The organism is Lichenicola sp. GTC18331 (assembly GCF_055386855.1).
This window is the reverse complement of sequence record NZ_AP045015.1, coordinates 281509-450000: the sequence shown is the minus strand read 5'-3', so window position 1 is coordinate 450000 and position 168492 is coordinate 281509. Positions and strand designations below refer to the sequence as shown.

The 168492-nt window shown below is 67.1% G+C and carries 148 protein-coding genes, 1 tRNA gene, 2 rRNA genes and 2 pseudogenes (2 of these 153 cut by a window edge); 74 read left to right on the top strand and 79 right to left on the bottom strand.

Going from position 1 to position 168492, the window contains the following annotated elements; all coding sequences use genetic code 11:
• The 3 genes from ACZ5BM_RS02090 to ACZ5BM_RS02080 all read left to right on the top strand — a co-directional run.
• Positions 1-1243, top strand: a 23S ribosomal RNA gene (locus ACZ5BM_RS02090) (it extends 1501 nt beyond the left edge of the window).
• A 124-nt stretch (positions 1244-1367) separates the two neighbouring features.
• A 5S ribosomal RNA gene (gene rrf / locus ACZ5BM_RS02085) occupies positions 1368-1483 on the top strand.
• 32 nt (positions 1484-1515) lie between these two features.
• A tRNA-Met gene (locus ACZ5BM_RS02080) sits at positions 1516-1592 on the top strand.
• Between the two features lie 232 nt (positions 1593-1824).
• On the opposite strand, the gene eda is transcribed toward ACZ5BM_RS02080, so the two are convergent.
• The 10 genes from eda to ACZ5BM_RS02030 form a co-directional block, all read right to left on the bottom strand.
• Positions 1825-2370 carry a beta/alpha barrel domain-containing protein gene (gene eda, locus ACZ5BM_RS02075; RefSeq protein ID WP_498909687.1) on the bottom strand — a complete coding sequence of 182 codons (546 nt, stop codon included), beginning with the start codon at positions 2368-2370 and terminating at the stop codon, positions 1825-1827.
• The gene (locus ACZ5BM_RS02070; protein ID WP_498909686.1) at positions 2367-3323 is read right to left on the bottom strand and encodes a sugar kinase; all 957 of its coding nucleotides are present in this window, start codon (positions 3321-3323) and stop codon (positions 2367-2369) included. The genes eda and ACZ5BM_RS02070 overlap by 4 nt, the downstream gene beginning before the upstream one ends.
• On the bottom strand, positions 3320-4867 hold the full coding sequence (locus ACZ5BM_RS02065; protein ID WP_498909685.1) for a UxaA family hydrolase: 1548 nt from the start codon (positions 4865-4867) through the stop codon (positions 3320-3322). The genes ACZ5BM_RS02070 and ACZ5BM_RS02065 overlap by 4 nt, the downstream gene beginning before the upstream one ends.
• Positions 4860-5990 (bottom strand): mannitol dehydrogenase family protein, encoded by a 1131-nt coding sequence (locus tag ACZ5BM_RS02060; protein WP_498909684.1) that lies wholly within the window; start codon positions 5988-5990, stop codon positions 4860-4862. Before ACZ5BM_RS02060 ends, ACZ5BM_RS02065 begins: the two co-directional genes overlap by 8 nt.
• Positions 5987-7003 (bottom strand): zinc-binding alcohol dehydrogenase family protein, encoded by a 1017-nt coding sequence (locus ACZ5BM_RS02055; protein ID WP_498909683.1) that lies wholly within the window; start codon positions 7001-7003, stop codon positions 5987-5989. The genes ACZ5BM_RS02060 and ACZ5BM_RS02055 overlap by 4 nt, the downstream gene beginning before the upstream one ends.
• Positions 7000-7857 carry an amidohydrolase family protein gene (locus ACZ5BM_RS02050; protein WP_498909682.1) on the bottom strand — a complete coding sequence of 286 codons (858 nt, stop codon included), beginning with the start codon at positions 7855-7857 and terminating at the stop codon, positions 7000-7002. The genes ACZ5BM_RS02055 and ACZ5BM_RS02050 overlap by 4 nt, the downstream gene beginning before the upstream one ends.
• Positions 7854-8822 carry an aldo/keto reductase gene (locus tag ACZ5BM_RS02045; protein ID WP_498909681.1) on the bottom strand — a complete coding sequence of 323 codons (969 nt, stop codon included), beginning with the start codon at positions 8820-8822 and terminating at the stop codon, positions 7854-7856. Before ACZ5BM_RS02045 ends, ACZ5BM_RS02050 begins: the two co-directional genes overlap by 4 nt.
• 84 nt (positions 8823-8906) lie before the next feature.
• Positions 8907-9872, bottom strand: a complete 966-nt coding sequence (locus ACZ5BM_RS02040) for an ABC transporter substrate-binding protein (protein WP_498909680.1) — start codon at positions 9870-9872, stop codon at positions 8907-8909.
• A 52-nt stretch (positions 9873-9924) separates the two neighbouring features.
• Complete coding sequence (locus tag ACZ5BM_RS02035) at positions 9925-10887, bottom strand: ABC transporter permease (RefSeq protein WP_498909679.1); 963 nt, start codon at positions 10885-10887, stop codon at positions 9925-9927.
• Between the two features lie 110 nt (positions 10888-10997).
• Positions 10998-12587 carry a sugar ABC transporter ATP-binding protein gene (locus ACZ5BM_RS02030; protein ID WP_498909678.1) on the bottom strand — a complete coding sequence of 530 codons (1590 nt, stop codon included), beginning with the start codon at positions 12585-12587 and terminating at the stop codon, positions 10998-11000.
• 131 nt (positions 12588-12718) lie between these two features.
• On the opposite strand from ACZ5BM_RS02030, the gene ACZ5BM_RS02025 reads away from it, so the two are divergent.
• Positions 12719-13447, top strand: coding sequence for a FadR/GntR family transcriptional regulator (locus tag ACZ5BM_RS02025; RefSeq protein ID WP_498909677.1), 729 nt, complete (start codon positions 12719-12721; stop codon positions 13445-13447).
• A 455-nt stretch (positions 13448-13902) separates the two neighbouring features.
• Here the strand turns inward: ACZ5BM_RS02025 and ACZ5BM_RS02020 are convergent, their stop codons facing one another.
• Complete coding sequence (locus ACZ5BM_RS02020; protein WP_498909676.1) at positions 13903-15141, bottom strand: lactonase family protein; 1239 nt, start codon at positions 15139-15141, stop codon at positions 13903-13905.
• Between the two features lie 135 nt (positions 15142-15276).
• Complete coding sequence (gene msrB / locus ACZ5BM_RS02015) at positions 15277-16071, bottom strand: peptide-methionine (R)-S-oxide reductase MsrB (RefSeq protein WP_498909675.1); 795 nt, start codon at positions 16069-16071, stop codon at positions 15277-15279.
• A 374-nt stretch (positions 16072-16445) separates the two neighbouring features.
• On the opposite strand from msrB, the gene ACZ5BM_RS02010 reads away from it, so the two are divergent.
• Positions 16446-17135, top strand: coding sequence for a DUF1223 domain-containing protein (locus ACZ5BM_RS02010; protein ID WP_498909674.1), 690 nt, complete (start codon positions 16446-16448; stop codon positions 17133-17135).
• A gap of 173 nt (positions 17136-17308) precedes the next feature.
• Here ACZ5BM_RS02010 and ACZ5BM_RS02005 read toward each other — a convergent pair whose 3' ends face one another.
• From ACZ5BM_RS02005 to ACZ5BM_RS01990, 4 genes are read right to left on the bottom strand one after another with little or no spacing between them, the layout of a single operon-like run.
• Positions 17309-18832 (bottom strand): hypothetical protein, encoded by a 1524-nt coding sequence (locus tag ACZ5BM_RS02005; RefSeq protein ID WP_498909673.1) that lies wholly within the window; start codon positions 18830-18832, stop codon positions 17309-17311.
• Positions 18829-19971 carry a CDP-glycerol glycerophosphotransferase family protein gene (locus ACZ5BM_RS02000; protein WP_498909672.1) on the bottom strand — a complete coding sequence of 381 codons (1143 nt, stop codon included), beginning with the start codon at positions 19969-19971 and terminating at the stop codon, positions 18829-18831. The genes ACZ5BM_RS02005 and ACZ5BM_RS02000 overlap by 4 nt, the downstream gene beginning before the upstream one ends.
• A complete protein-coding gene (locus ACZ5BM_RS01995) occupies positions 19968-20876 on the bottom strand; it encodes a glucosamine inositolphosphorylceramide transferase family protein (RefSeq protein ID WP_498909671.1) in 909 nt (302 codons plus the stop codon). Before ACZ5BM_RS01995 ends, ACZ5BM_RS02000 begins: the two co-directional genes overlap by 4 nt.
• Positions 20873-22036 (bottom strand): CDP-glycerol glycerophosphotransferase family protein, encoded by a 1164-nt coding sequence (locus tag ACZ5BM_RS01990; protein WP_498909670.1) that lies wholly within the window; start codon positions 22034-22036, stop codon positions 20873-20875. The genes ACZ5BM_RS01995 and ACZ5BM_RS01990 overlap by 4 nt, the downstream gene beginning before the upstream one ends.
• A 1-nt stretch (position 22037) precedes the next feature.
• Here ACZ5BM_RS01990 and ACZ5BM_RS01985 point away from each other — a divergent pair, with 1 nt between their 5' ends.
• Positions 22038-23351 (top strand): lipopolysaccharide biosynthesis protein, encoded by a 1314-nt coding sequence (locus ACZ5BM_RS01985; RefSeq protein WP_498909669.1) that lies wholly within the window; start codon positions 22038-22040, stop codon positions 23349-23351.
• Complete coding sequence (locus ACZ5BM_RS01980; RefSeq protein WP_498909668.1) at positions 23348-23818, top strand: hypothetical protein; 471 nt, start codon at positions 23348-23350, stop codon at positions 23816-23818. Before ACZ5BM_RS01985 ends, ACZ5BM_RS01980 begins: the two co-directional genes overlap by 4 nt.
• 62 nt (positions 23819-23880) lie before the next feature.
• On the opposite strand, the pseudogene ACZ5BM_RS01975 reads toward ACZ5BM_RS01980, so the two are convergent.
• Positions 23881-24063, bottom strand: a pseudogene (locus ACZ5BM_RS01975) (transposase); the annotation flags it as partial.
• A gap of 577 nt (positions 24064-24640) precedes the next feature.
• On the opposite strand from ACZ5BM_RS01975, the gene ACZ5BM_RS01970 reads away from it, so the two are divergent.
• From ACZ5BM_RS01970 to ACZ5BM_RS01960, 3 genes and pseudogenes are all read left to right on the top strand, one after another.
• Entirely contained in the window at positions 24641-25168 is a 528-nt protein-coding gene (locus tag ACZ5BM_RS01970; protein ID WP_498909667.1) for a TetR/AcrR family transcriptional regulator, read from the top strand.
• Between the two features lie 49 nt (positions 25169-25217).
• Positions 25218-26105, top strand: coding sequence for a Rossmann-fold NAD(P)-binding domain-containing protein (locus tag ACZ5BM_RS01965; protein ID WP_498909666.1), 888 nt, complete (start codon positions 25218-25220; stop codon positions 26103-26105).
• Positions 26106-26329: 224 nt separating this feature from the next.
• Positions 26330-26518, top strand: a pseudogene (locus tag ACZ5BM_RS01960) (transposase); the annotation flags it as partial.
• A gap of 10 nt (positions 26519-26528) precedes the next feature.
• On the opposite strand, the gene ACZ5BM_RS01955 reads toward ACZ5BM_RS01960, so the two are convergent.
• The 4 genes from ACZ5BM_RS01955 to ACZ5BM_RS01940 all read right to left on the bottom strand — a co-directional run bounded on the left by ACZ5BM_RS01955 (position 26529) and on the right by ACZ5BM_RS01940 (position 30440).
• A complete protein-coding gene (locus ACZ5BM_RS01955) occupies positions 26529-27296 on the bottom strand; it encodes a nucleotidyltransferase family protein (protein ID WP_498909665.1) in 768 nt (255 codons plus the stop codon).
• A 4-nt stretch (positions 27297-27300) separates the two neighbouring features.
• Positions 27301-28062 carry a sterol desaturase family protein gene (locus ACZ5BM_RS01950; protein WP_498909664.1) on the bottom strand — a complete coding sequence of 254 codons (762 nt, stop codon included), beginning with the start codon at positions 28060-28062 and terminating at the stop codon, positions 27301-27303.
• 84 nt (positions 28063-28146) lie between these two features.
• On the bottom strand, positions 28147-29205 hold the full coding sequence (locus tag ACZ5BM_RS01945) for an LptF/LptG family permease (protein WP_498911445.1): 1059 nt from the start codon (positions 29203-29205) through the stop codon (positions 28147-28149).
• Positions 29205-30440 (bottom strand): LptF/LptG family permease, encoded by a 1236-nt coding sequence (locus ACZ5BM_RS01940; protein WP_498909663.1) that lies wholly within the window; start codon positions 30438-30440, stop codon positions 29205-29207. The genes ACZ5BM_RS01945 and ACZ5BM_RS01940 overlap by 1 nt, the downstream gene beginning before the upstream one ends.
• A gap of 41 nt (positions 30441-30481) precedes the next feature.
• Here ACZ5BM_RS01940 and ACZ5BM_RS01935 point away from each other — a divergent pair, with 41 nt between their 5' ends.
• A complete protein-coding gene (locus tag ACZ5BM_RS01935; protein ID WP_498909662.1) occupies positions 30482-31054 on the top strand; it encodes a DUF2141 domain-containing protein in 573 nt (190 codons plus the stop codon).
• Positions 31055-31067: 13 nt separating this feature from the next.
• Here ACZ5BM_RS01935 and ACZ5BM_RS01930 read toward each other — a convergent pair whose 3' ends face one another.
• Complete coding sequence (locus ACZ5BM_RS01930; protein ID WP_498909661.1) at positions 31068-31982, bottom strand: metallophosphoesterase family protein; 915 nt, start codon at positions 31980-31982, stop codon at positions 31068-31070.
• Between the two features lie 66 nt (positions 31983-32048).
• On the opposite strand from ACZ5BM_RS01930, the gene ACZ5BM_RS01925 reads away from it, so the two are divergent.
• Positions 32049-33020 (top strand): diacylglycerol kinase family protein, encoded by a 972-nt coding sequence (locus tag ACZ5BM_RS01925; protein ID WP_498909660.1) that lies wholly within the window; start codon positions 32049-32051, stop codon positions 33018-33020.
• Positions 33017-33928 (top strand): hypothetical protein, encoded by a 912-nt coding sequence (locus tag ACZ5BM_RS01920; RefSeq protein ID WP_498909659.1) that lies wholly within the window; start codon positions 33017-33019, stop codon positions 33926-33928. Before ACZ5BM_RS01925 ends, ACZ5BM_RS01920 begins: the two co-directional genes overlap by 4 nt.
• A 57-nt stretch (positions 33929-33985) precedes the next feature.
• On the opposite strand, the gene ACZ5BM_RS01915 is transcribed toward ACZ5BM_RS01920, so the two are convergent.
• Together ACZ5BM_RS01915 and ACZ5BM_RS01910 are read right to left on the bottom strand one after the other, a co-directional pair.
• The gene (locus tag ACZ5BM_RS01915; RefSeq protein WP_498909658.1) at positions 33986-35182 is read right to left on the bottom strand and encodes an aminotransferase class I/II-fold pyridoxal phosphate-dependent enzyme; all 1197 of its coding nucleotides are present in this window, start codon (positions 35180-35182) and stop codon (positions 33986-33988) included.
• A 129-nt stretch (positions 35183-35311) separates the two neighbouring features.
• Positions 35312-36145, bottom strand: a complete 834-nt coding sequence (locus ACZ5BM_RS01910; protein ID WP_498909657.1) for an SDR family NAD(P)-dependent oxidoreductase — start codon at positions 36143-36145, stop codon at positions 35312-35314.
• A 34-nt stretch (positions 36146-36179) separates the two neighbouring features.
• Between ACZ5BM_RS01910 and ACZ5BM_RS01905 the strand changes: the two genes are divergently transcribed.
• The 7 genes from ACZ5BM_RS01905 (at position 36180) to ACZ5BM_RS01875 (ending at position 46143) form a co-directional block, all read left to right on the top strand.
• Positions 36180-37325, top strand: a complete 1146-nt coding sequence (locus ACZ5BM_RS01905; RefSeq protein ID WP_498909656.1) for a GNAT family N-acetyltransferase — start codon at positions 36180-36182, stop codon at positions 37323-37325.
• Between the two features lie 81 nt (positions 37326-37406).
• Positions 37407-38174 carry a TetR/AcrR family transcriptional regulator gene (locus ACZ5BM_RS01900; protein WP_498909655.1) on the top strand — a complete coding sequence of 256 codons (768 nt, stop codon included), beginning with the start codon at positions 37407-37409 and terminating at the stop codon, positions 38172-38174.
• The gene (locus ACZ5BM_RS01895) at positions 38171-40675 is read left to right on the top strand and encodes an acyl-CoA dehydrogenase (RefSeq protein ID WP_498909654.1); all 2505 of its coding nucleotides are present in this window, start codon (positions 38171-38173) and stop codon (positions 40673-40675) included. The genes ACZ5BM_RS01900 and ACZ5BM_RS01895 overlap by 4 nt, the downstream gene beginning before the upstream one ends.
• Complete coding sequence (locus tag ACZ5BM_RS01890; protein ID WP_498909653.1) at positions 40672-42069, top strand: 3-oxoacyl-ACP reductase; 1398 nt, start codon at positions 40672-40674, stop codon at positions 42067-42069. The genes ACZ5BM_RS01895 and ACZ5BM_RS01890 overlap by 4 nt, the downstream gene beginning before the upstream one ends.
• A gap of 5 nt (positions 42070-42074) precedes the next feature.
• The gene (locus tag ACZ5BM_RS01885; protein WP_498909652.1) at positions 42075-42950 is read left to right on the top strand and encodes a MaoC/PaaZ C-terminal domain-containing protein; all 876 of its coding nucleotides are present in this window, start codon (positions 42075-42077) and stop codon (positions 42948-42950) included.
• A gap of 34 nt (positions 42951-42984) precedes the next feature.
• On the top strand, positions 42985-44268 hold the full coding sequence (locus ACZ5BM_RS01880) for an acetyl-CoA C-acyltransferase (RefSeq protein WP_498909651.1): 1284 nt from the start codon (positions 42985-42987) through the stop codon (positions 44266-44268).
• A 123-nt stretch (positions 44269-44391) separates the two neighbouring features.
• Positions 44392-46143 (top strand): acyl-CoA synthetase family protein, encoded by a 1752-nt coding sequence (locus tag ACZ5BM_RS01875; protein ID WP_498909650.1) that lies wholly within the window; start codon positions 44392-44394, stop codon positions 46141-46143.
• Here the strand turns inward: ACZ5BM_RS01875 and tagF are convergent, their stop codons facing one another.
• The 8 genes from tagF to tssH form a co-directional block, all read right to left on the bottom strand.
• Positions 46144-46710, bottom strand: coding sequence for a type VI secretion system-associated protein TagF (gene tagF / locus ACZ5BM_RS01870; protein ID WP_498909649.1), 567 nt, complete (start codon positions 46708-46710; stop codon positions 46144-46146).
• Positions 46707-50207, bottom strand: coding sequence for a type VI secretion system membrane subunit TssM (gene tssM / locus ACZ5BM_RS01865; protein WP_498909648.1), 3501 nt, complete (start codon positions 50205-50207; stop codon positions 46707-46709). Before tssM ends, tagF begins: the two co-directional genes overlap by 4 nt.
• 1 nt (position 50208) lies before the next feature.
• Positions 50209-51582, bottom strand: a complete 1374-nt coding sequence (gene icmH, locus ACZ5BM_RS01860) for a type IVB secretion system protein IcmH/DotU (protein WP_498909647.1) — start codon at positions 51580-51582, stop codon at positions 50209-50211.
• Positions 51579-52904 (bottom strand): type VI secretion system baseplate subunit TssK, encoded by a 1326-nt coding sequence (gene tssK, locus ACZ5BM_RS01855; RefSeq protein WP_498909646.1) that lies wholly within the window; start codon positions 52902-52904, stop codon positions 51579-51581. Before tssK ends, icmH begins: the two co-directional genes overlap by 4 nt.
• A complete protein-coding gene (tagH, locus tag ACZ5BM_RS01850; protein WP_498909645.1) occupies positions 52901-54382 on the bottom strand; it encodes a type VI secretion system-associated FHA domain protein in 1482 nt (493 codons plus the stop codon). Before tagH ends, tssK begins: the two co-directional genes overlap by 4 nt.
• A gap of 217 nt (positions 54383-54599) precedes the next feature.
• A complete protein-coding gene (locus ACZ5BM_RS01845; protein WP_498909644.1) occupies positions 54600-56372 on the bottom strand; it encodes a type VI secretion system Vgr family protein in 1773 nt (590 codons plus the stop codon).
• A gap of 67 nt (positions 56373-56439) precedes the next feature.
• Positions 56440-56919 carry an Hcp family type VI secretion system effector gene (locus ACZ5BM_RS01840; protein WP_498909643.1) on the bottom strand — a complete coding sequence of 160 codons (480 nt, stop codon included), beginning with the start codon at positions 56917-56919 and terminating at the stop codon, positions 56440-56442.
• 173 nt (positions 56920-57092) lie between these two features.
• Complete coding sequence (gene tssH / locus ACZ5BM_RS01835) at positions 57093-59711, bottom strand: type VI secretion system ATPase TssH (RefSeq protein WP_498909642.1); 2619 nt, start codon at positions 59709-59711, stop codon at positions 57093-57095.
• Between the two features lie 213 nt (positions 59712-59924).
• On the opposite strand from tssH, the gene tssA reads away from it, so the two are divergent.
• Genes tssA through tssG form a run of 8 tightly spaced genes read left to right on the top strand, consistent with a single transcriptional unit; the run spans position 59925 to position 68907 of the window.
• Positions 59925-61046 carry a type VI secretion system protein TssA gene (gene tssA / locus ACZ5BM_RS01830; protein WP_498909641.1) on the top strand — a complete coding sequence of 374 codons (1122 nt, stop codon included), beginning with the start codon at positions 59925-59927 and terminating at the stop codon, positions 61044-61046.
• A 57-nt stretch (positions 61047-61103) separates the two neighbouring features.
• A complete protein-coding gene (gene tssB, locus ACZ5BM_RS01825) occupies positions 61104-61610 on the top strand; it encodes a type VI secretion system contractile sheath small subunit (protein ID WP_498909640.1) in 507 nt (168 codons plus the stop codon).
• Between the two features lies 1 nt (position 61611).
• Entirely contained in the window at positions 61612-63108 is a 1497-nt protein-coding gene (tssC, locus tag ACZ5BM_RS01820) for a type VI secretion system contractile sheath large subunit (RefSeq protein WP_498909639.1), read from the top strand.
• Positions 63109-63142: 34 nt separating this feature from the next.
• On the top strand, positions 63143-64702 hold the full coding sequence (gene tssC, locus ACZ5BM_RS01815; protein WP_498911443.1) for a type VI secretion system contractile sheath large subunit: 1560 nt from the start codon (positions 63143-63145) through the stop codon (positions 64700-64702).
• Positions 64703-64720: 18 nt separating this feature from the next.
• Positions 64721-65533 carry a type VI secretion system accessory protein TagJ gene (locus ACZ5BM_RS01810; RefSeq protein WP_498909638.1) on the top strand — a complete coding sequence of 271 codons (813 nt, stop codon included), beginning with the start codon at positions 64721-64723 and terminating at the stop codon, positions 65531-65533.
• Between the two features lie 34 nt (positions 65534-65567).
• The gene (tssE, locus tag ACZ5BM_RS01805) at positions 65568-66050 is read left to right on the top strand and encodes a type VI secretion system baseplate subunit TssE (protein WP_498909637.1); all 483 of its coding nucleotides are present in this window, start codon (positions 65568-65570) and stop codon (positions 66048-66050) included.
• An 8-nt stretch (positions 66051-66058) separates the two neighbouring features.
• Positions 66059-67876 (top strand): type VI secretion system baseplate subunit TssF, encoded by a 1818-nt coding sequence (tssF, locus tag ACZ5BM_RS01800; RefSeq protein WP_498909636.1) that lies wholly within the window; start codon positions 66059-66061, stop codon positions 67874-67876.
• Positions 67873-68907, top strand: coding sequence for a type VI secretion system baseplate subunit TssG (gene tssG, locus ACZ5BM_RS01795; protein ID WP_498909635.1), 1035 nt, complete (start codon positions 67873-67875; stop codon positions 68905-68907). Before tssF ends, tssG begins: the two co-directional genes overlap by 4 nt.
• A 19-nt stretch (positions 68908-68926) precedes the next feature.
• Here the strand turns inward: tssG and ACZ5BM_RS01790 are convergent, their stop codons facing one another.
• From ACZ5BM_RS01790 to ACZ5BM_RS01770, 5 genes are read right to left on the bottom strand one after another with little or no spacing between them, the layout of a single operon-like run.
• A complete protein-coding gene (locus ACZ5BM_RS01790) occupies positions 68927-69619 on the bottom strand; it encodes a PP2C family protein-serine/threonine phosphatase (RefSeq protein WP_498909634.1) in 693 nt (230 codons plus the stop codon).
• A gap of 19 nt (positions 69620-69638) precedes the next feature.
• A complete protein-coding gene (locus ACZ5BM_RS01785; protein WP_498909633.1) occupies positions 69639-70721 on the bottom strand; it encodes an FHA domain-containing protein in 1083 nt (360 codons plus the stop codon).
• Positions 70718-72628 carry a serine/threonine protein kinase gene (locus tag ACZ5BM_RS01780; RefSeq protein WP_498909632.1) on the bottom strand — a complete coding sequence of 637 codons (1911 nt, stop codon included), beginning with the start codon at positions 72626-72628 and terminating at the stop codon, positions 70718-70720. The genes ACZ5BM_RS01785 and ACZ5BM_RS01780 overlap by 4 nt, the downstream gene beginning before the upstream one ends.
• A complete protein-coding gene (locus ACZ5BM_RS01775) occupies positions 72625-73485 on the bottom strand; it encodes a Tll0287-like domain-containing protein (RefSeq protein ID WP_498909631.1) in 861 nt (286 codons plus the stop codon). Before ACZ5BM_RS01775 ends, ACZ5BM_RS01780 begins: the two co-directional genes overlap by 4 nt.
• 5 nt (positions 73486-73490) lie before the next feature.
• Positions 73491-74699, bottom strand: coding sequence for a peptidoglycan-binding domain-containing protein (locus ACZ5BM_RS01770; RefSeq protein ID WP_498909630.1), 1209 nt, complete (start codon positions 74697-74699; stop codon positions 73491-73493).
• A 177-nt stretch (positions 74700-74876) separates the two neighbouring features.
• Here ACZ5BM_RS01770 and ACZ5BM_RS01765 point away from each other — a divergent pair, with 177 nt between their 5' ends.
• Positions 74877-75362 carry a hypothetical protein gene (locus ACZ5BM_RS01765; protein WP_498909629.1) on the top strand — a complete coding sequence of 162 codons (486 nt, stop codon included), beginning with the start codon at positions 74877-74879 and terminating at the stop codon, positions 75360-75362.
• A 12-nt stretch (positions 75363-75374) separates the two neighbouring features.
• Here the strand turns inward: ACZ5BM_RS01765 and ACZ5BM_RS01760 are convergent, their stop codons facing one another.
• Positions 75375-76922 carry a glycosyltransferase family 39 protein gene (locus ACZ5BM_RS01760; protein ID WP_498909628.1) on the bottom strand — a complete coding sequence of 516 codons (1548 nt, stop codon included), beginning with the start codon at positions 76920-76922 and terminating at the stop codon, positions 75375-75377.
• Between the two features lie 84 nt (positions 76923-77006).
• On the opposite strand from ACZ5BM_RS01760, the gene ACZ5BM_RS01755 reads away from it, so the two are divergent.
• Positions 77007-77291 carry a hypothetical protein gene (locus ACZ5BM_RS01755; RefSeq protein ID WP_498909627.1) on the top strand — a complete coding sequence of 95 codons (285 nt, stop codon included), beginning with the start codon at positions 77007-77009 and terminating at the stop codon, positions 77289-77291.
• A gap of 4 nt (positions 77292-77295) precedes the next feature.
• Here ACZ5BM_RS01755 and ACZ5BM_RS01750 read toward each other — a convergent pair whose 3' ends face one another.
• Positions 77296-78672: a purine-cytosine permease family protein gene (locus ACZ5BM_RS01750; RefSeq protein ID WP_498909626.1), complete on the bottom strand. Its 1377-nt coding sequence runs from the start codon at positions 78670-78672 to the stop codon at positions 77296-77298.
• 81 nt (positions 78673-78753) lie between these two features.
• Entirely contained in the window at positions 78754-80103 is a 1350-nt protein-coding gene (locus ACZ5BM_RS01745) for a WD40/YVTN/BNR-like repeat-containing protein (RefSeq protein WP_498909625.1), read from the bottom strand.
• A gap of 103 nt (positions 80104-80206) precedes the next feature.
• Here ACZ5BM_RS01745 and ACZ5BM_RS01740 point away from each other — a divergent pair, with 103 nt between their 5' ends.
• The 6 genes from ACZ5BM_RS01740 (at position 80207) to ACZ5BM_RS01715 (ending at position 87025) form a co-directional block, all read left to right on the top strand.
• A complete protein-coding gene (locus ACZ5BM_RS01740) occupies positions 80207-81568 on the top strand; it encodes a replication-associated recombination protein A (protein ID WP_498909624.1) in 1362 nt (453 codons plus the stop codon).
• A 9-nt stretch (positions 81569-81577) separates the two neighbouring features.
• A complete protein-coding gene (locus ACZ5BM_RS01735; RefSeq protein ID WP_498909623.1) occupies positions 81578-82549 on the top strand; it encodes an RluA family pseudouridine synthase in 972 nt (323 codons plus the stop codon).
• 4 nt (positions 82550-82553) lie between these two features.
• A complete protein-coding gene (locus ACZ5BM_RS01730; protein ID WP_498909622.1) occupies positions 82554-85091 on the top strand; it encodes an AsmA family protein in 2538 nt (845 codons plus the stop codon).
• A 20-nt stretch (positions 85092-85111) separates the two neighbouring features.
• A complete protein-coding gene (locus ACZ5BM_RS01725) occupies positions 85112-86104 on the top strand; it encodes an ATP12 family protein (RefSeq protein ID WP_498909621.1) in 993 nt (330 codons plus the stop codon).
• 158 nt (positions 86105-86262) lie between these two features.
• Positions 86263-86406: a hypothetical protein gene (locus tag ACZ5BM_RS01720; protein ID WP_498909620.1), complete on the top strand. Its 144-nt coding sequence runs from the start codon at positions 86263-86265 to the stop codon at positions 86404-86406.
• Between the two features lie 31 nt (positions 86407-86437).
• A complete protein-coding gene (locus ACZ5BM_RS01715) occupies positions 86438-87025 on the top strand; it encodes a nitroreductase family protein (RefSeq protein WP_498909619.1) in 588 nt (195 codons plus the stop codon).
• Between the two features lie 44 nt (positions 87026-87069).
• Here ACZ5BM_RS01715 and bla read toward each other — a convergent pair whose 3' ends face one another.
• Both bla and ispD read right to left on the bottom strand, forming a co-directional pair.
• A complete protein-coding gene (gene bla, locus ACZ5BM_RS01710; RefSeq protein WP_498909618.1) occupies positions 87070-87930 on the bottom strand; it encodes a serine hydrolase in 861 nt (286 codons plus the stop codon).
• 7 nt (positions 87931-87937) lie between these two features.
• On the bottom strand, positions 87938-89104 hold the full coding sequence (gene ispD / locus ACZ5BM_RS01705; protein ID WP_498909617.1) for a bifunctional 2-C-methyl-D-erythritol 4-phosphate cytidylyltransferase IspD/2-C-methyl-D-erythritol 2,4-cyclodiphosphate synthase: 1167 nt from the start codon (positions 89102-89104) through the stop codon (positions 87938-87940).
• Between the two features lie 156 nt (positions 89105-89260).
• On the opposite strand from ispD, the gene dusB reads away from it, so the two are divergent.
• The 10 genes from dusB (at position 89261) to ACZ5BM_RS01655 (ending at position 101901) form a co-directional block, all read left to right on the top strand.
• On the top strand, positions 89261-90349 hold the full coding sequence (gene dusB / locus ACZ5BM_RS01700; RefSeq protein ID WP_498909616.1) for a tRNA dihydrouridine synthase DusB: 1089 nt from the start codon (positions 89261-89263) through the stop codon (positions 90347-90349).
• Between the two features lie 2 nt (positions 90350-90351).
• On the top strand, positions 90352-91518 hold the full coding sequence (locus ACZ5BM_RS01695) for a two-component system sensor histidine kinase NtrB (RefSeq protein ID WP_498911441.1): 1167 nt from the start codon (positions 90352-90354) through the stop codon (positions 91516-91518).
• 63 nt (positions 91519-91581) lie between these two features.
• A complete protein-coding gene (gene ntrC / locus ACZ5BM_RS01690; RefSeq protein ID WP_498909615.1) occupies positions 91582-93030 on the top strand; it encodes a nitrogen regulation protein NR(I) in 1449 nt (482 codons plus the stop codon).
• 4 nt (positions 93031-93034) lie between these two features.
• A complete protein-coding gene (locus ACZ5BM_RS01685; RefSeq protein ID WP_498911440.1) occupies positions 93035-95320 on the top strand; it encodes a sensor histidine kinase NtrY-like in 2286 nt (761 codons plus the stop codon).
• The gene (gene ntrX / locus ACZ5BM_RS01680) at positions 95310-96701 is read left to right on the top strand and encodes a sigma-54-dependent transcriptional regulator (protein WP_498909614.1); all 1392 of its coding nucleotides are present in this window, start codon (positions 95310-95312) and stop codon (positions 96699-96701) included. Before ACZ5BM_RS01685 ends, ntrX begins: the two co-directional genes overlap by 11 nt.
• Before the next feature lie 110 nt (positions 96702-96811).
• Positions 96812-97099: an RNA chaperone Hfq gene (hfq, locus tag ACZ5BM_RS01675; protein WP_498909613.1), complete on the top strand. Its 288-nt coding sequence runs from the start codon at positions 96812-96814 to the stop codon at positions 97097-97099.
• A gap of 1 nt (position 97100) precedes the next feature.
• The gene (gene hflX / locus ACZ5BM_RS01670) at positions 97101-98417 is read left to right on the top strand and encodes a GTPase HflX (protein WP_498909612.1); all 1317 of its coding nucleotides are present in this window, start codon (positions 97101-97103) and stop codon (positions 98415-98417) included.
• 75 nt (positions 98418-98492) lie between these two features.
• Positions 98493-99566, top strand: coding sequence for a bifunctional transcriptional activator/DNA repair enzyme AdaA (locus ACZ5BM_RS01665; protein WP_498909611.1), 1074 nt, complete (start codon positions 98493-98495; stop codon positions 99564-99566).
• On the top strand, positions 99563-100324 hold the full coding sequence (locus ACZ5BM_RS01660) for an isocitrate lyase/PEP mutase family protein (RefSeq protein ID WP_498909610.1): 762 nt from the start codon (positions 99563-99565) through the stop codon (positions 100322-100324). Before ACZ5BM_RS01665 ends, ACZ5BM_RS01660 begins: the two co-directional genes overlap by 4 nt.
• Before the next feature lie 92 nt (positions 100325-100416).
• A complete protein-coding gene (locus tag ACZ5BM_RS01655) occupies positions 100417-101901 on the top strand; it encodes a carbohydrate porin (protein ID WP_498909609.1) in 1485 nt (494 codons plus the stop codon).
• A 25-nt stretch (positions 101902-101926) separates the two neighbouring features.
• On the opposite strand, the gene mazG is transcribed toward ACZ5BM_RS01655, so the two are convergent.
• The 6 genes from mazG to ACZ5BM_RS01625 form a co-directional block, all read right to left on the bottom strand.
• Positions 101927-102775 (bottom strand): nucleoside triphosphate pyrophosphohydrolase, encoded by an 849-nt coding sequence (gene mazG, locus ACZ5BM_RS01650; RefSeq protein ID WP_498909608.1) that lies wholly within the window; start codon positions 102773-102775, stop codon positions 101927-101929.
• Between the two features lie 62 nt (positions 102776-102837).
• Positions 102838-103620, bottom strand: coding sequence for an acetoin reductase (locus ACZ5BM_RS01645; protein WP_498909607.1), 783 nt, complete (start codon positions 103618-103620; stop codon positions 102838-102840).
• Between the two features lie 4 nt (positions 103621-103624).
• The gene (locus ACZ5BM_RS01640; RefSeq protein ID WP_498909606.1) at positions 103625-104755 is read right to left on the bottom strand and encodes an acetoin dehydrogenase dihydrolipoyllysine-residue acetyltransferase subunit; all 1131 of its coding nucleotides are present in this window, start codon (positions 104753-104755) and stop codon (positions 103625-103627) included.
• Positions 104752-105780, bottom strand: coding sequence for an alpha-ketoacid dehydrogenase subunit beta (locus tag ACZ5BM_RS01635; RefSeq protein WP_498909605.1), 1029 nt, complete (start codon positions 105778-105780; stop codon positions 104752-104754). The genes ACZ5BM_RS01640 and ACZ5BM_RS01635 overlap by 4 nt, the downstream gene beginning before the upstream one ends.
• A 13-nt stretch (positions 105781-105793) precedes the next feature.
• The gene (locus ACZ5BM_RS01630) at positions 105794-106759 is read right to left on the bottom strand and encodes a thiamine pyrophosphate-dependent dehydrogenase E1 component subunit alpha (RefSeq protein WP_498911438.1); all 966 of its coding nucleotides are present in this window, start codon (positions 106757-106759) and stop codon (positions 105794-105796) included.
• Positions 106760-106797: 38 nt separating this feature from the next.
• Entirely contained in the window at positions 106798-107868 is a 1071-nt protein-coding gene (locus ACZ5BM_RS01625; protein WP_498909604.1) for an MDR/zinc-dependent alcohol dehydrogenase-like family protein, read from the bottom strand.
• A gap of 285 nt (positions 107869-108153) precedes the next feature.
• On the opposite strand from ACZ5BM_RS01625, the gene ACZ5BM_RS01620 reads away from it, so the two are divergent.
• Positions 108154-109134, top strand: coding sequence for a helix-turn-helix domain-containing protein (locus tag ACZ5BM_RS01620; RefSeq protein WP_498909603.1), 981 nt, complete (start codon positions 108154-108156; stop codon positions 109132-109134).
• A gap of 74 nt (positions 109135-109208) precedes the next feature.
• Here ACZ5BM_RS01620 and ACZ5BM_RS01615 read toward each other — a convergent pair whose 3' ends face one another.
• From ACZ5BM_RS01615 to ACZ5BM_RS01560, 12 genes are all read right to left on the bottom strand, one after another.
• Positions 109209-110735, bottom strand: a complete 1527-nt coding sequence (locus tag ACZ5BM_RS01615; protein WP_498909601.1) for a SpoVR family protein — start codon at positions 110733-110735, stop codon at positions 109209-109211.
• Complete coding sequence (locus ACZ5BM_RS01610; protein ID WP_498909599.1) at positions 110732-112021, bottom strand: YeaH/YhbH family protein; 1290 nt, start codon at positions 112019-112021, stop codon at positions 110732-110734. The genes ACZ5BM_RS01615 and ACZ5BM_RS01610 overlap by 4 nt, the downstream gene beginning before the upstream one ends.
• Before the next feature lie 18 nt (positions 112022-112039).
• On the bottom strand, positions 112040-113986 hold the full coding sequence (locus ACZ5BM_RS01605; RefSeq protein ID WP_498909597.1) for a PrkA family serine protein kinase: 1947 nt from the start codon (positions 113984-113986) through the stop codon (positions 112040-112042).
• A gap of 265 nt (positions 113987-114251) precedes the next feature.
• On the bottom strand, positions 114252-115037 hold the full coding sequence (locus tag ACZ5BM_RS01600; RefSeq protein ID WP_498909595.1) for an MBL fold metallo-hydrolase: 786 nt from the start codon (positions 115035-115037) through the stop codon (positions 114252-114254).
• Positions 115034-115822: a TatD family hydrolase gene (locus tag ACZ5BM_RS01595; protein ID WP_498909594.1), complete on the bottom strand. Its 789-nt coding sequence runs from the start codon at positions 115820-115822 to the stop codon at positions 115034-115036. Before ACZ5BM_RS01595 ends, ACZ5BM_RS01600 begins: the two co-directional genes overlap by 4 nt.
• Positions 115822-117363 carry a methionine--tRNA ligase gene (metG, locus tag ACZ5BM_RS01590; RefSeq protein WP_498909593.1) on the bottom strand — a complete coding sequence of 514 codons (1542 nt, stop codon included), beginning with the start codon at positions 117361-117363 and terminating at the stop codon, positions 115822-115824. Before metG ends, ACZ5BM_RS01595 begins: the two co-directional genes overlap by 1 nt.
• Positions 117364-117385: 22 nt before the next feature.
• Positions 117386-118363 (bottom strand): DNA polymerase III subunit delta', encoded by a 978-nt coding sequence (locus tag ACZ5BM_RS01585; RefSeq protein WP_498909592.1) that lies wholly within the window; start codon positions 118361-118363, stop codon positions 117386-117388.
• Positions 118360-118989 carry a dTMP kinase gene (gene tmk, locus ACZ5BM_RS01580; RefSeq protein ID WP_498909591.1) on the bottom strand — a complete coding sequence of 210 codons (630 nt, stop codon included), beginning with the start codon at positions 118987-118989 and terminating at the stop codon, positions 118360-118362. The genes ACZ5BM_RS01585 and tmk overlap by 4 nt, the downstream gene beginning before the upstream one ends.
• Complete coding sequence (locus tag ACZ5BM_RS01575) at positions 118986-120248, bottom strand: D-alanyl-D-alanine carboxypeptidase family protein (protein ID WP_498909590.1); 1263 nt, start codon at positions 120246-120248, stop codon at positions 118986-118988. Before ACZ5BM_RS01575 ends, tmk begins: the two co-directional genes overlap by 4 nt.
• A 3-nt stretch (positions 120249-120251) precedes the next feature.
• Entirely contained in the window at positions 120252-121139 is an 888-nt protein-coding gene (locus tag ACZ5BM_RS01570) for a septal ring lytic transglycosylase RlpA family protein (protein ID WP_498909589.1), read from the bottom strand.
• The gene (locus tag ACZ5BM_RS01565) at positions 121136-122155 is read right to left on the bottom strand and encodes a lytic murein transglycosylase (RefSeq protein WP_498909588.1); all 1020 of its coding nucleotides are present in this window, start codon (positions 122153-122155) and stop codon (positions 121136-121138) included. The genes ACZ5BM_RS01570 and ACZ5BM_RS01565 overlap by 4 nt, the downstream gene beginning before the upstream one ends.
• Positions 122156-122206: 51 nt before the next feature.
• The gene (locus ACZ5BM_RS01560) at positions 122207-123139 is read right to left on the bottom strand and encodes a LysR family transcriptional regulator (protein ID WP_498909587.1); all 933 of its coding nucleotides are present in this window, start codon (positions 123137-123139) and stop codon (positions 122207-122209) included.
• Between the two features lie 112 nt (positions 123140-123251).
• On the opposite strand from ACZ5BM_RS01560, the gene ACZ5BM_RS01555 reads away from it, so the two are divergent.
• Genes ACZ5BM_RS01555 through ACZ5BM_RS01545 form a run of 3 tightly spaced genes read left to right on the top strand, consistent with a single transcriptional unit; the run spans position 123252 to position 126771 of the window.
• Positions 123252-124613, top strand: a complete 1362-nt coding sequence (locus ACZ5BM_RS01555) for a 2-hydroxycarboxylate transporter family protein (protein ID WP_498909586.1) — start codon at positions 123252-123254, stop codon at positions 124611-124613.
• A gap of 20 nt (positions 124614-124633) precedes the next feature.
• A complete protein-coding gene (locus ACZ5BM_RS01550; RefSeq protein WP_498909585.1) occupies positions 124634-125506 on the top strand; it encodes an HpcH/HpaI aldolase/citrate lyase family protein in 873 nt (290 codons plus the stop codon).
• A complete protein-coding gene (locus ACZ5BM_RS01545) occupies positions 125503-126771 on the top strand; it encodes a CaiB/BaiF CoA transferase family protein (protein WP_498909584.1) in 1269 nt (422 codons plus the stop codon). Before ACZ5BM_RS01550 ends, ACZ5BM_RS01545 begins: the two co-directional genes overlap by 4 nt.
• 69 nt (positions 126772-126840) lie before the next feature.
• On the opposite strand, the gene ACZ5BM_RS01540 is transcribed toward ACZ5BM_RS01545, so the two are convergent.
• The gene (locus tag ACZ5BM_RS01540; RefSeq protein ID WP_498909583.1) at positions 126841-127170 is read right to left on the bottom strand and encodes a hypothetical protein; all 330 of its coding nucleotides are present in this window, start codon (positions 127168-127170) and stop codon (positions 126841-126843) included.
• Here ACZ5BM_RS01540 and ACZ5BM_RS01535 point away from each other — a divergent pair.
• The 10 genes from ACZ5BM_RS01535 (at position 127169) to ACZ5BM_RS01490 (ending at position 137649) form a co-directional block, all read left to right on the top strand.
• Complete coding sequence (locus tag ACZ5BM_RS01535; protein WP_498909582.1) at positions 127169-127369, top strand: hypothetical protein; 201 nt, start codon at positions 127169-127171, stop codon at positions 127367-127369. The genes ACZ5BM_RS01540 and ACZ5BM_RS01535 overlap by 2 nt on opposite strands.
• 90 nt (positions 127370-127459) lie before the next feature.
• Complete coding sequence (locus ACZ5BM_RS01530; RefSeq protein WP_498909581.1) at positions 127460-129481, top strand: AsmA family protein; 2022 nt, start codon at positions 127460-127462, stop codon at positions 129479-129481.
• Positions 129482-129682: 201 nt separating this feature from the next.
• Complete coding sequence (locus ACZ5BM_RS01525) at positions 129683-130273, top strand: DedA family protein (protein ID WP_498909580.1); 591 nt, start codon at positions 129683-129685, stop codon at positions 130271-130273.
• Positions 130270-131349, top strand: coding sequence for a D-alanine--D-alanine ligase (locus ACZ5BM_RS01520; RefSeq protein WP_498909579.1), 1080 nt, complete (start codon positions 130270-130272; stop codon positions 131347-131349). The genes ACZ5BM_RS01525 and ACZ5BM_RS01520 overlap by 4 nt, the downstream gene beginning before the upstream one ends.
• Positions 131350-131627: 278 nt before the next feature.
• On the top strand, positions 131628-132605 hold the full coding sequence (locus ACZ5BM_RS01515) for an AraC family transcriptional regulator (RefSeq protein WP_498909578.1): 978 nt from the start codon (positions 131628-131630) through the stop codon (positions 132603-132605).
• 14 nt (positions 132606-132619) lie between these two features.
• Positions 132620-133396, top strand: a complete 777-nt coding sequence (locus ACZ5BM_RS01510) for an SDR family NAD(P)-dependent oxidoreductase (RefSeq protein ID WP_498909577.1) — start codon at positions 132620-132622, stop codon at positions 133394-133396.
• A 71-nt stretch (positions 133397-133467) separates the two neighbouring features.
• Positions 133468-134385: a type 1 periplasmic-binding domain-containing protein gene (locus ACZ5BM_RS01505; RefSeq protein WP_498909576.1), complete on the top strand. Its 918-nt coding sequence runs from the start codon at positions 133468-133470 to the stop codon at positions 134383-134385.
• 25 nt (positions 134386-134410) lie between these two features.
• Positions 134411-135943 carry a sugar ABC transporter ATP-binding protein gene (locus ACZ5BM_RS01500; RefSeq protein ID WP_498909575.1) on the top strand — a complete coding sequence of 511 codons (1533 nt, stop codon included), beginning with the start codon at positions 134411-134413 and terminating at the stop codon, positions 135941-135943.
• Complete coding sequence (locus ACZ5BM_RS01495) at positions 135927-136898, top strand: ABC transporter permease (protein ID WP_498909574.1); 972 nt, start codon at positions 135927-135929, stop codon at positions 136896-136898. Before ACZ5BM_RS01500 ends, ACZ5BM_RS01495 begins: the two co-directional genes overlap by 17 nt.
• Before the next feature lie 28 nt (positions 136899-136926).
• Positions 136927-137649 (top strand): SDR family oxidoreductase, encoded by a 723-nt coding sequence (locus ACZ5BM_RS01490; protein ID WP_498909573.1) that lies wholly within the window; start codon positions 136927-136929, stop codon positions 137647-137649.
• Positions 137650-137694: 45 nt separating this feature from the next.
• Here the strand turns inward: ACZ5BM_RS01490 and ACZ5BM_RS01485 are convergent, their stop codons facing one another.
• Entirely contained in the window at positions 137695-138195 is a 501-nt protein-coding gene (locus ACZ5BM_RS01485) for an MlaD family protein (RefSeq protein WP_498909571.1), read from the bottom strand.
• Between the two features lie 108 nt (positions 138196-138303).
• Here ACZ5BM_RS01485 and ACZ5BM_RS01480 point away from each other — a divergent pair, with 108 nt between their 5' ends.
• Genes ACZ5BM_RS01480 through ACZ5BM_RS01470 form a run of 3 tightly spaced genes read left to right on the top strand, consistent with a single transcriptional unit; the run spans position 138304 to position 140524 of the window.
• Positions 138304-139149: an undecaprenyl-diphosphate phosphatase gene (locus ACZ5BM_RS01480; RefSeq protein ID WP_498909570.1), complete on the top strand. Its 846-nt coding sequence runs from the start codon at positions 138304-138306 to the stop codon at positions 139147-139149.
• On the top strand, positions 139142-139966 hold the full coding sequence (locus ACZ5BM_RS01475) for an SGNH/GDSL hydrolase family protein (RefSeq protein ID WP_498909569.1): 825 nt from the start codon (positions 139142-139144) through the stop codon (positions 139964-139966). The genes ACZ5BM_RS01480 and ACZ5BM_RS01475 overlap by 8 nt, the downstream gene beginning before the upstream one ends.
• Positions 139967-139981: 15 nt before the next feature.
• The gene (locus ACZ5BM_RS01470; RefSeq protein WP_498909568.1) at positions 139982-140524 is read left to right on the top strand and encodes a GNAT family N-acetyltransferase; all 543 of its coding nucleotides are present in this window, start codon (positions 139982-139984) and stop codon (positions 140522-140524) included.
• Between the two features lie 9 nt (positions 140525-140533).
• Here the strand turns inward: ACZ5BM_RS01470 and ACZ5BM_RS01465 are convergent, their stop codons facing one another.
• Both ACZ5BM_RS01465 and ACZ5BM_RS01460 read right to left on the bottom strand, forming a co-directional pair.
• Entirely contained in the window at positions 140534-141424 is an 891-nt protein-coding gene (locus ACZ5BM_RS01465) for an aldose 1-epimerase (protein ID WP_498909567.1), read from the bottom strand.
• A 52-nt stretch (positions 141425-141476) separates the two neighbouring features.
• On the bottom strand, positions 141477-142367 hold the full coding sequence (locus tag ACZ5BM_RS01460; RefSeq protein ID WP_498909566.1) for a PhzF family phenazine biosynthesis protein: 891 nt from the start codon (positions 142365-142367) through the stop codon (positions 141477-141479).
• 72 nt (positions 142368-142439) lie between these two features.
• On the opposite strand from ACZ5BM_RS01460, the gene ACZ5BM_RS01455 reads away from it, so the two are divergent.
• The gene (locus tag ACZ5BM_RS01455; RefSeq protein ID WP_498909564.1) at positions 142440-143033 is read left to right on the top strand and encodes a GNAT family N-acetyltransferase; all 594 of its coding nucleotides are present in this window, start codon (positions 142440-142442) and stop codon (positions 143031-143033) included.
• Between the two features lie 4 nt (positions 143034-143037).
• On the opposite strand, the gene uvrB is transcribed toward ACZ5BM_RS01455, so the two are convergent.
• The gene (gene uvrB, locus ACZ5BM_RS01450; RefSeq protein WP_498909563.1) at positions 143038-145272 is read right to left on the bottom strand and encodes an excinuclease ABC subunit UvrB; all 2235 of its coding nucleotides are present in this window, start codon (positions 145270-145272) and stop codon (positions 143038-143040) included.
• 9 nt (positions 145273-145281) lie between these two features.
• Between uvrB and ACZ5BM_RS01445 the strand changes: the two genes are divergently transcribed.
• Positions 145282-145632 carry a DUF167 domain-containing protein gene (locus ACZ5BM_RS01445; RefSeq protein ID WP_498909562.1) on the top strand — a complete coding sequence of 117 codons (351 nt, stop codon included), beginning with the start codon at positions 145282-145284 and terminating at the stop codon, positions 145630-145632.
• A gap of 12 nt (positions 145633-145644) precedes the next feature.
• Here the strand turns inward: ACZ5BM_RS01445 and ACZ5BM_RS01440 are convergent, their stop codons facing one another.
• Positions 145645-146430 carry an RES family NAD+ phosphorylase gene (locus ACZ5BM_RS01440; RefSeq protein ID WP_498909561.1) on the bottom strand — a complete coding sequence of 262 codons (786 nt, stop codon included), beginning with the start codon at positions 146428-146430 and terminating at the stop codon, positions 145645-145647.
• A gap of 10 nt (positions 146431-146440) precedes the next feature.
• Positions 146441-146905, bottom strand: a complete 465-nt coding sequence (locus ACZ5BM_RS01435; protein ID WP_498909560.1) for a DUF2384 domain-containing protein — start codon at positions 146903-146905, stop codon at positions 146441-146443.
• 111 nt (positions 146906-147016) lie between these two features.
• On the opposite strand from ACZ5BM_RS01435, the gene ACZ5BM_RS01430 reads away from it, so the two are divergent.
• Positions 147017-147469: a SufE family protein gene (locus tag ACZ5BM_RS01430; protein ID WP_498909559.1), complete on the top strand. Its 453-nt coding sequence runs from the start codon at positions 147017-147019 to the stop codon at positions 147467-147469.
• 9 nt (positions 147470-147478) lie between these two features.
• Here the strand turns inward: ACZ5BM_RS01430 and hslU are convergent, their stop codons facing one another.
• Both hslU and hslV read right to left on the bottom strand, forming a co-directional pair.
• Positions 147479-148798: an ATP-dependent protease ATPase subunit HslU gene (gene hslU / locus ACZ5BM_RS01425; RefSeq protein ID WP_498909558.1), complete on the bottom strand. Its 1320-nt coding sequence runs from the start codon at positions 148796-148798 to the stop codon at positions 147479-147481.
• Positions 148798-149367: an ATP-dependent protease subunit HslV gene (gene hslV, locus ACZ5BM_RS01420; RefSeq protein WP_498909557.1), complete on the bottom strand. Its 570-nt coding sequence runs from the start codon at positions 149365-149367 to the stop codon at positions 148798-148800. The genes hslU and hslV overlap by 1 nt, the downstream gene beginning before the upstream one ends.
• Positions 149368-149404: 37 nt before the next feature.
• Here hslV and ACZ5BM_RS01415 point away from each other — a divergent pair, with 37 nt between their 5' ends.
• Positions 149405-151006 carry an alpha/beta fold hydrolase gene (locus ACZ5BM_RS01415; RefSeq protein WP_498909556.1) on the top strand — a complete coding sequence of 534 codons (1602 nt, stop codon included), beginning with the start codon at positions 149405-149407 and terminating at the stop codon, positions 151004-151006.
• A 12-nt stretch (positions 151007-151018) separates the two neighbouring features.
• Here the strand turns inward: ACZ5BM_RS01415 and ACZ5BM_RS01410 are convergent, their stop codons facing one another.
• From ACZ5BM_RS01410 to ACZ5BM_RS01370, 9 genes are all read right to left on the bottom strand, one after another.
• Positions 151019-152566, bottom strand: a complete 1548-nt coding sequence (locus tag ACZ5BM_RS01410) for an ATP-binding response regulator (protein WP_498909554.1) — start codon at positions 152564-152566, stop codon at positions 151019-151021.
• Positions 152563-154353 carry a response regulator gene (locus ACZ5BM_RS01405; protein ID WP_498909553.1) on the bottom strand — a complete coding sequence of 597 codons (1791 nt, stop codon included), beginning with the start codon at positions 154351-154353 and terminating at the stop codon, positions 152563-152565. Before ACZ5BM_RS01405 ends, ACZ5BM_RS01410 begins: the two co-directional genes overlap by 4 nt.
• Positions 154350-155432 (bottom strand): chemotaxis protein CheB, encoded by a 1083-nt coding sequence (gene cheB / locus ACZ5BM_RS01400; RefSeq protein WP_498909551.1) that lies wholly within the window; start codon positions 155430-155432, stop codon positions 154350-154352. The genes ACZ5BM_RS01405 and cheB overlap by 4 nt, the downstream gene beginning before the upstream one ends.
• The gene (locus tag ACZ5BM_RS01395) at positions 155429-157588 is read right to left on the bottom strand and encodes a hybrid sensor histidine kinase/response regulator (protein ID WP_498909550.1); all 2160 of its coding nucleotides are present in this window, start codon (positions 157586-157588) and stop codon (positions 155429-155431) included. The genes cheB and ACZ5BM_RS01395 overlap by 4 nt, the downstream gene beginning before the upstream one ends.
• A 4-nt stretch (positions 157589-157592) precedes the next feature.
• On the bottom strand, positions 157593-159275 hold the full coding sequence (locus tag ACZ5BM_RS01390; RefSeq protein ID WP_498909548.1) for a methyl-accepting chemotaxis protein: 1683 nt from the start codon (positions 159273-159275) through the stop codon (positions 157593-157595).
• Positions 159276-159308: 33 nt separating this feature from the next.
• Positions 159309-159824: a chemotaxis protein CheW gene (locus ACZ5BM_RS01385; RefSeq protein ID WP_498909547.1), complete on the bottom strand. Its 516-nt coding sequence runs from the start codon at positions 159822-159824 to the stop codon at positions 159309-159311.
• A complete protein-coding gene (locus ACZ5BM_RS01380; RefSeq protein WP_498909546.1) occupies positions 159824-161245 on the bottom strand; it encodes a CheR family methyltransferase in 1422 nt (473 codons plus the stop codon). The genes ACZ5BM_RS01385 and ACZ5BM_RS01380 overlap by 1 nt, the downstream gene beginning before the upstream one ends.
• The gene (locus tag ACZ5BM_RS01375; protein ID WP_498909545.1) at positions 161232-161714 is read right to left on the bottom strand and encodes a chemotaxis protein CheW; all 483 of its coding nucleotides are present in this window, start codon (positions 161712-161714) and stop codon (positions 161232-161234) included. Before ACZ5BM_RS01375 ends, ACZ5BM_RS01380 begins: the two co-directional genes overlap by 14 nt.
• A gap of 80 nt (positions 161715-161794) precedes the next feature.
• The gene (locus ACZ5BM_RS01370; protein WP_498909544.1) at positions 161795-162667 is read right to left on the bottom strand and encodes a diacylglycerol/lipid kinase family protein; all 873 of its coding nucleotides are present in this window, start codon (positions 162665-162667) and stop codon (positions 161795-161797) included.
• Between the two features lie 155 nt (positions 162668-162822).
• Here ACZ5BM_RS01370 and ACZ5BM_RS01365 point away from each other — a divergent pair, with 155 nt between their 5' ends.
• The 3 genes from ACZ5BM_RS01365 (at position 162823) to ACZ5BM_RS01355 (ending at position 165350) form a co-directional block, all read left to right on the top strand.
• A complete protein-coding gene (locus tag ACZ5BM_RS01365; RefSeq protein WP_498909543.1) occupies positions 162823-163680 on the top strand; it encodes a UDP-2,3-diacylglucosamine diphosphatase in 858 nt (285 codons plus the stop codon).
• A 4-nt stretch (positions 163681-163684) separates the two neighbouring features.
• Positions 163685-164758 carry a glycosyltransferase family 4 protein gene (locus ACZ5BM_RS01360; RefSeq protein ID WP_498909542.1) on the top strand — a complete coding sequence of 358 codons (1074 nt, stop codon included), beginning with the start codon at positions 163685-163687 and terminating at the stop codon, positions 164756-164758.
• A gap of 205 nt (positions 164759-164963) precedes the next feature.
• Positions 164964-165350 carry a hypothetical protein gene (locus ACZ5BM_RS01355; protein WP_498909540.1) on the top strand — a complete coding sequence of 129 codons (387 nt, stop codon included), beginning with the start codon at positions 164964-164966 and terminating at the stop codon, positions 165348-165350.
• A 10-nt stretch (positions 165351-165360) separates the two neighbouring features.
• Here the strand turns inward: ACZ5BM_RS01355 and ACZ5BM_RS01350 are convergent, their stop codons facing one another.
• Entirely contained in the window at positions 165361-165810 is a 450-nt protein-coding gene (locus ACZ5BM_RS01350) for a zinc ribbon domain-containing protein (RefSeq protein WP_498909539.1), read from the bottom strand.
• A gap of 72 nt (positions 165811-165882) precedes the next feature.
• Here ACZ5BM_RS01350 and ACZ5BM_RS01345 point away from each other — a divergent pair, with 72 nt between their 5' ends.
• The 4 genes from ACZ5BM_RS01345 to ACZ5BM_RS01330 all read left to right on the top strand — a co-directional run.
• Complete coding sequence (locus tag ACZ5BM_RS01345) at positions 165883-166554, top strand: cell division ATP-binding protein FtsE (RefSeq protein WP_498909538.1); 672 nt, start codon at positions 165883-165885, stop codon at positions 166552-166554.
• Positions 166547-167530, top strand: a complete 984-nt coding sequence (locus ACZ5BM_RS01340; protein WP_498909537.1) for a cell division FtsX domain-containing protein — start codon at positions 166547-166549, stop codon at positions 167528-167530. Before ACZ5BM_RS01345 ends, ACZ5BM_RS01340 begins: the two co-directional genes overlap by 8 nt.
• Positions 167527-168132, top strand: coding sequence for a YdcF family protein (locus ACZ5BM_RS01335; protein ID WP_498909535.1), 606 nt, complete (start codon positions 167527-167529; stop codon positions 168130-168132). Before ACZ5BM_RS01340 ends, ACZ5BM_RS01335 begins: the two co-directional genes overlap by 4 nt.
• Before the next feature lie 65 nt (positions 168133-168197).
• Positions 168198-168492, top strand: the start of a protein-coding gene (locus tag ACZ5BM_RS01330; RefSeq protein WP_498911437.1) for a lysophospholipid acyltransferase family protein. The gene runs 356 nt beyond the window's last position; 295 of the gene's 651 nt are visible here — the first part of the coding sequence; it begins with the start codon at positions 168198-168200; the stop codon falls past the right edge of the window.

Here is a 168492-nt window from a genome sequence, read left to right as displayed (position 1 = left end):
GGTGGACTGGTAGAGTATACCAAGGCGCTTGAGAGAACGATGCTGAAGGAACTAGGCAAATTGCTCGCGTAACTTCGGGATAAGCGAGACCCATATGTGGGCAACCATGTGTGGGTGGCACAGACCAGGGGGTAGCGACTGTTTAGTAAAAACACAGGGCTCTGCGAAGTCGAGAGACGACGTATAGGGTCTGACGCCTGCCCGGTGCCGGAAGGTTAAGAGGAGGTGTGCAAGCACTGAATTGAAGCCCCGGTAAACGGCGGCCGTAACTATAACGGTCCTAAGGTAGCGAAATTCCTTGTCGGGTAAGTTCCGACCTGCACGAATGGCGTAACGACTTCCCCGCTGTCTCCAGCATCGGCTCAGCGAAATTGAATTCCCCGTGAAGATGCGGGGTACCCGCGGTCAGACGGAAAGACCCTATGAACCTTTACTGCAGCTTTGCAGTGGCATCAGGAAAATGCTGTGTAGGATAGGTGGGAGGCTTTGAAGCCGGGGCGCCAGCTCAGGTGGAGCCATCCTTGAAATACCACCCTGAATTTTTCTGATGTCTAACCGCGACCGGTCTAGCCCGGTCCGGGACCCTGCATGGTGGGCAGTTTGACTGGGGCGGTCGCCTCCCAAAGTGTAACGGAGGCGCGCGATGGTGGGCTCAGGCCGGTCGGACATCGGCTGCTGAGTGCAATGGCATAAGCCCGCCTGACTGCGAGAGCGACAGCTCGAGCAGAGACGAAAGTCGGCCATAGTGATCCGGTGGTCCCGCGTGGAAGGGCCATCGCTCAACGGATAAAAGGTACTCTAGGGATAACAGGCTGATCTCCCCCAAGAGTCCACATCGACGGGGAGGTTTGGCACCTCGATGTCGGCTCATCACATCCTGGGGCTGGAGCAGGTCCCAAGGGTTCGGCTGTTCGCCGATTAAAGTGGTACGTGAGCTGGGTTTAGAACGTCGTGAGACAGTTCGGTCCCTATCTGCCGTGGGTGTTGGAGACTTGAGAGGAGCTGTCCCTAGTACGAGAGGACCGGGATGGACGCACCTCTGGTGCACCGGTTGTCGCGCCAGCGGCATAGCCGGGTAGCTACGTGCGGACAAGATAATCGCTGAAAGCATCTAAGCGAGAAACTTACCTCAAAACCAGGTCTCCCCGAGGGCCGTGATAGACCATCACGTCAATAGGCCAGATGTATACGTGCAGTAATGCACTCAGCTAACTGGTCCTAATCGCCCAATAGGCTCAATCACAGGTCTTTGCCCTCAAAAGCAAACACCAAACACATGCATAGAAATCAACCACAACTCCAAAACCACTCACACCAAAACGCACCAACCCCACACGCCCAACGCACACCAACGGTGCCTTGGACGACCTGGTGGCCATGGCGGGGAATGATCCACCCGATCCCATCCCGAACTCGGCCGTGAAAACCCCCAGCGCCTATGATACTGCGTCTCAAGACGCGGGAAAGTCGGTCGCCGCCAGGTCTTCCAAAGCACCCAACCACACACACCACCACCGCGGGGTGGAGCAGCCCGGTAGCTCGTCAGGCTCATAACCTGAAGGTCACAGGTTCAAATCCTGTCCCCGCAACCAAACAAATCCAGGCAGAACGCATCATCACCCCGACCCAAAATAAGGGCCGGGGTTTTCATGCGTGACCGCGCGTCCTCCCGTGTCGAAGGATTCAAGCGCAAGCCTGCCGTCATGTTCCGGCCCTGCTTGATAAGGCCCGACCTTACAGTCTCTCTGCGATCGCCCGTGCAGCCGCCGCTTTCGCCGTAATCTCCGTCCATCCGTGGGCGTCGATATCGCGGGCAGTCGCGATTCAGGACCCCCCCAGAGCGAACACGTTCGGCAAGCTGAACCAGGACGACGCCGTTTCCTCCGAGATGCCGCCGGTCGGGCAGAATCTTGCCGACGGAAACGGACCGCCGAATGCTTTGAGCATGGCGGGACCGCCGGCCGGGGCGGCGGGAAAAAACTTTACCGCGCAGAAACCGAACGCCATCGCCGTCATCAATTCCGAGGCAGTCTGCACGCCAGGGATCAGGGCGAGCCCCGCCGCGCGTGCGGTACTCAGCAGGGCAGGCGTCGCGCCAGGGCTGAAACCGAGCCCGATGCCGAGCGCACGGCTGACGTCCACGTCCCGATCGCTCAGAATCGTACCGAGCGCGACGATCGCGTCGGGTACCTCCCGACGGATCGCCGCCGCCGCTGCCGCGCCGGCCTTCGTGCGGAGCGTCACCTCCAGAACACGGAGTCCTCCTCGCACGAGCGCGCGTGCCAAAGGCACAGCGTCCTCGACGCGCTCGATGGTCAGCACCGGGATCACCGTCGGCTGAGGGGGCAGGAGATCGAGGGCCTGGCTCATGCCGCATGGCCCTCCCGGGCCGCAAGTTTGGTGGCGATGTCGCGGGGGATCAGCGCGCCGCGTGTCCGGATCGCCACGGACGCGGTGCGGTGGCCGAGACGCGTCGCGTCGAACGGTCCCGCTCCTCGGACACGGGCGGCGAGATAGGCACCGTTGAACGCATCCCCCGCGCCCGTGCTGTCGATGACGGTCGTGACCGGTTCGGCGTTCACCCAGCGCCGCGAACCCTCGAACACGCAGAGGGCCGGACCGGAACCGTCCTTGACCACGATCTCGCCGACGCCGAGGGCGGCGAACCGGTCCGCGGTGGCACCGGGCGAGGTGTCGCCGAACAACTCGGCTTCATCCGAAAAGCTCGGCAATACGATGTCGGACACGGTGGCGGCTTCGCTCGACAGGTCCCGTGCTTCCTCCGCATCGCGCCAGAGACGCGCACGGTAGTTGGGGTCGAACGCGATCCGTGCGCCATCGGCTCGCGCCTGACGCAATACCGAGAACAGGGTCCGCCGTCCGGCTTCGGGCAGGATGGCCAGGGTGATGCCGGAAAAGAACACCATTGCGGCGTCCGCGACCGACATGGCCAGATGGTCTGGATCGTCGGCGAGCGTGGTGGCGGCCGAATCCCGTCGCCAATAGGCGAAGCTGCGTTCGCCGTCGGTCAGCCGTATCGCGTAGAGACCGATCGAGCGCACCGGGTCGCGTCGCACTGCCGACACATCGAGCCCGCTCTGCTGCATGAAGGCGAACATCTCGTCGGAGATCCAGTCTGTGCCGATCGCCGTGACGTAGCGGACGGGATGCGTATCCATCAGCAGGCGGCTCGCCCAGGCAGCGTTGAACGTGTCGCCGGCAAAACCGAGCCGATGCGTGTCGGCGTCGGCCGGCGCGATCTCGGCCATGCACTCGCCGACGAAGACAAGGGGGAGGCGGCTGGATGGCATGGCGATGCTCACATCACGGTTCCGAGCTGCCAGGGGACGAATTCGTTGTCGCCGAGACCGTTCTCCTCGCTGCGGCTGCGCAGCCCGGAGGCCGTGTCGATCATCAGATCCAGCAGATCCTCGGCGAGTTCGTCGATCCCGACCCCGTTCAGCAAGCGGCCAGCGTCGAAATCCATATCCGACTCCATGCGTCGGAACATCTTGGTGTTGGTGGCGATCTTCAGCGATGGCGTCGGCTTGCAGCCGTAAGTCGATCCGCGTCCCGTGGTGAAGCAGATCAGATTGGCGCCCCCAGCCACCTGTCCCGTGGCGGAAACCGGATCGTATCCGGGGCTGTCCATGAAACACAGCCCGGGACGCGTCACGGCGTCCGCGTACCCATGAACGTTCATCAGCCCGGTGGTGCCGGCCTTCGCCACCGCTCCGAGCGACTTTTCGAGAATGGTCGTGATTCCACCGGCCTTGTTACCGGGGGACGGGTTGTTGTTCATGTTGCCGCCGTGCTGGGCGGTGTAGTTTTCCCACCAGCGTATCTGAGCCATCAGCCGCTCGGCCACCTCGCCGTTCGCCGCGCGGGCAGTGAGCAGGTGTTCGGCGCCGTAGATCTCGGGTGTTTCCGACAGGATGGCGGTGCCGCCCTGCGCGACCAGCCGGTCCACTGCGGCGCCCAGGACCGGGTTGGCGGTGATGCCGGAATAGGCGTCCGAACCACCGCATTGCAGGCCAACGACCAGATGCTCGAGTGATACCTTCTCGCGCACGATCGCGGCGGCGATGGGCAACATGGCACGAACGGCGTTCACGCCTGCTGCCACGGCAGCACGGGTGCCGCCTGCCTCCTGAATGGTGATCGAGGCTAGCAATCCGGGCGTGCGCGTCGAGATGTTCTGCAGGAAGGGTGCTACCTGATTCACCTCGCAGCCGAGCCCGACCACGAGGATGCCGGCAAAATTAGGGTGGTTTGCGTAGCCGGTCATCACGCGGCTGAGCAACGCGAAGCCTTCGCCGTCGCGATCCATGCCGCAACCACTTTGATGGGTGATCGCCACCACGCCGTCGATACCGTCGAACGCGTCCACCTCCGCACGCATCGCATCGGCGATCATCCGGCAGACCGTGGCCGAGCAGTTCACGCTCGACAGCACGCCGATATAGTTGCGTGTGCCGACCCGGCCGTCCGGGCGCCGGATGCCGAGGAAATGCCGGGATGGTGCCGGAACGGTCGGCCGGAATTCGCAGCCCGCCGCGTCGGTGGCATGCATGGAGCCCATGTCGAGGTTCTGCACATGGACGTGCTCGCCGGGCACGATCGGCTGCGTGGCGTAGCCGATCACCTGACCGAACTTGCGCACGGCCTGTCCTGCCGCGATCGCGCGCAGGGCGATCTTGTGACCGTTCGGGATCGCGTCGCGCAGCGTCACGTCTGTCGCGCCGATGGCGAGGCGCTCGCCGGCCGCCAGGGTCTCCAGCGCGACCGCCACGTCGTCGGCCGGGTTGAGGATCATCGTCCGCTGCGCGGATGCGGCTTCCTGAAGCGGCGTGATATCGTCAGACATGGGATGAACTTTCCAGTGCAGCACACAGGTTCGGTTGCGCCATGCAGGGCGCCAGACGCGCGGCGGCGTCACGCATCGGACGGAGGCGGCGTCGCTTCTTCTCGTCGTGGTTTTGCGCGATGTCCGAGAGATGGTGCGCCAGAAACGGATTCAGGAATCTCTCCCTCACCGTCTCGACATAGTCGTCGGCCGCCGGACCGTCGCCAAGCAGCGCGAACACCGGCAGGATCTCGTGTTTCCACGTCTCCTCCAGAACCGCCCGGCTTTGCGGGTCCGTCATCGCCTGCAGCACGGTTCGGTCCGCCGGCGCGCCATGCCGCAGCCAGTGCTCGGCCAGCATCGTGTGTCCGAGATTCAGCAGATGCAGCTTGCGATGTTCGAACGGTGTCAGATCCTCCGTGAGGATCATCGCTGGATGACGGCAAGGTAGAACAAGCCTGGGTTGCCGCTCGATCGCCCAAAGCGCATAGGGTTCGGCCACTGCGCCCACGGGCGATAACGGCTCGGACACGATCCGGTCGACGAGGCTGTTGGCCCAGACGACGTGTTCGGCCAGGTAGACCAGCAGATCGTCCGGCTCGCGACGTTCGCGGGCCAGTTCGGACACCAGCCCCCGCAAAACCGCTCCGTTGCCCGACAGCAATTCGCACGGCATCACCGTCAAGGCCGCGTCGGGCCGTTTCTCCCAGCGCTCACGCAGCAGCGCCAGTAATTTGACGGGAAAGCTCTCCGGTGGGCGTTCCGTGTCGAACGGCGCCGTTCGGTCGGACGCCGCGATCGCGAAACCGCTCTCGCCTGTGTTGGAAAGAATGACGTCCGCTTGCTCGACCGCGATCCGGCGGATGGAGGGCCAGTCCCGGTTGGCCTGTAGCGCCCGCGTGATCGAGCGCACGCGAACGGTGTCGTCGACCGGCTGGCCGTCACGCAAACCGCGCAAACGTACGGGATAGCCGTTTCCGGCAGCCATCGCCGCGATGCGGGCCGCGCTGCTCGGATTGCCCGTCGTCTGCACCACCGTCACGGGGCCGAGCGCAGCGCCCGTTTCCATGGCCTCGGAAATGAACAGATCGGCATGGGCCTGCAGGAAGCGGCTGGTGCCGAACTGGAGGATCGGTGTCCTCATGACAGTTCGACCAGCGCTTTGACGACGCCGCTTGCCGGATTGAGCAATTCGGGAAAACGGTGCGGCACCTCGTCCAGAGAAAGCCTGTGCGTGGCGAGAGCATCGGTTGGCACACGCCCGGCGCGTATCGCCCGCACCACCGTGTCGAAATCTTCCGGCGTCGCATTCCGGCTACCCAGAAGCGTCATTTCGCGCTTGTGGAACTCGGGATCGGAAAAGGACAGCGTGGCACCGACGATCGACACCAGCACGTAGCGTCCGCCATGCGCGACAAATCCGAAACCGCGTTCCATGGCCTTCGGGTTTCCGGTCGCGTCGAACACGATGTCGAAGAAGTCGCCGTCGGTCAGCGCGGAGAGCGTGGCCTCGTCGTCGCCGCCCAGGAGCACGGTGTCGGCGACCGGAAGATGGCTGCGTGCGAAAGCCAGCCGGTCCTCGCGCCCGTCGAGCATCACCACGTGTGCGCCGGCTTCCGCCGCGAACAAGGCGGTCGCTAGTCCGATCGGGCCCGCGCCGACCACGAGCGCGGTCTGGCCGGGCGTGATCGCGGCCCTGCGCGCCGCATGGGCGCCGATGGCCAGGAACTCCACCATGGCCGCCTGATCGAGCGTCACGCCGTCCGCCTTGCGCACGAGCGAGCCGGGCAGGGACAGATAATCCAGCATGCCGCCGTCGCGATGCACGCCCAGCACCTGGATGTTGCGGCAGCAATTGGTCTTGCCGGCGCGGCAGGCATTGCAATGCCCGCACGAGACGTAGGGAATCACGAACACCACGTCTCCGGCAGCGAGCCCGCTTTCCGTCGGAGCCTCGACCACCACACCGGACAATTCGTGTCCCATGACACGTGGATATGCGAGATAGGGTTGATTGCCGCTGAAGATATGGAGGTCCGTGCCGCATACGCCGACACGTTTGATCTGCACGAGCACCTCGTTGGGCGCGCGCCCCGGATGCTGCCGTTCTTCCAGCCGCAGCACGCCCGGCCGCTCGCACACAACGGAACGCATCATCGACTCCGATCGGAAGGCTGCACGGGAGGCAGCCGGTAGAAACGTCGCGCATTGGCCGAGAAAACCGCCTCATGCGCCGAGGCGGGCACCAGTGCCTCGCAGCACCGCGCCCAGGCGGCGTAATCCTCGGCGAGCAGAAGCACCGGCCAGTCGCTGCCCCAGATCACCCGTTCCGGACCGAACAGGGCGAGCAGCGTTTCAACGAAGGGCGCAACGGCTTCAGCCTTGTTGGTTGCCGCACCGGCTTCGGTGAACAGGCCGGACAGCTTGATCTCGACCTGCGGCCGTTCGGCCAGGCGCGCCAGATCGTCGCGCCAGCCGGCCGAAAGCCCCGCGGCGATGTTCGGCTTGGCGCCGTGATCGATCACGATCGGCAGGTCCGGATGGCGTTGCGCGAACCGCAACAGCGCAGGCAGATGCTCGGGCCGCACCAGGGCATCGAAACCGAGCGAGGCCGCGCGCATGGCGTCGATGGCCGGATCGAGGGCGGGATCGTCGATCCAGTCTCGTTCCGGCAGATCCTGCAGCATCGGACGCAGGCCGCGCAGCGTCCGGTGGCGAGCCAGTGCCGCGATCGTCACGGCAGCATCCGGCGCCTTGAGATCCGCCCAGCCCACCACGCCCAGGATCATCGTTTCGCGCTCGGCAAGATCGAGCAGGAAGCGGGTATCGTCCAGGCTGGGGAGGGACTGCACCGCCACGGTGCCGGCTATGGAGGCGGCGGCGAGTGCCGGCCGCAGATCGTCGGGCGAAAAGTCGCGATGGATGGCCGCCAGCGACGCCGGCGGCCAGCTTCCGCGCCTCGCATCGAGACGCCAGAAATGCTGATGCGCATCGATGCGTGCCAGGCTCATCGCACCGCGCCCGGAACCGGAGCCGCTTCGTGCAGCAACGCGCTTCGCTTCAGCTCCTGCCAGAACGCATCAGGGATCGCGACATTCATCCAGTCGATGCTTTTGCGGAACTGCTGCGCGGAGCGTGCGCCGACCACGCAGGACGCCACTGCGGGATGATGCAGCGGGAACTGGATCGCGGCAGCCGAAAGCGGCACGTCGAAGGCGTCGCATAGTTGGCGAAGCCGTCCGGTGCGCTGAACGATCTCGTCAGGCGCGTCGCCGTAATTGAATTTGGCATTTCCGGCCAGAATGCCGGAGTTGAAGACGCCGGCCGCAACGATGGCGACACCGCGACGCGCGCACAGATCCAGAAGATCGAGACTGTTTTGTTCAAGAAGCGTATACCGGCCGGCCAGCATGGTCGCGTCGAGATCGAAACGCTCCAGCGTGTCGGCGACCACGTCCGCCTCGTTGACCCCGAGCCCGATCGCACCGATCTGTCCCTCGGAACGAAGCCTGTCCAGCGCCGCGAAACCGCCGCCGTTCGTCAGTTGCTCCCAATAGTGGTCATGCCGTTCGCCGTGCGTCAGGCGGCCGATATCGTGAACATAGACGATATCGGCACGCAGCATGCCAAGCCGCTGCTGGCTGGCCTCGAAGGAACGTAGAATCCCGTCATGGGTGTAGTCGTAGGTCGGCCGGAACGGCAGCGGCCGTACCCATTCGCCTTCGATCTCCCCGACCGACGCGTCGGGCAGCATCAGCCGCCCGACTTTCGTACTGAGAACGAAGCCGTCTCCGTCTCGCCCTTCGGCCAGAACGCCGAGGCGGCGCTCGGAACGCGTGTATCCGTAATAGGGTGCAGTATCGAAGTAGCGCACCCCCGCGTTCCAGGCGGTTGAGAACAGATCCTCGCAGTCCGAGAGCGGAACCTCGCGATATAGTCCGCCCATCTGCGCGCAGCCGAGGCCCAGCAGGCTCACGCTGACCCCGCCGCGCGGGAGTATTCGCCGATCCGATACGTTCATACTCGGGACTGCCTTTTCATGACGGCGGGGGAGGGCGGCTCAGTACAGAACGTTCTTGGCTTCGGGAGAATCGATATTGGCCTTGGTGACCAGCACCACGCCGGTATCGATCTGCTTCGGCACCTTCTGGTGATCCAGAACCTGCAGCACCGTCTTCAGGCCGCGTTCGCCCATCTGGTAGGAACCCTGTACGGCGATCGCCTGCAGCGTTCCGTCTTTGATGAAGTTCTGAAGATCCTCGTTGCCGTCGAAGCCGACGGCGACGATGCCCGTCCGTCCGGACTGCTTCAGCGCACGGGCCATGCCGATCGCCGTCGGCTCGTTCGCGCCGAACAGGCCGACCAGATGCGGGTGTGCGGTGAGGACGTCGGTGGTCTGGTTCAGCGCCGTCGCCATCTGGGACTGCGAGTAGTACGGGCCCACCACGGTCATCTTGGAGTGGGACTTCAGATAGTCGAGGAAACCACCCACGCGTCCGATCTCGGACCCGACGCCGGCGACATAGGACATCACCGCCACTTCGCCGGTTTGTCCGGCCTTGTCGATGAGCGCCTGCGCGCAGAGTGCGCCCGCCTTGCGGTTATCGGTGGTCAGCAGGGACTGGTAGTAGCGCGCACCGCCCGCGCCGAGCGGCGAGTCGATGATGATCACCGGGATATGCGCTTCCCATGCGGCCTTCACGGGCGGAATCAGCGCATCGGGATCGGACGGGGCCAGCACGATGCCCGCCACGTGACGGTTCACGGCGTTCTGCACCATGTTGACTTCGTCGGCGACGGCGGATTCGGAGGCAGGGCCCTGGAACGTCATCCGATAGCCGCTGACGCCGGTCAGGGCGGACTGCACGCCTTTCTGCACGTTCTGCCAGTAGTTCGAGTCCGTGGTCTTGACGATCACGGCGATCTCCTTGTCCGCCGCCAAACCGGGCGTGGAGGCTGCCGCGAGACCGGCCGCGGCGGTCGCGCCGAGTAGGAGTCTCTTCCACGTTCTCGTCGTATTCTTCATGGATGTTTCCTCGTTCCCGGGATGCGGTCCGGTTTGTTCCGGATCGTCGTGGTCAACGGCGGTTGCGAAGCTGATCGATCCAGACGGTGAACAGGATCACGAGGCCGATGATGATCTGCTGCGTGAAGGACGACACGCCATTCATGTTCAGTCCGTTGCGCAGGATTCCGATGATGAAGGAGCCGATCGCCGTGCCCGAGATGGTGCCGATGCCGCCCATCAGCGACGTGCCGCCGATCACCGCGCCGGCGACCGCATCGAGCTCGTAGGCGATGCCTTCGTTGGGCTGTCCCGTTACCAGGCGCGACATGAGGATGCAGCCGGTCAGGCCGGCCAGCGTCCCCGAAAGCACATAGGTGAAGAGCGTGATGCGGCGCACGTTCACCCCGGACAGGCGCGCGGCTTCGGCGTTCGAACCGACGGCGTAGATGTGGCGGCCGAGCACGGTGCGCGTCAGCATCAGCGACACCAGGATCATCAGCACGACCATGATCACCACGGGATACGGAATGCCGGGGAACGACACCGTCGGGAACCCGTCGGAACCGATGCTCTCGACCCGGAACAGCGACCCGTTGCCCAGCACCCCGAAGCCCTGGCCGAGACCGGACACGGCCCGGGCGCCGGTGATCTGCAAAGCGAGGCCGCGGGCGACCATCATCATGCCCAGCGTGGCGATGAAGGGAGGCAGACGCAGCCTCGTCACGACCAGCCCGTTGAGCACACCGCAGAACGCGCCTGCAAAAATGCCGAGCAGCATGCCGAGCCAGACCGGCATGCCCCCCTGAACCGCCAGTGCGGCGATCACGCCGCTCAGCGCCAGGATGGAGCCCACGGAGAGATCGATGCCGCCGGTAATGATCACGCACGTCATGCCGACGCCGAGAATCCCGATCGACGTGACCTGCAGGGAAACCGTGAGGGCGTTGTCCACCGACATGAACGAGCGACTGGTCAGCGAGAACGCGATCACCAGGATCATCAATCCGCCGAAGGCGGCGAATTTCTGGATCATCTCCCGCCTGCGCTCCGTGGAAGCGAGCCGTGGCGCCGGGGAGTCCGAAGGAGAACTCACGTCGCTCGCATCACGCTCCTCCTGTCCGAGGCGTGTCGAAAGGATGCCGTTCATGCCGAAGCCCCGTGCTCGGATCGCTGATGCGAGGACGCCGCCGACGCGCTTGGGCGTCCCGAAGCGTAGTGCATGATTTCTTCCTGGCTGGTGCGAGCTGTTTCCAGAACCGTGGCGATGCGTCCGCCATGGAAAACGGCCACGCGATCCGACATGCCCAGAATCTCGGGGAGGTCGGAGCTGATGAGGACAACGCCCACGCCCTGGGCCGCGAGCTCGTCCATGATGCGATAGATCGCGAACCGCGCGCCGACATCGATGCCGCGCGTCGGCTCGTCGAAGAACATCAGACGTGAGCCGCGGAACAACCACTTGCCGATGATGATCTTCTGCTGGTTGCCGCCCGACAACAGCCGGACCTGCTGCGCGGCATGCGGCGTACGGATGCCGAGCAGGTCGATGTATCGGTGTGCGACCTCTTCCTCGCGCGCATGGTTCAGCAGGCCCAGGCGGGAAGATACGGCCTCCGTGTTGGCCAGCGTCATGTTGGTCGCGACCGACATCTTGATCGCCAGCCCCTGGGCCTTCCTGTCCTCGGACAGATAGGCGATGCCGTTGCGGATGGCATCGGCAGGATTGTCGATCGCGAGCGTGCGCCCTTCGAAATGCAAACTGCCGGAATCGAGCGGATCGGCGCCGAAGATGGCCCGCGCCACCTCGGTCCGTCCGGCGCCGATCAGGCCGGCAAAGCCCAGAATCTCGCCCCGTCGGAGGGTGAAGCTGATGTCGTGGAACGTGTTTTTCCGGCACAGACTCGTTGCCTCGAACAACACATCCAGGCTGGGTCGGCGCGTGGGCGGCGGGAATTTCTCGTCCAGCGAGCGGCCGACCATCAGCGCGACGATGGCGTCGACGCTGGTTTCGGCGAAATCGGCGGTGCCGACCGTGCGGCCGTCGCGCAAAACCGTGACGCGATCGACGATCTCGGCCATCTCGTCCAGCCGGTGCGAGATGTAGACGATGCCGACGCCGTCGCAGCGCAAATCCTGGATCACCCTGAACAGAAGCGCGGTTTCCGTTTCCGTCAAAGACGAGGTGGGCTCGTCCATGATCAGCACTTCCGCGTTGAGAGAAAGAGCCTTGGCGATCTCCACCATCTGCTGCTGGGCGACCGACAAGCGGCGCACGGGCGCCGTCGGGTCGATCTGCACGCCAAGCCGATCGAGAAGTCTGCGCGCCTCGGCCACCATCCGGCGCCGGTCGACGAAAGGACCGCGTCGAGGCTCGCGGGCGAGAAAGATGTTTTCGGCGACGTCGAGATGCGGGATCAGATTGAGTTCCTGGTGGATGATGGCGATGCCAGCCGCCTCGGCCTCCAGCGTCGATGCGAAATGCCGTTCCTCGTTCTTCAAAAAGATCGAGCCTTCGTCGGGCCGTTGCACGCCGCTGACGATCTTCATCAGCGTGGACTTGCCGGCGCCGTTTTCGCCGCACAGGGCGTGCACCTCGCCGCGACGCACCTCGAAATCGACCGAGGCCAGGGCGATCACGCCGGGGAAACGCTTGGTGATGCCGGTCAAACGCAGGAGCGGTGCCTGCGCGCCTGCGGTAACGACCGGTTCAACGTGTCTGGCCTGTTCGATCACAGCCGTTCCTCCGTGACGCCTCGTTGTGTGGGTGTGTCGATCACCCATGGCGCTTGCTGGTCTGACCAGCTTATCATCCGATTTAGGAGCACCTGGCCTGACCAGTCAACCGCAGCCACGGTCTTAAAGACGTGGACGGGCAGAATATCGGCGAGAATGGAGATAAAATGACGGAACTGATCAGGCCAATTGAGACGAGGCGGCTTTATCAGATCGTGGCGGACAGGATCCGTGCAGTCATCCTGTCTGGCCAATTCCAGCCCGGCTCACGTCTGCCGGGTGAGCGCGAACTTGCGCAGATGCTGGGCGTGTCCCGACCTTCGCTGCGGGAAGCGCTCATCGCGCTGGAAATCGACGGCAGTGTGGAGGTCCGCATGGGATCGGGCATCTATGTCACGGCACCGAGGTCCGGCACGGAGGGCGTCGACGCCGTTCTCGGCGACAGCCCGAGCGAGATCATGCAGACCCGGATGATCCTGGAGGGCGGCGGGGTCGTGCTGGCCTGCGCGCGGCTGGCGAAGACCGATCTCGATGCACTGCAGACGCTTCTCGGGTCGATGCGCGACACCATCGAAGCGGGACAGGTGCCGCTGCAACAGGACCGGGAGTTCCACGTGTTGCTGGCGTCGTTGTCTGGCAACAGTGTCGTGTCCAGGCTGGTCGGATCGCTGTTCGACGAGCGGAAGGGCGCGATTCTGGTGCGGCTGAGCCGCGAGTTCGAAAGCGGACTGACGTGGAGCGCGGCGCTGTCGGAGCACGAAGCCATCGTCGCCGGGCTGGAAGCCGGAGATCCTTTGCGCGCGCAGGCGGCGATGCGACACCACCTCCAATGTTCGACGGAACGCTGGCTTGGCAGCTGACCATCCCAGCGTGCCACGTGGTCGTGACCGATGACGATGATCGCCTCGACAGGTCCGTTCGCCGTTCGGGAGGGGTTGCTTCGAGCCGAGAGCGCGCGGTCTGCCCAGAAGTGAACGCCTGATATCTGGTGTTCCAGGATCTGGCGGCAACCGATAGTCCCGCCGTCGAAGAGATGCTGGACAGCATCCACGCCGGAGTTCGCAGCCCTGTCTCCGGGGCCGAAGGGGGCACTAACTCTGGCGATCGGCTGGTCGCGTGGTACGAGGCCAGCGTCCCGCTTCAGCAAACTGAGGCGTTTCCGATGCGTCGCCTCACGCTCCGCAACGGAATTTTCCGCCTTCTGGGCTTATCCGGCTCGCCGGGCGATGGTTCGGTTACGCGGTGAGGAAGCAGATCCTGCCGCATCGTTGCTCCATGCCGCCGCCACGGTGACGCGGCGGCGGCACAGGGCGGTTCAGCGCACGATCAGCCCAAACGGCCGGGTGTCGGCGGCGACCGGAAGCGTGACCGTCTTCGCCGGTTGGGCGGTGAGCCGTCCGGTGTCGGGATCGAAGTCGAATACGTGGATCTTATTGCTCTTGCCCTCGGAGGCGGTGGAGGCCTCCTCCTCCAGCGCATACAGGTGGCGCTGGTCCGGCGACAGACCGATCTGGAAATAGCCGCCGGCACCGGCATCGACGGCGCGCGACACCTCGACGGGTTTCGCGGGATCGACAAGGCTGAACACCGAAACCGAATCGTCTCCGGTGTTGGATGTGAACAGCCACCTCCCGTCCGGCGACACCCGCAGCCAGCAGAGGCCCGCTCCGGTATCGGCAACGGTGGTGACGAGGCTCAGCTTGCCGGCACGGTTCCAACGGTAGACGCCGACACGGTTGACGTTGACCAGTCCGGCATAAAGATAGGGCTGGGTCGGGTGCGCCCAAAGTCCGAGCGCCAGTGCCTGGGTTCCGTCGACAACCGGCGGCTGCACGTCGTCCGTGAAGGAGATCGATCCATTCGCGTTGCGCTCGAACGCGGCGATGCTGCCGCCGGCCGGGAAGCCGGTGCCGAACAGGAAACGGCCGGTATCGGTGGACAGAACCTGGGTGGGATCCGATCCTGCCGGGAGTTCCACGGCGTCGAACGGTTGCCGTAGCGGGAAACCGCCCGGCAGCACGTCGATGGTCTGCGCGTTCGGTGCACCAGCGGTCTTCGCCTGCGCAGGATCCTCGCTGCTGTTCAGGACGATCAGGCGATGGCCGACCCGGCCGATCGAGATCGGCGTGCTGCCGCCGGAAGGTGTCGGCCAGCCCAGCAGGTTGGACAGGCTGCCATTCGGCGAAACATGAAACGCCGTCAGGGTGTTCGAGCCCGGATTGACCGTGAACAAGGTGTCCTGGTTCCGGCTGAGCACCAGTTGCTGGTCGTTGTCGAACGGACCCAGCGAGAAGGAAGGGTCGACGAAGCCAGTGCCGCCTGTCGCGAACGGCGAGCCCTTGATCTGGCTCAGGCTGCCGTCGGCGGCGATGCCGTAGGCAAAGACGCCGTTTCTGTTCGCCTGCGGGTTGTTCGACGTGACATAGACCACGTGTCGCGTGATCGGCAGCGCCGCGTCGTCGGCGACCGCTGAACCGGCGGTCAAACCGATCGCAGTAGCCGCCGTAAGGGCTGACCGGAAGGAAAATAGGAACCGTAATCTGGAAAGGGTCATGTGTTGTCCTCCTAGACTGACAACACGTTCGTTCGATCTGGCGAGAAGGTTACAGCCATCGACGATTTTCGCGTCGGAGTGGTGGCTCAGATGCGCCGCCCGGTCGAAACCCGCGCTGCATCGCAGCGGTCTTCCTCAGGCTCTGATGAAATTCATGGCGACGCCGTTCATGCAGTAGCGGAGACCGGTCGGCCGAGGCCCGTCGTCGAAGACGTGGCCGAGATGGCCTCCGCAGTTCGCGCAGTGCACCTCGGTGCGCGACATCAGTAGACTCTCGTCAGCGCTTGTCAGCACCGCATGCGGCAACGGCGCCCAGAAGGACGGCCAACCCGTTCCGCTGTCGAACTTGGTGGCGGTGTCGAACAGCTTCTGCGCGCAGCCGGCGCAGGTGAAACGACCCGGCGTCGACACGTGCAGGAGCGGAGAGCTCCAGGGCATCTCTGTCCCCTGGTTCCGCAGCACGTCGTAGGCCGCCGGCGACAGCATCTTGCGCCATTCGGCGTCGCTGCGCCGAAACGGAAAGGATTCCGGCGCGGTTCCGGCGTCCGCATGTCCATTGCGGATGAACAGGCAGGCGATCAGCGCGGCGCCGCTTGCGGCGGCGAAGGTGCGTCTGGTGTGGTTCGGCATGGGCGTGCTCCGTTCGGACGGCTCGGTGTGTCCGAAGACGCTTTTCGGGACCAAAGACCGATCGGTTACAGTCTGGGTTGAAAGATGTTTTCGCCACTCCGGCAGCCGTCCTGGTCGAACGCCGACATTCGTCCGCACGAGCGGCATGCCGGCGAGCGTTGCGGAAAACGGACTATGTCGCGCCAGGCGAATGGTCAGAGCCATCCATGCGTCGCATGACAAGAAAAAACGGTCATCGGGTGTAACCGGGGGGTGCCTGACGCCGAAATCCAGACGGTCGCTTTCTCTGGAGAACGCCATGTCGCCATCGGTTCCCGCTCCCCTGCCTGTGTGGTTGCCACATTTCGCGAGAGACAGCGTGAAGGCATCAGATCTTCCAACGTCGAAGGATGCCTTGTCGCCTGATCAGCCGCAGAACTCGTCCGCCGGGTGGCGCACTCCGACCGATCCCGCAACCTCCGATCGCGAATGAACGGAACGGGGAGGCTTGCCTCTGGCGGACCTACGGCAGCTTGCCTGCTTCGTCTTCAATCGATCGCATCACCCAGCATACGACACCCGTGCAACGGCTCCGGACGAGGTTCGCTCGTCTCACGGTTCGGAGCGCCGCCTCTGAGGTCATGGACATGGCATTCCTTCGATCTGCATCATCGGCATTCGTCGCAGCGATCTCCATGCTTCTCATGGACCCGCTCGATGCACGGGCCGCGGATGCCGCCCATCCCACTGTCGTGGAGCTGTTCCAGAGCCAGGGCTGTTCATCCTGTCCGCCAGCCAACGCGGCGGTCATGGCCCTGACGGCCGACAGGCCAGACCTGCTGATGCTGTCCTGGCAGGTCACGTACTGGGACGACCTCGGCTGGAAGGACACGTTCGGCGATCCGCGCTTCACAGCACGGCAGCGCGCGTATGCGGCAGCGTGGAGACGGAGCAACGTGTTCACGCCAGAGGTGGTGGTGAACGGGCGCGCCGACCTGGTCGGCAGCGACCCCGCAGAGCTTGCTGCCGTGGTCGCCAGACAGGATCGCGGCAATGGCGGTCCCTCGATCGCCTTCGAGCCCGGCGCGGTCACGGTATCGGGTGGGACGCTTGACGCCGGGACACCTCTGCGCGTGCTGTTGGTGCGCTACGACCCGCGCGTGATCGACGTGCCGATCCAGAGAGGCGAGAACGGCGGCAGGACGCTTCCGCACCGAAACGTTGTGCGCGAGTTCGACGTGCTAGGATCGTGGTCTCCGGGCGAGAGCCGCCGCTTCGTTCTGCCCGCACCCGCCAACGCGGCGCTCCGGGACGCGGTCCTTGTGCAGGCAGGTGCCGGCGGCCCGATCGTGGCTGCTTCCCGGCGTATCGGCTCCGGCAGTTGATGCCCAGACCTGAGTGTTCCGGTCCAGGCTTCATGGCATATGTCTAATGTCATTCGACGGCCTCTGGAGGATCCAGATGCCGAAGTTGCCGATGTTGTTCGAGGCGCAGATGTACCGCCTGCAACCGCTTTTCCCAGTGCAGCATGGTCAACATCGGATGGACGACCGCGAGCCTACGGTGGATCGTGGAACGCAACTGTTTTCCGGCTTGCTGCGGACTGCTCTTCAGACGGCGCTCTGGTGGGTGCCAGCAGTACGATGCCATCCGGTCCGTGTGCCACCACTGCGTAAGTCCGCCGGAAACTGTCCATGATGGGATCGTATCCGAGCTTGCGCGTCGCATCCTGGTGCAGAAACGAATCCGGCTGATCTTCGAACAAGGACAGCGCGCGTTCGTCGACCAGGGCGTGGAAGCGATCGATCGGACCGCCCGCCAGCACGCTCTGGGTCAGGTTGAAAAGATCAACCTCGAACGGCTTTCCCGCCCAGTAGCACAGGGACAGATAATGGCAGCCGACATCGCCCTTCGCGGCGGCGAGTGCGGCAATCACCGGGGCCCAGGCGCGTTGTTCGGCATGGCGGTCCCGCACGGCGTGCCACGCGATCGGCAGATGCCATGGCACCGCGCCGATCACGGGAGACATTGCGAACATCATGACGAGTGCAGGCGAGAAACGCGTCTGCGCCGCTTTCTTCCAGGCGCCCAGCACCAGCCCTGCGCCGAAACAGGCGGCGATCATCGCCTCGAAATGCGCGTTGTAGTAGACGCCTTCGCCCATGCGTTGCAGCGTGCCCGTCACAAGCGCGATCACCACGAACAGCGCGGCGAGAATCACGCCTGGCCCGGCGGTCCGGCGTCTGAGCAACAGCGCCATCAGAAGCAAGGCCGGAAGCAACGGCGCCAAGCGGTTGATCGCGTGGGTCAGCAGGTGAACGCGGAAGATGCGTTTGTGGTGGAGAATGTCGGTAAAAGCGTTCGGCCCGTAAACCCAATCGATCGCTGCGGCGCCAAGCAGCAGTCCCGTGATCGCCGTGCCGATCCAGACTAGCCCCGCGCGCGGCCGCCGCCAGCACAGCCACAGCGTCGTCGCGATCGGCAGCGCGACCAGATTGTGCTTGATGAATCCCCCAGCAAGCACGAGCAGGCAGGCCAGAACGATCCGTCCCGTCTGCAGCCGCTCCCGCTTCAGATCCGCGCCGAGCAACACGGCGAGCCCTGTCAGCATGGTCGCATGCGCCAGCCATTGCGGGTCGTCCATCGCCACGTAGCCGTGAAAGAACGTCGCTGTGATCAGCAGCAGCAGAAGCGCACCGGCCCAGGCCGCGCGCGCGTCGCCGCCCAGTCTCCGAATGCAGGTCGCGAGCATCACGGCGCTCCACAGCAGGCTCAGCAGCGCGATCACCCGCCCCGCCAGGATCATCTCTCCACCGAACAGGAAACGTCCCGCCGCACCCACCAGCAGAAAACCGAGCGGCGGGTAGTTGTTGAAAACGAACGTGTCCGGGCCTGGATAAAGTGGCCCCTTGTTCGCAAACACCGCGCGCGTATCGAAACCCGCGTTCCAGCCTTCGTTGTAGTTGATCGGAATATGCAGCGGGATCGTCAGGACCGGTCCTGCCAGAAGAACCAGCAGCAACAACGCGCCTGCAATCAGCACCGCATCGAACGCCATCTTGTCGCGATGCCGATCGTTCACGGGCTTGCTTTCAGGAAACGCAGGATCGCATCCGCTGCACGATCGCCCGCGCCGGTCGCTTCCGTCGAGAATGTGTGCCGGACGGCGTCGTTCTGCGCGGCGTCCATGTCGTGCGGCGCGGCCATGGCCTGCTCGAGTGCTGCCGGCAGTTCGGACGGGTCCCGCAGCACGCGGCCCAGCGCCCAGTGCGCGTAGTCCGCCGCGCGGCTCGCGTCCGGGCGATGCGTATCGAAGAAGATTGCTGGGCGCGGCTTTCGAATCCATTCGTAGATCTGGCTGGAAACGTCGCCGAGATAGATGTCGGCGCCACGGACATAGCTCATGTCGATCGACCGGTCGCTGCCCGTATCGAGCAGAATGTTCGGCCGTCCCATCGCTTCGCGTGGGATGCCCGGACGCCATGCGGCGCGCTTATGGATCGGGGAAATCTGCACCGTTCGCTTGAACAGCATCACATGCGGTGCGAACACCAGATTGAAGTGCTCCTGCGACGCGAACCAGCGCAGGACGTCCTGGCCGAACCGATACCAGGACGAGAGATGCGGGTTGAAATGCGGATTGTACAGCACCGTCGGCTTGTCATTGTCGAACAGACGTGGCGCCGGTGCGTCCAACAGATCGAATTTCGGATAGCCGACGATCGCGGAGTTCTCCTTTGTGACCAGTCGCGCTTCAAGCATCCTGTCACGCACCTTCTCGCCTGACAGCAGCACCAGATCGAACCGGCGCGTGGCAGGCAGGAAGCCGGCCGCGCCGTCGCCGGCGCCATGCGGCACATAGATCAGCTTCATCCCGGACAGTTCAGGCCGGTCACGCAGCCTCGTGGAGGTGATTTCCGGCACCACGAGCGCATCCAGCTTCGCGAAACTGCCGACATTCTCGCGCAGGATCGCCAGACGCCGAAACGGCACCACATGGCGCAGCACACGATCGAGCCCGTTCGCCAGCGGTCCGACGTCGAGCATGGTGAAGCGCACCGCCGACGGATCCGGAAGCAGGCGTTCGGCCACCGCGCGTTGTTCTGGAGTCGAGCAGAGGATCTCCACCGCCTCGCCGCGACGGGCGAGTGAAGCGGCGATCGGAACCGTATGCGGTACCTGATGCGTCGCGTCGTGATTGTAGAGGAAACCGATCCTCATTGGCCCGCACGCAACCTTTGTCGAATCACGCCATCCAGGCGCGACCACTTTCCGTGCAAGGACGCATCCATCCGTTTGACGTCAATCAGCGACACCGGCCCCGCAGCGGACAGCGTGTGCAGCCCGTCCGTGCACGGCGCCATCCAGCCCGGTGCCTCGAGCGTTTCAGTGTGGTGCGCGACGAAACCGCTCCTATCCAGCCTTGTGATCTCCAGACCGCGAATGGCGCGGCCATACGTCCCGCGGCAATCCTGCACCGGCAGCACGGGAACGCCGTCGCGCAGGAATACGGATCCACCCGGCCGTGCGCCCCCGAGATCCACCAGCACGGGGTTGGCCGGATGCAGGCGCCACGGGCCGGTCAATGCGGGCGCGGAGGCCAGATGCAGATGCGAGCGGCGCGCGCTCTTCTGTCGCGACGGGGTGTAGAACAGCCACCACATCCCATCCTGGAACCAGGGTGTCGCGTCGATCGCGGCGCCGTCGAGCGGAATGGTGCAGACGGGCTCCCAATCGTCGGGAAAGCGACGGGCGCGATACAGGGTCAGCGTGTCACTGGAGAAGGCTTCCGGAAGCATCCAGATCTCGCCGTCCGCTTCGAACGCCACGGGGTAGGACAGATGCCACGGCTCGCGCAGCACGACGCGTCGGTCCTGGAGCCGGAATGCGGAATCGTAGCGCAGCATCTCGATCCGGCCGATGCGCTCGCGATAATCGAACGCTTCGGCGAACACGGAGAGCGCGCCGTCGCGCCACAAACCGAACGGATCGGCGAGAAAGCGTCCGTGCGGCTCCTCCGGCAGCCAGATCGTGCGGCCGGGATCGATGCCGTCGCGCAAGATCGACGCCTGATCCTGCCGCACGATCGCGCAACGCCACAGATCCATCGGACGCAACAGGCTCATGCCCGGCCCAGTGCGGCCAGGATCGCGTCGGCCGCCCGAACCGACGGGCTGGGGTCGAGCGTGCCCAGCGAGGCGGCGGCCTGGGCGATCTGCCGATCGCGGAATTCGCCATGGCGCGCCTGCGCACGCGCGATCGCCGGCATCAGCGCGTCCGGCTCTTCCACCACCTCGCCCAGATGCCAGTGCGCGAAGCTCGGATCGTCCCGCCACGCGATGCGGGACGGGTTCAGGAACACGCAGGGGCGGGGCCGCACCAGGAACTCGTACACCTGGCTGCTGACATCGCCGACATAGATGTCGGCGGCACTCGTGTAGCTCATGTCCAGCAGCCTCTCCGACCCCACATCCACCAGGATGTTGCCGTCGCCGCGCGCCGTCCAGGCCGCGCGCGTTTCCGCCGAACGACGGCGGAACATCTTGATGTGCGGCGCCACCACGAGCGCGAACCGGTCCTGCGACGCGAACGCCGCCAGCATCGGCTCGATGAACCGGTCCCAGGAGCTCAGGCCCGGCGCCTTGTGCGCGTTGTAGAGCACCACCGGACGCCCGCCGCCCAATGACAGTTTTGCATGCGCGCCCAGCCGCTCGCCGGTTTCCAGCTTCACCGGCCCGACCACGGAATGATTGTCCGGCCGCACCAGCCGCTCCGCCAGCATCCGCTCGGCGATGCGCGGCCCGGACAGAAGCACATGGTCGAAGCGTCGCACCGGGCCCGCGAAGCCGCGCGCGCGGTCGCCGTAGCCGTGCGGATAATAGATCAGCTTCGGCCGGGTGATGCCGACGCGACGGGCCAGCGCCACCGTATCCTCCACCGCCACGATGGCGTCGAAGTTGTTCAGAAGGGCGCGGTTGTCGAACATGCAGAGCGTCTTCTGCATGCCGAGACGCCGGATGCGCTGCAACGCCCGCGTCGCCGGACGGACGCGAAGCCGCTCGGACGCGCCGCCCTCAACCCCGTAGGCCCGCCCGATCCGCTCCAGCACCGAAGGCGTTTCGGGATCGTTGTGGAAGCTGCGCACCCGAACGCCCGGGCGCGACGCCAGCGCCAGAGCGATCGCCGCCCCGTGGTAGCACTGGTAAGCCTCGGCGATATAAAGAAAGGCGATGTTCATCTCCGCCCGTATGTAGAAAGAATTGGCTCCCCACGGAACAAGCGGCACGGTGGCGCCGATCCTGCGCAATCTGGGCTGGCTTCTGGCCGGCAAGGGCGTCGGCGCCGTGCTCAGCCTGGTCTACCTGGCGCTGGCGGCCCGACGGCTGGGGCCGGAACAGTTCGGCCAGTTCACCCTCGTGCTCGGCACGGCGCAGGCGATCGCCGCTTTCGTCGGCTTCCAGTCCTGGCAGATCGTGGTGCGGTTCGGGGCGCAGCGCCTCGGCGCGGGCGGCGAGGGGCCGTTGTCGCGGCTGATCGCGTTCTGCGTCTCCATCGACATCGCCGCCGCCGTCGCCGGCTGCGTCCTGGCCTGGGTCGGCGTGACCCTGATGGGGCCTCGCCTGGGATGGTCGCCGGAGCTGTCCCGGATGGCGCTGCTGTTCTGCGCCACCATGCTGTTGTCGGTCCGGTCCACGGCGGTGGGCGTGCTGCGTCTGCTGGACCGGTTCCGTCTGGGCGCCGTGGCGGATGCGACCACGCCGATCATGCGCTTCGTGGGCGCGCTCGCGGCGGTGGCGGCCGGACCGAGCGTGTTCGGCTTCCTGCTGGCCTGGGGCGTGGCCGAGATCGCCACGGCCATGGCGTACTGGATCGCGGCGCGGCGCACCGGGGGCGCGCTGGTGCGGCTGCCGCGGCGGGATGATCTGGTGCGGGCGCCGCGCGAGAACCCCGACCTCTGGCGCTTCACCTGGACCACCAATATGGCGCTGACCCTGGAGGCCGGGGCGCGTCAGGTTGCCGTTCTTCTGGTTGGGCTGCTGTCCGGCCCGGTCGTGGCCGGCAATTACCGTCTCGCGTCGCAGCTCAGCCAGGCGATCGTGCGCGTGTCCGACATGGCGGCCCGGGCGATCTTCGCCGAGGCCGCGCGGAGCAGTGCGTCCGGTTCGCCCGGCGGCGCGGCCGATCCACATCTTCTGCTGCGCCGGGTGTCGCGTCTGGCGATCGCGGCGGCGGGCGGTCTCGCGCTGGTGCTCCTGTTCGGGCGCTACGGTTTGCTGCTGCTGGGCGGCGCGGCCCATCTCGATGCGTTCCCGCTGCTGCGGCTGTTGGCCATCGCGGCGGCGATCGACCTCGCCGGGGTGGCGTTCGAGCCGGTGCTGATGGCGATGGGGCAGGCGACACGCACGCTGGTTCTGCGCGCCGTGTCCGGACTCGTTCTGCTGGCGGCGCTGGCGGTGCTGCTGCCCCGTTTCGGCGGGATCGGTGCCGCGACGGCGACGGTGATCGCCTCGGCGGTCGGTTTCGTTCTGTTCGGACTGGCGGCGCGGCGCTGCGTGCGTGCCCATTCCGCCCGATCATCCTCGCCGGAGCTGGTGCCATGAACCGTGCAACGTTTCGCCTGCTGCCCGTGCTGCTTCTGGCCGGATGCGCCGCACAAGCCGACGCTCCGGCGCCGGTCGCACCCGCGTCGGCGCCGCTGGTCGCGGTGGTGCCCGGCTCGCTCGACGGCATTTATCAGGGGCAGCGCGTGCCGGACATGGCCGGTCCCGAATGCGGTCTGCCCGACGCGATCGGCTTCGACGTGTCCGGCAGCACCATCCGCCTGCGCACGCACAAGCAGCGACGCGCCCTCGGCGGCAGCCTGGACACCGCCGGCCGATTCAGCATGGCCAGCACGGACGGCACCCGCACGGTCGCCGGTCGTATCGTCGGTGGCCAGCTCATCGCGCAGGAGGCGACGCCGCCGCATCATCGGCGGCACGATACCGGCGAGCCGGTGCCGGGCGGGGTGTGCACGGCCCGGATCACCGCGACGCGCGTGAGCGCGACTGCTGTGGACGGTGACTGAGATAAGAAGGTGTTCTTTCTTGAAAGAAAGAACCAAAGAACTTTCGTCCGTTTAGCTTTATACTAGGTTCTGTTGACGAAGTGCCTGATCCACAGGCGGGTTGAGGCGACGAGGATGAAGCCGAGGAAGCTGTTGGCGGTTTTGTCGTATCGGGCTGCCAGTCGGCGGCTGTGCTTGAGCTTCGAGAAGCAGCGTTCGACGAGGTTTCTGAGCGCGTAGAGGTGGCGTCGATGGGGCGTTGGTTTTTGCGCTTGTTCGGGATGACGGCAGCGACGCCCCTCGCGTCGAGATCGGCTAGGATGGCGTTGGCGTCGTAGCCCTTGTCCGCGAGCAGGACGTTGGGCTCGGCCATACCGGTGCGTAGCCTTTGATGTCGCCGACCTCGCCGCCGGTCAGCACAACGGCGACGGGCAAGCCCAGACCGTTGGTCCTCAGATGGACCTTGGTCGGGAGGCCACCTCGAGAGCGCCCAAGACCTTCGTCTTAAGGGCCTGACGCTTTTTTTTGAGCGCCGGCGGCGTGCTGGTGGGCGCGCACGATGGTTGAATCGATCATCTGCAGGCTGTCCTGGCCCGCACCGCTATCGTTTAGTGCCGCCAGCATCACGTCCCACACCCCTGCCAGTGTCCAGGGGAACGCGGCGGGCGCTTCGCAACGCTGTCGCCAATCTTGACGAAGGCCAGCGGGCATCAAGGTCGAACCCGAGCTGGTGGAAAGCGAAGCACGATACATTATGATTGACGGAGCAGTCGCTCTCCAATAGGCTTGGCGCGAGGACGAGTGATGGCGAGGCCCAGAAGCGACGAAAAGCGGAATGCGATCTTGGAGGCGGCGATCCGGGTGATCGCCGCTCAAGGTCTCAGTGCGCCAACGGCGGCGATCGCCAAAGAGGCTGGCGTCTCGAACGGTGCCTTATTCACATACTTCGAGACGAAGGCCGATCTCCACAACCAACTCTATATCGAGTTGAAGCGGCAGATGGCCGAGATCACAAACGTCGATGCTCACGCGACGGCGACCGAGCGTGCGCAACTCGAACGGGTCTGGAACGGCTGGGTCAGGTGGGCGCTGACGCACCAGCAGGAGCGCCGCGCGCTTTCACATCTCGGCGTGTCCGACGATGTGACGGCTGAAAGCCGTCGCATCGCTAGCGAGCCCTACGCCGATATCGAGCGGCTGCTTGATCGAAGTCGGAAGAAGGGCTCGATGCGAGACGTGCCTTTGATGTTCGTCGCGGCACTGGTGCTCAGCTTCGTCGACGCGACGATCGATTACGTTCGACAACAACCCGACCAGAGTGATCGATGCATCGTTGCTGGGTTCGAGGCGCTTTGGCGGGCAATAAGCTAGAACCGTGTTCAATAAAAGAGCGATCAGACAAACATCATTGGGTGAAGTCATGAATGCATCGGTATCGGGCGTGGGTGAACTGGTTGTGGTCACCGGAGCGTCGAGCGGCATCGGAGCCGCGAGCGCGCGGAAGATGGCTAGTCTCGGCTTCCACGTGCTTGCCGGCGTGCGCCGTGATGAGGACGCTGACGCGATTCGCGGACCCGGTATCGAACCGATCATCCTCGACATCACGGAAGCAGACCACGTTCAAGCGTTGGCGGACCGGGTCGTTCGCGATCCGGAAGGCAGGGCGCTCCGAGCGCTCGTCAACAATGCCGGCATCGGCGCAAACGCGCCCGTAGAGGTGTTTCCTCTCGATGCGTGGCGGCGCCTCTTCGACGTCAACTATTTCGGGCACATCGCCGTCATTCAGAAACTCCTGCCGCCTTTGATTCGCACCAAGGGGCGGATCATCAACATCAGCTCCGTTGGCGGAACGATCGCGATGGCGACCTATGGTCCCTACGGCGGGGCGAAGTTCGCCCTCGAAGCGCTGAGCGACTCCCTACGACGCGAGATGGTGCCGCTCGGCGTCGAAGTCGTCGTGGTCGAGCCTGGCGCGATCAAGACGAAGATCTCAGGGAGAGCGATTGCGACCGCGAACAAGGTGGCGTCGACGATGACGCCCGAGCAGCAGGCGCGCTATGGCGACTTGGTACACGCCGTCGTCTCACAGGCCGCCGAAGCAGACGCGAACGGCTTGTCTGCCGATGCCGCCGCAGACGTCGTCGCCAAGGCGATAACAGCCCGTAAGCCTCGGACCCGCTATGGCGTCGGGCGCGAGGCTTCGATGATCGGCTTCATGCGGATGCTTCCGGACCGCACCGTCGATCGCATTCTGGCGTCCGTTCTTCGTCGCTACATGCCGAAGTCGGTGCGTTCCGCAGCGGCTTGAGCGCTGCGATGAAAGTCACGCACACGGGTCCTGCAGATCATGCGCATGCCAAGCCTCGCTGGGCCCTCGTGACGGGCGCCTCGAGCGGTCTCGGAGTCGCGTTCGCGAAGGCGCTGGTACGGCGAGGATGCAACCTAGGTTCTGTTGACGAAGTGGATTCCCAAATCGCGTGAGGGGTGATTCAACCCTGCTCTTTGAGAGGAGCGTCGGTGGTTCGGGATTTGATGTCTGATCAGGAGTGGGCGTTTTTCGCGCCTTTCGTGGTTGAGACCGGTCCGCGGCGCGGCCGACGGCCACGGGATCATCGCCTGGTGCTGGACGGGGTATTCTGGATTGCACGGACGGGCCCGGCCTGGCGCGACCTGCACGATCACTTCGGCAAGTGGAGCTCGGTCTACCGGCAGTTCCGGAAGGCTCTTTTCCCTATCCCCCGGCGCGTTCCGCCACGATCCGCCGCACCAGAACCAGATCCTCCGGCTTGTCCACGTCGATCGCGGCATCGGCGAACGGCAGGGGCACGACGGCCAGCCTGGCGCCGACGCGACGCCCCAGCACACGCAGCAGGGCGGGCAGGGTGCCGAACCCGGTAGCGTAGAGAATCAGCGCCCGGAGCCCGATCAGCCGCGCGATCCGGGCAGGCTGCTTGCGGGATTCCTCCACGCGCCGCCAGAAGCGGAGCACCCCGTCCGCGCGACCGGTCTGCAGCAGGAACAGGTTGCAACCACTCACCCGCCCGTCGCGGAACCGCAGCCAGGTGCGTCTCGTGTCCGGAAACGCCGCCATCACCACCGCGTCCGTCGCCACACCGGCCACCACGTCGGCCTCCGGAGGAGCGTGCCGAAGCAGATGCTCCAGCATCGCCGGGGTGAGCAGAGCGTGATCGGCGGTGGTGATCAGCAAGGGCGCACCGAACTCCGCCAGCATGGCGGCGACGCTGAGGCTGGGTGAGGGCGATTGCGGCCGGCCCAGCACGTCGTCGTTGCCGGGGCAGGCGGCCAGCAAGGCTTTCGCCCCGTCGGCGCAGACCACGATCCGCTCGATGCCGGCGCAGCCGCGCACGGCACGCAGCACGCGGCACAGCATCGGTTCGCCGCCGACGGGCAGCAGCGCCTTGTGCGACAGCCCGGCCGCGACGGCCATCGCGTCCGGCACGCCGCCTCGGCTGCCGGCCAGAACGATCGCGGTGGTCATGCGGTCAGGATCGTTCCGCGGGCCTCATCGGCCGGTCGCGCGGCGGGCCGCCGGACAGGCGCGCCACCCAGGGAAACAGGCGCGATTTCGGCACGTCGTAGCCGAGATTGAACACGTGCGGCGAGCGGCGGCGCGCCTTGGCGCTGCTGTAGTAAGTGCCGAACAGCCGGTCCACCACGAAGGAAGTGATGCCGTAATTCCCGTCCTCGTCATGGAAATGATGTGCGAGATGCAGTTCCTTCATCCGGCGCAGCAGACGCGAGCGCGGCTTGAAATTCAGATGCTGGATGCAGTGGCAGAACTCGTAGAGGCAGGTGATCAACAGGCCGGTCCCGGCAGCGGCAGCGGCGCCGGGGAGGCCGGGACCGATCAGCCAGCCCAGCGGCAAGGTGATGGCGAGAATGGTCGGGATGGTGGTGACGGGCGCGCCGAACAGCACGTCCATCCGGTACGGATCCTGGTGATGGTCGAAATGGATGCGCTTCCAGAGGGCGGCCGTCAGCGGCGAGCGATACAGGAACTGGCTGTGCAGGATGAAGCGGTGGATCAGATACCACGCCACCGGATAGATCAGGATCGTGCCAATCGCCCCGCGCAGCGGCGCCCAGACGCCGGCGGCGTCCCGGATCGCGACGAAACCGGCGATCGCGGCGCCGGCCAGATAGAGATGCACCGCCGGGTGGCTGCCATAGGCGGACACGAGCTGGCGCAGGGTCATGCGGCCCAGATCGAAACTCTGCCCGTCCGTCCTCCAGCGCTTGTACATCGACACCCCTTCCGAACGCCGCCATGCGTGCGGCAGAGCCCTCCGCATGTCAATCAGTTGTAACAAGTCCGGCGCGAATGGCTGTCAGCCGCCCGCATCCGCTTGCAGAACGGTGGCGACGGCGAAGCCGCCGAACAAGAGGGGCGAGGCCGTGGTCGCCAGCAGAGGCGGCAGTGCGCCACTGTCGCCCATCGCGGCCAGAAGGCCGGACAAGCCGAGATAGCCGAGGCCCAGCGCCACCACGCGCAGCATCTGCGGGCCGTTTCCACCCGCGCGGGGGGGAGCGAGAAGCAGGGGGGCCGCCAGCAGCACCATGATCAGCGGATCGACAAGCGCGACCAGGAGGCTGTCGAGCGCGGTCCAGGCGGCGAGCGGCCCGTGCGGACTGGCCCAGCGATCGTGGAGAATGCGGATCAGCCGGCCGGGCGTCTGCGTGATCACCGGACGGGCCACGTCGATCATGTTGGCGGGCGAGGGCGCGTCCGGCCACGGGCGGGCGGCGGCGTGCTCGGCGTCCCGCCCGTCCGGACGCGCGACCGACACGTCCCGCAGCGTCCAGCGCCCGTTCTCGAAGCCTGCGCTCCCGGCGTCGATCCGGTCCAGCAGATCGCCCTCCGGCGTGCGGTGCACGATCATCAGCCGGTCGATCTCGTGTCCGTCCGCCGACACGCTGCCCAACGACACCACCTGATTGCCGTAGCGGAACCAGAGCGACTCGTCGTGCGGAACCGCTTCGGGCGGGCTGGTGCGGGCCCACCAGTTCGAGAGCGCGCGCTCGGTGCGCGGCGCCAGCTCCGCCTGCAACAGGAGCTGGATCGCGGCGATCGACACGCAGGCGGGGAAAAGGGTGCGGACGATCCGGGCGAGGCTGGTGCCGGTGGCGCGCAGGGCGACCATCTCCGAGCCGGAAGCGAGGCGATTGAAGCACAGCATCGCCCCGGCCAGCACGCCGAGCGGCACGGTGCCGGCCAGCAGGGACGGGAAGCGCAGCAGCACGTAGTGGCCGATCGCACCGACACCGCGATGCGACACGATGGCGCTGGCCTGATCCAGCAGATCGAGCAGTTGCAGGATCGCCGTCAACGCCAGCAGCGTGCCGGCGACGCGAACCAGAAACAAACCCGAAAGATAGCGGCGGACGATCAGGATGCGGCTCCCGCGCCGGCCGCGCGTCGCTTCGTCGGCGGGCGCAGGCGCTCCAGCAGGGACAGGAGCGGATCGATCGGATTGCGGCCCGGATCGCGCCCGGCGCGATGGAACAGCCAGACCGACAGGGCGGCGAACACCGCCATCACCGCCCAGATCGCCGGACGTGCATCGGCGAGACCGGCGCTGCCGAGCGATTGCGCGAGCTGCAGCAGATGGAAGAACAGCACCAGCAGCACGATGCCGACCACCAGCCCGTACTGGCGCCGCGCCCGCTTGGCGGACAAGCCGAGCGGGACCGCCAGAACCGGCATCAGCAGCAAGGCCAGCGCGCGGGCCAGGCGTGCATTCCATTCCGCCTGGAGCCGGTGCAGCGGCAGGGCGGCGGTGGGATGTTTCTCGGCGCGGGCGATCTCGTGCGAGGTCATCTCGCGCTCGTCGGCGCCGCGTGGCCGGAACCGGGCCAGCAGCAGATTGAACGGCCGGTCCAGCGACACGATCGGGGTCTGGGTGCTACCGGGCTCTCGTCCCGGCCGGGTTTCGAGCTGGGTGGCGCCGTGCAGGACCAGGGAGAGCTCGCTGCCGTCGCGGGACAGCTGGATTCGGCCGGTGCGCGCCGTGGTCAGCTTCTCCGCGCCGTCGGCGCCGCGCTGGTCGATCAGCACCCGGCTCAACCGGCCGCCGAACCGGTTCACCTTGTCCGCCGTCACCATCAGGTGGCGCGACACGCGGATCAGCTCGCCCGGCACCACGGTCGCGTCCCAGCTTCCCTGCGTCGCGGCCTGGAAGGCGGCGCGATAGGCATAGCGCGACAGCGGCTGCACCTCGCCGTAGAGCCCGAGCCCGAGCAGGGAGGCCACCACCCCCATGAACAGGAACGGCCGGCTCATGCGGAACAGCGACATGCCCGTGTTCTGCAGCGCGTCCATCTCGTTGTCGGCGGACAGCTTCGCCACCACGGCGTAGATGCCGACGAACAGCGCCGCCGGCAGAGCGAGGCCCAGATAATGCGGCAGCAGATCGACGAGCATCCGCACCACCGACAGGGCCGGCACGTCCTCGCTCGCGACCAGATCGAACAGGCGCAGCAGCCGCTCCATCAGCAGCGCCGGCAGGACGATCGCCAGCGTGCCCAGGAACGGACGCGCGGCGAGAGACAGCAGATAGCGGTTGATGATCCCGCCCAGCAGCCGGTCCAGTATCCGGCCGAAGGCGGCGTTCCGGACGCTCATGCCGTCTTGCAATCGCGCGCGGGCTGCGCGAGGTCGGAGGAATGGCGCATCACACCGGAACACCGAGGGAAACCATGGCCGAGCGGGCGATGCCGCCCCGGCGCGGCCGCAACATAGGGTGTCTCCCGGCGCTTCGCCAGCGGGCCGCCCTGGCCGCTTCCCTTCTCGGCCTGCTCTTGGCCGCGCCGGCCATGGCCGCCGATCCCGAAACGGCCCGGCCCTGCACCGGGCCGGACGATCCGGGCCGGCCGCGCATCCTGGCCACGGTGACCGGCGCCCACAGCGCGAAGGGCAACATAACATACACGCTGTATGGTAATGACCCGGCCCGCTTCCTGAAGCACAAGGGGTCGATCGCGCTGGAGCGAGTTCCGCTGACCGGCGCGAGCGCGCTCGGCTGTTTCGTGGTGTCGCGCCCCGGCACCTATGCCGTCGCGGTCTACCACGACGAGAACGACAACCATCATTTCGACCGGACCCTGATCGGCCTGCCGGAAGAAGGCTACGGCTTCTCCCGCAACGCGCCGATCTTCATGGCGCCGCCATCGTTCGACTCGGTGCGCTTCGAGGCCGGTCCCGGGGATACGCCGGTCTCGATCGCGCTACGCTACTGAGCCTGCGTCCCGATCAAGGCCGGAACAGCAGATGCCGCCAGCAACGCGCCGCCGCGAAGCGATCGGCGTCGGGATCGTAGCGACGCAGCGTGGTGTCGAGCGTCCAGCCCGCATCGTCCTGCGCGATGCTGTGCGCCAGCCACCCGCCCAGCTCGGGGCGCGGCGTTCCGGCCAGGGCCGCCGGCACGCCGAACACCGGGATCGGTCCGGCCGGGCCGGGCAGATAGGCCAGGCTGGCCCGGTGATGGTGGCCGTGCAGCACCAGCTCCGCGCCGTGCCGCCGGAGCAGGCGCCGCAGGGAGCCGCGATCGCGCAGCGCCTTGCGCGGGCCACCCGGCCCCAGAAACGGCGGGTGATGGATCAGCACGATGCGGAACAACCGCTTCCGGCGCGCTTCCTCCAGCAGCAGGGCGGTGCGGGCGATCTGGCGGTGACCGAGACGTCCCGCCGCCGAGCCGGGCCGGGTCGGGACGCCGGAACACAGCCCGATCAACGCCACCGTGTCGCGGACGCGCAGGAACGGGAAGGTCGCCCCGGGATCGCTGTCGCCCATGAACGGACGCCATCGCGCGAAGCCGGCCGCCATCGACCCAGGGGCGGTGGCGTCGTGATTGCCGGGCACCACCGAGACGGCGTCGCCCGGCCCGATCCGGTCCAGCCAGTGCCGCGCCCGTTCGTATTCGATTGGGCTTCCGAGATTGACCAGATCGCCCGTGACGGCCACATGATCGGCTCCGAAGGCCGCCAGATCGTTGCGCAAGGCGCGATCGGGCGACAGCGTGCTGATATGGCGGCGCTTGCGCTGCCAGGATTGGAGGGCCATCCGCTGCTTGATCGTGAGTCGTTCCCCACCGAGTCCCTCGAGAATGGGATCGAACGGCAGGTGGGGATCGGACAGGTGGGCGAGATGGAAGCGGGTGCGCGTCATTCGCGGTCTCCACGCGCAGGCCTGGCGAACATCGTCGCTTCCGGGGCCGGTCCGCAAGAGCCGGCCGTGCTCCCGCGTCGGCCGGGCGCGCGGCGCATCGGCATCGTCGGCAATCCCCGCAGCCATTCCTATCGTGCCGTGGGGCAGGATTCGGCGCTGATCCGGGTCGCCGAGCCTGCCACGCGCACCGCCCTGTGCCAGACCCTGCGCGATTTCGCCGCCAACGGCGTCGATCTGCTGGTGGTGCAGGGCGGTGATGGCACGCTGCGCGACGTGCTGAGCGCGCTGCCGGACGCCTATGGCGATACCCCGCCCGAAATCGCGATCCTGGCCACCGGCAACACCAATCTGGCCGCCCGCGTGTTCGGACGCGTGACGCCCGGACCGCGTGGGCTCGCCAGCCTCGCCGCGGCCGCGCAGTACGGCACCTTGCGCCGGGAGACCTGCAACACCATCCGCGTGGAATGGCCGGACGAGCCGGAGCGCCGCCCTCTGCGCGGCTTGTTCTTCGGCGCAGGTCTTTATGCGGACGGCAAGGCGCTGGCGGATGAACGGATCCATGCCAGCGGCGTCCATAACGGTGCTGCGGTGGCGCTGGCGGTGTTGTCCGCCCTGTCCGGCGCGCTTCTGCGCCGTCGCGGCACGCTGCGACGCGGCACGGAGCGTGTGTTCGCACCCGACGATGCCCAGCCGAAATCGGGGCGCGGCTTCGTGATCCTGGCCACCACGCTGGACCGTCTGATGCTCGGATTCTGGCCGTTCGGGCGGCGCGTGGTTCCCGACGGCAAGCGGAAAGGCAGAACCATACGCTGGCTCGACATCGATGCGCCGGCACGCGGCCTGTTCCGGATCCTGCTGGGCATGGTGTTCCGCCAGGGCGCCGGCACCACCCGCCGCGGCGAACGGCGTACCGGCCTGTCCGGCCGGATCGCGCTGCGCCTCGGCGGCCCGTTCGTGCTCGACGGCGAGTTCTTCGAGCCCGGCGCCGGCGGCGTGGTGCTGTCGGATGGCGGAGCGGTGACGATCGTCAGCGCGTGACGGTGGTGGCGGACGCATCGTCCGGTGCCCTCGCGCGATTGGCCGAGGCGGAACTGTCACGGCCGGTTCCGGATGCGGCGCGGCTGATCGTCGAGGAGATCAGGCGCAGGCACGGCGCGGCGGTGCGCTGCATCCTGTTCTACGGCTCGCATCGTCGCGAAGGCGATATCGGCGGACTGCTCGATCTCTACGTGCTGTTCGACTCGCATCGGGCGTTTCATCGCGGCCCGGTTCCGGCGCTGTTCAACCGGCTGCTGCCGCCGAACGTCCTGTTCGTGAGCGTGCCGGACCCGAAAGGCGCGATCAGGGCCAAGGTAGCGGTGATGTCGCGCCGCGCCTTCGCCCGGCGCATGCGGGGCGAGACGCTCGACACCACGATCTGGACTCGGTTCTGTCAGCCGGCCTCGCTGGCGTATGCCGCCGACGAAGAGGTGCGGCGCTGGGCGGTCATGACCGTGGCAGAGGGCATGCGGACCGCGGCGGGATGGGCCGCAGCCCTGGCGCCGGGGACGACGCGTTCGGAAGACCGTTGGCGCTCCCTGTTCTCTGCGACCTACCGACTGGAATTGCGGCCGGAACGCGGCGACCGCAGCGCCCAGGTCTATCGGGCCAACCGGGGCTGGTTCGATGCGATCAGCGATGCCGTCGCGATGGACGCCGGAGTACCGGATCGCCACGCTTCATGGCGAGCACGAAGACTTGCCGGCAAGCCCTTAAATCTGGCCCGTTTGGTAAAAGCAGCCTTCACCTTCGACGGTGGTGCCGACTACATCAGCGGCAAGCTCGGTCGTCATACCGGCGTGGTGATCCGGCCGACCGGCTGGCAGCACCGCCATCCGCTCCTGGGTGCGCCGGGGCTGTTGCTGGCACATCGGCGCGCCCGGCGCCGGATGTTCGATCAGAACTGACCGGGCATACTCATCTGCGGCCGCAGACAATCGCGATAAGCATCTGTTTTTAAAAGATCAGGAAGCGAGACGTTCCTGATTGCTCTCGCTATTGCGCGCGGCGGCGACCACTTCGAGCGCCGCCGTAACGTTTGCCTCGGTATGGGCGGCCGACAGAAAGAAGCGCAGCCGCGGCTGGTCACGCGGCACGCCGACCTGGACGATCGGCGGACAATAGAAGCCCTGGCTCAGCAGCGCTTCTGCGCAGATCACCGTTTCCTCGTTGTCGCGGAAGAACAGCGGCACGACCCCGTGGCCGCGCGACGGGCCGCAATCGAGCCCGAGCCGGGTCGCCTCGGCCACGAAATGGGCGGACAGGGTGCGCAGCCGGGCGATGCGCCACGGCTCGTCCTTCAGGACCTGCAGCGCCATGTCGGCCGCTGCGGCGATCGGCGGTGCCATGCCGACGCTGAACACGAAGCCGGGCAGGGTGAAATGCAGCCATTCCAACACCCTGGCCTCTCCAGCGACGAAACCGCCGCAAGACACGAATGCCTTGGACAGCGTGCCGACGATCAGGTCGATCTCGCGGGGATCGGTGCCCCAATGCTCGGAGATGCCGCGTCCCGTTTCCCCCAGGACGCCGATGGAATGCGCCTCGTCCACCATCAGCCAGCAATCATGGGCATGCTTCATGGCGATCAGGCGCGGCAGGTCGGGAATGTCGCCGTCCATGCTGTAGAGGCCTTCCACCACGATCAGACAGCGCGCATGCGCGCCGCGCTGTGTGGCCAGGATCTCCTCCAGATGGTCGAGATCGTTGTGACGAAAGGTAATCGTTCGGGCGCGGGAGGCCGACGCGCCGGAAACGATGCTGTTGTGCGACAACTCGTCGATCACCAGCAGGTCGCGCGAGCCCAGGAGATGCTGCACCAGAGACAGATTGGTGAGGTAGCCGCTGACCAGACACAGGCTGGCCTCCGTGCCGACGAAGGCGGCCAGATTGGCCTCCAGATCAGCATGGAAGTTCCGCTCGCCGCCGATCATGCGCGAGGCCGAGACGCCGACGCCGACATGCAGAGCCGCCCCGGCAGCGGCCTCGCGAACGCGCTCATCCGCGGACAAACCGAGATAATCATAGGCGCCGAAGCTCACCAGCGATCCCTCGGCACCCTCCCGCAGCGCGTCGAACGAGCCCATGAAGTGCCGGACACGGCCCAGAACGTCACGGCCGGCAAGGCGGAACCGGCGATCGGCGAATTCGACCAGGCGCATGGCTGCAAAAAATCCTCGAAACCCGCTCCGGCGCCTGTCCGGCCCCGAAGCCTGCCATCAAACTATAACATCCCGTAACCAACGGCCAAGCTTGACCGGGTTCGGGAGCGGACGGCGCGCCTCGGCTTGCTATCCGGCCGGCTCCGCGCGGGTGCGACGCAAGATCGCCCTGCGCATGAACGGCGGCAGCATGACGCTGAGCCCGCCGAGCACGGCAAACGGCCACGGTAATAACAGATGGGGATCGTTCCGGTCGATGGCAATCGCCATTCGGTCGGCAGCCGTATCGACCGGAAGGAGGAACGGCTTGGCGCTGCGGACCCGCCGGCTCATCGGCGTGTCCACGAAGCCGGGCGAGATCAGCACGACGCCGACGCCACGCTTCTCCAGCCCCAGACGCAGCGCGCCTGCGAAGCGGGCCAGCCCTGCCTTGGAGCCGGCATAGGCGCCGGCGTAGGGGAGATCGTGAAAGGCCGCTACGGAACCGATCAGGGCGATCCGGCCGCCCCCGCGCGCCGCCATCCGGCCGCCGACCAGCGTTGCCATCGCCGCCGGCACGGAGAAATTGACCGCGCCCAGGCGCAGAACCGTTTCCGGTTCTTCCGTCACCGCATCCGCCGCCCGCATGTCGCCCAGCCCGGCGGCGAGGATCAGCAGCGAGACCGGATCGGCCTCGTCGTCTTCCCGCAAGGCGCTCAACACGCGGTCCTGCTCGGCGAGGTCGATGCTGCGGGTCTTCGTGTCCGCGCCGCGCGCCCGGCAGGCCTCGGCGGTCCGCTCCAGCCGCTCCCGGTCGCGTCCCCACAACAACAGGCGCCGCCCAGGTGCTGCGTATCGGAGCGCCAGCGCCGCACCGATGCCGCTGGACGCGCCCGTGACCAGGACCGTGCCCGGCGCGAAACCGGTGTCTTTTACGCCAGGGTTGCGTCGGCGTTGCTTGCCCGTCATGCCGGTGACGCTCATCTGTCCGATATCCTTCCGGGAGAAACCCGTCAGCATGAAACCTGCCCTGTCGATCGTTCCGGTCGAAACACGCGGACAGATGCAACGCTTTCTGCGCCTGCCACGCCGGATCTATCGCGGCCTGCCCGGCTTCGTGCCGCCGCTCGATCTGGAGCGACGCGGCATGATGTCCCCCAGGAGCGCGTCCTTCTTCAAGGAGGGGCGGGCATGTTTCTTTCTCGCGCTGCGGGGGGGCGACTGCGTCGGCCGCATCTCGGCGCAGGTCTCGCCGCTGGCCGTGCTGCACTGGGGGGACCGCATCGGCATGTTCGGCGCGATCGACGCCGTAGACGACGCCGAGGTGGTGCGGGCGCTGGTGGAGGCGGCGGCGGACTGGCTACGCGGGGAGAACATGCGCGCGATGCGCGGTCCGTTCCTGTTGTCCATGAACGGCGAGGCCGGGCTCCTGGTGAAGGGGCAGGAGGAGCGGCCGATGCTGATGTCGCCCTGGCATCCGGCCTATCTCGGCCCGCTTCTGGAAGCGGCCGGTCTCGCCAAGGCGAAGGATCTCGTGTCCTACGAACTCGAGGTCGGGCCCGCGGCGGAAGCGGCGCTGCCGGTCGGGCGCATGCGCCTGAGCGAGAGCGGCTCCGGCCTGTCGGTGCGGGAATTGCGTCCCGACCGTCTGGCGGAGGATGCCGCCATCATGGGCCGGCTGTTCAACGATGCCTGGCATGAGAACTGGGGCTTCGTACCGATCACCGACGACGATGTCGACGCGATGGTGAAGGAGCTGAAGCCGCTGATCCGGCCGGAGCATCTGGTGATGGTGGAGCGCGACGGCGAGCCGATCGGCTTCGCGCTGGTACTCCCCAACATCTACGACGTGGTGGGCGATCTGGGCGGCAGTCCCGGCCCGATCGGCTGGGTCAAGCTGGCGACGCGGCTGCTGCGCCACCGCTTCCGCTCGGGTCGCGTGCTCCTGCTGGGCATCTCGGCCTCGCTGCGCAACACCACTCTGGGCGCGATGATGCCGTCCCTGATCGTGGCCGAGCTGATGCGTCGCGGCCGGACCATGCCGTTGCGGACCGTAGAGCTGGGCTGGGTGCTGGAGGACAATCACCGCATGCGACGGCTGATCGAACGCCTTTCGCCCGAGCCGAACAAGGTGTTCCGCATCTACGAGCGGGCGCTGGACTGACCGGAGGCCGGGTTCCGCTCTCGAAAGAGTGCTTCAAACGACCGCTTGATTCCGGTCCGGCGGTAGGTCCATAACACGGACATGAGCGGGCAGGCCGTCAGGACCGAGCTTTTCCCCGAGGGGGATACCAAGCGTCGCATTCTCGACGCGGCGGAGCTTCTGTTCGTGTCCCATGGCGCCGACGACATGTCGCTCCGTGCGGTCACCAGCAGCGCCGGCGTCAACATCGCCGCCGTGAACTACCATTTCGGCAACAAGGACCGTCTGGTTGAAGCGCTGCTCGGGCGCAGGCTCGATCCCCTCAATGACGAGCGCGGCCGCATGCTGAGCGAATGCGAACGGCGTTGGCCGGACCGGCAGCTCACGGTGGATCACGTGCTCGCGGCGATGTTCGTGCCGGCGCTCCGTCTCGCGCACGGGGATGGCGAGGACGTGCTGCGCGGCGTTCAGTTCTTCGGACGCGCCTATTCCGATCCGTCGCCGATCGTCACCGCTTTCGTGAAGCATCGCTACGAGGCGGTGACGACCCGCTTTCTGGATGCGTTCGCCCGGACCCTGCCGCATCTGCCGCGACCGGATCTGCGCCTGCGTCTGGCCGTAGTGTTGAAATCCGTGGCCGGGCTCATCGCCGGTCCCGAACTGCCGGATCTTCTGGCGGCGTTCTCGCGCGGCGGGCTGGGTCCGGTGCAGAGCGAGCGCAGGCTTCTCGGCAGTCTGGGCAGTCTGATGAGCGGCGCGCTCACCGCGCCTCTGCGTGCGGACAACACCGCTTTCACCGAAATCTTCGCCTTCGCCGAAGCGCCGCCGACAGAAGCGCGCTCGGGATCGGACCGGGAGGGTTCCCCATGATCGCCGTCTGGATCGTCGCTTTTCTTCTCGGCGCGTTCGCGCTGTGTTTCGCCGGTGCATCGGCTGCGCTCTGGGTCGTGGCGCTCGTGCTGTGGATCGCCGTCGGTTTCGTGTCGCATCTGATCGGCATCGTGACTGCTGTGGTGCTTGCCGCGCTGCTGGTGCTGCCGATGCTGGTGGTGGCGATCGTGCCGCTGCGGCGTGCGCTTCTGTCGCGCAGGCTGCGTCCGGTGTTCCGCGGCATCATGCCGAAGATGAGCGACACCGAAAGTGCTGCCATCGAGGCCGGCACGGTGTGGTGGGATGCGGCCTTGTTCTCCGGCCGTCCGGACTGGAACGTGCTGCTGAAATCGGCGCCGCCGTCGCTCTCTGCCGAGGAGCAGAGCTTCCTCGACAACGAGACCGAACAGCTCTGCGATCTGTCGAACGACTGGGATGCGACCAGCCTGTGGCAGGACCTTCCGCCGGAGGCCTGGGCGTTCGCGAAGCAGAAGGGCTTCCTTGGCATGATCATCCCCCGCCGTTACGGCGGGCTCGAATTCTCCGCCTATGCGCACAGCCAGGTGATCCAGAAGCTGTCCACGCGCTGCTCCGCCGCAGCGGTGTCGGTGATGGTGCCGAACTCGCTCGGTCCGGCCGAGCTTCTTCTGCACTACGGCACCGAACAGCAGAAGAACCACTACCTGCCGCGCCTGGCGCGCGGTGACGACATCCCGTGCTTCGCTCTGACGAATCCCTATGCGGGATCGGACGCCGCCTCCATCACCGATAGCGGCGTGGTCTGCATCGGCACGTTCGAGGGTCAGGAGGTGCTCGGCTTCCGCGTCACCTGGCGCAAGCGCTACATCACGCTGGCGCCGATCGCCACCGTGCTCGGTCTGGCGTTCCGGGCGCACGACCCGGACGGGCTGCTCGGCAACAAGGCCGATCTGGGCATCACCTGCGCGCTGATCCCGCGCGACCATCCGGGCGTCGTGATCGGCCGCCGTCATTGGCCGCTGAACGCCGTGTTCCAGAACGGCCCCACCACCGGAGACGACGTGTTCGTGCCGCTGGACATGGTGATCGGCGGGCGCGCACAGGTCGGCAATGGCTGGCGCATGCTGATGGAGTGCCTCGCCGCCGGACGGGCGATTTCCCTGCCGTCTTCCAATGTCGGCATGAGCAAGCTCGCCCTGCGCGGCGTGAGCGGATACGCCGCCATACGTCGCCAGTTCAACATGCCTGTGGCGCAGTTCGAGGCGGTGCAGGAACCGCTGGCCCGGATGGGCGGCCATCTCTACGCGATCGATGCGGTGCGTCGTCTGTCCGCCGCCGCGTTGGATCAGGGCGAGAAGCCGTCTGTGATCTCGGCGATTGCCAAGTACCACGTCACGGAACGCGCGCGCATCATCGTCAACGACGGCATGGACGTGATCGGCGGCAAGGGCATCTGCATGGGCCCGGGCAACTTCCTCGCCCGCGCATATCAGCAGATCCCGATCGCCATCACCGTCGAGGGCGCGAACATCATGACGCGCGCCCTGATCATCTTCGGGCAGGGCGCCATTCGCTGCCATCCGTTCGTGTTGACGCTGATGCGGACGGCATCGGATCGCAGTGACGGCGCGCTGACCAGGTTCGACCGCGCGTTGTTCGGGCATTTCGGTTTCGTGTTCCGCAACATGGCGCGGGCGCTGATGTTCGCGCTCACCGGCGGCCTGTTTATCGCGGCACCCCGCAATGCGGCGCCGCAGCTGAGCGGCGATTACCGCCGCGCCACGCGGCTTTCCACCGCGCTTGCCCTGCTCGCCGACATTTCCATGGCGTCGCTCGGCGGCACGCTGAAGCGCCGCGAGGCCATCACCGGCCGCCTGGGCGATCTGCTGTCGCAGCTCTTCATCATCTCCTCGATCCTGAAGCGTTTCGAGGATGACGGGCGCCCGGCGGAAGATCTGCCGCTGGTGCGCTGGGCGCTGGACGATTCCTTCCACCGCGCCGGCGAAGCGGTCGAGGGCGTGCTCGACAACTACCCGAACCGTCTCGCCGCGGCTTTCGTTCGCGCGCTCGCCTTTCCGTTCGGCCTGCATCTGCCCAAGCCCGACGACGCGACCGGCGCCCGCATCGCCACTCTGCTGCGCACGGACAATCCGACGCGCCGCCGTCTGCTGGCCGATAGCTGGACGCCGCGGATGGAGGTCGACCGCATCGCCGCGGGCGAGGTGGCGTTCGCGTTGTATCCGCAGATCGAGGCGATCGAGCGCCGTTTGAAGAGCGAGATCGCGAGCAAGCGCGTCGCGCGCCTGCCGCAGGATCTGGGGCGGCTGGATGCGTGGGCCGATCGTGCGCAGTCGCTGGGTCTGATCGACGCGGCCGAGCGCGCCGTGATCGCCCGGTTCGTGGAACATGCCGATCTCGTGGTTCAGGTCGACGACTTCCCGTCCGATTTCGGTGCCGCCGACAACATGCGCACGGTGATGGAACGGAGCCATGTTCCATCCGTGCAGGATGCCGCCGAATGAGCGCCGCAAAGCCGTCCGGCGACCGTTATCTCGAGTTCGTCAACGGGCCGGTCGGCCGCGTGCTGGCGAAACGACTGGGACTGCCGACGCCGTTGCGTCTGGTCCGCACCGGCGATCGCGCGTCCAAGGCGCGCCCGGTGCTGGTCGGAGCCGCGAAAGGCGCCCGTCTGCTGCCGGCGTTGGCGGAATGCTTCGCCGCCGAGCATGTGGTGTCGTTCTATCATCGCGATGCGGAGCGCTGGCGCGAGGCGGCGCAGGCGCATGGCCTGATGACCGCACGCTTCGGCGAACGCAGCGGACGAACGGGCGCGCTGGTGTTCGACGCCACCGGGATCGAAACGGTGGACGAGCTGGGCGCGCTGTATCGCTTTTTCCATGACGGCATCCGCGCGGTCGGGCCGAACGGCCGCATCGTGGTGCTGTCGACGCCGCCGGACAGCGCCGGAACGGCGGAAGCGGCGGCGGTACAGCGCGGATTGGAGGGCTTCACGCGCTCGCTCGGCAAGGAAGCACGACGCGCCATCGCCGTGCAGCTGGTCGAGGTGGCGCCCGGTGCGGAATCCGCGATCCGCAGCACGGTGCGGTTCCTGCTGTCGCCTGCCTCTGCCTATGTGTCCGGCCAGGTGGTGCGGATCGATGGTGGTGGCGCGTCGCCAAGTGGCGAAACGGGGCGGCGCACCGTTCTGGTGACCGGCGCGGCACAGGGCATCGGTGCATCCATCGCCGAACTGTTCGCCGCCCGCGGGGATCAGGTGGTGGTCCTCGACGTTCCCGCCGTAGCCGACAAGGTTGCGGAAACGGCGCAGCGTCTCGACGGTGTCGCGCTGCCACTCGACATCACCGCGGCCGGAGCGGCGGATGCGGTTCTGTCGCACGCGAAATCCTGCGGCGGCTTTGACGTGGTGGTGCACAATGCCGGCATCACCCGCGACAAGACCATCGCCCGCATGGATCGCGCGCGCTGGGACGAGGTGATGGCGGTGAATCTGGAAGCGCCGCTGCGCATCACGGAGACATTGCTGTCTGGGAACGGCCTGAAACCGAATGGGCGCGTCGTGTGCGTGTCGTCCCTGAGCGGAATCGCAGGCAATCTGGGCCAGACCAACTATGCCTTGTCCAAGGCCGCGCTGATCGGTCTGGTGAAGCGTCTGGCGCCGACCGCGCGGGAAGCGGGTGCGACCATCAATGCGGTGGCGCCGGGCTTCATCGAGACCCGCATGACCGCGACGATTCCGTTCGCCATCCGCGAGGCCGGGCGCCGTTTGAACGCGATGGGGCAGGGCGGCCGGCCAATCGACGTGGCGGAAGCGATCGCCTGGCTCGCGGATCGCGACAGCGCGGGCGTGAACGGGCAGACCATTCGCGTCTGCGGCCAGAGCCTGTTGGGGGCGTGAGCATCATGTCGGACGACACCCGTGTTCTGAAAGCGCCGCCCGGTGCGCGGGACGTGATGCTGGGTGGGCTGCAGAGCCTGCGTCGCCGGGATACGGCGCCGCTGGTCCTGCCGAAGACGGTTCTGCGCCTTGATCGGCAGCGTCTGGACGGGCGCCGGATCGCCGCCTACGCGAAGCTGTGCGGCTTCTCGTCCGACCAGGGCGTCCCCGTCCCGTTCCCGCATATGCTGGGCTTTCCGCTGCACATGGCGTTGCTGCTGGAGCCGTCCTTTCCGTATCCGCTGATCGGTCTGGTGCATCTCGCCAACACCATCCAGCAGCACGCCACGCTTCGCATCGGCGAGACGCTCGACGTGACGGCACGGTTCGGCGAGACCCTGTGTCACGACAAGGGGCAGGCTTTCACCATGCTGACCGAATGCCGCCGCGGCGACGAGATCGTCTGGCAGTCGAGCAGCACCTATCTCCGGCTCGGCATCCGCAATGCCCATGGCGGGCCGGTGCCGCCGCCGCCGGACGGGACGCAGCCTTTGATCGTGGCCGGGCGCTGGCGTCAGCCGCGCTCGATCGGTCCGCGCTACGCCGCGGTCTCCGGCGATCGCAATCCGATCCATACCTCGCGCATCGGCGCGCGTCTGCTCGGTTTCCGCGCGCCGATCGCGCATGGAATGTGGATGCTGGCGAAGAGCGCCGCTGCGCTTCTGCCGGAAACGCCCGTGCGCACGGCCGAGATCGAGGTGGCGTTCCGCGCGCCCGCCTTCCTGCCCGGATCGGCCCTGTTGCTGTCCACGCAGCGCCAGACCGGAACCTTGTTCGAACTGCGCAATGGCCGGGCAGAGCAGTTGCATCTGCGCGGCATTCTGCGTGCCGAGGCGGCGTGAAAATCGACCGCTGCCCGAGGGAGAAGACCGAGCCATGCTGAGCGCAGCCGCGCCGAAACGCGTCGCCATCGTCGGCGGCAGCCGTATCCCGTTCGCCAGGGCCAACACGGCCTATGCGGAACTCTCCAACAGCGACATGCTGGCCGGCGCGTTGCAGGCGCTCGTGGACCGGTTCGATCTGCACGGCGAGAGGCTGGGCGAGGTGGTCGCAGGCGCGGTGCTGAAACATGCACGCGACATCAACCTGACCCGCGAATGCGTGTTCTCCACCACCCTGTCGCACGATACGCCTGCCTACGACATCCAGCAGGCCTGCGGCACCGGTCTGGAGGCGGCGATCCTGGTCGCCAACAAGATCGCGCTGGGACAGATCGAGTGCGGCATCGCCGGCGGCGTCGACACCGTGTCCGACGCGCCGATCGCGCTGAACGACAGCCTGCGGAAAACCTTGCTGCGTGCGAGCCGTTCGCGCTCGGTCGGCGGCAGGGTCGCGGCCTTCGGCGGTGCGCGCCCGTCGATGTTGAAGCCCGAATTGCCGCGCAACGCGGAAGTCCGTACCGGGCTCTCCATGGGCGAGCATTGCGAGCTGATGGCGCGGCGCTGGAACATCGCCCGCGCCGATCAGGACGCTCTGGCGGTCAGCAGCCATCGCAATCTGTATGCCGCCTACGAGGCGGGGCATCTGAACAGCCTCGTGGTGCCGTTCCAGGGACTGACGCGCGACAACAACCTCCGCCCGGACATCGATCCGAACAAGATCGCCGCGATGAAGCCGGTCTTCGATCGCAAGACCGGCACGCTGACGGCGGCGAACTCGACGCCTTTGACGGACGGCGCCGCCGTGGTGCTGCTCGCGTCGGAAGACTGGGCGCGCGAACGCGGTCTGCCGATCCTGGCCTATCTGCGCACGGGTGAAACCGCCGCGGTGGATTTCGTCCGTGGCGACGAGGGTCTGCTGATGGCGCCGGTACATGCCGTGCCGCGCATGTTGTCGAAGCTCGATCTGAGCCTGCAGGATTTCGACTTCTACGAAATCCACGAGGCGTTCGCGGCGCAGGTGCTCTGCACGCTCGCGGCCTGGGAGGATGCGGATTATGCGTGCGAGCGTCTCGGACTGGCTCAAGCGCCCGGCGCGATCAACCGCGCGAAAATGAATGTGTGGGGCAGCTCCCTGGCGACGGGCCATCCGTTCGCCGCCACCGGGGGCCGCATCCTGGCCACCCTGGCCACCATGATCGACCAGCGCGGATCGGGGCGCGGATTGATCTCCGTTTGCGCCGCCGCAGGACAGGGTGTGGTGGCCGTGGTCGAGAAATAGAACGGGGTTCGATCAAACCCCGCACAAGAAAAGAGCCCGAATGGGCCGGCGACGAGGCCCGTAACGGGCCGGGGTTCAGGAAATCGGGCCGGCGAACGGCCCGGGGGGAAAACGGAAATGGGCATGTCCATGATGCGGGATGACACCGCCGGCGGCGAGGCCAACAAGAACGACGCGCTCTGGGCGGAGCGCTTCTGGTGCAGGCATTATGCGCCGGGGGTTCCGGACACGATCGACGACGAACTGGCGAAATGGTCGTCTCTGGCGCGCCTGTTCGAGGCGGACGCGGAGCGCTTCGCCGAACGCGTCGGCTTCGTCAGCATCGGCAAGCAGGTGACCTACGCGACGATGCTGCAGGAGGCCCGCGCCTTCGCCGCCTGGCTGGTGCGGAACGGCCTGCGCCCCGGCGAGCGGGTCGCGCTGATGATGCCGAACTGCCTGCAATATCCGGCGGCCTTATTCGGCACACTGTTCGCGGGCGGCGTCGTGGTGAACGTCAATCCGCTCTACACGCCGCACGAATTGCAGCATCAGCTGAAGGACAGCGGTGCGGTGATGATCGTGGTGATGGAGATGTTCGCGGCCACGCTGCAGAAGGCGCTGCCCGGCACCGCGATCAGAACCTGCATCACGACGGCGATGGGCGACATGCTCGGCGGGATCAAGGGTTTCGCGATCAACGGCGCGATGCGCTACGTCAAGCGCGTTGTGCCGCGCTACGATCTGGGTTCCGCTCGCCGTCGCTGGAAGCGCGTGATGCGAGAAGGCCGCAAGCTGCCGTTCCGGATGATCGAACGCCAGCCTGACGATCTCGCTTTCCTGCAATATACCGGCGGCACCTCCGGCGTCGCCAAGGGCGCGATGCTGAGCAATCGCAACGTGGTCGCCAACGTCCTGCAGGGACGCGCCTGGGGCCTTGCCAAGCTGTATGACGAAGACGGGATCAGCAACGTCACGATGTTGCCGCTGTATCACATCTTCTCGTTGACGGCGAACCTGCTGATGTTCACCGGCGTCGGCGGCAGGAACATCCTGATCGCCAATCCGCGCGACACCAACATGGTGGTTCGCATTCTGCGCAAGGAGAATTTCACCGCTTTCGCCGGCGTGAACACCTTGTTCGGCAGCCTGATGGAAAACGAGGAGTTCCGGAAACGGAACTTCTCCAAGCTGCGCATGACCGTGTCCGGGGGCATGGCGGCGCAGACCGAGATCGCCACCCGCTGGCAGGAGATGACGGGCAAACCGTTCGTGGAAGGCTACGGCCTTACCGAAGCCTCCCCCGTGGTCTGCGTCGGCTATGTCGACTACGACCACCCGGAAAAGATGGGGTTCACCGGCAAGATCGGCTACCCGGTGCCGTCCACAGAGGTGCGCATGCGCCATTCCGACGGCTCGTGGTGCGGCATCGGCGAAGCGGGCGAACTCTGTGTGCGCGGGCCGCAGGTCATGCAAGGCTACTGGAACCGCCCCGAGGAAACCGAGAAGGTTTTGTTCGGTGACGGGTGGCTGGCGACCGGCGATGTCGGGATCATGGACGAGGGCGGCCAGGTCCGGCTGATCGATCGCATCAAGGATCTGGTGCTGGTGTCCGGCTTCAATGTGTATCCGTCCGAGATCGAGGACGTGATCGCCAGCCACCCCGCCGTGCGGGAAGTCGCGGTGATCGGCGTGCCGGACGGCAAGGGCACGGAGATGGTGAAGGCGATCGTTGTGTTGCGCGACGGCGCCAGCGCGACTCAGGAGGAAATCGTGCGCCACTGCCGCGGCGAACTGACCGGATACAAGATCCCGCGCGTGGTCAGCTTCCGCACCGAGCCGTTGCCGAAAACGCCGGTCGGGAAAGTGCTGAAGCGCGAGCTGCGCGACAGCTGATCAGCCGGGCGGCAGCACCGCCTGCTCTTGCGGCAGCAGCTGCAAGAGCAGGTCGAAGCCGTCGCCTTCGGGAAGGCCGCCGCTCAGACGAACCGGCGAACCGTCATGCAGCGCGGGCCTGCGCCAGCCTTCGGCCGACGCATGATCCGGCACCGGTTCGGCGATCACCGCATTGACCGCCGACTGAAGCTCCTCCGGCGGCGCGTCGAACTGGATCGCCGTCTGCAACGACGGCAGCAGCGCGTCGAGCGCGTCGTCCAGCGACGTTCCAGGCGGGTGCAGGGCCAGCACGATCATCGGAAAGCAGCGTCCGGCCCGGTCGATGCTAGGCATCCAGAGACCGGACGCGACGCAGCCCGGATCGAGGCGGCCCGCGCCGAGCCGAAATCGCCAGACCGGCGCCCGCTCCCAGATCAGATCGAACGCTGCGCCGTGCTTCTGCTGCTGCGGTCCCATGTTGCGGGCGATCCAGCCATCCAGCACATGCACCGCGGTATCCGGCAGACGGTAGCGCAGGAAATCCCCGCGCGACGGCAGCTTGCCGAAATAGCCGATGATCGCACTCATCGGATGGTCGGGCAGGTGAAGCCGCGCAGCAGCGACGGGTCGAACGGGTCGGCCCGTCTCGGCTGTCTGCTGCCGTTCGAAGGCGAGCCGGACTCGTCCGTGCCGATCTGGATCGTCGCCGACCGGTTGCCGCGCACGAAGAGATACTGATGCGTTCCCGATTGCGGCGTGTCGTCCGTAGGCTCGGCATCGGCCAGCAGGCGGAACAGTGCCCACGGCCCTTGTTCGCTCGCCAGGGCCGGGCCGGGCTGGGAACCTTTCTTGTCTGCGGGTGGCTGCAGGGTCGCTGGCGACAGCCCGTCCGAACCGGGCCAGGACAGCGAGGCCGGCGCGTTCGGCTGCACGGTGACGCTGCCCAGGTGCAGCACCGTTCCGGGCGGCGCGGTCAGCGACACGGTGAAGTAGAGCGAAGGCTGGCCGCTCACCGGGAAGAACGCGTCGCGGATCGACGCCGCCCGGACGAAGGGCGCCAACTGGGCCTGCGTGAAGGGTGGCTGGACGCCGCCCGCCGGGTGCAACTTCCAGGGCGTCACGCTGGTATCGACGTAAGGCGCCATGCTGGTCTGGAAATACCGGTCGAGCTGGCCGCCCGGCGCGAACAGGCGGGAGAAGTCCGCCAGGGACGCGTTCTGCGACGAGCCCGGCGAGAACGGGAACCGGTTGTCGACCAGCGAATGGCAGACCCCGTCCGGCCCGCCCGCACCGTTATAGGCGCCGGACGCAGCCGATTTCGCTTCCTGGCCCAGCGTCGCCCCGCCGGAGCGCGAGATCCGCGCCAGCCATTGCGACAGCGGGTGAGGCTGCCGGTCCGATTCCGCCTGGATGCGCCGTGCGGGATCGGCCGATTGCGCGGCGGCCTGGGGCAGGCTGGCCGGGGCGGTGGTGCCGCTGGCCAGGACGTTGTCGAGCTGGGCGATGAGCTGAAGGATCGCGTCCAGCGGCGGCGGACCGGGCGGCGGCGGCGGCACGTTCTTGCCGGCTTCATAGGGCGACGCCGCCATCAGCGAATACAAAGGCTGCCAGTGCGTGGTCCATTCTGCCGCGACGTCGCGGCTCGGATCGCCGGGCGCCGGCATGGCGATCCTGAGCGCCCGGACGATCGAATTCAGCATGTCGCGCACGGGCGATTGCGGCGAGCTCAGCAGATAGAGACTGTCCTGGAGGTGCTGCCCGTCGCCTAGCGGCACCAGATCCAGATCGGCCAACAGCGCATCCCAATGGGCGATCGCATCGGCTTCCCACAGGCGCGCGACCTGCTGCTCCAGCACCGCCACATCGGCGCCGCTGGTGCTCATGCCGGACTCCTTGCCCAACACCCAGCTTTCATCGGCCACCTGACGCGCGGCCGGCGGCAGGTCGCGCCGCATGGTGTCGGCGAAGGCGCTGCCGGTCAGGAAGGCGGGAATGCCGTCCGACAGCGGCGCGCCGGAGCGCCGCATGAACGTCGCATCGGCGGCGTCGCCCAGCGCGCTGCGTGGCGACCAGCCGATCTGTTCCGCCGCCCCGGGCGTCCCGCCTTCGGCACCGGCCTTCAGCCTGTCGTAGACGCGTTGCGCCGGCGAGACGTGGCTGAAGGCCACACGTGCTTCCGAAACCAGTGTGCCGTCGAGCTTGAGCTGGTCCGACGGCAGCGGTGCGCAAAGAAGGGCGTCGAGGTGGCGTGTCAGATGCTCGCGCAGCGGCGTGTTCAGAACGCCGCCGAAGCGCTCGTTCCAGTCTGCCAGGATCCAGGCACGGATCACGCCCGGCTCGTGCGGCCCGTTGCCGCCGAGCAGCAGATACACGCGGGTCGCGTTGTAGAGCGCGTTCGGATCCTGCCTGTCGGCCCGCATCTGTTCTTCAAGACGCCAGACCAGACGCGGATACAGCAGATGGTCGAGCGCCGAGGCATAGGCGACGCGCCCGGCCTCGTTCAGCCGGTCGGCGGCGGAGAGACCGATCATCGCCGCCAGAGGTTCGCGCTCCGGTTCCGCGAGCGCCGCCGCCTTGTCGAGCAGCGCGCTGACCTGATCCAGATCCTGACGATTGTCGACCACGCCGCTGGGGAACTTGTCGACATCGTGCCGATACGCCTCCATCACGTCCTGGCGGCGCTGGATCGCCACGCGCGCCTGAAGATCGGCGGCCCAGATCAGCACCAGACCGCCGACGCCGATCAGCGCGATCGCGCCCAGGGCGGACGCGCGCAGGATCTTGCGACGACGGAACCGCCCCGGGCTGGTCGACACCAGCGGCGTCTCGCCGAGAATGACCTCGCGCACCATGCGGGACAGGAAGAAAGCCTTGCCCGTGCCGGATTTCAGCGCCGTGGTGCGCTTCTGGTCGATGTCGAAGGACTGCGCCAGCATGCCGGTCAGGCGGTCGAACGGCGCGCCGTTCTGGGTCGCCGAGGTGAAATACACGCCGCGCAGGAAGGGGGCCGGATCGATCCGGCTGCCGGCGAAGCAGGTCTGGAGAAACGGCATCAGCACCGGCGACAGGCTGGCGACCTGGAGCGGAAACCCCGACAGCAGCGCGCGACGGTCCGGACCGCGCTCGGCCTGCATCCGGTCCAGCAGACCGGCCTCGATCCGGTCCACCAGCGCCTTGAACTCGCCCGCGAACGAGCCGACGCCATCCTCCAGCCCCAGGGTCACGCCCCAGACCTGTTCGCGCGCCCGGCTGTCCAGCGTCTCGAAATAGGTGTCGAAGCCGGCGAGACGATCCATCTTCGAAAACACGAGATAGATCGGCAGACGTACTCGCAGCCGCTCGTTCAGCTCGTTCAAACGCAGGCGGATCGCACGCGCATGCGCGTCGCGGTTCTCCGGGGTGGACTCGAGCAGTTCCGACAGGGCGATCACCACCAGCACGCCGTTGATCGGCTGACGCGGGCGCGTGGTACGGAGCAGATCGAGAAAGCCGAGCCAGCCGGCCTTGTCCACGGACCGGTTTGAATCGTGTGTGGTGTAGCGGCCCGCCGTGTCGATCAGCACCGCTTCTTCGGAAAACCACCAGTCGCACAAACGGGTTCCGCCGACGCCCTGGAACGAGTCCGCATGGTCGCCGTCGAGCGGGAAATGCAGGCCGGACTGACGCAGCGCAGTGGTTTTGCCGGAACCCGGCGGGCCGATGATCACGTACCAGGGCAGCTCGTAGAGACGCTTCACGCCGCGCTTGCGCAGCGTTCCCATCGCCTCGCGCAGACGCTTGCGCAGCGCCGCCACCTCGGCCTGCGAGTCCGCGCCGTCGGTGTTCTGCGCTGCGGTCTTGTCGTCGCCGGCCACCGCCGCCTCCACGGCGCGCGCCTTCTTCTTGGCGCGACGATCCACCAGCCAGGTCACGAGGCCGAACGCCGCGAAGATCGCGACGATCGCCAGCGTGCGCGGGATCGGTCCCGCCAGCGCCGGGATCATCGGCAGATAGGACCAGACCAGCGCGCTGAGGATGGTGGCGCCCAGCAGGCCACGGCTCCAGCGCGAAGCCACGAGCAGGAGGAGGGAAGGCAGGAAGTTCATGTCAGTTCGGGCCGGCGCTCTCGACGATGATCTCGACGCGCCGGTTGGCGCGCCGTCCGGCTTCCGTGGCGTTGCTCGCGCACGGTGCTTCCGCGCCGCGTCCGGCCGTGACGATGTGGCTCGGATCGACCTTCTCGCCGATCACCGCGGCCGCCGCCTTGGCGCGGGCACGGGACAGGTCGAAATTGGACGGGAAGGCGAGGGTATGGATCGGCTGGCTGTCGGTATAGCCGATGATCCTGACGGTCCCGTTCACCTTCGACAGCACGTCGGCGATGTGCTCGAGCGTCGGCACGAAACGCTGTTCGATGCTGGCCTGCCCGAGCGCGAACATGCCGTCGCTCTGCAGACGCAGGATCGGCACCATCTCGGTGCCGGCCACCGAAATCCGGCCGCTCCTGATGTCGGCGGCGAGCTGGTTCAGCAGCTGCGTGCGCAGGCCGGCGACTTCCGGCACCACCGGCGGAGGGCCGGGATTGGGTCGTTGCAGCACCGGCATGTTCAGCGGCGGCAGGGATTGCGCGGTGTTGGCGACCCGGTCGGTGCCGTCCGCCAGGCTGAACAGCACCAGCGCGTAGGCCAGGGCGAGAACCCCGGTGGCGATCAGGGCGGCGAGCCAGATCGGGATCTCGAACCGGAGCGGCCGGAACGGCGCCGCCAGTCCGCGCCAGCGCGGCGACAGGTCCGCCGGCGGCGCGTCCCGCAGCGAGCGGATCGCGGCGTAGGTTTCCTCGCGCAGACGATCCAGCTCGGCCGGTCCGCGCGGCGAGAGGCGATAGCGCCCCTGCATGCCGAGCGACATGCACAGATACATCAGCTCGATCAGCGACAGGTAACGGCTGGGGCTGGCCAGGAGCTTGCCCAGGATCTCGAAGAACCGCTCGCCGCCGCGCACGTCCTTGTGGAAGGCGGAGGTCAGCGAGATCTGCGCCCAGGGCCCGTGCGAGCCCCAGGGGGTGCATTGCACCACGTCGTCCAGGCTGGTGCAGAGCGCGTAATGACCGAGACGCAGATGCTCCGGCGGCACCTTGGCCTCGCGCAGCACCGTCTCGAAACGACGCAGTTCCAGCACCGTCCTTTCGCGGAGCGCACCGGAATCCGGCACGCTGACCACGTTGCGCAGACGCGCCATCAGCGCCAGCAGCGGTTGCGCCGCCTGCACCACCGGTCCGTCGCCGACCGGGGGAATGGCGGAGAAATCGATCGCCTCTCCGGGGGGCGCCGCCATGCCGCCCGCGGTCGGCGCCGCGTGATCCGTGTCGTCGCGGTTCAGACGCCGCGCACTCAGCGCGGACAGCGCCTCGCGCGGAACGATGATGGTGTGATCGTCGTCCTCCGGTTCGGAGAACGGATTGTTGTCGTTGCGACCGCTCATGACCGGATCGCCCAGAGTTCAAGCGAGAGGTTCGGCATGTTGTTCGACACATGAATGGCGAAACCGCCGGAATTCTTCATCGCCTCCCAATGCGGCGAAGAGCGTTCCAGCTCGAAATACTGCGCCCCGGCGACGAATGGCATCTGTCGCGGCGCCACCGGCAGCGGACGCAGATCGATGCCGGGAAGCGCTACGTTCACCAGTTCGCGGATGTGTTCCACCGCACCGACCTTGGCGGTGGTCGGGAACACGCTGCGCAGCGTCTCGCCGGGCACGTCGGCCTTCACGATCAGAACGATGCTGCCCCCGGCCAGGATGGTGCGATCGGCGATCGCACCGACCCAGACGCCATGGCGATGGCGCGTCAGCGGGATCTGCACCGCCGTCTGCTCCAGCACGGCCGACAGCGCACGACGCACCGCCGCCACGACGGGGGCGAAGGAGCGCGGCAGATCGTCGTGACGATACGAGCCGAACTTGTCCGGGCGGCGCTTCTGCTCGGTGAAGGTCGCCAATTCGCCCGCCATGGACAGCAGGAAACGGTAGAACGGCTCCGGATGGATGCGCGCGCTCTCCGACAGATGCTCCAGCTCGGCCTGCCAGCCATTCAGCCGTTGCAGCAGCATGAAGTCGGTGATCTCGGTGGTGGAACGCGCGCCGATCGCGGTGAGGCGCGCGGCGATGGCCTCTGCGCGCTGGTGCAGCATGCCGGCCAGTTCCACCAGCAATCCGCCGAGGACAGGCGACGCGCCGCAGCGCAGAACCGGCGGTATCCAGCGATCGTCGAGAATCACCCGGCGATCCGACGTCACCTCGACGATGCGCGCGACGGGTAGGCAACTGTAGCCTTCCAGCGTGTCGGTGCCGAGCATGGTGCGCAGGGCGAGCCGCCCGACCTGGATCTGCGCCGTTTCCGGCGCCGCCGAATGGGTGTCGTCCACCTCGAATTCGGAGGCGTTGAACCGCGCCGGATTCAGCTCGTCGCCGAATTCCCGGCTGCCGCGCTGCGAGATCGGCACGGCGAGATACACCAGAACGTCGCGCGCGGTTTCCGGCACCATCAGCGGGGCAGGGAGGTCGGCTTCGTCCGGCGCAGAGAACAACGTGCCGTCTTCCAGCAGGCCGGACGCGTTGGACAGGGCGAAATAGCCGCTGCCCAGCATGTCGCGAGCGATGGCGTAGTCCGAAAAACCCCAGGCAAAGGCGCCCAGCATCGAAACGGTGCGGCCGATCGAGCGTGCGGTCCAGCGGTCCTGCTGCTGGAAATGCTGGGCGCGGAGGAACATGCCCTCCTGCCAGAACACACGGTTGGTCCAGCTCATCGCGTACGCCCCGGTGGCGTCTGTGCGTTGTCGCTGACGGACAGTTCGGAGAGTGCCTTCTCGTAACCGCGCGCGAAGGCCTGGCCGAACACGCTGTCGAGACTGTTCTCCAGCGAGGCCTGCAGACGGGCGTGACGCGTCCTGAACATCTTCCAACGCCGGCTGTCGCGTATCACGGGGATCGCGTCGAACGGACCCGGCTGCAGCTCCTCCGCCACCTGATCGGGCGACATCTCCGCGACCACTTCCTTGATGCCGTGCTGGAAGGCCTGGTTCAGCGCCAGCTCGTGTTCGCGCACGTCGCGGATCGAATCCGCGACCGCCTGTTCCGCACTCATGCCGACCTGGCGGCCGATCCCAAGCAGCGCCGACATCGCGTCGTTGTCGTCGGTCGCGAACTTGATCGGGTTGTTGCCGAACGGCTGGATCATGGTGCGATCGATCCGGAATTCGCCTTTCACCGTGGCCCGCGCGATCAGGAGCCGGCGCAGACCCACCACATAGGCGCGAAAGGCACGGCCGAGCTTCTCGAGCGCTTCTTCCGGCGCATCCTGCGGCAGGCCTTCCAGCCCCGCGCCACGTGCGAAAGCGGCGAAGGCGCGCGCCGCACCGTCGTCGCCGGAAACCGGCGCGGGCGGAACGAAGGCCGGGGCCTCGCGAACGGGAGCCGCCGGAGGTTCCGGCTCCAGGTCGGTCGCCGGAGGAGCGAAGGGTGCCGACGCCAACGCAGGCGGCTCCGGCTCGAACACGGGCTTCTGAACCGAAACCGGCTCAGGCGCAGGGGGCGGTGCGACCGGCGGTTCCGGGGAGAGCGGTGCGATCGGCGTCTTGCTGAACGGCAGATCGGCGAACGGGTCGTCCGCCTCCGGCCGGGCCGGGTTCGCGTCGAGCGGCGCATCCCAGTTGTCCGGCAGCAGCATGTGATCGGTGCGCGGCGGCTCGAACGGCCGGTGCAGGTCGGATACGTCGTCGCCGGCGCTCCCGCGCCCGGTCGGCTCCGCGCGTGCCGCCGGCCGATCCTCGAAGAACGGCGAAAGCCCGACATCGAACGGATCGGTGATGCCCTCGCCTTCGGGCGACACGAACGGATCGCCGACCAGCCGGCCGCCCTCGCGCCCGTCTCCGAACGGCTGCGATTCCCGGTAGTGCTCCCCGGTGCTTTCGCTGCGGACATCGCCCGCTCCACCAATGCCGATCTCGTAGGACCCCATGCCGAGCCTGTCGCCGGGCTGAAGCGGATGCGACACGCCGGGCGTCAGCGTGCGCCCGTTCACACTCATGCCGTTGCTGCTGAGATCGGTGACGCGCCAGACGCCGTTCTCGGAAACGACGCGACAATGGCGCTTGGAAAGCTGCCGGGTCGGGTCGGGCAGGCACCAGTCGCAATCGGCGCCGCGCCCGATGGTGAAGTCGAGACCGCGCGGCACGAAGCGCTGTGTCGCCATGCCCGGCTCGGTGGAGGTGGCAGTCAGGTTCACGATGCGCTCGCCTTGTTCTGCGGCAGCCGGAAGGAGGCGAGGGCTGGGCGCTTTGCAACGCTGGTTCCGTCGCGCCGTCGCATCCCGATCCCTCCGATTGGCCCTGGTCCCCGGCCCGCCGCCGCCGTGCCCAACATATTACGTCGAATGTAACGATACCAACATGGTGCCGGTTCGCCGCGCGTTCCCGTCCGACGCGAAAACGCCGTCCCGCCGCTTAAGGCAGGCCGCCGGGACAGATATTCACCAGGGGGCCGTCGATCACGATGTTCGCCGGCGTCAGCGTGATGCTGCTGGCACCGCACTTCAACACCAGTTTGGTTGCCGCCGTGATCGTCACCGACCCGGCCGTCGCGGTCACGGTGATCTCGCCTTCGCTGCTGACCAGGGAGTCGTTCTTCTTCGTGGTGACGGAGCGGTCGTTGCCGATCTCGTAGGTCTGGTCGTGCTCGACTTCGAGCTTCTGGTCCTTCTGGGCATGGATGAACAACATCTCCTGCCCGAGATGGTCGTCGAACGACAGTTCGTTGTAGTCCGAAGGACCGCCGCCGGTGGTGGACCGGCTGCGGAACCCCTGCTTGGTCTGCTCCGCCGGCACCGCGAACACCGGCTGCTGTTGTTCGTGATAGAAACAGCCCAGCACGACGGGATTGTCGCAATCGCCGTTCATGAAGGACAGGCCGACCTCCGTGCCGACGCGCGGCAGATGCTGCCAGCCCCAGCGGTCGCCGGCCCAGCCATGCAGCACGCGTGCCCAGATCGCCATGCTGGCGACCGTGTCCTCGCGATGGTCGAACAGGGGCCGCACCTTCACCCGCGCCAGTTTGTCGGCATGGATCTCCTCGCCGCCTTCGCCCAGCACGATGCCGGAGAAGATGCCGGTCATGGTCGGGCGCGCGATCGTCATCGGCTCGCGCCAGGGCGTTTCCTGCTTGAAGCAGCTGAACGAGCAGTCGTACTGCGACGGCTCCGTGCCGCCGACCCAGGTCTCGTCCCGCCCGCTATGCCGGACCTCCTGGCTCACATAATCCACCCCTTCCGCTCCGGAAGACGGATCCTGTGCGAGCTCGAAGCGGAAGCCCGGACACATGTTGGGGTCGAAGCCGTGACCGTGGCACAGGGAAGCTGCGGCGCCGGCGGACTCGCCATGGAACCGTGCGCGATCGGTCGCGACCGCGTTGCTGGTCGATTGCGCCGGCCAGCGGTTGATCGTGCGCTGCCCCGCACCCGGACCGGCGTTCTGCGTGTTCTGCTGCCCACGCACCGGCGTCGATGGCCGTTCGGGATCGTAATCCTTCACCGTCACCTGGCCGGGGGCCAGCCCCGATCCGGTCGCCCAGTGGTCGAAGATGTCGACGTTCTCGCCGAGCCAGATCACGCGATGCAACGGCTGGCTCATGCGCTTGAAGCTGCCGTTATTGTCCGCGACGATCAGCTTGTGTTCGCTCTTGCTGTGCTCGAAATAATAGAACAATCCGCTTTCCTGCATCACCCGATGGCAGAAGGTCAGATTGTCCTCGTTGAATTGCGTGGTGTATTCGCGCACCGGCTGGCTGCCCGAGACGTGGAATTCCACCGGGGAGACGCCGTTCTCCGAGAAGATTTGGCGCAGGATCTCCACCGCCGTCTTCTGCTGGAAGATGCGGCAATCCACCGTCTGGCTCAGGAACCAGAGACGCGGAACCATTTCGAGATGATATTGCCAGTAACCGCGGTTTTCATGACCGATCCGGCGGACATGCCGCACGACGCCGTTGAAGCAACGATCGATCCCGTCCTTGCGTCGAACCGTCAGCGAAATCTGCTGGTTCAGAAGCGACGCGACATCAGCGCCGGCTTCATTGCAGGCGACATCGAGACCGATCTCGAAAGGCTGGCTGAGCCGTTCGGACGCCTGGAGCGACAAGGCGTGCAGGCCCGCCTGACCGCCCGCCGTGTCGTCGCCGAACGGCGACGTGAGGAGGAGGAGGCGCTCGAGACTGCCGCTCATATCCCGCTATTCCACTGCCTGAAACGGTGCGGACCGCTTTGGATCCGCACCGCCATGATCGATGAACTCAGGTGGTCTTCGCCTGGGTCAGGTCGTAGGTCACGGTGGAATCACCGCCCGAATCGCCCGTCGCGGTCTCGGTCGTGTCGGTGATGGCGATCTGCGTGAAATTGAGGCGATACACCTCGGTCGGACGGTCCTTGCCATGACCGCTATTGGTCAGGCTGGAAACGATCGCGTTGGTCAGTTTGATCTTGCGGAACGTGACTTCGCCGCCCTGATTGACGCGGGTGAAGTCGATTTCGCAATCCTTCGCCTCGCCGACGAACGCGTAGGTCGTCAGAACCGAGCTGGCCGGATCGATGAACTTGGTGAACGTCACCTCGCCGACGGCGGCGGAGGTCGACTCACGGTTCTGGCCGACACCGACCGACGAACGGATCGAACGGCTCATGTTCCAGGACACGTCGAGCAGTTCCACCCAGCTCGTGTGGTTGGTTTCCGTAACCGCGCCCTGTGCGGCGCCATACTTCATGTAAATGGCCATTGGATCTCCTGTCTCCCTCGAAAAACCACCGGGACCTGCTCGGTGCCGGGGTAGCCGCGTTGATCAAGATGAAAAGGACTTTAGCCCGCCCTGAAAGCGGAGTTTAACCCTTTCCGGACGCTCTGGCCAGGAGCGCCCCAACTCGGATCTGCGAACCTGCGACGATGTGATCGCTAGGATGCGACGACGCGAACGTCTCCGTTCTCCCCGGGTACCAGCTCGATCCGCTCGATCGGCTCCGATCCCGACAGGCTCTGCAGGAAGAAGCGAGACAGCACCGGCGTGAGCTGTGCCGCGATACGATTCTCGATGCTGCGTGCTCCTGTCTGCGCGATCGCGGCTGGATCGACCAGGCCTGCGCGCAGATCGGGCGACACCACCAGCTCCGCGCCGAAACGACTGCGTGTCATCGTCGCCAGTTTGCGCAGCTGCAGGTCGACGATCTTCTCGAGATTGGCCTCGTCCAGCGGCAGATACGGCACCACCGTGACGCGCCCCAGGAACGCCGCCTTGAAATGCTGCAGAAGGCTTTCCCGCAAGACAGCGCTCAATCCCTTCACATCCGGCGCCGTCAGCGGATCGGCGAACAAGGACGTGATGACGTCCGAACACGCGTTCGTGGTCATGATGATGATCGTGTTGCGGAAATCGACGTCCCGGCCTTCGCCGTCCTTCATCGTGCCCTTGTCGAACACCTGGAAGAACACGTCCTGCACACCGGGATGCGCTTTCTCCACCTCGTCAAGCAGAAGCACGGAATGCGGGCGGCGCCTGACCGCCTCCGTAAGCACGCCGCCCTCGCCATAGCCGACATAACCAGGCGGGCTGCCCATCAACAAACTGACCTTATGTTCCTCCTTGAACTCGGTCATGTTGATGGTCGTCAGGCTTTGCGGACCGCCATAGAGAATGTCCGCAAGCGCCGCCGCCGTCTCGGTCTTTCCGATACCCGACGTTCCCACCATCAGGAAAACGCCGACCGGCTTGCGCGGATCGGTCAAACCCGCGCGCGAGATGCGGATCGCTTCCGACACGACCGTCAAGGCATGGTCTTGACCGATCACGCGCGAGCGCAACGTATCCTCGAGAGACAGCACGCGCTGCACCTCGTCGGCGCGCATACGTCCAGCCGGAATGCCGGTCCAGTTCGACACGATCGCCGCCACCGCCTGGGCATCCACCTCCGGAAAGATCATCGGCGCTTCGCCCTGCACGTCCTGCAGCGCCCGACGCGCCTCGACGGCCCTGCCTCGTGCCGTGCCGTCCGCGGTCTCGTCGGTCTCGGCATCGCCGCGCGCGGACAAGAGCGTCGTCACCAGCCGTTTCTCGGAACCCCAGCGTTCCTCCTCGTCGGCCAGCGCGTCGTCGATCTTCGCCGCCTCTTCCGCCAGCGCCGTCATGCGTTTCGCATGGTCCGCACCCGAGCTTTCCTCGCGTTTCAGCAACCGAAGCTCGCTTTCGATTGCCGCTTGCCGGCGCTTGTGCGCCTCGATCACGGGCGGAGTGGCGTTCTGGCTCATCGCCACGCGCGCGCAGGCGGTGTCGATCAAACTCACCGCCTTGTCCGGCAATTGGCGGTCGGCGATGAAACGGCGCGAAAGCAGCACCGCCGCCTCCGCCGCTTCGTCGAGGATGCGCACGCCGTGATGCTTTTCCAGTGTCGGAACCAGCCCGCGCACCATCTCGATCGCCACCGCGTCCGATGGCTCGTCAACCTTCACCGCCTGGAAACGGCGGGCAAGAGCTGCGTCTTTCTCGATGTATTTCTTATATTCCGCCCAGGTCGTCGCGGCGATGCAACGCAGTTCGCCACGCGCCAGCGCCGGCTTCAGCAGGTTCGCTGCATCGCCCTGTCCCGCAGCCCCTCCGGCGCCGATCAGCGTATGCGCTTCGTCGATGAACAGTACGATCGGGTGCGGGCTCGCCTTCACGTCGTCGATCACCGAGCGCAGACGGTTCTCGAATTCGCCCTTCACGCCTGCACCCGCCTGCAACAAGCCCAGATCCAGCACGTGCAGCGCCACCGGAAGCAAGGCCTCCGGAACGTCGCCGGCCGCGATCCGCAGCGCCAGACCTTCCACCACCGCGGTCTTTCCGACCCCGGCCTCGCCGGCCAGGATCGGATTGTTTTGTCTGCGGCGGCTGATGATGTCGACGACCTGCCGAATCTCGCCGTCGCGTCCGAGCACCGGATCGAGCTTGCCCTCCCGCGCACTCCTGGTCAGATCGGTGGTGAACCGCGCCAGCGCGGAACCACCGGAACTCGGTTGCGGCGCCGTCCCGTCGCTCCCCGGGGCGGATGCCGGAACATCCTCTTCCGCGCTGCCCTCGGAAAGCGCGGCGAGATCGCGCCGCACCACGTCGGGCAACAGGGTGCGCCATTCCGGTCCGATCCCGCGCAGGCGCGCCCACACCGCGTCGTCCGCCAGTGCCGCGCACAGGATATGGCCGGAGCGCACCACGGCACTGTCGCACTCCACCACGCCGATCAGCACCGCGCTCTTGGCGATCGACACCAGATCGGGCGCCAAAGACGGGCTGCGGCCATTGCCGGTCTTCATGCGGTCGAGCGATGCGTTCAGCCCTGCGATTACGCGGCCCCGGTCCAGCTCGGAATGACGCAGGATCTGCTCGATATCCGTGTTGCCGACCTCGATCAGCTGCAGAAGCCAGTGTTCGATCTCGACGTTGAAATGCGAACGCGACAGGGCGGCGCCGGCCGCGGCCTCCAGCGCACGCCTGCAGGGCTGATTCAGTCTGGCAACCAGTTTCTGCAGGTCGATGCTCGACACAAACGATGCTCCCGGCAAGGCGCCTGTAGACCAGGCGACGCTTCCTGTTCTGTAACAACGGCGAGCATGACGGCTTGTTTCGGTGACTGTCCAGCGGGGGTTGTGACAGTCCCATAAATTTCACGACCGGCCCTGTTGCCGTCGAGGGCGAGCGTGCATGATCGTCAATCGGACGCAACATCGTCGCCCTTGCCGCATCGTATGGATCCCCGCTTGCCCGCCATCGCCGACGATCAAACTCTCAGCGCCATACTGCAACCTTTGCCGGGCGACGCCCCGGCCGGAACCGATCTGCGGTCCGATCCGGGTCCGCAGTCGCCCTATTCCCGCCTGCGCGATCTCCGCGCCGAAGCCCGCGCCGATGAACGGGCGGCCGATAACGATATTGTGAATGATGCCCATGCGCCGACGGCCTGGGTCGGGGTGGAGACGCTCGCCACGGCGGTGCTGTCCGAGCGCAGCAAGGATCTGGAAATCGCCGCATGGCTCGCCGAGGCGCTGGTGCGTCGCCACGGGCTGGACGGACTCGACCTGTCCGCCCGGATCATCGCCGCTCTGGTGGAGCGTTTCTGGAACGATGGCCTGTTTCCCGCTTTCGAGGCCGACGATCCCGAAGGGCGCGTCTTCGCCGTCAGCGGTCTGAGCGGCAGCGATCGCGACGGCTCGCTCCTGCAACCGCTGCGCAAGACCGTCTTGTTCGAGAAGCCCGATGGCGCGCCGATCGCACTCTGGCAGTATCAGCGCTCGCAAAGTGTGGCCGCTCTCAACGAACAAGCGCAAAAGCAGCAGCACGACAAAGCCGGCGTGACCCCGTTCGCCACGCTGGAGGCGATTGCCCGCACCACCGGGCAGGCCGCGCTGCTGGGGCTGGGGGCGGTGGTAATGCGCGCACGGAGCGCGTGGACCGCGATGGAGCAGGCGTTCGAACGAGCGGCCGGGCCGGATGCGCCGTCGACCGGCCGCGTGGCCGCGGTTCTCGCGGAATTGGAGCAGATCGTCCGGCGCTATGTGCCGGAAGAGAAATTGCAGCCGGAGGAGCCGGAACAGGTGCCGGAAACGGAGGATGTCGCGACGGCCGAAATCCCGCAGCCGCAGCGCGTCGAGATGCGGCCGGTCGGCCGGACGCGGGAGGAACTGCTTGACGACATCCTGGCGATCGCAGTTCAGTTCAGAAAGAACGAGCCGAACTCGCCCCTGAGCTTCACGCTGGAGGAGGCGGTCCGGCGCGCACGCCTGCCGCTGCCCGATCTGCTGCGGGAGATCATTCCGGAACTGTCCACGCGGTCCGGCGTGCTTACGCTGCTGGGGATCCGGCCGCAGGATGGGCAAGGATAGAACAGGCGGCCAGGAATCGGCCGTCTTTCGGACGCTAACGGGAGCTGTGGAAACGTTATGAGCGGAAGCATTCACGACAAGCTGGCCCGCGTGCGCCGGCCCCGCGTCCATATCACCTACGACGTGGAGACCGAGGGCGCGGAAGTGGTCAAGGAGTTGCCGTTTGTCGTCGGCGTGGTCGGCGATTTCTCCGGCGATCCGACCCAGCCGCTGCGCCCGTTCGCGGACCGGCGCTTCATCCAGATCGACCGCGACAATTTCGACGAGGTCATGCAGCGCATGGCGCCCGGCCTCAGGCTGACCGTACCGAACACGCTGGCCGGCGGCGACAAGGAGATGTCGGTCGAACTGGCCTTCAACAGCATCGACGATTTCGAACCGGGCCGCGTGGTCGAGCAGGTTCCGGCGCTGAAGGCGCTGCTGGAAACGCGCAATCGCCTACGCGACCTGATGAGCAAGGCCGACCGCTCCGAAGATCTCGAGCTGCTGCTCGAGCGCATCCTGCAGAACAAGAGCGAGCTCGACAGCGTCGCGGGCGAACTCGCCTCGAAGAAGGAGGGCTGACATGTCGGAAACGAACAAGCCGGCCGTTCCGCAGGCCGAAACCGTCACCGAGACCGAGGGCTCCGGCCTGCTCGGGCAGGTGATCTCGGCCACCCGCCAGACGGAACCCGATCGCGCCGCCGAACTCGTCCGCACGCTGGTCGAGCAGGCTGGTCAGGGCGTCGTCACCTTCGACCGCAATCTGACCCGCACGATCGAGAAGGCCGTCGCCAAGCTCGACGAGACTCTGTCGACCCAGCTCAACGCGATCATTCACGACCCGCGCTTCCTGAAGCTCGAAGGCTCATGGCGCGGCCTGCGCTATCTCGTGATGAACAGCGAGACGAGCAACAATCTCAAGATCCGCGTGGTGAACGCGAGCAAGAAGGAACTGCATCGCGACCTGACCCGTGTGGTCGAGTTCGATCAGAGCCTGTTGTTCCGCAAGATCTACGAGAACGAATTTGGCACCCCGGGCGGCGAGCCTTATGGCGCGCTGATCGGCGACTACGAATGGACCAACGCGCCCGAAGACATCGAGACCCTACGCGAAATCTCGCATGTCAGCGCCGCCGCCTTCGCGCCGTTCATCTCTGCCGCAGGCGCCGGCATGCTCGGTTTCGAGAGCTGGAACGAATTGTCGCGTCCGCGCGATCTGGCCAAGACCTTTGACACGGTCGAATATCTGAAGTGGCGTGGTTTCCGCGACAGCGAGGACAGCCGCTTCGTCGCACTCACCATGCCGCGCGTCCTGGCCCGTCTGCCCTACGGCGAAGGCACGCGTTCGGTCGATGAGTTCGGCTACGAGGAAGCGCCGAAGACCACTGATGGACGGCCGGCCGCTCTGCCGCATAACGAATATTGCTGGATGAACGCGGCCTTCGTGATGGGCACGCGTTTGACAGAGGCCTTCGCACGCTATGGCTTCTGCACCGCCATTCGCGGCGCCGAGAATGGCGGCAAGGTCGAGAATCTCCCGCAGCACGTCTTCGTGTCCGACGATGGCGATCTCGATGCCAAGTGCCCGACCGAGATCGGCATCACTGACCGCCGCGAGAACGAGCTGTCCAATCTCGGCTTTCTTCCGCTCTGCCACTACAAGAACGAAGACTACGCCGTGTTCTTCGGTTCCCAGACCGCGCAGAAGCCGAAGCAGTACGACAAGCCCGAAGCCACTGCCAATGCGGCGATCTCCGCGCGCCTGTCCTACATCATGGCGACCAGCCGTTTCGCGCACTACCTCAAGGTGATGGCGCGCGACAAGATCGGCTCCTTCATGGAAGTCGACGATTGCGAGCGCTGGCTCAACAACTGGGTGCGTCGCTACACCAACTCCAACGAGGCGGCGGGGCCGGAAAGCAAGGCCAAGTTCCCGCTGCGCGAAGCCAAGGTGGAAGTCACCGAGGTTCCGGGCCGTCCAGGCGCTTACAACGCGGTGGCCTATCTGCGCCCCTGGCTGCAGCTCGAAGAGCTGACCGCCAGCATGCGTCTGGTGGCGCGCATCCCGGAACGCGTCTGACGCACAAAAAAGGGCCCGGACGGTTTTGAGCGATATGGAGCCGTCCGGCCCGACCCTGCGCGATGCCATTCTCGGCGGCGCGCACGCGACCAGGGACTGGGTGGAGCATCCTTCCGGACCCGATCGGTTCCTGTCCTTTCTGCGCGACGACGCGCTTGCGCTCGCGCACTGGTTCGACTCCGCGGAACTGAGCCGCGTCGCGGGTGAGGGGGGCGATGCCGGTCGTGCCCGCCTCGCACGCTGGTTGCGCGGCGCGATCGACCGCGATCTGGCGCGCATTGACATGCTGCTGTCGGCGCAGCTCGACGCCCTTCTGCATCACCCCCGCCTTTTGCGTCTGGAAGGGTCCTGGCGCGCTCTGGCCCGTCTGGTGGCGCAGGCCAGCGTCGATGCCCCGATCCAGGTGCGTCTCCTGTCCGCGCGCTGGGACGAGCTTGCGCGCGATCTCGAGCGCGCCATCGAGTTCGACCAGTCCGTGTTCTACCGCATGGTCTACGAGAGCGAGTTCGGCCGGGCTGGCGGAGAACCGTTCGGGCTGATGGTGCTGGATCACGAGGTCAGCCATCGCCCGCCGCCGCGCGCGCCGGGCGGTCGCGCACCGGTGGACGATGTGGCGGTCCTGAAGCTGCTGCGCTCCGTCGCCGCCGCCGCCTTCGTGCCGATGATCCTGTCGGCATCGCCGACCCTGCTCGGCGCGGACCGGTTCAGCGATCTCGCGCTGTCGCACGACATGGCCTCTGTTCTCGCCGATGGCGACCATCTCCGCTGGCGCACCATGGCGGAGGGCGAGGATTCTCGGTTTCTCGGCGTGACGCTGCCACGCGTCCTGGCGCGCCCGCCCTGGACGCGCGCCCAGACCGGCGGCTGGTACGAGGAATACGCGCCGGACGAGGACACGCGCTGCTGGAGCGTCGCCGGCTACGCGCTGGCGGGCGTGGTGTTGCGCGCCCATGCCGCGTTTCGCTGGCCGGCCGACGTTCGCGGCGTGGTGGCGGGCCGCATCGGCGGCGGCCTCGTCACCGATCTCGTCGACGAGCCGTTCCGTTTCGGCGCGCAGACCGTCCTGCCGCGCGGCGTCACCGATCTCGCCTTCAACGACACGCAGGAACGGCTCCTCACCGCCGCCAACCTGATCCCCATGAACACGCTGCCCTACGGTCAGGCCGCGTTCGGGGCCGTGCGGAGCTTGCAGATGCGGGCGGGTACCGCGCCCGGGCGCCGCATCACCGGCGAGCAGGCCAATCGCCGTTTGTCCGCCGAACTCAACGCCATTCTCTGCGCCTCGCGCTTCGCGCATTACGTTAAGATCATCGGCCGCGACATGACGGGCGGGCACGCCAGCGCGCGCGACATCGAGCGCACGTTGCAGACCTGGCTGCGCGGCTACACCAACAGCAACGTTTCCCCCGATGCGGGCAGCCGCGCGCGGCACCCGCTTTTGTCGAGCCAGGTGCAGGTCACGGACAACCCGGAGCGTCCCGGCGCGATGGATTGCGTGATCCAGTTGCAGCCGTTCCATCAGCTCGACGACGTCTCCACGGTGCTGCGTCTCACCACCAGCCTGTCCGGCCCCGACATGGCCGCCGCCCGCTAACCCAGAAACGGAATCGCCATGAGCAGTCCAGACCAGGCCCGAATCGCCTTCAACGCCGGCGATCTCGACGCGGCGATCGAGAGCGCCAGCGCCGACATCAAGGCGCGCCCGTCCGATCCGGCGCCGCGTCTGCTGCTGGCCGAGCTGCTGCTGTTCCGCGGCCAGTTCGACCGGGTGGAAACGCTGCTGGCGGCACTGGCCACCCTGTCGCCCGATCTCGCCCTCGTGGTGGCCGAGTTCCGGCAGTTGCTGCGCGCCGAGATCGCGCGTGGGCAGGTGTTGGCCGAGGGCGGTGTGCCCAGCTTCCTCGGCGAGCCGACCCCGTCGCAGCAATCGGCGCTGCAAACCCTGGTCTCGCTCCGGGCCGGCGACACCGAGGCCGCCGCCGGCTTCGCCCGCGAGGCCGAGGAGAAGCGTCCGCGCGTTTCAGGTCATCATTCCGCGGGCGACGAGACGGTCGCGTTCGACGATTTCCGCGACGCCGACGACGTGCTGGGCGGCACGATCGAGGTGCTGACCACGACGGGCGTGTACTACTGGGTGCCGGTCGAGCGCATCGACTCTATCCAGTTCCACGCCCCGAAACGGCCGCGCGACCTGTTCTGGCGCCGCGCCAGCATCGCCATCCAGAGCGGCCCGGACGGCGATGTCTATGTGCCGAGCTGTTATCGCGCGGTCCCCGACGCCCCGGCCGCGATCCTGCTCGGGCGCGCCACGGACTGGACGGAAACCGAGCCGGTGCGCGGCGCCGGCCAGCGCGTGTTCCTGGCCGGCGAGGAGGCGCTGCCGATCAACGGCATCGACCTGCTGACCTTCACCGGCACCCCGTGAGCGGGCGGGGCGCATCCTGGTGAGGATCGGCCGCGTGCCGGGCGTCCGCGTACGGACCAGCGTGCTGGACCGGCTGATCGACGCCAACCCGGACCAGAAAGCCGATCCCGCCGCGGATGCGCCCACCGTGCCCGATCTGCTGCGCCTGGTGCAGCGCGATCTGGAGATGCTGCTGAACGCCCGCAAGCCCTGGCAGGTGCTCGATCGCCGCCGTCCCGATCTGCGCTTGTCGCCGCTCGGCTACGGTCTCGGCGATCTTGGTGCCGGCGCGCTCAACCACGCCGCCGACAAGGAAGCGCTCCGCACCGAGATCGAGGCGCTGATCCGCCGCTTCGAGCCGCGCCTGGCCGAGGTGCGGGTCACAGCACTTGCCGGCGATTCGCCGCTGTCCACCACCCTGCCTTTGTCGATCGACGGGCTGCTGCTGGTCGATCCCGATCCTGAACCGGTCCGGTTCGGTACCGTTGTCGATCCGTTGAGCCCCGCCGTCACGCTCCGCACCATACGCGACGTTTGAGTCCGCCCATGCCGATCGACCTGTCCGACGCCTATCAAAGAGAGCTGGATGCGATCCGCAGGCTGGCCGGCGAGTTCGCCGAGGCGCATCCGAAGATCGCCCGCAGGCTGCGCGTCGGCCCGAACGGCGTCGACGATCCCCATGTGGAACGCTTGCTCGAAGGGGCGGCCTTCCTGTCCGCCCGCACGCAGCAGCGCCTGGACGACGAATTCCCCGAACTGACCGACGCGCTGCTCGGCGTGCTGTATCCGCGTTATCTGGCGCCGATCCCGTCCGCCGCCATCATCCGGTTCACCGCCCGGCCCGATCTGCGCGCGCCGGTACCGGTGCCCGCCGGCACCATGCTGGAAGCGGACCCCTACGACGGCGTCGCCTGCCGTTTCCGCACCGCCAGCCCGGTCACGCTCTGGCCGATCGAGACCGTCTCCACCCAGCTCACGGGCCTGCCGCTGAACGCGCCGGTCGTGCCGGTCTCCAGGCAGGGCAAGAGCAGCCTGCGCATCCGGCTGCGCATGGCGGGCGAGCAGGCGCGGTTCAACGAACTCGCGCCCGACACGCTGCGCTTCTTCATCGACGCCCCGGTGGCGCAGGCGATCCGGCTGCTGGAACTGATGAGCCAGCACACGCTGGGCCTCGCACTGGCCAACGGTCCGAACGACGACCGCCCGACGCCCCTGCCGGCCTCCTCGCTCTCCGCCGCCGGCTTCGCGGCCGACGAGGCGCTTTATCCCTGGCCCCGGCGCACCTTTTCCGGCTTCCGACTGCTCACCGAATATTTCGCCCTGCCGGAGAAATTCCTGTTCGTCGACATCGCCGGGCTCGACGCCCGCACGCTGGTGCAGGACAGCCGCGAGCTGGAGCTGTTCGTGTATTTCGACATCGCCATGCCGGAGCTGGAGCGCGTGCTTCAGCCGAACTGCCTGGCGCTCGGCTGCACCCCGGTGGTCAACCTTTATCCCGGCGCCTGCGAGCCGATCCGGCTGGACCACTGGCGCACCGACTACGTGGTCGAGCCCGCGCGCGACAGGGCAGGCGTGGAGGAGGTGTGGGATATCGAGCAGGTGCGGGAGATCGACGAGAACGGCACCGTCCGCTCCTGGCGCCCGCTCTACCAGCAACTCGCGGAGGATGACGGCACCAGCGCTGGCATGTTCGCGCTGATCCGCAGGCCGGACGCCAATTGGCGCGGCGGCACCGAAACGCGCCTGTCGCCGATCGACCTGCAACTCGACCCGGACCGTCCGGCGGATCGTGTGCTGTCGGTCGATGCGCTGCTCACCAACCGCGATCTGCCGTCGCGCCTGCCGGTCGGCGGCGGCGAGCCGCGTCTGCACCCGACAGAAGGTCTCGGTTCGGTCTCTGCGATCGCCTGCCTGACCCCGCCGACGCCGAGCTGGCGCGCGCCCCTGCGTGAGAAGCACAACTGGCGGCTGATCTCGCATCTGGTGCTGGGACGGCTGGGTTTGACCGGCGGCGGCGACGCGGCGGCCTCGCTCCGCGAATGGCTGCGCCTCTACGACGTGCGCGACGCGGACGACACGCGCCATGCCGTCGCCAGCCTGCTCGCGGTCGACACGAAGGATTCCGTCGCGCGCGTGCCGGGTGCCCGGATCGGCTCGTTCTGTCGCGGGCTGGAGGTCACGCTGCTGTTCGACGCCGCGCATTGGGATGCGGGCGGGCTTTATCTGCTCGCCTCGATCCTGGAACGCGTGCTGGCGCTGCACGTCACTGTGAACAGCTTCGTCCGCACCGTGGTGCGTCTGCGGGGCCGCTCCGATCCCGTGGCCCGCTTCGCACCGCGTGCGGGCGATCGCGTGCTGCTGTGAGCGCGGACGCCGCCACGCCGTCCCTGCTGCAGACCCTGCAGCAGCAGCCCGGCCGTTTCTCGTTCGATGCCGCCATCACCGTTCTGCTCGCCGCTTCCGGCGCCGCCCCGGAACAGGCGCTGCGTTTCGAGACCGTCGCCGGCCTGGCCCCGGCGCTGCGCGACGTGCTGTCGGTGCGGGAAGACTGGCGCGGCGACCATCGCCGCTACACGGTCAGGATCGGCTTTTCCGGCCTGACCGGCCCGGGCGGCGTGCTGCCCAGGCCCTATACGGAAATGGCCGGGGAGGAACGCCGTCGCCGCTCCCAGGCCATGGGCGGCTTCTTCGACATGCTGTCGCAGCGCTTCCTGCTGCAATACGCGCTGGCCGGCGCTAAGTATCATCCCGCCCGTGCCGCGCTGATCTCGGGCCCGATGCCCAAGGCCGCCACGCGCGCCGTCGCCGTGCCGGAACGCGACGGCATCGCCCAGGCTCTGCTGTCGCTGACCGGGCACGGCCTGCCCGGCGATCTGGAGCGCTCCGCGCTGGGCGTGAACCAGCTGCTGTATTTCTCCGGCCTGTTCGCGTCCCGCCCGCGTTCGGCGGATCGCCTCGGCGCCCTGCTCGGCGAGTGGCTCGACGTTCCGGTCAGGATCGAGCAGTTTGTCGGAAGCTGGCAGGTGCTGGACCCGTCCGAACGCACACGCCTCGGCGCGAAATACAGCACGCTCGGCAGCGACACCGCTGCCGGCGGCCGCGTCTGGGACATCCAGGGCCGCATCCAGATCACGGTCGGGCCGCTCGATCTCGGTCGTTTCGAGGCGCTGCTGCCCGGCAGCCCGCGCCTGGAGCTGCTGCAGCGGCTGATCCGCACCTTTCTGGACGACGAGGCCGCGTTCGCCGTGAAGCTGATCCTGCGCGGCGACGCCGTTCCGCCGGCGAGAATGGGCGGCGTCCGGCTCGGGCACACCGGCTGGCTGCCGACCACCAGGCTGCCTCGTCCGGATGCCGAGGACACGGTCTTCGCCGACAACGCGGCCCGCCGCGCCTGATTAAATTACACGGTGCAACTTAATCGCGGCAGACGACGATCACCGACACGTTGTCGCGGGCGCGACGGCGCAGCGCGGTGTCGAGCATGGCGGCTGCGACGTCGCCGGGACCGCTCATGAGCTGGCAGATCTCGTCGTCTTCCATGGTCTTGGTCAGGCCGTCGCTGCAGAGCAGGAATCGGTCGCCGGGCAGGGACTCGCCCGTGCGCTTGGCGATGGCCAGTTCGCCGTGGATGCCGCCCACGGCGCGGGTGATGACGTTGGCCTTGGGATGCACGCGCGCTTCGGCCGGAGTCAGCGTGCCGGCATCGACCATTTCCTGGACCATGCTGTGGTCGTGGGTGAGCTGGATCAGTTCGCCGTCGCGGCAGAGATAGATCCGGGAATCGCCGACCCAGAGACACACGAAATAGGGGCCGTCCAGCATCAGCACGGCTACGGTGGAGGCGGCCTTGCTGTTGCTGAGCAGGGCTTCGTGCGCGGCGGTGACGGCGCGTCGGATCTCGCCAAGGCGTTCCGTCACCGGCACGGCGGGCGAGATGCGGCTGATGTTGGCGATCACCGCATCGGCGGCGGCGCGTCCGTTCTCGGTGCCGCCGGCACCGTCGGCGACCGCATAGACGTCCATTTCTGGACGGCAGACCAGCGCGTCCTGGTTTTCCGGGCGCACCGCACCGCGATGGGAAACGGAATAGACCTGACCGCCGAACATCAGGAAAAGGTCCCGGCGCTCAACGGGGATTCCACCGTGCTTCCATGTCGCGCCGGACCTCCCAGTAGGCATTGGCCAGGGCCTGATCCACGGCGCGGTCGAGGTTGCCGGTCATGTCCCGGAAGCGCTTGCGCGCCAGGGCGGCGCTGCGCCAGCGCCGCCAGCCCGGCAGCAGGTCGAGCCAGTGCGGCGGCAGTTCTTCGGCCGGACGGTCCGGATCGAGCGACAGGATCGTTTCGCGCAGGCTGCGCCGTGCGGCGCGCACCAGCCAGTCGTGATGGAGCTGGACCTCGCGGAACACCGCCTCGACCGAATCCGGCGAGGTCGCTTCGCCGTGCAGCAGGCGGGACAAAGCCTCGCCGTTGTTGCGCGCGGCCAGCAACGGCAGGGCGATCGCTTCCTCGCGGGTCGTGGTGCCGGCATCGGCGGTGCTTTCGTTCGCGTCGCCCAGCGTGGCGAAGCGCAGATCGCGTATGCCGGCCATCGCCGCCCGCAGCGCCGCGCCCGCGTTGCGCAAGGCGGCGGCATCGTCGGTGCCGGCGGGCAGATCGCCCGCGGCCAGGGATGCGCCGGCCAGAAGATCGGAGAGGCCGGAGGTTTCGCGTACGACCGGGGTGGGGCGATGAAGAAACAAGCGCGTCGGCTCTCCCTCGTCGATGCGGGGGCGCGTTCGGGACGGGCGCGGATAGGAGCGGGGCGGAACGTCCGGCGGCGCCACGCTGCCGGGACGCGCGCCGCCGCGATGCGGCCCGATCGGGATCTGCATGAAGGAGGCCTCGTCTTCCTGCAGGTCCACCGCCAGTTCGTAATCGCCGAAGCGCACCGCTTCGCCACGCTCCAGCCTGTGCGGCTGCGGACCGAGACGCCTGGTCTCGCCGTTGTGACGCAGGAACGAGCCGTTGCGGCTCACATCGGACACGGACCAGCCGCCCTCGTCCTGCTGGAACACGCAATGGGTCTTGGACAGGGTGCAGCTCGGATCGTCCAGCACCCAGTCGGAGGGGCGCGCGCGGCCGACCTGGAACGCGCCGGACGAGACCATGCGCGTCTGGTTCAGGAAGCCGTTCGGGCCGCGCGTGACGGAAAGAAGCAGGGTGGTCATGCCGCGCCCTCGCCGACCAGACGGAGGAAATGGTCGCGCTCGTCCTTGTGGCGAACGAACCCGGCCAGGGTCTCGGCGAGCGCCTCGGCGCTCATGCCGGGTTCTTCCGCGCGCCGCACCAGAAGCGGCGCGATCGGGCCGATCACCATGGACAGGCACGCGGCGATGCGGGTGCGTTCCGCGTCGCCGATCGGCGTGGGCAGGGCGTAGTGCGGCCCCGGGGTGAAGGACACCAGCCCCGCTTCCGTGGGGTCGTGCAGCGGTGCTCGGGCCGGGTTGCGGACCGAGTCGGCCGGGGACAGGGTGCTCTGGTCGTCATGGTCGTCGACCATGACGCCGTTCGCGACCGGAATCGTTTCCGCGCTGTGAGCGTGTGTATCGAAATCCGTCCGGTGGTCCGGAATCGGCGCGAGCTGTGGCTCGGCCTGTTTCGGGACCGCCGGGCGCGGGATCGCCAGGGTGGGCTGCGGCTCCGGTCCTGGCTCGGGCCCGGGTTCCGGCCCGGGATTCGGGGCCGGTCGCGTCTGGAGATCGGCGGCCGGCTCCCGAAACGCGTCCGGGACGGTTTCCGGCGCGGGCGGACTGGTATCGATCGGCCTGGTATCGATCGGCTGCGGCGGCGCGGTGAACAGCGGGGTCGCGGCCGGCCGTGTCGCTGCGGCCGGTGTTTCCGGCGCCGGGGCGCGCAGATCCGGCAGGGCCGTCGGCCGCAGGGTCGCGTCCGGGTCCTCGTCCTCGAAGAGCGGAGCCGGCTGCGGTTCCGGCTGCGCTTCCCCTTGCGCTTCTGGCGCGGCGGAAGGCGGGACCGGGGTGGCGACCGGCGGTTGTTCCGGCGCCGGCACCGGCAGCGGGTGTGGTGGAGCGGCAACGGGCGCCGATGGTGCGGTCTCGGCCGGGGAAGCCGGTTCGATGGCGCGCGCCATCGTGGTTTCGGTCATCGGTGCGCTGATCGTCGGCTGCGCTTCTGCGCCGGTCTGACGCACGCTGCCGTCCTGGGTCGTGGCACCGGGCTGGAACACCCGTCTCGTCTCTGTGGCGATGACCGGCGGCATGCCGGTGCGCGGGAGGCGGGATTCGCGGGCGATATCGTCCAGGATGCGGGCGAAGGAGGCCGCGTCCGGATGGCGCTGGTCGGGCGATTTCGCCAGCGCCTTGTCGATCGCGTCGCTGAAGCCGGGCGGCAGGTCGTCGCGAAGCTGCGACAGCGGCACGTGCGGCTTGTTGACGATGGAGAAGATGGTTTCGGTGTAGTTCACGCCCGAGAAGGCGCGCTCGCCTGCGATCAACTCGTAGAGCACGCAGCCGAGGGAGAACAGGTCGTTTCGTCCGTCCAGCGCCGAGCCCAGGCATTGTTCCGGCGACATGTAGGAGGGCGTGCCGATCAGCAGCGGCGTGACCGTCAGCTCCATGCTGGTCAGGCGAGAGATGCCGAAATCGGTGATCTTCAGCGACAGGTCCGGCATCATCAGGATGTTGGCCGGCTTGATGTCGCGATGGACGATGGATCGCCCGTGCGCGTAGTGCAGCGCGTCCAGCACCTGAAGGGCGATATGGATCACCTCGTGCACGGGACGTTTGGAGCCGCGCGGGAAGAACTGCTGCAGCCCGATCCCGTCGATATATTCCATGACGAGATAGGGGTTCTCGTCGTGCATGGCGAAATCGTAGAGACCCACGATGTTCGCGTGCATGCAGCGGCCGGCGATCTTGGCCTCGTTGCGGAAGCGTTTGAGGTAGTTCTCGCGCTCCTCCGTATCGAGCAGATCGGCGCGGATGAGCTTGATCGCGACGAGCCGGTCGATCTCTTCGTCCTGGCCCAGATACACGATGCCCATCGCGCCGCGGCCGAGCATGGACCGGATATGGAAACGGCCGATCCGGTCCGGCATGGCAGCCGAGGCGGTCATGACTCAAGCAGTCCGATCGCGCTTTCCATCGAGCGCCGGAGACGGTTGAACGATCGCGTGATGGTGCCGATCTCGTCGTTTCCGGCATGGGCGAATTCTTCCACCCCGGTCTGGCCGAGGCTGATCCGCTCCGCGACGTCGGCGACATGCCCCAGCGGGCGCAGCACCAGGAAGGTGAGCACGAGATTGAACAGGCCGAGCAGGGCAGCGGCCAGAACGACCATCCAGACAAGCGCCGTGGTGGCGGCATGCAGCGAGGGCAGCGGCACGGTGGCGATCGTCACGCCGACGATCTCGCCGGGCTTGTCGTTGAAGCCGCCCGACCCGCCGAACGCGTCGACGATTCCGGCCGGCGCGGCGCTGCGCGAGGTGTAGCAGGTGGCGCAGACGCCCGGCGCGAAACGCAGCGGCGTGACCAGGGACAGCATCCGCCCGTCCGACCCGTCGGTTTCGAGCGTGTAGGGCTGCGGATCGGCGTCCGCGCGCAGTTTCTCGATCGCTGCGCGTTCTTCCGCGGACGGGCGATCGGCGCTGCCGACCGGGTTCAGCACCACCCGCCGCACGCTGATTCCGGGTTCCGCCTCGGCCAGCATGCGCGCCTGCGCCTCGGTGGCGGCGAAGGGGGAGGCCGCCGGAACGAACACGAGCTGCCGCCCGCCTTCCGCCAGGAGCGGGGCCACCTTCTCGGCGGTGTAGCGTCCGGCGATGCCGGTTTCGGTGGTGAGCAGCTCCGCCTGACGGCGCGCCTCACGCACGGCGTCGCCATGAACGCCGGACCGGACCGCCAGCGCGCCGACCAGCAGCAGAATCACGGCGCCTGCGGCGAAGAACAGATTGGCTCGGAGGCGGAGGCTCATCACCGTCATCCGCCCGTGAGCTGCCTGGTCTCGTCCGCGGTGAGGGCGCCGGTGACGGGATGGCCGAGCATGGCCTGGAAATGCTTGATGCCGCGCTGGGTGTCGGCGTTGTTAACGCCGTTCACCCGGCCGCTGAACAGGCCGCGCGCCAGCAGCGCCACCTGGATGCGCCGGATCGCGGGATCGACATGCACGCGGGGACGCGTCGCGGCGGCGGGCGGTTTCGGCGCCAGCGGCATCGCGCCGGCGTCTTCAGCGGACTTCGCCGCCTCGGCGTGATCGGGTGTGGGCTGGGCCGCGTCGGTCTTGCCGTCCGGCGCGGGCGTCGTCTTGTCGTCGCCGGATCTGGTCGCCGTGTCCGTTCCGGCGGGTTTGGCGTCCGCGACCTTGGTGTCCGCAGGCGGGGCGTCGCTGGAAGTGGCCGGTTCGACAGGCTTCGCCGAGGTCTTCATGGCGGGCGTGGCGGCCGGCGGCGTCTGGGTGGGCGTCTGGGGCGACGGCTCAGTCGCCGTCGGCGCGGTCGAGACGGAGAGGGCGTGGGCCATCGCGTCCGGGGTGGTGGCCCCGGTCTGCGCCGCGCGCGCGATCAACGTGGCATCGGCCGGCGATTTGTCGGTGGCGGCGATGCGAGTGCCGGTGAGGCCGGGATCGGTGCTCCAGGCGCCCGCAGCGCCGTCGAGCGCACCGGCGATGGCGGCGACGGGCGCACCCTCGGCCGCGACCGGGTGCATGTTCAGCACCACGAGGCCGTTCTTGTCGCCGGACACGCGGGAGAAGGCGCGGATGCTGACCGCGGACAGGGCCGGATCGTCATGCGGGGCGAAATCGCTGCCGAGCGCAAACACGTTTCCGCCCGCCTCTGTGGCGTAGCCGCAGAACAGCACCGCATTGGCGCCGCCGGTATTGGCGTTGCCGAAGCGCAGCAGCGCTTCACGCAGGGCGCCGGCGGTGGGGGCGAGCAGCACCGTGTTGGGGGTGCCGTTCCTGTCCAGGGCGGCATGCAGATCGGCGAGGGACCGGTCGCAGCCCGCCAGGCGCGGCTGACCGGCGGGTGCGCCGCCGTCGATGAGGAGAAAGGCGCCCTTGGCGGCCGGATCGGGCGCGGCGAGGGCCGTGCCGGCGGACAATGCCAGCCCGAACGCCACGAGGGCGGCCGGCAGAGCCGGGATGGAGGTCGCAATGATACGGCCCCGCTGCTGAAGATCGTTCCGCAAACCCCGGTCGCTCCGCCATCTTCGTTTCGGGCGACCGTATCGGTGCCACACCCGGAGGTAAAGCGCCCTCGTCTCGCTCTGTTGTGACGCGCCGTTGGTTGTGCGAGGGAAACGATCGCGCCTGCGGAACGTTTTTCGCGGGTTCGCGCCCGCCACGCCGCATCCGGAGAACGCCTCATGGCTTCAAGCAGAACCAACGTGTTTCGCGCCGCGTTTCCGGTGCTGGCCTGCGCCGGGCTGCTGCTCGGCGCCTGCGACGATGACGGGCCGAAGACCGTTCTGGCGACGCCCGGCACGGCGGCGAGCTGGCGCGTCGTGGTGTGGGGCGCGGGCGATGAGCGCGACCCGCTGATCGCCCATGCCGTCGAACACGAGCTGCTGCGCCGCAACCTCGCCGCGACCATCGTCAGCGGTTCCGGCGTTGCGGATCATGTTCTGCAGATCACCGCGTCGCCTTTGGTGTTCCCGGCGACCGAGAGCGTGCGGGAAGGGCGGGATTCGCAGCTTCTGGAGCAGGCGAGTTTCCGCACCGACGCCCCGAGCGCGGCCGCGAAGGCCGTCGCGGCGACCGATCCGACCCGGGCGCTGGCGATCACGGTGGTGGACCGCATCGCTGCGGATCCGAAATTCGGACCGAAGCCGCCGGCGCCCGCGCCGAAATGAGGCTTTTCCCGTTCAAGGGCTGATCGTCAGGACGGATTTCTGTCGCGCGGTGGGGTCGACGCGCAGGATGGTGATGTCCCGGCCGACCGTCTGCGTTTCGGCCGGTTCGCCCAGGGGGGCGGCTCCATGCAGAAGTGTCTGGAGGGTGGTGGAATCGTTCTGGCCGACGCGGCCATGCACGATCCAGACGCGTCGGCCTGATTTCTGTGCCGCCAGGGCGGTGGCGATGCTTTTCGTCCACTCGTCCGGACCGAAGCCGTCGGGGGGCGTCTGGTTCGCGATCACGGCGCCAGGATCGAGCGATACGTTCATCATGTCGATGGCGGCCGGATCATCCACGAAAAGAAGATCATCGGGATGTCTGGCAGCGCGCAGGAAGGCAGCGGCCTGGTTCCAGAGCGGCTTGGTCTCGATGTTGTAATAGGGCCAGAGATTGATCAGCCCGAGCACGGAGACCAGCACCAGCACCACCGGCCGGGTTCGCCTGGGCAGGCTGGCGACGCCGGTTCCCGCCAGCAGGAACAGCAAAGGCGCGCTCCACATCAGGTAGCGCGGCATCCAGAGCGACGACCGGAGCGAGCACAGGGCGATGCCGGCCGGCAGGGCCAGGGTGGCCAGGACGAGGACGCGCACGGTGAGAGCGCGACGCTGCCGGACCGCGCCGGACACGGCCAGGGCGAGCACGGCGAGGCCGGGCCAGGGCACGCCGCCGAGATCGAGCGGCGCCGGGAAGATCCGGAACGCGATCAGGCTCGACTGCCGCAGCAGCAGGACGGATTGCCCGATGGTCCAGACCGAATGGAGGGTCGGCGGGGGCACCCAGTCGAGCCCACTGCCCATGCGGCCGTGCGTGAGCCAGACCATCGCGAGCACGAAGGGCAGATAGGCGGCCAGGACGATCGCCTGCACCGGCAGCCAGCGCCGCAGGAACCACGCCGCGCCGCCGGGCCGGACCGCCGCGACGGCGATCAGCGCGGCACAGGCCTGCGCGGCCGCGAACCAGAACAGGGCGACGCTCAGCGTATCGAGGGCGAGTGCGGTGCCGACGGCATAGAGCAGCCAGCCGGAGCGGTCGTTTGCAGGCGCACGCGCCAGCCGCAGCATTCCCCAGACGCCGCACAGGATGAAGCACAGCACCAGCGTGTAGGAGCGGGCTTCCTGTGCATATTGGAGTTGGAACGGCGACAGGGCGGTCAGCAGTCCGGCCGCCACGCCGGCGGACCGTCGCCATGCCGCCTGGCCGATCGGCACCAGAAGCGCGCAGGCGAGCGCGCCGAAGAGCGCGGAGGGGAGGCGCATGGTGAACGGATCAAGCCCGAACGGTTCGATGGCGGATTCGATCAGGAAATAAAGCGGCAGGTGGTGGAAGGAGAGGCTGTCGCGCAGGAGCGGCAGGAAGGGCAGGGCGGAGCGGCGGAGGGTGGTGACCTCGTCCAGCCAGTAGGGTTTGCCGCCGAGACCGTGCAGACGGAGCAGGAGGGCGAACAGGAAGACCGCGGCGGCTGCCCATCCGGGGCGATCACGAAACGCGGAAACCGTTCGGGGAACGGCACGGCGCATCAGGTGTTTCCGTCCGGTGCAACGAGGCGGCGATGCATGTCGGAGCGGATGTGCCGGCCGTACTCGAAACAGGAAAGAAGGAGCATGAGCGCCATGACCGATCGCAGCAGCCAGCCCATCCGCATGACACGCCGTCTGGCTTCCAGCAAGGGCGCGCGCCGCGCCGGGCTGTTCGCGTCTTTGGGTCTTGCCGGAGCGCTTCTGGGTGGGTGCGAAGTGACGCCGCGCCCGTCCGTGGGGGCCGCGCCGGGCTACGGCTACACCTGCTATGCCGGCGTGTATGTCTGCCACACCCAGACGCAGGTGCCGGTGGGGTCGCCGTGCTCGTGTCCGGGTGTGGGCGCGCCGTCCTTCGGCCGCGTGCAGTAAGGGATCAGCCTGCCGTCGCCCTCGCGGGCGGCGGCAGGATCCGCATCGTGACGAGATAACCGGCGCCCGACAGGATCAACGCCCCGACCGAGACGGGGAGCCAGGCGGGGATCACGGTCGCCGAAGCCACGAAACCCGCCACCGTCCAGCCGATCGCCGCCGGGTTGACGCCGGCGCGGTACCAATAGGGACCGGAGCGTTCGAAAAGGCCCGGCACGTCGACGGTTCCGCGCCGGACGAACAGGTAGTCGGCCAGAAGCACGCCGGACAGCGGCGCGAAGAACATCCCCATGGTGCCGATCCAGCCCTGGTAGCCGTGCACCAGGGACGGGAATGCCGACAGGGCGATGCCGACGGCGCTGACGGTGAGCGTCGCGCGGAAACGGCCCAGGCGTTCCACCACGTTCAGCAGCGACAGACCGCCGGTGTAGAGGTTGAGGACGTTGATGGTCCAGTTGTCGAGTACGACCATCAGCAGGATGAGCGACAGGGCGAGATGGCCGCCGGTGATTCGTGCCACCACCTCGAAGGCGTTGTTGGATCGGCCCGCCGTGGCGGCGGCGGCATAGGCGCCGACGAGGCTGACCAGCAGGATGCCGACGAGGACGGCGAGCAGCGTGCCGATCCACATGTCGCGCCGGGAGCGCGAGTAGCGGCAGAAATCGGCGGCGTCGGTGATCATGGTCAGCCAGGTGGCAAGCGCCGTGTTGAACCAGGCGGCGAACAGCATCCAGCCGGCGTGGTGCTGCTGGAACCTCCAGACCGCGCCGGGATGGAAGGCCGGGTCGGGGTGGGTCGTGAGGGTGATTCCCATCCAGACCAGGATCAGCAGCTTCACCGGCAGGGCGACGCGCGACAGCCATTTCAGCGAATTGTAGCCGATCGCGGCGACCACGGCCTGGACGGCGCCGAACGCCAGGCTGATGCCGAGCAGATCGTGCGGGGTGCCGGTCCAGCGATCCAGAACGGCGACGATTGCGAGAGATCCGGCGACGGTCTGGAAGCCGAACCAGTAGACCGAGGCGACCGTGCGGAGCGTGGAGGGCAGCAGCTTGGCGCCACGCAGGCCGAACGCCATGCGGGTGGCGGTCTGGCCCGGAATGCCGTGATCGACGCCGACCGTGGCCATGGTCACATAGGCCAGGAACGCGACCATGGTGCCGGAGACCTGCGCCAGAACGGCCTGCCAGAAGGAGAGACCGGCGGCGACGGCCATGCCGGCGACCAGGATTTGCCCCGGATTGATCTGGAAATTGATGATGATGCTGAACAGGTCGTGCCAGCGCACGGTCCGGGCTTCCGGCGCCACGGGTTCGATGCCGGCGCGTTCGATGGTCGGGTGCGGCGTGGCGTGGACGGGAAGGGCGGTTGTGGCGGTCATGGCGCGGACGTCCGGTAGCTGGTCGGAATGTGCCGCAATAATCGTGCCAGGGTCGTCGGTGTGGTTCAGGCTTTCGCCGGATCAGCCGGGCTTTTTCGGTGCATCGTTTGTTGCCGGCGCCGGAGCGGCCGGACCGGGTTGAGATGTGGCGGCCGGCGGCGCGGCTTCGGCGGGTTTCGGCTGCGTGGCGGGTGTCGTCGCAGGCGTAGCGGGAGGCGTGGCGGTCGCCGGGGGCGCCGGCGGATCGATCCGCAGCACGCCGCCGCTGCCGGCCAGGATCAGTCCGCCATCCTCGGTGTCGGCCATGGCCAGGATCGGAAAGGGCGCGCGCGGTGCGGCGGCGTCCAGATGCGGATCGTTGGGCTTGCCGCCGAGGGTCCAGACCATGCCGGCGGAATCGCCGATCAGGACGCTGCCGTCATGTTTCAGCAGCGCGGCGGTGAAGCTGTTCTGGGTCGGGCTGTCGACCTGATGCCATGCATCCGGTTTCGTGCCGGTGACGGGCTGGGCGATCGTGCCGAGAAAGGCGTTGCCCTGCTGTCCGTAGAGCAGGAAGCCGAACGGGCCGGCGTTGAGGGCGCCGAACAGGGTGGCGTCGGTCTGCAGCTTCAGATGGGTGAGGCCGTTCTCTGGGCGTCCGGCGAGAAGGGTGCCCTGACCGCCATCGACCGCCACCACGCCGTCGCGTACGGCGAGGCCGAGAAGAGGCTGGTTGTCGGGGTTCTCGATCGCGTTCGACCAGGGATGCCAGTGGCGGCCCGCATCGTTGGTTTCCATCGCGAGACTGCCCGCGCCGATGGCACGGAGCGTGTCGGGCCCTTCGGTCTGCATCAGCAGGAAGGGCAGGGACGGGTCGGCTGCGGCGAGGCGGTGGGCGGCGTCGATGTTCTTCTGACGCACGGCGTCCGAGGCATTGGCGGCGAGGGCGGAATCGAGCGTGATCAGGGCGGCGTGCGGCAGGTCGAGGGCGAGGGTCCAGCTTTCGCCGGCGTTCTCGGTGCGCAGGATCACGCCGTAATGGCCGATCGCCCAGCCGGTATGGTCGTCCGCGAAGGCGACGCCCGTGAGGGTGGCCTGGACGGGCGGCTGCACCTGACGCCAGGACAGGCCGTTATCGTCGCTGAGCAGGATCAGCCCGTGCAGACCGACGGCGACCAGGCGCGAACCGGCATGGGCGATGGCTTCCACCAGCGTCTTGCCGGGATTGGGCACGATCGGAGCGGGGGCGTCGAGCGGGCCGGGCGGCGGTGCAGGCGGCGCGGGCTCGGGGGGCGGTGACGCGGGTTTGGCGGCTTCTTGGGGCTTGGCTGCATGCGGGTGGGTGGTGCGGGCCGGTTCTGCGGCGCGCGCGGACAGAACGACCGCGGGCAGGACGAGAGCCGCGCCGAGCAGGGAAGCGGCGCAGGCGCGCGATAGCGGCGTGCTCGGCATGCGGTTGGATCTCCCCGGTTTCGGTGCGGAGATTAGCGCAAGCGGGCGGGAGAACCAGAGCGGCCGTTCCCTCCGGGGTGTCAGCACTCCTATGATCGGGTGCATGAAGCAGCCCGCAAGCAAACAGAACAGGCCGGATGGGGCGGGCGATCTGTTCGATGCGTCGCCCGAGGCGGGGCCGCCCCAACCGGCGCCGTCGCGCGCTTCGCCGGCCCAGCCTTTGGCGGATCGGCTGCGGCCGGATTCGCTGGGCCAGGTGGTGGGGCAGCCGCATCTGCTGGGGCCGGAAGGCGCGCTCAGGCGGATGCTGGAACGCGGGTCTCTGGCCAGCCTGATTCTCTGGGGCGGGCCTGGTTGCGGCAAGACCACCATCGCCCGCCTGCTGGCGCAGGAGGCGGGGCTTCGCTTCGTGCAGCTTTCCGCGGTGTTCTCCGGCGTGGCGGATCTCAAGCGGGCCTTCGACGAGGCGGGGCGTCGTCTGACGGCGGGCGGCGGGGCGACGCTTTTGTTCGTGGACGAGATCCATCGTTTCAACCGGGCGCAGCAGGATGGTTTCCTGCCGGTGGTGGAGAACGGCACCGTGGTTCTGGTGGGCGCGACCACGGAGAACCCGTCCTTCGCGCTGAACGCGGCGCTGTTGTCGCGCTGTCAGGTGCTGGTGCTGCGCCGTCTGGACGAGACGGCCTTGTCGAGCCTGCTGGACCGGGCGGAAGCGTTGATCGGGCACGTTCTGCCGCTCGACCCGGATGCGCGGGCGACCCTGGTGGCGATGGCGGATGGCGACGGGCGCTATCTGCTGAACATGGCCGAGCAGTTGGCGGGTCTGGGCGAAACGGCACCGCTCGATCCGGCGGGTCTGTCGTCGCTGCTGGCGAAACGTGCGGTGCTGTACGATCGCGACCGGGAAGAGCACTACAACCTGATCTCGGCGCTGCATAAATCGCTGCGCGGGTCGGACCCGGATGCGGCTTTGTACTGGTTCGCGCGCATGCTGGCGGGCGGCGAGGATGCGCGTTTCATCGCCCGCAGGCTGACGCGGTTCGCGTCCGAGGATGTGGGCATGGCCGATCCTGCGGCGCTGACGCAGGCGATCGCCGCGTGGGAGACCTTCGAGCGTCTGGGCAGCCCGGAAGGCGAACTCGCTCTGGCCCAGCTCGTGGTCTATCTCGGCACCGCGCCGAAATCGAACGCGGTCTACGCTGCCTACAAGGCGGCCGTCCGGGTGGCCAAAGAGACCGGCAGCCTGATGCCGCCGGCGCATATCCTGAACGCGCCGACGCGGCTGATGAAGGAGATCGGCTACGGCAAGGGCTACCAGTACGATCACGACACCGAGGACGCGTTTTCCGGGCAGAATTATTTCCCGGACGGGATGGATCGGGCGGAATTCTATCGCCCGACCGGGCGCGGTTTCGAGAAGGAGATCGCGAGAAGACTGGACATCTGGGCGCAGAAGAGGGTTTAGCCAGCGCCCATGAGCGTCGTGACCCTGCCCGTTTCCGAAGACGAAGCCGAGATCCGCCTGGATCGCTGGTTTCGTCGCCATTATCCGCATCTCACTCAGGGCGCGCTGCAGAAGCTGTGCCGCACCGGACAGGTGAAGGTGGACGGCAGGAAGGTGGAAACCAGTACCCGCCTCCAGCCCGGCCAGATGGTGCGGGTGCCGCCGATCCCGAATGCCAGCAAGCCGGCGCCGATCGCGCCCGTGGTGGACGAGCGCGACATCAAGGAGATGGAGCGTCTGGTGATCTACAAGGACGACCACGTGATCGTCCTGAACAAGCCGTCCGGCCTGCCGGTGCAGGGCGGCCCCGGCATCACCCGCCACGTGGACGGGCTGCTGGACGCGCTGCGCTACGATTCCGAGCATCGCCCGCGTCTGGTGCATCGGATCGACCGCGACACCTCCGGCCTGTTGCTGCTGGCGCGCACGCCGGGCGTGGCGGCCAAGCTCGCCGCCGCCTTCCGTACGCGGGACGTGAAGAAGACCTATTGGGCGGTGGTGTCCGGCCGTCCCAGCCCTGCGGAAGGGGTGATCGACCTGCCTCTGGCGCGTCTGGGCGCGGGGCCGGGCGCGCTGACGGTGGCGGCGGAGCGCGACGACGCGGACGCGGCGCATGCGCTGACGGAATATGCCGTGCGGGATGCGGCCGGACGCAAGCTGAGCTGGCTCGAACTCTCGCCCTTGACCGGTCGCACGCATCAGCTTCGCGTGCATTGCGAGGCGCTGGGGTCGCCGATCCTGGGTGACCCGAAATATGGCGGCGAGGCCGCGCACAAGGACGGGTTCGAGGACCGGCTGCATCTGCATGCGCGGGCTCTGGTTCTGCCGCATCCGGCCGGCGGCACGCTGAGGCTGGAAGCGGAGCTGCCGCCGCATATGCGCGAAACGTTCCGGCAGCTGGGGTTCGAGGCCGGGCAGACCCGCGCCGCGCGCCGGAGCTGATCGCATGAGCGCCGCCGTTCCCGCCCGCAGGCGCAGCCCCGTGCGACGGGCGCTCGCCACGCTGCTTCTGATCCTGCTGATCCTTCTGGCGCTGCTGGTGGGGGCGGCGTTCCTGATCCAGTCGCGGATCGATCCGGCGGCTCTGCGCGAGCGCATCGAGAAGCAGTGCTACGAGGCGACGGGGCGGACCCTGACGCTTCAGGATGCGCGTCTGGTTCTGTTGCCGGTGCCGACCTTCACCGCGACCGGGGTGAGCCTGTCCGGCCTGCCGGGCGATTTGCGGCCGCAGATGCTGACGGCGAACAGCCTGTCGGCGCATCTGGCGTTGTGGCCTCTGCTGCACCATGTCGCCCGCCTGGACGGGGTCACCCTGACCGACCCCGATCTGTTTCTGGAGCGCCATGCGGACGGGCAGGCGAACTGGCGCTTCACGCCGCCGCCGAAACCGGAGGGGCCGGGCAGCACGCCGGGCGGCGGCGCGCGCTGGCAGGTCGAAATCAACAGCGTGCGTCTGCGCGACGGGACGATCGCCTGGCGCGATGCGGTGGGCGGCTGGAGCGGCGCCGTGTCGCTGGATCGTCTCGACGCGAGCGATCTGGCCGGGATGCACCCGCAGGCCGATCTGGCCGGACGGCATGGCGTGGCCGGCTTCACCGCCGAGATCGGCACCGGCCCGCTGCGCCGTTTGCTGAGCCCGGAAATCGCTGGGGCGGCGGCGTGGCCGCTGCGGGTGATCGCGCAGACCGGCCGCAATGGCCGCGAGGATGCGCGTTTGACGGTGGATGGCACGCTGACCGATCCGGCGCGCGGGCGCGGGTTCGCGCTCGATCTGCGCGTCGATGCCCAACGTCCGGACGGGATCGACGCCTTGTTCCCGCATGCCGGGATTCCGGCGCTCGGGCCGGTCTCGGCCTCTGCGCGCCTGATCGATGCCGCTCCGGCTGACGCGCAGACCGCCTTGCCGGCGCTGGAGCGCGTGTCTCTGCGCGGGGAGAAGATCGATCTGGGCGCACTGATCCGGCGGAGCTGGAGCCAGGGTCTGGTGCTGGACCGGGTTGCCGTGGAGGCGGCCGATCGCGATGCTCCCGTGCAGGTGTCCGCCGACGGCGCGTGGCAGGGGCATGGCGTGTCTCTGCGCGGAAAAGCCGGAACGCTGAGGGGCTGGCGGGCGTCCGCCGGGCAGGCGATGCCGTCGCCGTTCGACCTGACGCTGCGCGCCGGCGATGCGCAGGCGACGCTGACCGGACAGGCGGCGATCGATTCCCTGGATGCGACGGTGGCGCTCCGGGCCGCCTCTCTGCGCGCCGTGCTGCCGGTGGGGCCGGCGCTGACCGATCTCGACCTGTCTGCGCATGTGGCGGTGGGAGCGGACCGCCACGTGACGGTGCAGGGGCTGGATCTGCGATCCAAGGAGCTGGCCCTGGCCGGCAGCGCCGATCTCGTGCCGGGCGCGCATCCAGTGCTGAACGCGAAACTCTCGGCGGCGCATGCCGATCTGGACGCGCTGCGGTCGGGCTGGGTCGACCCGGCACCCGTGCAGACTCGGCCGGATGCGCCGAACGCGGCGACGCAGATCGCGCCTGCCGAAACGGCGCCGACGACGCCCGCATCCGAGGGTGCTGCGCCGGCCGGGACCGCATCGCCGCCATCCGAGCATGCCGTGCCATTCGCGCGTCTGGATTGCTGCGATGCCGCCGTGCAGGTGGATGCCGCTGCGGTGACGATGGACCGGGCGGTCTACAAGACGCTTTCCGCGGCTTTGACTCTGCATGACGGCGTGCTCGACCTGACGCGGCTTTCCGCTGCGGGTCCGGCCGGGCCGATCGCGCTGTCGGCCCAGGCGGATGCGCGGGAGAAGAGCCTGAGCGTGCAGCTGCATCCGCTCTCGCTCCCGGCGGGAACGCTGGCGGCGTGGCTGGGGCGTGCGCCCGCGCTGGAAGGCGGGGTCGAGATCGTCGCCGATCTGAAGGCGACCGGGGCGAGCTGGGAAGCGATGGCGCGGGACGCGTCCGGCCATGCCGGTCTGTCGATGGTGGACGGCGCCATCGCCACCGAGGCTCTGGGGCAGTTGATCGGCCGCCCGCAGGCGGCGCAGGCGGGCACCGACCATGACGGGGCGCGCACGCCGTTCCGTTGTCTCGCCCTTCCGGCGGCGATCGGCGGCGGCGTCGCGACGCTGGACCCGATCGCGCTCTCCACCAGCCGTCTGGTGGTGCAGGGGCGCGGCACGGTGACGTTGCCGGACGGGCGGCTCGATCTGCATCTGGTGCCGCGTCTGGCCGTGGGGGCGACCGGGGCGTCTCTGCCGGTGCGGATCGGCGGCACGGTGGATTCGCCGGAGGCGGCGCTCGATCCGGCGGCGACCGGCGGGCGCTTTTCGCTCACTATCGGCGGCGCCGCGCCGGCCGATCCGTGTGCGGCCGATCTGGCCGCGTCGCGCTACGGTGTCGCCGGACCGATGCCGAGTGCTGCGCCTGCCGAGGGCAAGCGGAAGATGCCGAAGCCGATCGACATCCTGCGCGGGCTGGGACTGTTCCATTGAGCGGGTTGGGGAGCGGGCCAATGGCCGGCAGCCGTCGCTTCTGGAGCGCGGTGGATGTGTCGGAGCAGCCCGACGGGTTCGCCGTGCATCTGGACGGTAAACCCGTGCGTCTGCCCGAAGCGGGCGCGTTGCTGCTGCCGAATCGGATTCTGGCCGAGGCGGTGGCGGCGGAATGGCGGCGCATCGAGGGGGAATACGGGCCGGAGGCGATCGGTTTGACGCGTCTGGCGGGCACGATGCTGTTCCGGGTTGCGCCGCGCCGGGCGGCGGTGACGGAACAGTTGCTCGGCTATCTCGACGGCGATCTGCTGTGTTACCGCGCCGGGCACCCGGACGGGCTGGTGCGGCAACAGGAGCGCGACTGGCAGCCCTGGCTCGACTGGGCGCGGGAGCGGCTCGGCGTTTCGCTGGAAACAACCACCGGGTTGATGCCGATCCGGCAGACGGAGGCGGCGCATGCGGCGCTGGCGGGCGTGCTGGCCGGACTGGACGACGCGGCGCTGACGGCGCTCGGCGTTCTGGCGCCGGCCTTGAACAGTCTGGTGCTGGCCTTGGCCTGCGTCGCCGGCGCGTTGTCCGCGGATCTGGCGTTCAACCTGTCGATCCTGGACGACCGGTTCCAGGCCGAGCGTTGGGGCGAGGACGGGGAAGCGGCCGGACGACGCGCGTTCCTGCGGTCCGAGTGCCTGGAAGCCGAGCGTTTCCTGCATCTGGCGCGCGGCATCGGCACGACCCGTCTTCTGGTGGATGGGCGTGTCCAGGGGGTCGGCTATCGCGCATGGCTGCATCGGGAAGCCTCGGTGCTCGGCCTGCGCGGTTTCGTGCGCAACCTGTCGGACGGACGCGTGGAGGCGGTTCTGGTCGGACCGGAGGCGGCGCGTTCGGCCTTGGCGCAACGCGCGGAGACGGGGCCGCGCATGGCAGCGGTGCGTGGGGTGTCGCGGCAGGACGGATTCGAAGGCGACGGTTCGGAGTATGGCAATCAATCGTTCGAAATCGCCCCGGATGCGTAAACAAATCGGCCCCGAAACGGCCTCGTGAACGCAATAAAGCAAAAATAAGGCAAGCATCCGAAACGGTTGCGTAGCTCGATGATCCGTGATTGTTGGTTACATTCAAGGCCGGGACTTTTCTGCTACCTGTTCCGGCCATGACGATGGAGCCCGATGCGATGAGCCACGAACAGGTCCCGACCCGTTCCAACAATGCCCGCCTGAAGCGCCGCGCAGCGACCATTGCCGCGCGTTGCGCGATGCTGTCCTGGATCGTGCTTGCCGCCATGCCGGTTGCCGTGGTGGTGTTCTCCATCGCCTGAACGGGCGTCCGAATGACCGACGAGCCGCACCATGACCGAACGCGTTGCCGAGTATCCGATCGACAGCATCTTCGTCCGGCGCTGGTCGCCGCGCTCCCTGACGGGAGAGACCGTTTCTCCCGCCGAACTGCATCGTTTGTTCGAGGCCGCGCGCTGGGCTGCGTCGTCCTATAATTCGCAGCCCTGGCGGTTCGTGTATGCGACCCGCGACAGCGCGGCGTGGCCTGAGTTCCTGGATCTTCTGAACCCGTTCAACCGCTCCTGGGCCGAAAAGGCCGGGGCGCTGATCGTCGTTCTGTCGCGCCTGTCGATGGCGATGCCGAACAAGGATGAGCGTGTTCCGTCGCACTCGCACGCTTTCGACACCGGGGCGGCCTGCGCCTATCTGGCGTTGCAGGCGGTGCATTCCGGGCTGGTCACCCACACCATGGTGGGGTTCGATCTTGATCGCGCCGGCACGCTCGTGGGCATGAAGGAGGATTATCGCGTCGAGGCGATGATCGCCGTGGGGCGTCAGGGACCGGCCGAGGCGCTGCCGGAAGCGGTGCGGGCCCGCGAGCAGCCGAACGAGCGTCTGCCGCAGGCACAGTTCGCGTTCGAGGGCCGTTTGGAGGGGTGAAGCGACGGGCCGGGCGGGTTCCTCCGAAAGGAACCGTCCGGCGCTCAGCCGAACGCCGCCGCCACCGTTTTCCCGACCGTGCGCAGCGCCATCTCCTGTTGCGGCAGGTCCGCGCCGTCGGCGCGATAGAACGCCGCCACCACCAAAGGCGCGCCGTGCGGTCGCCAGGCAACTGCACCGTCGTTGCAGAGGCCGTCCGCGGTGCCGGTTCGGTTGGCGCCCTGCCAGCTGCCCGGGAAGCCCGCCCTGAGACGGGCACGACCGGGCAGATTGCCGATCATGCCATGCACCAGTCGATCGCGCAGGGCGGGGAGCAGCACGTCGCCGAGGCATAGCGTGCGAACCATGGCGGCGAAGGCGCGCGGCGTCGTGTCGTTGTCGGTGTCGGTGGGCGCGCCAATGACCTCGCCACGACGAATGATCGTGGTGTGGTCGCCGATCTTGCGCAGGAAGCGGTTCAGCGCCTCCGGGCCGCCGGCATGCGCCAGCAGCAGATTGGCAGCGCTGTTGTCGCTCCGCTCCAGGATCGCCGCCACCAGCTGGTCGATCCGCAGTTCGCCCTCGCCGACATGTGCTTCCGTCACGGGGGAGACGGCGATCAGGTCGGCGCGCCCGTAGCGCAGCTTCGTATCGAGCCTGTCTGCGCCGTCCTGCACGCGCCGGAGCATCAACCCGGCAAGGGGCAGTTTCATGGTACTGCCCATCGGGAACCGCTCGTCGGCGCGCCATTCCAGCGTCGGTCCGCCATCGCCGGCTTGCGCGAACACGCCGAGACGTCCGCCTCGCACCTGCTCTATCTCCGCGATCGCCGCCGGGTCGATCCGGCCGTTTGCACGCGCGATGCGCGGCAGGAGGATTGCGCCCGCCGCACCGCCCAGCAGGAGCCTGCGTCGGACCGGTGTCATGCCTGCGTCAGTTGCGGAGTTCGGGGACCATTACGGTGACGCTGGCAAGGCAGGCGATGCCTTCGCCGCGTCCGGTGAAGCCGAGCCGTTCGGTGGTGGTGGCCTTGACCGAGATCCGGTGCAGGTCGACGCGCAGCAGCTCGGCGAGGCGTGCGCGCATCGGCTCGGAATGCGGGCCGATCTTGGGGCGTTCGCAGATCAGCGTGACGTCGGCATTCACCAGCATGCCGCCGCGCGCCCGGATGCGCTCTCCGGCATGCACCAGGAAACGGGCGCTGTCGGCGTCCTTCCACTCGTTCTCGCTGGGCGGGAAGAAGCGGCCGATATCGCCCTCGGCCAGCGCGCCGTAGATGGCGTCGCACAGGGTGTGGATGCCGACATCGGCATCGGAGTGGCCGGCGAGGCCGCGCTCGAACGGTACCTCGATGCCGCACAGGATGAGCTTGCGGTCGTCGGCGAAGGCGTGAACGTCGAAGCCGCTGCCGGTGCGCGGCATCAGGGCGGGTCCCACCAGGCGTTCCAGTCGCACCAGGTCCTCCTCGTAGGTCAGCTTGATGTTGTCCTCGTCGCCCTGGACCAGGGCGACGGGATGGCCGGCGCGCTCCAGCAGGGCCGCATCGTCGGTGGCGTCCGCCGCCGCGGCCGCTTCGCGATGCAGCGAGAGCAGCAGGGGGAAGCGGAAACCCTGCGGCGTCTGCGCGCGTACGAGCCCCTCGCGGGACACGGTTTCGGCGATCAGCCCGTCGCGGTTGCGCTTGAGGGTATCGGCGACGACCACGCAGGGAATGGCGCCGTCGCGCGTTTCCAGGGCCTCGATCACCCGTTTGGTGACGGCGGCCGGCACGAAGGGACGTGCGCCGTCATGCACCAGAACGAGATCGGGCTTTTCGGCCTCGGGCAGACGGTCCAGCGCTTCCAGCCCTGCGAGCACGCTGTTCTGACGCGTGGCGCCGCCCGGAACGGCGGGGCGGATCACGCCGGCGCCGAGCCCGTTCAGCGCGTCGCTCAACAATGCCGCGTCGCCCACCGGCAGCAGCAGGGAGACGTGCGGCAGCAGCGCCTCCGCTGCATGGCGGATCACGGCCTGACCGGCCAGCGACACGAACTGCTTCGGGATGGCGGTGCCGTAGCGGCTTCCGGTGCCGGCGGCGAGGAGAATGGCGGCGATACGCATGGGCGGAGCAATGCGTTGGCCGTCTGCTCAGGTCAATACGTCGCGTAACGACCACACGTGATGATTGCACCGGCATCGCTCCGGGTCTATTTTGCCCAAATCATGAGCAACGCCGATCCAAACACCGCCGACCGATCGGTATCGGCGGATATCGACATGCCCGAGCCTGTGCTGAAGCCGATCGCTCTGGGTGGCGGGGTGGTGATCGAGGAGCCTGTGATCCTGGCGCCGATGTCGGGGGTCACCGATCTGCCGTATCGCCGTCTGGCCCGGAAGCTGGGTGCCGGGCTGGTGGTGTCGGAGATGATCGCGTCCTGGGCGATGGTACGCGAGAACGCGGCGACCCTGCGCATGGCCGAGATGGCGGACGATGGCGGCGCCGGTCCGAACTCGGTGCAACTCGCCGGCTGCGAGCCGGGGGCGATGGCGGAAGCGGCGCGCATCGCGGTGGGTCGTGGCGCCGACATTGTCGACATCAATTTCGGCTGTCCGGCCAAGAAGGTGGCGGTGGGCCAGCAGGCCGGGTCCGCGCTGATGCGCGACGAGGTTCTAGCCGGGAAGCTGCTCGAAGCCACCGTGAACGCGGTGACGGTGCCGGTCACGCTGAAGATGCGGATGGGCTGGGACCACAACAACCTGAACGCGCCCAATTTGGCGCGCATCGCCGAGCAGTGCGGCATCCGCATGATCACGGTGCATGGGCGGACGCGCCAGCAATTCTACACCGGAACGGCCGATTGGCGGTTCGTGTCGCAGGTGAAGCAGGCGGTCGGCCTGCCGGTGATCGTCAACGGCGACATCCTGAGCATCGCGGATGCGCGAGAGGCGCTGCGGCAGTCTGGGGCGGACGGGGTGATGATCGGGCGTGGCTGCTATGGCCGTCCCTGGCTGCCGGCGCAGGTGGGGCGCGCGCTGACCACGGGCGAGATCCTGCCCGATCCCGATCTGCCTACCGAGAAGGCAATCCTGCTGGAGCACTACCACGCCATGCTGTCGCATTTCGGGCAGCATCCGGGGCTGCGTCTCGCCCGCAAGCATGTGTCCTGGTACTCGCACGGGCTGCCGGGTTCGGCGCATTTCCGCGCGGCGGTGAACCGGATCGACAATTCCACCGATGCGATCGCGCTGATCGACAGCTTCTATGACGGCTTGATCGAGGCGGGTGCCGGGCGCGAGGCCAGCGGACGCATGCCGCCCGAGGACGCCGCCGAGGGCTGCGACGGCGCCGGGACCCTGGCGGCATGACGATGGCCCTCCGTACCCGGCGCGGCCGGAGCCGAAGCGAAACCGTATCGACGGTGGCCCCTGCGGCCCAGGATGTTCTGCCTGACGGCGCGGCGATGCTGGACAGTTTGCCGGTGCCGGTGGTGATGCTGGATGCCGAGCACCGGATCCGCTTCGTGAATGCGGCGGCCGAGCCGTTCTTCGGCATGAGCAAGCCGCAGCTCGGTCATCTGGTGTTGCAGGATCTGGTGCCGGCGGATCATCCGCTGTTCCTGTTGATCGATCAGGTGCGCGCGAACGGCGTGACCATCGTCGAGCACGATCTGGTTCTGGACGGGCCGCGTCTGCATCGGGCTGCCATCACCGTGCAGGGCACGCCCGTCGCGGAGGACGAGCGCTTCGTGCTGCTGACGTTCCATGACGCCTCCGCGGCGCGTGCGCTGGACCGGCAGCTGACCTTCCGCAATGCCGCGCGCTCCGTGTCCGGCATGGCGGCGATTCTGGCGCACGAGGTGAAGAACCCGCTTTCGGGCATTCGCGGCGCGGCGCAGTTGCTGGAAAGCACGGTGGGCGAGACCGATCGCGAGCTGGCGGTGCTGATCCGCGACGAGGCCGACCGGATCAAGGCGCTGGTGGAGCGGATGGAGGTGTTCGGCGAGAAACCGATCGAGCGCCGTCCGGTGAACATCCATCGCGTTCTGGAGCATGTGCGTCTGCTGGCGCAGCAGGGATTCGCCGCGCATATCCGCTTCGTGGAGCAGTACGACCCGTCTCTGCCGCCGGTCTGGGGCAATCGCGACCAGCTGGTGCAGGTGCTGCTGAATCTGGTGAAGAACGCGGCCGAGGCGATCAGCGGCGACCGGCTGGGCAGCGACCGTCCGGGCGAGATCACGCTGTGCACCGCCTATCAGAGCAGCGTGCGCCTGGCGATGCCGGGTTCCGACCAGCGCGTGCATCTGCCGCTGATGGTGCGTGTGCGCGATACCGGGCCGGGCATTCCGGACCAGATCCGGCCGCATCTGTTCGAGCCGTTCCTGACCACCAAGGTGTCCGGCAGCGGTCTCGGTCTGGCGCTGGCGGCGAAGATCGTCGGCGACCATGGCGGTCTAATCGAGATCGACAGCAAGCCGGGGCGCACCGACGTGGTGCTGCATCTGCCGGTTCTGGTGGACGATCAGAACGATCCCTGACCGTCTTCTCCCACGGACCGAGTTAGTCTTCTTCCCGATTTCTCCGGAGCCTTCGCGAGCGACATGACGCTGCCCACCGTTCTGGTCGCCGACGACGACCGCTCCATCAGGACCGTGCTGACCCAGGCGCTCGGCCGGTCCGGCTACCAGGTCCGTACCACCGGCAATGCCGCGACCCTGTGGCGCTGGATCGAGGAGGGCGAGGGCGATCTGGTGATCACCGACGTGGTGATGCCGGACGAGAACGGGCTCGATCTGATCCCGCGGATCAAGCGTCTGCGCCCGGAGCTGCGGATCGTGGTGATGAGCGCGCAATCGACGCTGATGACGGCGGTGAAGGCGGCGCAGCGCGGTGCTTTCGAGTATCTGCCCAAGCCGTTCGACCTGAAGGAGCTTCTGTCCGTGGTCGGCCGCGCTTTGGCGGCGCCGGCGGTGCAGTCGGGCGAGGCGACGCCGCGTGCGGACATGGACGAGCGCATGCCGCTGATCGGCCGCTCGATGGCGATGCAGGACATCTATCGCGTGATCGCCCGGCTCACCACGGCGGACCTGACCGTGATGGTGAGCGGCGAAAGCGGCACCGGCAAGGAGCTGGTGGCCCGCGCCCTGCACGATTACGGGCGCCGTCGCGGCGGTCCGTTCGTGGCGGTGAACATGGCGGCGATCCCGCGCGACCTGATCGAGAGCGAGCTGTTCGGCCATGAGCGCGGCGCCTTCACCGGCGCCACCAACCGCAACCAGGGCCGGTTCGAGCAGGCGGCGGGCGGCACCCTGTTTCTGGACGAGATCGGCGACATGCCGCCGGAGGCGCAGACGCGTCTGCTGCGGGTGTTGCAGGAGGGCGAGTTCACCACGGTAGGCGGGCGCCAGCCGATCAAGGCCAATGTGCGCATCGTGGCTGCAACGCATCGCGATCTGCGTCAGCTGATCCGCGCCGGGACGTTCCGGGAGGATCTGTTTTATCGCCTGAACGTGGTGCCGATCCGTTTGCCGCCCCTGCGCGACAGGGCCGAGGACATCCCCATCCTCGCGCGGCATTTCCTGGAGAAAAGCCAGCTCAACGGTCTGGCCGGCAAGATCCTGACCGACGACGCCATCCAGCGTCTGCAATCGCATCGCTGGGCCGGCAATGTGCGCGAGCTGGAGAACCTGATGCATCGCCTTTCGGCGCTGTATCCGCAGGAGGTGATCAACGGCGAGGTGATCAATACCGAGCTGTCGGAGAACGCGCTGCATGACGACGTGCGGGTGGCGGCGGGCGAGGGCGAAGGGCTGGCGAGCGCCGTGGAGCGGCATATCCGCCAGTTCCTGGCCGCGAGCCGGGACGGCATGCCGATGCGCGACATCTACGACCGGGTGATCGCCGAGGTGGAGCGCCCGCTGATCCAGATGACCCTGGCGTCCACCAAGGGCAATCAGATCAAGGCGGCGGCGATGCTGGGTTTGAACCGCAACACCTTGCGCAAGAAGATCCGCGACCTGGAGATCCCGGTCGTGCGTGGGGTCGGCTGAGCGCATGGCGCCGGAGGCGGACGAGTCGCTGGTGACGGGGCCGGAAGCCGCCTATCGCCGCTCGCGCCTGTCCGAGATCCTGCTCGGCAAGGCGGCCACGCTGATCGTCGCCGCCGTGGCGCTGGCGCTGGGTATCGCCACTTTCGCGATCCTGTCGCGCGGCATGTCCCTGGCGCAGCGGCCGCATGTGGAGCTGCTGCTGTTCGTCGGCAACTCCGTGGCGCTGCTGTTGCTGGCGATCATCCTGATCGGCCGTCTGGCGCGCGTGGTGCACGAGCGGCGTTCCGGCACGGCGGGGTCGCGCCTGCATGTGCGTCTGGTGATGCTGTTCGGCGTGGTGGCGGTGACGCCGACCATCGTGGTCGGCGCGTTCGCCGCCGTGTTCTTCCATTTCGGCATCCAGGTCTGGTTCAGCGACCGCATCCGCACCGCGCTGGAGGAGGCCGTCCAGGGCAGCCAGGCCTATCTCGAGGAACGCAAGGACGGGCTGCGCAACGAGGCCGCGGCGCTGTCCAACGCGCTCCAGGACTCGCTGGTGCTGCTGAGCCCGGATCGCAGCGCGTTATCGTCGGCCTTGCAGGAGCTGGTGGATACGCACGGCATCAACGATGCCGCCGTGTTCGATCCGCGCACCGGGGCGGTGATCGGCTCCGGCAGCCAGCTTCTGGGGCTGGGGCTGACCGGGATCGGCGTCTCGATACCGACCCAGTCGGAGCTGCTGCTGGTGCGTCCGGGCCAGCCGGCGGTGCTGGACAGCGGCGACGGGCAGACCGTGCGGGCGGTGAGCGACATCCCCAACAGCGGCGGGCTGATGCTGGTGATCTCGCGCAACGTCGATCCGGTGATCCTGGAGCGTGCGCGCCACACCCAGAGTGTGGTGATGGATTACGAGCGCCAGGACCGGAACCGCTCGGCCTTGCAGCTCACCTTCGTGCTGATTTTCGTTCTGGTGGCGCTGCTGGTGCTGGCGGCGGCGGCTCTGATCGGGCTGGTGCTGGCCAACCAGATCGCCCGTCCGGTCGGGCTGCTGATCCTGGCGGCGGAGCGTGTGCGCGAGGGCGATCTGGCGGTGCGCGTGCCGGAAGCCGAGCGCGACGACGAGGTGGCCGGGCTGTCGCGCGCCTTCAACCGCATGACCGGGCAGCTCTTCGCCCAGCGACGCGAGTTGATGTCGGCCTATGGCCAGATCGACGAGCGTCGGCGCTTCACCGAGGCGGTGCTGTCGGGCGTGTCGGCCGGTGTGATCGGCCTGGACGCGCAGCAGCGGATCGAGCTGCCGAACCGGGCCGCCAGCACGCTTCTGGACACCGATCTGGTGCAGGCGGTGGGCGAGAAGCTTGTGGACGTGGTGCCGGAGTTCGGCGCGTTGCTGCAGCAGGCCGGCGGCGAGCCGGAACGGGCGCGCACCGCCGAGGTGCAGCACGGCGCCAGCAACGCCAAACGCACGCTTCTGGTGCGGATCGGGCCGGAAATGCGCGGCGCCGTCACCGAAGGCTACGTGGTCACGTTCGACGACATCACCGAGCTGCAATCGGCGCAGCGCAAGGCGGCCTGGGCGGATGTGGCGCGTCGCATCGCGCACGAGATCAAGAACCCGCTGACGCCGATCCAGCTCTCGGCGGAACGGCTGAAGCGTCGCTTCCTGCGCGAGATCACCACCGACCCGGACACGTTCTCGCAATGCGCCGACACCATCGTCCGGCATGTGGGCGATATCGGCCGCATGGTGGACGAATTCTCCGCTTTCGCGCGCATGCCGCAGCCGATGATCCGGCCGGAGGATCTGTCGCGCATCGTGCGCGAGGCGCTGATCCTGCAGAAAAGCGCCCACCCGGAAATCCTCTACACGACATCGATTCCCGATCGCGGTCCGATCGTCGCCTGCGATCGCCGGCTGATCGGACAGGCACTCACCAATCTGTTGCAGAACGCCGCCGACGGGATCGCCATGCGGGCCCGGCCGGATGCGGAGGCTCCTGTTGCCGCCTTGCAGGACGGCGTCCTTGCCGAGCCGGTCCAGATCGGCACGATCTGGCTGCGGATCGAGGAAACAGAGCGTTACTGGCGTGTGGTGGTCGCCGACGACGGTGCGGGGCTTCCGGCGGAAGACCGCCAAAAATTGATGGAGCCTTATGTCACCCATAAGCCCAAGGGGACCGGGCTGGGGCTTGCCATCGTGAAGAAGATCATGGAGGACCATGGCGGCTCGGTCATGCTCGATGACCGGGACGCGGGAACGGGAGCGATCGCGACATTGCTTTTGCCGGTGAAATCCTCCGATGGCGCATGAGATTCTGATTGTCGACGACGAGCCGGATATCCGGCTCCTCCTCGAAGGCATTCTGCGCGACGAAGGCTACGAGACTCGTCTCGCCGCCGATTCCGATCAGGCGATCGCCGCGTTCCGCGCGCGTCGTCCGTCGCTGGTGATTCTCGACATCTGGCTGCAGGGCTCGAAGCTGGATGGTCTGGGCATCCTGAAGGCGATCCAGGGCGAGGAGCCCGTGGTGCCGGTGGTGATGATCTCCGGCCACGGCACCATCGAGACCGCTGTCGCCGCCCTGCAGCAGGGCGCATACGATTTCATCGAGAAGCCGTTCCAGTCCGACCGCCTTCTGGCGGTGGTGCGCCGTGCGCTCGATGCGGCGCGTCTGGCCCGCGAAAACGCCGAGCTGCGCCTGCGCGCCGGGCCGGAAACCACCTTGCACGGCGAGAGCGCCGCCATCGTCGCGGTTCGGGCGCAGATCGAGCGCGTCGCCTCCACCGGCTCGCGCGTGCTGATCTCCGGCGCTGCCGGGTCGGGCAAGGAGGTCGCGGCGCGCATGATCCATGCCCGCTCGCGTCGCGCCGACGGTCCGTTCGTGGCGCTGAACTGCGCGACCCTGGCGCCGAACCGGTTTGAAGAGGAGCTGTTCGGCATCGAGGGTTCGCCCGACGGTGTGCAGCCGCGCCGCACCGGCCTGCTGGAGCGCGCCCATGGCGGCACGCTGCTGCTGGACGAGGTGGCTGACATGCCCGCGGAAACGCAGGGCAAGATCGTGCGCGCGTTGCAGGACCAGACCTTCGAGCGCCTTGGCGGCTCGACGCGGGTGAAGGTGGATGTGCGCGTTCTGGCCATCACCAATCGCGACCTTCAGGCGGAGATCGCCGCGGGGCGTTTCCGGGAGGATCTGTACTACCGCCTCGCCGTGGTGCCGTTGCGCGTGCCGAGCCTGCGCGAGCGCCGGGAGGACATTCCCGACCTGGCGCGCTTGTTCATGGCGCGTTCGGCGGAAAGCGCCGGTCTGCCGAAGCGCGAGCTGAGCGCGGATGCGCTCGCGGCGTTGCAGAGCTACGAGTGGCCCGGCAATTCGCGCGAGCTGCGCAATCTGATGGACTGGCTGCTGATCATGGCGCCTGGCGGCACGGACGTGATCCGCGTCGATATGTTGCCGCCGACGGTGGGGCAGGGCGCGCCGGCGCTGTTGAAGTTCGACAACGCCGCGGACGTGATGGGCCTGCCGCTGCGCGAGGCGCGCGATCTGTTCGAAACCCAGTATCTTCAGGCTCAGCTTTTGCGCTTCGGCGGCAATATCAGCCGCACCGCTGGTTTCGTCGGCATGGAGCGCAGCGCGCTGCACCGGAAGCTGAAGCAACTCGGCGTGAACGGGGAAGACCGCACCCCGCTCTGATACGCCGCCGCGACGATTTTTGCTGCGTCGCGTCAAAACTGTTATGGCGTCGGGAACGGCATCCCCGCCCGGGGGTTGTCCGAACAAGAAGAGCGAAGGGCTGCATCGCCGTGGCAAAGGACAATTCCCAGAACGTGCAGGACGTGTTCCTCAATCACGTTCGCCGCTCCAAGACGCCGGTGACGGTCTTCCTGGTCAATGGCGTGAAGCTTCAGGGCATCATCACCTGGTTCGACAATTTCTCCGTTCTGCTGCGACGCGACGGGCATACGCAGCTCGTCTACAAGCACGCAATCAGCACCGTGATGCCGTCCGCGCCGATCGCCCTGTTCGAGCAGGGCAAGGCCGAGGGAGCGGCCGAGACATCGGACGCCGATGCCGCCAAGGGCACTCTCTGAGGTGACAGGCTCGGACGTCGCCGCGCCGCCGGCACGGGTCGCCGTCATCCTGCCCTGGGAGCGGCACGAGCGCGTGTCCGATCCCGAGGGCGGCGAGCCGAGAGTGGGCGAGATCCGTGCCGCGGAAGCGCGTCTGGACGAAGCGGTCGGGCTGGCCGCGTCCATCGGCGTCGTGATCGTGCGCAAGGCGGTCTTGCCGCTGCGGATGCGTCGTCCGGCCACGCTGCTCGGCAGCGGCCAGGTCGAGGCGCTGGCGGAGACGGTGAAGGCCGACGAGGTCGGTCTGGTGGTGGTGGATGCCCGATTGAGTCCGGTGCAGCAGCGCAATCTCGAGCGGGAACTCGGCTGCAAGGTGATCGACCGGACGGGTCTGATCCTGGACATCTTCGGCGAGCGCGCGGTGACGCGGGAAGGCTCGCTCCAGGTCGAGCTGGCGCATCTGGAGTATCAGCGCTCCCGCCTCGTGCGGTCCTGGACCCATCTGGAGCGTCAGCGCGGCGGTTTCGGCTTTCTAGGCGGGCCGGGCGAGACCCAGATCGAGGCCGATCGCCGCCTGATCGGCGATCGCATCGTCCGGCTCAAGAAGGAGCTGGAACAGGTTCGGCGCACGCGCGGACTGCATCGCGATGCGCGCAAGCGTGTCCCGTTCCCGGTGGTGGCGCTGGTGGGCTACACCAATGCCGGCAAGTCGACGCTGTTCAACGCGCTGACCGGTGCGGCCGTGCACGCGCAGGACCAGTTGTTCGCGACGCTCGATCCGACCATGCGCGGTCTGGTGCTGCCCTCCGGCCGCAAGGTGATCTTGAGCGACACCGTGGGGTTCATCTCGGAGCTGCCGACCGAACTGGTGGCCGCCTTTCGCGCCACGCTGGAAGAGGTGGCCGGCGCGGACATCATTCTGCACGTGCGCGATGCCGCGCATCCGGACAGCAACGCCCAGCGCGCCGACGTGATCTCGGTGCTGAACGGCATGGTGCAGGACGAGACGCTCGATCCGGCCTGGCAGGGCAGGGTGATCGAGGTTCTGAACAAGGCTGATCTGATGGGCGGGGCGGAGAACGTTCCCGCGCGCGACGGCACGGTCGTGATCTCCGCCATCACCGGCGACGGGCTGGACCAGCTTCGCGCCGCGATCGACGCGCATCTGGTCGGTGCGATGGAGCGGGCGCATTACGAACTGCCGATCACCGATGGTGCCGCCATCGCCTGGCTCTACGAGCATGGCGAGGTGACGGAGCGCACGGATGGCGAGGAAACGGTCGCGCTGGATGTACGGCTGCTGCCGGCGGACAAGGCACGGTTCGAGCGCAGAGGCTGAGGACAGGTGGCCGGACGAAAAATTCGCGCCTGAAAACCGGCGGCAGAGGGCGTCCGTCGCGTCTATGAACGCGGGATGCTGTTCGATCTTCCCAATGACGACGTGCTATACGATGCGCTGCTGGCCCGCAATGAAACGTTCGACGGACGGGTGTTCGTCTGCGTTTCCACGACCGGCGTCTTCTGTCGCCTGACCTGTCCGGCCCGGAAGCCGAAGCGGGAGAACTGCAGCTTCCGTCCGACGGCGGGCGCCTGCATCGAAGCCGGGTTCCGGCCGTGCAGACGCTGCCATCCGTTGCAGGCGGCGGCGCTGGCCGATCCTGCCATCGGCGCCCTGCTGCGCGCCCTGGACGCCCGACCGGATCTGCGCTGGTCCGAGGAGCATGTCGTCCGGCTCGGGCACGATCCTTCGACGGTGCGCCGCAGTTTCAAACGGCATTTCGGGATGACGTTCCTGGAGATGGCGCGGCAGAGGCGGCTTCGCGAAGGGTTCCAGGTGCTCGCCGTGGGCGGAAAGGTCGTCACGGCGCAGCATGAGGCCGGTTTCGATTCCCCGAGCGCATTCCGCGAGGCTTTCGCGCGCCTGCTCGGGCAGTCGCCGTCCGAATTGCGGCCGGATGCGCTGCTGCGCGCGACATGGATTCCGACGCCGCTCGGGGACATGATTGCTGTCAGTAGCCGATCGCATCTGCATCTTCTGGAATTCGTCGATCGGAAGGCGCTGCCGGCCGAGTTGAACAGGTTGCAGCGCGCCATGAAGCAGGGGATCGGCATCGGCGACGCACCGCCGTCGGTGCAGGCGGCTGCGGAACTGGCCGATTACTTCGCTGCCCGCTCCGACCGGTTCGAGACCCCGCTTGCGATGTCCGGAAGCGCGTTCACCCGGCGCGTCTGGGATGCGCTGCGGCGGATACCGGCCGGTGAAACCCGGAGCTACTCGGAAATCGCCTGGGAGATCGGCCATCCGACGGCGACGCGTGCCGTTGCGCGCGCCAATGGCGCCAACCAGATCGCCGTGATGATCCCGTGCCATCGTGTCATCGGAGCTGACGGTTCCCTGACCGGATATGGCGGCGGTTTGTGGCGAAAGCAGCGTTTGATCGAGATCGAACGACAGCTCATGACAACAAGAAAGGACCGTGCCACGTGATCGATCGAGCTGGGAAGGCCAGGCGCTTCCGGGAGATGCACACGCCGCATGATCCCGTCCTGCTCTGCAACATCTGGGATGCCGGCAGCGCCAAGGCCGTCGAGAATGCCGGTGCGAAAGCGATCGCGACCAGCAGTTGGTCCGTCGCGGCCGCGCAGGGCTATGGCGACAGCGAGCAGATTCCGTTCGAGGCCATGCTCGGTGTGGTCGCTCGCATCGTGGAAACGGTCGATCTCCCTGTCAGCGTCGATTTCGAGGGTGGTTATGCCGTCGATCCAGAAGGCATCGCGCAGAATGTCCGCAGGCTGCTGGAGTTGGGAGTTGTCGGCTTCAACATCGAGGATCAGATCGTGAAGGGTTCCGGTCTTTTCGACATCGAGGTGCAGGCGGCACGCATTCGTGCCGCGCGGGAAGCCGCGGAGCGCCTGGGTGTTCCGGCTTTCATCAACGCGCGGACTGATGTGTTCCTGAAAGCCGCTCCGGGCGCGTCGCAGGCCGATCTGATCGCGGAAGCGCTCATCCGTGAACGGGCTTATGCGGCGGCCGGCGCGGATGGGGTCTTCGTGCCGGGTTTGACGGAGATCGCGTCGGTGGCGCGGTTGTGCGATGCCGCCACTCTGACGGTGAACGTGATGATTTCGGCGCAGACCGATCCCGTACAGTTGCTGGCGGCGGCCGGTGTCGCGCGGATCAGTCTGGGACCGGCACCCTATCTCGGTATGGTCACCGCACTGGAAGCGGGAGCGCGCGCCTTGTAACGAGACGACCGCGTCGTCTACAGATGACGCGGACCGGGTGCGTAGCGACGATCTGTGCCCTTTCGTTATTCAAGCGAACGAGGAAGATCGTGATGATGTCCGACAAGATTGCAGCCCTGTACGGCGGAACGATTTCGGTTTGTTGGCCGCTTCAGCGTTGCGTGACGGCCGGTGTTTTCGTTTTCCTGCTTGGGACCGCCGCGATCGCCGCGCCGACGGCGCCCGCGAGCGCCAACCCGGACGGCACGGGTCCATCGCCCACGAGCGGGTTCGGCCAGGCGCAGTCCTTGCAGGTTTCCGCACCCCTGGCCGGCCCGCTCTTCGCGTCGCCGTTTTCGGACGACCATCTGTTCGGCGACTGGGGCGGCCTGCATAAGCGGCTCAAGGATCACGGCGTGATCGTGAATCTGGACTGGCTGACGGAGAATGCCGGCAACGTCACCGGCGGTCGCCGCAAAGGGTTCGATTTCTCCGGACAGGTGGCGCTGAGCGTCGATTTCGATCTGAACAAGATCATGGGCTGGAAGGATACGGCGTTCCACTTCCTGGCGGTGAACGGCAACGGCCGCAGCCTGTCGCCGGATTATCTCGGCGACGGTCTGGCCGCGCCGCAGGAGATCTATGGCGGGCGCGGCAATGTCGTGGCGCATCTGGTCTGGGCCTATGGCGAGAAGGCGTTCTTCGACAGGCATCTGAACCTCGCCGGCGGCTGGCTGCCCGTCGGCAGTTTCTTTGCCGCGTCGCCGCTGAACTGCCGTTTGATGAACGTGATCACCTGCGGAAATCCGCATCCGTTGCCGAACTATCCGGGCGAGGCGGACTGGCCGCAGGCCTCGTTCGGCGGCATCGCACGTTACTGGTTCTCGCCCGAACTCTACGCGATGGTCGGGTTGTTCAGCGTCGAGAACGATTTCGGCACCGGTGGCGGCGGCAGTTCCGGCTGGGCCTGGGCCGATCCGCACAAATCCGGCGTGTCGGTACCGGTGGAGTTGGCCTGGATTCCGTCTTTCGGACACGACAAGCTGGTCGGGCACTACAAGTTCGGTTTCGATCACGACACGCATCGCTATCCCGACGTCTCCAACACCACGGTGTCGGAAGGCGAGCGCATCACCCATCCGCGGGAGATGTGGTACGTCACCGCCGATCAGATGCTGATGCGGCAAGGGCCCGGTCTGACCGACGGGCTGATCGCGTTCGGGGGCTACGTGCATGGTTCGCCGAACGTGAGCCCGTTGAAGATGCAGATTTTCGCGGGACTGACGACGACGGGCGCCGCGTGGCATCGCAAGGCGGATACCGTCAGCGTCGCCTGGCATGTTCTGCAGATGAGCAGCGCGTTCACGCGGGCTCAGGAAGCGGCGGAGGTCGCCGGCGCGTCGTTTCCGCTGACCATCGACGGGTTCACCGCCTACGGTCCGCAGAACACGGAGCAGTTGGTCGAGGCGAACTACGCGATCGCGGTGTATCGCGGGGTGACGTTCATGCCGGACTTCCAGTACATGATCCGCCCGGGTGCGACGACGCGGACGCCGGATGCGGCGATCCTGGGGTTTCGGAGCAACATCAATTTCTGAACCGAGCGGTGGGTGTGTCTGGCCGTCACGCCGGCATCGCGCCTGAATGCGCGGTGGCCTCGCCCCGTTTCACCGCCTGCCACGCAGCTTCCTTTTCCTCCGCACTCGTTTCCGCCAGCCCGCGCCCGCTCGCTTCGATCGCACGTTCCATCGCCTCGAACCTGCGCTGGAATTTCGCATTGCCGTGACGCAGGCAGTCCTCGGGATCGAGCTCCAGCGCGCGGGCCAGATTGGCGATCGTGAACAGCACGTCGCCGAGTTCGTCGCGGAGACGGGACCGGTCGGCGACGGCGAGTTCGGCGCGGAGTTCGGCCAGCTCCTCGCCGATCTTGTCGATCACCAGAGCCGGATCCTGCCAGTCAAACCCGACGCGCGCGGCGCGGGAACACAGCTTGGCGGCGCGGGTCAGGGCAGGGAGGTTCACCGGAATTCCAGCCAGTGCGCCGGTTTCCCGACGGCGGTTGCGCTCACCCGCCTTGCCGTCTTCCCAGCGTCTGCGGATGTCCTCCGCGGAGGCGCCGGCGAAGACGTGCGGATGGCGGCGGATCATCTTGTCGGCAATGGCGCGCGCGATCGTCGCGAAGTCGAACCGTCCCTGATCGGCGGCCATGTCGGCGTAGTAGACGATCTGGAACAGCAGATCGCCCAGCTCGTCCGGGATCTGCGTCCAGTCGCGCCGGGCGATCGCGTCGGCGGCCTCGTAGGCCTCCTCGATCGTGTAGGGAACGATACTGTCGAAATCCTGCACCTGATCCCATGGGCACCCGGTCGCCGGGTCGCGTAGCGCCTGCATCACCGCAAGCAGGCGCGTCAGTTCGAGACCGGCGTCGGGATGGCGGTCCGGTGCGGGCAGGTCGGTCGTGGCGTCGGTCATGGACCGAACGTGCCCGTGCTACCGGGCGCGACGCAAGCGCGACGCGCCCGGATTTTTCGGGCCTAGCGATAGACCAGACCGCCATCGGTCAGGATGGACTGCCCGGTGATATAGTCGGCGCCGGGGCCGGCCAGGAAGCCGACCAGATTGGCCACGTCGTCCGGCGTCTGCGCCCGGCCCAGCGCGATGCCGCCGACGAACTTGTCGTAGGTTTCTCCCACGGCGGCGCCGGTCAGTTCGGCGAAGCGCGCGTCGATCTCGACCCACATATCGGTGCCGACCACGCCTGGGCAGTAGCTGTTCACCGTGATGCCGCGCGAGGCGTATTCCTTCGCGGCGGACTGTGTCAGGCCGCGCACCGCGAATTTGGTCGCGCAGTACGCCCCCAGCATCGCATAGCCCTCATGGGCTGCGATCGACGCGGCATTGATGATCTTGCCCTTCTGGCCCCTGGCGATGAACTTCGCAGCCGCCGCCTGGATGCCCCACAGGACGCCGTCGACATTGACCCTGAAGATGCGGTCCATGTCCTCCGGCGTGACGTCGGAGATCGGCTTCACCTGCGCAATGCCGGCATTGTTGATCATCACGTCGAAACCGCCGAGTGCCTGCTCGGCCGCGTCGATCGCACGGTAGACGTCGTCGCGCTTGCTGACGTCGGCCGCCTGGGCGAACACGCGGCGGCCGAGAGCCTCGATGTCGCGCGACACGGCGTCGAGTTGCGATGCTTGCAGGTCCACCACAGCGATATCCGCGCCGAGCCGTGCCAAGGTGTTGGCGATGCCGCGTCCGATGCCGCGCGCGGCACCGGTGACGAGGGCAACCTTTCCGGTCAGATCGGCCATCGTCTCAGCCCTCCGATTTCGCGATGAAGTCGGCGAGCAGACGGTTGACCTCGCCTGCCTTCTCCATCTGCGGCATGTGGCCTGCCGCCAGACGGTGGGTTTCGAATCCGCCTGGCAATGCCTCGATGTCGGAGACGGGCAGGATCTCGTCTGACTCGCCCCAGATCACCTGCACGGGGATATTGCCCAGTTCGGAGAGGCGATCGTTCAGGCGAACCGCCTGACGCCCCTGCGGCAGGTTAGTCTGCGCGATGCCGGAGAGCGCTTCCTGCGCGCCGTCCAGACGTTTGAAGCGCAACATGTTCTCGACCATGTCGCGGCTTACCAACGACTTGTCCGCGAACAGCAGCGCCAGCACCGACTGCATGTCCTTGCGCTTCGAGGCGGCGAGCACACCGTCGATGAAGTGCTGCGATACCTGCTCGCCGAGTCCGGCCGGGGCGATCAGCGACAGCGAACGCACCTTGCCGGGCGCATCCAGCGTGGCCTGCAATGCGATCGCACCGCCGAGCGAGTGACCGACCAGATGCACGCGCTCGATGCCGATCCGTTCGATCGCCTGGAGAACGACCCGGGCCAGGCCTGCAACAGACGGATCGGTGACTGTCTTGGTCGACCCGCCGTGACCGGGCAGATCGAGGGCGATCACACGATGATGGCTGGTGAGCGCCGACAGGTTGAACAGCCAGTTGTTGCCGTCGCCCGCGAAACCATGCACCAGCACGATCGCGTCCTTGGTGTCCTGCGGTCCCGCGTCGAGATACACCAGATCGCCCGCATCGACGTTCACCGTCTTCGAGACGGGCGCGCCGCTGTCTTCTTCCGTATCTGCTGCCGCGTCGGACGCGAAATCGGCGACGAAGGCGTCGATCTCGTCGTCGGTAACGTCGGCTGGCGCCACCACTGCGATCAGCGCGCCGACCGGCAAATCCTCGCCGAGCGGGGCGACGTGACGGCGAAGGATGCCTGAGACCGGGCTTTCATAGGCGTTGGTGATCTTGGTGGTCTCGACATCGGCGATCTCGTCGCCGGCCTTGATCTCGTCGCCTTCGTTCGCGGCCCAGGAAGCGATCTTGCCTTCCGTCATCGCCAGGCCAAATTTCGGCATGGTGATCGCGCTGATCCGCTCCATCATGCGATCTCCCGGCTGGCGCCATGTCCGACGACCTGCCTGACCGCATCCGCGACCTGCTCCGCCGTGGGGACGTAGAGGTCCTCGAGGTTCGGCGCGAACGGCACCGGCACGTGCGGCGGACACACCATGCGGATCGGCGCGCGCAGGGAGTCGAACGCTTCCTGCGCGACGATCGCGGACACATCGGTGGCGAGATTGCAGCGTGGGCTGGCCTCGTCGACGATCACCAGACGTCCGGTCTCGGCGACGCTTTCCAGGATGGTGTCCTTGTCGAGCGGCGAGGTCGTGCGCGGATCGATCACCGTGCAGGAGATGCCTTCCTTGGCGAGCTTGTCCGCGGCCTGATTGGCCATCGCCACCATGCGTCCGAAGGCGACGATGGTGCAGTCCTCGCCCTCGCGGGTGAGGTTCGCTTCTCCGAACGGAATCGTATAGGCCTCGTCGGGGACTTCCTCGATATCGTCGTACTGAACCTTGTTCTCGAGGAAGATCACCGGATCGTCGTCGCGGATCGCCTGGATCAGCAACCCCTTCGCTTCATAGGCGGAGGAGGGCAGAACGACCTTCAGGCCGGGAATATGCGTGAAGATCGGATAGAGTGCCTGGCTGTGCTGGCTGGCGGCGCGGAAACCGGCGCCATACATCATGCGGATCACCACCGGCGTGCGCGCCTTGCCGCCGAACATGTAGCGGAACTTGGCAGCCTGGTTGAAGATCTGGTCGAAGCAGACGCCGAGAAAATCGACGAACATCAGTTCCGCGACCGGACGCAGCCCCGTGGTCGCAGCGCCGACGGCGGCGCCGACATAGGCGCTTTCGCTCAGCGGCGTGTCGAGAACGCGTTCGCGTCCGAATTCGCCGAGCAGCCCCTTGGTGACGCCGAGAACGCCGCCCCACGCATCCTGCTCGCCGGGGGCGCCGGCACCGCCGGCGACATCCTCGCCGATGACGACAACGCGGGGATCGCGACGCATCTCGCTGCGCAGCGCTTCGTTGATGGCCTGGCGATAGCTCTTGCGGCTCATGGCTCGATCTCCCTCAGTAGGACACGTAGACGTCGGTCAGCAGATCGCCGGCTTCCGGCAGCGCTTCGGCTTTCGCGTTGCGCACCGACAGCTCGATCTGATCAGCCACGGCCTGATCGACCGCATCCAGCGCTTCCGCGTCGAGCAGCGCGGCCTCGGTGACGCGCTTGCGGAAGAGCTTGAGGCAATCCTTCTCGTTTCTGATCTTCTCCACCTCGCCGGGCGCGCGGTAGGTGGTCGCGTCGCCCTCGAAATGCCCGTAATAGCGAGCGAGATGCACATGCAACATCGCCGGGCCTTCGCCGTTGCGGGCGCGCTGGATCAGCTCGCCGGCCGCCTCGTGCACCGCGAACAGATCGAACCCGTCCACCTCGATGCAGGGCATGCCGAACCCCGCCGCGCGTGCCGCCTGGGAGCCGGCGACGGAATAGGTGGAGGAGGTCGCTTCGGCATAACCGTTGTCCTCGACCACGAAGATCGCGGGCAGCTTCCAGACCGAAGCGAGGTTCAGGCTTTCCAGCGTGGTGCCCTGGTTGGAGGCGCCGTCGCCGATGAAGGCCACGGCGACGGCGCCGGTCTTCATCACCTTGGCGGTGAGGGCGGCGCCGCAGATCAGCGGCGGGCCGCCGCCGACGATGCCGTTGGCGCCCAGCATGCCCTTGCCGAGATCGGCGATGTGCATGGAGCCGCCCTTGCCGCCGCACACGCCCGCGCGGCGGCCATAGATCTCGCTCATCATGCCGCCCACCTCGACGCCTTTGGCGATGCAGTGGCCATGGCCGCGATGGGTGCTGGCGATGCTGTCATTGGCGTCGAGATGCATGCAGACGCCGACGGCGGAGGCTTCCTCGCCGGCATAGAGATGCACGAAGCCGGGAATCTCGCCGGTCGCGAACTCCACGTGGAGCCGTTCCTCGAAATCGCGGATGGTGCGCATGGTGCGATAGGCGCGCAGCAGCGCCTCGCGATTCAGCTGCATGGCGTTTCCGTCCATGGTCGTTTCCTTTTCTTGCTGAATTAGACGGCGGTGCGGATCAGGATCTTCAGCGCGTCGGAGCCGGGGCTGAGCAGCACGTCGAAACCGCCGGTCACGGCATCGGCGTAGTCGATGCGCTTGGAGACGATGCGTTCCACCGGCAGGGCGCCGCTGGCGACCATGCCGATCACGCGCGGCCAGAGCGTGGACGGGTAGCACCAGCTCGCCTGCAGTCGGATGTCCTTGCAGACCAGCAGCGCCACATCGACGTTGACCGGCCTGGTCATCAGCCCGACCTGCACCACGGTGCCGCCGCGACGGACGAAGTTGAGGCTCGTGGCCAGCGCGGCCTCGTGGCCGACGCATTCGATGGCGACGTCGACGCCGAGACCGTCCTCTGTCAGTTCGGCGATCGCCCGGCGCGCGTCCTCGCTGTCGGGCGGGCAGGCGACGTCGATCATGCCCAGCGCCAGAGCGGATTCGCAGCGCTTCAGGTTGGGCTCCAGCACGATCACGCGTGTGGCGCCGGCGGCCTTCGCGGCCATGGCGGCCAGCACGCCGATCGGTCCGGCGCCGTTGATCAGCACGGAATGACCGGCCCGGACGCCACCGCGATCAACCGCATGCACCACGACGGCAGCGGGCTCGATCGCCGCACCCTGTTCGTCGGAGACGGAGTCGGGCAGGGCGTAGGCGTTTTCTTCCGGCACCACGGCCTGTTCGGCCATCCCGCCCCAGGGCGTCATCAGGCCGATGATGGCGAGATCGGGCGAGTTCTGGACCTCTCCGCGACGCACGAACGGATCGCCCGGCGGCGCCAGGAGCGGCATCACGGACACGCGGTCGCCGATCTTCAGCCGCTTCACGGCCGATCCAATCTCGATCACGCGGCCTGCGAATTCGTGGCCCATGATCTGCGGCATCTTGGCGCCGGTCAGAGGATGGCTTTCTGCCGGAACCAGAATCGGACCGGCTTTGTATTCATGCAGATCGGTGCCGCAGATTCCGCAGAAGCTGTTTGCCAGGCGGATTTCGTTCGGTTTAAGCGCGCCTGGCTCGGGAACGTCGTCGACGCGCAGATCGGCACGCGCGTGCAATCGGAGTGCTTTCATGGTGACCTTCGGGACCTGATCGTTTCCGGTTTTCTTTGACGGGTGATCTTCGTCGCACCCTGCGGAACCGAGGGAAGGCCGCGACGGTGCGGCCCGCCAGCGCGCGTCCGCCTTGCTCACGTTCTCGTGATCGACGGCTGTCGCAGTTGTCGCGACCCTGCGACATGACGCGGCGCAAAATCTGCTCGAACGGCCATTTTCGAGGCGTCTGGCAGGGACAACCCCATATGCTCTAAGGTGTCGCCAAGGACCGCGAAACGGCGGCACACGAGGGATCAGGGTGCGATGGCGAGCAGTTCTGCTGTCCTGAACCGTACCGGAACGCCGGGTGGACCGCCGATGGCGGGGGACCGCGACAAGGCGGTGGAGCGTTCGTGGCAGCGCTGTCTATCCGAGCATGGGCTCGACCCGGCTTCCGCGATCGAGAACGAGTTGCTGACCGGATTCGAGCTGCGCTTGGCGCGCGAGGAGGCCGGACGGCTGCTGGTCGCCGCGGATGACGAGATCAACCGCCTGCATGAGACCACGCGCGATCTGAATTATTCCGTGCTGCTGGCCGACCGCGAGGGCGTCATCATCGCCCAGCGTATGGGGTGGTCGGTGATGCGTGGGTGCCGACACTGGCATTTCTGCGCCGGCGCGGTGTGGGACGAAAGGCGGGAAGGGACCAATGGCGTCGGCACCTGTCTGGCCGAGCAGCGCCCCGTCACCGTGCATCGCGAGGCGCATTTCCGCACCGGCTACCGCAAGCTGAGCTGTTCCGTGGCGCCCGTGTTCGGCTCGGGCGGGCGTCTGGTCGCGGCGCTCGACGTAAGTTCCTTCCGCGCCGACGATGTGGGGCCGGCCTTGTCGCTGGTGATGAACGCCGTGACCGGCACGGCACGGGCGATCGAGCGGCGGCTGTTCTCCGAGCATCATAAAGGCACGCTGATCGTCGAGATGACGGAGGCGACGGCGCAGAGCCAGTCCGGCTCGATCGGGCTGGTGGCCCTGGATGCGGATCGTCGCATCGTCGGCGCGACGCGGGCCGCGCGCGATTTCTATGGTCTGGACGACGCAGCGCTCGATACCGGCCGCGACATGGGCGAGTTCCTGACCGGGAATGCCGCGAGCCCGGACGATCTGTCCCGGGCCGAGAAGGGTGTGCTGGATGCGGCACTGGCACGGGCCCAGGGCAACGTGACCCAGGCTGCGCGGCTGCTCGGGATCAGCCGTTCGACGTTCCACCGCAAGTTGCAGAACTGGCGGCAGCAGCAGGAAGGCTGAACCCGGAAGCCTGGCTTCCCTGCCGAAAATCCAAAGACCGCATAATATATATTATGCCAACTCATATTGCTGGGTCAGGCGGGGGATCTGGGGGGTGAAGCCAGATGGGTCGCCAGCACGCTGTCCGTGGTCCGGTCGACCTCCAGCAGCTTGACTTCGTAGCCCCAGAGATCGGCCAGATGCCTCAGCGTGGCCCTGGCGTCCTTTTCGTCCAGCAGATGCCCGGCCTCGGTCCTATGCCGCAATTTCAGGCAGCGGTCGCCGGACAGGTCGACATCGACCACCTCGATATCGGCGTACAGGCTGGACGGGTCGTAGAACCGCGCCACGCTGCGTCGTATGTCGCGGTAGCCTTCGGCATCGTGGATCGCGTCCACCAGCAGATACGGTTTCTCGGTGTCGTCGCGCAGGCGGAACAGCTTGAAGCGGCGGATCACCGCCGGCGACAGGAATTGCTGGATGAAGCTCTCGTCGCGATATTCCGCCCAGCCATGCTTGAGCGTCCCGATCGCATCGCCATTGCCGGCGATGTCGGGGAACCAGTGCCGGTCCTCTTCGGTCGGGTTCTCGCAGACGCGGGCGATGTCGGTCATCATCGCATAGCCGAGCGCATACGGGTTGAAGTTCGGGCCGCCGCCGGTGTCGAAGCCCGGCTGGGTGATGACGTTGGTGGTGGAATGGATCACCTCCAGCATCGACGCGTCGTCGATCCGGTTCTGCTCGTGCAGGCGCTCCATGATCCGGTAATGCACCCAGGTCGCGCAGCCCTCGTTCATCATCTTGTTCTGAGGTTGCGGATAGAAATATTGCGCGATCAGTCGGACGATGCGGATGATCTCGCGTTCCCAGGGCGCCAGACGCGGCGCCTGCTTCTCGAGAAAGTACAGCAGGTTCTCTTCCGGCAGGCCGAGACGCGCGCGACGCTCGGCTTCGCCGTCCGGCCCCCTCCCCGTCTTGGTGGTCGGCACGGTGCGCCACAGATCGTTGAAGACCCGTTCCTCATGGTCGCGCCGTTCGCGCGCGCGGGCTTCCTCGGCGCGGAAATCGGTCGGCCGGGCGCCGCTATGGCGATGCACGCCCTGGTTCTGCAGCGCGTGCGCCGCGTCCAGAATGCGCTCCACGGCGCGCACGCCGTAGCGCTCCTCGCAGGATGCGACATAGGAGCGTGCGAATTCCAGATAATCGAGAATGCCCGATGCTTCCGTCCATTCCTGGAACAGACGATTGTTCTTGAAGAAGTGGTTGTGGCCGAACGCGGCATGCGCGATCACCAGCGCCTGCATCGTCGCGCTGTTCTCCTCCATCAGATAGGAAATGCACGGGTTGGAGTTGATCACCACCTCGTAGGCGAGCCCCATCAGGCCGCGCCGGTACGCGTTCTCGTGGCCGACAAAGCGTTTGCCGAACGACCAGTGCCGGTAGATCAGCGGCATGCCGTGCGAGGTGTAGACATCCAGCATCTGTTCCGACGTGATCACCTCGATCCGGTTCGGATAGACGTCGAGCTTGAGCTCGTCTTCAGCGATGCGTTCGATCGCTTCGTAGGAGCGCCGGATAGTCTCGAACGACCACTCCGCGCCGCGATACAGCAGATCGCTCATGTCGCCTCCGCTCGCTTGGCGAACAGATCGCGGAACACCGGGAAGATGTCGCGCTTGTCGCCGACCTGGCGCATCACCATGCGGGATTCCGCCTCCGCCACACGGCGATAGCCGCGCCACAGATCGGTCTCTCCGCGGATCACCGCGCCCGAAGACGCGATCTCGATATAGGCGAAATACTGCACCTGCGGCAGCACGCGGTCGCGCAGCAAGGCCGCGCATTTCGGTGTGTCGGCGCCCGTGTTGTCGCCATCGGACGCCTGCGCCACGTAGATGTTCCAGCTATCGGCCGGATAGCGCTCGCCCTGTACGCGCAGCATTTCGTGCAGAGCGGTCGAGACCACGGTGCCACCCGTGCGCGGGTCGTGAAAGAACGTGTCTTCGTCGACTTCTTCCGCGACCTCGGCATGACGGATGAACACAAGCTCGACACGCTTGTAGCGTCGTTCCAGGAATACGTGCAGCAGCAGGAAGAACTGCTTTGCCAGTTCCTTCATGCGCTCCGTCATCGAGCCCGATACGTCCATCAGGCAGAACATCACTGCGCGCGTGGTCGGTTTCGGTGTGACCGTGAAGCGCCTGAACCGCATATCCACCGGATCGATCCATGGCACGCGCCGGATACGACGGCGCGCCTCGGCCAAATCGGATTCGAGCGCGGCCACACGCTCTTCGGTGCCGGCAATGCCGGCCAACGCCGCCAGCTCGGCTTCCAGAGAATCCACGAGTTCCGGCCTGGGGCGCTTCAGACCGATCCTGCGCGCCATGGAGTGCCGCATGGTGCGGCCGAGGTCGAGCTGCGATGGCGAGCCCTCGCTGCTGAGGCCGGAACGCGAGATGGCCATGCTGTCGGTGGTCGCGATCTGACGTTTCACCAGATCGGGCAGCTCCAGATCCTCGAAGAACAGGTCAAGGAACTCGTCGCGACTCAATACGAAGCGGAATCCGTCCTCGCCGTGCCCTTCCGCACCGGCCTCGCCGGAGCCGCCACCTCCGCCACCCTTGCCAGCGGGCGGCCGCTGCACCTTGTCGCCCGTCGAGAACTGCTTGTTTCCGGACAGCACCACCTCGCGCACGCCGGTGGAGAACACGCGATGCAGGCTGGGCTCGTCCAGCGCGTCGGACGGGATCGAGATCGCGCCACCCTGCCCTACCTCGCGGAGCTTGCCGGCCGCGACGGCATCACGCGCCGCCGCCTGCACCGCGCTACGGGCACGATCGAGGACACGACGTCGATTTTCAAGATTCTTGCCGTGCGGATTAGGCCGGCGATCGATGATATCCACGAGATCGGCCGCTCCGCTTCAGGCAGACTGCTTCACGCGCATATACCATTCCACCAGGCGCCTGACCTGACGTTCGGTATAGCCGCGCGCCACCATGCGCTCCACGAACTGATCGTGCTTGGCTTCGGTTTCGCCGTCCTTCTTGCTGCCGAACGAGATCACCGGCAGCAGATCCTCGACCTGGCTGAACATGCGCTTCTCGATCACGTCGCGGATCTTTTCGTACGACGTCCAGGACGGGTTGTGCCCGCCATGGGCCGCACGCGCGCGCAGCGAGAACTTGACCACCTCGTTGCGGAAATCCTTCGGGTTGGCGATCCCGGCAGGCTTCTCGATCTTGGTCAGCTCCGCGTTCAGCAGATCGCGGCTCATCATCTGCCCGGTATCGGGATCCTTGAAATCCTGGTCCTCGATCCACGCATCGGCGTAGTCCAGGTAGCGATCGAAGAGATTCTGTCCGTAGTCGTTGTAGCTCTCCAGGTAGGCCTTCTGGATCTCGTTGCCGACGAACTCGGCATAGCGGCTGGCGAGTTCCGATTTCAGCACGGCGAGGTAGCCGGCTTCGGTTTCCGCGGGGAACTGTTCGCGTTTGATCGCCTGCTCCAGCACATACATCAGATGCACCGGGTCCGCGGCGATCTCCGCCGGATCGTGATTGAACGTCGCGGACAGAACCTTGAACGCAAAGCGCGTGGACACGCCGTCCATGCCCTCGTCGACGCCGGCCGCGTCGCGGTATTCCTGCATGGTCCGCGCCTTCGGATCGGTCTCGCGGATATTCTCCCCGTCATAGACACGCATCTTCGCGAACTGCGCCGAATTGGGGTGCGGCTTCAAACGCGACAGAACCGCGAACCGTGCCAGCATCTCCAGCGTGTTCGGCGCGCACGGTGCCTCGCCCAGGGTCGAACCGCGAATCAGCTTCTCGTAGATTCGCGTTTCTTCCGTCGCACGCAGGCAATACGGCACCTTGATCACGCAGACGCGGTCGAGGAAAGCCTCGTTGGTGCGGTTGTTGCGGAAGCTCTGCCATTCCGCCTCGTTGGAATGCGCCAGGATCACGCCGGTGAACGGGATCGAGCCGATATTCTCCGTGCCGACGTAATTGCCTTCCTGCGTCGCTGTCAGCAGCGGATGCAGCATCTTGATCGGCGCCTTGAACATCTCGACGAATTCGAGAAGCCCCTGGTTGGCGCGGTTCAGACCGCCGGAAAATCCGTAGGCATCCGGATCGTTCTGGCTGTAGTTCTCGAGCTGACGGATATCCACCTTGCCGACCAGAGCGGACACATCCTGGTTGTTGTCGTCGCCCGGCTCCGTCTTCGCGATGGCGATCTGACGCAGGCGTGACGGGTGAAGCTTCACCACGCGGAAGCGCGAGATGTCGCCGTCGAACTCTTCCAGCCTCTTGAGCGCCCACGGACTTGCGATCCCGGTCAGCATGCGCTTCGGAATGCCGTAGCGCGCCAGCAGGCTCGGCCCCATGCGCTCGACATCGAACAAGCCGAGCGGGCTTTCGAACACCGGGCTCAGATGCCGTCCGGCCTTCAGCACATAGATCGGCTCCTTCTCCATCAACGCCTTCAGGCGTTCGCCGAGAGAGGACTTTCCGCCACCCACCGGGCCGAGCAGATATAGGATCTGTTTGCGTTCCTCGAGGCCCTGTGCAGCATGTCTGAAGAACGACACGATCCGCTCGATCGTGTCTTCCATGCCATGGAAATCGGCGAAAGCGGGATAGATGCGAATGGTGCGGTTCATGAACACGCGCGCCAGACGGCTGTCCTTTGACGTGTCCACCGTGTCCGGCTGGCCGATCGCCTTCAGCATGCGTTCCGCGGCGGTCGCGTAGCAGGACGGGTCCTCGGCGCACAGCTCGAGATACTCCGCCAGGCTCATCTCCGTTTCGCGACGTTCGTCGCGCATCGCCGCAGCCAGCGTGAAGACATCGTCCAGTGGTGCCATGCTCCACTCCTTTCGAGTGCCGCACGCCCTTCCCGCCTCCGGAGCGCTTCCCGAAGGAAGCTGGCCGATCGGGGTCCTGTTCGCTGGCCGACCCCGACGGATCAGGTGCCGAGGCATCCTTCCATCCGAGGCCAGGGTGCTGCGGTCGCTCTCCCTGCCGGCAGGTGAAATCCCGCCGTCACAAAAGGCTATCGCTGCGCAAACAGGGTTTTCAACTAAATAAACGGTCGCGTGCGATCCACGTCGCGGCGGCGACGCGTTCGCGTCACGCCTCGATCACCATGCCGTCATGCGCCGGTTCGAAGCCGCTCGGCAGGTTCTCGGTCATCCAGCGCCAGTCGAGATCGACGCCCATATGCGTCAGGATCGTGCGCCGGACGCCCAGTCTGCGTGACCAGTCCACGACCAGATCAAGCCATGCATGCGCCGGATGGGTGGTGCGCTGGAAGCAATCCACCAGCCAGGTATCGGTGCCCTGCAAGACCTGGTGGGCGAACTCGTCCAGATGCACCACGTCGGTGGAATAGCCGAACCGGCCGATACGGAAGCCGAGCGTGTCGGAACGGCCATGGCTCTGCTGGAACACGCGCATCTCCAGCCCCGCCACACGCACTGTCTCCCCCGCCTCGATCTCGCGCGGCAGCAGCACCGGGCGAAAGAACGATGGCGGCGTCCAGGGCAGGAACGCGTAGGCGAAGCGATGCGCCAGCTCGTCCAGCACCTCGCGCGTGGCGAAGGCCTCGATCGGACGGCCGAGAATGCGGTTCAGGCTGCGGACCTCGTCCAGGCCGGCGACGTGATCGGCATGGGCGTGGGTGTAGAACAGCGCGTCGACACGGCCGATGCGGTTGTCGAGAAGCTGGTTGCGCAGCTCCGGCGAGGTGTCGACCAGCAGGCGTTGCCCGTCATCCGCCTCGATCACGATGGAGGAGCGGCTGCGACGGTTGCGTGGCTCGTCCGGGTCGCACACGCCCCAGTCGCCGGCTCCGTCCGCTCCGCCCAGCATGGGTACGCCGGCAGAGCCGCCGCAGCCCAGCACCACCACTCTCATGCGGGCACCGTTTTCGAGAACAGGCGGTGGAAGTTGCACGTGGTCAGTTCGCCCAGCGCCTCCGGCGAGAGCCCGCGCGCGGCAGCCAGGACCGCGGCCGTATGCGCGACCAGGGCCGGCTCGTTGCGTTTTCCACGCCGGGGTACGGGCGCCAGATAGGGCGAGTCCGTTTCCACCAGGATGCGGTCTTCCGGCAGCGCGGCGGCAATGTCGCGCAACGCCTGCGACTTCGGAAAGGTGATGATGCCGGAGAACGAGATGGAGCCACCGAGCTCGATCGCCGCACGCGCCAGCTTCTCGCTTCCACTGAAGCAATGCAGCAGGAAGCGGAACGGCGCGCGCGCATGCTCCTCGCGCAACAGCGCCTCGGTGTTCTCGTCAGCTTCGCGCGTGTGGATCACCAGGGGCAGATCCGCCTTGCGGGCGGCGTCGAGATGGACGCGGAAGCTCTCCATCTGCAGAGGCCGCACCTTGGGTGCGCCGTGGAAATAGTCGAGCCCGGTTTCGCCGATCCCGACCACCTCCGGCGCCCGCGCCATCTCCACCAGCGTCTCGGCGGTGGGCAGCGTCTCCTCGCTCACATGGTCCGGATGGGTGCCGATCGTGCACCACACCGAGACATCGGCACGGCTTCTCGCCGCCAGGGCGCGCTGTTCCGGCGCGCGCGACAGGCGCGTGCCAATGGTGACCATGCCGGCGAGCCCGGCCTCCCGCGCGCGGTCGAGCAGATCGTCCAGCTCGTCGTCCCGGAAATGGTCCAGATGGCAGTGGCTGTCGATCAGCATCAGGCGGTCGCCGGTTCCTGGTAGCGCGGAAAGATGCCCTGCGGCGCCGGAAGCACGATTCCGTCGGCCAAAGGCGTGTCCAGAGACGCGAAATCGCGCGCCTCGGGCGGCACGCCGAGCTGGTCCAGCATCCTGGCCATGCTGTCGGGCATGAAGGGCTGCAGCACGGTGGCGACGTGACGCAGAACGTCCACCAGCACGCGCAGAACCGTGCCCATGCGCTCGGTGTCGCCCTGCTTCTTCAGCGTCCAGGGCGCCTGACGGTCGATGAAGCTGTTGGAGGCGCGGATCACCTTCCAGCATTCCTCCAGCGCCTCGTGCAGCGCCTGCCGGTCGATCATCGCCCCCATCGCCAGCGGCAGCGCTTGCGCCTGCTGCAAGAGCGCCTCGTCATCCTCGGTCAGCGACACCGCCGGCGGGAGAACGCCGCCGCAATTCCGCGCCACCTGAGACAAGGTGCGTTGCGCCAGATTGCCGAGATCGTTGGCCAGTTCCACGTTCAGGCGCGTGATCAGACCCTTGCGGCTCCAGTCGCCATCGCCGCCGAACGGCACCTCGCGCAGCATGAAGAAGCGCACCGGATCGACGCCGAATTCGTCGGCCAGGGCACGCGGCTCCACCACGTTGCCGATCGACTTGCTCATCTTCTCGCCATCGGCGGTCCACCAGCCGTTGGCGAACACGCGCTTCGGCAGTTCGATCCCGGCGGCCATGAGGAAGGCGGGCCAGAACACGGCGTGGAAGCGGATGATCTCCTTGCCCACCAGATGCAGATCGGCCGGCCAGAACTGCGCCATCCGCCCGGTCTCGTTCGGGTAGCCCAGCGCCGACAGGTAGTTCATCAGCGCGTCCCACCACACATACATGACGTGGTCGGCATCGCCCGGCACCGGCACGCCCCAGCGGAACGAGGTGCGGCTTATCGACAGGTCCTTCAGCCCCTGGCGCACGAAGCTCAGAACCTCGTTGCGGCGTCCGGCCGGGCCGATGAACTCCGGGTTGCGCTCGTAGAGTTCCAGCAGCCTGTCGGTCCAGTTCGACAGACGGAAGAAATAGGAGGGCTCCGTGACCCACTCCACCGGCGCGCCGGTCGGCGCCACGCGCACCCCGTCCGGGCGCACGGTCAGCTCGTCCGCGCCGTAGAACGCCTCGTCGCGGGTCGCGTACCAGCCCTCATAGGCGCCGAGATAGATGTGCCCGTCCGCGGCGAGACGGCGCCACAGCTCCTGGCAGGCGGCGATATGGCGCGGCTCGGTGGTGCGGATGAAGTCGTCGAACGAGACGTTCATGCGCACGGCCATGTCGCGGAAATCCGCCGCGACGCGGTCCACGAAGCCCTGCGGGTCGGTGCCGGAGGCGAGCGCCGCCTGTTCCACCTTCTGTCCGTGCTCGTCCGTGCCGGTGAGGAAGAACACGTCGAACCCGTCCAGGCGCTTCCAGCGCGCCATCACATCGGCAGCGACGGAGGTGTAGGCATGGCCGATATGCGGCGCGCCGTTCACGTAATAGATCGGGGTGGTGACGGTGAAGCTTCGGGTCATGGTTCGTCCAGCTCGCCCCGTGTCATCGCGCGGGGTGGAAATCGTTCAGCAGGGCCAGACCGGACAGCAGGGCCTGCCGTTTTTCCAGGTTGAATCGGTCCGTTTCGGTGCGCAAACGGCGAATCGCGCTCCAGACGGCAGTGGGGTCGCCCCCGCCGCACGCACCGGACCGCGCTTGCTCGCGCACGCGTCCCGATATGGCACCGCAAAGCAGGTCGAGAAAGGTTTCAAACCCGTTCTCGTGACGCAGAACAGCCTCCACCATCGCTTCGTCGCGCAGCGGATCGGGCTCGTGTCGCGCCATCAGCTCGGAAACCAGGGCGCCGAGCGCACCCACCTGCGCGCCGGCCAGGGAAACGGCCCGCCCGGGCGAACCGTCGGCGAGACCGGCCAGCGCGGTCCGCTCGCCCGGCGGCAGGTCCGGCAGCGCCGCGGCGAGCGCCTGCTCCATCTCGGCCGGGCTCAACGCGTCCAGACGCAAGGACCGGCAGCGTGACCGCACGGTCGGCAGCAGACGGCCGGGCACGCTGGACGCCAGCAGCATCACCGTGCGCGGCGGCGGCTCTTCCAGCACCTTCAACAGAGCGTTGGCGGCGGCGCGGTTCATGTGCTCCGCCTCGTCCAGCACCACGATGCGCCAGCCGCCTTCCGCCGGCGTTAGACGCAGGAACTCGGCGATCCGGCGGGTATCCTCCACCACGATCTCGGTGCGATACCGGTTCTTCTTTTCGTCGAAGGCGCGGCCGACGAGCAGCAGGTCGGCATGGGTGTTGGCCTCCACGCGCCGTCGCACCGGATTGTCCGGCGACACCGCCAGACCGTGCGTGTTCGGCTGTCCCGCCAGAAGCCAGGTGGCGAAACGACGCGCCAGGGTCGCCTTGCCGATCCCGGCCGGGCCGGTCAGCAGCCAGGCGTGATGCAGGCGCCCGGAGCGCGCGCCGTCGATCAGGGCGCGTTCCGCGGCCTCGTGTCCGATCAGACGCTCCGGCGCGGCGCTCATGAGCCGAGACGCCGTTGCACCTCGTCCAGCATGCGGGCGGACACAGCCTCCGGCGCATCGTCGGCGTGGATCCGCACCACGCGATTCGGCTCGGCTTCGGCGATGGCACGGAAGCCGGCGGAAACGCGGGCGTGAAACGCCTCGTCGAGACGCTCGTAGCGGTCCGGGCTGTCGCCGCGCGCCTGGAGACGGGCGCGGGCCAGATCGCGCGGCAGATCGAGCAGAAGGGTCAGGTCGGGCTGGCGATAGGAGGCTGCGGCGATGGCGCGAATGAAGCCGAGCACCGCCGGATCGCCCTCTGCCAGGCCGTAGCCCTGATAGGCCAGGGTGGAATCGCCGAACCGGTCGCACACCACCACCGCGCCCTCGGCCAGAGCGGGCAGAACGGTGCGCTCGAGATGGTCCAGGCGCGCCGCGACATGCAGCAGGATTTCCGAACGAAGGCACAACGCATGGTCGCCTCCGAGCAGGATCGCGCGCAGCGTTTCCGCGCCCGGAGAACCGCCGGGCTCGCGCGTCAGCAGGACGCGATGTCCGGCGCGTTCCAGCGAATCCGCCAGGAGGCGGCACTGGGTGGATTTGCCCGCCCCTTCGCCGCCTTCCAGGGTCAGAAAGAAACCGCTCAAGCGCGGCCCGCGAGATGGCCGAGCACGGCCACGGAGCGAGAGATCAGCCCCATGCGCGGCACGGCGGCGCCGGCCACGAGCGGGAGTTCGATCGGATCGACCGACGCCCCGGCGATGGTGATGGTGCCGACCTGCTGACCTGCCGCGATCGGCGCGGGCAACGGCGCCTGATAGTCGAGCGATACCTTGACCTTGTTCTGCCAGCCATGCGGCACGGTGACGGTCAGATCGCCGCCGGCCTGGAGCGGCACGGTCGGCGCCTCGCCCAGCCAGACCTTGGCTGTCTGCAGGTCCTGGCCCTTCTTCAACAGCGTCACGTTCTCGAAATTGGCGAACGCCCAGCCCAGCAGACGCTCGCCTTCCGACGCGCGCGCCTTGGAGCTGGGCAGACCGTTCACCACCACGGTGATGCGATGGCCGCCGTGATCGGAGGAAGCGCACAGGCCGAACCCGCCGGCATCGGTGTGGCCGGTCTTGAGACCGTCGGCCAGACCCTTGTCCACCAGCACGTTGCGGTTGCCCTGGCTGATGTTGTTGAAGCGGAAATCCTTCTCCGAGAAGAAGTGATAATATTCCGGGTAGTCGGCGATGATGTGGTGCGCCAGCGTGCCGATGTCGCGGGCGGACATGTAATGGTCGGGTGCAGGCCAGCCGGTGCAGTTCTCGAAATGGGTATTGGTCATGCCGAGCTTGGCGGCTTCCTGGTTCATCAGGGCGACGAACTGGTCCTCGGAACCGGAAATGCCCTCGGCCAGTACGATGCAGGCATCGTTGCCGGACTGGATCACCATGCCCTGGATGAGCTGGCTCACCGGAATGGACGACCCCAGAGGCACGAACATCTTCGAGCCCTGCATGCGCCAGGCCTTCTCGCTGACCGGCAAAGGCTGGTCGAGATGCAGGCGGCCCGATTTCAGCATGCTGAAGGTGATGTAGGCCGTCATCAGCTTGGTCAGGGACGAGGGCGGCATGCGCTCGTCGGCGGCCTTCTGCAGCAGCACCGTGCCGGTGTTGAAGTCCTGGATGAAGGCCCAGCGGGCTTCGGTGTCGAGCGGACCGACCGGGGTCTGCGCCGGACTGCCGGTCGCGGCGGTGGCCGTATCGCTGCCGGAATCGTCGTCGTCATCGCCGGACTTGGCCGGCTTCGCGGTCGTCTTGTGCGCCGGCGCGGCGCGGTGGGGGCGGGCCAAAGCGGCGCCGGACCAGAGGGCCAGGCTTCCGGCACCGGACAAAAACAGCCTTCTCAGCGGCACGGGCAACCCCTACTCGACGATGATGTGCGCCCCCGTTACCCCGCTATGGCGGGCCCGGTCCAGTGCCGCATCCGCTTCGGAAACCGACCGAAACGGACCTGCCCGCACGGTGAACACCGCCTGCCGTCCCGACCCGTCGCGCCTCGCCTCGCCGCCGATCGCGTCCGCCACCGTCCGGGCCGCACTTCCGGTCTCGAACCGCCCGCCATCGAGCCAGAGATCCCCCGGCATCACCGCGCCCTGTTGAACGCCCGACGGAATCGAGACCGGAGCCGAAGACGCCACGCCGGATGCGCCGCCGTCGACCACGCTCGCGGCGGGGCCGGCCGCACTGCCCGGCGGCCCCAGGCTCTGCTCGGTGACGGCGCCCACGGGCGCGGTGTCGATCGCCAGTTTCGGCGCCCCGGCCAGCGTGTTCTGTTCCTGCTGCGTCAGTCCCGCATCCAGCGTCACCGCCACAGGCGCCGGCACACCCGCGCGCATCCCGAGCGCCCGTGCCGCCGCGGGGCTGAGCGCGATCAGACGGCCCGGATCGTCCGGCCCGCGCCCGATCGCCCGCACATACACGATCCGTCCGGTCTCCAGATCGTGCACGCGCAACACGGAGGGCAGCGGCAGCGTCTGCACCGATGCCGTCATCGCATCGGGATCGAAGAGTTCGCCATCCGCGGCGGTCTCGCCGCGACGGTGCCCGTCGATCACCGCGAGTCCGGTGGTGTCGAAATTGTTCTGCTCGCGCGGATAGAACCAGGCCCCGTCCCGCCCCTGCCAGGCCGGTCCGACCACGTAATGCGCGACCGGAGCCGGTCGGGCCGGCGGCGCATGGTGCTGGCAACCGGACAAGGCGGTCGCTTCCGCCGCCAGGGTCGCCAGGAAAAGGGCGAGACCGGTCTTCACGCCGCGGCGTTGCCGATCAGGCCGACCGCGAGTGCGTAGTAGTCGGACGGGTTGTAGCGGCGGATGACGTTGAAGTTGTCGTAGACCATGAAGGCGTCGCCACCGGCGCCGTCGGGCATCAGCAGGGCGCCGCGAACGTCGTTCTCTGAGAACCGGCTGCCGTCCTCGCGACGCACGCCCATCTGTTCCCATTGGCCGAGGGTGCGGATCTTCTGACGGCCGGCTTGGGACGGGTCGATCGGCTGCGTGAGCGTGACCCGCTGCCCCCAGGGCTGGCCGGCGACCCAGCCGCACTTGCCCAGGTAGTTGGCGATGGAGGCGAAGCTGTCGAGTTTGCTGGTCCAGATGTCGGCCTGACCGCTGCCCTCGAACGGCACGGCGTAACGCAGATAGGAACTCGGCATGAACTGCGGCTGGCCCATCGCGCCGGCATAGGAGCCGAGCATGGCGGAGGGCGCGATGCCGCCGCGCCCGAGGATCTTGAGCGCGTTCATCAGCTCGGAGCGGAAGAACGCAGACCGCCTGCCATCGAAGGCGAGCGTGGCGAGCGCATCCACGACGCCGAACGTGCCGATCCGGGTGCCGAAATTCGATTCCAGCCCCCAGATGCCGATCACGGCGCGCGGATCGACCCGGAACCGATCCCAGAGCTCGGTAAGCTGGGGGAGATTCTGTTGATAGGCTTCGGCGGCGTGTTGCAGGCGGGTCGGGCCGATGACCCGGTCGCGATATTGCGCCCAGGTCAGGGTGAATTCGGGCTGGTGGCGGTCGAGTTGCAGCACCTTGGCGTTGGGTGTGTTGAGGGCCAGCGCCTGATCGAGGATCGCGGCGCTGATGCCGGTGCGGAGCGCATCCGCGCGCACACCGTTCAGGAAGGCGGCGTAGGAGCCGCCCGCGGAGGGCCTCGGCGCGGCATGGCGGACAGCCGCGTGCGGCTTCGCCAGGGCGGACAGGCCGGGGGCCAAGGAAGCACCGGCGCCGAGCAGCGAACCGGCAAAAACGCGACGTGAGATCATACGACAAGGGATGCCACAGCGCGGGGGCGACAACAACGCGCCGCCTTCGGTTCAGGACCGCGGCCGTTCCCGCTGAGGCGTTGCACCTTCGGCGACGAGATGTGTGTGCACGATCCGATACAGCGCGTGCGCCGCCGGCATCAGCGTTTCGTGGGCGCGACGGACGAGCGACAAGGTGCGGCTCAGGATCGGCTCTTCCAGACGCAACTCGCGCAGCGCCGGATCGCCGATCGTCGCGGAGGCGCTCGGCAGAATGGCGACGCCCGTTCCCGTGCGCGCCAGGGCGAGAGCGCTCGCCACGCTTTCCACCGTGAAACGGCCTTTCGTGGCGAGGCCGGAACGCTCCAGTTGCGCTTCGACCGGACGACGGTTGCCGCTCGCGCCGCCCAGCGTGATCAGATCGAGCCCGGCGAGATCGGACCAGCGCAGCGCTTCCGCATCGGGACGTTCCGCCAACGGATGCGTCCGGGCGCAGACCGCCACGAACGGGTCGTCGCGCAATACCTCCTCGACGAGGTCGGGATGCGTGCCGGAGCGGACATGGATACCGAATGCCGCATGACCGTCCAGCACGGCCTGCGTCACCAGCGATCCGGTCCGCTCCAGGACCTGCACCCGGTTGTGCGGATGCGAAGCGGCATAGGCGTGCAGCGCGGCGGGGAGCTGATGCAGCGCCACCGATTGCAGCGTGGCCAGCGTGACGTCGCCCATCTCCAGCCGCGAGGTGGTGCGTAAACGGTGCAGCCCGGTCGTGAGATCTTCCACCAGCCGCGTCGCCAGCGGCAGGAAATCCTGCCCCGCCGGGGTCAGCCCCGTGGACCGGGTGGTTCGGTTCAGCAGACGGACGCCGACGAATCCTTCCAGTGTCTGGATACGCCGGCTCAGTGCGGTCTGGCTGACGTTCAGCGCCTCCGCCGCCCGGCGGAAGCTGCCGAGCGACGCGATGCGAACGAAAGCCTGGATGCCGTCGATCGGGATATTCATGCTGGAATCGCCATAATCGCTGCAATCATTGCGTTATGCGCCGAGGAAGACGGCCGGTAAATCCCGTTGCACGAGACCGCGCAGGAACGCGGCGCCGACCGGGAGAACCACCATGAACAGTCGAGCCGCGGCGCAGGCCGGCGATCTGCGACCGGATGCCGCGCGCGCCGCCTGGTTTCGGCTGATGCGGATCAGGCTCGGCGTGGTGCCGTTGCCGGTGCATCTGCTGCTGCTCGCGCTGGTGATCTGCTTGTCCGCGCTGCATCGGATCAACGGCGACCTCACGCTGATGATCGCGATCCTGGCCGCGGGCGGTTATAGCTGCGGCGAGATCGGCCGGCATATCCCGTTGCTGAACCGCATCGGCGGCGGTTCGCTCGCCACCATCTTCGTGCCGTCCTTCCTGATCGCGCACGGAATGCTGCCGCGCGATCTGGTGACGCATGTCGCGGCGTTCAGCCGGACGACCAGCTTCATTTATCTGTTCATCGCCGCGGTCGTCGGCGGTTCCATCCTGTGCATGGATCGCCTTACGCTGGTGTCCGGCTTCGTGCGGATCGCGCTTCCGCTCGCCGCCGGGTCGGTAGCCGCCGTTCTGGCCGCAGGGCTCGTGGGCGCGATGCTGGGCATCGGCTTCGCGCATGCCATCCTGTTCGTGGCCGTGCCGGTCATGGCCGGCGGTGTGGGTGAAGGCGCGATCCCGCTCGCGGTCGGCTATGCGCAGGTTGCCGGCGTGGACCGGGGGGCGATGATCGGCCAGATCCTGCCTCTGGTCTTCTTCGGCAATCTGATCGCCATGCTGATTTGCGGCGTGCTGGACCAGTTGGGCCGGCTACGGCCCGCCCTGACCGGCAATGGCCGCTTGCAGCGCGGACCCGTCGCGCCCCGCGTCCACGCAAACGGTCTGCCGGCCGCTCTGCATGCTCCCACCACCGGGATCGACATCGCCACCGTCGCCGCCGGGGGCATCACCGCCGTCATGCTGTATTGCGCCGGCATGCTCGCCTTCGCCCTGACCGGGCTGCCGAGTCCCGTCGCCATGCTGCTGCTCTCGGTCGGCGCCAAACTGCTCGACATCGTGCCGCCCGAGATCGAGGAAGGCGCCCGGGTGGTGTCGCGCTTCTTCGTGATCGCCGTCACCTACCCGCTCCTGTTCGCCACCGCCGTCGCCTTCACCCCGTGGTCGGCGCTGATCGCCGCGTTCCATCCGGCGATCCTGGCCACGGTGATCGCCACGGTGGCGGCGCTGGTCGGCGCCGGTTTCCTGACGGCCAGGCTGGCCGGGCTGCACCCGATCGACACCGCGATCGTCAATGCCTGCCACAGCGGGCTCGGCGGAACCGGCGACGTGATGATCCTCACCGCTTCCAACAGGCTCGAACTGATGCCGTTCGCGCAGGTCGCCACCCGGATCGGAGGCGCCGCCACCGTGATGCTGGCTCTCGTCGCCATGGCCCATCTGCACGTGCGCTGAGCCGAAAGGATACCGAAATCATGATGATGCGCAGCAAGCTTTTCGTTCCGGCATCGCGTCCGGACCTGTTCGGCAAGGCGCTCCGCTCCAAAGCAGACGCGTTGTCGTTCGATCTGGAGGACGCGGTGGCGCCAGACCGAAAGGACGAAGCGCGCGCCGATCTGGCCGATCTGCTCCGCAGCGACGCGGCGTTGGAGAGCACCGCCCGTCTGGTCGCCCGCGTCAATCCGGTCGGAAGCCCCCAGTTCGAGGCGGATATCGCGGCGGTCGCGTGCCGGCGGCTCGATCTGCTGAACCTGCCCAAGGTGGAGGACGCCAGGTCCGTCCGACGCGCGGCGTCGCTGCTCGACCGATACGACCCGGACCGGCGCATTGGCCTTCTGCTGACGATCGAGACGCCGCGCGGGCTTCGCCGGGCCGCGGCGCTCGCCGCTTCCCATCCGCGCGTGCGTGCCCTCCAGGCCGGTTATGCCGATCTGCTCGAGCCAGCGGGAATCGATCGCATGGACCAGACGGCGCTCGGCAGCCTGCGGCTCGTTCTCCGTCTGGCCGCGGCCGAAGCCGGCCTTCCGGCCTTCGACGCCGCCTTCCCCGGCCTGGACGATACGGATGGCTATCGTGCCGAATGCGAGGCGGCGCGACGCTGCGGGTTCAGCGGAAAATCCTGCGTGCATCCCCGGCAGATCGCGGTCGCCAATGCCGTCTTCAGCCCTGATGACGCCGAGATCGCGCGTGCGCGTGCGATCCTCGCCGCCGTGGATCGCGTCGGCGGCGGCGGTGCGATCCGGCTGGAGGGGACGATGGTTGATGCGCCGTTCGTCGCTCGCGCCCGCGCCGTGATCGCCCTGGCAGAAACTCTGGGCGAACGGACCGTGCGGGAGAACCTGGCGTGAGCGCGCTGCATCGCCGGGACTATCGGCCGGATGCAGGTGGGCCGCTGAACGGCGTGCGGGTGTTGGACCTGTCCCGCCTTTTCGCCGGCAACTGCCTGACCCAGATCCTGGGCGATTTCGGCGCCGAAATCATCAAGGTCGAGCCCCCGGAAGGCGACTCCCTTCGCGCCTGGACCACGGCCGGGGTCGACACGCACTGGAAGATCTATGCACGCAACAAGAAGAGCCTGTGCCTGTCGCTACGCGATCCCCGCGCGATCGCGCTGTTGAAGCGGCTGGTGCCGAGCGCTTCCATCCTGGTGGAAAGTTTCCGCCCCGGCGTTCTGGAAGCGATGGGGCTCGGTCCGGATGTGCTGCTGGCCCTGAACCCGCGGCTGGTGGTGGTCCGGATTTCAGGCTGGGGGCAAACCGGGCCGTACGCCGGCCAGCCCGGATTCGGGACGGTGATCGAGGGGTTCTCCGGGTTCGCCGCCATGAACGGGTTCGCCGATCGCGAGCCGGTGCTGCCGCCGATGTATCTGGCCGACGGTGTGGCCGGGCTCTACGGCGCGTCGGCGGCGATGATCGCACTGCGGGCGGCAGAGGGCGACAACGGCGTCGGGCAGGTGATCGATTTGCCTTTGCTCGACCCGCTCGTGGCGATCCTGAGCCCTCAGGCAGCGAATTACCGCCTTACCGGTGAAACGCGCCAGCGTACCGGAAGCAGGTCCGGCAACTCGGCGCCGCGCAATGTTTATCGGTGCGCGGACGGACTCTATGTCTCGCTTTCCGGATCGATCCAGAGCATGGCGCGGCGGCTCTTCCTGGCGATCGGGCGCCCGGAGTTGATCGACGATCCGCGTTTCCGCAGCAATGCGGATCGGCTCCGAAACGTCGTCGCGCTCGACGCGATCATCGGCGATTTCATCGTTGAGATGACCCAGGACGAGGCGGTGTGCTTCTTTCGGGCACGCTCGATCACGGTCGGTCCGATCTACGATGCGTCGCAGCTTCTGCACGATTCACACGTGCAGGAACGCGAGATCCTTGCCGACTATCCGGATCCAGACATGGAGATGCTGCCGATGCACGCGGTGGTGCCGCGCCTGTCAGACACACCGGGCTCGATCCGCAGCCCGGCGCCGCGGCTCGGCGAACATGGCGAGGCGATCCTGGCCGAACTCGGTGTTGTCGGCTCCGAGCGGTGCCGGCTGATCGAGGATGGTGTGGTGGTTCTGCCGCAGACAAACGCTCCACGCGCGTCATCGACGTTGGAGCGCGCCTGAGTCCCGGGTGCCGGCTGCCGGTTATGCGGCAGCGATCGGCTCTTGAGGGCGGCCTCAGCCGCCACGCTTTCACGCGTTCGGCGACCGTCCCTCGCGGGCGCCGTACAGCACGTAATGCAGGAACGGGTTCATGCGCGATGCGACCACGTCTGCATAACGCGCCAGATAGCCGCTGGTGGAGAAGAACGGGTTCGGGTCGCGACCTTCGCGGGCGCCGTCGTCGAAATAATGGCGGATCGGGTCGACACCCGCCAGGGCGACGTCGGGATATTGGGTCCGGTACCAGTCGGGATCGAACAGAAGGGTCTCGACCGAGGGTACGACTGCCGGCGGTTTGGTCTCGCCCGGATCGGTGCCGACCTTCTTTCGGCCGCGCGGCGATAGCGCGCGCGTCGGCATGATCGTGACGACCGGCGTGGCGTCTCCTGCGGCCTGCTTCCTGCGCGATGACGGCTTCGGCCCCGCGGCCGTGGTGGCGGCCTCGGTCGGCTCGGACGATGGCGTTGCTTTTCCGGTGCTCCGGGCGCGCGAGGGCGACTTCAAAGGGGCTTGCACGTCGTTCCTGAACCGATCCGTTATCGTGAGGTTTTCGTCGTAACAGATCGCTCCCGTCCGGTCAGCAGGAAAGCGGCGGCGCAACCCCAGCGCCATACGAACGTTGCCGCCTCTTCACAGAACGGACCGGACGATGGCTGAGATTCCGACCCGCAGGCGGAAGATCCTCAAACGGAGTGGGATCGGCGCCGGGGTATTCGTTCTGCTGATCGTGATCCTGATCCTGCTGTGGAGCTGGGACTGGTTCATTCCCCTCGTGGAGTCGCGTGCCAGCGCCGCCATCGGCCGGAACGTGACCATCGCTCATCTGCATGTGCGCCTCGGGCGGATCACCCGCATCGTAGCGGACGACGTCGCCGTCGACGGCACCAAGCAGTTCCCCGACAAGCTGGCGACAGTGAAGGCGCTGGAGATCGCGGTGGAGGTGCTGCCTCTGATCCGCCACCGCGAGATCGTGATCCCGCTGATCGACGTCCACCAGCCCGTCGTGCGCGTGCTGGGCGACAAGGACGGCAACAACAATTTCACCTTCTCGTCGGGTTCCTCGGGCAAAAGCGACACGCGCGACAGCAGCCCCGGTCCGCAGCTCGGCGTGCTGAAGATCGAGGACGGCCACATCCATGTGGACGATCCGAAGTTCAAGGCGCTGGCCGATATCGACGTCGAGACCCGCGACGCGCCGGACCCGTTCGTGAAGCCTTTGCCGAAGAACCAGGGCGAGATCGTCGCAAACGGCAAGGGACGCTATGCCGGACAGCCGGTGACGCTGCGCTTCGTTGGCGGCGCCATCCTGTCGCTGCGTGATAAGACACGCCCCTATCCGATCGATTTGCAGCTCGCCAACGGTCCCACCCATGTGGCGCTGAAAGGCACGATCGAGCAGCCGCTGACCTTCGGCGGAGCGAAGCTTAGCCTCAATTTCGCCGGTCCGGACATGTCGCTGCTGTATCCGCTAACCGGCGTGCCAATCCCGCAAACGCCACCCTACAAGATCACCGGCAATTTCGACTATTCGAAGACGCTGGTGGCGTTCCGCGACTTCGAAGGCAAGGTCGGCAACAGCGACCTCGATGGCACCATCAGCGCCGTGCCGGACAAAGTGCCGACCATCACCGCTGATCTGCATTCGCGCAATGTCGATCTGGCCGATCTCGGCGGTTTTGTGGGCTCCAAGGATCCTGGCAAGGCGAACACCAAGACGGCGCAGCAGAAGAAGGCAAGCGTGGACAAGTCCGCCAGTGTCCTGCCGGACACGCCGATCAACGTGCCAAAGGTGAACGCCGCCAACATCCATTTGACCTATCACGGCAATCATATCGAGAACCGAGACGTCCCGCTGGACAACATCGCGGCGCAGCTGAACATCGACAACGGCGTGATCGATCTGAAGCAGCTCGATTTCAAAGTCGGCAGCGGCCGCATCGTCTCGGCGGTGTCGATCGATCCGTCCAACGGCATGCGCACGAAGGCTCACGCGGATTTCGACCATCTCGATCTTTCGCGTCTGATGCAGGCGACGCATGCCTTCCATGGCCAGGGCATCCTGGGTGGCAAGGCGGATCTGGTGAGCAACGGCAACTCGGTCGCCAAGATCATGGCGAACGGAAGCGGCGGTCTGACGCTGGTGATGTCCGGCGGCGGCGATATCAGCGCGCTTCTGCCCGATCTGGCCGGATTGCAGATCGGCAAGGCGATCCTGTCGGCGATCGGTCTGCCGGATCGGACCCCGGTTCAGTGCTTCGTGGCCGACCTTCCGCTGAAAAACGGCATCATGTCGACGGACGCGTTCCTGTTGCAGACCGGCGAGGCCAGGACGGTTGGTCGGGGCACGGTGGATTTCCGCAACCAGACCATCGACTACTCCCTGACCACCCGTTCGACGCATTTCAGCATCGGCTCCCTGCCGGGTCCGATCAACATCACCGGCAAGCTGAACAGCCCGTCGATCGCACCGGGAGCCGAGGTCGTGGCGCGCGCGGGCGCCGCCACTGCCCTCGGCGTGGTTCTGCCGCCTTTGGCTATTCTGCCGACGGTGCAGTTCGGTGTCGGCGAAGCCGAAGCATGCCGCGCCGCCCTGACCGACGTGCGCGAGCATCCGGCCGCGCATGGCCAGGCGAAGGCGCCGGCGCGCGCCGTGCGACATCCCCGGCATTGATCCCGGACGCCGCCGCTTTGTTTCAGTGCAATGCGGCGGTGCAAGCCGAGGATGGAAACCGATCCGGTTTCGTCCTATCCCCTGCTCCGCCGACAATCCCGTCGCCAACCGGAGTTCGTTCATGCCCCAGGGCCATGGCATCGCGCCTCGGGGCTTCGCGGCTCTTCCCGACGCGATCGGCGCGACGCCGAACCGCCCGGCGTGATCTCCGTTTCCGCCCTGCTGAAGGCTGCGGGCGCGCACCCCCTGTTCCAGGCGATCTCAATCATCGTCGGCACCTTCATCCTGGAGGATGCCGCGACGGTGCTGGCTGCGATGCAGGTGCAGGACGGAAAGATCGCGTGGTGGACTGCGCTGATCGCGCTCTATATCGGCATCGTGGTCGGGGATATCGGGCTCTACGGCTCCGGCCGTCTCGCGGCGATGTGGCCCTGGGCCCGGCGTCTCATCCCCGAGCAGGACCGGACCCGTGGACGCGAATGGATCGAGCGGCACGTGTTCCGTGTGGTGTTCGTGAGCCGGTTCGTGCCGGGCGCGCGACTGCCGACCTACACCTCCTGCGGCTATCTCCATGCCCGATTCGCGACGTTTGCTCTCGCGGCGATCCTGGCGACGTCGGTGTGGACCACCGCCTTGTTCGAACTGTCTCGCCATGTCGGGCAGATGCTGATCGACCACCTGGGCGCCTGGCGCTGGGCCGGCGCCGCGGTGTTCGCCCTGGTGGTGGTGCTGGTCGGGCGTCTGGCGATCCGTCTGCGCGGCGGCGCACAGCATAACGGAAATCATCCATGAACGTCATGACCGTGGAGCGGCCCGCCCGCGCTGCCGTGCCGATCTCCTCATTCGAGTTCTGGCCCGGCTGGCTGTTCTACATTCCCGTCGTTTCCTACTGGCTGTGGCTCGGGCTGCGCTTTCGCGGTTTCACCCTTCCTACCGCCGCCAATCCGCACGTCGAGACCGGCGGGCTGTGCGGGGAAAGCAAGAGCTCGATCCTGGACCAGGCCGGCCCGGAGGCGGCCGCCTGGATCGCGCCTTATGTGCGGATGACCACGGGCGAGGACGATCTGGCACGCGCGCAGGCATTGCTGTCCGGCGCCAGCCTGTCGCTGCCGGTGGTCGTGAAGCCGGATATCGGCTGCAACGGCACCGGCATCCGACGTGCGGACAGTGTGGAGGCTTTGTCCGCTGCCCTGGCGGCGTTTCCACGCGGCGTGGTGATCCTGCTGCAGGAGCTGATTCCGTTCGAGGGTGAGGCCGGCATCTTCTATGTGCGCCATCCCGATCAGCGGACCGGTCGTGTCACCTCGCTGACGCTGAAGATCGCGCCAAGCATCGTCGGCGACGGGGTGTCGACGATCCGGGAACTGGTTCTGGCCGACGAGCGCTCCGGGCGGGTTCCGGACATCTATCTGCCGCGTCTGGCCGGTCGACAGGACGAGGTCCTGCCGGCCGGAGTTGGTATGACGCTGGTCTTCGCCGGCAATCACTGCAAGGGATCGATCTTCCTAGATGGGCACCGGGACATCACCGATGCCCTGACACGCCGGATCGACGCGATCATGCGGGATATTCCTGATTTCCATTTCGGCCGGATCGACGTGAAATTCCGTTCCCTCGCCTCGCTCAGGGCAGGCGAGGATTTCGGCATCATCGAGATCAATGGGGTCGGGTCGGAGGCGACCCATATCTGGGATTCCACGACGACGCTGGCCAAGGCCTATCGCGACCAACTCTGGCACTACAGGCAGGCCTTCGAGATCGGTGCGGCCATGCGGCGCCGTGGCGCCCGGCCGACGGGCCCGCTTGCATTGTTGGCAGCCTGGCGCAACCAGCGCCGGCTGATGCGGTCCTATCCGCTGAACGACTGAAGCGCGGTCGAAGCGTGGCGCAGCAATAGTTCGCCACGCCGACCGGTTTATTGTGCCTTGCACAATAAATATTCCTGACGGCGAGTAGCGCAGCGCCTCCGGCGTCGGCCGCGCGACCAAACCCTTGTGCAGCCCCGCACGACTGCTTGCGGGATCACCGATGTTGGACAAGATCGTATCAGTTCCGGCTCAAAAAATGGCCTATCGCCGTTTGGCCGCCGGGTTTTAGATGCCGGTCATTCCCGAGTGACTTCGCCCGGGTCGGGATTCCGATGCTGATGACCGCCAGCCCACGCACCAACCTCAGACGCGGCGACACGCCTGCCTCCGCGCGCGAACTGCCGGCGATCTACGAGTTGATCCGGCCGGAGCCGAACGAGAGCTTCCGTTGGCACCGGCACGATTTCCCCTCGCCCCTGGCGTGCTGGAACCGCCATCCCGAATACGAGCTGCATCTGATCGCCACGGGGTCCGGACAGGCGATGGTGGGCGACCATGTCGGCGCCTACCAGCCACGCCAGCTCGTGCTGATCGGCCCCAACCTGCCGCATGCCTGGGTGAGCCACCTGCAACCGGGCGAGACTGTCCCCGGCCGGGACGTGGTGTTGCAGTTCACCGGCGAATGGATCGGCGGGCTGATGACGCTGTGTGCGGAGTTGTCGCCGCTGACGGCCTTGCTGGAGGCCTCCGCGAACGGGGTGGAATTCACCGGCGAGATCGCCCTGCGGCTGGGCAAGGCGCTCGAGGCGATGGGCGCCCTGACCGGCATGAGCCGTCTCGCGGCCTGCATCGACCTATTCGCCGGCCTGGCCGCGGCGCCGTTCCGCACGTTGGCGATCAACCAGCAGGAGCAGATGAGCGGTCCACAGATGCGCCGCATGGATGCCGCGATCCGTTGCCTGCTCGCGGCCCCGCCGGAAGCGCTGGACTCCGAACGGGCACGCAAGCTGACGGGGTTGAGCCCGGCCGCTTTCTCGCGCCAGTTCCGTGCGGCTACTGGCGACACCTTCACCGCCTTCATCCAGAAACTCCGCGTGAGCCATGCCTGCCAGCTGCTGGTGAGCGGCCATCTGCCGATCACCGACGTGGCGGTGCAGTCCGGCTTCGCCAACCTGTCGAACTTCAACCGCATTTTCTTGCGTCTGCGCGGCATGACCCCACGCGATTATCGCCACCGTGCCCGCCGTATCGCCGATTTGCGGGTGTCTGCTTCTTTCCTGCCCGGGGCGACCGCTTCGCCCGTTCCGGCTCATTGAAGGATTTTGCGCGCATGTCGTCCAACGCTCTGCCCGAACGTTTCTCCCTACATGGCCGGCGCGCCGTCGTGACTGGCGCATCACGCGGGCTGGGAGCGACCATCTGCCAGGTTCTGGCCCAGGCCGGGGCGGACATCGTCGCCGTCGGACGCGATCGCGGCGCGCTGGAGGAGACCGCGGTGCTGGTGCGCGAGGCCGGGCGGCGTGTGCTGGTGGTGCCGGCCGATCTGGCAGACCCCGATGCGGCCGAAACCGTCGCGCGCGCCGTGGACGCCGAATGGGACGGCGCCGATATTCTGGTGAACAATGCCGGCATCACCATGCCGAGGCCGCTGGTGGATCAGACCGTGGCGGAGTGGGACGCGATCCTGAACGTCAATCTGCGCGCTGCGTGGTTGATGGCGCGCGCGTTGGCACCGGGAATGATCGCGCGGCGCTGGGGCAAGATCGTGAACATCTCGTCGCAGGCGAGCGAGATCGCCCTACCCGACCATGGCGCCTATGTCGCCTCCAAGGCCGGTCTGAACGGGCTGACCAAGGTGATGACCGCGGAATGGGCGCCGCACAACATCCAGAGCAACAGCATCTGTCCGACGGTCGTCTGGACGGAGATGGGCGAAAAGGTGTGGAGCCAGGGCGACAAGCTCAAGGACTTCCTGGCCAAGGTGCCGGCCGGACGGGTGGCGACGCCGGAAGAAGTGGCCGATCTGGTGTTGTTCCTGTCGGCGCCGGCGTCGGGAATGGTGACCGGACAATCGATCTTCGTGGATGGGGGCTACACCGCTCTCTAGAACCGAACAGCAGCGGAAGCGGGACGAAAGATCCTGCTCCGCACAACGACAATCACATGGGAGAGAAACGAATGACCTACGCCAAGTCCGCCCTGGCGGCCCTTTTCTGCGCCTCCGCCCTGGCCGGCGGTTCGGTGTCCGCGCATGCCGCCGCGCCGCTGGTGATCGGCGTGTCGTTCCAGGAAATGAACAACCCGTATTTCGTCACCATGAAGAATGCGATCACCGATGCGGCGCGCACCATCGGCGCCAAGCTGATCGTCAGCGACGCGCATCACGACGTGTCGAAGCAGGTGAGCGACATCGAGGACATGGTTCAACAGGGCGCGCAAGTGATCATCATCAACCCGACCGACAGCGCCGGCGTCGCGAACGTGGTACAGTCCGTGCACGACAAGCACATTCCGATCGTCTCGGTGGATGCGCAGGCCTCCGGTCCGATCGACGGCTTCGTCGGCTCCAAGAACTACGACGCCGGCGTGCTGGCCTGCACCAAGCTCGGCGACACCATCAAGACTGGCAATGTCGGGATCATCGACGGCATTCCCGTGGTGCCGATCCTGGAGCGCGTGAAGGGATGCAAGGCGGCGCTGGCGAAGTTCCCGGGCATCAAGATCGTGAGCACGCAGAACGGACGTCAGGAGCGCGACCAGGCGCTGACGGTGACGGAGAACATGCTGCAGGCCAATCCGGATCTGAAGGGCATCTTCAGCGTGAACGATAACGGTTCGCTCGGCGCGCTTTCGGCGATCGAATCCAGCGGCAAGGATGTGAAGCTGGTCAGCGTGGACGGTGCGCCAGACGCGGTGGCGGCGATCGCCAAGCCGGGATCGAAGTTCATCGCCACGGCGGCGCAATTCCCGCGCGAAGAAATCCGCATGGCGCTGGCGATGGCGCTGGCGAAGCTGTGGGGTGCCAAGATCCCTGCCGTCACGCCGGTCGACGTGGCGCTGGTGGATGCGCAGAACGCCAAGACCTTCTCCTGGTGAGTTGAGGCGCGAAGGAGCGTTCGCGATGGACGCGATCCCCGATGCCCCTCTGTTGCTGGCCCTAGATGGCGTGACCAAGGGGTTCCCGGGCGTGCAGGCGCTGAAGGGCGTCTCGCTGGAGCTGGCGCGTGGAGAGATCCACGCGCTGCTAGGCGAGAACGGTGCGGGTAAATCGACGATCATCAAGATCATCGGCGGCATCCAGCACCAGGATGAGGGGCGCATCCTGCTCGACGGGCGGGAGATGCGGTTCAACTCCTATCGCGACGCCATCGCGGTGGGTATCGGCATCGTGTTCCAGGAATTCAGTCTGGTTCCCGATCTCGATGCTGTGGACAACATCTTTCTCGGACGTGAAACGCGTTCACGCCTCGGCCTGTCTCGCAAGGCGGAGATGCGCGCGCGCTCGGCGGAACTGATGCGCCGTCTGGGGATCGTGGTCGATCTGGATTGTCCGGTCGGTCGTCTCTCGGTCGCCGATCAGCAATTCGTCGAGATCGCCAAGGCGTTGAGCCTGGATGCGCGCATCCTGATCCTCGACGAGCCGACCGCGACGTTGACGCCGTCGGAAGCGGAGCATCTGTTCCGTGTCATGCGGCAGTTGCGTGCCGACGGCATCGGCATGTTCTTCGTGTCCCACCATCTCGACGAGATCTTCGAGATCTGCGACCGGATCACCGTGCTTCGCGACGGACGCAATGTCGGTCTCGTCAGGACCTCCGAGACCGACATGGACGGTCTGGTGGAGATGATGGTCGGGCGACGCCTGGAGGCGAGCTTCCCGCCCCGGCCTGAAACGTCGCCGAGTGAGATCGTGCTGGAAGCCGATGGATTGCGCATCCGCGACGGCGCCCCGGAAAGCGGCTTCGTGCTGCATCGCGGCGAGATCTTCGGTTTTGCGGGTCTGGTCGGTTCCGGCCGCACCGAAACCGCCCTGGCGTTGATCGGTGCGATCCCGTGCCGTGGCAAGCGCGTGCGGATCGACGGCCATGCGGTGAAGCTGGACGACCCGGCGGCGGCGCTGGCGCAGGGGATCGGTCTGTTGCCGGAGAACCGCAAGACGCAAGGGCTGATGCTGGGGTTCTCGATCCGCGAAAACGTGTCGATCAACAATCTGAACAAATATACCAGCCGCGCGGGCATCATCGACCGCAAGAAGGAGCGGCTGACCACGCGCGATCTGATGCAACAAATCAGGATCAAGGCGCCCTCCGACGAGACGATGAGTTTGACCCTGTCCGGCGGCAATCAGCAGAAAGTGGTGATCGCGCGCTGGCTGAACCGGCGCAGCCGCATCCTGATCTTCGACGAGCCGACCCGTGGCATCGACGTGGGCGCGAAGGCCGAGATCTACCGCCTGATGCGCGCGCTCGCCGACGAGGGCTGTTCCATCATCATGATTTCCTCCGAACTGCCCGAGATCGTCGGCCTGTGCGACCGCGTCGCCGTGTTCCGGCGTGGCGCGATCGCCGCCACCTTGTCGGGCGATTCCATCAACCCCGAAGAGGTGATGCGACATGCCACCGCAGGGAGCGACCAGCATGCCGGACACTCTTGACGCGAGGCCGGGCGGCCAGATCCTCGCCAATCTGCGGCAATCTCCCGCCTTCCTGCCGGCGATCGGCCTAGTGGTCGTGTCGCTGTGCATGGTGCTGATGAACGATCGCTTCGTCTCGCTCGGCAATCTGGAGAATGTTGGACGGCAGGTTTCGATCAACGCCGTGATCTCGGTGGGCATGACGTTCGCCATTCTCACCGGCGGCATCGATCTTTCGGTGGGCTCGGTGATGGCGCTGTCCGGCACGGTGGTGGCCGGATTGTTCGCGTCGGGCTTTCCCGGGGTGGTGGCGATCGGCGGCGGCTTGCTGGTGGGCGCTCTGTTCGGGCTTTGCAATGGGCTCGTGATCGCGCGCCTGGCGATGCCGCCGATCATCGTCACGCTGGCATCCATGAGCATCGCGCGCGGTCTTGGCCTGATGTATACGGGCGGCTACCCGATCGCCGGGCTGCCGAATTGGTTCGCGGGACTGGGGCGTAGCGCCGTGCTGGGCATCCAGACGCCGATCCTGGTGATGATCGCGACCTATGTCGTGGCTTACGTGGTGCTCCAGCGTATGCCCGTCGGGCGCTACATCTATGCCATCGGCAGCAACGAGGACGCGGTCCGCCTCTCCGGCATCGATGCCCGTCGATACAAGGTTCTCGTTTATCTGATCAGCGGTCTGACGGCCGCGATCGCCGGCATCGTGCTGACCGCGCGCCTGATGAGCGGGCAGCCGAACGCCGGAACCGGGTTCGAGCTCGACGCCATCGCCGCCGTGGTTCTGGGCGGAGCGGCGATCTCCGGCGGCCGTGGCTCGATCGTCGGCACGCTGGTCGGCGCGTTGCTGCTGGGCGTGCTGAACAACGGCCTCAATCTCATGAACGTCTCGCCCTACGTCCAGAACGTGGTGAAGGGCGCGATCATCCTGCTTGCCATCTTCATCAGCCGCCAGCGCCGTCAGGTGCGGTGAGGCTGCGAGACAGAAGAAAGAAAAGACCATGACGGAATCGTTGAAGAACAAGATCGTCGCCATCACCGGCGGCGCGTCAGGGATCGGCCTTGCCACGGCGAAGGTGCTGATCGCGCAGGGTGCCACCGTGTATCTGCTGGACCGCGACGAGGCGACCATGTCGTCCGTCGCCGCCGAGATCGGCGCCCATGGCATCGTGGTCGATCTGTTCGATTACCCGTCGATCGACCGGGCGGTGGAGCAGATCGTGACCGAACGAGGTCGGCTCGACATCCTGCACGCCAATGCGGGCGCCTATGTCGGCGGCAATGTCTGGGAAGGCGATCCGGATCGCTGGGACCCGATGCTGCATCTGAACATCAACGCCGCGTTCCGTACGGTGCGCGCGGTGTTGCCGCAGATGATGAAGCAGGGTTCGGGCGACATCGTGGTGACCAGCTCGATCGCCGGCGTGGTGCCGGTGATGGTGGAGCCGGTCTACACCGCCTCCAAGCATGCCGTGCAAGCTTTCGTGCATACGGTACGCCGCCAGATGGCGCCGCATGGCATCCGCGTCGGTGCGGTGCTGCCCGGCCCGGTCGTGACGCCGCTGCTGAAGGACTGGGACCCGAAGCGTCTGGAGGCCGAGATCGCCGCCGGCGGGATGATGGAGCCGAACGACGTGGCCGAGGCGGTGGCCTTCATGTTGAGCCGTCGTCGGGGCACCGTGGTGCGCGATCTGGTGCTGTTGCCGCACGCCTTTGATATGTGACGGAAGGGGGCCGGTTCGCCGGCCCCTGCCCTCGTGCCGCCCCGGTCAGCAGCCGGTGGCGGCGCCACCGTTGCCGAAGATGTAACGGCTGACCTGATCCTCGAGGCTGACCGCCTCGCAGGTATCGGTGAGCACGCCATCGGCCTTCATGCGCTGCCTGGAATGGCCGGGCTCGATCATCAGCGCGTTCGCGGCCGTCAGCCCGGGGCTGCCGATCGACAGCCGGGAGTCCATGGGCAGGTGGATCGACTGGTCGATCCGGAACCGCACGTGCGACACCATGGCCTGCGTGTCCAGGGTGATGGCGGTGACGGCACCGACCGGAACGCCGGCGATCAGCACGTCTGCCCCTGCGGACAAACCGTTGGAGGACAGGAAGGTGGCTTCCAACGGATAGGTATGGCCGCGGTCCGGGTGAGCCACGCTGGCGGCATAGCCGTAGAAGCCGAGCGTGACGGCCAGCACCCCGCAACTTGCCAGGACCGAAGCGACCCCGTGACGGCGTCGGGTGGGCGCGCGCTTGGCGGGTGCTGTGGTGGCGATCATGCCGATTGCTCTAGCGACTCCCGCGCAGGAGCGTCAATCGCGTCCCCCAAGCTTGCTCCTGTCAGCGTAATACGGCACCACATCAAGCAGAAGCTGCAGGACCTTGGAATGACGACGATTCAGGCGCTGATCATGGCCATCCTGCAAGGGGTGACCGAGCTGTTCCCGATCAGCAGCCTCGGCCATGCCGTGATCCTGCCGGCTCTGCTGCACTGGTCGCTGGACGAGCGGGCGATCACCTTCCTACCGTTCCTGGCCATGCTGCATGTCGGCACCGCGACCGCCTTGTTCGCGTATTTCTGGCGCGACTGGGTGGCGTTGCTGACCGGGGCCGTGGGGGCTGCCGACCGCCTGCGCGTGGGCGAGAGCCGCTACATCCTGTTCCTGATCGTGATCGCCACCGTGCCGGCTCTGGTGGTGGGCAAGCTGCTGGAACATCCGCTCCGGGCCTTGTTCGGAACGCCGGTGATGGCGGCGGGATTCCTGGTGATCAACGGGCTGATCCTGTTGTTCGCGGACCGGCTGCGGTCGCGCCTGCCGGAAGAGGCCGACCGGCCGATCGCCTCGCTGTCGATCGCCGATGCGCTGTGGATCGGCTGCTGGCAATGCCTGGCTTTCCTGCCCGGCATCTCGCGCTCTGGCGCCACCATGACCGGCGGCCTGCTGCGTGGCGTGAGCCATGAAACGGCGGCCCGGTTCTCGTTCCTGATCGCCCTGCCGGTGATCCTGGCCGCGACGGCGAACCAGTTGCTCGCGCTGCACAAGAACCACATCCCGTTCAGCGCCATGGGCTCGGCGGTGACCGGAGCCGTGGTGGCAGGCATCACGGCGTTTCTCTCCACGGCGTTCCTGATGCGGTATTTCCGCAACCACGAGAACTGGGCGCTGCGCCCGTTCGCGCTCTACAGCGTCGCGGCCGGCATTCTTGCGATCGTGGCGCTGCATTATGCGTAAGCAAGCGGCCCTTCTGGGCGCCCTTCTCGTCGCCGCCGCGCCGGTTTTCGCCGCGACGCCGCACCACGCACACAAGCACATCGCCGCTACCGCGCCAGCGCACCATCCCCGCGCCAATCTGGCGGTGGAACCGGTGTCGCGCATGAGCGAGCCCTGGTGGCGCGCCCGGTTCGAGGCGAAGCAGGCCGAACTGGCCGCACGTCATCCCGCACTGCTCTGGATCGGCGATTCCATCACCCAGAACTGGGAGAACGATGGACCGCAACCGTTCCGGCGCTTTCTGCCGATCTGGCAGCGCTTCTATGGCGACCGCAACGCGGTGGATCTCGGCTTCAAGGGCGACAGCACCTGCCATCTGCTCTGGCGGATCGACCATGGCGAGCTGGACGGCATCGCGCCGCGCGGCGTGGTTCTGCTGATCGGCGCCAACAATTTCGGCCATGTTCACACGGACGCGGCACAGACCTATGCCGGCATCGTCGCGGTCGTGGATCGCATCCATGCCAAGCTGCCGAATACGAAGATCCTGCTGCTGGGTGTTCTGCCGTCGATCCGGTCGGCCTGGGTGACGGAGAATACCGACGCGGTGAACCGGATGATGGCGTCCGAGATCCGCAACGGGCGCCCCTATCTGACCTATCGCGATGTGGGCGATCTGTTCCGCGAGAACGGCAAGGTGCAGGCGTCGGACTTCATCGACCCGCTGCTGACACCGCCCGATCCGCCTTTGCATCCGACCCCGGCGATGCAGGAGCGCATCGCGGCCGCGATCGAGCCGGACGTCGCCGCCATGCTGGGCGATACGCCGCATCATTGAACGATGGGGGATGCGATGCCCTTCCGAACGCGTTGGGCCGTATCGGCCGATCTTCCACGGATCGAGGCGCTGATGCGTCTGGCGATCGACCGGTTGCAGGATGCGTTCCTGTCGCCGGAGCAGATCGTCGCCAGCCGCGCCTTCATGGGGCTGGACACCCAACTCGTCGCAGACGGCACCTATCTGCTGGCCGAGACCGAAGCGGGCGAGCTGGCCGGCTGTGGTGGCTGGAGCTTCCGCGCCACACTCTACGGGGGCGATCACACCACGGCGCAGCGCGACCCGAAAAGGCTCGATCCGGCCACGGGACCGGCCCGTATTCGCGCCATGTATACGCACCCGGCCTTCGCACGCCGGGGTGTGGGCAAGCTGGTGCTCGAAACCTGCGAACGCGCGGCGTTCGAGCAAGGGTTTCGGGAGGCGGAAATGATGGCGACGCTGAGCGGTGAGCCGCTCTATCGGGCGTGCGGCTACCGTCCGGTCGAACACACGGAAGCGGTGGTGGACGGCATCGCCGTGCCGCTGATCAGGATGCGTCGCAGCCTCGGCGCATCCTGATCCGGGCAACTACAGCCCCATTAGCGACAGGTCGACTGTGCTGGACAGGGTTTCGCCCGGCTGGAGCACGGACAAACCGCGATCCTCGATATCCGGACGGTTGATCGCGTCGGTCATGTTGCTGGCCGGTTCGACCGCGATGAAATCCTTGCCCGGCGGCGTGAACACCACGAGATGGTCGAACGGCGCCTCGGCGCGGATGGTAAGCGCCAGGTTGCGCGACGGCCAGCGGATGAAGGCCTGACGGTTCCAGCCGGCGAAGCAATTGTCGAGCGGTGTGCCGTCTACTTCGCGCATCGGCTGGAAGCGGTAGGGCGCGTGGTCGGCGACGGACAGGCGTTCCTTCGGAAGTGAGTCTTCGCCTGCGATCCAGACGCTGTCTGCGGAAAAGCCGAGTTCGACGTCGCCGCCGCGCGGAAAGAACGGATGGAAGCCGAGCCCGACCGGTTGCGGCCGGTCGTCTGTGTTTCTCACGGCGATGCGGACTGAGAGACCGTCGTCGCGCAGCGCGTATTCGATGCAGGCGTCGTAGCGGAACGGCCATTGATCGGCCGGATCGCGCGGCGGCTCGTGCGACAAGGTCAGCATCGTGACGATGTCGTCATGGGATTCGACCGACCATTCCCGCATCCAGGCATTGCCGTGGATCGTATGCGGTTCGCCGGCGAAATTCTCGGCCAGTCGGAAGCTTTCGTCGCCGAAGGCGAAACGTCCATAGCCGACCCGGTTGGAAAACGGGATCAGCGGGTAGGCCGCAACCGCGCGCCGCTTCTGGGCGATCAGGTTCGGGTCCACCACCGGATGGAGGATCGGCACGCCGTTGCGCGTCCATGCGGTGAGCGCGCCGCCGCAGGCCGGGTCGATCTCCAGGACGCTGTTGGCGGTTCTCATGGACAGCATGGCGGAAAGCTCCTGTGTTCAGACCCAGAAAACGGGCGGACGGCCCGGTCGTTCAATCGCGCCGGTCGCTCTGCAATTCGCCGCGCATCATCGTCACGCAGGCGCCGCCGACATGGATCGCGCCGTCTTCAGACACCGAAACACGAATCTCGCTCGGACGGCCCATGCGCACGCCCTGGGCGATGGTGAAGGAAAGCGGGCCTTCCAGCGCGCCGAGCAGGCCGCCCAGGGCGGCGGCGGCGCTGCCAGTGGCCGGATCTTCAGCAATGCCGTCCAGAGGCGCCAGCATGCGGGCATGGACGCGATCGGTGCCGCTGTGGGCGTAGAGGTAGAGATTGCGCGTCGCATGCTCCGCACCGAGACGCTCGGCCAACAGGCGTTCGTCCACCGTGGCGGCATCCACCGCATCCGTGTCGCACAGCCTGATCAGCAGGAAGGGCAGACCGGCGGAACCGATCAACGGAGGGTGCGGGTCTGTCAGCACGGCGTCGGCCGGCAGCTGGAGGATACGCGCGAGCAAGGCTGCGTCGAGACGCTCGCCCTGTTCGAACCGACGCGGTGCAGTGAGTTCGGCGCCGGCCAGGATTCCGTTCGTCCATGTCGGCCGGACCGGCACCAGCCCCGCTTGTTCCTCGAACCGGAATGTCTCCGGAACCGGTTCGCTGCGTCGTCCGAGTTCGTCCGCAAGCACGAAGGCGGTGCCGACATTCGGGTGACCGGCGAAAGGCAACTCCCGCTCCGGCGTGAAGATGCGCACCCAAGCGTGATGCGCCGGATCGGCGGGCGGAAGCACGAAGGTGGTTTCGGAATAGCCGAACTCGCGCGCGATGTGCTGCATCGCCGGCGTGTCGAGGCCGGCGGCGTCGAGCACCACGGCGAGCGGATTGCCGCCGAAAGGCTGGTCCGTGAATACGTCCACGGTGACGTAACGGCGACCCATCATCCTCTCCCGTCTTGCCCGAACCCTGTCGGGCACGCGACCATGCCCCGGCCGAGCGGGGAAGGAAACGGGTGCATGAGCTGGATCGAACCGGTGACGTTGGAAGGTCCGCGCGCGACCCTGGTGCCGCTCGACCCGGCGCATCATGACGCCCTGGTGCGGGCGGCAAGCGACGGCGAGCTCTGGCGGCTTTGGTACACCGCTGTTCCCTCGCCCAACACCATGGCGGGAGCGATTGCCGACCGGTTGGCGATGCGCGATCGCGGCGAGATGCTGCCGTTCACCGTGCTCGACAGCGCGACGGGCGAACCGGTCGGGATGACGTCCTACGGGAATATCGACCACGCCTCGAAGCGCGTGGAGATCGGCTGGACCTGGTATGCGAAACGGGTGCAGCGGACCGGGCTGAACACGGATGCGAAGCGCCTGCTGCTGACGCATGCGTTCGAGGCGTTGCAGTGCATCGCGGTCGAGCTGCGCACGCATGCGCTCAATCTCGCCAGCCGCCGGGCGATCGAGCGGATCGGCGCGCGTCTGGACGGCATCCTCCGCCATCATCGGCTGACCGAGAACGGCGAACTGCGCGACACCTGCGTCTACAGCATCATCGCGCCGGACTGGCCGACCGTGCGGACGCATCTGCGCTGGCTGCAGGAGCAGCCGCGCTGAACGCTCAGCCGCGTCTGCGGCCACCGCCCTTTCGCTTGGCCGGATCGTAACCGCCGCCGCCCGGACCCAACGGCTCCGGCGTGCGCGATTTGGATGAGGACCGGCCCGCGCGGGAATTCGGCGAAGGCGGTGGCGGTTCGATGCCGAGATCGAGCGCTTCGAGGCGCTTGAGTTCATCGCGCAGACGGGCGGCGGTCTCGAATTCCAGATCGGCGGCGGCGGCGCGCATGCGCTTCTCGATATCGGCGATGGCCGCCTTCAGATCCTTGCCGACCATGTCGGTGACGCCGGCATCCTTGACCGGGGCCACGGTGACGTAGTCCTGCTCGAACACCGAGGCGATCGCCTCGCCGATATGGGTGCGGACCGATTGCGGCGTGATGCCGTGCGCCTCGTTCCATTCCGATTGTTTGGTGCGGCGGCGCTCGGTCTCCTCGATCGCGTAGCGAAGGCTGTCGGTCATGGTGTCTGCGTAGAGCAGCACGCGGCCGTCGACATTGCGCGCGGCGCGGCCGATCGTCTGCACCAGGGAGGTGCGCGAGCGCAGGAAACCTTCCTTGTCGGCATCGAGAATGGCGACGAGCTGGCATTCCGGAATGTCCAGGCCCTCGCGCAGAAGGTTGATGCCGATCAAAACGTCGAAGGCGCCCAGACGAAGGTCGCGGATGATCTCGATGCGTTCCAGCGTGTCCACGTCGGAATGGAGGTAGCGCACCTTGATGCCGGATTCCGTCATGTACTCGGTGAGGTCCTCGGCCATGCGCTTGGTGAGCGTGGTGACGAGGACACGCCCGCCCCTGGCGATGACGATGCGGCATTCCGCCAGAAGATCGTCCACCTGACGTTCGACGGGCCGGATTTCCGTCACCGGATCGATCAGACCCGTCGGCCGGATCACCTGTTCCGCGAACACGCCTTGCGCGCGCTCCAGCTCCCAGGGGCCCGGCGTCGCGCTGACATGGATGGTCTGCGGCCGGAATCGCTCCCATTCGTCGAAGCGCAGCGGACGGTTGTCGAGGCAGGACGGCAGGCGAAAGCCGAATTCGCTCAGGATGGATTTGCGTGCATGGTCTCCCCGCTCCATGCCGCCGATCTGCGGCACGGTGACGTGGCTTTCGTCCACGATCAGCAAGGCGTCTTCGGGCAGATATTCGAACAGGGTCGGCGGCGGCTCGCCGGGGCGACGCCCGGACAGATAGCGGGAATAGTTCTCGATGCCTTTGCAGGCGCCCGTGGTCTCGATCATCTCGAGATCGAAGGTGCAGCGCTGCTGCAGGCGTTCGGCTTCGAGAAGCTTTCCTGTGTCGGTGAACTCCTGAAGCCGCTCGCGTAGTTCCTGCTTGATCGAGATGGTGGCCTGATTCAAGGTCGGGCGCGGCGTGACGTAATGGCTGTTGGCATAGATGCTGATCTCTTCGAGATCGGCGGTCTTCTCGCCTGTCAGCGGATCGAATTCGACGATGCTGTCGATCTCGTCGCCGAACAAGGACACGCGCCAGGCGCGGTCCTCGTTCTGCACCGGAAAGATATCGAGCGTTTCGCCGCGGACGCGGAACGTGCCGCGTCCGAACGCGGCGTCGTTGCGACGGTACTGCTGCTCCACCAGCGCCTTGACCAGCACGTCGCGCGCGATCTCCCCGCCCACCTGCAGCTTTACCACCATACGCGAGTAGGTCTCGACCGAGCCGATACCGTAGATGCAGGACACGGAGGCGACGATCACCACGTCGTTGCGCTCCAGCAGCGCCTGGGTGGCGGCGTGGCGCATACGGTCGATCTGCTCGTTGATCGCGCTGTCCTTCTCGATATAGGTATCGGAGCGCGGCACGTAGGCTTCGGGCTGATAGTAGTCGTAATAGCTGACGAAATATTCGACGGCGTTCTCCGGGAAAAACTGCTTCATCTCGCCATAGAGCTGCGCCGCCAGCGTCTTGTTCGGCGCCAGGATCAGGGTCGGCTTCTGTACCGCCTCGATGACCTTGGCCATGGTGAAGGTCTTGCCCGAGCCGGTGACGCCCAGCAGCACCTGATCGCGCTCGCCCGCCTCGACGCCCGCCACCAGCTCGCGAATCGCCGTCGGCTGGTCGCCAGCCGGCTCGTAGGGCGAGACCACTTTCAGCGTGTTCGTCTTCGCCTTGGCCGGCTGGCGCTGCGGCTCGAACTCGGTCACAAGCGGCGGCGCGCGCTCCGGCTTGCGCTTGGCGGAGCGGGACGGCTTTGCGGGCAGCGTTTCTGACATCCCCCGAAAGTGGCGATCGCTGCCCTCGCCCGCAAGGAGATTGCCGCCATACCACCGCCCAAAACCCCATCCGGCATCACCGTCGCCGTGCGTGCCCAGCCGCGCGCCGGGCGTAACGCGATCCTCGGCCCCTATGAGGATGCGGCCGGGCGTCGCGCGCTGCGGATCGCCGTGACCGATGCGGCCGAGGATGGGCGCGCCACGCGGGCGGTCTGTGCCGTTCTGGCCGAGGCCCTGGGCGTTGCCCCGAGCCGGGTCAGCGTGCGCAGCGGCGCCGGGGCGCGGAACAAGGTTCTGGTCGTGGAGGGCGATCCGACTGTGCTGGGCGCCCGGCTGGACGCGATCATGCAGCCGGGCTGAACCCCTGCCCGCTCACCGCCGGCGCGGTTCGGGGGTGCAGACCGTTTCCGGCGTATTGCCGCCCGGACGGGAGATGCTGGGCACGCGGTCGCCGGTCCAGTTCAAACGCCACAGCCCGCCCTGACGTAGATTCGTCACCATGCTCGGCCGGAATGCGACCAGACAGGTGCCGCCCGGATGGCGCACGGAGGGGTAGACGAGGCCGTTGCTGGCCAAGCCGATGCCCGTGTCCTCGCTGTCGCGCAGACGACGCGCCAGCGCCTGCCCGGCGCGATAGGACGGACCGATATCGTCGCCGAGCCAGGCGCCCTGCGCGCCGGGACCACGCAGATCGTGAAACGGACCGACGAAATCGGCCAGCATCTCGGCATAGTCGGTGGTGTTCTCGTAGCGGCCGATCGCGTCGAGCTCACGCGTCAGATGCCACGCGACCTCGCGGAGAGAGGTTTCGGCATCGAACGAGCAATACCAGGCGCCGCGACGGTCGTCGTTGAAGCGGTTTCCGCCCGGGCGGACATGGGTGAAGGCCGCGTTGACGAAGCTGTCGTTGGGACGGCCGAACACCAGCTCCGCCGGATCGAGATCCGGCAAGCCGCTGGATGCGGCCTGGAGACGAACATTGCTCAGGCTTTCCAGAGCGGCCAGATCGTTCAGCGCATCATCGCTGGCGGCCAGAGGCGCCAGGACCGGCGCTTTCAGGCGACCGCTGGGGATCAGCCGCACCGTGTCGCGCTGCTGGATGCGACAAAGGGGCGGGACGAAATCGGCCGGCGGGGGCGCCGGCTCTGTTCCAGGCATCGTCATGTGCTCACAAGCCCCCGCGCAGCGCGTCGACATGCGCGCGGATATCGAGCAAGCCCGGAATGCCGCGCTCGATGCCGATCTCCAGCGGCGGACGGCCGCCGAACAGCGGGCCGCGATTGGGCAGCTTGATCCACTCGTCGGCGAGCTTCTCGGAGAACAGCAGACGCAGGCCTTTGAACACGCCGACCAGCACGCTGATCCGGGTCAGCATGTCCTGGGACAGGATGAAGGGCCGCTCCGGACTGCCGGTTTCGCCCTTCTTGAGCCGGAACCAGGAGCGTTCGGACATGTCGCCGAGCAGTAGGCAGGTTTCCTCGGTATTGAGTCGCCACAAGGAGGCGAGACGGATCATGCCGTCGACGGCGGCCGGGGTCAGGCGCAGTCGGATGGCCGGATCGGACAGGTTCAACAGGGTCGAACCGGGACTGGCGGCGGTTTCCACCGATTTTAAGGTGAAGCTGGCGCGCATGGTTGCCTCCTGGCAGGTTATATACTGCCAAATGGCAGCAACTGCAAGTCCGGCGAGTCCTGCCGGTTGGCATAGCTTGACTGTCCCAACCGCGTTGCGCACATCCGGCGCATGTCGAATGCCGCATCCCCCTTCGTTATCCCGGAAGAAGACAGTGCCGCCGCGGCGATCGCGGCGATCGGCGAGGAACTGGCGCTGTTCGACGACTGGACCGAGCGTTACGGCTTCATCATCGAGGTGGGCCGCAAATTGCCGCCTTTCCCGACTGAATGGGCGAACGATGCCCATCGCGTCCCGGGATGCCAGAGCCAGGTCTGGCTGGAATCCGTTGTCGAGGACGGGGTGGTGCGCTTCGCCGGCGCATCCGACGCGGCGATCGTATCCGGTCTGGTGGCACTGCTGTTGCGTGTCTATTCCGGCCGTAGTCCGGAGGAGATCCTGCGCACTGACCCGGTGTTCCTGAAGGAGCTCGGCCTGCTGGAAGCGCTTTCGGCCAATCGCGGGAATGGTATCGCGTCCATGACCAAGGCGGTGCAGCGCGCCGCTGCCGAAGCGGCGCGCTGATGTTCACCCCTAGAGAATAAACCGCGAGAGATCGCCTTTCTGCGCCAGCGGGGCGACGCGGTCACGCACGGCGGCGGCGTCGATGCGGACGCTGTCTCCGGGGCGGTCGGAGGCGGTGAAGGAGATCTCCTCCAGCAGACGCTCCAGCACCGTCGCCAGACGGCGCGCGCCGATATTCTCGACACGCTCGTTGATGTCAGCGGCAAGATCGGCCAGGGCGTCGATCGCGTCGTCGCCGAATTCTAGCGCCACTTTCTCCGTCGCCATCAGCGCGCCGTACTGCTTGAGCAGCGAGTGTTCCGGCTCCACCAGGATGCGTCGCAGATCGTCACGCGAGAGCGGCGCGAGCTCGACACGGATCGGCAAACGTCCTTGCAACTCCGGCAACAGATCGGACGGCTTGGCGAGATGGAACGCGCCCGAGGCGATGAACAGCATGTGGTCGGTCTTCACCGGTCCATATTTGGTGTTCACCGTCGTTCCTTCGATCAACGGCAGCAGGTCGCGTTGCACGCCTTCGCGGCTCACATCGCCGCCGCGAAAGCCGCCTTCGGACGAGCGCGCGCAGACCTTGTCTATCTCGTCGAGGAAGACGATGCCGTGATCCTGCGCATGGGCGATGGCTTCACGAGTGATGGCGTCGTTGTCGAGCAGACGATCGGCCTCCTCGCGATTCAGGGCCTGACGCGCGGACTCCACACTCATCCGACGCGGTTGGGCATTGCGACCCATCATGCCTTTCATCATCTCGCCGAGATTGATGATGCCGGCCGGCGGCATGCCGGGCACATCCATCTGGCCGATCGGCTGGCCGGCGGGCTCGGCGACCTGGACTTCGACCTCCTTCTGTTCCAGCTCGCCATCGCGGAGCATGCGGCGGAACTTGCTCTTGGTTTCCGCCGAGGCCGTGGCGCCGACCAGCGCATCGACGAGCCGATCCTCGGCCGTCTTCTCCGCCGTCGCCTGTACGTCGCGACGGCGGATGTCGCGCAGCATGGTCAGGCTGACCTCGACCAGATCGCGGACGATGCTTTCCACGTCGCGGCCGACATAACCGACCTCGGTAAACTTGGTGGCTTCGACCTTCAGGAACGGCGCCTGGGCCAGCTTGGCGAGACGGCGGGCGATCTCGGTCTTGCCGCAGCCGGTCGGGCCGATCATCAGGATGTTCTTGGGCACGACCTCGTCGCGCATGCCCTCGGCGAGCTGCGCACGGCGCCAGCGATTGCGCAGGGCGATGGCGACGGCGCGCTTGGCGTCGTTCTGGCCGACGATGAAACGATCGAGTTCGCCGACGATCTCGCGCGGGGAATAGGTGGGAACGTCCATCAGCCGATGGCCTCCACGATCACGGAATGATTGGTGTAGACGCAGATATCGCCGGCGATGCGCATCGCCTTGCGGGCAATCTGTTCCGCGGAAAGGCCGTCGATATCGATCAGCGCGCGGGCGGCGGACAGCGCGTAATTGCCACCGGATCCGATGGCGATAACCCCGTCTTCCGGTTCCAGCACGTCGCCGTTGCCGGTCAGGGTGAAGGAGCGGGTCTCGTCAGCCACTGCCATCATCGCTTCTAGACGACGCAGATAACGGTCCGTCCGCCAGTCCTTGGCCAGTTCCACGCAGGCGCGTTCGAGCTGGTTCGGATAGCGCTCGAGCTTGGCCTCAAGCCGTTCCAGAAGGGTGAACGCGTCGGCCGTGGCACCGGCAAACCCCGACAGGATGGTGCCGTTCGGGCCGATACGGCGCACCTTGCGCGCATTGCCCTTGATCACCGTCTGCCCGAGCGTCACCTGCCCATCGCCCGCCATCGCCACCTGACTGCCCTTGCGCACGCACAGGATGGTGGTTCCGTGCCAGCCGATCGGATCGTGGCTGGCGCTCTGATTGCTCTGCATGGGGATGAGAGATAGCGCACGGCGAAGGCGCCGCAAGATGTGGTCAAACACAGCGACAGAATATGTATCAAAATCAAGACGTTCTTGTGTCGTTTCGATCTACATGTTATTTGATTGCATGGGCGTTTCGATCGGCGGACGCCGTTTTCGAGGTCGCCCGCACATGCTCGTCTTTTCCGGAAAAGAGCTTGTCGCGCACTGGAACGAGGGCGAAAGCGACTATCTGCTGGTAACCTTCGACCAGCTCAACCACGAGGGCGTCGCCGAGACTCATTTCCTGCTGCAACCGCAGGTCGTGCCGGGCCGGATTTCCTGCATCGGCGTCACGACGCGACAGAAGAATTTCTACCGGTCTCCGGAGATCGCCGACGTCGCGGCCGCCGTCGCCAGGGTCAGGGGCGACCGGCCCGTGATCGTGTTCGGCCAGTCTGCGGGCGGTTACGCGGCTTTGAAATATTCCGGCCTGCTCGGCGCCGACTACGTGATCGCATGCTCTCCTTTCTTCGCCGTCCGGGCGGAGGAACTCGGTTTGTCGGACGACAAGCAGAGACGCATCCTCACCCATATGATGTCGACGCACGGGGTCGCGGACAGGCCCGAGTTCGACGGCATGGCGATCCGCCCGGAGGACGTGAGCGGCCGTGTCGCCGTGCTGTACGATCCCGGCGAGATGGTGGACGCCTACGCCGTCCGCCTGATCCGCAAAGCGATCCCGGATGCGCAGGTCTTCACCGTTCCGCACGCCGGCCATGTGATCTATGACGGAAGCTGGAGCACGGCTATTCTGGAAGCGCTGTTTGCCGCCATCCGGTCGCCGGACCGGGAACAGCTGGGCCCCGTTCTGGCTCAGTTGCGGCGGCGGCAGATGCCGTTCCTGGTGCGGATCCTGACCAAGGCGGCGAACCGCAAACCCGGCTTGTTCGTCGCCGCAATGGGCGCCAAGCGGATCACGAAGCATCCGAACTACCGCGACCTCGCCGGCTCGCCCTTCAATCTGCGCGCGATCAACCTCCTGGTCGAGCGGGGCGATCATGCTCTGGCGGCGTCGCATCTCAGCACGGTGATACGCGCCTATTACGGTTTCGAGATCCGGCCGGCACGATGGGATGCCGGGGTGACGGCCGCCGGGATGCTGGAGCGTCACCGCTGTCTGGTGCTGTCCGTTCACGGCACCTTCCTGTGCTGGCATGCGGAAGACGGCTACGCCCGCTTCGAGCCGCATCCGTTCAATCTGGCCAGCCGCCTGCCGATCGTCGCGTCCATTCGGGACGGGCGCACCGTGTTCGCCACCGTGTCGGAGGGGGTCGAAACGGAGATTCGTCTGTTCCCGGCGGATTCCGAGTTTGCCGACGCTCCGGATCAGCTGATTTCCCTGGATGGAAACGGCATCGCGCTTGAAAATCACGGGCGGTATCTGGGAGCGACCCCGGACGGTGCGCAACAGGTCTTTCCGATGGTGAACTATCAGCAGCGGATGATGCTGCTGCCGATCGCAGACAACAGCGCCTTGTTCCAGAAGAAGCAAGTCAGCTGGTTCGACAGGGCGGTCGAGGCCGAGGCCAACGCGACCGCTCAGGTCGCGGTCAAGACGGTGCAGCGGGCGACCCCGCGCTGGCGGCGTTTGTTCGGACGCGGGTGAGCGTGTCGCCGGTCAGGCGCCGGCGGCGGTCGGTAGGCAGAGCTGGAACGACGTTCCGGCCCCCGGTGCGGTTCGGACCCTCACGGCGCCCCCGATCTGCTGAATGAAGCCATAAACCATCGACAGGCCGAGGCCGGTGCCGCGTCCGACTTCCTTTGTGGTGAAGAACGGTTCGAAGATCCGCTGCGCCACCTGCGGCGTCATGCCGCTGCCGGTATCCTCCACCGCCACCACGACGCAACCGTGTTCCGGGATCGCGCCTGTCAGCAGCATATGCCCGTCCTCGGCGGCCAGACACGCAGAACTGGCTGTGCGGAGGGTGATGGTCCCCTCGTCCTGCATCGCGTCGCGCGCATTGATGCACAGATTAAGCAGCGCCAGTTCAAGCTGGGCCGGGTCCACCAGGACCTCCGCGAGCCCCTCCCCTAGTGCGTAGACGAAACGGATGTCGCGCCGGTCGATGCTGCGGACCAGCAGGTCGCCCATCGCCTCCACCAGACCGTTCACCGCCACCGGCACCGTCGCCGTATCCTGCTGCCGGCTGAAGCCGAGCAGGCGCTGGGTCAGTGCAGCCCCGCGTTCGGCACCGGCGATCGCGGTTTCCAGAAGCCGGTTGAGACGCGCATCGTCGCCGGCCGCGCGCTGGGCCAGTTCGAGGCTGCCGAGAACCGCGGTGAGCAGATTGTTGAAATCATGCGCGACACCGCTGGCCATGGTGCCCAGCGCCTGCATGCGGTCGGCCTGGCGCAGCCGGTCTTCCATCAGCTTCTGTTCGGTGATGTCGCGCTCGAAAGAGGCCAGGATCGCCACGGACCCGTCGCTGTCCCGTAACGGGCCGCGCAAACGCTCGTGCCAGCGCATGGAAGGTCCCGTCCCGCTGCACCACACGGCAACGCCGCCTTCGCCGCTGTTGATCGCCGCGGCGTCCAGCCGGGCGATCCGCTCGAGCGCGGCAGCCTCGACCGTACCGGCAGCCATCTCCTTTTCGGTGCGGCCGAGACAAGCATCCGGTGTCGCGCCCCATTGCGCCGCCGCCGCCTGATTGATGCGTACGAAACGGCCCTCGCGGTCCTTGAACGACAGCCCGTCACGCGTGCCGTCCATCAAGCCCTGGAGCAGCATCTGCTCGAGGCGCAGCGATCGTGCCAGCCGCGCCCGGTCCGATGCCTGCCGGACCATCGACAACAGCGCCATCGGCTCCCACGGCTTGTGCGCGTAGCCGGAAATACGGCCCTCGTTCAGTGCCGACACCACGGCGCTCAGATCGGCGTAGCCCGTCAGAAGGATCGCTTCCGCATCCGAAACCTCGCGCGCCCGGCGCAGGAACACGTCGCCGGTCATGACCGGCATGCGCTGGTCGGACAGGATCACCGACACGAGCGGTTCGGCGGCGAGAAGGCCCAGCGCTTCCTCCGGCGCCGTGCTGGACAGGATGCGATATTCGTCCTCGAGCAGGTCCTCCAGCGCCACCAGGATATCGGGTTCGTCATCCACCAGCAGCAGGGTCGGACGGTCCGTCGCGCCATGGCGCAGGGCGCGTGCGAGCAGGGTTTCCTTCATGCCGCCGTCTCTGTGGAGACCTGGCTGCCAGCAGGCACCGACACGACGAAGCGGGCCCCACCGCCTTCCGGCGTGTCCAGTACGATCGCGCCGCCATGCGCACGCACGACGTTGTATGCGATGGCAAGGCCAAGCCCGGTGCCAGAGCCGACCGGCTTGGTGGTGAAAAACGGTTCGAACACGCGCTCGCGCAATGCGTCCGGCACGCCCGGGCCGTTATCGGCGATCGAGATGGCGTAAATGTTGTTGTGAAACGTCGTGTCGATGCGGATCACGCCGGGTGCCGCACCGGCCGGGCGTTCGTTCAGGGCGTCCGCGGCATTGCCGACGATGTTCATGATCACCTGGTTCAACAAGGCAGGCTGGCAGGAAAGGTCGCGTGGTGCGTCGAAGCGGCACTCCACGGTGATCCCGGTTCCAAGCTTGTGCGTCAACAGGGTCAACACCGTTTCGATCGCATCCGGCACGTCGACGCTTTGGTGTTCGCTTTCATCCAGGCGAGAAAATTTCCGCAGGTTCAGCACGAGGTTCTGGATGCGTTTCAGCCCCAAACTCATCGCCGAAACCCGTTCCCGCGCCTTGTTCAGTTTCGGCGTAATCTCAGGGGGCAGAGCCGGCCCGGCCGTTTCGGCGATCTGTTCCAGCAGACGAGTCACCGTTCCCTGATGGGCGACGATGAAGGCGAGCGGATTGTTGATCTCGTGCGCGATGCCGGCCACCAGCTCGCCCAGCGACGCCATCTTCGCCGCCTGCACCAGCTTGCCCTGCGCTTCCCGCAACTGCTCGTTGGCCTCGGCCAGGGCCTCGGCCAGGGCGGCCTTGGCGGCATGGGCGGCGGCCTCCTCGCGGGCGCGATCGATCGCCGCCTGACGGCCGCGCAGCTCCGTCTCGATCCGCGCGGTCTCGTCCTGCAGCAGCTTGCGGCGCACCATCGCGCGAACGCGCAGGCCGATGGCTTCGGTGCCCACGCCGCCGGGAACAACGTCGTCCACACCGGCGCCATAGGCGCGCGCCACCAGCAGCCGCCCTCCCGCGCGTTCACCGTTGCCCAGCCCCAGGATACGGAGCGAGGTCGTCGGCGCATCGTCGCCCTGTTCGGCATCAGTGCGCAGGCGGTGGATGTTCAGCCAGGCACAGAGGGCGATGCCGTCGAAGCGCTGCGCTTCCAGATCGATCACGACGCAATCCACCACGCCCCGTGTTCTGGAGACCGCGTCGACAAGATTGTTTTCCGGATCGTCGAGGATCTCGGCCTCGTAGCCTTCGCGTCCGAGCAGCGTCGCCAACGTTTCCGCCGCGTCACGGCGCTCGTGCAGCAGCAGGATGCGCGCACGGCGGAACACACCCACCTCGCGTCCGAACCCGGTGGCGACACCGCCCCGGTCGGAAGCCGGCTGAGTGCCGCTCTGGCGCAGCAGGGCGGTGATTCGCAACAGGATCAGAGACTGATCGGAGGATTTGGGCACATAGGCGTCGGCGCCGCTTTCCAGCCCTTCCCGCTCCAGCCCGGGTTCCGACGCTTCGGTCAGCATCAGCACGGGCACGGTGCGCGTGCGCACATTCAGCCGCAATGCCCGTACCAGCTCGCCGCCGCTCATGCCCGGCAGATGGTAGTCACATACCACGAGATCCGGCACGGACGCGTTCAGACAATCGAGCGCGGCTTCCGCACTGGCGGCGCGCTCGACGGAAAACCCGCCGCGTTCCAGAACCCGGCGGATCATCAGCGCCTGGGTATCGGAATCCTCGACCAGAAGGAGCTGCCCGTTGTTTCCGCCGGCGCTCATCGCGACAGGCTCCGGCCGCGCGGACCCAGCAGCCCCATGATGGTCGGGGCGATCTCGTCGATCGGAAGGCTGGCGCAGGAGCCGCCGAGGCGCACGGCCACGGCGGGCATGCCGTAAACGACCGCAGTGGATTCGTGCTCGGTGATGGTGGCGCAATTCTGCCGGCGCATCGCCACCAGTCCGGCCGCGCCGTCATCGCCCATGCCGGTCAAGAGAACACCCAGCGCATGCGGACCGAAACGTGCCAGGGAGTCGAACAGGATCGTCGCCGAAGGGCGCTGGCCGGACACGGGGCCGCTGGAGTCGAGCCTCACGCGCATTCCTGTGCCGGACAGAGCCAGATGTCGGTCGCCGGGCGCGACATAGACATGGCCGGGTTCGAGAACCTCATTGTCCCTCGCCACGGAAACACGCGGCGGCACCAGACCGTCGAGCCAGTCGGCGAACCCTTCCACGAACGGTGCGCCGATATGCTGCACCAGCAGGACTGGCAGCGGAAAGGTGTCGGGAAGGCCACCCAGCAGACGCGCCAAAGCCTGCGGCCCGCCGGTGGAGGCCGCCAGGCCCATGATTTCGGCCTGGGCGACGGTCTGCAGCCCGCCACCCTGACGCTCCGGAACCGCCTTTTCCGCCAGAACCACGCTGCTCCGACGCCGGATCACCGGCACCTCACTCATGATGGCGAGTTGCGTGGCGATGGTGCGGGCCGCGGCGGGATAGGCGCCGCCGTCGAACAGGCCGCCAGGCTTCTCAACCACGGCCAGCGCGCCGGAACGCAGGGCGTTCATGGAGATGCGCAGCGAGGCATCCTCCACCGCATCCGCGATCACGACGATTGGGGTGGGAAATTCCGCCATGATCCGGCGTGTGGCCTCCAGCCCGTCCATGCCTGGTAGCCGAATATCCATGGAGATCACGTCGGGTCGCAAGGTCGGGATCGCTGCCAGAGCCGCTTCGGCGGTTTCCACGGCACCGGCCAAACTCAGCCTGGGATCGGACTGGATGATATGGGTGAGCAGACGGCGGATCACCGGCGAGTCTTCCACCACCAGGACCCTCGCGGGCGCACGTTCGGTCATGGCAGGAACTGCCGGATCACGGAAAGAAGGGCCCCCTGCTCGAATTCTTGTTTGGTCAGATAGGCGCTTGCTCCCAGCTCGAGCCCACGCCGGATGTCGCCCGGATCATTGCGGGAGGTCATCAGCACGATAGGCGTCGCTTTCAGGGAAGGATCGGCCTGCATCGCTGCCACGAGGCCGAACCCGTCCAGCCGCGGCATCTCGACATCGGCCACCACGATATCGATCTCGCATTCGGCGCTGCGCAACACGTCCAGAGCCTCCAGCCCATCCACCGCGATCAGAACAGTATAGCCCTGAGCCTGGAGGATGGTCTTTTCCAGGGTGCGGGTCGTGATCGAATCGTCCACGACCAGAATGGTGAAACGGCGTCGCGCCGGTCGGCCCGGCAGTGTTCCGGACGCAGGCAGAACCGTCCCGCCATCCCGTTGCCGCGTCCAAGCGCCCAGCAAACCCTCCGGTTCCAGCACGAGAACGGGTCTGTGATCGCCCAGCAGCGCGACGCCTCCCACCAAAACGCGGTCGATGCCGACGATGGCGGGCGGTTGCACCACTGCTGTCTGGACCGAACGGAGGCGGTCCACCAGCACGGCGATCTCTCCCGAAGCGCTCTTCATCACCACAAGGGGCACCTCTGACTGGACCGGCATGTCCGCGCCGAGCCCAAGCAGGGAAGAAAGCGGCCATACCGGCAGCGTTCTATCGATGGCGATCCTGGCCAGAAACCCGGCTCCGTCGCGCTCGATCGCGTCCCCGCGCAATCTGTAGAGCCTGCTTATCGCATCGCTCGGCAGCGCCAGGAGTTGTCCTCCCGTCTCCACCAGAACCAATGTCTGGCGCCGCGCGGACAGCGGCACGCACAGCGTGATCGCGGTGCCACGCAGGGTGCCGGCCGGGTCCCGCAACGCACGCATCGTGGCCTTGCCACCCAGACGCAGCGCCGCCTCGGCGACGATCGACAACCCCATGCCACGGCCGGACAGACGATCGACCGCCGCCGCCGTAGAAAAGCCGGGCTCGAAACATAGCGCCAGGATGTCCGCCTCGTCGGGTGGCGCGGCGTTGGCCGGCAAGAGCCCCTGGGTGCGAGCATGAGCAAGAATGGCGGATAAATCCGGCCCGGCACCGTTGTCTCCGACCTCCACCGATAAACGGCCGGCGCGGATCGACACGGACAAAGAAACGGCGAGACCTTCGGTCCCTCCCCCCTCCGACAGGCGACGCCCCAACCCATGCGCCACGGCGTTGCGCAGCAGCTGGATCACCGGATCGCGCAGCGCCTGAAGCACCCCGCGATCCGCACGCAGCGCCATGCCGTCGAACCGCACGGCGATCTCGGCGCCGCGCTCGCGGCCGAGCCCTCGCGCCATGGCCGCCAGCGGACCGAACACGCTTTCCGCGGAAACCAGTGCCACGCGCTCGACCTGGGCCCGCAAGGCGATGACAGTTTGTTCCCTCTGCCAGTCCTCATAACGGCCTTCGCGCAAACGGGCGCCGGTGGCGTTCAGCAAGGCACGCAGGCCGCCGGCGATCTCAACTGTCTCGCACCGTCCGGCATCCTGGCGGTCGCACAGAAGCAAAAGCTTCTGCAGCGCCGCGCGATGATCGAGCAGCCATTGCCGGCCTTGCTCCTGGCCGAGCATGGCGTCGGATGCCGCCTGGACGCTTTCGACCAGCTGGTCGATCTCCCGCGACGATACCCGCGAACCGGTATCCGATACCGAAACCGGACCGGCAGCCGGGATCAAGATCGACATCGCTTCCGGCGCCGTCGCGTCCGGTTCGGCGACACTCTCCGGCTGTGGAAGCAGATCGCCACGCATGTCGGCCTCGATCGCGTCCAGGCCGCGACGCACCGTCTCGATATCGTCCGATGGCAGCGCCCGCGCGGTTTCCACCGACGCGAACAGCAGCGTTTCCAGATCATGCGAGATCTGCTCGATGCGCGGCAGATCGACTGCCCTCGCCGCCCCTTTCAACGAATGGGCGCGCCGGAACACGTCGCGCAGAGCCGCCCCGGACACCTCTCCGCTTTCCAGAACGGCGCGCATCGCGGTCAGGTGGTCGCGGTATTCGCCCTCGAACGCATCGAGCAGCTCCCGACGCAGATCGAACGCGTCGAACGGATCGTCCTCAGGCGGAGGCTGGAGGGGCACGATGTCAGGTCCGGAACCGCTCCGAGGTCGACATCAGTTGGCGCGACAATTCGCCCAGTCCGTGTGCGGCGGATTCGAGTTGACGCGTGCCGGACGCCGTCTGCTGACTGGCCTGACGGATGTTCTGCAGCGCCACCATCACCTGTTCGATGCCGAGCTGCTGCTGGTTGGTGGAAGCCACGATCTGCTGAAAGGTCTGCACCGCATCCTGGATCCCGGCCGCCATGTCCTCGATCGTGGCTTCGGCGGTTTCGGTACGCTCGCGCCCGGCGGCACCACGCTTCACCGCTTCCTCCGTCAGCATGACCGACGTGTTGATGCCGCGCTGGATGTCGCCCAGGATCGTCCGCACCTGAGCGGTCGCGTCCTTGGCCTGATCGGCCAGGATCTTCATCTCCGTTGCGACCACGGCGAAAGAACGGCCGTGTTCGCCGGCCGACGCGGCTTCGATCGCCGCGTTCAACGCCAGGAGATGCGAACGTTCGGAGATGTCGTTCACGCTGTTGACGATCTCGCCGATGGCTTCAGTCTTCTCGCTCAGTGCCACGATGTTGGCCGCGACCGCTTCGCCCTGCTGCTGCACCTGCTCCATCGCACGGCCGGACTCACGCACCGCACGCAGCCCATTCTCGCTGGCGAGTTGCGTCGCCTGGGCGGTGGCGATCACGTCCTGCGCACGCCGGCTGATCTGCGCGCCGGAATGGGCGATCTCGTCCACGGTGGCGGCGGTCTCCTGCACGGCCGCGAGTTGTTGCTCCACGCCCGCCGCTTGTTCCTGGGTCGAGGCGCGGATCTCGGCCACCGACACGTTGAGATTGCCGGTCGCCTCGCGCGACTGCACGGCGATCGCGCCCAGTCCTTCCACCATGCGGTTGATCACCCCGCCCAGACGCGCGATTTCGCTGCGTCCCGAATCCAGAGCATGCACGGTCAGGTCGCCGGCACCGATGCGCTCGGCCACCTCCACCAGACGGCCGATCGGCCCCACCACGGCGCGGCGCGACAACACGGTGATGGTGACGGACACGATCAAGGCCAGCACAAGCGCGATGGCGATCGACCAAACACTGGCCGAATAGGCCTCGGCAACGTGGGCGCGTCCGAGCTGCACGCTGTTGTCGAGCGCTGCATCGAGACGCAGCATCTCCTCGTCGAAACGGCGCCGGTCCGCCAGGAGCGTGGCTTCGGCGCCGGCCGCCGCCTGGTCGTCATTGTTGCGCAGGACGGCGAACAACGTGCGCGTATCCACCTGCACCTGCTGCAAGGTGGCATCCAGGTCCGGCAGCATGGCGCCGATCGCCACCCAGTTCTGATGACGCGCATAGCCGGTGGTGATGTGGTTGGCGTAGTCCGCGACCAGAGCGTGCAAACGCGCCATGCCCGCCGATGTCAGATCCGATTGCCGCTGCCATGCCGCCACCGCGGCGTCGAAGCCGTCTGCGGTATTGATGCCGAGCCTGCGCTTCAGCGCCTCGTTCGAAACGAACTGCCGCAGCCGGATCATCTCGGCATGCGAATCGTGCACGGCGTCGGCCTGCCGATACGCGGCCATGTCGCGCGTCACCACGGCCTCGTTGGACGCACGCACATCGGCGATCTCGCCGACAGCCAAGACGCCGATGCCGAGCATCATCGCCATGGTGAAGCCGAAACCCAGCAGGAGCCGTCTGGAAATGGTCACGGGCATCGGGCTCCGAGTGGGAGGGTGACGAAAGAAGGCTCAGGCATGGTCGAGGGACGCGATGGTTGCAAGCAGCGCCTCGGCATCCAGCAGCAATACGAGCGGCTGATTCGCGGTTTTACCGTCTTCCTCGCCGAGAAGGGCGCGTCCGGGCTCGGCGGTCGGACGCAAACGCATCACGCCCAGAACGCGGTCCACCCGGAGGGCGGCAGGAGGCTCGCTCGCGCGCAGGATCAGCATCTTCCCGCCTTGCGGCATGTCGCCGTCGCGCTGAGCCGGGTCGAGCAGGCGATTCAGATCCAGAACAGAGAACAGCACGCGTCCGGCCAGGGAAACACCAAGCACTACCCCCCTCGCCCGCGCCGTGATCAGCGGGACCGGCGAACACACGAACGGCCTGACGGCCGAGACCATGCCCAGAGGAAGCGCCACATGGCGCCCGCCCGCCAGACAGACCAGACGCGGCGGCAACAAGGCATGGCCGATCTGAAGGCCACGCTGCGCCAGGGCCTCGGTGCGCTCGGAGAGGATGCGTTCGCGAACATGCCGGTCCATCAGCCATGCCCCCGGACATCGCCCTGGCTGCCATCCCGGTCGAACCAGTCCTGCCGGCTCAGGGCGAGCAGGCGTCCGGCGGTCATGCCGTCGCCGCACGGCAAGGCGGCATCCTCCGGCAGGTCGAGCGCGATCCGGCGCGCTTCACCGATCAAACGGCGGCCGGGCACGGAACGTCCCGTGTCGAACAGAAGCAGACCGAGATGGTAGTGCGCCATCACGAAATCCTTGCGCAGATAAAGCGCGCGCCGGAACGCCGTTTCGGCATCGCCGTCGCGGTCCAGTGCCCGGTTCAGCAGAGCGGCGTAGAAGAACAGATCGGCGCAAAGCGGATGGCGACCGAGCGCATCGCTGCACGCGCTCAAGGCTTGGTCGGGCAGGCCGCGATCGGCCAGCTCGCGCACCGCCTCGATCGCGGAGGTCGCATCGGGCAGAGTCGTTTCGACCGGTCCCGGCGCCGCGATCGCTGCCGGCACGGGCTGTGACCGCAACGCCCGCGTTGCCGTTTTGGACGGTCGGGGCGTGGGCCGCAGCGGCGGTGTGGCCGTCGGTATCGGTCCTGGCAAAACGGGCCGGACGGCATCCGCGCGCCGCCACACCACTGTCCCGTCCAGCACGACCGGCTGCAAGTCGTCCAGGGTGTGCCCCACCGCTTCGGCATGGCCCAGCAGAAGCCAGCCATCCGGCACCAGCGCGGCGCCGAAGCGACGCACCAGAGCGCGCACCGTATCCTGGTGGAAATAGATCAGCACGTTGCGGCACAGGATCAGGTCGTACTGCTCTCCCGCGACGGGCGCGCCGCCCAGCGCATCGAGCAGATTGCGCTTCTCGAACCGGACCATGCTGCGGAACGCTGGACGCAGGCTCCAGCGACGTCCCTTGCCGTCGCCGGTGGACACGAAATCGCGGTGCCGCTCCGGCTGGGACAGGCTGCGGAGGGCCCAGTCCGTGTATTCGCCTTGGCGGGCCGTCGCCAGCGCCGCTTCGTCGATATCGGTGCCGAGGATCGATACGGACCAGTCGCGCAGAGCCGGACCGAGCAGGCGATGCAGCAGGATCGCCACCGAGTAGGGTTCCGCCCCGGTGGAGCAGCCGGCGCTCCAGATCCGCAAACGCCGGGCTGCGGCCCGCGCCTCGACCAGCCCGGGCAGAATGACGTCGCGCAGGGCATCGAACTGTTCCGCGAAACGGAAGAAGAAGGTCTCGTTGATGGTGATCTCGGATTCGAGATGTCCCCACTCCTCCGATCCGCCACTCTCCAGGAGACGGAGATAGCCCTCCGGCGACAGGCCGGTGGCGGCGAAGCGACGATGCAACCGGTCGCGCAGCTGGTCGTCCTTGTTGTCGTAGTAATGGTGCAGGGTGCGTTCGATCACCAGCCGCTTGATGCGGCCAAAGACCGGGGCGTCAATCGACGACATCGGCGCCTTCATCGGTCCAGACCGTAACGCGCCGGGCGGCATCCGCGGTCAGCGTGGCCACGCGCGCCTGCTCGTCGAGCAGCAGCAGGCGGTCCGGATCCAGCAGCGCCACTGGTCCGCCAGCGCGCAGATGCCGGGACACGCACCCGTTCTGCCAGCGATCGGTCTCGGCCTCGTCGTCGGCGCCGTCGGGGTGACGCACCTGCTCCAGCCGGTCCACGAGCAATGTCAGCGCGTCGAGACGCAAGATGGGACGATAGAGCGGATCGGTTTCCGGGATCTCGCCGGGCGCTCGCAGGCCGAGCAGCACGGCCAGATCGATCACCGCCATCGTCGCCCCGCCCAGCGAAAAGAACCCGGCCAGTGCGGGCGGCGTTCCGGGACGGCGATCGAGTCGGGGCAGCGGCAGACATTCGCGCACGCGTGCGGCCGGCAGCGCCATGCGTCGGCCGGCAACACTGAAAATCACGATCGGCGCGTCCATCACCGCCTGAGCAGACAGAGTTGACGCCGCAGCGTCAACAGACAGACGGCAAACGACGTGCCGGATCAGTTCGCGACCATCACCGAGATCGGGCTGAGGGCATCGGTGATCCGCAGGGGCGTGGTGCCGGCCGGATCGCCATCCGCCTGCGCCGGCAGGGCCTGCGTTCCCTTCACCACGATTTCGCTGGCCCGCTTGTGCACCGCGCCCGGCACACGGCCGAGCCGGTTCAAGGGCAGCGCCGCGCCGGCGACCAGCGCAGGGCCGATCCCCGCTTGTTCGAACAGGATCACGGAGAAACCCGGCTCATCGGGACGCGCATCCGGCGCCAGCAGATAGGGCCCCCCATACAGGCTTCCCTTCGCGACGATCACGCTGCCCGCTTCCGCTTCCTCACCGTCGATCAGGAGCTGGATCGGCTCGAACCCGTAGCGCGGCAGTTCGCGCAGGGTCTGCGCGACATAGGCGCCCTTGCCGAGCGCGCGCTTGGCGATGCGGGAGATGTGATGGACCACATGCGCGTCGAAACCGATGCCGAGCATCTGCACGAACAGGCGCTCGCCGTCCGTGGAGCTGGCGATTCCGGGCCAGAGCGGACGTTGCCGGTTCGAGGCCAGGGTGGCGGCCAGCCCCACCGCGCCGGTCGGCAGGTTGAGCTCGTGCGCCAGAACATTGGCCGTTCCGAGGGGAATGATACCCAGCCGCGCCCGCCCGCCCTGCAATCCCGCCGCCACCTCGGCGATGGTGCCGTCACCGCCGGCCGCCACCACCAGCGCGTCGGGATCGTGCGCCGCCTCGCGCGCCAGTTCGGCCGCGTGACCGGCATGGCGCGTTTCCACCACCTCCAGCCGCACGCCATGCGCCACCAGAACGTCGAGCACCGTCCAGAGACGGCTGACACGCCGTCGTCCGGCCGTCGGATTGTAGATCACCAGCATGGCGGCGATGATGACACGCTCCGGGCGCGTTGTTTGTGAAGATCATGCAAACGTCACGCAACCGGCACGATGGGTTGTGTAGGAGGTGTGCGCCGAGGCCAGAATCGCCGGGATGGACCGGTGCATCGCGAGTCTCGCGTTCGCAGGAGCGACCGATGAACGCCATCCCGTTCGATCCGGCCGGCCAGATCGTTGCAGAGCCACGCACGCATTATCGCACCGTGTTCATCTCCGACCTGCATCTCGGCACGCGCGGAAGCCGCGCCGATTTCCTGGCAGATTTCCTGTCGCGCACCACCTGCGACAAGCTGTTCCTGGTCGGCGACATCATCGACGGATGGCGCCTGCGCCGCTCCTGGTACTGGGATACGGATCATGACGAGGTTCTGCGTCTCATTCTGAAAGCGGCGCGCAGCGGTACGGAAATCGTCTACATCCCCGGCAATCACGACGAGATGTTCCGCGCCTGGCTGCCGATGAGTCTGGAGATCGCCGGCATCAAATTGTGCGAGAACGCGGTGCACGTCACGGAGGACGGGCGCCGTCTTCTGGTGATGCATGGCGACGAGTTCGACAGCGTCGTGCGCTACGCGCCGTTCCTGGCGCTGCTCGGCGATCGCGCCTATGCGGCATCGCTGGTGATCAATCGCTGGTTCAATCTCGCCCGACGCAGATTGGGGCTTCCCTATCGGTCGCTGTCCGCATGGTTGAAGCGTCAGGTCAAGGGCGCGGTGAAGGCGATCGACCGGTTCGAGGAAGCGCTGGCCGCCGAAGCGCGTCGTCGCGGGGTCGACGGCGTGGTGTGCGGACATATCCATCACGCCGAGATGCGCGAGATCAGCGGCGTGCTCTACATCAATGACGGCGATTGGGTGGAAAGCTGCACCGCTCTGGTCGAGCATGCGGGCGGACGTCTCGAACTGATCGACTGGGCGGAACGGCGCCGCCTTTCCTTCATGAGTTCGCGTGCCCGACGCATGTCCCGCCCGACCGTTCTTCCGGAATTGGCCTGATCCCATGGACGATGTTCGCCCGATCGCAGCGCCGCCCTGCCGCATCCTGATCGTTTCCGACGCCTGGAAGCCGCAGGTGAACGGCGTCGTCCGCACGCTCTCCACCATCGCCGGAGAATTGCGTGCGATGGGCCATGTCGTCCAGGTGGTCGGGCCGGACCGGTTCCGCACCGTTCCCTGCCCTACCTATCCGGATATCCGCCTGTCGATCCTGCCCGGACGCAGGCTGGCGCGGATCATCGCGGCGTTCGCGCCCGACCGGCTGCATATCGCGACCGAAGGTCCGCTCGGCATCGCGGCGCGTCGCTGGGCGATCCGGCGCGGCCACGCTTTCACCACCTCGTTCCACACCCGGTTTCCGGAATATCTGCAGGCGCGGACCCGTCTCCCGCTCGGCCCGAGCTACGCCTTCCTGCGCCGCTTCCACAACGCCTCGGCCGGCACCATGGTCGCCACCGCCAGCCTCGCCGACGAGCTGCGCGCGCGTGGCTTCACCCATATCGTGCCCTGGTCGCGCGGCGTGGATCTGTCCCGCTTCTCGCCGGAGCCGCGTCGGGACTGGGCCACAGAATACGGCATCCCGCGACCGATCTTCCTGTATGTCGGCCGGATCGCGGTGGAAAAGAATATCCCTGCCTTTCTGGAACTGGACCTGCCCGGCTCCAAGGTCGTGGTGGGCGGCGGCCCGCAGCTCGCCGAGCTGAAGGAACGTTTCCCCGGCGTGGTGTTCACCGGCCCGTTCTCCGAAGCCGAACTGGCGGCGGCCTATGCCGGCGGCGACGTGTTCGTGTTCCCCAGCCGCACCGACACGTTCGGGCTGGTGCTGCTGGAAGCGCTGGCGTCCGGCGTGCCGGTGGCCGCGTTCGATGTCACCGGCCCGCGCGACGTTCTCGCCGGAACCAACGGTGCGGTCGGCACAGTGGGCGACGATCTGCGTGCCTCGGCGCTGGCGGCGCTGGACGCGGACCGAACCGCCTGCCGCACCCATGCCGAGCGTTTCGGCTGGCGCGCCTGTGCGGAAACCTTTCTCCAGGCACTGGCGCCGATGAACGGTGAGAAGGTCTCCGCTCCGGTCTGATCCGGGGTCGTCCACCGCTCTATCCGTTTGATCCGGAACATGGCGAACGTCCCTCTTCCGCGGTAATGTCCCAGGCCGGTGCCGTGTGAGCGCACCGGCCTTTTCACGTGTCACGTTAAAGCCGCGTTGCCGTCGGTTGCGGTTCGGAGTTAGGTGCGGCACGAGGAACGACACGGTGCTCGGGCCGCAACTTGGAGTTGATCGCATGGACCGCCCGACCCGCACGGAATGGACCGGACGTTCCGGCACGCAGACCGCCGGCACGATCTTGCGTCTCGGCGCCTGGAGCGTCGTACACGTGGTGTTCTATTTCGTGCAGCAGGTGGCGGAGCTTCTGGCACCGCTTCTGCTGGTGATCGGTGTGGGCTGGTGGGCGCTGCCGAAAGTGGTCGGCGCCATGACGACCCAGTCCGGCGATGCCGATTCACAGACACGGGACATTCTTAACACCGTGTCGGGTTCCATACCGTCGGGCCTGCATTTCGCCGGCCACTGGATCACCCCCTCCGGTCTGATCTTCGATGGTCTGCTGCTGATGGCCCTGGCCGCGATCGGTGCCACACTTTCGGCGCTCGCCGCCCGCGGCATGTGACGATCCGGGCTCAGCGCGCCGGCGGGACACCGCCCGGGATCAGCCGGAAAAGCCGCAGCGTTTCCGGACGGAGATGCTCGATCGCGACGCGGAAATGCCAGGCTGCGAACAGCGCCGCCGCAACCAGAACCAGGCTCAGGATCCACAGAACCGTCCAGACCACGCCGGCGCGTCGGCTTTTCGCTATCGGCGGCGGCATGATTGCATCAAGCGGCAGCGGCGAAGCCAGCGTGATCGGCGCGGAGTGCTGTTCCGGCGGCGCGTCCTCGAAGTCTGGAAGGGGCTCGTCGACAGGCTCGGGCGCGATCTGCACCGGCTCTTCCGCCGGCTCCGGCTCCAACTCAGGCTCGGGCGGCAGCTCGCGCCACTCGGTCTCGCAGCGAGCGCAACGCAACCGTCTCGGCTTCACCGGCGGCGGAATCTCGTATGCCGTCGAGCAATTCGGACAGCTGACTTTCATTCGGGACGACCTTCTGTCGGCCGCGGCAATGTCGCAGCGAAACCTTAAGCGATCGCTAACGAGGCCAACGCCTTGATTTCGCTCGACGAGATCGGACTTCGCTATCCCGGCCGCGATCCGAATCGCGGCGCCGTACTGCAGAACATCAGCGCCGATATCCCATCCGGCGCCTTTCGCTGGGTGTTGGGTGCCTCCGGTGCCGGAAAATCGTCCCTGCTGCGTCTGCTGTCCCTGTCGCTGAAGCCGACAGCCGGGCAGCTGGAGGTGCTGGGCGTTTCCGTGAACCGCGCCCGTCGGGCGGCCCTGGCCAAGTTGCGGCGGCGCACCGGCATCGTATTCCAGGATCTGCGCCTGCTCGGCGAGTTATCCGTGTTCGACAATGTGGCGCTCCGTCTGCGTCTGGACGGCCTGCCGGAAGACAGGATCGAGCTCGAGGTGACGGAAATGCTCCGTTTCGTCGGTCTCGGACGCAAGCTCGACGTTCGTCCGCACTCCCTGTCCGGTGGCGAACAGCAGCGCGTCGCGGTGGCGCGCGCCGTGGTGCACAGGCCGCCTCTGTTGCTCGCGGACGAGCCGACCGGCGCGCTGGACGAGCCGCAGGCGATGCGTCTGATCGGGCTGTTCGAGGAGCTCAACCAGATGGGCTCCACCGTTCTGGTGGCCACCCACAACGAGGCCCTGGTGCGCCGTTTCGGCCATCCGGCGCTGGTGCTGGAGCGCGGTCGCTTGGTGTCGCATGGCTAACGCCTCCGTCACGCGCATGACCGGACGGCCCCGTCTATCGCGCCGCAAGGACGGTCTGGCCCTTCGACGCGCCATGCCGGACCGCCTCCTGCCGGCTTTGGTCGCCGCCATGACCTTTCTGGCCGCCCTGGCCCTCGCCGGGGCGGTCGGCGCCTCTCTTCTGGCGCAACGATGGAACAACGGCGCCGCCGCCATCGTGACGATCCAAATACCGGATGCGGACAAGCCGGCCGCCAGCGGAACCGGATCGCGCGCGGATGCGGCCCTGGCCGTCCTGACGCACGACCCCGCCTTTGCCTCCGCAACCCCGCTCGACCGCGCGAAGCTCGCCGCCCTGCTCGCCCCCTGGCTTGGCGGCGCGGGCGGGACCGACGCCGCTGCCCCGGCCTTGTCCCTGCCCGGTGTGATCCAGGCTCGCCTCCTTCCCGGCATCGAGCCGCCGCCCGATCTCGCCGCAAGGCTCGACGCGGCCGCGCCGGGAACGCTGGCCGAGCGCAACCAGCCCTGGACCGCGCGTCTGGTGGCGTTGACACGCAGCCTCCAGGCCTGCGCCGCCCTGGCCTTGCTCGTCGTCACCGGGGTCGCTGTCGCCGTGGTCGCCGCAGCCACGCGTGCCGGGCTGGCAGCGAGGCGCCATTCCATCGAGATCGTGCATGGTCTCGGCGCGGGCGACGGTTATATCGCCGGACGCTTCGCCCGCCGCACCACGGTTCTCGCTTTCTCCGGCGGCATCGTCGGCACGATCCTTTCCGTTCCTCTCCTTTTGTTGCTGTGTCGGCTGGGCGCACCGTTCGCCACCGGCTCCGAACCGCCGCCTCTGCCCGCCGGCGATCTGACCGCAACGCTCGGCGACGCCCTGGCCCGCGTGCCGATGCCGCTCTGGATCGCCCTGCCGCTGCTTCCGCCGATCGCCGCCACCATCGGCTGGCTAACCGCCCAGTTCACGGTGCGGGCGTGGCTGCGACGCCTGCCATGAGATCGTCGCGCCGACGCTGGGTTCTGCGCGGCATGGGCTTGTTCGCCGCCCTCTTCGTCTTGGGCTGGCTGGCGGGCTTCGCCTGGTTCGCCGCCGAGGCGATGCGTCCTGCCGGCCCGGTGCCCAAGGCCGACGGGATCGTCGTGCTGACCGGGGGCGCCGGCCGCATTGACGCCGCACTCGATCTCCTGGCGGCGGGCCGGGCGCAGTTGATGCTGATCTCCGGGGTGAGCGAAGGGGTCGAACTGCCGGATCTGTTGCGGGCCGCCGGGCGGCCGGACGATCCGCGCTACGCCGGCCGCATCGCACTCGGTCACGCCGCGACCACGACCATCGGCAATGCGATGGAAACCGCCTCCTGGGCGCGTTCGAACGGGCTGGAATCCTTGATCGTGGTCACGGCCAGCTATCACATGCGCCGCGCCCTGGCCGAAATCGGCACCGCCCTGCCGGAAGCGACGCTGATCCCCGATCCGATCCAGCCGCCGGCGATGACGCGACCGAGCCTCGGCACGCTGAAGCTGCTATCCTCCGAATACACCAAATGGCTGCTGGTCGTGTTCGGCCTGACCGGCGGCGCCCATCTCCGAGAGACCGCGTGACCCTGTTTCCCACCATCCTGCGCGCGACGGCGTTCAACCTGTTCTTCTTCGCCCTGACCCTGATCATGGGCATCGCAGCCTTTCCAATTCGCTGGTTCGCCCCTGGAAAGGCGCTCCCCTACGCCAAGCTCTGGGCCGGAACGACGGTGAAGGGTTTGCAGCGCATCTGCGGCGTGGAGTTGCGCATCACCGGCCTCGAGCATCTCACCGGCGAAGCACCCGTCCTGATCGCATCGCAGCACCAATCGGCCTTCGACACGCTGGTCTGGATGAATCTCGTGCCCCGCCCGGCCTACGTGATGAAGAAGGAGCTCACCAGGTTGCCTCTGGTCGGGCCGATGCTTCTTCTGGCCGGCATGA

What these genes read in the sequence shown, in the direction of transcription:
- ACZ5BM_RS01530 (WP_498909581.1), top strand. Translation starts at nt 127,460, where the DNA reads ATGGCTGAGATTCCGACCCGCAGGCGGAAGATCCTCAAACGGAGTGGG.
- msrB (WP_498909675.1), bottom strand. Translation starts at nt 16,071, where the DNA reads ATGGCGTTCTCCAGAGAAAGCGACCGTCTGGATTTCGGCGTCAGGCAC.
- tssF (WP_498909636.1), top strand. Translation starts at nt 66,059, where the DNA reads ATGCCGATCGACCTGTCCGACGCCTATCAAAGAGAGCTGGATGCGATC.
- ACZ5BM_RS01695 (WP_498911441.1), top strand. Translation starts at nt 90,352, where the DNA reads ATGGCCCTCCGTACCCGGCGCGGCCGGAGCCGAAGCGAAACCGTATCG.
- ACZ5BM_RS01415 (WP_498909556.1), top strand. Translation starts at nt 149,405, where the DNA reads ATGTGGTCAAACACAGCGACAGAATATGTATCAAAATCAAGACGTTCT.
- icmH (WP_498909647.1), bottom strand. Translation starts at nt 51,582, where the DNA reads ATGAGCGGTCGCAACGACAACAATCCGTTCTCCGAACCGGAGGACGAC.
- ACZ5BM_RS01735 (WP_498909623.1), top strand. Translation starts at nt 81,578, where the DNA reads ATGAGCGTCGTGACCCTGCCCGTTTCCGAAGACGAAGCCGAGATCCGC.
- ACZ5BM_RS01600 (WP_498909595.1), bottom strand. Translation starts at nt 115,037, where the DNA reads ATGAGAGTGGTGGTGCTGGGCTGCGGCGGCTCTGCCGGCGTACCCATG.
- ACZ5BM_RS01520 (WP_498909579.1), top strand. Translation starts at nt 130,270, where the DNA reads ATGAACGTCATGACCGTGGAGCGGCCCGCCCGCGCTGCCGTGCCGATC.
- ACZ5BM_RS01645 (WP_498909607.1), bottom strand. Translation starts at nt 103,620, where the DNA reads ATGGCCGATCTGACCGGAAAGGTTGCCCTCGTCACCGGTGCCGCGCGC.
- ACZ5BM_RS01355 (WP_498909540.1), top strand. Translation starts at nt 164,964, where the DNA reads ATGGACCGCCCGACCCGCACGGAATGGACCGGACGTTCCGGCACGCAG.
- ACZ5BM_RS01840 (WP_498909643.1), bottom strand. Translation starts at nt 56,919, where the DNA reads ATGGCCATTTACATGAAGTATGGCGCCGCACAGGGCGCGGTTACGGAA.
- ACZ5BM_RS01495 (WP_498909574.1), top strand. Translation starts at nt 135,927, where the DNA reads ATGCCGGACACTCTTGACGCGAGGCCGGGCGGCCAGATCCTCGCCAAT.
- ACZ5BM_RS01620 (WP_498909603.1), top strand. Translation starts at nt 108,154, where the DNA reads ATGGCGAGCAGTTCTGCTGTCCTGAACCGTACCGGAACGCCGGGTGGA.
- ACZ5BM_RS01715 (WP_498909619.1), top strand. Translation starts at nt 86,438, where the DNA reads ATGACCGAACGCGTTGCCGAGTATCCGATCGACAGCATCTTCGTCCGG.
- hslV (WP_498909557.1), bottom strand. Translation starts at nt 149,367, where the DNA reads ATGCAGAGCAATCAGAGCGCCAGCCACGATCCGATCGGCTGGCACGGA.
- hslU (WP_498909558.1), bottom strand. Translation starts at nt 148,798, where the DNA reads ATGGACGTTCCCACCTATTCCCCGCGCGAGATCGTCGGCGAACTCGAT.
- ACZ5BM_RS01785 (WP_498909633.1), bottom strand. Translation starts at nt 70,721, where the DNA reads ATGACCACCCTGCTTCTTTCCGTCACGCGCGGCCCGAACGGCTTCCTG.
- ACZ5BM_RS01755 (WP_498909627.1), top strand. Translation starts at nt 77,007, where the DNA reads ATGAGCGCCATGACCGATCGCAGCAGCCAGCCCATCCGCATGACACGC.
- ACZ5BM_RS01455 (WP_498909564.1), top strand. Translation starts at nt 142,440, where the DNA reads ATGAGCTGGATCGAACCGGTGACGTTGGAAGGTCCGCGCGCGACCCTG.
- ACZ5BM_RS01615 (WP_498909601.1), bottom strand. Translation starts at nt 110,735, where the DNA reads ATGAGCGATCTGCTGTATCGCGGCGCGGAGTGGTCGTTCGAGACTATC.
- ACZ5BM_RS01895 (WP_498909654.1), top strand. Translation starts at nt 38,171, where the DNA reads ATGATCGCCGTCTGGATCGTCGCTTTTCTTCTCGGCGCGTTCGCGCTG.
- ACZ5BM_RS01790 (WP_498909634.1), bottom strand. Translation starts at nt 69,619, where the DNA reads ATGTTCGGCGGTCAGGTCTATTCCGTTTCCCATCGCGGTGCGGTGCGC.
- ACZ5BM_RS01465 (WP_498909567.1), bottom strand. Translation starts at nt 141,424, where the DNA reads ATGCTGTCCATGAGAACCGCCAACAGCGTCCTGGAGATCGACCCGGCC.
- tssC (WP_498911443.1), top strand. Translation starts at nt 63,143, where the DNA reads ATGGAGCCGTCCGGCCCGACCCTGCGCGATGCCATTCTCGGCGGCGCG.
- ACZ5BM_RS01760 (WP_498909628.1), bottom strand. Translation starts at nt 76,922, where the DNA reads ATGCGCCGTGCCGTTCCCCGAACGGTTTCCGCGTTTCGTGATCGCCCC.
- tssM (WP_498909648.1), bottom strand. Translation starts at nt 50,207, where the DNA reads ATGAACTTCCTGCCTTCCCTCCTCCTGCTCGTGGCTTCGCGCTGGAGC.
- ACZ5BM_RS01935 (WP_498909662.1), top strand. Translation starts at nt 30,482, where the DNA reads ATGGCGCATCACACCGGAACACCGAGGGAAACCATGGCCGAGCGGGCG.
- ACZ5BM_RS01555 (WP_498909586.1), top strand. Translation starts at nt 123,252, where the DNA reads ATGAACAGTCGAGCCGCGGCGCAGGCCGGCGATCTGCGACCGGATGCC.
- ACZ5BM_RS01980 (WP_498909668.1), top strand. Translation starts at nt 23,348, where the DNA reads ATGAACCGTGCAACGTTTCGCCTGCTGCCCGTGCTGCTTCTGGCCGGA.
- ACZ5BM_RS01890 (WP_498909653.1), top strand. Translation starts at nt 40,672, where the DNA reads ATGAGCGCCGCAAAGCCGTCCGGCGACCGTTATCTCGAGTTCGTCAAC.
- ACZ5BM_RS01875 (WP_498909650.1), top strand. Translation starts at nt 44,392, where the DNA reads ATGTCCATGATGCGGGATGACACCGCCGGCGGCGAGGCCAACAAGAAC.
- ACZ5BM_RS01470 (WP_498909568.1), top strand. Translation starts at nt 139,982, where the DNA reads ATGCCCTTCCGAACGCGTTGGGCCGTATCGGCCGATCTTCCACGGATC.
- ACZ5BM_RS02020 (WP_498909676.1), bottom strand. Translation starts at nt 15,141, where the DNA reads ATGACCCTTTCCAGATTACGGTTCCTATTTTCCTTCCGGTCAGCCCTT.
- ACZ5BM_RS01745 (WP_498909625.1), bottom strand. Translation starts at nt 80,103, where the DNA reads ATGCCGAGCACGCCGCTATCGCGCGCCTGCGCCGCTTCCCTGCTCGGC.
- ACZ5BM_RS01955 (WP_498909665.1), bottom strand. Translation starts at nt 27,296, where the DNA reads ATGACCACCGCGATCGTTCTGGCCGGCAGCCGAGGCGGCGTGCCGGAC.
- metG (WP_498909593.1), bottom strand. Translation starts at nt 117,363, where the DNA reads ATGACCCGAAGCTTCACCGTCACCACCCCGATCTATTACGTGAACGGC.
- ACZ5BM_RS01730 (WP_498909622.1), top strand. Translation starts at nt 82,554, where the DNA reads ATGAGCGCCGCCGTTCCCGCCCGCAGGCGCAGCCCCGTGCGACGGGCG.
- ACZ5BM_RS01385 (WP_498909547.1), bottom strand. Translation starts at nt 159,824, where the DNA reads ATGGACCGGCATGTTCGCGAACGCATCCTCTCCGAGCGCACCGAGGCC.
- tssB (WP_498909640.1), top strand. Translation starts at nt 61,104, where the DNA reads ATGAGCGGAAGCATTCACGACAAGCTGGCCCGCGTGCGCCGGCCCCGC.
- ACZ5BM_RS01540 (WP_498909583.1), bottom strand. Translation starts at nt 127,170, where the DNA reads ATGCCGACGCGCGCGCTATCGCCGCGCGGCCGAAAGAAGGTCGGCACC.
- ntrC (WP_498909615.1), top strand. Translation starts at nt 91,582, where the DNA reads ATGACGCTGCCCACCGTTCTGGTCGCCGACGACGACCGCTCCATCAGG.
- eda (WP_498909687.1), bottom strand. Translation starts at nt 2,370, where the DNA reads ATGAGCCAGGCCCTCGATCTCCTGCCCCCTCAGCCGACGGTGATCCCG.
- ACZ5BM_RS01560 (WP_498909587.1), bottom strand. Translation starts at nt 123,139, where the DNA reads ATGAATATCCCGATCGACGGCATCCAGGCTTTCGTTCGCATCGCGTCG.
- ACZ5BM_RS02035 (WP_498909679.1), bottom strand. Translation starts at nt 10,887, where the DNA reads ATGATCCAGAAATTCGCCGCCTTCGGCGGATTGATGATCCTGGTGATC.
- ACZ5BM_RS01725 (WP_498909621.1), top strand. Translation starts at nt 85,112, where the DNA reads ATGGCCGGCAGCCGTCGCTTCTGGAGCGCGGTGGATGTGTCGGAGCAG.
- ACZ5BM_RS01430 (WP_498909559.1), top strand. Translation starts at nt 147,017, where the DNA reads ATGTCGAATGCCGCATCCCCCTTCGTTATCCCGGAAGAAGACAGTGCC.
- ACZ5BM_RS01475 (WP_498909569.1), top strand. Translation starts at nt 139,142, where the DNA reads ATGCGTAAGCAAGCGGCCCTTCTGGGCGCCCTTCTCGTCGCCGCCGCG.
- ACZ5BM_RS01685 (WP_498911440.1), top strand. Translation starts at nt 93,035, where the DNA reads ATGGCGCCGGAGGCGGACGAGTCGCTGGTGACGGGGCCGGAAGCCGCC.
- tssK (WP_498909646.1), bottom strand. Translation starts at nt 52,904, where the DNA reads ATGAGCTGGACCAACCGTGTGTTCTGGCAGGAGGGCATGTTCCTCCGC.
- ACZ5BM_RS01775 (WP_498909631.1), bottom strand. Translation starts at nt 73,485, where the DNA reads ATGAGCCTCCGCCTCCGAGCCAATCTGTTCTTCGCCGCAGGCGCCGTG.
- tssC (WP_498909639.1), top strand. Translation starts at nt 61,612, where the DNA reads ATGTCGGAAACGAACAAGCCGGCCGTTCCGCAGGCCGAAACCGTCACC.
- tagF (WP_498909649.1), bottom strand. Translation starts at nt 46,710, where the DNA reads ATGAGTGCGATCATCGGCTATTTCGGCAAGCTGCCGTCGCGCGGGGAT.
- ACZ5BM_RS01910 (WP_498909657.1), bottom strand. Translation starts at nt 36,145, where the DNA reads ATGAGCGTCACCGGCATGACGGGCAAGCAACGCCGACGCAACCCTGGC.
- ACZ5BM_RS02050 (WP_498909682.1), bottom strand. Translation starts at nt 7,857, where the DNA reads ATGAGCCTGGCACGCATCGATGCGCATCAGCATTTCTGGCGTCTCGAT.
- ACZ5BM_RS01640 (WP_498909606.1), bottom strand. Translation starts at nt 104,755, where the DNA reads ATGATGGAGCGGATCAGCGCGATCACCATGCCGAAATTTGGCCTGGCG.
- ntrX (WP_498909614.1), top strand. Translation starts at nt 95,310, where the DNA reads ATGGCGCATGAGATTCTGATTGTCGACGACGAGCCGGATATCCGGCTC.
- ACZ5BM_RS01880 (WP_498909651.1), top strand. Translation starts at nt 42,985, where the DNA reads ATGCTGAGCGCAGCCGCGCCGAAACGCGTCGCCATCGTCGGCGGCAGC.
- ACZ5BM_RS01340 (WP_498909537.1), top strand. Translation starts at nt 166,547, where the DNA reads ATGGCTAACGCCTCCGTCACGCGCATGACCGGACGGCCCCGTCTATCG.
- ACZ5BM_RS01740 (WP_498909624.1), top strand. Translation starts at nt 80,207, where the DNA reads ATGAAGCAGCCCGCAAGCAAACAGAACAGGCCGGATGGGGCGGGCGAT.
- ACZ5BM_RS01995 (WP_498909671.1), bottom strand. Translation starts at nt 20,876, where the DNA reads ATGAGCCTGTTGCGTCCGATGGATCTGTGGCGTTGCGCGATCGTGCGG.
- ACZ5BM_RS01750 (WP_498909626.1), bottom strand. Translation starts at nt 78,672, where the DNA reads ATGACCGCCACAACCGCCCTTCCCGTCCACGCCACGCCGCACCCGACC.
- ACZ5BM_RS01390 (WP_498909548.1), bottom strand. Translation starts at nt 159,275, where the DNA reads ATGCCCGTGACCATTTCCAGACGGCTCCTGCTGGGTTTCGGCTTCACC.
- ACZ5BM_RS01720 (WP_498909620.1), top strand. Translation starts at nt 86,263, where the DNA reads ATGAGCCACGAACAGGTCCCGACCCGTTCCAACAATGCCCGCCTGAAG.
- ACZ5BM_RS01405 (WP_498909553.1), bottom strand. Translation starts at nt 154,353, where the DNA reads ATGAGCGCCGGCGGAAACAACGGGCAGCTCCTTCTGGTCGAGGATTCC.
- ACZ5BM_RS01585 (WP_498909592.1), bottom strand. Translation starts at nt 118,363, where the DNA reads ATGAGCGCCGCGCCGGAGCGTCTGATCGGACACGAGGCCGCGGAACGC.
- ACZ5BM_RS01930 (WP_498909661.1), bottom strand. Translation starts at nt 31,982, where the DNA reads ATGACGCGCACCCGCTTCCATCTCGCCCACCTGTCCGATCCCCACCTG.
- ACZ5BM_RS01335 (WP_498909535.1), top strand. Translation starts at nt 167,527, where the DNA reads ATGAGATCGTCGCGCCGACGCTGGGTTCTGCGCGGCATGGGCTTGTTC.
- ACZ5BM_RS01665 (WP_498909611.1), top strand. Translation starts at nt 98,493, where the DNA reads ATGCTGTTCGATCTTCCCAATGACGACGTGCTATACGATGCGCTGCTG.
- ACZ5BM_RS01460 (WP_498909566.1), bottom strand. Translation starts at nt 142,367, where the DNA reads ATGATGGGTCGCCGTTACGTCACCGTGGACGTATTCACGGACCAGCCT.
- ACZ5BM_RS01595 (WP_498909594.1), bottom strand. Translation starts at nt 115,822, where the DNA reads ATGCTGATCGACAGCCACTGCCATCTGGACCATTTCCGGGACGACGAG.
- ACZ5BM_RS01810 (WP_498909638.1), top strand. Translation starts at nt 64,721, where the DNA reads ATGAGCAGTCCAGACCAGGCCCGAATCGCCTTCAACGCCGGCGATCTC.
- ACZ5BM_RS02010 (WP_498909674.1), top strand. Translation starts at nt 16,446, where the DNA reads ATGCTTCTCATGGACCCGCTCGATGCACGGGCCGCGGATGCCGCCCAT.
- ACZ5BM_RS01440 (WP_498909561.1), bottom strand. Translation starts at nt 146,430, where the DNA reads ATGCCTGGAACAGAGCCGGCGCCCCCGCCGGCCGATTTCGTCCCGCCC.
- ACZ5BM_RS01780 (WP_498909632.1), bottom strand. Translation starts at nt 72,628, where the DNA reads ATGACCGCCTCGGCTGCCATGCCGGACCGGATCGGCCGTTTCCATATC.
- ACZ5BM_RS01350 (WP_498909539.1), bottom strand. Translation starts at nt 165,810, where the DNA reads ATGAAAGTCAGCTGTCCGAATTGCTCGACGGCATACGAGATTCCGCCG.
- uvrB (WP_498909563.1), bottom strand. Translation starts at nt 145,272, where the DNA reads ATGTCAGAAACGCTGCCCGCAAAGCCGTCCCGCTCCGCCAAGCGCAAG.
- ACZ5BM_RS01625 (WP_498909604.1), bottom strand. Translation starts at nt 107,868, where the DNA reads ATGAAAGCACTCCGATTGCACGCGCGTGCCGATCTGCGCGTCGACGAC.
- ACZ5BM_RS01500 (WP_498909575.1), top strand. Translation starts at nt 134,411, where the DNA reads ATGGACGCGATCCCCGATGCCCCTCTGTTGCTGGCCCTAGATGGCGTG.
- ACZ5BM_RS01655 (WP_498909609.1), top strand. Translation starts at nt 100,417, where the DNA reads ATGATGTCCGACAAGATTGCAGCCCTGTACGGCGGAACGATTTCGGTT.
- ACZ5BM_RS02060 (WP_498909684.1), bottom strand. Translation starts at nt 5,990, where the DNA reads ATGAGGACACCGATCCTCCAGTTCGGCACCAGCCGCTTCCTGCAGGCC.
- ACZ5BM_RS01565 (WP_498909588.1), bottom strand. Translation starts at nt 122,155, where the DNA reads ATGATCTCACGTCGCGTTTTTGCCGGTTCGCTGCTCGGCGCCGGTGCT.
- ACZ5BM_RS01965 (WP_498909666.1), top strand. Translation starts at nt 25,218, where the DNA reads ATGAATGCATCGGTATCGGGCGTGGGTGAACTGGTTGTGGTCACCGGA.
- ACZ5BM_RS01915 (WP_498909658.1), bottom strand. Translation starts at nt 35,182, where the DNA reads ATGCGCCTGGTCGAATTCGCCGATCGCCGGTTCCGCCTTGCCGGCCGT.
- ACZ5BM_RS01490 (WP_498909573.1), top strand. Translation starts at nt 136,927, where the DNA reads ATGACGGAATCGTTGAAGAACAAGATCGTCGCCATCACCGGCGGCGCG.
- cheB (WP_498909551.1), bottom strand. Translation starts at nt 155,432, where the DNA reads ATGACCGAACGTGCGCCCGCGAGGGTCCTGGTGGTGGAAGACTCGCCG.
- ACZ5BM_RS01535 (WP_498909582.1), top strand. Translation starts at nt 127,169, where the DNA reads ATGATCGTGACGACCGGCGTGGCGTCTCCTGCGGCCTGCTTCCTGCGC.
- ACZ5BM_RS01365 (WP_498909543.1), top strand. Translation starts at nt 162,823, where the DNA reads ATGAACGCCATCCCGTTCGATCCGGCCGGCCAGATCGTTGCAGAGCCA.
- ACZ5BM_RS01370 (WP_498909544.1), bottom strand. Translation starts at nt 162,667, where the DNA reads ATGCTGGTGATCTACAATCCGACGGCCGGACGACGGCGTGTCAGCCGT.
- ACZ5BM_RS02055 (WP_498909683.1), bottom strand. Translation starts at nt 7,003, where the DNA reads ATGATGCGTTCCGTTGTGTGCGAGCGGCCGGGCGTGCTGCGGCTGGAA.
- mazG (WP_498909608.1), bottom strand. Translation starts at nt 102,775, where the DNA reads ATGACCGACGCCACGACCGACCTGCCCGCACCGGACCGCCATCCCGAC.
- ACZ5BM_RS01505 (WP_498909576.1), top strand. Translation starts at nt 133,468, where the DNA reads ATGACCTACGCCAAGTCCGCCCTGGCGGCCCTTTTCTGCGCCTCCGCC.
- bla (WP_498909618.1), bottom strand. Translation starts at nt 87,930, where the DNA reads ATGACACCGGTCCGACGCAGGCTCCTGCTGGGCGGTGCGGCGGGCGCA.
- ACZ5BM_RS02040 (WP_498909680.1), bottom strand. Translation starts at nt 9,872, where the DNA reads ATGAAGAATACGACGAGAACGTGGAAGAGACTCCTACTCGGCGCGACC.
- ACZ5BM_RS01435 (WP_498909560.1), bottom strand. Translation starts at nt 146,905, where the DNA reads ATGCGCGCCAGCTTCACCTTAAAATCGGTGGAAACCGCCGCCAGTCCC.
- ACZ5BM_RS01480 (WP_498909570.1), top strand. Translation starts at nt 138,304, where the DNA reads ATGACGACGATTCAGGCGCTGATCATGGCCATCCTGCAAGGGGTGACC.
- ACZ5BM_RS01605 (WP_498909597.1), bottom strand. Translation starts at nt 113,986, where the DNA reads ATGGCACCACTGGACGATGTCTTCACGCTGGCTGCGGCGATGCGCGAC.
- ACZ5BM_RS01630 (WP_498911438.1), bottom strand. Translation starts at nt 106,759, where the DNA reads ATGCAGCTGAATCGCGAGGCGCTGCTGCGCGCCTATCGCACCATGCGC.
- ACZ5BM_RS01885 (WP_498909652.1), top strand. Translation starts at nt 42,075, where the DNA reads ATGTCGGACGACACCCGTGTTCTGAAAGCGCCGCCCGGTGCGCGGGAC.
- dusB (WP_498909616.1), top strand. Translation starts at nt 89,261, where the DNA reads ATGCCCGAGCCTGTGCTGAAGCCGATCGCTCTGGGTGGCGGGGTGGTG.
- ACZ5BM_RS01510 (WP_498909577.1), top strand. Translation starts at nt 132,620, where the DNA reads ATGTCGTCCAACGCTCTGCCCGAACGTTTCTCCCTACATGGCCGGCGC.
- ACZ5BM_RS02000 (WP_498909672.1), bottom strand. Translation starts at nt 19,971, where the DNA reads ATGAGGATCGGTTTCCTCTACAATCACGACGCGACGCATCAGGTACCG.
- ispD (WP_498909617.1), bottom strand. Translation starts at nt 89,104, where the DNA reads ATGCGTATCGCCGCCATTCTCCTCGCCGCCGGCACCGGAAGCCGCTAC.
- ACZ5BM_RS01905 (WP_498909656.1), top strand. Translation starts at nt 36,180, where the DNA reads ATGAAACCTGCCCTGTCGATCGTTCCGGTCGAAACACGCGGACAGATG.
- ACZ5BM_RS01360 (WP_498909542.1), top strand. Translation starts at nt 163,685, where the DNA reads ATGGACGATGTTCGCCCGATCGCAGCGCCGCCCTGCCGCATCCTGATC.
- ACZ5BM_RS01900 (WP_498909655.1), top strand. Translation starts at nt 37,407, where the DNA reads ATGAGCGGGCAGGCCGTCAGGACCGAGCTTTTCCCCGAGGGGGATACC.
- ACZ5BM_RS02065 (WP_498909685.1), bottom strand. Translation starts at nt 4,867, where the DNA reads ATGTCTGACGATATCACGCCGCTTCAGGAAGCCGCATCCGCGCAGCGG.
- ACZ5BM_RS01550 (WP_498909585.1), top strand. Translation starts at nt 124,634, where the DNA reads ATGATGATGCGCAGCAAGCTTTTCGTTCCGGCATCGCGTCCGGACCTG.
- ACZ5BM_RS01410 (WP_498909554.1), bottom strand. Translation starts at nt 152,566, where the DNA reads ATGAAGGAAACCCTGCTCGCACGCGCCCTGCGCCATGGCGCGACGGAC.
- ACZ5BM_RS01485 (WP_498909571.1), bottom strand. Translation starts at nt 138,195, where the DNA reads ATGATCGCCACCACAGCACCCGCCAAGCGCGCGCCCACCCGACGCCGT.
- ACZ5BM_RS01515 (WP_498909578.1), top strand. Translation starts at nt 131,628, where the DNA reads ATGACCGCCAGCCCACGCACCAACCTCAGACGCGGCGACACGCCTGCC.
- ACZ5BM_RS01845 (WP_498909644.1), bottom strand. Translation starts at nt 56,372, where the DNA reads ATGAGCGGCAGTCTCGAGCGCCTCCTCCTCCTCACGTCGCCGTTCGGC.
- ACZ5BM_RS01950 (WP_498909664.1), bottom strand. Translation starts at nt 28,062, where the DNA reads ATGTACAAGCGCTGGAGGACGGACGGGCAGAGTTTCGATCTGGGCCGC.
- ACZ5BM_RS01940 (WP_498909663.1), bottom strand. Translation starts at nt 30,440, where the DNA reads ATGAGCGTCCGGAACGCCGCCTTCGGCCGGATACTGGACCGGCTGCTG.
- ACZ5BM_RS01635 (WP_498909605.1), bottom strand. Translation starts at nt 105,780, where the DNA reads ATGAGCCGCAAGAGCTATCGCCAGGCCATCAACGAAGCGCTGCGCAGC.
- ACZ5BM_RS01765 (WP_498909629.1), top strand. Translation starts at nt 74,877, where the DNA reads ATGGCTTCAAGCAGAACCAACGTGTTTCGCGCCGCGTTTCCGGTGCTG.
- ACZ5BM_RS01380 (WP_498909546.1), bottom strand. Translation starts at nt 161,245, where the DNA reads ATGTCGTCGATTGACGCCCCGGTCTTTGGCCGCATCAAGCGGCTGGTG.